Origin of the sequence: Pseudomonas brassicacearum, assembly GCF_003732265.1 — a bacterium.
Taxonomy (GTDB): Bacteria; Pseudomonadota; Gammaproteobacteria; order Pseudomonadales; family Pseudomonadaceae; genus Aquipseudomonas; species Aquipseudomonas brassicacearum_D.
Genome location: NZ_MOBK01000001.1, coordinates 288,358 through 513,935 on the forward strand (window position 1 = coordinate 288,358; position 225,578 = coordinate 513,935).

Annotated in this window: 220 protein-coding genes, 5 tRNA genes, 6 pseudogenes and 2 riboswitches (2 of these 233 only partly in view); of the genes and pseudogenes, 108 read left to right on the plus strand and 123 right to left on the minus strand. The window is 58.9% G+C overall.

The genetic code is table 11. From position 1 onward, the window contains the following. Positions 1 to 1,214, minus strand: the 5' portion of a protein-coding gene (locus BK660_RS01305; RefSeq protein WP_259698461.1) for a hypothetical protein. The gene continues 889 nt to the left of window position 1, outside the view; 1,214 of the gene's 2,103 nt are visible here — the first part of the coding sequence; its start codon is at positions 1,212 to 1,214; the stop codon falls past the left edge of the window. A 166-nt stretch (positions 1,215 to 1,380) separates the two neighbouring features. Beyond that, positions 1,381 to 2,187, minus strand: coding sequence for a hypothetical protein (locus BK660_RS32860; RefSeq protein WP_259698462.1), 807 nt, complete (start codon positions 2,185 to 2,187; stop codon positions 1,381 to 1,383). A gap of 237 nt (positions 2,188 to 2,424) precedes the next feature. Here BK660_RS32860 and BK660_RS01310 point away from each other — a divergent pair, with 237 nt between their 5' ends. The 5 genes from BK660_RS01310 (at position 2,425) to BK660_RS01330 (ending at position 7,788) form a co-directional block, all read left to right on the plus strand. Further along, complete coding sequence (locus BK660_RS01310) at positions 2,425 to 3,450, plus strand: LacI family DNA-binding transcriptional regulator (RefSeq protein ID WP_123432514.1); 1,026 nt, start codon at positions 2,425 to 2,427, stop codon at positions 3,448 to 3,450. Between the two features lie 158 nt (positions 3,451 to 3,608). Beyond that, on the plus strand, positions 3,609 to 4,391 hold the full coding sequence (locus BK660_RS01315) for a sugar phosphate isomerase/epimerase family protein (RefSeq protein ID WP_123431735.1): 783 nt from the start codon (positions 3,609 to 3,611) through the stop codon (positions 4,389 to 4,391). Continuing rightward, on the plus strand, positions 4,384 to 5,433 hold the full coding sequence (locus BK660_RS01320) for a sugar kinase (protein WP_123431736.1): 1,050 nt from the start codon (positions 4,384 to 4,386) through the stop codon (positions 5,431 to 5,433). Before BK660_RS01315 ends, BK660_RS01320 begins: the two co-directional genes overlap by 8 nt. Positions 5,434 to 5,490: 57 nt before the next feature. Next, complete coding sequence (locus BK660_RS01325) at positions 5,491 to 6,789, plus strand: MFS transporter (RefSeq protein ID WP_123431737.1); 1,299 nt, start codon at positions 5,491 to 5,493, stop codon at positions 6,787 to 6,789. A gap of 21 nt (positions 6,790 to 6,810) precedes the next feature. After that, positions 6,811 to 7,788 carry an NAD(P)-dependent oxidoreductase gene (locus BK660_RS01330; protein WP_123432515.1) on the plus strand — a complete coding sequence of 326 codons (978 nt, stop codon included), beginning with the start codon at positions 6,811 to 6,813 and terminating at the stop codon, positions 7,786 to 7,788. A 127-nt stretch (positions 7,789 to 7,915) separates the two neighbouring features. Here the strand turns inward: BK660_RS01330 and BK660_RS01335 are convergent, their stop codons facing one another. After that, on the minus strand, positions 7,916 to 9,103 hold the full coding sequence (locus tag BK660_RS01335) for a pyridoxal phosphate-dependent aminotransferase (RefSeq protein ID WP_123431738.1): 1,188 nt from the start codon (positions 9,101 to 9,103) through the stop codon (positions 7,916 to 7,918). Between the two features lie 244 nt (positions 9,104 to 9,347). Between BK660_RS01335 and BK660_RS01340 the strand changes: the two genes are divergently transcribed. Beyond that, positions 9,348 to 9,746 carry a hypothetical protein gene (locus tag BK660_RS01340; protein ID WP_148057414.1) on the plus strand — a complete coding sequence of 133 codons (399 nt, stop codon included), beginning with the start codon at positions 9,348 to 9,350 and terminating at the stop codon, positions 9,744 to 9,746. A gap of 108 nt (positions 9,747 to 9,854) precedes the next feature. On the opposite strand, the gene BK660_RS01345 is transcribed toward BK660_RS01340, so the two are convergent. The 3 genes from BK660_RS01345 to BK660_RS01355 form a co-directional block, all read right to left on the minus strand. Continuing rightward, positions 9,855 to 11,480, minus strand: coding sequence for a methyl-accepting chemotaxis protein (locus BK660_RS01345; protein WP_123431740.1), 1,626 nt, complete (start codon positions 11,478 to 11,480; stop codon positions 9,855 to 9,857). 376 nt (positions 11,481 to 11,856) lie between these two features. After that, on the minus strand, positions 11,857 to 12,993 hold the full coding sequence (locus BK660_RS01350; RefSeq protein WP_123431741.1) for a glycerate kinase: 1,137 nt from the start codon (positions 12,991 to 12,993) through the stop codon (positions 11,857 to 11,859). A gap of 287 nt (positions 12,994 to 13,280) precedes the next feature. After that, positions 13,281 to 14,393, minus strand: a complete 1,113-nt coding sequence (locus tag BK660_RS01355; RefSeq protein WP_123431742.1) for a sugar diacid recognition domain-containing protein — start codon at positions 14,391 to 14,393, stop codon at positions 13,281 to 13,283. Between the two features lie 169 nt (positions 14,394 to 14,562). On the opposite strand from BK660_RS01355, the gene BK660_RS01360 reads away from it, so the two are divergent. Next, positions 14,563 to 15,873, plus strand: a complete 1,311-nt coding sequence (locus tag BK660_RS01360) for an MFS transporter (protein WP_123431743.1) — start codon at positions 14,563 to 14,565, stop codon at positions 15,871 to 15,873. A 108-nt stretch (positions 15,874 to 15,981) separates the two neighbouring features. On the opposite strand, the gene BK660_RS01365 is transcribed toward BK660_RS01360, so the two are convergent. Continuing rightward, positions 15,982 to 16,347 carry a DUF6124 family protein gene (locus BK660_RS01365; RefSeq protein ID WP_123431744.1) on the minus strand — a complete coding sequence of 122 codons (366 nt, stop codon included), beginning with the start codon at positions 16,345 to 16,347 and terminating at the stop codon, positions 15,982 to 15,984. 446 nt (positions 16,348 to 16,793) lie between these two features. Between BK660_RS01365 and BK660_RS01370 the strand changes: the two genes are divergently transcribed. Both BK660_RS01370 and rarD read left to right on the plus strand, forming a co-directional pair. Then, the gene (locus BK660_RS01370; protein ID WP_123431745.1) at positions 16,794 to 17,807 is read left to right on the plus strand and encodes an aldo/keto reductase; all 1,014 of its coding nucleotides are present in this window, start codon (positions 16,794 to 16,796) and stop codon (positions 17,805 to 17,807) included. A 254-nt stretch (positions 17,808 to 18,061) separates the two neighbouring features. Continuing rightward, positions 18,062 to 18,943: an EamA family transporter RarD gene (gene rarD / locus BK660_RS01375; RefSeq protein WP_123431746.1), complete on the plus strand. Its 882-nt coding sequence runs from the start codon at positions 18,062 to 18,064 to the stop codon at positions 18,941 to 18,943. Positions 18,944 to 19,070: 127 nt separating this feature from the next. Here the strand turns inward: rarD and hppD are convergent, their stop codons facing one another. Both hppD and BK660_RS01390 read right to left on the minus strand, forming a co-directional pair. Beyond that, positions 19,071 to 20,147: a 4-hydroxyphenylpyruvate dioxygenase gene (gene hppD, locus BK660_RS01385; protein WP_123431747.1), complete on the minus strand. Its 1,077-nt coding sequence runs from the start codon at positions 20,145 to 20,147 to the stop codon at positions 19,071 to 19,073. A gap of 273 nt (positions 20,148 to 20,420) precedes the next feature. Further along, a complete protein-coding gene (locus tag BK660_RS01390) occupies positions 20,421 to 21,341 on the minus strand; it encodes a DMT family transporter (RefSeq protein WP_123431748.1) in 921 nt (306 codons plus the stop codon). A 77-nt stretch (positions 21,342 to 21,418) separates the two neighbouring features. On the opposite strand from BK660_RS01390, the gene BK660_RS01395 reads away from it, so the two are divergent. The 3 genes from BK660_RS01395 (at position 21,419) to BK660_RS01405 (ending at position 24,541) form a co-directional block, all read left to right on the plus strand. After that, positions 21,419 to 22,291, plus strand: a complete 873-nt coding sequence (locus BK660_RS01395) for a LysR family transcriptional regulator (protein ID WP_123431749.1) — start codon at positions 21,419 to 21,421, stop codon at positions 22,289 to 22,291. 115 nt (positions 22,292 to 22,406) lie between these two features. Then, complete coding sequence (locus tag BK660_RS01400) at positions 22,407 to 23,942, plus strand: EAL domain-containing protein (RefSeq protein ID WP_123431750.1); 1,536 nt, start codon at positions 22,407 to 22,409, stop codon at positions 23,940 to 23,942. Between the two features lie 233 nt (positions 23,943 to 24,175). Continuing rightward, complete coding sequence (locus tag BK660_RS01405; RefSeq protein ID WP_027922999.1) at positions 24,176 to 24,541, plus strand: histone-like nucleoid-structuring protein, MvaT/MvaU family; 366 nt, start codon at positions 24,176 to 24,178, stop codon at positions 24,539 to 24,541. Positions 24,542 to 24,717: 176 nt separating this feature from the next. Here the strand turns inward: BK660_RS01405 and BK660_RS01410 are convergent, their stop codons facing one another. After that, entirely contained in the window at positions 24,718 to 25,242 is a 525-nt protein-coding gene (locus tag BK660_RS01410; RefSeq protein ID WP_123431751.1) for a DUF4946 domain-containing protein, read from the minus strand. Positions 25,243 to 25,387: 145 nt separating this feature from the next. Between BK660_RS01410 and gloA the strand changes: the two genes are divergently transcribed. After that, entirely contained in the window at positions 25,388 to 25,909 is a 522-nt protein-coding gene (gene gloA / locus BK660_RS01415) for a lactoylglutathione lyase (protein WP_123431752.1), read from the plus strand. A 177-nt stretch (positions 25,910 to 26,086) separates the two neighbouring features. Here the strand turns inward: gloA and ahpF are convergent, their stop codons facing one another. From ahpF to BK660_RS01430, 3 genes are all read right to left on the minus strand, one after another. Further along, on the minus strand, positions 26,087 to 27,652 hold the full coding sequence (gene ahpF, locus BK660_RS01420; protein ID WP_123431753.1) for an alkyl hydroperoxide reductase subunit F: 1,566 nt from the start codon (positions 27,650 to 27,652) through the stop codon (positions 26,087 to 26,089). Between the two features lie 140 nt (positions 27,653 to 27,792). Next, complete coding sequence (gene ahpC, locus BK660_RS01425) at positions 27,793 to 28,356, minus strand: alkyl hydroperoxide reductase subunit C (protein WP_010460707.1); 564 nt, start codon at positions 28,354 to 28,356, stop codon at positions 27,793 to 27,795. 150 nt (positions 28,357 to 28,506) lie between these two features. Then, on the minus strand, positions 28,507 to 29,445 hold the full coding sequence (locus BK660_RS01430) for a site-specific integrase (RefSeq protein ID WP_123431754.1): 939 nt from the start codon (positions 29,443 to 29,445) through the stop codon (positions 28,507 to 28,509). A 178-nt stretch (positions 29,446 to 29,623) separates the two neighbouring features. On the opposite strand from BK660_RS01430, the gene BK660_RS01435 reads away from it, so the two are divergent. Then, positions 29,624 to 30,634: a DNA-binding protein gene (locus BK660_RS01435; protein ID WP_123431755.1), complete on the plus strand. Its 1,011-nt coding sequence runs from the start codon at positions 29,624 to 29,626 to the stop codon at positions 30,632 to 30,634. Here BK660_RS01435 and gorA read toward each other — a convergent pair. Continuing rightward, positions 30,631 to 31,989, minus strand: coding sequence for a glutathione-disulfide reductase (gorA, locus tag BK660_RS01440; protein WP_123431756.1), 1,359 nt, complete (start codon positions 31,987 to 31,989; stop codon positions 30,631 to 30,633). The genes BK660_RS01435 and gorA overlap by 4 nt on opposite strands. Positions 31,990 to 32,119: 130 nt before the next feature. Further along, positions 32,120 to 32,959 (minus strand): UTP--glucose-1-phosphate uridylyltransferase GalU, encoded by an 840-nt coding sequence (gene galU / locus BK660_RS01445; protein WP_010460715.1) that lies wholly within the window; start codon positions 32,957 to 32,959, stop codon positions 32,120 to 32,122. A gap of 283 nt (positions 32,960 to 33,242) precedes the next feature. Here galU and BK660_RS01450 point away from each other — a divergent pair, with 283 nt between their 5' ends. Then, positions 33,243 to 33,434, plus strand: a complete 192-nt coding sequence (locus BK660_RS01450) for an SH3 domain-containing protein (RefSeq protein ID WP_123431757.1) — start codon at positions 33,243 to 33,245, stop codon at positions 33,432 to 33,434. Between the two features lie 139 nt (positions 33,435 to 33,573). Then, entirely contained in the window at positions 33,574 to 33,855 is a 282-nt protein-coding gene (locus BK660_RS01455) for a hypothetical protein (RefSeq protein ID WP_027922991.1), read from the plus strand. Positions 33,856 to 33,863: 8 nt separating this feature from the next. Here the strand turns inward: BK660_RS01455 and BK660_RS01460 are convergent, their stop codons facing one another. Then, a complete protein-coding gene (locus BK660_RS01460) occupies positions 33,864 to 34,094 on the minus strand; it encodes a hypothetical protein (protein WP_027922990.1) in 231 nt (76 codons plus the stop codon). 72 nt (positions 34,095 to 34,166) lie between these two features. After that, complete coding sequence (locus BK660_RS01465) at positions 34,167 to 34,523, minus strand: hypothetical protein (RefSeq protein WP_123431758.1); 357 nt, start codon at positions 34,521 to 34,523, stop codon at positions 34,167 to 34,169. A 212-nt stretch (positions 34,524 to 34,735) separates the two neighbouring features. Here BK660_RS01465 and BK660_RS01470 point away from each other — a divergent pair, with 212 nt between their 5' ends. From BK660_RS01470 to ada, 5 genes are all read left to right on the plus strand, one after another. Then, positions 34,736 to 35,038, plus strand: coding sequence for a DUF1883 domain-containing protein (locus BK660_RS01470; protein WP_016984992.1), 303 nt, complete (start codon positions 34,736 to 34,738; stop codon positions 35,036 to 35,038). Between the two features lie 29 nt (positions 35,039 to 35,067). Next, positions 35,068 to 35,244, plus strand: coding sequence for a hypothetical protein (locus BK660_RS32515; protein ID WP_155953714.1), 177 nt, complete (start codon positions 35,068 to 35,070; stop codon positions 35,242 to 35,244). A 126-nt stretch (positions 35,245 to 35,370) separates the two neighbouring features. After that, entirely contained in the window at positions 35,371 to 36,039 is a 669-nt protein-coding gene (locus BK660_RS01475; RefSeq protein ID WP_123431759.1) for a 2OG-Fe(II) oxygenase, read from the plus strand. A 3-nt stretch (positions 36,040 to 36,042) separates the two neighbouring features. Beyond that, positions 36,043 to 36,708: a DNA oxidative demethylase AlkB gene (gene alkB, locus BK660_RS01480; RefSeq protein WP_123431760.1), complete on the plus strand. Its 666-nt coding sequence runs from the start codon at positions 36,043 to 36,045 to the stop codon at positions 36,706 to 36,708. Positions 36,709 to 36,795: 87 nt separating this feature from the next. After that, a complete protein-coding gene (gene ada / locus BK660_RS01485; protein ID WP_123431761.1) occupies positions 36,796 to 37,860 on the plus strand; it encodes a bifunctional DNA-binding transcriptional regulator/O6-methylguanine-DNA methyltransferase Ada in 1,065 nt (354 codons plus the stop codon). On the opposite strand, the gene acuI is transcribed toward ada, so the two are convergent. Beyond that, positions 37,861 to 38,844: an acrylyl-CoA reductase (NADPH) gene (acuI, locus tag BK660_RS01490; protein ID WP_123431762.1), complete on the minus strand. Its 984-nt coding sequence runs from the start codon at positions 38,842 to 38,844 to the stop codon at positions 37,861 to 37,863. Positions 38,845 to 39,025: 181 nt separating this feature from the next. Between acuI and BK660_RS01495 the strand changes: the two genes are divergently transcribed. The 8 genes from BK660_RS01495 to BK660_RS01530 all read left to right on the plus strand — a co-directional run bounded on the left by BK660_RS01495 (position 39,026) and on the right by BK660_RS01530 (position 45,270). Continuing rightward, a complete protein-coding gene (locus BK660_RS01495) occupies positions 39,026 to 40,090 on the plus strand; it encodes an NAD(P)H-dependent flavin oxidoreductase (protein WP_123431763.1) in 1,065 nt (354 codons plus the stop codon). A gap of 279 nt (positions 40,091 to 40,369) precedes the next feature. Then, positions 40,370 to 41,137: a molybdate ABC transporter substrate-binding protein gene (modA, locus tag BK660_RS01500; RefSeq protein WP_123431764.1), complete on the plus strand. Its 768-nt coding sequence runs from the start codon at positions 40,370 to 40,372 to the stop codon at positions 41,135 to 41,137. Next, positions 41,138 to 41,818 carry a molybdate ABC transporter permease subunit gene (modB, locus tag BK660_RS01505; RefSeq protein ID WP_123431765.1) on the plus strand — a complete coding sequence of 227 codons (681 nt, stop codon included), beginning with the start codon at positions 41,138 to 41,140 and terminating at the stop codon, positions 41,816 to 41,818. A gap of 3 nt (positions 41,819 to 41,821) precedes the next feature. Continuing rightward, positions 41,822 to 42,901, plus strand: coding sequence for a molybdenum ABC transporter ATP-binding protein (gene modC / locus BK660_RS01510; protein WP_123431766.1), 1,080 nt, complete (start codon positions 41,822 to 41,824; stop codon positions 42,899 to 42,901). 76 nt (positions 42,902 to 42,977) lie between these two features. Then, positions 42,978 to 44,018: a DNA topoisomerase IB gene (locus BK660_RS01515; protein WP_123431767.1), complete on the plus strand. Its 1,041-nt coding sequence runs from the start codon at positions 42,978 to 42,980 to the stop codon at positions 44,016 to 44,018. Positions 44,019 to 44,091: 73 nt separating this feature from the next. After that, the gene (locus BK660_RS01520; protein ID WP_123431768.1) at positions 44,092 to 44,313 is read left to right on the plus strand and encodes a hypothetical protein; all 222 of its coding nucleotides are present in this window, start codon (positions 44,092 to 44,094) and stop codon (positions 44,311 to 44,313) included. Between the two features lie 133 nt (positions 44,314 to 44,446). Continuing rightward, positions 44,447 to 44,677 (plus strand): hypothetical protein, encoded by a 231-nt coding sequence (locus tag BK660_RS01525; RefSeq protein ID WP_007946177.1) that lies wholly within the window; start codon positions 44,447 to 44,449, stop codon positions 44,675 to 44,677. Positions 44,678 to 44,985: 308 nt separating this feature from the next. Next, positions 44,986 to 45,270 (plus strand): hypothetical protein, encoded by a 285-nt coding sequence (locus tag BK660_RS01530; RefSeq protein ID WP_123431769.1) that lies wholly within the window; start codon positions 44,986 to 44,988, stop codon positions 45,268 to 45,270. Between the two features lie 5 nt (positions 45,271 to 45,275). On the opposite strand, the gene BK660_RS01535 is transcribed toward BK660_RS01530, so the two are convergent. Continuing rightward, on the minus strand, positions 45,276 to 45,968 hold the full coding sequence (locus BK660_RS01535; protein WP_123431770.1) for a TetR/AcrR family transcriptional regulator: 693 nt from the start codon (positions 45,966 to 45,968) through the stop codon (positions 45,276 to 45,278). A gap of 180 nt (positions 45,969 to 46,148) precedes the next feature. Between BK660_RS01535 and BK660_RS01540 the strand changes: the two genes are divergently transcribed. The 5 genes and pseudogenes from BK660_RS01540 to BK660_RS01560 form a co-directional block, all read left to right on the plus strand. Then, a complete protein-coding gene (locus tag BK660_RS01540) occupies positions 46,149 to 46,985 on the plus strand; it encodes an NmrA family NAD(P)-binding protein (RefSeq protein WP_123432516.1) in 837 nt (278 codons plus the stop codon). A 208-nt stretch (positions 46,986 to 47,193) separates the two neighbouring features. Then, complete coding sequence (locus tag BK660_RS01545) at positions 47,194 to 48,318, plus strand: acyltransferase family protein (RefSeq protein ID WP_123431771.1); 1,125 nt, start codon at positions 47,194 to 47,196, stop codon at positions 48,316 to 48,318. A gap of 144 nt (positions 48,319 to 48,462) precedes the next feature. Continuing rightward, a pseudogene (locus BK660_RS33495) lies at positions 48,463 to 48,546 on the plus strand (hypothetical protein); the annotation flags it as partial. 58 nt (positions 48,547 to 48,604) lie between these two features. After that, positions 48,605 to 48,748, plus strand: a pseudogene (locus tag BK660_RS32865) (phage tail protein); the annotation flags it as partial. Beyond that, positions 48,736 to 49,437, plus strand: a pseudogene (locus BK660_RS01560) (phage late control D family protein); the annotation flags it as partial. The pseudogenes BK660_RS32865 and BK660_RS01560, both read left to right, overlap by 13 nt. Positions 49,438 to 49,668: 231 nt before the next feature. On the opposite strand, the pseudogene BK660_RS01565 reads toward BK660_RS01560, so the two are convergent. Next, positions 49,669 to 49,842: pseudogene (locus BK660_RS01565) on the minus strand (GTP-binding protein); the annotation flags it as partial. Between the two features lie 322 nt (positions 49,843 to 50,164). On the opposite strand from BK660_RS01565, the gene BK660_RS01570 reads away from it, so the two are divergent. Further along, positions 50,165 to 50,374 (plus strand): Com family DNA-binding transcriptional regulator, encoded by a 210-nt coding sequence (locus BK660_RS01570; protein ID WP_123431772.1) that lies wholly within the window; start codon positions 50,165 to 50,167, stop codon positions 50,372 to 50,374. After that, entirely contained in the window at positions 50,325 to 50,783 is a 459-nt protein-coding gene (locus BK660_RS33500; RefSeq protein ID WP_123432517.1) for a DNA cytosine methyltransferase, read from the plus strand. The genes BK660_RS01570 and BK660_RS33500 overlap by 50 nt, the downstream gene beginning before the upstream one ends. 192 nt (positions 50,784 to 50,975) lie before the next feature. Here the strand turns inward: BK660_RS33500 and BK660_RS32520 are convergent, their stop codons facing one another. Then, positions 50,976 to 51,146 carry a hypothetical protein gene (locus BK660_RS32520; RefSeq protein WP_185044927.1) on the minus strand — a complete coding sequence of 57 codons (171 nt, stop codon included), beginning with the start codon at positions 51,144 to 51,146 and terminating at the stop codon, positions 50,976 to 50,978. Positions 51,147 to 51,685: 539 nt separating this feature from the next. Here BK660_RS32520 and BK660_RS33505 point away from each other — a divergent pair. Further along, a pseudogene (locus BK660_RS33505) lies at positions 51,686 to 52,329 on the plus strand (integrase); the annotation flags it as partial. Between the two features lie 94 nt (positions 52,330 to 52,423). On the opposite strand, the gene BK660_RS32525 reads toward BK660_RS33505, so the two are convergent. Then, positions 52,424 to 52,501: transfer RNA gene (locus tag BK660_RS32525), tRNA-OTHER, on the minus strand. 354 nt (positions 52,502 to 52,855) lie between these two features. Here BK660_RS32525 and BK660_RS01590 point away from each other — a divergent pair. Both BK660_RS01590 and BK660_RS01595 read left to right on the plus strand, forming a co-directional pair. Continuing rightward, a complete protein-coding gene (locus BK660_RS01590; RefSeq protein ID WP_027923854.1) occupies positions 52,856 to 53,065 on the plus strand; it encodes a hypothetical protein in 210 nt (69 codons plus the stop codon). An 887-nt stretch (positions 53,066 to 53,952) separates the two neighbouring features. Further along, positions 53,953 to 55,890: an LTA synthase family protein gene (locus BK660_RS01595; RefSeq protein WP_123431774.1), complete on the plus strand. Its 1,938-nt coding sequence runs from the start codon at positions 53,953 to 53,955 to the stop codon at positions 55,888 to 55,890. A gap of 158 nt (positions 55,891 to 56,048) precedes the next feature. On the opposite strand, the gene BK660_RS01600 is transcribed toward BK660_RS01595, so the two are convergent. The 4 genes from BK660_RS01600 to BK660_RS01615 all read right to left on the minus strand — a co-directional run bounded on the left by BK660_RS01600 (position 56,049) and on the right by BK660_RS01615 (position 59,373). Then, positions 56,049 to 57,404: an ATP-binding protein gene (locus tag BK660_RS01600; protein ID WP_123431775.1), complete on the minus strand. Its 1,356-nt coding sequence runs from the start codon at positions 57,402 to 57,404 to the stop codon at positions 56,049 to 56,051. Beyond that, positions 57,380 to 58,045, minus strand: a complete 666-nt coding sequence (locus BK660_RS01605) for a response regulator (RefSeq protein ID WP_123431776.1) — start codon at positions 58,043 to 58,045, stop codon at positions 57,380 to 57,382. The genes BK660_RS01600 and BK660_RS01605 overlap by 25 nt, the downstream gene beginning before the upstream one ends. 97 nt (positions 58,046 to 58,142) lie before the next feature. Further along, on the minus strand, positions 58,143 to 58,580 hold the full coding sequence (locus BK660_RS01610; RefSeq protein WP_123431777.1) for a hypothetical protein: 438 nt from the start codon (positions 58,578 to 58,580) through the stop codon (positions 58,143 to 58,145). Between the two features lie 28 nt (positions 58,581 to 58,608). Next, positions 58,609 to 59,373 carry a COG4705 family protein gene (locus BK660_RS01615; protein WP_123431778.1) on the minus strand — a complete coding sequence of 255 codons (765 nt, stop codon included), beginning with the start codon at positions 59,371 to 59,373 and terminating at the stop codon, positions 58,609 to 58,611. A 399-nt stretch (positions 59,374 to 59,772) separates the two neighbouring features. Between BK660_RS01615 and BK660_RS01620 the strand changes: the two genes are divergently transcribed. Both BK660_RS01620 and BK660_RS01625 read left to right on the plus strand, forming a co-directional pair. Beyond that, positions 59,773 to 60,084, plus strand: a complete 312-nt coding sequence (locus BK660_RS01620; protein WP_123431779.1) for an addiction module antidote protein — start codon at positions 59,773 to 59,775, stop codon at positions 60,082 to 60,084. A gap of 311 nt (positions 60,085 to 60,395) precedes the next feature. Further along, positions 60,396 to 60,731, plus strand: a complete 336-nt coding sequence (locus BK660_RS01625; protein ID WP_259698463.1) for a hypothetical protein — start codon at positions 60,396 to 60,398, stop codon at positions 60,729 to 60,731. A 357-nt stretch (positions 60,732 to 61,088) separates the two neighbouring features. Here the strand turns inward: BK660_RS01625 and BK660_RS01630 are convergent, their stop codons facing one another. Continuing rightward, positions 61,089 to 62,255 (minus strand): aminotransferase-like domain-containing protein, encoded by a 1,167-nt coding sequence (locus tag BK660_RS01630; RefSeq protein ID WP_123431781.1) that lies wholly within the window; start codon positions 62,253 to 62,255, stop codon positions 61,089 to 61,091. 82 nt (positions 62,256 to 62,337) lie between these two features. Here BK660_RS01630 and BK660_RS01635 point away from each other — a divergent pair, with 82 nt between their 5' ends. Continuing rightward, a complete protein-coding gene (locus BK660_RS01635; RefSeq protein ID WP_123431782.1) occupies positions 62,338 to 62,784 on the plus strand; it encodes a MarR family winged helix-turn-helix transcriptional regulator in 447 nt (148 codons plus the stop codon). Positions 62,785 to 62,833: 49 nt separating this feature from the next. Further along, entirely contained in the window at positions 62,834 to 63,112 is a 279-nt protein-coding gene (locus BK660_RS32395; RefSeq protein WP_148057415.1) for a hypothetical protein, read from the plus strand. A gap of 10 nt (positions 63,113 to 63,122) precedes the next feature. Here the strand turns inward: BK660_RS32395 and BK660_RS01640 are convergent, their stop codons facing one another. After that, the gene (locus tag BK660_RS01640; protein ID WP_123431783.1) at positions 63,123 to 63,413 is read right to left on the minus strand and encodes a hypothetical protein; all 291 of its coding nucleotides are present in this window, start codon (positions 63,411 to 63,413) and stop codon (positions 63,123 to 63,125) included. Between the two features lie 547 nt (positions 63,414 to 63,960). Here BK660_RS01640 and BK660_RS01645 point away from each other — a divergent pair. Together BK660_RS01645 and BK660_RS33510 are read left to right on the plus strand one after the other, a co-directional pair. Next, the gene (locus BK660_RS01645) at positions 63,961 to 64,239 is read left to right on the plus strand and encodes a hypothetical protein (RefSeq protein WP_123431784.1); all 279 of its coding nucleotides are present in this window, start codon (positions 63,961 to 63,963) and stop codon (positions 64,237 to 64,239) included. 40 nt (positions 64,240 to 64,279) lie between these two features. Further along, positions 64,280 to 64,534: pseudogene (locus tag BK660_RS33510) on the plus strand (helix-turn-helix domain-containing transcriptional regulator); the annotation flags it as partial. A gap of 27 nt (positions 64,535 to 64,561) precedes the next feature. On the opposite strand, the gene BK660_RS01655 reads toward BK660_RS33510, so the two are convergent. The 27 genes from BK660_RS01655 to BK660_RS01785 form a co-directional block, all read right to left on the minus strand. Beyond that, positions 64,562 to 65,356 carry a DNA adenine methylase gene (locus BK660_RS01655; RefSeq protein ID WP_123431786.1) on the minus strand — a complete coding sequence of 265 codons (795 nt, stop codon included), beginning with the start codon at positions 65,354 to 65,356 and terminating at the stop codon, positions 64,562 to 64,564. Between the two features lie 201 nt (positions 65,357 to 65,557). Continuing rightward, entirely contained in the window at positions 65,558 to 66,592 is a 1,035-nt protein-coding gene (locus tag BK660_RS01660) for a phage late control D family protein (RefSeq protein WP_123431787.1), read from the minus strand. A gap of 52 nt (positions 66,593 to 66,644) precedes the next feature. Then, complete coding sequence (locus tag BK660_RS01665; RefSeq protein ID WP_027923855.1) at positions 66,645 to 66,851, minus strand: tail protein X; 207 nt, start codon at positions 66,849 to 66,851, stop codon at positions 66,645 to 66,647. Continuing rightward, positions 66,826 to 67,683 carry a phage tail protein gene (locus BK660_RS01670; protein ID WP_123431788.1) on the minus strand — a complete coding sequence of 286 codons (858 nt, stop codon included), beginning with the start codon at positions 67,681 to 67,683 and terminating at the stop codon, positions 66,826 to 66,828. The genes BK660_RS01665 and BK660_RS01670 overlap by 26 nt, the downstream gene beginning before the upstream one ends. 9 nt (positions 67,684 to 67,692) lie before the next feature. Then, the gene (locus BK660_RS01675) at positions 67,693 to 70,038 is read right to left on the minus strand and encodes a phage tail tape measure protein (RefSeq protein ID WP_123431789.1); all 2,346 of its coding nucleotides are present in this window, start codon (positions 70,036 to 70,038) and stop codon (positions 67,693 to 67,695) included. Between the two features lie 141 nt (positions 70,039 to 70,179). Beyond that, positions 70,180 to 70,488, minus strand: a complete 309-nt coding sequence (locus BK660_RS01680) for a phage tail assembly protein (protein WP_123431790.1) — start codon at positions 70,486 to 70,488, stop codon at positions 70,180 to 70,182. An 11-nt stretch (positions 70,489 to 70,499) separates the two neighbouring features. Continuing rightward, positions 70,500 to 71,003 carry a phage major tail tube protein gene (locus tag BK660_RS01685; protein ID WP_027923838.1) on the minus strand — a complete coding sequence of 168 codons (504 nt, stop codon included), beginning with the start codon at positions 71,001 to 71,003 and terminating at the stop codon, positions 70,500 to 70,502. A 12-nt stretch (positions 71,004 to 71,015) separates the two neighbouring features. Further along, positions 71,016 to 72,179, minus strand: coding sequence for a phage tail sheath subtilisin-like domain-containing protein (locus BK660_RS01690; RefSeq protein WP_123431791.1), 1,164 nt, complete (start codon positions 72,177 to 72,179; stop codon positions 71,016 to 71,018). 136 nt (positions 72,180 to 72,315) lie between these two features. Continuing rightward, positions 72,316 to 72,798, minus strand: coding sequence for a phage tail assembly chaperone (locus BK660_RS01695; RefSeq protein WP_123431792.1), 483 nt, complete (start codon positions 72,796 to 72,798; stop codon positions 72,316 to 72,318). Next, positions 72,798 to 74,849, minus strand: coding sequence for a phage tail protein (locus tag BK660_RS33515; RefSeq protein ID WP_123431793.1), 2,052 nt, complete (start codon positions 74,847 to 74,849; stop codon positions 72,798 to 72,800). The genes BK660_RS01695 and BK660_RS33515 overlap by 1 nt, the downstream gene beginning before the upstream one ends. Then, on the minus strand, positions 74,842 to 75,453 hold the full coding sequence (locus tag BK660_RS01705; protein ID WP_123431794.1) for a phage tail protein I: 612 nt from the start codon (positions 75,451 to 75,453) through the stop codon (positions 74,842 to 74,844). Before BK660_RS01705 ends, BK660_RS33515 begins: the two co-directional genes overlap by 8 nt. Continuing rightward, entirely contained in the window at positions 75,450 to 76,337 is an 888-nt protein-coding gene (locus BK660_RS01710) for a baseplate assembly protein (RefSeq protein ID WP_123431795.1), read from the minus strand. Before BK660_RS01710 ends, BK660_RS01705 begins: the two co-directional genes overlap by 4 nt. Next, positions 76,334 to 76,660 (minus strand): GPW/gp25 family protein, encoded by a 327-nt coding sequence (locus tag BK660_RS01715; protein WP_043302559.1) that lies wholly within the window; start codon positions 76,658 to 76,660, stop codon positions 76,334 to 76,336. The genes BK660_RS01710 and BK660_RS01715 overlap by 4 nt, the downstream gene beginning before the upstream one ends. A gap of 13 nt (positions 76,661 to 76,673) precedes the next feature. After that, entirely contained in the window at positions 76,674 to 76,895 is a 222-nt protein-coding gene (locus BK660_RS01720; RefSeq protein WP_123431796.1) for a hypothetical protein, read from the minus strand. A 61-nt stretch (positions 76,896 to 76,956) separates the two neighbouring features. Continuing rightward, a complete protein-coding gene (locus BK660_RS01725) occupies positions 76,957 to 77,517 on the minus strand; it encodes a phage baseplate assembly protein V (protein WP_123431797.1) in 561 nt (186 codons plus the stop codon). Continuing rightward, entirely contained in the window at positions 77,484 to 78,047 is a 564-nt protein-coding gene (locus BK660_RS01730; protein WP_123431798.1) for a hypothetical protein, read from the minus strand. The genes BK660_RS01725 and BK660_RS01730 overlap by 34 nt, the downstream gene beginning before the upstream one ends. Next, entirely contained in the window at positions 78,040 to 78,672 is a 633-nt protein-coding gene (locus BK660_RS01735; protein WP_123431799.1) for a phage tail protein, read from the minus strand. The genes BK660_RS01730 and BK660_RS01735 overlap by 8 nt, the downstream gene beginning before the upstream one ends. Continuing rightward, positions 78,669 to 78,983 (minus strand): head-tail joining protein, encoded by a 315-nt coding sequence (locus BK660_RS01740; RefSeq protein WP_027923831.1) that lies wholly within the window; start codon positions 78,981 to 78,983, stop codon positions 78,669 to 78,671. Before BK660_RS01740 ends, BK660_RS01735 begins: the two co-directional genes overlap by 4 nt. 2 nt (positions 78,984 to 78,985) lie before the next feature. Next, positions 78,986 to 79,981, minus strand: a complete 996-nt coding sequence (locus tag BK660_RS01745) for a major capsid protein (RefSeq protein ID WP_123431800.1) — start codon at positions 79,979 to 79,981, stop codon at positions 78,986 to 78,988. Positions 79,982 to 80,043: 62 nt separating this feature from the next. After that, on the minus strand, positions 80,044 to 80,388 hold the full coding sequence (locus tag BK660_RS01750; RefSeq protein WP_123431801.1) for a head decoration protein: 345 nt from the start codon (positions 80,386 to 80,388) through the stop codon (positions 80,044 to 80,046). Further along, the gene (locus tag BK660_RS01755; protein WP_027923828.1) at positions 80,385 to 81,533 is read right to left on the minus strand and encodes a head maturation protease, ClpP-related; all 1,149 of its coding nucleotides are present in this window, start codon (positions 81,531 to 81,533) and stop codon (positions 80,385 to 80,387) included. The genes BK660_RS01750 and BK660_RS01755 overlap by 4 nt, the downstream gene beginning before the upstream one ends. Beyond that, entirely contained in the window at positions 81,530 to 83,014 is a 1,485-nt protein-coding gene (locus BK660_RS01760; RefSeq protein ID WP_027923827.1) for a phage portal protein, read from the minus strand. The genes BK660_RS01755 and BK660_RS01760 overlap by 4 nt, the downstream gene beginning before the upstream one ends. Further along, complete coding sequence (locus tag BK660_RS01765; RefSeq protein ID WP_027923826.1) at positions 83,014 to 83,220, minus strand: phage head-tail joining protein; 207 nt, start codon at positions 83,218 to 83,220, stop codon at positions 83,014 to 83,016. Before BK660_RS01765 ends, BK660_RS01760 begins: the two co-directional genes overlap by 1 nt. Positions 83,221 to 83,271: 51 nt before the next feature. Then, positions 83,272 to 85,281 (minus strand): phage terminase large subunit family protein, encoded by a 2,010-nt coding sequence (locus BK660_RS01770; protein WP_123431802.1) that lies wholly within the window; start codon positions 85,279 to 85,281, stop codon positions 83,272 to 83,274. Positions 85,282 to 85,284: 3 nt separating this feature from the next. After that, positions 85,285 to 85,884, minus strand: coding sequence for a terminase small subunit (locus tag BK660_RS01775; protein ID WP_123431803.1), 600 nt, complete (start codon positions 85,882 to 85,884; stop codon positions 85,285 to 85,287). 467 nt (positions 85,885 to 86,351) lie between these two features. Beyond that, entirely contained in the window at positions 86,352 to 86,798 is a 447-nt protein-coding gene (locus tag BK660_RS01780) for a DUF1737 domain-containing protein (RefSeq protein ID WP_123431804.1), read from the minus strand. A 128-nt stretch (positions 86,799 to 86,926) separates the two neighbouring features. Beyond that, positions 86,927 to 87,262, minus strand: a complete 336-nt coding sequence (locus BK660_RS01785) for a phage holin, lambda family (RefSeq protein WP_123431805.1) — start codon at positions 87,260 to 87,262, stop codon at positions 86,927 to 86,929. A gap of 373 nt (positions 87,263 to 87,635) precedes the next feature. Between BK660_RS01785 and BK660_RS01790 the strand changes: the two genes are divergently transcribed. Beyond that, complete coding sequence (locus BK660_RS01790) at positions 87,636 to 89,240, plus strand: ATP-dependent nuclease (RefSeq protein WP_123431806.1); 1,605 nt, start codon at positions 87,636 to 87,638, stop codon at positions 89,238 to 89,240. A 44-nt stretch (positions 89,241 to 89,284) separates the two neighbouring features. Here the strand turns inward: BK660_RS01790 and BK660_RS01795 are convergent, their stop codons facing one another. From BK660_RS01795 to BK660_RS01830, 9 genes are all read right to left on the minus strand, one after another. Continuing rightward, entirely contained in the window at positions 89,285 to 89,674 is a 390-nt protein-coding gene (locus BK660_RS01795) for an antiterminator Q family protein (protein ID WP_185044928.1), read from the minus strand. A 4-nt stretch (positions 89,675 to 89,678) separates the two neighbouring features. Next, on the minus strand, positions 89,679 to 89,999 hold the full coding sequence (locus BK660_RS01800; RefSeq protein ID WP_123431807.1) for a hypothetical protein: 321 nt from the start codon (positions 89,997 to 89,999) through the stop codon (positions 89,679 to 89,681). Positions 90,000 to 90,003: 4 nt separating this feature from the next. Then, positions 90,004 to 91,299 carry a tyrosine-type recombinase/integrase gene (locus BK660_RS01805; RefSeq protein WP_123431808.1) on the minus strand — a complete coding sequence of 432 codons (1,296 nt, stop codon included), beginning with the start codon at positions 91,297 to 91,299 and terminating at the stop codon, positions 90,004 to 90,006. Next, positions 91,296 to 91,505 (minus strand): hypothetical protein, encoded by a 210-nt coding sequence (locus BK660_RS32875; RefSeq protein ID WP_123431809.1) that lies wholly within the window; start codon positions 91,503 to 91,505, stop codon positions 91,296 to 91,298. Before BK660_RS32875 ends, BK660_RS01805 begins: the two co-directional genes overlap by 4 nt. After that, entirely contained in the window at positions 91,505 to 92,884 is a 1,380-nt protein-coding gene (dnaB, locus tag BK660_RS01815; protein WP_123431810.1) for a replicative DNA helicase, read from the minus strand. The genes BK660_RS32875 and dnaB overlap by 1 nt, the downstream gene beginning before the upstream one ends. Continuing rightward, positions 92,877 to 93,101, minus strand: a complete 225-nt coding sequence (locus tag BK660_RS32880) for a hypothetical protein (protein ID WP_259698464.1) — start codon at positions 93,099 to 93,101, stop codon at positions 92,877 to 92,879. Before BK660_RS32880 ends, dnaB begins: the two co-directional genes overlap by 8 nt. A 115-nt stretch (positions 93,102 to 93,216) precedes the next feature. Beyond that, a complete protein-coding gene (locus BK660_RS32885) occupies positions 93,217 to 93,570 on the minus strand; it encodes a helix-turn-helix domain-containing protein (protein ID WP_311202902.1) in 354 nt (117 codons plus the stop codon). 196 nt (positions 93,571 to 93,766) lie between these two features. Continuing rightward, positions 93,767 to 94,387, minus strand: a complete 621-nt coding sequence (locus BK660_RS01825; RefSeq protein WP_123431811.1) for a hypothetical protein — start codon at positions 94,385 to 94,387, stop codon at positions 93,767 to 93,769. Positions 94,388 to 94,438: 51 nt separating this feature from the next. Continuing rightward, positions 94,439 to 94,633, minus strand: coding sequence for a Cro/CI family transcriptional regulator (locus BK660_RS01830; protein WP_123431812.1), 195 nt, complete (start codon positions 94,631 to 94,633; stop codon positions 94,439 to 94,441). A gap of 109 nt (positions 94,634 to 94,742) precedes the next feature. On the opposite strand from BK660_RS01830, the gene BK660_RS01835 reads away from it, so the two are divergent. The 5 genes from BK660_RS01835 to BK660_RS01855 all read left to right on the plus strand — a co-directional run bounded on the left by BK660_RS01835 (position 94,743) and on the right by BK660_RS01855 (position 97,865). After that, positions 94,743 to 95,555, plus strand: a complete 813-nt coding sequence (locus tag BK660_RS01835) for a LexA family transcriptional regulator (RefSeq protein ID WP_123431813.1) — start codon at positions 94,743 to 94,745, stop codon at positions 95,553 to 95,555. 25 nt (positions 95,556 to 95,580) lie between these two features. Then, positions 95,581 to 95,769, plus strand: a complete 189-nt coding sequence (locus tag BK660_RS01840) for a hypothetical protein (RefSeq protein ID WP_123431814.1) — start codon at positions 95,581 to 95,583, stop codon at positions 95,767 to 95,769. Positions 95,770 to 95,836: 67 nt separating this feature from the next. After that, positions 95,837 to 96,895, plus strand: coding sequence for an N-acetyltransferase (locus BK660_RS01845; RefSeq protein ID WP_123431815.1), 1,059 nt, complete (start codon positions 95,837 to 95,839; stop codon positions 96,893 to 96,895). Beyond that, positions 96,873 to 97,244 (plus strand): ASCH domain-containing protein, encoded by a 372-nt coding sequence (locus tag BK660_RS01850; RefSeq protein ID WP_123431816.1) that lies wholly within the window; start codon positions 96,873 to 96,875, stop codon positions 97,242 to 97,244. The genes BK660_RS01845 and BK660_RS01850 overlap by 23 nt, the downstream gene beginning before the upstream one ends. Before the next feature lie 372 nt (positions 97,245 to 97,616). Next, a complete protein-coding gene (locus tag BK660_RS01855; protein WP_123431817.1) occupies positions 97,617 to 97,865 on the plus strand; it encodes a DUF1654 domain-containing protein in 249 nt (82 codons plus the stop codon). Positions 97,866 to 98,665: 800 nt separating this feature from the next. Here the strand turns inward: BK660_RS01855 and BK660_RS32400 are convergent. From BK660_RS32400 to BK660_RS01870, 3 genes are all read right to left on the minus strand, one after another. Further along, on the minus strand, positions 98,666 to 99,181 hold the full coding sequence (locus BK660_RS32400) for a hypothetical protein (RefSeq protein ID WP_148057416.1): 516 nt from the start codon (positions 99,179 to 99,181) through the stop codon (positions 98,666 to 98,668). 126 nt (positions 99,182 to 99,307) lie between these two features. Beyond that, positions 99,308 to 99,952 (minus strand): hypothetical protein, encoded by a 645-nt coding sequence (locus BK660_RS01865; RefSeq protein WP_123431819.1) that lies wholly within the window; start codon positions 99,950 to 99,952, stop codon positions 99,308 to 99,310. A gap of 29 nt (positions 99,953 to 99,981) precedes the next feature. Next, positions 99,982 to 100,806 (minus strand): hypothetical protein, encoded by an 825-nt coding sequence (locus tag BK660_RS01870; RefSeq protein ID WP_123431820.1) that lies wholly within the window; start codon positions 100,804 to 100,806, stop codon positions 99,982 to 99,984. A gap of 154 nt (positions 100,807 to 100,960) precedes the next feature. Between BK660_RS01870 and BK660_RS01875 the strand changes: the two genes are divergently transcribed. Next, positions 100,961 to 101,167 (plus strand): DUF4224 domain-containing protein, encoded by a 207-nt coding sequence (locus BK660_RS01875; protein WP_123431821.1) that lies wholly within the window; start codon positions 100,961 to 100,963, stop codon positions 101,165 to 101,167. A gap of 1 nt (position 101,168) precedes the next feature. Beyond that, the gene (locus BK660_RS01880; protein WP_123431822.1) at positions 101,169 to 102,200 is read left to right on the plus strand and encodes a tyrosine-type recombinase/integrase; all 1,032 of its coding nucleotides are present in this window, start codon (positions 101,169 to 101,171) and stop codon (positions 102,198 to 102,200) included. A gap of 82 nt (positions 102,201 to 102,282) precedes the next feature. Here BK660_RS01880 and BK660_RS01885 read toward each other — a convergent pair. From BK660_RS01885 to BK660_RS01920, 8 genes are all read right to left on the minus strand, one after another. Continuing rightward, positions 102,283 to 102,369: transfer RNA gene (locus BK660_RS01885), tRNA-Leu, on the minus strand. A 195-nt stretch (positions 102,370 to 102,564) separates the two neighbouring features. Beyond that, positions 102,565 to 102,638 (minus strand) — tRNA-Cys (locus BK660_RS01890). Positions 102,639 to 102,683: 45 nt separating this feature from the next. Beyond that, positions 102,684 to 102,759: transfer RNA gene (locus BK660_RS01895), tRNA-Gly, on the minus strand. A 63-nt stretch (positions 102,760 to 102,822) separates the two neighbouring features. Beyond that, positions 102,823 to 103,383, minus strand: a complete 561-nt coding sequence (gene pgsA / locus BK660_RS01900; RefSeq protein WP_027923802.1) for a CDP-diacylglycerol--glycerol-3-phosphate 3-phosphatidyltransferase — start codon at positions 103,381 to 103,383, stop codon at positions 102,823 to 102,825. A 32-nt stretch (positions 103,384 to 103,415) separates the two neighbouring features. Continuing rightward, the gene (gene uvrC, locus BK660_RS01905; RefSeq protein WP_123431823.1) at positions 103,416 to 105,239 is read right to left on the minus strand and encodes an excinuclease ABC subunit UvrC; all 1,824 of its coding nucleotides are present in this window, start codon (positions 105,237 to 105,239) and stop codon (positions 103,416 to 103,418) included. Positions 105,240 to 105,241: 2 nt separating this feature from the next. Continuing rightward, entirely contained in the window at positions 105,242 to 105,883 is a 642-nt protein-coding gene (gene gacA / locus BK660_RS01910; protein ID WP_008015884.1) for a response regulator transcription factor GacA, read from the minus strand. A gap of 127 nt (positions 105,884 to 106,010) precedes the next feature. Next, positions 106,011 to 106,454 (minus strand): GNAT family N-acetyltransferase, encoded by a 444-nt coding sequence (locus BK660_RS01915; protein WP_123431824.1) that lies wholly within the window; start codon positions 106,452 to 106,454, stop codon positions 106,011 to 106,013. Continuing rightward, positions 106,455 to 107,213 carry a carbon-nitrogen hydrolase family protein gene (locus tag BK660_RS01920; RefSeq protein WP_123431825.1) on the minus strand — a complete coding sequence of 253 codons (759 nt, stop codon included), beginning with the start codon at positions 107,211 to 107,213 and terminating at the stop codon, positions 106,455 to 106,457. It abuts the gene before it with no gap. A gap of 626 nt (positions 107,214 to 107,839) precedes the next feature. On the opposite strand from BK660_RS01920, the gene BK660_RS01925 reads away from it, so the two are divergent. The 11 genes from BK660_RS01925 (at position 107,840) to BK660_RS01975 (ending at position 122,287) form a co-directional block, all read left to right on the plus strand. Continuing rightward, a complete protein-coding gene (locus BK660_RS01925; protein WP_123431826.1) occupies positions 107,840 to 108,928 on the plus strand; it encodes a 3-deoxy-7-phosphoheptulonate synthase in 1,089 nt (362 codons plus the stop codon). A 325-nt stretch (positions 108,929 to 109,253) separates the two neighbouring features. Continuing rightward, entirely contained in the window at positions 109,254 to 110,135 is an 882-nt protein-coding gene (locus BK660_RS01930; RefSeq protein WP_123431827.1) for a lipase family alpha/beta hydrolase, read from the plus strand. An 83-nt stretch (positions 110,136 to 110,218) separates the two neighbouring features. Continuing rightward, on the plus strand, positions 110,219 to 110,500 hold the full coding sequence (locus BK660_RS01935) for a peptidylprolyl isomerase (protein WP_008150918.1): 282 nt from the start codon (positions 110,219 to 110,221) through the stop codon (positions 110,498 to 110,500). Between the two features lie 136 nt (positions 110,501 to 110,636). Further along, positions 110,637 to 112,505 carry an extracellular solute-binding protein gene (locus BK660_RS01940; RefSeq protein WP_123431828.1) on the plus strand — a complete coding sequence of 623 codons (1,869 nt, stop codon included), beginning with the start codon at positions 110,637 to 110,639 and terminating at the stop codon, positions 112,503 to 112,505. Continuing rightward, complete coding sequence (locus BK660_RS01945; RefSeq protein ID WP_123431829.1) at positions 112,505 to 113,566, plus strand: microcin C ABC transporter permease YejB; 1,062 nt, start codon at positions 112,505 to 112,507, stop codon at positions 113,564 to 113,566. The genes BK660_RS01940 and BK660_RS01945 overlap by 1 nt, the downstream gene beginning before the upstream one ends. After that, positions 113,566 to 114,588: an ABC transporter permease gene (locus BK660_RS01950; RefSeq protein ID WP_123431830.1), complete on the plus strand. Its 1,023-nt coding sequence runs from the start codon at positions 113,566 to 113,568 to the stop codon at positions 114,586 to 114,588. Before BK660_RS01945 ends, BK660_RS01950 begins: the two co-directional genes overlap by 1 nt. 14 nt (positions 114,589 to 114,602) lie before the next feature. Continuing rightward, positions 114,603 to 116,177 (plus strand): ABC transporter ATP-binding protein, encoded by a 1,575-nt coding sequence (locus BK660_RS01955; RefSeq protein ID WP_123431831.1) that lies wholly within the window; start codon positions 114,603 to 114,605, stop codon positions 116,175 to 116,177. 125 nt (positions 116,178 to 116,302) lie between these two features. Next, positions 116,303 to 117,718, plus strand: a complete 1,416-nt coding sequence (locus tag BK660_RS01960; protein WP_123431832.1) for a sigma-54 interaction domain-containing protein — start codon at positions 116,303 to 116,305, stop codon at positions 117,716 to 117,718. A 286-nt stretch (positions 117,719 to 118,004) separates the two neighbouring features. Next, positions 118,005 to 119,396 (plus strand): GntP family permease, encoded by a 1,392-nt coding sequence (locus BK660_RS01965; RefSeq protein WP_059182858.1) that lies wholly within the window; start codon positions 118,005 to 118,007, stop codon positions 119,394 to 119,396. Positions 119,397 to 119,403: 7 nt separating this feature from the next. Further along, positions 119,404 to 120,177 (plus strand): 3-hydroxybutyrate dehydrogenase, encoded by a 774-nt coding sequence (hbdH, locus tag BK660_RS01970; RefSeq protein ID WP_027923789.1) that lies wholly within the window; start codon positions 119,404 to 119,406, stop codon positions 120,175 to 120,177. A 154-nt stretch (positions 120,178 to 120,331) separates the two neighbouring features. After that, positions 120,332 to 122,287, plus strand: coding sequence for an acetoacetate--CoA ligase (locus BK660_RS01975; protein WP_123431833.1), 1,956 nt, complete (start codon positions 120,332 to 120,334; stop codon positions 122,285 to 122,287). A gap of 115 nt (positions 122,288 to 122,402) precedes the next feature. On the opposite strand, the gene BK660_RS01980 is transcribed toward BK660_RS01975, so the two are convergent. Beyond that, positions 122,403 to 123,503, minus strand: coding sequence for a PilT/PilU family type 4a pilus ATPase (locus BK660_RS01980; RefSeq protein WP_123431834.1), 1,101 nt, complete (start codon positions 123,501 to 123,503; stop codon positions 122,403 to 122,405). Positions 123,504 to 123,624: 121 nt separating this feature from the next. On the opposite strand from BK660_RS01980, the gene BK660_RS01985 reads away from it, so the two are divergent. Together BK660_RS01985 and BK660_RS01990 are read left to right on the plus strand one after the other, a co-directional pair. Beyond that, positions 123,625 to 126,162, plus strand: a complete 2,538-nt coding sequence (locus tag BK660_RS01985) for a PAS domain-containing protein (protein ID WP_123431835.1) — start codon at positions 123,625 to 123,627, stop codon at positions 126,160 to 126,162. A gap of 51 nt (positions 126,163 to 126,213) precedes the next feature. After that, positions 126,214 to 126,489: a peptidylprolyl isomerase gene (locus BK660_RS01990; protein ID WP_007898282.1), complete on the plus strand. Its 276-nt coding sequence runs from the start codon at positions 126,214 to 126,216 to the stop codon at positions 126,487 to 126,489. Between the two features lie 74 nt (positions 126,490 to 126,563). On the opposite strand, the gene BK660_RS01995 is transcribed toward BK660_RS01990, so the two are convergent. From BK660_RS01995 to BK660_RS02030, 8 genes are all read right to left on the minus strand, one after another. Further along, a complete protein-coding gene (locus BK660_RS01995) occupies positions 126,564 to 127,499 on the minus strand; it encodes a sugar kinase (protein ID WP_123431836.1) in 936 nt (311 codons plus the stop codon). A 140-nt stretch (positions 127,500 to 127,639) separates the two neighbouring features. Then, positions 127,640 to 128,857: an amino acid deaminase gene (locus BK660_RS02000; RefSeq protein WP_123431837.1), complete on the minus strand. Its 1,218-nt coding sequence runs from the start codon at positions 128,855 to 128,857 to the stop codon at positions 127,640 to 127,642. Between the two features lie 39 nt (positions 128,858 to 128,896). Beyond that, positions 128,897 to 129,661 carry an IclR family transcriptional regulator gene (locus BK660_RS02005; RefSeq protein WP_123431838.1) on the minus strand — a complete coding sequence of 255 codons (765 nt, stop codon included), beginning with the start codon at positions 129,659 to 129,661 and terminating at the stop codon, positions 128,897 to 128,899. A gap of 159 nt (positions 129,662 to 129,820) precedes the next feature. Further along, positions 129,821 to 130,210, minus strand: coding sequence for a RidA family protein (locus tag BK660_RS02010; protein WP_123431839.1), 390 nt, complete (start codon positions 130,208 to 130,210; stop codon positions 129,821 to 129,823). 30 nt (positions 130,211 to 130,240) lie between these two features. Continuing rightward, positions 130,241 to 131,032: an amino acid ABC transporter ATP-binding protein gene (locus BK660_RS02015; RefSeq protein ID WP_123431840.1), complete on the minus strand. Its 792-nt coding sequence runs from the start codon at positions 131,030 to 131,032 to the stop codon at positions 130,241 to 130,243. Continuing rightward, a complete protein-coding gene (locus BK660_RS02020; protein WP_123431841.1) occupies positions 131,029 to 131,691 on the minus strand; it encodes an amino acid ABC transporter permease in 663 nt (220 codons plus the stop codon). The genes BK660_RS02015 and BK660_RS02020 overlap by 4 nt, the downstream gene beginning before the upstream one ends. 9 nt (positions 131,692 to 131,700) lie before the next feature. Beyond that, positions 131,701 to 132,363: an amino acid ABC transporter permease gene (locus BK660_RS02025; protein WP_008015908.1), complete on the minus strand. Its 663-nt coding sequence runs from the start codon at positions 132,361 to 132,363 to the stop codon at positions 131,701 to 131,703. Positions 132,364 to 132,415: 52 nt separating this feature from the next. Next, on the minus strand, positions 132,416 to 133,264 hold the full coding sequence (locus tag BK660_RS02030; protein ID WP_123431842.1) for a transporter substrate-binding domain-containing protein: 849 nt from the start codon (positions 133,262 to 133,264) through the stop codon (positions 132,416 to 132,418). A gap of 343 nt (positions 133,265 to 133,607) precedes the next feature. Between BK660_RS02030 and BK660_RS02035 the strand changes: the two genes are divergently transcribed. Continuing rightward, positions 133,608 to 134,051 (plus strand): thioredoxin family protein, encoded by a 444-nt coding sequence (locus BK660_RS02035; protein ID WP_123431843.1) that lies wholly within the window; start codon positions 133,608 to 133,610, stop codon positions 134,049 to 134,051. 108 nt (positions 134,052 to 134,159) lie between these two features. On the opposite strand, the gene BK660_RS02040 is transcribed toward BK660_RS02035, so the two are convergent. Both BK660_RS02040 and BK660_RS02045 read right to left on the minus strand, forming a co-directional pair. Continuing rightward, on the minus strand, positions 134,160 to 135,719 hold the full coding sequence (locus BK660_RS02040; RefSeq protein ID WP_123431844.1) for a TerC family protein: 1,560 nt from the start codon (positions 135,717 to 135,719) through the stop codon (positions 134,160 to 134,162). Positions 135,720 to 135,976: 257 nt separating this feature from the next. Continuing rightward, the gene (locus tag BK660_RS02045) at positions 135,977 to 136,843 is read right to left on the minus strand and encodes a LysR family transcriptional regulator (protein ID WP_123431845.1); all 867 of its coding nucleotides are present in this window, start codon (positions 136,841 to 136,843) and stop codon (positions 135,977 to 135,979) included. A 103-nt stretch (positions 136,844 to 136,946) separates the two neighbouring features. Between BK660_RS02045 and BK660_RS02050 the strand changes: the two genes are divergently transcribed. Further along, positions 136,947 to 138,494, plus strand: a complete 1,548-nt coding sequence (locus BK660_RS02050) for an MFS transporter (protein ID WP_123431846.1) — start codon at positions 136,947 to 136,949, stop codon at positions 138,492 to 138,494. 63 nt (positions 138,495 to 138,557) lie between these two features. Next, complete coding sequence (locus BK660_RS02055; RefSeq protein WP_123431847.1) at positions 138,558 to 138,815, plus strand: DUF2790 domain-containing protein; 258 nt, start codon at positions 138,558 to 138,560, stop codon at positions 138,813 to 138,815. Here BK660_RS02055 and BK660_RS02060 read toward each other — a convergent pair. Next, positions 138,806 to 139,216: a MerR family transcriptional regulator gene (locus tag BK660_RS02060; RefSeq protein WP_123431848.1), complete on the minus strand. Its 411-nt coding sequence runs from the start codon at positions 139,214 to 139,216 to the stop codon at positions 138,806 to 138,808. The two genes, BK660_RS02055 and BK660_RS02060, sit on opposite strands and share 10 nt — an antisense overlap. A 77-nt stretch (positions 139,217 to 139,293) precedes the next feature. Between BK660_RS02060 and BK660_RS02065 the strand changes: the two genes are divergently transcribed. Further along, positions 139,294 to 140,517, plus strand: a complete 1,224-nt coding sequence (locus BK660_RS02065) for an NADH:flavin oxidoreductase/NADH oxidase family protein (protein ID WP_123431849.1) — start codon at positions 139,294 to 139,296, stop codon at positions 140,515 to 140,517. Between the two features lie 118 nt (positions 140,518 to 140,635). On the opposite strand, the gene BK660_RS02070 is transcribed toward BK660_RS02065, so the two are convergent. From BK660_RS02070 to cobW, 4 genes are all read right to left on the minus strand, one after another. Further along, positions 140,636 to 141,247 carry a vWA domain-containing protein gene (locus tag BK660_RS02070; protein WP_123431850.1) on the minus strand — a complete coding sequence of 204 codons (612 nt, stop codon included), beginning with the start codon at positions 141,245 to 141,247 and terminating at the stop codon, positions 140,636 to 140,638. A 53-nt stretch (positions 141,248 to 141,300) separates the two neighbouring features. Further along, complete coding sequence (locus BK660_RS02075) at positions 141,301 to 142,299, minus strand: magnesium chelatase ATPase subunit I (protein ID WP_123431851.1); 999 nt, start codon at positions 142,297 to 142,299, stop codon at positions 141,301 to 141,303. A gap of 164 nt (positions 142,300 to 142,463) precedes the next feature. Beyond that, positions 142,464 to 146,258: a cobaltochelatase subunit CobN gene (gene cobN, locus BK660_RS02080; protein ID WP_123431852.1), complete on the minus strand. Its 3,795-nt coding sequence runs from the start codon at positions 146,256 to 146,258 to the stop codon at positions 142,464 to 142,466. Between the two features lie 3 nt (positions 146,259 to 146,261). Then, positions 146,262 to 147,335: a cobalamin biosynthesis protein CobW gene (cobW, locus tag BK660_RS02085; protein ID WP_123431853.1), complete on the minus strand. Its 1,074-nt coding sequence runs from the start codon at positions 147,333 to 147,335 to the stop codon at positions 146,262 to 146,264. Positions 147,336 to 147,435: 100 nt separating this feature from the next. After that, a riboswitch (cobalamin riboswitch) is annotated at positions 147,436 to 147,647 on the minus strand. Positions 147,648 to 147,824: 177 nt separating this feature from the next. Further along, a riboswitch (cobalamin riboswitch) is annotated at positions 147,825 to 148,052 on the plus strand. Between the two features lie 121 nt (positions 148,053 to 148,173). On the opposite strand from cobW, the gene BK660_RS02090 reads away from it, so the two are divergent. The 4 genes from BK660_RS02090 to cobM all read left to right on the plus strand — a co-directional run bounded on the left by BK660_RS02090 (position 148,174) and on the right by cobM (position 150,322). Then, positions 148,174 to 148,365, plus strand: a complete 192-nt coding sequence (locus BK660_RS02090; protein WP_123431854.1) for a CbtB domain-containing protein — start codon at positions 148,174 to 148,176, stop codon at positions 148,363 to 148,365. 11 nt (positions 148,366 to 148,376) lie between these two features. Further along, positions 148,377 to 149,084 carry a CbtA family protein gene (locus tag BK660_RS02095; RefSeq protein WP_123431855.1) on the plus strand — a complete coding sequence of 236 codons (708 nt, stop codon included), beginning with the start codon at positions 148,377 to 148,379 and terminating at the stop codon, positions 149,082 to 149,084. Further along, positions 149,081 to 149,494 carry a cobalamin biosynthesis protein gene (locus BK660_RS02100; protein WP_123431856.1) on the plus strand — a complete coding sequence of 138 codons (414 nt, stop codon included), beginning with the start codon at positions 149,081 to 149,083 and terminating at the stop codon, positions 149,492 to 149,494. Before BK660_RS02095 ends, BK660_RS02100 begins: the two co-directional genes overlap by 4 nt. 81 nt (positions 149,495 to 149,575) lie before the next feature. Continuing rightward, the gene (gene cobM / locus BK660_RS02105) at positions 149,576 to 150,322 is read left to right on the plus strand and encodes a precorrin-4 C(11)-methyltransferase (RefSeq protein ID WP_123431857.1); all 747 of its coding nucleotides are present in this window, start codon (positions 149,576 to 149,578) and stop codon (positions 150,320 to 150,322) included. A 170-nt stretch (positions 150,323 to 150,492) separates the two neighbouring features. Here cobM and nfuA read toward each other — a convergent pair whose 3' ends face one another. Both nfuA and BK660_RS02120 read right to left on the minus strand, forming a co-directional pair. Then, positions 150,493 to 151,077: a Fe-S biogenesis protein NfuA gene (gene nfuA / locus BK660_RS02110; protein WP_007946504.1), complete on the minus strand. Its 585-nt coding sequence runs from the start codon at positions 151,075 to 151,077 to the stop codon at positions 150,493 to 150,495. A 197-nt stretch (positions 151,078 to 151,274) separates the two neighbouring features. Further along, positions 151,275 to 153,572, minus strand: a complete 2,298-nt coding sequence (locus BK660_RS02120) for a fatty acid cis/trans isomerase (RefSeq protein ID WP_123431858.1) — start codon at positions 153,570 to 153,572, stop codon at positions 151,275 to 151,277. A gap of 155 nt (positions 153,573 to 153,727) precedes the next feature. Between BK660_RS02120 and metH the strand changes: the two genes are divergently transcribed. Both metH and BK660_RS02130 read left to right on the plus strand, forming a co-directional pair. Next, the gene (metH, locus tag BK660_RS02125; RefSeq protein WP_123431859.1) at positions 153,728 to 157,438 is read left to right on the plus strand and encodes a methionine synthase; all 3,711 of its coding nucleotides are present in this window, start codon (positions 153,728 to 153,730) and stop codon (positions 157,436 to 157,438) included. Between the two features lie 385 nt (positions 157,439 to 157,823). Further along, a complete protein-coding gene (locus BK660_RS02130) occupies positions 157,824 to 158,042 on the plus strand; it encodes a DUF2970 domain-containing protein (protein ID WP_123431860.1) in 219 nt (72 codons plus the stop codon). Here the strand turns inward: BK660_RS02130 and BK660_RS02135 are convergent. Then, positions 158,039 to 159,112 carry an ABC transporter substrate-binding protein gene (locus tag BK660_RS02135; RefSeq protein ID WP_123431861.1) on the minus strand — a complete coding sequence of 358 codons (1,074 nt, stop codon included), beginning with the start codon at positions 159,110 to 159,112 and terminating at the stop codon, positions 158,039 to 158,041. The genes BK660_RS02130 and BK660_RS02135 overlap by 4 nt on opposite strands. A gap of 519 nt (positions 159,113 to 159,631) precedes the next feature. On the opposite strand from BK660_RS02135, the gene BK660_RS02140 reads away from it, so the two are divergent. Further along, positions 159,632 to 161,290: a nitrite/sulfite reductase gene (locus tag BK660_RS02140; protein WP_123431862.1), complete on the plus strand. Its 1,659-nt coding sequence runs from the start codon at positions 159,632 to 159,634 to the stop codon at positions 161,288 to 161,290. Then, a complete protein-coding gene (locus BK660_RS02145; RefSeq protein WP_123431863.1) occupies positions 161,274 to 161,768 on the plus strand; it encodes a DUF934 domain-containing protein in 495 nt (164 codons plus the stop codon). Before BK660_RS02140 ends, BK660_RS02145 begins: the two co-directional genes overlap by 17 nt. 52 nt (positions 161,769 to 161,820) lie before the next feature. On the opposite strand, the gene BK660_RS02150 is transcribed toward BK660_RS02145, so the two are convergent. Together BK660_RS02150 and sohB are read right to left on the minus strand one after the other, a co-directional pair. Further along, a complete protein-coding gene (locus BK660_RS02150) occupies positions 161,821 to 165,561 on the minus strand; it encodes a dermonecrotic toxin domain-containing protein (RefSeq protein WP_123431864.1) in 3,741 nt (1,246 codons plus the stop codon). Positions 165,562 to 165,742: 181 nt separating this feature from the next. After that, on the minus strand, positions 165,743 to 166,765 hold the full coding sequence (sohB, locus tag BK660_RS02155; RefSeq protein WP_123431865.1) for a protease SohB: 1,023 nt from the start codon (positions 166,763 to 166,765) through the stop codon (positions 165,743 to 165,745). Between the two features lie 204 nt (positions 166,766 to 166,969). Between sohB and BK660_RS02160 the strand changes: the two genes are divergently transcribed. From BK660_RS02160 to BK660_RS02190, 6 genes are all read left to right on the plus strand, one after another. Then, on the plus strand, positions 166,970 to 167,680 hold the full coding sequence (locus BK660_RS02160; protein WP_123431866.1) for a histidine phosphatase family protein: 711 nt from the start codon (positions 166,970 to 166,972) through the stop codon (positions 167,678 to 167,680). Between the two features lie 64 nt (positions 167,681 to 167,744). Further along, entirely contained in the window at positions 167,745 to 168,059 is a 315-nt protein-coding gene (locus BK660_RS02165; protein ID WP_123431867.1) for an SCP2 sterol-binding domain-containing protein, read from the plus strand. A 294-nt stretch (positions 168,060 to 168,353) separates the two neighbouring features. Then, positions 168,354 to 170,201, plus strand: a complete 1,848-nt coding sequence (locus tag BK660_RS02170; protein ID WP_185044931.1) for an amidohydrolase — start codon at positions 168,354 to 168,356, stop codon at positions 170,199 to 170,201. Between the two features lie 223 nt (positions 170,202 to 170,424). Continuing rightward, positions 170,425 to 171,288, plus strand: a complete 864-nt coding sequence (locus BK660_RS02180; RefSeq protein WP_123431869.1) for a LysR family transcriptional regulator — start codon at positions 170,425 to 170,427, stop codon at positions 171,286 to 171,288. Positions 171,289 to 171,387: 99 nt separating this feature from the next. Then, entirely contained in the window at positions 171,388 to 172,533 is a 1,146-nt protein-coding gene (locus BK660_RS02185; protein ID WP_123431870.1) for a sterol desaturase/SRPBCC family protein, read from the plus strand. Beyond that, positions 172,530 to 173,621 (plus strand): SMP-30/gluconolactonase/LRE family protein, encoded by a 1,092-nt coding sequence (locus tag BK660_RS02190; RefSeq protein WP_185044933.1) that lies wholly within the window; start codon positions 172,530 to 172,532, stop codon positions 173,619 to 173,621. The genes BK660_RS02185 and BK660_RS02190 overlap by 4 nt, the downstream gene beginning before the upstream one ends. A 116-nt stretch (positions 173,622 to 173,737) precedes the next feature. Here BK660_RS02190 and BK660_RS32530 read toward each other — a convergent pair whose 3' ends face one another. Together BK660_RS32530 and BK660_RS02200 are read right to left on the minus strand one after the other, a co-directional pair. Next, positions 173,738 to 173,902 carry a hypothetical protein gene (locus BK660_RS32530; RefSeq protein WP_185044935.1) on the minus strand — a complete coding sequence of 55 codons (165 nt, stop codon included), beginning with the start codon at positions 173,900 to 173,902 and terminating at the stop codon, positions 173,738 to 173,740. A 108-nt stretch (positions 173,903 to 174,010) separates the two neighbouring features. Continuing rightward, on the minus strand, positions 174,011 to 174,253 hold the full coding sequence (locus BK660_RS02200) for a DUF465 domain-containing protein (protein WP_027923752.1): 243 nt from the start codon (positions 174,251 to 174,253) through the stop codon (positions 174,011 to 174,013). A 218-nt stretch (positions 174,254 to 174,471) separates the two neighbouring features. On the opposite strand from BK660_RS02200, the gene BK660_RS02205 reads away from it, so the two are divergent. The 7 genes from BK660_RS02205 (at position 174,472) to BK660_RS02235 (ending at position 180,652) form a co-directional block, all read left to right on the plus strand. Further along, on the plus strand, positions 174,472 to 174,993 hold the full coding sequence (locus BK660_RS02205; RefSeq protein ID WP_123431871.1) for a DUF4142 domain-containing protein: 522 nt from the start codon (positions 174,472 to 174,474) through the stop codon (positions 174,991 to 174,993). 231 nt (positions 174,994 to 175,224) lie between these two features. Further along, entirely contained in the window at positions 175,225 to 176,076 is an 852-nt protein-coding gene (locus BK660_RS02210) for an STAS domain-containing protein (RefSeq protein ID WP_123431872.1), read from the plus strand. 4 nt (positions 176,077 to 176,080) lie between these two features. Then, positions 176,081 to 176,443 carry an STAS domain-containing protein gene (locus tag BK660_RS02215; RefSeq protein ID WP_123431873.1) on the plus strand — a complete coding sequence of 121 codons (363 nt, stop codon included), beginning with the start codon at positions 176,081 to 176,083 and terminating at the stop codon, positions 176,441 to 176,443. Next, the gene (locus tag BK660_RS02220) at positions 176,440 to 176,844 is read left to right on the plus strand and encodes an anti-sigma regulatory factor (protein ID WP_123431874.1); all 405 of its coding nucleotides are present in this window, start codon (positions 176,440 to 176,442) and stop codon (positions 176,842 to 176,844) included. The genes BK660_RS02215 and BK660_RS02220 overlap by 4 nt, the downstream gene beginning before the upstream one ends. Beyond that, positions 176,841 to 177,851 (plus strand): ATP-binding protein, encoded by a 1,011-nt coding sequence (locus BK660_RS02225; protein ID WP_123432520.1) that lies wholly within the window; start codon positions 176,841 to 176,843, stop codon positions 177,849 to 177,851. The genes BK660_RS02220 and BK660_RS02225 overlap by 4 nt, the downstream gene beginning before the upstream one ends. Further along, a complete protein-coding gene (locus BK660_RS02230) occupies positions 177,844 to 178,719 on the plus strand; it encodes a sensor histidine kinase (protein ID WP_123431875.1) in 876 nt (291 codons plus the stop codon). The genes BK660_RS02225 and BK660_RS02230 overlap by 8 nt, the downstream gene beginning before the upstream one ends. Continuing rightward, entirely contained in the window at positions 178,709 to 180,652 is a 1,944-nt protein-coding gene (locus tag BK660_RS02235; protein ID WP_123431876.1) for a response regulator, read from the plus strand. The genes BK660_RS02230 and BK660_RS02235 overlap by 11 nt, the downstream gene beginning before the upstream one ends. A gap of 105 nt (positions 180,653 to 180,757) precedes the next feature. Here the strand turns inward: BK660_RS02235 and uvrA are convergent, their stop codons facing one another. The 7 genes from uvrA to BK660_RS02270 form a co-directional block, all read right to left on the minus strand. After that, positions 180,758 to 183,394, minus strand: coding sequence for an excinuclease ABC subunit UvrA (uvrA, locus tag BK660_RS02240; protein ID WP_123431877.1), 2,637 nt, complete (start codon positions 183,392 to 183,394; stop codon positions 180,758 to 180,760). A gap of 142 nt (positions 183,395 to 183,536) precedes the next feature. After that, positions 183,537 to 185,648, minus strand: a complete 2,112-nt coding sequence (locus BK660_RS02245) for a hybrid sensor histidine kinase/response regulator (protein WP_123431878.1) — start codon at positions 185,646 to 185,648, stop codon at positions 183,537 to 183,539. 274 nt (positions 185,649 to 185,922) lie between these two features. Beyond that, positions 185,923 to 189,021 (minus strand): error-prone DNA polymerase, encoded by a 3,099-nt coding sequence (locus tag BK660_RS02250; protein WP_404942928.1) that lies wholly within the window; start codon positions 189,019 to 189,021, stop codon positions 185,923 to 185,925. Then, positions 188,997 to 190,412, minus strand: a complete 1,416-nt coding sequence (locus BK660_RS02255) for a Y-family DNA polymerase (RefSeq protein ID WP_123431880.1) — start codon at positions 190,410 to 190,412, stop codon at positions 188,997 to 188,999. The genes BK660_RS02250 and BK660_RS02255 overlap by 25 nt, the downstream gene beginning before the upstream one ends. Positions 190,413 to 190,419: 7 nt before the next feature. Continuing rightward, on the minus strand, positions 190,420 to 191,037 hold the full coding sequence (gene imuA / locus BK660_RS02260) for a translesion DNA synthesis-associated protein ImuA (RefSeq protein ID WP_007946470.1): 618 nt from the start codon (positions 191,035 to 191,037) through the stop codon (positions 190,420 to 190,422). Further along, a complete protein-coding gene (gene lexA / locus BK660_RS02265; protein WP_123431881.1) occupies positions 191,037 to 191,654 on the minus strand; it encodes a transcriptional repressor LexA in 618 nt (205 codons plus the stop codon). Before lexA ends, imuA begins: the two co-directional genes overlap by 1 nt. Before the next feature lie 38 nt (positions 191,655 to 191,692). Beyond that, positions 191,693 to 192,610 (minus strand): LysR family transcriptional regulator, encoded by a 918-nt coding sequence (locus BK660_RS02270; protein WP_123431882.1) that lies wholly within the window; start codon positions 192,608 to 192,610, stop codon positions 191,693 to 191,695. Positions 192,611 to 192,713: 103 nt separating this feature from the next. On the opposite strand from BK660_RS02270, the gene BK660_RS02275 reads away from it, so the two are divergent. Together BK660_RS02275 and BK660_RS02280 are read left to right on the plus strand one after the other, a co-directional pair. Then, positions 192,714 to 194,456, plus strand: coding sequence for an amidohydrolase (locus tag BK660_RS02275; RefSeq protein ID WP_123431883.1), 1,743 nt, complete (start codon positions 192,714 to 192,716; stop codon positions 194,454 to 194,456). Positions 194,457 to 194,565: 109 nt separating this feature from the next. Next, positions 194,566 to 195,303, plus strand: coding sequence for a TorF family putative porin (locus BK660_RS02280; RefSeq protein WP_123431884.1), 738 nt, complete (start codon positions 194,566 to 194,568; stop codon positions 195,301 to 195,303). A gap of 106 nt (positions 195,304 to 195,409) precedes the next feature. Here BK660_RS02280 and BK660_RS02285 read toward each other — a convergent pair whose 3' ends face one another. The 11 genes from BK660_RS02285 to BK660_RS02335 all read right to left on the minus strand — a co-directional run bounded on the left by BK660_RS02285 (position 195,410) and on the right by BK660_RS02335 (position 206,299). Beyond that, positions 195,410 to 195,703: a DUF971 domain-containing protein gene (locus BK660_RS02285; RefSeq protein WP_123431885.1), complete on the minus strand. Its 294-nt coding sequence runs from the start codon at positions 195,701 to 195,703 to the stop codon at positions 195,410 to 195,412. Next, complete coding sequence (locus tag BK660_RS02290; protein ID WP_123431886.1) at positions 195,700 to 196,662, minus strand: HEAT repeat domain-containing protein; 963 nt, start codon at positions 196,660 to 196,662, stop codon at positions 195,700 to 195,702. Before BK660_RS02290 ends, BK660_RS02285 begins: the two co-directional genes overlap by 4 nt. Continuing rightward, the gene (locus tag BK660_RS02295) at positions 196,659 to 197,507 is read right to left on the minus strand and encodes an ABC transporter ATP-binding protein (protein WP_123431887.1); all 849 of its coding nucleotides are present in this window, start codon (positions 197,505 to 197,507) and stop codon (positions 196,659 to 196,661) included. The genes BK660_RS02290 and BK660_RS02295 overlap by 4 nt, the downstream gene beginning before the upstream one ends. Continuing rightward, entirely contained in the window at positions 197,507 to 198,289 is a 783-nt protein-coding gene (locus BK660_RS02300) for an ABC transporter permease (protein ID WP_123431888.1), read from the minus strand. The genes BK660_RS02295 and BK660_RS02300 overlap by 1 nt, the downstream gene beginning before the upstream one ends. Positions 198,290 to 198,427: 138 nt before the next feature. Next, positions 198,428 to 199,831: an ABC transporter substrate-binding protein gene (locus BK660_RS02305; protein WP_123431889.1), complete on the minus strand. Its 1,404-nt coding sequence runs from the start codon at positions 199,829 to 199,831 to the stop codon at positions 198,428 to 198,430. A 303-nt stretch (positions 199,832 to 200,134) separates the two neighbouring features. Next, positions 200,135 to 200,380 carry a 4Fe-4S dicluster domain-containing protein gene (locus BK660_RS02310; protein WP_007946457.1) on the minus strand — a complete coding sequence of 82 codons (246 nt, stop codon included), beginning with the start codon at positions 200,378 to 200,380 and terminating at the stop codon, positions 200,135 to 200,137. 25 nt (positions 200,381 to 200,405) lie between these two features. Then, positions 200,406 to 202,136, minus strand: coding sequence for a fumarate reductase/succinate dehydrogenase flavoprotein subunit (locus BK660_RS02315; RefSeq protein ID WP_123431890.1), 1,731 nt, complete (start codon positions 202,134 to 202,136; stop codon positions 200,406 to 200,408). Further along, positions 202,133 to 202,900 (minus strand): GntR family transcriptional regulator, encoded by a 768-nt coding sequence (locus BK660_RS02320; RefSeq protein ID WP_123431891.1) that lies wholly within the window; start codon positions 202,898 to 202,900, stop codon positions 202,133 to 202,135. Before BK660_RS02320 ends, BK660_RS02315 begins: the two co-directional genes overlap by 4 nt. 269 nt (positions 202,901 to 203,169) lie before the next feature. After that, entirely contained in the window at positions 203,170 to 204,141 is a 972-nt protein-coding gene (locus tag BK660_RS02325) for a Gfo/Idh/MocA family protein (RefSeq protein WP_123431892.1), read from the minus strand. Between the two features lie 16 nt (positions 204,142 to 204,157). Next, positions 204,158 to 205,045: a Dyp-type peroxidase gene (locus tag BK660_RS02330; protein ID WP_123431893.1), complete on the minus strand. Its 888-nt coding sequence runs from the start codon at positions 205,043 to 205,045 to the stop codon at positions 204,158 to 204,160. A 198-nt stretch (positions 205,046 to 205,243) separates the two neighbouring features. Beyond that, complete coding sequence (locus tag BK660_RS02335; RefSeq protein ID WP_123431894.1) at positions 205,244 to 206,299, minus strand: AraC family transcriptional regulator; 1,056 nt, start codon at positions 206,297 to 206,299, stop codon at positions 205,244 to 205,246. 208 nt (positions 206,300 to 206,507) lie between these two features. Between BK660_RS02335 and BK660_RS02340 the strand changes: the two genes are divergently transcribed. Continuing rightward, positions 206,508 to 207,452: a SphA family protein gene (locus tag BK660_RS02340; protein WP_123431895.1), complete on the plus strand. Its 945-nt coding sequence runs from the start codon at positions 206,508 to 206,510 to the stop codon at positions 207,450 to 207,452. A 105-nt stretch (positions 207,453 to 207,557) separates the two neighbouring features. On the opposite strand, the gene BK660_RS02345 is transcribed toward BK660_RS02340, so the two are convergent. The 3 genes from BK660_RS02345 to BK660_RS02355 all read right to left on the minus strand — a co-directional run bounded on the left by BK660_RS02345 (position 207,558) and on the right by BK660_RS02355 (position 210,578). Then, positions 207,558 to 208,766, minus strand: coding sequence for a DSD1 family PLP-dependent enzyme (locus BK660_RS02345; protein WP_185044982.1), 1,209 nt, complete (start codon positions 208,764 to 208,766; stop codon positions 207,558 to 207,560). Between the two features lie 74 nt (positions 208,767 to 208,840). Then, the gene (locus tag BK660_RS02350) at positions 208,841 to 210,235 is read right to left on the minus strand and encodes a D-arabinono-1,4-lactone oxidase (RefSeq protein ID WP_123431897.1); all 1,395 of its coding nucleotides are present in this window, start codon (positions 210,233 to 210,235) and stop codon (positions 208,841 to 208,843) included. A gap of 19 nt (positions 210,236 to 210,254) precedes the next feature. Beyond that, a complete protein-coding gene (locus BK660_RS02355) occupies positions 210,255 to 210,578 on the minus strand; it encodes a c-type cytochrome (protein WP_123431898.1) in 324 nt (107 codons plus the stop codon). Between the two features lie 327 nt (positions 210,579 to 210,905). Between BK660_RS02355 and BK660_RS02360 the strand changes: the two genes are divergently transcribed. Further along, on the plus strand, positions 210,906 to 212,531 hold the full coding sequence (locus tag BK660_RS02360; RefSeq protein WP_123431899.1) for an NADP-dependent glyceraldehyde-3-phosphate dehydrogenase: 1,626 nt from the start codon (positions 210,906 to 210,908) through the stop codon (positions 212,529 to 212,531). 65 nt (positions 212,532 to 212,596) lie between these two features. Beyond that, entirely contained in the window at positions 212,597 to 213,616 is a 1,020-nt protein-coding gene (locus tag BK660_RS02365; protein ID WP_259698465.1) for an FUSC family protein, read from the plus strand. Between the two features lie 3 nt (positions 213,617 to 213,619). On the opposite strand, the gene BK660_RS02370 is transcribed toward BK660_RS02365, so the two are convergent. Further along, positions 213,620 to 214,513, minus strand: coding sequence for a DMT family transporter (locus BK660_RS02370; RefSeq protein ID WP_123431901.1), 894 nt, complete (start codon positions 214,511 to 214,513; stop codon positions 213,620 to 213,622). Positions 214,514 to 214,648: 135 nt separating this feature from the next. Between BK660_RS02370 and BK660_RS02375 the strand changes: the two genes are divergently transcribed. Continuing rightward, complete coding sequence (locus BK660_RS02375; protein ID WP_059182827.1) at positions 214,649 to 215,086, plus strand: Lrp/AsnC family transcriptional regulator; 438 nt, start codon at positions 214,649 to 214,651, stop codon at positions 215,084 to 215,086. Positions 215,087 to 215,145: 59 nt separating this feature from the next. Continuing rightward, on the plus strand, positions 215,146 to 215,478 hold the full coding sequence (locus BK660_RS02380; RefSeq protein WP_123431902.1) for a YceK/YidQ family lipoprotein: 333 nt from the start codon (positions 215,146 to 215,148) through the stop codon (positions 215,476 to 215,478). A 62-nt stretch (positions 215,479 to 215,540) separates the two neighbouring features. Here BK660_RS02380 and BK660_RS02385 read toward each other — a convergent pair whose 3' ends face one another. Continuing rightward, positions 215,541 to 216,212 (minus strand): Bax inhibitor-1/YccA family protein, encoded by a 672-nt coding sequence (locus tag BK660_RS02385; protein ID WP_027923729.1) that lies wholly within the window; start codon positions 216,210 to 216,212, stop codon positions 215,541 to 215,543. Between the two features lie 123 nt (positions 216,213 to 216,335). Here BK660_RS02385 and BK660_RS02390 point away from each other — a divergent pair. From BK660_RS02390 to BK660_RS02415, 6 genes are all read left to right on the plus strand, one after another. Then, a tRNA-Ser gene (locus tag BK660_RS02390) sits at positions 216,336 to 216,423 on the plus strand. A 605-nt stretch (positions 216,424 to 217,028) separates the two neighbouring features. Next, positions 217,029 to 217,394, plus strand: coding sequence for a DMT family transporter (locus BK660_RS02395; protein ID WP_123431903.1), 366 nt, complete (start codon positions 217,029 to 217,031; stop codon positions 217,392 to 217,394). Between the two features lie 3 nt (positions 217,395 to 217,397). Further along, a complete protein-coding gene (locus tag BK660_RS02400) occupies positions 217,398 to 218,087 on the plus strand; it encodes a glycosyltransferase family 2 protein (RefSeq protein ID WP_123431904.1) in 690 nt (229 codons plus the stop codon). Beyond that, positions 218,084 to 218,416, plus strand: a complete 333-nt coding sequence (locus BK660_RS02405; protein ID WP_123431905.1) for a DUF2304 domain-containing protein — start codon at positions 218,084 to 218,086, stop codon at positions 218,414 to 218,416. The genes BK660_RS02400 and BK660_RS02405 overlap by 4 nt, the downstream gene beginning before the upstream one ends. 10 nt (positions 218,417 to 218,426) lie before the next feature. Then, entirely contained in the window at positions 218,427 to 220,514 is a 2,088-nt protein-coding gene (locus tag BK660_RS02410; RefSeq protein WP_148057417.1) for a hypothetical protein, read from the plus strand. Between the two features lie 316 nt (positions 220,515 to 220,830). Further along, positions 220,831 to 221,127 (plus strand): RNA-binding protein, encoded by a 297-nt coding sequence (locus BK660_RS02415; RefSeq protein ID WP_123431907.1) that lies wholly within the window; start codon positions 220,831 to 220,833, stop codon positions 221,125 to 221,127. A 91-nt stretch (positions 221,128 to 221,218) separates the two neighbouring features. On the opposite strand, the gene BK660_RS02420 is transcribed toward BK660_RS02415, so the two are convergent. Next, positions 221,219 to 221,503 (minus strand): hypothetical protein, encoded by a 285-nt coding sequence (locus tag BK660_RS02420; protein ID WP_123431908.1) that lies wholly within the window; start codon positions 221,501 to 221,503, stop codon positions 221,219 to 221,221. A 172-nt stretch (positions 221,504 to 221,675) separates the two neighbouring features. Further along, positions 221,676 to 221,957 (minus strand): hypothetical protein, encoded by a 282-nt coding sequence (locus BK660_RS02425; RefSeq protein WP_123431909.1) that lies wholly within the window; start codon positions 221,955 to 221,957, stop codon positions 221,676 to 221,678. A gap of 549 nt (positions 221,958 to 222,506) precedes the next feature. On the opposite strand from BK660_RS02425, the gene BK660_RS02430 reads away from it, so the two are divergent. From BK660_RS02430 to BK660_RS02445, 4 genes are all read left to right on the plus strand, one after another. Next, complete coding sequence (locus BK660_RS02430) at positions 222,507 to 223,271, plus strand: COG4705 family protein (RefSeq protein ID WP_123431910.1); 765 nt, start codon at positions 222,507 to 222,509, stop codon at positions 223,269 to 223,271. A gap of 28 nt (positions 223,272 to 223,299) precedes the next feature. Further along, positions 223,300 to 223,737: a hypothetical protein gene (locus BK660_RS02435; RefSeq protein ID WP_123431911.1), complete on the plus strand. Its 438-nt coding sequence runs from the start codon at positions 223,300 to 223,302 to the stop codon at positions 223,735 to 223,737. Positions 223,738 to 223,822: 85 nt separating this feature from the next. Next, positions 223,823 to 224,488, plus strand: a complete 666-nt coding sequence (locus BK660_RS02440; RefSeq protein ID WP_123432521.1) for a response regulator transcription factor — start codon at positions 223,823 to 223,825, stop codon at positions 224,486 to 224,488. Continuing rightward, positions 224,464 to 225,578, plus strand: partial view of an ATP-binding protein gene (locus BK660_RS02445; RefSeq protein WP_123431912.1) — the 5' portion only. The gene runs 241 nt beyond the window's last position; only the first 1,115 of its 1,356 coding nucleotides appear in the window; the start codon lies at positions 224,464 to 224,466; its stop codon lies off the right edge, out of view. Before BK660_RS02440 ends, BK660_RS02445 begins: the two co-directional genes overlap by 25 nt.

Sequence of the window (225,578 nt, forward strand, 5' to 3'; positions counted from 1 at the left end):
TGTACCGGTCCGGCGTACACCAGGTTGAGCACGCCAAAGGTGGACAGCGAAACGGGATTGACCGGGATAGTCGGGCGACTCAATTCATACCAACATTCGAACTCCACCTCCTCGGCCCCGTTCGCATCTCCAAAAACCTGAGCCCAGAAGTCGTAGTCCACGTCGAACAACAGTGGGTCGGTGCCGGTGGCTGGAATAGATTGCTCCGGCAACATAATAGGCGCACCCGCCTGGTCGGAAGTGATGTACGGGATGATCCGGTCACCGACTAACGAATTAAGTGGACGTTTGACTTCAACCGTGACTTTGTTCGGTGCGGTGAGCGACACGAAGGTGATCGGTGTACGACCGAGGATGGTTGGCGCTTCGAGAACGGGCGCCGGTGTCTTGACCCTTCTGAATACGTTCGTGATGCTAGCGTTATTGCTGATATTGCCCGGTAAGTCGCTGACAATGTAGGAAGAAAAGTAAGAACCCTCGGCCAAGTCTTTCAGATACGCTAACGGAATGTTGATCTGGCCACCGACTGGCAGGGGAAAGTCGGCAACGGCGGCCCCTTCGCCTTGCATCAATGGAAAAGTGGTTTGTAAAGAGAGGTAAAAGTTGACCTTGTCGTTGCCCGCTTCAAATTTTGTATAGGCGGTGGGAATGGTCAGGTTCAGGCCACCTGCGTTGGCCGGGTCGTTCAACCAGGCGTCGTCGATGACGGCAGGCACGTCTGTAAGAGGAACGGATGGCGGTCTTGCGCCTGTGCCGTTGCCTCGGCCTGGTTGCTGTTGCCAAGGCGCAGTCAAGTCGACCAGGGCTTCGGCGAACGGACTCGAGGTATCGACGTTATCAAAGGCATCGTAAATGATGAATGCCATTCCGTAAGCCGCGTAATCACCGTTAATATCGAACTTATCGATCAGCGTCGTGGTGGCAAATACGAAATCGATCGGGAATGTCCAGTCCCCTCCAGGCTGATCGGCTTTGAGCAGGGTAAGGACAACATAGGTGGGATCGAATTCGACAGGGGTTACACCTTTCGGGAAAGAATGAAGTTCAATTTTGGCGGCGCCGTCTGGACTTTTATCGTCAATATCGGCTAATTGCACCGTTATTTGTCTGTCTACCCTGAGTTGCTGATGAGTCAGGCGACCACCTGGCAATTGGCCAACAATGGTTGGTGGTAGAGCCAGAATCCCGCCACCTGTTTTAACTTGCATATTCATTTTCGCACTCTCCATCGATAAGTTAATCATTGGCACGCACACGTAATTGCCCGATGGAGAACCGCGCGACTGCTGGCTGCATGCTCCGATAATTCGGCATTCACGTCTTTAAGATTAAAACGCTGTTAATCATTAAACACTTGCACCTTGCTGCTCTTTCAATGCATCACGGACCGCAAAACGTTGGACTCCCTGAAATAACGCGATCAATTTTGACCACGCCCACAGCGGACTTCCCCATTGGAATGCCATTACGATAAAGCGAATAACTGACCAATGCCGAGCCGAGCCCGTTAATGGGCCTGATAAGTCTGTCATACCGTTTGAGAACAAAGTCGAAACCACTGACCGCTTGTTGAGCCGTTAAGGTCTTGGTGAAACGCGTGGAGGTGTTCGGGATGGCGCCGATTCCATTCAAACTCTCGAAAGACTCCCAATCCAGGAAACACTGATCGCCGCTTTTGAACTTGCCCGCTTGTGGTGGGATACGAACCCGGATTTCCTCCCACATGGGCGGGACCGTATTGCAATTTAAATACCCCCACAATGTGGCGTTGGGGAACACCGGTTCCAACAGATTGATCGGTATTTGAACCTTCAAGGTGAATCGTTGTGGCAACGCTGAGTCCTCGTTGTCCGTATCTCCCGACGTCACCCGGTACCGAAGACTGATTTCGCCTTCGCGCTTCAGGTATTGGGCCGGCAGATGGAACCTTGCCGGGAGGGTGATCGGGACAGGAAAACGATGGCTGTAGAAAAGCGTTTCAACCGCAACGCCCGGTTCCAACACCCAGATTTCCAGCAAATCGCTGTTGCCGATCACAACGGATGGCGCGTCCCACAGTGAAATTTTCAGGTTTACACCATTGATTGATGCATCAGCTGGCAACTGCGCCGTGGGATCGTTTGGATCTACGCCCTCCACCGTGAATGCTCGGGCAAACACACCAATGCCGGTATTTGTCGACGCCATCTGCTGTTCTCCGGCTCAGAACGATTGGGTGAACCATGAAGAAATTAGACCCGCTTATCTTCTGGATGCCTACTGTCAGATCTGACAGGTTTTTCGACCGTTCATCGGAACGCCAGCCTTCCTTGCGCGGTGCGCGCGTACAACTTGCTTGACGGAAGACCATTAATGGAGTTTCCTGAAACCGGTTTCAGTGCAATGTTCCTGAACCTGTTAACTCCAATAAAAAGGTCGTCCCCTTTGAACGATTTCTCCGCCGCCCAGCGCAGCCGCGTCACCATGCTCGACGTCGCCGAGCACGCTGGCGTCTCCAAGGCCAGCGTCTCGCGTTTCATTGGCGACGACCGCGCCCTGCTCTCCGATGCCACCGCCTTACGCATCGAGCAGGCGATTGCCGAACTCGGTTACCGCCCCAACCAGATGGCCCGCGGTCTGAAACGCGGGCGCACTCGCCTGATCGGCATGCTGGTGGCCGATATCCGCAACCCATATTCGATTGCCGTGATGCACGGGGTGGAAACCGCCTGCCGTCAGCACGGCTACAGCCTGGTGGTGTGCAACACCGATCGCGATGACGAGCAGGAACGTCAGCACCTGGCGTTGCTGCGCTCCTACAACATCGAAGGCTTGATCGTGAACACCCTGGGTCATCACCGCGACGAACTTCGTGAGTTGCATCGGGAGATGCCGATGGTGCTGGTGGATCGCAAGGTCGAGCAGTTGGACAGTGATCTGGTAGGGCTGGATAACCCGGCGGCCGTGGAAATGGCCCTCACCCACTTGCAGGAACGCGGTTATCGCGATGTGTTGATGGTGACCGAGCCGTTTGACGGCACCAGTTCCCGGATCGAGCGGGTCAGCAGTTTCAAGGCCCAGATTGCGCAGCGCCCGACGCTGACAGGTGCGGTGGTCGAAACCGGTAGCGAGTTGACCGCCCACGTGAAGACGTTCTTGAACACTCCCGGCCCCGGCCCGAAAGCATTGTTTTGTGCCAATGGCATTGCTGCGTTGGCCAGTACGCATTCGTTGCGCGAATTGCAGTGCAATTTGTTTGCGGACGTAGGGTTGATTGCGCTGGATGACCTGGATTGGTATCCGTTGGTGGGAAGCGGTATTACCGCCCTCGCCCAGCCGACGGCGGAGATTGGCGCGAGCGCGTTTGAGTGTCTGCTAAAGCGCTTGCGGGGGGATATCGGGGCGGTGCGGACACTGGATTTTTCGGCGCGATTGATTGTGCGGGGGTCAACCCTTGGGAATCTTCAGTGAATGTTATGGCCCCTTCGCGAGCAAGCCCGCTCCCACAGTTGAACGCATTCCAATGTGGGAGCGAGCCTGCTCGCGAAGAGGCCCCGAAAAACACCGCCCTATTCAGCCATGCATTTTTTTTGAACAAAAATGAAACCGGTTTCAGAGGTATAAAAACAATGAACACACCACCCGTTTCCATCAGCCTGTCCAGCTACGGCGCAGACCTTGTGCGCCAACGTGGCCAAGGCAGTTTTATCGATGTGCTGGCCGCCGCCGGCGCTACGCGCATTGAATGGCGCGAAGAGCTGCTGACCGATGAAAACCCGCTGCAACTGGCCGACAACAGCCACGCCCAGGGTCTGGAAAGCATCTACTCATCGCCCATGGAGTTGTGGCTGGCCGGTCAGTCAAAACCCAATCCCGAATTGACCGCGACCCTGGAGCGTGCCCAAGCGTTCGGCGCCAAATGGCTGAAAGTTTCCCTGGGTTACTTCACCGACAACAATGATCTTCAAGCATTGAACCGCGTCCTCTTGCGCAGCCCGGTGCAACTGCTGGTGGAAAACGACCAGACCTTGCACGGCGGCCGTATCGAACCCTTCCAGCGCTTTTTTACCCAAGTCGAACACCACCACCTGCCGATCAAAATGACCTTCGACATCGGCAACTGGCACTGGCAGGACCAGTCCGCCGCCAGTGCGGCGCGGCTGCTCGGTCGACACGTCGGCTACGTGCATTGCAAAGCCGTGAGCCGCCGGGCCGACGGCAAACTGGTCGCCATCCCGCCAACCGCCAGCGACGTGCAGGAGTGGGAACACCTGCTGCGGCACATGGCCCAAGGGGTTATGCGGGCGGCGGAATATCCGCTGCAAGGCGATGATCTGGTGCAACTGACCACCGAACACGTCGCCACCCTCGCCCGCCTCGGTCAATCCCGGTTGGAGAGCGCTCATGTCTGAGTTCGATATCCTGTCGTTCGGCGAAACCATGGCGATGTTTGTCGCCGAACACAGCGGTGATCTGGCAGAGGTTGGCCAGTTCCACAAACGCATTGCCGGAGCAGACAGCAACGTTGCGATTGGTCTTTCACGGCTTGGCTTTAATGTGGCGTGGCTGAGTCGGGTCGGCGCCGATTCATTGGGCCGATTTGTCGTCGATACGCTGCGCAAAGAAGGCCTGAATTGCACCAATGTCGCCATCGACCCGGCGCACCCGACCGGTTTTCAGCTCAAGTCCCGTACTGAGGATGGCAGCGATCCGGCCGTCGAGTATTTCCGTCGTGGTTCCGCCGCCAGTCACCTGTCGGTGCAATCGATCTCGCCGTCGCTGCTCAATGCGCGGCATCTGCACGCCACCGGCATTCCTCCAGCGCTGTCGGCATCTGCCCGGGAAATGTCCTTCGAACTGATGACCCGCATGCGCAATGCCGGACGCAGCGTGTCGTTCGACCCGAACCTGCGCCCGAGCCTGTGGGCCAGCGAACAACTGATGATTACCGAAATCAACCGCCTTGCCGCCCTCGCCCATTGGGTGCTGCCGGGGTTGAGTGAAGGTCGATTGCTGACCGGGTTTGAAGACCCGGCGGACATTGCGGCGTTTTATCTGGACCTGGGTGTTGAAGCGGTGGCGATCAAACTCGGCCCGCACGGGGCGTATTACCGTACAACACTGGATCAGGGGTTTGTCGCGGGCGTACCGGTGCAAACCGTGGTGGATACGGTGGGCGCTGGCGATGGCTTTGCGGTCGGGATGATCAGCGCGTTGCTGGAGAACCACAGCGTTGCCGACGCGGTGCGGCGGGCCAACTGGATTGGCAGTCGTGCGGTGCAGAGTCGGGGGGATATGGAAGGGTTGCCAACCCGAGCCGAGATGTTTGCCGAGTTTGAACCCGCCATTCGCGAGCAAGCCCGCTCCCACATTCAATCGGATTTGCCCTCCCATTCTGTGTACGACACAGAGTCAAATGTGGGAGCGGGCTTGCTCGCGAAGAGGCCCGCATAAACGCTGAAGATTTAACTACCTGCTGCGACAAAAACAACAAGCTCAGGAGCACCACCCATGCAAACCGCCTCACTCGCCACCCGCCGCTGGTGGTACATCATGCCCATCGTGTTCATCACCTACAGCCTGGCGTATCTGGACCGCGCCAACTACGGTTTCGCCGCTGCCTCGGGCATGGCCGCCGACCTGATGATCACGCCGGGCCTGTCGTCGATGCTCGGCGCGCTGTTCTTCCTCGGTTACTTTTTCTTCCAGGTGCCGGGGGCGATCTACGCGCAGAAACACAGCGTCAAGAAGCTGATTTTCGTCAGCCTGATCCTCTGGGGCGGGCTCGCGACGCTCACCGGTATTGTCTCCAACGCCTACTGGCTGGTCGTCATCCGCTTCATGCTCGGCGTGGTTGAAGCCGCTGTCATGCCGGCGATGTTGGTCTATTTGTGCCATTGGTTCACCCGTGCCGAACGCTCGCGGGCCAACACGTTCCTGATCCTCGGCAACCCGGTGACCATGCTCTGGATGTCGGTGGTGTCGGGCTATCTGGTGCAGCATTTCAGCTGGCGCTGGATGTTCATCATCGAAGGTTTGCCGGCGGTGCTGTGGGCGTTTATCTGGTGGCGCCTGGCGGATGATCGTCCGGCCCAGGCCAAGTGGCTCACCGATCAAGAGAAGCAGGACCTGGAAAGCGCCCTCGCCGCCGAACAGGTCGGCATCAAAGCGGTGAAAAACTACGCCGAAGCTTTTCGTTCGCCGAAGGTGATCATCCTGGCGTTGCAGTTTTTCTGCTGGAGCATTGGCGTCTACGGCTTCGTGCTGTGGTTGCCGTCGATCCTCAAGGCTGGCGCGCAGATGGACATGATCGAGGCCGGCTGGCTGTCGGCACTGCCGTATCTGGCAGCGGTGATCGGCATGCTGCTGGTGTCCTGGGGCTCGGACAAATTGCAGAAGCGCAAACGCTTTGTCTGGCCGCCGCTGCTGATCGCCTCCATCGCGTTCTACGGTTCCTACGCCTTGGGCGCCGAACATTTCTGGTGGTCCTACACCTTGCTGGTGATTGCCGGCGCCTGCATGTATGCGCCGTACGGGCCGTTTTTCGCCATCGTCCCGGAGATCCTGCCGGCCAACGTCGCGGGCGGTGCCATGGCGCTGATCAACAGCATGGGCGCGCTCGGTTCGTTTGGCGGTTCGTACCTGGTCGGCTACCTGAACAGCTCTACCGGTTCGCCCGGCGCTTCGTATCTGCTGATGAGCGGCGCGTTGATGCTCTCGGTGGTACTGACGATTTTCCTCAAGCCCGGCGCCAGTGACCGCGTCGTGACCAAGGCTGCTGCGCCCCGGCCAGCGGCTGCTCACCCTTGATTTGACGTTGAGATGATGACGATGAAAAAGCAGGTTGTGCTGTACAAGAAACTCTCGCCACTGTTGATGGCTCGCCTGCATGAACACACCGAGGTGACGCTGATCGACAACCTCAACCACGAGGGCCTCGCACAACTGCGCGACGCCCTGCCCCGCGCCCACGGTTTGCTCGGCGCGAGCCTGAAACTGGATGCGCAGTTACTGGACCTGGCGCCGAATCTCGAAGCCATCGCCAGCGTGTCGGTCGGGGTCGACAATTACGACATCGATTACCTGACCGAGCGTCGCATCCTGCTGAGCAACACGCCGGATGTGCTGACTGAAACCACGGCGGACACCGGTTTCGCGCTGATTCTGGCGACCGCCCGGCGCGTCGTGGAACTGGCGAACATGGTTCGCAACGGCCAATGGACGCGCAACATCGGGCCGGTGCATTTCGGCACCGACGTGCATGGCAAGACGCTGGGCATCATCGGTATGGGCCGTATTGGTGAAGCCTTGGCACAGCGCGGGCATTTCGGGTTTGGCATGCCGGTGATCTATCACAGCCATTCGCCGAAACCGGCCGTGGAAGCGCGCTTCAATGCGCATTACTGCAGCCTGACAGAACTGTTGCAGCAGGCTGATTACATTTGCCTGACATTGCCGCTGACGGCTGAAACCGAAGGGCTGATCGGCGCAGAGGAATTCGCCTTGATGCGCCCGGAGAGTATTTTCATCAACATTTCCCGGGGCAAGGTGGTGGACGAAGCGGCGCTGATCGAGGCGCTGCGTACAGGGCAGATTAGGGCGGCCGGGCTGGATGTTTTTGAGCGTGAGCCGCTGCAGGCAGATTCGCCGTTGATGACGTTGAATAACGTGGTGGCGACGCCGCATATGGGGTCGGCGACGCATGAGACGCGAGAGGCGATGGCGCGGTGTGCGGTGGATAATCTGTTGATGGCGTTGGCTGGAGAGCGACCGAAGAATCTGGTGAATGCCTCGGTGTGGCAGGCTTAAGACATTTGGCGTTTGTTAGTCAGCCTTCGCGAGCAAGCCCGCTCCCACATTTGATTTGTGAACGACACAAAATTAATGTGGGAGCGGGCTTGCTCGCGAAGGGGCCATCAATTTCGCCGAATATGTTTCAGGCTCTACGCGCCTCCAGCAGATCCGCCGCACACAGCGCAATCCGCCGACACGCATCCGCCAGCTTCACCTGATCCACCACCAACCCGATCCGGATATGCCCCGCCGCACTCGGCCCGAATGCCTCACCGGCCAGCACCGACACGCCATACCCGTCGAGCAACCGCTCGGCAAAACCCTGCGCGCCAAGCCCGGTCTGACGCACATCAACCATCACAAACATCCCGCCATCCGGGCGAACAGGCTTGATACCCGGACAACCGCTCAATCTCGCGCAAACAAGATCGCGACGCTGACGATACTCCTCACGCATCAACGCCACTTCCGGCAGGTCCTGATCCAGCGCCAATTGCGCCGCGTTCTGGATGAAATCGGGTATCCCGAACAGCATGCACAACGACAGATTCACCAGGTGCTCGGCCATGGGTTTGGGGCCAATCACCCAACCGACCCGCCAGCCACTCATGGCGTGGGATTTGGACAGGCTATTGATGGTCGCGGTGCGCTCGGCCATGCCCGGCAGGCTCGCGGGGCTGGTGTGTTCGCCCTCGAACAACAGGTCGCTGTAGACCTCATCGCTGATCAGCCACAGATCATGACGCACGCACAACGCCGCGAGCGCTTGCCACGTGGAGAGCGGCAAACTGGCGCCGGACGGGTTGTTGGGACTGTTGAGCAGGATGACCCGGGTTTTCGGCGTAATCAGTGCGGCGACGTCCGCCGGGTCGACGCGAAAACCGTTCTCCGGCCGCACCGCCACCGGCACCACTTTGGCGGCGCAGGCGCCGAACACACCTTCATAAGTCACGTACATCGGTTCGGCGACAATCACCTCATCACCCGGATCGAGCAAACATTGCGCGACCGAGTACACCGCGCATTGCGCCCCCGGAAACACGATCACATGATCGCCATCCACCGCTTGACCACTGCGCTGGCGATGGCGTCGCGCAATACTGCTGCGCAATCCGCGACTGCCGCGCACCTCCGGGTAATGCGTGTCGCCGGCCTGCAAGCTGTCGATGGCCGCCTGGACAATCGGTTGTGGCGTGTCGAAATCCGGATCGCCGATCGACAGCAGCAGGACATCAATGCCCTGCTCGCGCATGTCCAGCGCTCGGTCATGAATCTGCCAGGCTGCGGCTCCATCGCCGGCGATTCGTTGGGTCAAGGCTGAATAGCGCATGTGATTCTCCTGTCGCGCGCGGACTCCCAGCCTTCACCCTATCTCAAATCACGAAACGCGCCAGCTATTTGGCATCAGCCAGGACTCACTGAGTGAAACTCGTCAACTTGAACGCGTTTTACGACCCTGTCTAGCTGACAACTCTGACAGTAGACGAGCATCTTTTGAGGCTGCTAAATGATCGCAGGAATTTCGAATTTCGATGCAGTTTCCTTTCATGACCATCCAACTACGGAGTATCGAAATGTCGAAATTCAATGAAACACCTCGTTCAGGTACCCAGAAAAATACCGTTGATGAAAATCCTCCTCATAAACCTGAATTACCACGGGAAGTGCTGGAAAACGGCCTCACTCGTGAATACCTCAACGCACACAACAATGAGTTAAAAGTCACTATAAAACCAAATGCTGGCCCCTACGACCACGTCGCGGTAAAATTTGGTACAGCGCCCAAAACTTTTACTCTTCATGCGAAGCTTTCCAGCTCGAGCATTGACACGGTTGTTATATTCACGACTTACAACATCAAAGAAGTAATAGGCAACGGCACACATTCAATGTCCTATGTACTGTACAAATTGGCAGATGACAGCAGTTCGCCAGAGTCGCACACTCAAGAAGTCACAGTGGACGTCATATAAATTCAAATAGGCCACATGGGCATTTCTCAAACCTGGAACCGCGCGATCAACTAAAGTTGGAGCACAAAACGGCTCCAACTTTATTACATCCGCTTCGACTCATACGTTTCAAATCACGAAACGCGCCACCATCGCATTCAAATCCACCGCCAGACGCGACAGTTCATGGGTGGCGACGCTGGTCTGGTTGGCACCTGTAGCAGACTGGGTGGCCAGGTCGCGGATGTTCACCAGGTTGCGGTCGACTTCGCGGGACACCTGCGCCTGTTCTTCCGAAGCACTGGCGATCACCAGGTTGCGTTCGTTGATCAAGTGGATCGACTGGGTGATCTGCTCCAGCGCGACACCGGCGGCGCGGGCCATTTCAAGGGTGCTTTGGGTACGCTGGTTGCTTTGCTGCATCGACGAGACGGCTTCGCCGGTGCCGTTCTGGATGCCGGCGACCATTTTTTCGATTTCCTGGGTCGACTGCGCAGTGCGATGGGCCAATGCTCGCACCTCGTCCGCCACCACGGCGAAACCTCGTCCGGCTTCACCGGCGCGGGCGGCTTCGATGGCGGCGTTGAGTGCCAGCAGGTTGGTTTGTTCGGCGATGGCGCGGATCACGTCCAGCACTTTGCCAATGTCACGGCCCTGCGCGGCCAGGCCTTCGATCATCACCGAGGTGTTTTGCACGTCGTGGGTCATGGTCTGGATCGCGTTGACGGTGTCCACCACGCGGTCACGGCCTTCGCGGGCAGCTTGGGTGGACTGGCTGGAGGCTTCCGAGGTCGACACCGCGTTGCGCGCGACTTCTTCCACGGCAGCGGTCATTTCGTTGACGGCGGTGGCCGCTTGTTCGATTTCGTTGTTTTGCTGTTGCAGGCCGCGCGAGGCTTCCTCGGTGACCGTGCTGAGTTCTTCAGCGGCGGCGCCCAGTTGCGTGGCGGAACCGGCGATCTGTTCGATGGTTTGGCGCAGGTTGGTTTGCATGGTGGCCAAGGCGCCGAGCAAACGGGCTGGTTCGTCCTTGCCGTCGACCTCGATGACTTTGGTCAGGTTGCCGCCAGCGATGGTTTCGGCAGCCTGTACTGCGCGGTTCAGTGGGGTGACGATGCTGCGGGTCAGCAGCCAGGCCAGCAATACGGTCAGTAATGCCGCGATGACCGCGACGACCACGATGCCGGTCACTGCGCTGTTGTAGTGCTCACCCGCCTCGGCCGAGGCGGCTTTGGCATAGCCGTTGTTGAGGGCTACGAGTTTGTTCAGTTGCTCGCCCATCAGGTCGGTGCCGTCCTTGATCCGCGTATTGATCAGGGTGCGCATCTCTTCAGTCTGGTTCTGCCGCGACAGGTCCATCATCTGGTTCTGCGCTTGCATGTAGCTGTCGAGCGTGGCCGTGAACGTTTTGTACAGCACGGCCTCATCCGGCTGAGCGGGCAAGGCGGCATAACTGTTCTGAGCATTGCGCACCTTGTCCATCAGCACGCCGATGCGGGTCTGGGCTTCCTGCAACGCGGCAGGTTCGCGGTTGGTCAACACACGAAAAGACAGGATCCGCAGGCGCAAGACATTTTCGGTCAGGTTGCCCAGAAAGCCCACGCTGGGTAGCTGCGTGCTTTCCATATCAATGGAGGCCTGGCGGATGATCGACATACGGTTCACGGCAAACACACCCAGCACGATGACGAGCAAGGCAATGAAAGCAAAACCGAGGAAGGCGCGAGGCGCGATGTTCAGATTACGCAGTGACATAGGTGGACTCTCGGGTGATTGAAGCTACGAGCATCCTTGCCGGTGATCACTGAAGGGCTTTCCTTCAGCGCGGCGCCACTGTCGAATCGGGTGTGTGAGCGTCTATAAGCTGTATCGGCCGGGGATGAGGATTTTTGCGGGGGTTGGAGAAATATATTTCGGGGGGGTGGGCAATGTCTGAATGGGTGACGCTCTGGTGGTGAGGGGGCTTGCCCCCGTTGGATTGCGCAGCAATCCCCTGCCTTCAGGAAATTATGGGGCCGCTTCGCAGCCCAACGGGGGCAAGCCCCCTCGCCACAGAAGCCCCCTCGCCACAGAAGCCCCCTTGCCACAGGAGCTCCCTCGCCACAGGAATGTCGTTGTATTCGGGTTTGCGTCAGGTTTTGGCGATTCGCCAGACCCGCGCGATGTCGCGGGCGCGGTCTTGCAGCAACCGGGACGCCTCGGCGCACGCCTGTTCCAGCGTCATTGGCCCACTGGCCAAGGCGAACGCCGCGTCGATGCCGTGTTCGTACAATGCCTGATACCCCTCGCCCAAGGTGCCGGCGATCACGATCACCGGCACGCTTTGCTGCCGGGCAATCCGCGCCACGCCGAACGGTGTCTTGCCACGCAAGGTCTGCGCATCGAATCGCCCTTCGCCGGTAATCACCAGGTCAGCGCCCTGCACGGCTTCAGCCAACCCGACCAGCTCGGCAACCACGTCCACGCCGGACTGAAACTGCGCGCCGAGAAACGCCTTGGCGGCAAATCCCAGGCCTCCTGCCGCCCCGCTGCCCGGTTCGTCCTTGACGTCGTGACCCAACGCTTGGGCGCACAACTCGGCAAAGTGCCCAAGCGCCTTATCCAGTTGCTGCACCTGCTCGGGTGATGCGCCTTTCTGCGGGCCAAAAATCACAGAAGCGCCGTGCGGACCGCACAGTGGGTTGTCAACGTCGGCAGCGATGTCAAAGCGCACGTCGGCCAGGCGCGAATCCATGTCGCTCAGATCAATGCGCTCCAGTTGCGCCAGGGCCAAACCACCCGGCGCCAGGGTTTGCCCCTGCGCATCCAGCAACTTCACGCCCAGCGCTTGCATGGCCCCGGCGCCGGCATCGTTGGTGGCGCTGCCGCCAATCGCCAGGATCACCCGCTGCGCCCCGGCATCGAGAGCGGCGCGGATCAGTTCGCCGGTGCCGAAGGTGCTGCTGACGCACGCATCGCGTTTGTTCAACGGGACCAATTGCAGACCGCTGGCCTCGGCCATTTCGATGATCGCGGTGTGGTTGTGCGGCAGCCAGCCCCAGGCGGCGTCGACGGTTGCACCGAGCGGACCTCGCACCTTCGTGCGGCGCAGTTCGCCCTCGCACGCGGCCAGAATCGACTCGACCGTGCCTTCGCCGCCATCGGCCATCGGGCATTTGACCAAGTGCGCGTCCGGCCAGACGTCTGCCAGCCCCAATGCAATGGCGTCAGCCACACCTTGGGCACTGAGGCTGTCCTTGAACGAATCGGGGGCGATGACGATCTTCATGCGAATTCTCCAGTTCCAATGCGCTCCATGCTGCCAGTAGCCCCGGACAATAACGCCAGTCCGCTGCACAAGCGGGCGTGGCGTTTATTGTTCATTTCTACAAAACCGTGCAGCAACACACTGAGTTGTAGCAGCTGTCGAGCCTGCGAGGCTGCGTCCGGCGGCGGAGCCGTCGTAAACCCGGCAAGCACAATTTCCCTGATGTACCGCAGTGCATGATTTTACGACTGCTGCGCAGCCGAACGCAGCCTCGCAGGCTCGGCAGCTGCAACAGGGGTTGTGTTCGGTCAGTCGGTTTGGGGGAGGAGCTGGACACCAAGATACAGCGCGAGCATGCCGTCCAGTTTGAGAGGATCAACGCCACTCAACTCCGCAATCCGCTCCATCCGATACCGCAAGCTGTTGCGATGAATCCCCAACGCATCGGCACACGCCTGGCTCTGCCCATCGTGATCACACCAGCTGCGCAGTGTCGCCAACAGTTGGCCGTTACCATCCTTGGCGATGACTTTGCGCAGCGGTTTGAGCAGTTCATCCAGCGCATCGTCGTTGCGATGCCGCCACAGCATCACCGGCAATCGATAACGGGTCAGCGTCAGCAAACGCGAACGCGGCAACACATCGCGTCCATACGCCAGCAAGTCGCCGACCCGCCGGTAGCAGCGCCGTAACCCCGACAAGCCATCGGCCTGCCCGCCTACCGCGATGCGCAGAATGTTCCAACCGAGGCCGTCGAGCTTTTCCAGCAACCGATCATTCTCGATAGATTGCGAGGCCGGCCGGCACCACAGCAACGACGACTTCGCCGAACTCACGCACCAACTGTCCGGGTAACGCGAGGTCAGCCAGGCACTCAGCGCTTCAACGGTTTGCGCCGGGCCGTGCTCCATGCCCAATTCAAACAGATACGGCACCCGCGTCATCTGCGGCTTGAGCCCCAATTGCTGTGCTTCGTCGAGCAAGCGCGGCGAGTCCCCCGCCTCGCTCAGCAGCAACGCGAGCAGATCGTCGCAACGCTGACGCCGCCACTGCTGCTCGGCCTGCTGATTGCGCTGGCCGACCAGCATCTCCGCGGTCATCCGCACCAGCTCGGCATAGGTGCGCAATGGCTCGGGTTCGCCGGTAATGCCGAGCACGCCAATCAAGCGCCCATCGAGCAACAACGGCAAGTTGATCCCGGGCTGCACGCCCTTGAGATGAATCGCCGTTTGCGCGTCGATTTCCACCACCCGACCATTGGCCAGCACCAGTTGTGCACCTTCGTGGCGGGTGTTGATGCGCTCCGGTTCGCCGCTGCCGAGAATCAATCCCTGGCTGTCCATGACGTTGACGTTGTACGGCAGGATGGCCATCGCCCGGTCGACTATGTCCTGGGCCAGGTCGTGATCGAGTTCGAACATAACGGGGATCCTTGAAAACGGAGTGGGACGGGTTGTTCACCCGCACAGGCCTTGGTCGCAAACCCTGTGCTCAGGCACAAAGACAACAACCCGGAGCGTGGCCGAGACTCTCTGGGCGATCAACGTTACCCTTGCATCGCAAAAAATCATAATAAAGAGAGAACCCGCCATGTCACAGAGCGCCGCCGCTACCCAGGCCATCGTTGACGAGAAGAACGCCGTCTACAAACGCATTACCCTGCGTTTGATCCCCTTCATCTTCATCTGCTACCTATTCAACTACCTCGACCGGGTGAACGTTGGATTTGCCAAACTGCAGATGCTCGACGCCCTGAAATTCAGCGAAACCGTGTACGGCCTCGGTGCCGGGATATTCTTTATCGGCTACGTGCTGTGCGGCGTGCCGAGCAACCTGGCCCTGACCAAATTCGGCCCACGGCGCTGGATCGCGCTGATGATGATCGTCTGGGGCACCCTCTCGACGTGCCTGCTGTTCGTCACCACCCCGACCGAGTTCTACACCTTGCGCCTGTTCACCGGCGCGGCTGAAGCCGGGTTCTTCCCGGGCGTGGTGCTGTATCTCTCGCAATGGTTCCCGACCTTCCGCCGTGGCCGCATCATGGCGCTGTTCATGTCGGCGATCCCGGTGTCCGGCCTGCTCGGCAGCCCGTTCTCTGGCTGGATCCTCAATCACTTTGGCGCAGGCCAGGGTGGCTTGGCCGGCTGGCAGTGGATGTTCCTGCTGCAAGGCATTCCGACTGTCATCCTTGGCGCCCTCGCCTATTTCCTGCTGAGTGACAGCTACGCCAACGCCAAATGGCTGACCCCGTTCGAGCGTTCGGTACTGGAAGCGGATCACGCGGAAGACCTGGCCAACAAGCCAAAAACCACCACTGATTCGTTGCTGGCGGTGTTCAAGAACCCGGCGATCTGGGCGTTCGGTTTGATCTACTTCTGCATCCAGAGCGGTGTGTACGCGATCAACTTCTGGCTGCCGTCGATCATCAAGAACCTGGGCTTCAGCGATAACCTGGTGATTGGCTGGTTGAGTGCGATTCCGTATCTGCTGGCGGCGGTGTTCATGTTGCTGGTCGGTCGCTCGGCAGACCTGCGCAAGGAACGCCGGTGGCATTTGGTGGTGCCGATGTTGATGGGCGCGGTGGGGCTGCTGATCGCGGTGAACTTCGCGACCACGCCGGCGATTGCGATCCTCGGCCTGACCATCGCCACCATGGGCGCCCTCACCGGCCTGCCAATGTTCTGGCCGGTGCCGACGGCACTGCTGAGCGCGGGTGCGGCGGCGGGTGGTTTGGCGTTGATCAACTCGATGGGGCAGATGGCGGGTTTCTTGAGCCCGTACCTGGTGGGTTGGGTCAAGGACAGCACCGGCTCGACCGATGCGGCGCTGTATCTGCTGGCGGGTGTGATTGTGTGTGGCAGCTTGCTGGCGCTGCGGATGACGCGGACGTTGCGGGTATAAGCCTTTTTCACCCCTACAAAAAACGGCCCTTTCGGGCCGTTTTCTGTTTCTGGCTCAGACCTGCTTTTGTGGCGAGGGAGCTTGCTCCCTCGCCACAGGGGTTGTGTTTTAGCTATGCGGATCGACGTTGTCGAGCATCCGGTTCACCGCCAGTTCACCCAGCATCACGGAGTTTTGGATACCGAGCAGCGTGTGGCGCTGTGTGCCGTTCAGTTGCCCGGCGAAATCACTCAACATCACACTCGCTGACGCCAACGTTTCACAGGCGTTGACCAGCAGGGTTTCGTGATCGGTATCGGGGCCGATGGAATAGATGGTGCTGGGTTTGCGTGGGGTGTCTTTGGGGATGACCGGTTTGAGGTAGTAATCGAGAGCGCGGTCGGCGGCGGTGTTGAGTTTTTTGGGATTGGTGGATTCGTAGGGGGAAACGTCGTCGGTGTCGGTTTCTGGTGGGTTGGGTGTGATCTTGAACATAGATGTAACTCCAAATCAGAAAATAGGAGCCATCACTCTCGCTACCAAACGAAGAGGTGGTGGCCATACGAAGGTTGGTAGACCGGTGACTTGGAAACCGGCGCGCTCGAAAGCGCCCTGCGCATGGCCACCATAAAGACACAGACCGCAGGGGCTGTATCAGGTGTGCTATGCACTAAGTCAACCGGGCTACCAAACCCGATCGCTGTTTTTCAGCGACGAGCAAACGATAGAGCCCAGCCCCAAGGCGCACAAGCCGGCGGATTCTGGCGCAGTCGTAGGCAACGGCGCAAGGTTATGTAGCCTCCAGCCCCATCCATCCCGAACGTTTAAACAATACTGTTTATTGCCACACTCCTACACGGGGTCCGCACATTCCGATTGCTCCCGGCAACGGTTCTGGTATTTGATTGAGGCCTTTCTCCCACCGGTAAAAGGATTTCCTCATGAGCTATCGCACGCTGGGTCATTCGGGTTTACAGGTCTCTACCCTGACCCTGGGCACGATGATGTTCGGCGAACAGACCAGCACCGAAGACTCCCTGCGGATCATCGACAAGGCCTGGGACCAGGGCATCAATTTCATCGACACCGCCGACGTTTACACCGGCGGGCGTTCCGAAGAGATCGTCGGCGAAGCGATAGCCGGCAATCGCCATGAATGGGTGCTGGCGACCAAGGTCGGCTTCGGCCCGGTGGACGGTGTGCCGAACCGCAGCGGCTTGAGCCGCAAACACTTGTTCAACGGCATCGACGCCAGCCTGACCCGCTTGGGCACCGACTACCTCGACATCTATTACCTGCACCGCGAAGACCACAACACGCCGCTGGAAGTGACCGTGTCGGCGATGGGCGATCTGATTCGTCAGGGCAAGGTTCGTTATTGGGGCTTGTCCAACTACCGTGGCTGGCGCATTGCCGAGGTGATCCGTGTGGCCGATCAACTGGGCGTCGACCGGCCGGTGATCAGCCAGCCGCTGTACAACATCGTCAACCGTCAGGCCGAGACTGAACAAATCACCGCCGCACACAATTATGGCCTCGGCGTGGTGCCTTACAGCCCGTTGGCGCGGGGTGTGCTCAGCGGCAAATATGCGCCGAATGTGAAGCCAGACGCCAACAGCCGCGCCGGGCGTGCAGACAAACGCATTCTGGAAACCGAATGGCGGGTTGAGTCGTTGCGCATTGCCCAGCAGATTCAGCAGTACACGCAGGAACGTGGCGTGGGGATTGTCGAGTTTGCGATTGCCTGGGTGCTGAACAACGACGCCGTCACATCGGCCATTGTCGGGCCGCGCACCGAGGAACAATGGGACGCGTACACCAAGGCGCTGGCGGTGAAGATTACGGCGGAGGATGAAGCGTTTATCGATTCGCTGGTGGTGCCGGGGCATTCGTCGACGCCTGGGTTCAATGACGTGAGCCATTTTGTGTCTGGCCGTAAACCCCGCACAGCTTGAGATCTTTCGCGAGCAGGCTCGCTCCCACAGGGGGATCTCCATTGAACACAGACCTTGTGAACACTGGAGATCAAATGTAGGAGCGAGCCTGCTCGCGATGGCGTCTTAAACTCAACATCAATGTTGACTGATAGATAGCTATCGCGAGCAGGCTCACTCCTACAGTTTGACCGTGTTGATCGAACGGACAATATTTGATACGAAAACCACGTATCCTCTGCGCCCCGTTTCACCTTCAACCTCGCGAGGGCAGTTTGTCTAAAGGTATCGCTTTATCGGTTTCGGCCTCAGTGCTGTTTGCCGTCATGTACTACTACACGTCGTTGCTCACGCCCTTGAGCGGCGTGGAAATTTTCGGCTGGCGCATGCTGCTGACCGTGCCCTGCATGACCGTGTTCATGGTGGTGTCCGGCGAGTGGACGCGGGTGGTCGAGATTGTCCGGCGCGCCACGGCGAATCCAAAATTGATCGCCGCCCTGATCGCCTCCTCGGCCCTGCTCGGTGTGCAACTCTGGCTGTTCATGTGGGCGCCGCTCAACGGCTACAGCCTGGACGTATCACTGGGGTATTTCCTGCTGCCACTGACGATGGTGCTGACCGGGCGAATCGCCTACGGAGAACGCCTGTCCTATCTGCAAAAAATCGCCGTGGTGCTGGCCTGCCTCGGCGTGCTCAATGAGGTGTATCAGGTCGGTGGTTTTTCCTGGGCGACCTTGCTGGTGTGCATTGGCTATCCGACCTATTTCATCGTGCGCAAGCGCCTGGCCTCGGACAACCTCGGCGGCCTGTGGCTGGACATGGCGTTGACGCTGCCGGTGGCATTCTGGTTTGTGCAGAGTGGCGAGCAAGGCTTCGGCGTGTTCGATCAACACCCATGGCTGTCGCTGTTGATCCCGATGCTCGGGGTGATCAGCGCGTCGGCGTTGGTGGTCTACATCATCGCCAGCCGCTTGTTGCCGTTCAGTCTTTTCGGGTTGTTGAGTTACGTCGAGCCGGTGCTGCTGCTGGGCGTGGCGTTGCTGCTTGGGGAAAGCATCAAGCCTGGGGAATGGTTGACCTATATTCCGATCTGGCTCGCGGTGGTGGTGCTGGTGTTCGAAGGCTTCAAGCATTTGGTGCGACAGCGCAGACCTTAAGCCCTACCCAAAAACAAATGTAGGAGTGAGCCTGCTCGCGATAGCGTCTTCAAATTCAACATCAATGTTGACTGAAAAACAGCTATCGCGAGCAGGCTCACTCCTACAAGTTTAGCGGTGTGGCGGGTTACTCGGTCGCGAGCACGCCACGACGAACCTGATCACGTTCGATCGATTCAAACAGCGCCTTGAAGTTGCCTTCGCCGAAACCATCGTCGCCTTTACGCTGGATGAATTCGAAGAACACCGGCCCCATCAGGGTTTCCGAGAAGATCTGCAACAGCAGGCGCTTGTCGCCCGACTCGGACGAACCGTCCAGCAGAATCCCGCGCGCTTGCAGTTGATCAACCGGCTCGCCGTGGTTCGGCAAACGGCCTTCGAGCATTTCGTAATAGGTTTCCGGTGGCGCGGTCATGAAGCGCATGCCGATGCTTTTCAGGTGATCCCAGGTCTTGAGCAGGTCATCGGTCAGGAATGCAACGTGCTGGATGCCCTCGCCGTTGAACTGCATCAGGAACTCTTCGATCTGCCCGGCGCCCTTGGACGATTCTTCGTTCAGCGGTATTTTGATCATGCCGTCCGGCGCGGTCATGGCCTTGGAGGTCAGGCCGGTGTATTCGCCCTTGATGTCGAAGTAGCGAATTTCGCGGAAGTTGAACAGCTTCTCGTAGAAGTTGGCCCAGTAGGCCATGCGACCGCGATACACGTTGTGGGTCAAGTGGTCGATGATTTTCAGGCCGGCACCGACCGGGTTGCGGTCCACCCCTTCGATGAACACGAAGTCGATGTCATAGATCGAGCTGCCTTCACCGAAACGGTCGATCAGGTACAGCGGCGCGCCGCCGATGCCCTTGATCGCCGGCAGGTTCAGTTCCATCGGACCGGTTTCGATGTGGATCGGCTGGGCGCCGATTTCCAGTGCGCGCTTGTAGGCGAGCTGCGAATCCTTGACGCGGAACGCCATGCCGCACACCGACGGGCCGTGCTCGGCCGCGAAGTACGAAGCAACGCTGTGCGGTTCGTTGTTGAGGATCAGGTTGATCGCGCCCTGGCGATAGAGGTGCACGTCTTTGGAACGGTGGGTCGCCACCTTGGTGAAGCCCATGATCTCGAAGATCGGCTCCAGGGTGTTCGGGGTTGGCGATGCGAATTCGATGAACTCAAAGCCCATCAGGCCCATTGGGTTTTCGTATAAATCTGCCATTTTGGCGCCTCATCATGCTTTTAGAATTAACAGTTAAAAAGTGTTAGTTGCTAGCAATGCTGAGACCGGCGGGTGGCGCACAGGAGATGCCCCGCACGCTGCGGGCGAGGAAGTCACCGTAGATCAATTGAAACCCAAAACTCTTCATTGTTGACCCAAGGCTCTTGCGGGCGAGGCTTCTGCTGCCAGAAGACGTTTATTATTGTATGCGTAACCCGATTCTACACAGCGTAAATCGGTTTGTCCGCCTTCTGTATCAAATCCCCTTTTCCCCTACTCGCGCAAGGGGTTATTACAGAGGAAAATCCCCGCCAGAATCAGCACGCCGCCAAGGCACATCGCCAGGCTCAACGGCTCACCCAGCAACAGTGCGCCGAGGATGACGGCGGTCAGCGGGTTCAGGGCAATGAACACCCCGGAACGCGTCGCGCCGATCTGACGGATGCCGTCGTAATAACCGATGTAGGCCAGCGCCGAACCCAATACGCCGAGGTACATCAGGCTCAACCATTGTTGCGGACCGAGGCTGATCACTGCGCTGACACTCAGTTCACCGCGCACGGCACTGGTCGCCCAGAGCATCGCGGTGCCCAGCAGAATCGAATACGTCACCGTCTGCACCGGCCCCAAGGACTGATTCAGCTCTTTGGAAAACAGCGAATAAATCCCCCAGCCGAGCACGCAGCCGAAAATCAGCAGGTCACCGATCCAGGCATCGTCATTGCCGGCCAAAAGCTGCGGATTACGACTGGCAATCACCACACTCGCCCCGGCAATGCAGATCGCGATGCCGAAGACTTTCGCCCGGCTCAAGCACTCCTTGAAGATCAACCATGAGGCGAGGCCGATCACCGCCGGGTTCAGCGCAACGATCAACGAGGCTCGCGAGGCGTTGATGTAATGCAGCCCATAAAAGAAGCACAGGTTATAGAAGAAGATCCCGAAGAACCCCAGCAGCGCCAATCGCAGCCATTGTTGCGGGTTCGGCCGGATCAATGGGGTGCGGGTCAGCAGCAGGAACAGCAACAACGCCGCGCTGGCCAGCAAAAATCTGAGGCTGGCTGCGAACAGCGGACTGAGGCTGTCGACCAGAAAACGTCCGGCAACGAATGTGCCGCCCCAGATCATGGTGACGGCGGCGAGTTTCAGATACACCGATGTGTGCGAAGTTGTTATTTGTGCAGACATTGTCATGGAGAGGCAAAACCAGGCCAAGGAAGATGACGTATCATTCGACTAATGAACGATCATCGTAAAATGAGTAAAAGCTCATGACCCTGACCCAACTCGAGATTTTCTCGCTGGTCGCTGAGCTGCGCGGTTTCACGGCGGCTGCCAACCGCCTGGGGATTTCCCAGTCAGCGGTGTCTCACGCGCTCAAGTCGCTGGAACAGGAACTCGGTGTTGAACTGCTGCGGCGGCATCAGTCCCAGGTGGAACTGAGCGACATCGGCCAACAACTGTTATTGCGCGCCCGGGCGATGCTCGGGCTGGCCAACACCCTGCGCCAGGAAGCGGCCGATGCGCGCGGGATGAAACGCGGCACGTTGCGCATCGGCTCGTTTGGCCCGACCTCGTCGATCCGGCTGCTGCCGCTGATCCTGCAGCACTACCGCGCGGCGCATCCGGGCATTGAAGTCCACATCGACGAAGGCCCGGACCGCCAAGTGATTCAATGGCTTGAAGAACGGCGAATCGACATCGGCTTTGTGGTGCTGCCTGAAGAACGCTTCGACACCTTCGCGCTGCTGGAAGACCAGATGGTCGCACTGCTTCCTGCCGATCACGCGTTGGCGGATCGTGACAATCTGAGTTTGAGCGATTTGTGCAACGACCCATTCGTACTGACTGAAGCAGGCTCATCGGAGCTGGTGTCGCGCCTGTTCAGCGCCGCTCGCCTGATACCGAACATCCGTTACCGCTGCTCACAATTGCTCAGCACGCTGGACACGGTCAGCCGCGGCGATGCGTTGACGGTCGTGGCTGAAAGTTCTCTGCCCGACAACATCAACAGTCGCTATGTGAAAAAACCACTGTCGCCCCCCGTGATTCGTCAGGTCGGGCTGGCCGTGCTGGACCAGCGTCAGGCGTCACCCGCCACGCTGGCCTTTATCAAACTGGCGCTCGAGCTAAACGCCCGTTGAGCGGCATAAGCGCCAAGGGCCGACTATCATGGCCACTACCTGAACTCTTTATGGGAGGCGTGTTGTCGTCCTGCCCGAAGTTGAGAGCCCTGTTTTTGTGTAAGAGATTTCACGAATGCCATTGAGTGCCAAACGCCGTCGCCCGTTGCGCATCCGCATGATGGTGACCCTGCTGTGTGGGTTGCTCCCGGTGTTATTGGGCTTTGCCATTCTCTATATGCAGGCTGGACGTGTTCTTCAGCAAAGTACCCAGGTGACCGCAGACGAAGCCCTGCGCCAGTTCGAACTGATGCTGGACAACACGGCGCAGTCCGCGAGCGAGTTGCTGCCGCTGGCCGGGCGAAACTGCAACGACGTCAAGCTGGCCTTGCGTGAACAGGTCACCCGCCGCCCGTTTGTGCGCTCGGCCAGCCTGGTGTGGGAGGACAACCTTTATTGCACTTCGTTGTTCGGTGACGCTCAGCAAAAGGTCGATGCCAAGGACTATGTGCAAGGCAGGTTGTGGCTGATGAATGGCAACCCTGTCACTCCCGATACGGCGGTGCTGGTGTATCGCCTGAATGAGGGAAAACAGGGGGCGCTGACGACGCTGGACGGTTATCACTTGACTAACGTGCTGCGCCTGATTGGCCGCAAGACAATATTGTTGCTGCAAGTGGGCCCGCACTGGTTGTCCGTCGACGGCAAAGTCCACGAAGGCGCCCTGCCCACTTTGCCCTTGGCCGAAAGTGAACTCTCGTCCTCGCGCTATGCCTTTTCGGTCGTAGCCGGTTTTCCCGAGGGAGAAAACTGGCGTTACATGGCCAGCGAATACCCGCCGCTGTTCAGCTTGCTGATTTTTTTTGGCGTGGCCTCGGGCGCCATCGGCCACTTTCTGCAAAGACGTTCATGGTCGCCTATTCATGAAATGCAGCGCGCCCTCGCGGCCGAGGAGTTTGTTCCCTACTTTCAGCCGGTGGTGCATGGCGATACCCGGAAGTGGTCTGGCACCGAAGTGTTAATGCGCTGGAAACACCCAAAGGAAGGCCTGGTACGGCCAGATCTGTTTATCCCGTTCGCCGAAGATTCCGGGTTGATCGTGCCCATGACCCGTTCGCTCATGCGCCAGACCGCACAGGTGCTGGGGCCTGTTTCTTCCTCGTTCACCGAGCCTTTTCACATCGGCATCAATATCACCGCCAGCCACTGCAAGGACCTGGAGTTGGTCAAGGACTGTCGAGCGTTTCTGAGTGCCTTTGCACCCGGTTCCATTTACCTCGTACTGGAACTGACCGAGCGCGAACTGATCAAGCCAAGCGACATTACGCTTGAGCTGTTTGAACAACTTCATGCGCTGGGCGTGATGATCGCGATTGACGACTTCGGCACCGGGCACTCCAGCCTGGGTTATCTGCGCCAGTTCAACGTGGACTTCCTGAAAATCGACCAGAGCTTCGTGGCCATGATCGGCATCGACGCCCTTTCACGGCATATTCTGGACACCATCATCGAACTCTCGGCCAAGCTCGATCTGGGAATCGTTGCCGAAGGTGTCGAAACCGAAGAACAAAGTGACTATCTGACCGCCCACGGCGTGAACTTCCTGCAAGGTTATCTGTTCGGTCAACCGATGCCCGGCGCCGAATTCATTAACGCATTAACCCACCATTAACTAATTTTTTTAAGCGACGAGGGATCGACAGCGCGCACCAAATTGAATCAAAAGACTACTGCTGTTACATGAAGAAAATGTCAGGATTTACTCTTGGCCAATTAACTACTACAATTTTTCTTGCCTGTGCAAGATAGGCAGGTGAGCCACTATCACCGAGTCGCTTCAAGGCTCTTGGCTTATAGCTTTGTTTGCGGTTGGTATCAGCCAAACACACTATTGGAGTAAAGATATTGTCCAGACTCGCTGAATTTCGTGCAGCTGAAAAGGCCCTTCAGGAGCAGCTCAAGCAGCTGGAATCGCTGAAGAATGATGCCGGGCTCAAGAAAGAAATCGAATTCGAAGAAAAGCTCCAGGGGCTGATGAAAACCTACGGCAAGAGCCTGCGTGACATCATCGCCATCCTCGATCCGAACCCGGCAAAATCCGGTCTGCAACAAGCAAAAACGCCTAAAACCCGCCGCGCTCGCGTGGTCAAGGTCTATCAGAACCCGCACACCGGTGAACTGATTGAAACCAAGGGTGGCAACCACCGCGGCCTGAAGGCCTGGAAGGAACAATACGGTGCAGCCACTGTTGATTCCTGGCTGCGCGGCTAACAGCTCGCGGTTATAAAAAAGCCCTGCCAATGCAGGGCTTTTTCATGGATACCTACTAAATGCAACGATCTGCAACGATCAACTCGCAACTTTCCGATTAACTTTGTGCTTAATGCCTTTGGGTATCTAAAAATGTCCGCACCCAGCCAAATCTGCGTCCACGTAAAACCTCATCACTAAAGTTTCAAGCTGTTACGCAGCTGCTCAATTTCGTCCTGACTTGTCTTGTAAGCCTCGGCCTGTCCCGCGTACGAAAGAACATAGGCTTTATCGGCATCCACCGCCCCCACCAATGTTTGCGACAGCACGTGTCGCCCGTTCTGGGTAATGGTGCAGGTTGTTTCCAGTGCCGACAGGCGGCTCAATGTCGCGGGATGTATTTTGTTGCAGACACTTTGATAGCCGCTTTGAAAGAAGTCTTTCTGCACCGCCTTGCGCATCTCAAGCAAAACCCCTTGCACATTCACTTGATGACCGCTTTCAACCTGAGTCATCGTCAACTCCATGACCATGACTGGCGTGCCGCTTTGATCGTTCTTGACCGCACGCTGACGGGAAACAGCCGGGTTCGCACCTTCTGGCGCAAGGTTTTCGACTTCCCAACCACTTGGCCACGGCACTTGCGGCGCCTCTGCATGAGCACTGGCCACAGCTGACAAGACACCCAACAGGACGAACATCGGCTTACAGAATCGAACCATTGCAATAAACACTCACGAATTGAACGGTAAAGTCTGAGCCTCGCCCGCCTGTCAGGCAATAGCAGACCGTTTGGGTTTGGTGATGTCAGAGCCCTTGCGTATCATTGTGACCATTCGTTAGCCCCACTTATTTTCCGGAGGGCCCATGAGCCTGCACGAATTGAACACCTTCCCAGGCGTCACCGCCCAACCTGACACCGCGACCCAGAAGTTCGTCTTCAACCACACCATGTTGCGGGTCAAGGACATCACCAAGTCCCTGGATTTCTACACGCGCATTCTCGGTTTCTCGCTGGTGGAAAAACGTGATTTCCCGGAAGCGGAATTCAGCCTGTATTTCCTCGCCCTGGTCGACAAGAACCAGATCCCGGCCGACGCTGGCGCTCGCACCGAGTGGATGAAGTCGATTCCCGGCATTCTCGAACTGACCCATAACCACGGCACCGAGAACGACCCTGATTTCGCCTACCACAACGGCAACACCGACCCGCGTGGTTTCGGTCACATCTGCATCTCCGTGCCAGACATCCGCGCGGCGTGCGAACGCTTCGAAGCGCTGGGCTGTGATTTTCAGAAACGCCTGAATGACGGACGCATGAAGAGCCTGGCCTTCATCAAGGACCCGGATGCGTACTGGGTCGAAATCATCCAGCCTGCTCCGCTGTAAGCTCCACTACAAATCAAGTGTGGGAGCGGGCTTGCTCGCGAAGGCGTAGTGTCAGGCAACATAACTGCTGAATGACACACCGCTTTCGCGAGCAAGCCCGCTCCCACATTTGATCTGAGTGAGGCATAAAAAAACCCCATGATCACTCATGGGGTTTTGTGTTTCCGGCGGCGGCGTTCAGGCCGGGGCCGAGGTCCGGATCAGGTGATCGAAGGCGCTCAGGGAAGCCTTGGCGCCCTCGCCCACCGCAATCACGATCTGTTTGTACGGCACGGTGGTCACGTCGCCGGCGGCAAATATGCCCGGCATCGAGGTTTCACCGCGAGCATCGACGATGATCTCGCCACGAGGCGACAACTCGATGGTGCCCTTGAGCCAATCGGTGTTGGGCAGCAAACCGATCTGCACGAAGATGCCTTCGAGGTTGACCGTGTTGAACTCGCCTGAATCACGATCCTTGTAGACCAAACCGGTGACCTTCTGGCCATCACCCTTCACTTCACTGGTCAAAGCACTGGTGATGACGGTGACGTTCGGCAGGCTGAACAGCTTGCGTTGCAACACCGCATCGGCGCGCAGCTTGCTGTCGAACTCCAGCAGCGTGACATGGCTGACGATCCCGGCCAGGTCGATGGCCGCTTCAACGCCCGAGTTACCGCCGCCGATCACTGCCACACGCTTGCCCTTGAACAGCGGGCCGTCGCAGTGCGGGCAGAAACACACGCCTTTGGCTTTGTATTCCTGCTCGCCCGGCACGCCCATTTCACGCCAGCGCGCACCCGTGGCAAGAATCAGCGCCTTGGTTTTCAGCGTGGCACCGCTTTCGAAACGCACTTCGTGCAACTCGCCGGGATTCTTCGCCGGGATCAGCGCGGTGGCGCGTTGCAGGTTCATGATATCGACGTCGTATTGCTTGACGTGTTCTTCGAGCGCGCTGGCCAGTTTCGGCCCCTCGGTTTCCTGCACGGAAATGAAGTTTTCGATGGCCATGGTGTCGAGCACCTGCCCACCAAAACGCTCTGCTGCCACACCGGTGCGAATGCCTTTACGCGCTGCGTAGATCGCCGCTGCTGCACCCGCCGGGCCACCGCCGACAACCAATACATCGAAAGCTTCTTTAGCGTTGAGCTTCTCGGCCTGACGCTCGATGCCGCTGGTGTCGAGCTTGGCGAGGATTTCTTCGAGGCCCATGCGGCCCTGGCCGAAGTTCACACCGTTCAGGTAAACACTGGGCACCGCCATGATCTGGCGTTCATCGACTTCGGCCTGGAACAGCGCGCCGTCAATGGCGACGTGGCGGATGTGGGGGTTCAACACGGCCATCAGGTTCAGCGCCTGAACGACGTCCGGGCAGTTTTGGCAGGACAGCGAGAAGTAAGTCTCGAAGCTGAACTCGCCTTTGAGTGAGCGAATCTGTTCGATCACTTCAACACTGGCCTTCGAAGGGTGGCCGCCGACTTGCAGCAGCGCCAACACTAACGAAGTGAATTCGTGGCCCATCGGGAGGCCGGCAAAGCGCAGGCTGATGTCGGCGCCTGGGCGATTGATCGAGAACGATGGCTTGCGTGCGTCATCACCGTTATCGAGCAAGGTAATGTGTGTGGAAAGACTGGCAACGTCTTTCAGTAATTCGAGCATTTCCAGGGATTTCGCACCGTCGTCGAGGGAGGCAACGATCTCGATCGGCTGGGTGACCCGTTCCAGGTACGATTTCAACTGGGCTTTAAGATTGGCGTCCAACATACGGGCGATTTCCTTTCTGGTATTTCATGAAAAGCAGGCATAAAAAAAACGCCCGAGCGAATCTCGCCCGGGCGTTTTTGAGGGCGGTTGCAGCTTACTGAGTAGGTGCGGCGTACCGCCCTGATGTAGCGCTCACAGACTTAGATCTTGCCGACCAGGTCCAGGGACGGAGCCAGAGTGGCCTCGCCTTCTTTCCACTTGGCTGGGCAAACCTGGCCTGGGTGAGCAGCGACGTACTGGGCAGCCTTGATCTTGCGCAGCAGCTCGGAAGCGTCACGGCCAACGCCGCCATCGTTCAGTTCAACGATTTTGATCTGGCCTTCAGGGTTGATCACGAAGGTGCCACGGTCAGCCAGGCCTGCGTCTTCAATCAGCACGTCGAAGTTGCGGGAGATGGCATGAGTCGGGTCGCCGATCATGGTGTACTGGATTTTGCCGATGGCTGGCGAAGTGTTGTGCCAGGCAGCGTGGGCAAAGTGGGTATCGGTGGAAACGCTGTAGATTTCGACGCCCAGTTTCTGGAACGCGTCGTAGTTGTCAGCCAGGTCTTCCAGTTCGGTCGGGCAAACGAAGGTGAAGTCAGCCGGGTAGAAGAACACGACAGACCATTTGCCTTTCAGGTCAGCGTCCGACACTTTTACGAAGTCGCCATTTTTGAAGGCGTCAGCTTTGAATGGTTTAACTTGGCTGTTGATGATAGGCATCGATGACTCTCCGTCAGGGTTGAAAAGTTGGGTTAACAAGTTGATGGGGTGAATCCTACCCACTCGATCCCCGGATGGCTCATTGGCAAACCTCATGCTGCTGATTTGTTTTCGCTATTAGCCGACGGTATTAATAGAAGAAAACGTGATCTACAGTGCCACTGGCTTTTCCGCGAGTCGGGCCATGCCCAGAAACGGGCTCACTTCAACATAGCGCATGGCGGACTTCATATCCTTCCAGCCCACGTAACTCATCAACGACTTCAAGTCCCAACCGCTCTGATGAGCCCAACTGGCAAAGCCGCGACGCAAGGAGTGGCTGGTGTAGTGTTCGGCGGGAATACCGGCGCGCTCCAGGGCCTGGCGCAGTAGCGGGATGACGCTGTTGGCGTGCAGCCCCTCCTCGCTCAAGTGCCCCCAGCGGTCGATGCCTCGAAACACCGGCCCGCGAACCAATGCAGCTTCGGTGATCCACTGGATGTACGCGTTCACCGGGCAAAGACGCTGCAAGGCCGGGGTCTGGTAGGTCTTGCCGAGGTTCTCGCGGTCGCTCTTGGTGCGCGGCAAGTAGAGCGTGATGCCTGAACTGGCGACCGCTTGAACGTGCTCGATCTGTACACGGCACAGCTCATCACTGCGAAACCCGCGCCAGAATCCCAGGAGGATCAGCGCCATGTCGCGCCTTGCTCTTAAAAGTTTCGGTTGGTCATCTTGAGATTTAGCGGTCTGTGCTTCCAGCTCCAGCCACGCAATCACCTGTTCCAGATGCTGCAGCTGCAACGGTTCGGCCTGTTTTTCCTGAGCCGGGTGCAATGCGCGAATCCCCTTGAAGACTTTGCGCACCACCGGCGCCTTGGTCGGGTCAGGAAATCCCTGGCTGTTGTGCCACTGCGCCAGCGCCGACAACCGCAATTTCAGCGTGTTGATCGACAACTCCCCCGCATACGCCACCAGATAGCGCGCAACGCTGTCGGCGGTGGCCGGCAGAAACCCGCCCCACGTGACTTCGAAATGCTCAATGGCTGCCCGATAGCTGCGCCGGGTGTTGTCGCGCGTGGCGGCCTCTAGGTATCGATCCAGCTCGGTCATTAGCTCAACTCTCTCAAACGTACCGCGTTGGCGTGTGCAATCGGGCCGTGCGGCTCTTCACACGGGGTAATACCAGTATATCCCGCATGACAAACTGACATCATTTATCTTTATTTATCAGATGGTACACTGCGTACTTTAGTGGCATGTACCACAGTACGAAATCGTAGGAGAACTCATGGCTCGTGGCGGCGTAAATAAAGCAGTGGTGCAAGCGGCACGGTTGGCGATCCTCGCCCGTGGCGAGAACCCAAGCATCGATGCAGTACGAATCGAAATGGGCAATACAGGCTCGAAAACCACGATCCATCGCTACCTGAAGGAACTGGATGACGGTCGTGAACGGGCCGAGTCCGTGGCAGAACCCATCGATGACGAGCTGACGGACCTGGTATCGCGCCTGGCCCAACGCCTGAAAGAGAAGGCCCAGGAACCTATCGACCAGGCTCGCGAGCAGTACGACCAGCAGCGCAAAGCACTGGAAAGCCAACTCACCGAGGCCCAGGAAGCTAATACCGAATTGCATCAGCAGTACGAGATGCAAAGCCTCGCGCTAACCCAGGAATCCGACTCACTGCAAGAAACCCGCTCCATGCTGCAGACCGAGCAAACTCGTAACGCCGGGTTGAATCAGGCACTGGCTGGCTTCGAGCTGCGCTTGCAGGACAAGGACGAGCAGATCCGCTCACTGGAAGAAAAGCACCTGCACGCCCGCGAAGCCCTGGAGCACTACCGCAACGCCGTCAAGGAACAGCGCGAGCAGGAACAAAGCCGCCACGAAAGCCAGGTGCAGCAGATTCAGATGGAGTTGCGTCAGGCGCAGCAAAGCGCAATGGTGCGCCAGGATGAGAACACTCAACTGCACCGCGACAATGAGCGCCTGTTCACCGAAAACCGGGGTTCTCAGAGGGAGCTGAGCCTGTTGCAGGATCAACTCAAGCAGACCAATAGCCGGCAGGACCAACTGCTGGAACAGGTCAACCGAATCGACAGCGAACGCACCCTCCTCCAGGAACGCTTGCGCGTCGCCCTGCTGGAAAGTCAGTCGTTGAAACAGAGCGTCGACGAGCAGTCGCAGGCCAATAAGGTGCTGGAAATTGAATTGCTCAAGACTCAGGCGAGCCTCGATGAAAGCGTGCGCCTGGCGGCTGTTGTTGCAACAGCGCCAGACGCAGACAAGGACGATTAACCCGCGACAGGCGTACGCATGGTGACGAACTCTTCGGCGGCCGTCGGGTGCACACCGATGGTTTCGTCGAAATCGCGCTTGGTCGCCCCTGCCTTCAAGGCAATCGCCAGGCCCTGAACGATCTCGCCGGCATCCGGCCCGACCATGTGGCAGCCCAGCACTTTGTCGGTCTTGGCATCCACCACCAACTTCATCAGCGTGCGCTCCTGGCATTCAGTCAGGGTCAGCTTCATTGGGCGGAAACGGCTTTCATAGATCACCACCTCGTGGCCGGCTTCGCGAGCGTCTTCTTCACTCAAGCCAACGGTGCCAATGTTCGGCAGGCTGAACACGGCAGTCGGGATCATCTTGTAATCCACCGGACGGTATTGCTCAGGCTTGAACAAGCGCCGAGCCACGGCCATGCCTTCGGCCAGAGCAACCGGTGTCAGTTGCACACGACCGATCACATCACCGAGCGCAAGGATCGACGGTTCAGCCGTCTGATACTGCTCATCGACCTCGACAAAGCCTTTCTTGTCGAGTTTGACGCCGGTGTTTTCCAGCCCAAGGTTATCGAGCATCGGACGCCGGCCGGTCGCATAGAACACACAATCCGCCTCCAGCTCACGACCGTCCTTGAGTGTCACCTTCAGGCTGCCATCAGGCTGCTTGTCGATACGCTCGATGTCGGAATTGAATTGCAGGTCCATGCCGCGCTTGGTCAATTCTTCCTGCAAATGCTTGCGCACCGCACCATCAAAACCGCGCAGGAACAACTCACCGCGATACAGCAACGTGGTTTTGGCGCCCAGCCCGTGGAAGATGCCGGCGAACTCAACGGCAATGTAACCACCGCCCACCACCACAACGCGCTTCGGCAGTTCCTTGAGGAAGAACGCCTGGTTGGAGCTGATCGCATGCTCGTGCCCCGGGATTTCCGGGATCTGCGGCCAGCCACCGGTCGCAATCAGGATGTTTTTAGCGGTGTGGCGCTCGCCATTGATCTCGACGGTGTGCGGATCGACGATTTTGGCGTGGCCTTCATGCAAGGTCACGCCGCTGTTGACCAGCAAGCTGCGATAAATGCCGTTCAGGCGATTGATCTCGCGGTCCTTGTTGGCGATCAACGTGGCCCAATCAAACTGCGCCTCGCCCAGCGTCCAGCCAAAACCGGACGACTGCTCGAAGTCTTCGGCGAAGTGCGCCCCGTAGACCAGCAACTTCTTCGGCACACAGCCGACATTGACACACGTGCCGCCCAGATAGCGGCTCTCGGCCACGGCCACTTTTGCGCCAAAACCAGCGGCAAATCGCGCAGCTCGCACACCACCGGAACCGGCGCCAATCACGTACAAATCAAAATCAAAGGCCATTTTCAATCTCCTCGGCAGTCCACAAGCATACCCGCAGACGTTCGCCGGGCAAGTGTTGCAAACGATATGGGGCCAGAAAATGAAAAAGCCACCCGAAGGTGGCTTTTCAATACAAGCGGGTCAACAGCTATCAGTAAGCCTTGCCAGTCTTGTAGAAGTTCTCGAAGCAGAAGTTGGTCGCGTCGATGTAACCTTCAGCGCCACCGCAGTCGAAACGCTTGCCTTTGAACTTGTAGGCCATCACGCAGCCGTTCTGGGCTTGTTTCATCAGGGCGTCGGTGATCTGGATTTCACCACCCTTGCCTGGCTCGGTTTGTTCGATCAGGTCGAAGATATCCGGGGTCAGGATGTAGCGACCGATGATCGCCAGGTTCGACGGCGCATCTTCCGGCTTTGGTTTTTCGACCATGCTGTGAACGCGGTAGATATCATCGCGAATCATCTCACCGGCAATAACGCCGTACTTGTGAGTTTCCTGCGGGTCGACTTCCTGGATGGCGACGATCGAGCAGCGGAACTGCTTGTACAGCTTGACCATCTGGGTCAGAACGCCGTCACCTTCAAGGTTTACGCACAAGTCATCCGCCAGTACCACGGCGAACGGTTCGTCACCGATCAGCGGGCGACCGGTCAGAATCGCGTGACCCAGGCCTTTCATTTCGGTCTGACGGGTGTAGGAGAACGAGCAGTTGTCGAGCAACTTGCGGATACCGACCAGGTATTTCTCTTTGTCGGTGCCCTTGATCTGGTTTTCCAGCTCGTAGCTGATGTCGAAGTGGTCTTCCAGGGCGCGTTTGCCGCGACCGGTAACGATGGAAATTTCGGTCAAGCCAGCGTCCAGAGCTTCTTCGACGCCGTACTGGATCAGTGGCTTGTTTACCACCGGCAGCATTTCTTTGGGCATGGCTTTAGTCGCTGGCAGGAAGCGAGTACCGTAACCGGCTGCTGGGAACAAGCATTTCTTGATCATATAAGTCCTTGAAAGGGCTGTGTGTACGAGTTTCGGCGCAGTCTAATCAGGCGGCGTGCACCTTACAATGCCCCGCACTGGCTAACCGATGCCAACATAGAGAAATATTCCCGCAGATAGTTCCGCGAATAGCTGCACAAGCAGTTTTGCAATCCACAATAGATAGCAGAATTCACCAGACAATCAACCAGGCTTGCAATCGCACCACCATACGCCCATCAGCACTCTCTGGGTGCATTTGGCGCTATCATGGCGCAATTGAACCAGCCAACGAGGCAGATAGATGTCGGAAGTAAAAAGCGTCAACGGGTTCCTGATCAAACAGAAAGACGGCCAATGGTGGATAGAGAACTTCGGCGGCACCGAGACCATCACCGGACCGTTCCCTACCGAGAAGCTGGCGATTGAGGTGGCATCCGTATTGGAGCTTGAACACCCGGCACCCGCCAAGCGCCGCGGTAAAGACAAGACTTGATCTGACCCGGTTTTTGACCAGGCCCTGCTTCGCGCAGGGCTTTTTTGTGGCCATCTGCAAAGAAGTGGCCCTTCGCTATAACCTTTTGATGCCAGCGCTGTCACAGGCTTAGCCCCATCATCCTGACGACGACCACGACATGACTAAATTTTTGCCTCTGATTGCAGTATTGGCCTTGAGCGGCTGCGCCACCTCGGAAACCGCTTACCTGAAAAACGGTGAACAGGGGCTGGCCATCGACTGCTCCGGAGAAGCCAACTCCTGGGCCACCTGCTACGAAAAAGCCGATGCCTCCTGCGCTGGCACTGGCTACCGGATCGTCGGGACGGACGGCACGCCGTCAACCAAGGAAAGTGACAAGACCCTGGGCGTCGACGTTGGCAACTTCAAGAACCGCAGCGTTCTGGTGGTCTGCAAGTAAGACCGACGCTACATGTGAATTTCGGCGAATTTGATCCCGAGACCGCGCACGGTCTCGATCAAGTCGTCGAGACGGCTGAAAGATTCGACTTCGTCGTTATCGTCCACCAGAAAATAACTGCGCCCGGCGCTTTTCTTGAAAAACACGATCCACTCCCCTGGATTCGCCGGATTCTGAATCACATGAGTGGCAGAGATGTGACCCTCTGCATGCCGCTCCCGAACCTGTTCTCGCTTCATGCCTGACTCCAGAAATGACGATGCCGTCAAAGCACAGCCTTGACGGCATCGATGTAGTTTGTTGCCAGTCTATCAGCCGGAAATACAGGTATTCGCGGCTTTCTGCACATCCTTGGGACGCACCGGCACATTGGACATGCGCTCATGCAGTTTGATGCTGCTGCCGTTGGAGCGTTCTTCAATGTCAAAGACGGCAGCCGGGGCCGACGAGAACTTCGCCGGAACGATCACGCGCATTCCGTCTTTGTGCGGCTCGACTTGCAAAGCACCACGGCTATCAGCCAATTGCTCCATCAGGCACTGCGCGTACTCATGGGGCTTCTTGCCTGAGATCACGTTCATGGTCGGCAGCGTCTCGTTGATCTCCGTAACATTCGCGCAACCACTTACGACCAACGCCAACGGCAGGACTAACACACCCCACTTCATACAAAACCTCCGATAAAGACCCTCGGACAGCACAAATGCTGATTTTCTCCGAGGCGCACCGCTTTTATCGCTCACAGAATTCCGAATTACTGTTTTTAATTGTCAAAGCGAACCCTGACGACCCGATAATAACCTGTCCGGGCTGATAAACTGCGCCAATCGCCCATGCTATCGTTTTGATTTTGTAGAAAAAGCCCTTCTGGAGGCGCCTCATGAAATTTATCCACCAGCGCGAGCACCTCAACGAAGACGACATCGTCGTCATCCAGTGCTCCCAAATGTGCAACATCCGCTTGATGAACGACGCCAACTTCCGCAGCTTCAAGAATGGTGGTCGTCACACTTACCACGGCGGCGCGTTCGATACTTTCCCGGCCCGGATTACCGCGCCGAGCACCGGTTTCTGGAACATCACCATCGACACGGTCAACCGCCGGCCGATCAGCGTGACCCGCAAGCCGACCCTGACTCACTCGATCAAGATCATCCGTCGCTCCAGCACGAAACTGAGCTGAGCAACGTCCGCACACGAAACAAGGCAGGTATGACCGTGGCTCAAACGACCAAGTACGTCATCAAATACAAACTCAACGGTGAGCGCCGTTTCGAGTTTGCCCAGCTTGAAAACGGCACTGCCGAAGAAGCGAAGGCCGCGCTCGACGCCATTCATGGCCAGAGCGACGATGTCATCAGCGAGATCAGTGTCAGCAAAGCGCTGTAACAGTCCCCGGAGCGACCACAGGGATGTCTGCTCCCGAGTCTGAAGTTTGACCGCAAGCGCCGGAGTGTTCACCCCGCCACCGCTGCCTAGACTGGCCACCTCAACCTTGGGTTAAGGAGTCAGAACATGCTGGAGCAACAACTCGATCAGGATGGCTGCGCCATTATCAGATCGCTCCTGAGTAGCGAAGCCTGCGACAAGATCAGCGCGTTTTACGCGCAGCCCGGGCTTTTTCGTTCACAGGTGATCATGGCTCGCCACGGTTTTGGCCGAGGCGAGTACAAGTACTTCAAATACCCTCTGCCGGATCCCGTCGCACGCCTGCGCAGCGAGCTTTACCCTGCCCTCGTGCCGATTGCCAACCGCTGGCACGAATACATGGGTCTGCAGACGCGTTTTCCCGCCACGCACGAAGCCTTTTTGCAGCGCTGTCATGCCGCCGGTCAGGAACGTCCGACACCCTTGTTGCTGCAATACGGCCCGCAGGACTACAACTGCCTGCACCAGGACCTGTACGGCGAACACGTCTTCCCGCTACAAGTGGCGATTCTTCTGTCAGAACCCGACGAAGACTTCACCGGCGGTGAATTCGTGCTGACCGAACAACGCCCGCGCATGCAGTCACGCCCTCTGGTCATGGACCTGAAGAAAGGCGATGCCTTGATCTTTGCCGTCAGCCAGCGCCCGGTCAAAGGTGTTCGCGGTTATTACCGAGTGAACATGCGCCACGGTGTGAGTCGCCTGCACAGCGGAAAACGGCATACCCTTGGAATCATCTTTCACGATGCGTTATGAGCCATGAGCCCCTTCACCCTGGATTTGTTTGCCGACACAGAACCCGAGCCGCCGCCCAAGCGCGAGCAGATCGGTGAACAAGCCTGCGTCTTGCGCGGCTTTGCCCTGCCCTGGCTGGACTCGTTGCTGACTGCGCTTGAGGAGGTTTTGGCGGTCGCGCCGTTTCGGCAGATGGTCACCCCCGGCGGCTTCACCATGTCCGTAGCCTTGAGCAGTTGCGGTGCCCTGGGTTGGACCACCGACCGCAGCGGCTACAAATACACGCGCAATGACCCGCAGACCGGGCAACCCTGGCCGAAGATGCCTGATGTGTTTTTCGAGCTGGCAAAAGCGGCGGCACGTGAAGCGGGATTTACGGATTTTGTACCTGATTCCTGCCTGATCAACCGCTATGTCCCCGGCGCGAAGATGTCATTGCACCAGGATAAAGACGAAGGTTCCTACGCAGCGCCGATCGTTTCGGTATCGCTGGGGTTACCAGCGACATTCCTGTTCGGCGGTTTTGAACGAAGTGATAAAAGCCAGCGCGTACCACTGCTGCACGGCGATATCGTGGTCTGGGGTGGCGTCGACCGCTTGCGCTATCACGGCGTATTGCCAATCAAGGACGGACATCATCCAAGGCTGGGCGAACAACGCATCAACTTCACGTTTCGTAAGGCCGGATGAAAGACTCGAATTTGACCGCAAGACCCGGAGTGCCACGCCCCTCCCGCCTGATTAATCTGAATGAAACGGGTCAATGGAACTACAGACATGACAACTCATTCGACTAAAACAGCTACCGAAATCGATCCTCGCTGGGCCGCCGTCGTTGCGCGCGATCCGGCCGCAGACGGGCAATTTGTCTACGCGGTAAAAACTACCGGCATCTATTGCCGCCCGAGCAGCCTGGCGCGCTTGCCGAATCCGCAGAACGTCGAGTTTTTCGACACGCCGGAGCAAGCCCAGGCGGCGGGATATCGTCCCAGCAAACGCGCGGCAAAAGACCAAAGTGATGTGGCCGCCCAGCACGCGGCCACCGTGGCCGCTGCCTGCCGGCACATCGAATCCGCCGAAAATCTGCCGCCGCTCAATGAACTGGCGGACGCCGCGGGTCTCAGCAGCTTCCACTTCCATCGAGTGTTCAAAGCCGTCACCGGGCTGACCCCCAAGGGTTACGCCACGGCCCATCGCTCGCGCAAGGTGCGTGATCGTCTGGCGGATGGCGGCTCGGTCACCGACGCCTTGTACGACGCCGGTTTCAATTCCAACAGTCGTTTCTATGAAGCAGCGGATAATCTGCTCGGGATGAAGCCGGGTGACTATCGCGCTGCCGGGCAAAACAACGACATCCGCTTTGCCGTCGGCCAATGCTCCCTCGGGGCCATTCTGGTGGCGCAAAGTGAACGCGGGGTTTGCGCGATTCTACTGGGGGATGATCCGCATCAACTGGTCTGCGATCTGCAGGACAAGTTTCGGCGTGCCAACCTGATCGGTGCCGATCATGAGTTCGAGCAACTGATCGCCCAGGTCGTAGGGTTTATCGAAGCGCCGGCCCTTGGCCTGGATTTGCCGCTGGACGTGCGCGGCACGGCGTTTCAGGAACGCGTCTGGCAAGCCTTGCGCGAGATTCCCGCCGGCCGCACCGCGAGCTATGCCGAGATCGCCCAACGCATCGGATCACCCAAGGCTGTGCGCGCCGTGGCCCAGGCGTGTGGAGCGAACAGTCTGGCGGTGGCGATCCCTTGCCACCGCGTGGTGCGTAGCGACGGCAACCTGTCGGGCTATCGCTGGGGGGTTGAGCGCAAGCGCCTGTTGCTGGAACGCGAGACGCGCTGATCAGCGATTCACATCGACCACCACCCGCCCGCGCAATTGCCCGGCGAGCAAGCGCGGCGCGGCTTCGATGGCTTCGCTCAAACCAATTTCATGACTGATCAGCGGCAGCAGAGCGAAGTCCAGATCCTTGGCCAGTCGATTCCAGGCCTGTACGCGCTTGGCCTTGGGCTGGGTCACGCTGTTTATCCCGGCCAAAGTCACGCCGCGCAGAATGAAGGGGGCAACCGAAGCAGGGAAGTCCATGCCTTGCGCCAGACCACAGGCCGCTACTGTGCCGTTGGACTTGGTGCTGGCGCATGCATTGGCCAGCGTGTGACTGCCAACCGAATCGATGACCGCCGCCCAACGCTCCTTGGCCAGCGGTTTGCCAGGCTCGGACAAGGTGGCGCGGTCGATGATTTCGCTCGCGCCGAGTCGCTTCAGATAATCGTGTTCGGAGGTTCGGCCGGTGGAAGCGACGACGCGGTACCCCAGCTTGCTCAGCAGCGCGATGGCGAAACTGCCTACGCCGCCGTTGGCACCGGTGACCAGCACTTCGCCTTGATCGGGCGTCACGCCGTTATGTTCCAGCGCCAGGATGCTCAGCATGGCCGTGTAGCCGGCAGTACCGATGGCCATGGCTTGGGCCGCCGTAAATTCCTTTGGCAGCGGGATCAACCAGTCACCGTTCAGGCGCGCCTTCTGCGCCAATCCACCCCAATGCCCTTCGCCAACGCCCCAGCCATTGAGGACCACTTGATCACCGGCCTTGTAGTCCGGGTGATCGCTGGTTTCGACCGTGCCTGCCAGATCGATCCCCGGCACCATGGGGAATTTTCGCACCACCGGGCTGCTGCCGGTGATTGCCAAGCCATCCTTGAAGTTCAGCGTGCTGTACGCCACACGGACCGTCACATTCCCTTCGGGCAGTTGATCGTCATTGATCTCTTGCAGTGTGGCCCGATAACCGCTGTCGTCTTTGTCGATCAAAATACCCTTGAACATCGTTACCTCTCAATGGAATCAATCAGGATGTGGAACCCTTGAAATACCATAAAGAAACATTTCGCCGTACAAGACTTTAAGCCAAACCGCTGACCAGCCAAAAGTCGACTGGCCCTTCACCCTAGATAGCTGGTAAAAAACGGTTCAACCGTCCTGCCCTGTTTTGACGTCGGAGATTGAAATGAATCAATGGCCAGACACCCGCATTCTTGACCTGCTCGGGATCGAACTGCCGATCATCCAGGCCCCCATGGCCGGCGCCAATGGATCTGCCATGGTCATCGCCGCGAGTAGCGCCGGCGGCCTGGGCTCGATGCCTGCTGCCTTGCTGAGCATCGAGCAATTACGCGAAGAGTTGAAGACGATTCGCCAGCACAGCCAGCGCCCGTTCAACATCAACTATTTCTGCCATCAACCTCCGGCCCCTGATGAGCAACGCGCCCGGGACTGGAAGAACTTGCTGGAACCTTACTACCGGGAACTGGGCGCCGATTTCGATGCGCCAACACCGGTATCAAACCGGGCGCCGTTCGATGTTGCTGCCTGCGAGGTCGTCGAAGAGTTTCGCCCTGAAGTGGTCAGTTTTCACTTCGGCCTGCCGGAAGAGGCTCTGCTGGACCGGGTAAAAGCCACCGGCGCAAAAATTCTCTCCTCGGCCACAACGGTCGAAGAAGCCGTCTGGCTGGAACAGCGCGGCTGTGACGCCATCATCGCCATGGGTTACGAGGCCGGTGGGCATCGCGGAATGTTCCTCAGTGACGACCTGAGCAGCCAGGTGGGAACGTTTGCCCTGGTGCCACAGATCGTCGATGCGGTGAAAGTGCCGGTGATTGCAGCCGGCGGGATCAGTGATGCGCGCGGCGTTGCGGCCGCGTTCCTGTTGGGTGCTTCGGCAGTCCAAGTGGGCACGGCTTATTTGTTCACGCCAGAAGCAAAGGTCAGCGCGTCGCACTACAAGGCATTGCGCACGGCCAAAGAAAGCGAGACTGCCGTTACCAACCTTTTCACCGGACGCCCGGCACGGGGCATTCTCAATCGGGTGATGCGTGAAATCGGCCCGATCAGCGATAAAGCGCCGAAGTTCCCACTCGCCGGCGGTGCGCTGATGCCGTTGCGAGCCAAGGATGAAGCGGATTTCAGCAACCTCTGGGCCGGGCAAGCGTTCCGGTTGAGCGCTGAAATGACCACGGCAGAATTGACCCGACGCCTGGCGGATGAAGCGCTGGCTAAATTGCTCCGCCGATAAAGCGATCCCCTGTAGCAGCTGCCGAGCCCGCGAGGCTGCGTCCGGCGGCGAAGCCGTCGTAAACCCTGCCTCCACGGTGTATCTGGTACGCCGAGTTGTCTGATTTTACGGCTGCTTCGCAACCGGACGCAGGCTTCGCCAGCTGCTACAGGGTTAAGCGCGGCTACGACCGACTCCCCACTTAGAAACCAACACATTCCGTTTGAAGGCATTTCGCTATATATTCGTCTATATAGCGTTTCACCCCCTTGTTGCGTTCGCCTATGACGGAGCCGTTTCATGACCATTCGTGCCTCACGTTTTGCCCCTACCGGCCTCGCCAGCCTGATCGCCATCTTCGCTTTCGGCGCCGCACACGCGGACGAAGTCCAGGTCGCTGTCGCCGCCAACTTCACAGCCCCTATCCAAGCCATCGCTGCCGATTTCGAGAAAGACACCGGGCACAAACTGGTCGCGGCATACGGCGCCACCGGTCAGTTCTATACGCAGATCAAGAATGGTGCGCCGTTCGACGTGTTCCTCTCGGCCGACGACACCACGCCGCAAAAACTTGAAACCGAAGGCGACACCGTCAAGGGTTCACGCTTCACCTACGCCATCGGCACCCTCGCCTTGTGGTCGGCCAAAGATGGCTACGTCGACGCCAAGGGCAAAGTGCTGAGCGACAATCAATACCAGCATCTGTCCATCGCCAACCCCAAAGCCGCCCCTTACGGCCTGGCCGCGACTCAGGTACTGGCCAAGCTGGGCCTGACCGACAAGGTCAAGGACAAAATCGTTGAAGGCCAGAACATCACCCAGGCCTACCAATTCGTTTCCACCGGCAATGCCGAACTGGGCTTCGTGGCCTTGTCGCAGATCTACAAAGACGGCAAAGTCACCGGCGGTTCGGCGTGGATCGTTCCAGCCGACATGCATGACCCGATCAAACAAGACGCGGTGATCCTCAACAAAGGCAAGGACAACCCGGCCGCCAAGGCACTGGTTGAGTACCTGAAAGGTCCGAAAGCCGCTGCTGTCATCAAATCCTACGGTTACCAACTCTAAATGACGCTGACGAGTGCCGATTTCTCCGCCATCTGGCTGACCCTCAAACTGGCGTCCCTGACAACGGCCATCCTGTTAGTCATCGGCACTCCGATTGCGTTATGGCTGTCGCGCACCCGCTCGTGGTTGCGCGGCCCGGTCGGGGCGATCGTCGCCCTGCCCCTGGTCCTGCCGCCCACGGTGATTGGCTTTTATCTGTTGCTGGCGCTGGGGCCTCACGGCTTTGTCGGTCAGTTCACCCAATCACTGGGGCTTGGCACCCTGACCTTCAGTTTTGCGGGGTTGGTCGTCGGCTCGGTGCTGTACTCGATGCCCTTCGTGGTTCAACCGCTGCAAAACGCTTTTGCCGCCATTGGCATTCGCCCATTGGAAGTGGCCGCGACTTTACGCGCCAATCCGTGGGACACCTTCTTCAGCGTGATCCTGCCGCTCGCACGACCGGGTTTTATCACGGCAACGATTCTCGGCTTCGCCCACACCGTCGGCGAGTTCGGCGTGGTCTTGATGATCGGCGGCAACATCCCGGACAAGACGCGTGTGGTGTCGGTGCAAATCTACGATCACGTCGAAGCCATGGAATACGCCCAGGCCCATTGGCTGGCCGGGGCGATGCTGGTGTTCTCTTTTGCAGTGTTGCTGGCGCTGTACTCCAGCCGTAAAACCAAAGCGGCCTGGAGCTGATCGATGATCGATATGCGTCTGCAACTGAGCTATTCGGGGTTCGCCCTGGACGTGGACCTGCAATTGCCCGGTCGTGGCGTGACCGCGCTCTACGGACATTCGGGTTCGGGAAAAACCACCTGCCTGCGCTGCATCGCCGGTCTGGAACGGGCCAAACAGGGTTTTATCCAGGTCAACGATGAGGTCTGGCAGGACAGCGAAAAGAAGATTTTCGTACCGCCGCACAAACGTGCGTTGGGTTATGTCTTTCAGGAAGCCAGTCTGTTTGCGCATCTGTCGGTGCTGGCGAATCTGCAATTCGGCCTCAAGCGCATCCCGAAACAGCAACGCCGGGTCGACATGGGTCATGCCACGGAACTGCTGGGGATCGGCCATCTGCTGGAGCGTCACCCGCAGCACCTTTCCGGCGGCGAGCGGCAGCGGGTCGGCATCGCCCGCGCGTTGCTCACCAGCCCGAAACTGCTGCTGATGGATGAACCGCTGGCGGCGCTGGACAGTCAGCGCAAAAACGAAATCCTGCCTTACCTGCAACGCCTGCACGATGAACTGGACATCCCGGTGCTGTACGTCAGTCACTCGCAGGATGAGGTCGCACGGTTAGCCGATTACATCGTCTTGCTCAGCGACGGCAAGGCGCTGGCCAGCGGTCCTATCGGCGAAACCCTCGCCCGTCTCGACCTGCCGCTGGCGCTGGGCGACGACGCGGGCGTGGTGATCGAGGGTCATGTCAGCGCGTATGACGCCCACTATCAGTTGCTGACCTTGCAATTGCCCGAGACCGATCTGGGCATTCGCGTCGCCCATGCGCCCATGCCCTTGGGCCAGACACTGCGTTGCAAGGTTCAGGCGCGCGATGTCAGCCTGAGCCTGCGCAGCGTCGAGCAAAGCAGCATCCTCAATCGCCTGCCGGTGACGGTGATCAGTGAAATCAGTGCCGACAACGCTGCCCACGTGCTGATCCGCCTGAACGCCGCCGGCACGCCATTGCTGTCTCGTATCACCCGCTACTCCCGGGATCAGTTGGGCGTGCACCCCGGCCAGCAACTCTGGGCACAAATCAAAGCGGTCGCGGTGCTGGCCTAAGTCTTTTGGCACCAACGACAAATGCCTGCGGTCAATGGCTGTACTGACCCTGATTTGTTGTCGAGGTTGACTCGCCATGTCCGATACCGCACTGCCCGATGTACTGCCACCCGACCTGCACTATGTCGATGACACACAGCCCGGAATCAGCCGAAAGCTGCTGCGTGGAAAGTTTTGTTACTTCGATCCTGCGGGCCAGCGCATTACCGATCCGGACGAAATCAAACGCCTCAACGCCCTCGCCGTGCCGCCGGCCTATACGGACGTGTGGATTTGCGCCGACCCGCGCGGCCATCTGCAAGCCACCGGCCGCGACGCTCGCGGTCGCAAGCAATACCGCTACCACGCCCGCTGGCGCGAAGTGCGCGATGCCGACAAATACTCGCGGTTGCGCGACTTTGGCCTGGCGCTGCCGAAACTGCGCAAACAGCTTGAAACGCTATTGGCCGCACCAGGCTTCAGCCGAGACAAGGTCATGGCCACCGTCATTACGTTGCTCGATGCAACGCTGATCCGGGTCGGCAACACGCAGTACGCCCGGGACAATCGTTCCTACGGCCTGACGACATTGCGAAGCCGTCACGTTGAAGTCAACGGCAGCGCTATCCGCTTCCAGTTTCGCGGCAAGAGTGGCGTCGAGCACCAGATCACCGTGAGAGACCGACGCCTGGCGCGGATCATCAAGCGCTGCCAGGAAATCCCGGGACAAAACCTGTTTCAGTACCTGGATGAAAACGGCGAGCGACACACCGTCAGTTCCGCCGACGTCAACGCCTACCTGCAAACCCTCACCGGTGCCGATTTCACGGCCAAGGATTACCGCACGTGGGCAGGCAGCGTGCTGGCGTTGTCGGTGTTGCGCGAATTGCACTGGGAACCCGAGTCGGATGCAAAACGCCATGTGGTAGAGATGGTCAAGAACGTCGCCAGGCAGTTAGGCAACACGCCTGCGGTGTGCCGCAAATGCTACATCCACCCGGCGGTGCTCGACGCTTTTATGCTCGGCGCTCTGGCTGAGTTGCCTCGGCCAAGGTTGCGCAAAGGGCTCAGGGCAGAGGAAGTCGGGATGGCGATGTTCCTTGAGCGCATGATCGCCAGGGCTGAAGCGACGAACTGACCTGTCTATTTTTTGCACGATCACAAAGAACTTCTATAGTTGATCTGAACAAGAAATCAGCTGCGGTGACGCCATGGAAGACATTTTCGTTGTGAAGCGTTGCAACAAGATCATCATTCATGGTCGCCGGGCCGGAGAAGCCGGCCACCCGCCACCCGACGCCGCCGTCTGGTACCGCATTGCCGACACTCGCACGCAGGGTTTCATCGGTGACGGCTTTGACGCGGAAGCCGATGCCAGACGGGAATGCCAACGGCTGAATGCCACATCGCAAGTGATGGCCCGGCAAGGATGACGAACAGGTACCTGTCTATTCCGGGTCTATACTGAAAAACAGCTGAAGGATCGGCGACCCCAAAGGCTGAAAGCTCGCACCTGGCGGGCTTTTTGCTGCCATTTGCCAGGTTTCTTCAACGGAGGTGTTTTCCATGTCCGAAAAAGAGTCCATCACCACCCTCCTCACCCTGCTTGACTCCCGCCAGGCTCGACTTGCCGCCGCGTGCAAGGAAATTGCCGACTGGGTTGATCATCAAGGGGGCCATCCGACAGCCCTCAGAATTCGTGATCGGCTGAACGACATCGAAAAAGATACTCCCCTGATTCGAAACACCCTGTCGTCGCTAAAACCTGTCGATCCGCCCCTGCCTAGGTTCAGATGATTAAGGCCGGGCATTCGACGCGAAAACAGTGCCTGTTTCAGGACGCATGAACGGCGACCTTATCGTCACCGCGATTGTGCCTGTCTGAGAATTTGCCGCTACACCCGAACACCCAGCCTGGCGCTGGGCTTTTTTTTGCGACATTTCTTTCACGCCGCATTTACAACGTACGCCCTACAGTGAGTCACTCCTTTGAAGAATCACCTTGGTCTGCCCGCATGCAGACCTTTTTTTTGCCTGTCAGGCAGCCATCGAACGCTGGCGTTTGCGAGGGGTCAAACAATCACACGTCACGAAGGAGACGTTCCATGGTCACCCACTACAAAGTCAGCGGGCATCTGGCCTGCGGTCACAAAGGCAGCAACCTCACGTCCACCCAAGAACTGAACCGCGTGAAATGCAGAAGCTGCCGAAGCACCGATGCGTACAAGGAAGCACGCAAGGCCCAGCGCAATGCGACACGCCGTGCCGCACGCAAGGCCAAAGCCACTCACACCGCCAATGACTGGCGCGCAGCCTGGACCGAACGGCTAACCGCCATGACCGGGTTGCAAAGACTGCCTCGTGGTTTTAGCGGCCAGCCTTTTGTGTAGCAGGTTCATTCGTCAGCGGGGTCGACTTCGTTCGACCCACTGCTGATCAACGCGCTTGCGGGCGCCATCACTTCGGCAAGCGACATGCGCTTGAAGGCTTCGAACAGTCGCCGCCCTTCCTCAGGCGCGCAGGTGATGGCCAAACGCATAGTCGCCTCACCCAGTTGCCAGATCAGAAAAGCGGTATCGGAAACTTGCTGGGTATCACTGCCTGGAAAGACACGAAGCATCGCATCCGCCAGCAACCTGCCCGCCACTCGACTCTCTTCCAGCTCCAGCGCCAGCAATTGTTTGTCGGCTTGCATCCCCGACCAGATATCACGCATTACCGGCTCAGCCTGAGCGATGTCGTAATACTGCTCGAGCAGGTCCGAATAGGCCTCCTGCAACCCTTGTGCATCCTGGACCGCGACCAATGCCGTTTCTATGCAACGGCGACTCGCCGCGTTAAAGCGCTCGGCCAACGTGCGAATCACCGAACTCTTGTCCGGAAAATACTGGTAAAGCGAGCCGATCGAAATCTCCGAGCGTTCGGCAATTTCACTCATCTTTAGCGAATCACTGCCCTTGGTTGCGATCAGCTTCGTGGCCACGGCAAGAATTCGCTCCTGCCGCTCGCGACTGCGTTGTTGCGTGGGATTGCGTCGGGTCGGCTCTGAAACCGCCTGCTCGCGCTCGGTGGTGGTTTTCTTCGGCACTGACGTGCTCTCCGATCAATAACATGACATGCACTCACCTTAGCACCGCCCATCGACTCACCCAAGAGGCTATAGCCGTACGTCGGTTTCCGCTCTTTCGTTGGTTGACGGCATAACATGAGCGTTTATCATCTTTTTAACGTGAGCATCACTCACATTAACCCGATGGAGATGAACGCGATGAAGACCTCTCAAGACCGCATCCTCATTCTCGGCGCGACCGGTAAAACAGGGAGCAGGATTACTCAACGTCTAAAAACGGCGGGATTGCCCGTGCGCCTGGGCTCTCGTAGCGCCACTCCACCTTTCGACTGGGAGGATCGGAGCACTTGGGAGGCAGTGCTTGATGGCATCGCCGCCGTTTACATTTCCTATCAACCGGACCTCGCCGTACCAGGCGCCGTCGAAACGGTGCAGGCGTTTACCGACCTGGCCGTCAACAGCGGCGTCGGCAAAATGGTGCTGCTCTCCGGGCGCGGAGAGGCAGAAGCGGAGGAAGCCGAACGCGTCATACAGAACAGCGGCGTCGACTGGACCATCCTGCGTTGCAGCTGGTTCTTCCAGAACTTCAGTGAGGCGCATTTTCTGGAGCCGATTGTTCAGGGAGAACTGGCGCTTCCCGTCGACAATATCGCCGAGCCCTTTGTCGACGTGGAGGACATTGCCGAGATTGCTGTGCAGGCGCTGACCCAACCCGGACACGCCGGCCAGCTTTATGAACTGACGGGGCCAAGGGCGCTGACGTTTGCCGAGGCGGTCGATGAGATCGCCCGAGGGACCGGCCGCGATATCAGCTTTGTCGCTGTGCCGCCGGACGCCTATAGAGAGGCGCTGGAACAGGCGCAACTTCCGGCCGAGTTGATCGACCTTGTGTTGTATCTCTTCACAACAGTGCTCGACGGGCGCAACACCCCTCTTGCCGATGGCGTCCAGCGCGCACTGGGCCGGCCCGCACGGGACTTTAGCGATTACGTCCGACGCACCGCTGCTACGAAAACCTGGCAAACCAAGGTTTGAAATCGAAAGGATGATGGCTGTCAAAAACAACGGCAAAGGCCCGCATGGCAAAGCTAATGCGGGCCTTCGCAAACCTTCTCGCCTCCATTTTTATGCTGGTGCGGCACACCCCGGACCTAGATATGGCAGCACCCAATGCTGTATAACGCGACGTCCCTGAAAGCCGGCAATCTCGGGCCGGCACGCCTATTCCAACGATGAACCTGATATGACAAAAAACCTCGACATTGAAGTCATGCGAGCTTATGCAATTACGATCACCATCGTTGCGCACTTGGGATTACTTAATCCCACTTGGGACAGCTGGATTGGTTATTACTGGCTCGGCGGCGGCGTTGATTTGTTTTTTTGCATCTCCGGTTTCTTGATCACATCATCCTTGTTGCTATCGCTTACCCGCAAACAACCCTTTACAACGTTTGCTGGCAAGTTCTGGATCCGCCGACTGTTCAGGTTATGGCCTGCCGCCTTACTTTGGGCGACAGTGACACTCATTATTTCCGAGGTGTTTGACGTTTCGAGAACGTTCGGCCCCGTAGAAGATGTAAGGCTCTCCTGGCTTGCCGGACTGTTTAATGTCGAGAACCTCGTCATCTGGTGGACACACGCCAGCGCCAAACCGACCCCTATCTGGCATTACTGGAGCCTCTCGCTCGAAGAGCAGTTCTACATCGTGCTGCCGATTTTGCTGTTTTTCTCGGCAACCAGAAAATACATTGCCGTCTTCATGCTCGCTTTCGCGGTCTACCAGTCAACGCACATCCGGCCGTGGGGAGAATTGCTGTGGTTTATCAGAAGCGATGCGCTGATATACGGCTCGCTAATTGCGTTTGCCTGGCACAACTACGGCGCAAAACTGTCGCGGGCCTTCGCCGCCGGTAAGAAGATTTATTGGCAACTAGCCTTCGCGCTGGTGCTTCCAATGCCGGTGTTGCTATCGAAGATAAGCGCTACGCCTTACTACATGGGACTCGTAGCCGTCAGTGCCGGGATGGTCATTCTTCTCTGCTCGGCGAACAAGGACCTGACAGGTAATCAAAACCCGGTCAAGACAGCCCTTGTGTACATTGGCTCAAGGTCCTATTCGATCTACCTGATTCACTTCCCGGTCTTTGCGGTTCTACGAGAGCTGGTGCTGACCTCAGGGATCTCCGACATGACCGCAGAGTTTGACAAGATAGTGGCAACCGTCGTCGCCATGTCCGCGACTGTCTTGCTTGCCGAGTTTTCGTTCCGCAAGGTGGAAACCCCACTTCGCGACTACGGTAGAAAACTGTCTGAGAACTGGGGCAAGAGCCCGGCAAGGGATACGTTGGCGTCTAGCGCTGCTTAATGCTTCTCCTGACCGATTGCTGGAGGCCGGCCCGAACGATTCGGGCTGTTTACTCGGCGCCGGTCGAGAGCGCCGCTCAAGAGCGCTGACGATGCGAACATAGCGCTGCAGAAGCCTACGGCGATCAAAGCCGCCATGCCGGGGATGCTCAATCTCGCGGCCGCCGGCGGGGCCGATCTCGCACAGACCGCCGACATCGCCTCAAACATCCTCTCCGGGCTCGGCATGAACGCCGGTCAAATGGCCAAAATAGGTGACGTAATGGTGGGCACCTTTACGCGCTCCATCAACCAAGACGGTATTTTTCCGCGATGGCACACCGCGCCGGATCGAATTCAGTCTCAGCCTCAAGCGCATCGACGACGACTGCATTGACCTGATCGGTGCCGGAACAACCGTGGGCGTTAGCATCATGAGGAGCTTGCTGTGATTGTCATCCCTCGATTGATCAACCATCGATCTGATGGACAACCGTGGGATCGAGGCCGACCAATTGACCCTCAGCTTCTGCGACCACGATGGTCTACTCGCGATTCCACCCAAAGGTGCAATCATTCGACTCTACCTCGGCTGGAGCGATATCGGTCTGGTGGACAAAGGCACCTACACCGTCGATGAAACGGAACACAGCGGCGCCCCCGATGTGCTGAGCATCCGCGCTCGATCCGCGGATTTTCGTAAAAGCCTGAAGACCAAACGCGAACGCCGTTGGAGCAACACAACGTTAGGCGACGTGCTGGGCGACATCGCGCTGGGCAACGGTCTGGCCGCGACCATTGCCGGCGCCCTCCATGGTCTGCCCACCCTGCAGCTCGACCAGGCTAACGAATCCGATGGAACGTGCAACACACTCTCAGCGCGGACAACGGCTACACCGTCAGCCTGGCGCTGGAGAGCAAGCTGCAGGATGACACCGTCGAGGAACTGGTTGAAGAGAACAAGGGGGACTTCACCGTCGTCATTGCTCACTACCGCGATAAGCGAAGCGGCAAGGAGAAGACGGTGACCGCTGGGGGTAAGAGCAAGCCGAAACAGTTGCGATGGTTGTATGCCTCTGAGAAAGCGGCGAAGCGGGCGGTTGATCGGGAATGGAATCAGATGCAGGCAGATAAAACATGAGCCCGGTAGGTACCGCCCTCCTTTCATATCGCCAAACGTTTCGAGTTACTGTTTCAAGGAGGGGGACGGCAACCGTACTGTGGAGCTGCAACCAATCATCTAGATTGAACAAATGAACACAGCCATGCCGCCCAAAAACATTGAACGGCCTCACCGCCGGACAATGTCGGGGAGTTTGTGGCCCATAATGGAAAGGCCGCGCATTGGTTGCGGAGTTGATGCCCATCATCGGATAGTTGGCGGTTCGTCTGGAAAGTCATACGTGGAGAGTAGATCTCTTACTTCCATTTCAACCAACTCCAACAACTCCGCGTCGTCGACCATATCGGCTTTGCTCAAGAAAACCACCATATAGGGTACACCAACCTGTTTAGCCATTTGAATCGGTGAAGAAGATCTTGTCATAGGGGGGGGGGATGGAGTCCCGTCATAAAATTTAATAAAAGTTTTGTTTTCTTGCTCGTCAACTAGAACTTCTAAAATTGATGCTTTCTGTTTTTTTCTTCAAATAGTTTAACAACAAGGTCCTTGACTGCTTCCTCATTATCCCCTGACAACAACTTGGGAATTTCTAATGTTCTGATCATGTCTTTACCCTCGGGCTAATTTTAACAACACGTAAATATTTTCACGCTACCCGCAACCCTCGCTACTGTAAGAAATAACAGTTTTTTAGACCCAATCGAAATTACGACTACAACCTGAATCGCAAAAACTGGAAAAACGAATGCAAGACATACGTTGCGGCAAGTGCAGCCGCAAACTCGCCGCCGCCACCGGCTTCATCGAATTACAGATTAAGAGCCCGCGTTGCCGGACACTCAGCCACTTGAAGGCCCAGAGCCTCCCCCAGCGTGCCGCGAGCATCCAAAACAACGAGTTCCTGAATGCAGCAACCCACCCTTGGCAGCCTGTTCGCAGGCATAGGAGGCTTTGATGTCGGATTTGAAAACGCCGGTTTCCGCAGCGCCTGGCAAGTTGAACTCAACCCGGCCAACCGGGCTGTGCTTGCAATCCCACATACCCGCGGTCCGCAAGGGAGTTCCTGGCTGACGCCGCGCCAGTGGACGCAATACCTCCAGCGTCTCAATCGATCCAGTGGCCACGCCCCGCGAATGCCTGGGCCGCCAATACTTAATTGGCAAACAAGGCCGGCTCCCAGATCACTATGGGCTGTACCACTTTCGTCGCTCACGCGAACGGATGGGATCAGATGGCTCAGCGGCAGCGAGCGGTTGAAGATGATGGGTTTTGCCTCGAACTGGATGCGGCCAACCTTGCAGAGACTTTCGGTGCCGGAAACGCCGTTGTTACGCAGGTGGCTGAGTGGGTTGGGCGGAAGTTGATGGCGGTGGGTTGCGCGAGATAACCAAGACAACGCCTTGGGCAGATAAGAGAGTGGATGTGACTTCGAGTCTGACCGAAGCATTCTGGACGCGAAAATACCCCAGTGAATGCCGATCACTGGGGCATTTTATTGGTCGTGAGACCGACCGGCCTGGCTGGGTACCGTCGGATGTTTCAAACAATGCCTAGCGCTATACAGGATCCGTGACTACGGAAGTTGGGCCATCATCACCTTCGAACTCAATTGCCTTCACAATTTGGACTTCGTAGGCCAAATTCTCTAAGCGTCGACGATCCAGTTTATTCAGTTCTTCTGCAAGACGCTTCATTTGCTGATCTTCGCTCTCAGTTAAGTCCACCATGATGTTTCTCCATGTCTATCAGTAAACAGCTTGTTTGGAGACGTCATGTTCCAACTATATTGTTGGTGCGGAAACTGTAAGATATAACAGTTTTTTAGACTATTTCAGGCAATCATTATTCACAAATAGTATATCTATTCCAAGTAGAGCAATTTGGTTGTGAAGAAAAACCCGTTGATCTGGTGATCGGCTGGACTTTCGTTACCTTGAGACCGGCAGGCATCGACGCAGATGTTCCAGTAACGGACTTTTTGTGGGAGTGACACGTGATGCTGTTCGAGCATTGCACAACTCCAGACTCCGCAGGCGGTACAGCGTGCGCGCCATGCTGGTGCTCCGAGCCGACACCTAAGCCGGCCGCGTCAGTCCCGGGGCATCGAGCTGCGCCAGGTAGAAATAATCGGCCGGGTGGGCGAAGGTCATACCTATAAACGGGAATCCATCTACTCTAGTCGGCACCACCAAGATTGCGCGTAGGCGCATCCTTCGATGTACTCAATAACGCTCAGAACAAAGCCAGTGACGGCCATCCCTGCCAATATCGCGTCTACGACACCGGGTCTAAGCCCCGCAAGGAGATTCCACTTGGGTCTGATTATGGCTTGGCTGTTTTCGAATACGCCAAGCTGGAAAAATCCCGGGGCTCGGTTGAGTTGGCGAAAACAGTTCTCACCTTTGAATACGTGGCAAATCTCTATATGGGCGAAGTCGTGCCAACGAAGGCGCCAGCCACCCAAAGAGACAATGCGCGCGAATTAAAGTAGCTGCTCGTTTTCTTCGATGACCCACCTGCCCCGATTGAGTCAATTGAGCCGCTGCATGTCAGGCAGTACCTGCGGTATCGCTCGAAAACGGCCCCTGCCCGGGCAAATCGTGAAAAGGCACTGCTGAGCCCGATCTGGAACTTCGCGCGTCAGAGCGGTTACACCGCACTGGCAAACCCTTGTTCAGGGATAAAAGGGACCGAAGAGACCGGGCGAGACATGATGCGCGAGAAGCGGCGGACATTCCGAAAGCTGACTTTCATATGCGTGATTTGAGGGCGAAGGCGGCGACAGATGAGGAGGAATCGACAGGCAATATATACGAGCAGCACGCGATCAACTGGGGCACACCAGCGTTGGTATGACGGAACAGTACATCCGAATGCGCAAAAGGGATGAAGGTCACCTCCACAAAATAACCGGTGGCAGAGGATTGCGGAGCACAGGTTGATTTTTGCGGAGCAAAGAAATAAGGGCTTACGTGGGGTATCTCACGTAAGCCCTTGATATTCATGGTGCCCGAAGCCGGAATCGAACCGGCACGCCCTTACGAGCGGGGGATTTTAAGTCCCAAGGGAAAATCAATCAGGCTGCACCTTTCAATAGTTTTTCCGGGTCGCAATTACGCCTTTTTGGCAGCAATCCAACCCAATGTTTCCGCGTACCTTTCAGAGATTGCGGACCGGAAAAATCGTCCCATTTCAGCGTTAATGTATGCACTCACTCCGAACCGATCTACATCATGGTATGCCGATAACACATACCATAGCGCTCGCTGTGTGGCCCTTGGCCCCTAACACCCCATGCTGGGGCTGTAGGGAAACACGCGGCCTCCAAAGGAGGTTTTGCGCACATCCCTCCCTTGGCGTCCTGTCGACCACTCAACAATTATTCCAAGCTACGGATTTCACCTGCTACGCTGCTTCCATTCACGGAGGAAACGCGATGCCCAACAATGACCTGCTCCCTTCCCTGCTATTCAAGATCAATGAAAACCAACTCGCCCTGGAGGCTGCAATCATGGAGCTGACGCTTTGGGTAGAGCAGCGCGGTGCGACCGAGGTCGGTGGCAATGTTCGTGGCGCCTTGGAAACGATCGACAAGAACGAAGAGTTCATCAAAATGACACTCGCGGTACTTATGACACCCGAGTGATCGCTCATAAAGCTACCTCGTTTCCTGCGCCATCATCCAACTTGAGCAGCCGCCCTCGCCCAGCCGGGTAACACTTCCATCGAACAGATGGCCCTCGGCAACCGATCATGTAAGACGTTAGAAAGCTACTGGCTTTGGGTCGACTGCGGCCCTTCGCGACAGGCAACAATCGGCCGATTCTGTTGAAAAACGGCCATCCAAAACTGCCCGATCATTGACCGGTGAAAACGCCTTTTTTACACGCTGCTACGTGAAATCTGCGTCTGAAAACCTCTGACGAAAGTAAAGATTTCAATCTCGGACGCGTACGTTTCAGCTGCGGAAACCATGGCCGACTTTTTCAACACAATCGGCCAAAAGCAGCCGCTCGCTATTGACCGACACTAGTCGTTCACGTTTACCTGACAGGTTGCGCGTGCACTGTTCGGGACCTGTGAATCCCCGCTTGTCGAACCCGGAGTGGGATGTTGATGGGACGACCTTATGCCTCTAGTAGCATCCCAAGGGTGTCAGAAAGACAGATGGCGAACGGTGATGAAATTTGCGGTTGTTTCAGAGTCAACTCAGAAAACAGGATTGGTGCGGGACGGTGCGCGCTTTTACTAACGTACGGAGCCCGATGTAATCAATCTCCATGCCAACGCTGGCGCCTTCCCATCTCATGACCAACGGGAGCATTAGGTCGATTTCCAACTATTTGAACAGCAAAGAGTTCGACTTAACGACATTTTGCTGCTGTATCGGGTAGATTCAATTCCCCCCCCCAAAATATGTCGTAACTCAGTGCATTCGAAGAAAAAATGTCCTACGGCTTATGACTCGCAGATGTGTAGATCCATCAGCACAACAATTTCCAATCTGGAGGGAGGTTAAAAAAGGAGTTTTAAATGCGCTTTCCCGCGTCAGCCCCGCTGCGTTTCGTTCTAATGGTCACCGGCCTGTGGTTGGTGGTTTTTTTCTTCACCCGCCTGGTGTTACTTGCTACTCACCTTTCGGAGGCGGGTACTGCCTATGCTTCGCTTTTCGGTATTGGCGTCTTGTACGACATGAGCTTTCTGCTGTATGCCGCTCTGCCGATGAGCCTGTATGTACTGCTGTGTCCTCCCTCGTTGTGGCGTACCCGTGGGCACCGTTGGTTTTTGCAAAGCCTCTTAACACTAAGCGTTTTCGTAATGTTATTTACTGCTGTGGCTGAATGGCTGTTCTGGGACGAATTCGGCGTACGCTTCAACTTTATTGCCGTGGATTATTTGGTGTACTCCGACGAGGTGCTGAACAACATCCTGGAGTCTTACCCGATTGGCAAATTGCTGAGCGGGCTGGCGGTGATCGCTGTAGTCATTTGTATTGCTCTGCACAAGCCTGTACAGCGGGTGATCGGTGCGCCGCTGCCTTCCTGGCGCGAGCGATTGTTGAGTATCGGTGTGATTTTCGCCTTGAGTGCCGTCGTTCTATTGGTCGTTGACCAAGACACGCCACGTGGCAAGGGCGGCAACACTTATCAACATGAGCTGGCCAGCAATGGTCCTTATCAGTTCTTTGCCGCATTTCGCAATAACGAGCTGGACTACGATCAGTTCTATGGCACCTTGCCGAAAGATGTAGTGGGTCAACGCATCCACCAGGAACTGGCGGAAAGTGATGTGCAGTTCATCGGGGAAGATTCGCTCGATGTCCGCCGTACCGTGACCCGGAACGAGAAGATCCAGCAACATAATATTATTCTGGTCACTATCGAAAGCTTCAGCGCCAAGTACATGGGCAGCAACGGGAACCCCGACAACCTGACGCCCAACCTCGATCAATTGCGTAAAGAGAGTCTGTACTTCAACAACTTCTATGCCACTGGCACCCGGACCGACCGTGGCCTGGAAGCCATTACCTTGTCTATTCCGCCAACGCCGGGGCGCTCTATTGTCAAACGGGTAGGACGTGAAAGTGGTTTCGCCAGCCTGGGCCAACAGCTCAATCACGTCGGTTACGACAGCGTGTTTGTGTATGGTGGCCGGGGCTATTTTGACAACATGAATGCGTTCTTCAGTGGGAATGGGTATCGGGTCGTCGATCAAAGTAGCGTCGATGAAGCACAGATCCAATTCAAGAACGCTTGGGGAATGGCTGATGAAGACTTGTACCGCCAAACGCTGAAGCTGGCCGACGAAAACTACGCCAACCAAAAACCGTTCTTCCTACAATTAATGACCACCTCCAATCATCGTCCATACACTTACCCTGAAGGCAAGATCGATATCCCATCCGGTGATGGCCGTGACGGCGCGGTGAAATACACTGACTATGCAATCGGCAAGTTTCTTGAAGCAGCCCGAACGAAGGCCTGGTTCGACGACACTATCTTTGTCTTTGTCGCTGACCACACCGCTGGTAGCGCGGGTAAGGAAGATCTGCCGATTCGTAACTATCAAATCCCATTGTTTATTTACGCACCTAAGCTCTTTCCTGCGCGTGAAGAGGGTCAACTGTCCAGTCAGATTGACTTGGCTCCGACCCTGCTCGGGTTGTTAAACCTCAAATACGAATCGACATTTTTCGGTCGTGACTTGCTTAAACCATCCACCTTGCAACCCCGCGTGTTGGTAGGCAATTACCAGCACCTTGGCCTGTTCGATGGTAAGGATTTGGCTATTCTAAGCCCCCGATCCTTGTTGCGACGCCACGACGACGCGCTGGGCGCAAGCCATGAGGTTACGGTTCAACTCAACGACCCTCTAATCGCACGGGCGATTACCTATTACCAGGCCGCGAGCTATGGTTTCACCCATCGCTTGTTGAACTGGACAGGCAGCGAAAACACTGCCAGGCAATAACGCCCCTCTGATAGCTCGCGCTCGCGACTAATTCAGAGAATGATCCCAAGCCTACATTCAGCAGGCTTGGGACGGCTCGGATAACGCGTAAAGTTCACTTCTAGGGACAACGGCAAAAAAGTCGTCAAGGATTGTAGTTTCTTACCAGTGGAAGAAAATCAGCACTTATGAATTTTCAGGAAGACAGAAGCACGTAGTCCGCTCTGTTTCACTTCATCTGAAAAGCTCAGTCCGACGCGCGCGCCGATACGATCGGCTATCGCCGCAACGATGGACAGTCCGAGTCCGGAGCCGGCTTCACCTGTACCCAAATTGCGGTAAAACGGATCGAACACTAAAGGTTGTTCTTCCACGCTGATACCCGGCCCCGAGTCTTCAATTTCTATAATCACACACTGCTCCGCCAGCTCGACACTCAGGTCCACCCGTCCTCCGGGAGGGGTATAGCGTATGGCGTTATCCAGCAGATTTTTTACTAGAACGAACAGATCCAACTCGTTGATGACGACCTGCACATCCTCGACGCTTTCAACACCGATATCGATGCCCTTGTTCTCTGCCAGTGGCAACAGGTCTTCGAGCACGCGGCGAAACACCGTATGCACCGAAATCGCAGCTTCGACTCGTTGTGTGGCTGATTGCGCAGCGGCCAGGGCCAGTAGTTGCTCAATGAGTTTACGGCTGCGCTCGATGCCCTGAGCTAAGGGCAGAAAGTTTTGCCGGGCTGCCTCCGACATGGGGGCGGACGACAACCGTTCTGCTTGCAGGGACAGCGCCGTCATTGGCGAACGCAGTTCATGGGCGGCATCTGCGATAAAACGCCGTTGCGTTTCCATGGCCTTCGCGACGCGCTTGAGCAACCGATTAATCGCCACTACGAAAGGTCGGATTTCACTCGGCAGGTGCTGTTCATCGACCGGATGCAGCGCCTGCTGGTCGCGCTGATCGATCTCCGCCGAGAGTATCGCGATGGGACGGAACAGCTTGCGCACCAGGTCCCCCAAAACCAATAGCAGCACCGGGAACAGAATGAGAAACGGCAGCAAACTGCGCCAGGCGCTTTCCCGCGCCTCCTTATCGCGAACGTCTGCCTCTTGCGCGACCACGATACGCTCGCCTTCCGAAGTGGTTCTGACCAGCGCGCGAAAGCTTTCGCCGGCGATGTTCAGCGTCGATAAGCCATCGGCCAGGGTCACGGGAAATGGCAACGGGATGCTGGCATCGTCATTGTCGGTCGCTTTGGAGCTATCGGCCAGGTATTGCAAGATGATCCTCGACTCCTCGTCGTCGCCAACGATCCGTTCGGCACCGGGATAGCGCAGGGTCATGTGCTGGCGATCGAACAGCACCGCCACCTGGCGCAAGCTTTCATCCTGCATTTCGTGCGTTTCATTGAGCGCCGAGATAAACGCGAACGCACCGGCCAGCAGGGCGACAATGAGAATGGCCAGTGACAGCGTAACGGAAAGTCGTGACTGTACCGAGTCGCTCAAACGCCTTTTGAAACCATCCATCCCATCCCCCTGACGTTCTTGATGACATGGTTCCCCAGTTTTCGCCGCAATGCATGGATCAGAAACTCCACCGCGTTGCTTTCCACCTCGTTGCCCCAGCCGTAAATCCGGTCTTCGAGTTCACTTCGCGAAAGAATGGCCCCCGGGCGGATCAATAGGGCTCGCAACAGCGCAAATTCGCGACTGGAGAGTTGGACTTCGGCGATGTCGGCGGTGGAGGCCTGCTTGGAAACCAGGTTCAACGACACCTCACCGTTATCCAGCAGCGATTGCGCGTTACCACCGCGACGGCGCAGCACCGCGCGCATGCGTGCGAGCAATTCGGCCATGGCAAAGGGTTTGAGCAGGAAGTCATCCGCGCCACCATCGAGGCCGCGCAGCCGATCGTCCAGGCCATCCCGGGCAGTGATGATCAGCAGCGGCACCGGGTTGTTGCGCTCGCGAATGGTATCCAGCACATCCAGACCGTCCTTGCCCGGCAGGCCGAGGTCCAGCAGCACCAGGTCATAGGTCTGGGTGTCGAGCGCCGCCAGCGCGGTGAGGCCGTTTTTCACCCAGTCGGCGGCGTAACTCGCATCCTTGAGCGCACTTTTGATGGCATCCCCAATCATCAAGTCATCTTCGACCAGCAGAATCCGCATGCACCGCTCCGACATTTAAAGGCGTCACGGTGGTCCCCGTCGCGCTCGTATTGAAGCACTTGAACCGGTGTTTGTCCTCCGCCGGTTCCGTGCAGATTCACTGCTGGCCTTTCATCGAATCGAAAGCCTTGAGCAGGTTGTCCATGGCCGCCTTGCATTCAGCCTGCTTTGGCGCACTGGCGCGCAGCGCATCGAGTGCGTGGTCAATGGCTTTGTCCAGCACATGCCAGTCTGCGGCGGCCCGGGGTTTGATGCCCGCTTCAGCGGAATCCCAGGAGGTTTCCAGATCCTTGATGCGAGTCTTGGCGCCGGGCAGATCGTTTTTCCCGACGAGCGCTGTGACGTCGGCAGCGATGTTGCGGAACTCGCTCAGATCGCCCAATTTCGAGCCGGATTGCGCCGGCGCACTCATGGAGTTGGTCGGCGTGCCGGCACTGAGCTTGTCGGCGGGTTTCGAGCAGCCGGCCAAATTGCCGAGCAGCACCAAAGACGAGATGATCGCCACTTGACGAAAAGCCGTTTGGAAGGAGTGCATATTGATTCCTTGGTGGGTGTCTGAACGGTTATAGAATGGCGGATTTGCGGATGCCAACGCCGATCTGCGCGACAGCCACCAACAGCACAATGACAGTCAGGAAGATCGCGCTGGTCCAGGCAGCCCCCATGCCCAGGCCGCCGTAGATCTTGGCCTGGGTCAGCAGGTCGCCGAGGGAGGCGCCGAACGGACGGGTGAGGATGTAGGCGACCCAGAAGGTCAGCACCACGTTGGTCCCGAGGCGCCAGGCCAGCAGCGTTGCTGCAATCAACGCGCCGAAAATCACCGCACCGACGGTGAAGCCCAGCCCGAGCGCTTCCGTGGCCAGATCGCCGGCGGCGGTGCCCAGGGCAAAGGTGCAGAGCACGGTGGACCAGTAGAATAGTTCGCGCCGCGGCGTGTTGATTTCGCGAATCGACAGGTTGTGTTCCATGCGGAACCAGATCAGGAAATTCAACGCCAACAGCACCGAAAACACCGCCGTGCTGACATACAGGCTGATGTCGAGCATGTCGGTCATGATGTCTGTGATCTGAGTGCCGACGATGCTCACCAACACCACGGTCAACCAGTAGATCCAGGGCGAATAGGCTGTTTTGCGCATTTGCAGGAATAGCGCGCACGCCAGCAGCAGCGCCATACCGATGCTGGTCCAGCCAGCGCCGAACCCCGCGTCCACGGCAAGGAAGTCGGCGCCGGTTTCCCCCACGGTGGTCGACAGAATCTTGATCACCCAGAAAGACAGCGTCACTTCGGGCACTTTATTGAGCCATCCGGCTCTGACGTGATTCATGCTGGTAGCCTCTCCTGAACTGCGCTGAATTTGCGTAGAAAAGAAGATACGGATAAAAACTTAGCTAAGACTGAGGGCGTTGACGTGTTCGCTAATTGTCTATTCGGAGAGCTTCTAATGCCGGCCCAATCTTGATCTGAGCTCTATGATAATTTCAAATGTCGAACTGCGGTATTTGGCCGGATTGTTGCCTTTCGCGAAGGGCAGCAAAGGGTCGACTTCTGCCCTTCAGTCATGAAGACCGGGGAACATCAGTGCACTTAACTTTCAGAATGCTGGATAGAAAAGCGAGCACATCGCGCTAACCCTTCCGGCATGGGCTAGATTGTCATATGTGCATCTCCACCGACTCTGGCGTGGCCATTGTTTTAGGAGACGTGCTGGTCACGGGAGGCTGCTATGCATTACCCAAGATTGGTTGAGTCGGACAGTCGAATCAGTGATAAGGATTTTGCCGCCCTTCTGGAGAGCGGTCTGATAGCTAATGATCCGAGCGTATTGGTTGCTGCACTGGGCACAATTGCACGAGACAGAGGAATGAGTCGGCTCGCTCGCGAGACCGGAATTAGTAGAGCCACGCTGTACCGGGCATTTTCTAAGGATGGTGACCCGAACCTTTCTATCGTTCTGAAAGTGGCCACGGCCTTGGGTATAAAAGTTAAGATCACTGTCGCAACCATTCCCAGAAATGGACACGGTTCAGGGATGTAATCACCATGGCAAAAAGCATGCAGACCACGCACAAACCCGTCCATTGAACGTCGCCTATGGGTCGACTCCTGCCCTTCACGACTGGCAGAAATCGGCCAGAAGCACTCATTCAATATCGGATTTTGTTTTGCCAGACAGATTGGGAGCGATTCAGGTTGGCGTTACATTGCGAGCCCAGAAAATCTCTTAGTGGAAAACAGTGACGCGTCCCTCTACGCCCCTCAGGCCCAATGATAGAATCCTGTTTTGAAAAAGGAGTTTCATCTGTGGAGGCTGGAAAAAAGAGTTGCCCATATTGCGCGGAAGTCATCATGGCTGAAGCCATCATCTGCAAACACTGCAAATCTGACGTCGGGCAAAAAATACACATCCCACCTGGATGGCCGCTACCGTCAGAAAAGAGAATCTGCCTGGACAGCAAGATCGTCATCGGAATCATTATCGCCATCACCTTGTGCCTGGCTTTCGGCTTTTACGTCAGCAACACATCGGAAGACAAGGAAATAACGCAGGTCCGAGAGGCCGCCGAACGATGCCGCGAGGAAGTAAACAGCTACTCCGGGCCGGCAGTCGGGAAAAACGTTATCGCAGAAGTTTGTCGAAAACTGGAGGTCGAACTCCGCAAGAGTTCGGGCCACGCGCTATAGGAAAAGCCGATTCCGAAGCCCGCCCATTGAGCGGGTTTTTACCCTTGGCACCAGGCAACAATCGGCCAAATCAGTCGATGCTGACAGGCAGCTATGGGTCCAGGCTGTGTGAAAACGTTTTAGCGCAAGTTTGAAAGTCAGAATCGAAACGAAAATCGCGCTCCTACGTAAGTTTCAGGGCTGTTAACTAACCAAGCGCCCACAGATTTTACGTAGTAACGCAGACTACAAAACGGTGCATGAGTTTTCACAAAGCCTGAGCCCAAACCGGTCGGCAGTGGCGGACGGTAAGCGGAAGGAAAACGGTTTGTTAAAGGCTGTCTCCTGCGCTGATTAGGCTATCGCTTACCAGCAGCCCTAGGCCGCTTGCGTCGCTTGGGCCTGACGCACCACCGCCGCCAGCCGCTTGAGCCCTTCGCCCAGTCGTGCAGGGTCAATGTGGCTGAAGTTCAGGCGCAGATGCCCCGAATTATTGTCCGGTTCGGGGAAGAACGGCTCACCCGGCATGAACGCCACATCCGCCGCCAGCGCAGCCTTGAGAAGTGTGCGGGTATCCAGCGGCTGCTTGAGCGTCAGCCAGAAAAACAGCCCACCCTGCGGCACATTCCAATCCGCCAGATCGGAAAAGTGTGTTTCCAATGCAGCCTGAAATGCATCCCGACGAACCCGGTAAAAGTCCCGCAACTCGCTCAGGTGATGCTGGAGTTTCTCGGTGCCGATCCATTGCAGCGCTTGCCACTGACCCACTCGATTGGTGTGCAGATCGGACGATTGTTTGAGCCTCAGCAAATGCGGGAACAGGTCTGGACTGGCGATCAGGTAGCCGACCCGCAACCCTGGCAAAAGGGTTTTCGATACGGTGCCGGTGTAGATCCAGCTGGCCTTTTTCAAGCGGCTGACAATCGGCGTGGCGCTGCCGCCGTCGAAGGTCAGCTCGCGGTAAGGCTCGTCTTCGATCAGGGTCACGCCGAACTCATCCAGCAAGACTGCCACGGAATCACGTTTGGCTTCGCTGTAGCGCACGGCCGACGGGTTCTGGAAGGTCGGAATCAAGTAGATGAACGCCGGACGGTTTTTTTCCAGACGGGTGCGCAGTTCCTTCAGGTTCAGACCATCAGCCTCCAGCGGGACGGTGATGCAATCGGCGCCGAACAGCTGAAAAATCTGCAACGCCGCTAGGTAGGTCGGCGCTTCCAGCAGGATATCGGTGCCTTTGTCGATGTAGAGCTTGGCCGCCAGATCGAGGGTTTGCTGGGAGCCGCTGACCACAAGCACCTGACTTGCCTCGCACGGCACACCCAGCGCTCGCGCCTCGGTAGCCAGGGCTTCACGCAGCCCCGGTTCGCCTTCGCTCATGCCGTATTGGCCCATGGAAATGGGCATCTGGCCCCACTCGACTTTCGGCAGCATGGCTTCGGCCGGTAGGCCGCCGGCGAACGACATCACTTCCGGGCGCTGGGCAGCGGCTAGGATTTCACGGATCAAAGAACTTTTAAGGCGCGAGACACGTTCGGAAAAAGCCATTGCGGTCACCGGTAGCGAGGTCTGAGGAAAATGAGTCAAACTGGTTGACCGAAATTACGATAGCCCGGGCGAATATGTCAACATGCTTGACCTAAAAGATCACGGTACCCAGCAACAGGCCATGGAAGCGTTTTTCTTCGGCTATCAGGCTTTCACCGCGAAGGCCGACGAAATGCTCGAGCGGCGCGGCTTGAGCCGGGTGCACCAACGCATCGTATTTTTTATCGCTCGCTACCCGAATCTGAGCGTCAAGGAACTGCTGGCATTGCTCAACGTGACCAAGCAGGCGCTGAACATTCCGCTGCGTCAGTTGGTGGAAATGCATCTGGTGAACAGCGCCGCGTCGCAGACCGACAAGCGTAAGCGGCTGCTGGAACTGACCGATGATGGTGCGCGTTTCGAGCAATCGTTGCGGCGCGAGCAGGTGAAATTGCTGGAGCGGGTGTTCGCCGAGGCCGGGGAGACGGCTGTGAATGGATGGTTGGCGGTGAATCTGGCGTTGGGGAAAACCCAAGTGCCAGCCGAATAACTCTCGTACCTACGCAGAGTGATGTTAGCGGCTGCGCAGTACCCATAACGTGACTGAACGACTGCTTTTGGCCGATGCTGTTGAAAAAGTCGGTTTTTCCAGACTGCCCGCATACGGATCGCTGAAAACTCCTTTTTTGCGCGCCGCTACGCGAAATCTGACCCCGGAATCCTCCGATCAAAGTAAAGATTTCAATCTCAAGCGCGTACTTTTCTTTCGTGGAAACCATGGCCGACTTTTTCAACAGAATCGGCCAAAAGCAGTCGTCGGACGCTCCAGAATATCCGGGATGATTCACTTCTCATTCACAACCATGCATGGATTCTAATGAACTACAGTCAACCGTTTTCGATGACGGTGTTCCTGCATTTATCTAAGGCCTCTTGGTGAGCCAAGATGATTTTCGCACCCATCGAAGTGAAATCCGTATGGTCAACCAGCACACCCGCATGGACACCCCATGCAAAACCTCGCGCGATTGAAACGTGCTCTAGAATGGCCAGTTCCGTGCGGGCCTGAATGATGTTTTCCAGCGCCGTCTCCCAAGCGCATTGCAGCGATTCCGTCAGCAAACGCACAGAGAGTGGGTCGATCGAGTCTATGGGGGATAATTCGTTTACGCGCTGCATATGGGCGCTTCCTGTTTAAGTTGGGCATCGTACGGCTGTTTATCAAGAAAGCTTATCGTTAATCGATTGGTTATCTCATCTGCCACAGGATTACGCGAAAGCTCACAACCAAACCGAATGTGAAGATCGCAAATCCACAGGTAATGCCGAGCAGTAGAGGATGTTTCCACAAGGCGCTAATCTCCGGCTTTGATGCATCAATGAATGCTGCCTCTAACCATCGAAGCAAAATCCACGCCAGTAGGCCACGTCAGCGCCACGCTTCGTGGCACCGCGATAAACCCGCCACGTCATTTCACCAGACATCAATTTTCCTTTAGGACCATGCCCCAAAAACGGGGGCTATCACTTACCTATGGTGCTGAATGCCATATAAACCCGCCGATTACCCATAACGCCGCTTATGTTCAACAGGCCCCCCCTCAGCCAGGTGCGGGGGCCTTTTTGATGGGCCACGGACACCAGCCCCCTGATGACTGGTCTACCATCCTTCCGTGGTCTGGTTTTACGTGCAGACCGCCACTGACTCGAAAACGGAGATCCCACCATGCCCCGTTCACCCGCACCGATCCTGGCCGATCAGCTACCGCCACCGACGCCGCCCCTGCCAGGCTCCCTGCAAGAAGCCTGGCAGCACATCGCGAACCGCCTGGAGCAGGCCGGCGATTGGAGCGCCCTGGAGCGTCGCACCGCGCACGCACAAGGCTGGGGCGCGGCATTGAGTCAGGCGCAAGTGATCGACCTCGACACCTTCCACGCCCTGGTGCGCGTGCGCGAAGACCTGCATGCGCGCGTCACGCAGCGCCTGCTAGAGGCCGAGCAATGACTGGTCACGACCAACACGACCCGCTGGCCGCACTGAACTAGGAATGAGCCGGCTTTCTCGCGAGACCGGAATTAGTAGAGCCACGCTGTACCGGGCATTTTCTAAGGATGGTGATCCGAACCTTTCTATCGTTCTGAAAGTGGCCACGGCCTTAGGCATCAAAGTCAAGATCGTTGTCGCAACTGTTCCCGGAAATGGAGGCAGTTCAGGGATATACACACCACGGCAAAAAGCAGCTAAACGTGTGAGTCCGTCCGATGAACGTCGCCTATGGGTCGACTTCTGCCTCTCGTGATGGGCAGAAACGACCTAGGCTGTTACGTCAAAATAGTCCTCCCAACGCTGCTGGCTCCCAGTTCATGATCACCAGTTCGCCACTGACATCAGCCTTGCCTTGCCGCTGATTCGTCGTGGTGTAGCGGATGTCCAGCTTTTCGAAGTGAAAGCCTTCGAACACCCGGCGGGTATCCGGATGGTCATTGATGCTGACCATCACCCTGCCCTTGCAGCGGCGCATGAAGTCGGCCATTCGCTCGTAGTTCTCAAACGGAAAATCCACCCCATACCCGGCGGTCTGCCAGTACGGCGGGTCCATATAATGGAAGGTGTGGGCACGGTCATAGCGTTCGGCACATTCCAGCCACGGCAGGTTCTCGACGTAGGTACCGGACAGGCGTTGCCAGGCAGCCGATAGGTTTTCCTCAATCCGTAGCAGGTTGATCGCTGGGCCGGTGGTGGCAGTACCGAACGTCTGCCCGGACACCTTGCCGGCGAAGGCATGGTGCTGCAGATAAAAGAATCGTGCAGCGCGTTGGATGTCGGTGAGGGTTTCAACGCGGGTCATTTTCTGCCATTCAAACACCTGACGCGAACTGAGCGCCCACTTGAACTGACGCACGAACTCCTCAAGGTGGTTCTGCACCACGCGGTAAAGGGTCACCAAGTCGCCGTTGATGTCGTTGAGCACCTCCACCGGCGCGGCCTGGGGTCGCATAAAGTAAAGCGCAGCACCTCCGGCAAAGACCTCGACGTAGCATTCGTGAGGGGGAAACAGGGGGATGAGGCGATCGGCCAGGCGGCGTTTGCCGCCCATCCAAGGGATGATAGGGGTAGACATGGGTAGCAAGACCTTTACTGTATAAATAAACAGGTGCTAGGCTCGTTCTGCTTTGTGCACAGAGCAGGAGCCTTGGCGGGACTTGCAGGGACAATCTGCGGGGACGGTGGCCAGGCTGAATGTTGACGCATTCAGCTTGGCCGCTCCTTTACTTTGAAATTAAAACCTCGTTGACCTGGGACAACTCACGCGCCCGGGCCATCAAACTGGCACTTCTAGTACGACTTTCTGCGGCTTCCCTGACGCCTTGGTCTTGCCCTCCTTACCGCCGTTGCATTCCACCGACACCGTCCACCCGGATGGGGTGAAGGTGTGATCGACCGACTCCGCCAAATACTCACCATCGAGCCCACGCTTGAATCCCTGCGCTTCGATCATGCATTCGGCAAACAGGTCCGTCCGACCCGACAGGTCGAGGCGCACCGAGGCCGTCGAACGATTGAACGCCGCCAGGCGTGCCTTCGCCGCCTCATCGGCCGCCGTGCGGTCCGGGTAGAGATGTCGGTCGGTATGCACCGGCGGCAGGCCCTCGGGCACGTTGGGGTTGTCCAGGTGCGATACCATCAATTCACCGCTGGCCGGGTCCTGGTACTGGGTGCTAACGCCCTGATGGGCACTGCGATCGCTCAAGCGAAACTGCCAGCGGGTCACGTCATTGCGTTGCAAGGTGATCACACCCAAGGCCTTACCACTCGCACTCTGCCCACCTTGTCGCGGCAGAACCAACAGCTTGCCGTCGGCCACCTTGGCGGTGCAGTCGTGTTTCTTGGCAAGGCGGGTGATGAAGTTGAAATCGGATTCATTGAGCTGATCCATGCGCGGCACACGAGTTTCGACCGGGCACGACGGCTGCCAGCCATTTCGCGCTGCCACATCGCCGACGATCTGCGCCAGACTGACGTCTTCCCAACTGCCACTGCGGGTGGTCTTGCCGCTGCCTCGCATATCGCTGGCCTTGCCGCTGATCACCAGCGTGTCCGGCGGGCCGGAAACGGCCACCTCGTCCACGGTGTAGCGGCCCATGCGGGTCAGGTCGGCGCCGGCATAACCCAGGTAGACTTCGATACTCGCGCCCCGCACGGGCAGCGACACCGCGCCGTCCCGGTCATCAATGCGCAGCTCAAACGAATCTGAGGCCATACCGGGCCGATCGGAGAGCTGCAGCGAGACCAGCCGATCATTGATCAAGGTGGTGATGTCGGCACCGTCGGCGACGATGCGGAAAAGCGGTTGCATGTCGGCACTCCAGACAAGAAAAAGCCCGCACGTGGCGGGCTGGGTAACGGGATCAATCCCACAGCGAAATCACGCTGTCGGGCTCGATCACCAGATCCGGCAGCGTGATCAACACACCCGCCCGGAACGGCTGCGGCTCATCGGCCAAGCCCTGATTGGCCGCCAGCACCGCTTCGACGCTGCGGTTCAGGTGGCCGTAATAGTGGTGGCACAGGGTGTCGAGCAGATCCCCGTCAGCTGTTCTGCAAGTCATCGCCATAACGGACAAACTCCAGTGAAAATCCTTGCTTGCGCGGAATGGCGCCTGGCAGCAAAGCGCTTTGCTCCTCGTCGATGTTGGTCAGGCACCAGTTGCCCAGCACCTCGCCGTAACCGGTGGTCAAGTTCAGCGGCAACAACTTGGCCCCGATGCTGCGCAGCGTATCCAGTTGCTTCAATCCGCCTTTGTAGCTGGGGTAGATCGCACCCTTGATCGTAATTTTCTCCTCGCCCTGACCCACGGCCTGCTGCGCCGGACGCCGGGTCAGGCGTTCCTGCGCGGCCCAGCGAAACGACGTCTGCCGACGCAGCTCGTCAAAGGCCGCCGTGTCCAGGTTGAAGTAATACGGCCGCTCGTTGGCCTTGAGCGGATAGATGATCAGCAGATGCGGGAACGGCTTCACCGCGTCGGGAATCGGCGACATGTCGCCGGCAAACCATTCCGTAGGGAAGATATTGCCCAGCGCGGCATTGGCCTTGCCGGCGACCTTGTTGAACGCCGCGCCAAAGCGGCCAATCTGCTCAGTCAGCGCGGAAAAGTGTTGCTCGAACTGCGCTAGGGATCGTTGAGTCTGGTTATAGAAACTCGCGACTTTGCCGATCTTGGCCTGCGCCGAGTTGATCGCACTCTGCAGACGCCGGGTCTTGTCGCTCAGGTCTTCGCTGATAAAGGGCAAACCTTCCAGCGCATCCGCCGCCCCGCCAATTTCATTCAGCGCACCATTCATGGGTCCTGTCATCGACTCGAGGTCAGTGCGGCCGGCTTCACCGGCGTCGACCATGTACTTCAATCCGCCTTGCAAGTGTTGCAGGTAGGTCTTTTCATCCGTCATCACATTTCCTCAACCCACATGGGGCGCATCAAACAACTGGCGGGTGCGCGCGTCCCGGGCGAAGTCTTCAAACTGGCGCTGCAGGTGCGGCATTAAAGCTTGGGCCAACTGCGCTGGGTCTTTCACATCACCTTGCACGGTAATGACCGGGGCCGGGGCAAAAGTGAATTGCTGATCGACCCTCGGCCATTCCGGCGCCTTTACCGCCGTGGTCGCCATCAATGCCGCTGCCGTCACCGGCGCGGCGGGAGCGTTTTCCATCGAGCGCACGACCGCGCCCACTTCCTGGCCGGCAGCCATGGGCAAGATGCCGAGCGGCGCTTTGGCCGGCGTGTCCGGCCCGCCAAACAACGCCTTGCCCATGGTCGCGCCCAGCTCACCGCCGCCCCACGCGCCGACGATGCCACCGATCACTCCGCCAATCGCGGTGCCGAGCAGCGGAATGATCGAACCAATGGCCGCACCGGCTGCTGCCCCCGCCAAACCACCGGCCAGCCCACCCGCTGCCTCGCCGTAGCCCTCGGCCTTTTCATCAAGGGTGGTCGCATTCTGGTACGTGTCCAATGCCTGAACGCCGGCACCGACCACCGCCAGCGCCCCGCCCACTTTCATGCCACGGGACATTCGACTTGCAGGGCTTTTGCCCTTTCCGCCCTTCCCTTCTTTGCCGTGATCCAGCCCGTCGTCTTCGTCGTCATTCGCGTTGGTCACGAACACCCGCTGCACGATGTTGGACCGGTCGCCGGCCGAACCTCGCGCGATGTTGGCCAGGCCCCGGCCGATCTTCAGCGTGGCCCAGGCTTTGCCCAGCACCAATGCCCCGGCACTCACTGCCGCCAGGCCCAGCACCACTTGGGGCGTTTGCTCGGACAACGCGGTCAAGCCCCGCGCCGCGCCGGCGATACCGGTGGCCAGCGCATCCGTCGCCGGGCGCAGGGCGTCACCAATGGCCCGCAGCGAATCGTTGAACGCTTGACCTGTTTCGGCCCAGCGTTGCGACGAGCTCTCGCGACGTTCGCTCAGGTTCTTGTCGAGAATGTCCTTGCGCGGACCGCTGGGGTCCGAGGCGCCTTGCTTCAGGTCCGCGTAGAATTTTTTGTTCTGGGTGTACGCCATCAGTGCAGTCTTGACCTGCATGTCGGCAAACAGATCGCCGGTCCGCAGGGTAGCGGCCAAGGCATCGGCCATCGCTTGCGCCTTGGCCGGGTCCGTCTCCTGGCTGATCTGGGTCAGCCCCTGATCCAACTGCTTGGCCTTTTTCGGGTCGGTCTTTTCCACATACCGGCGCGCCAGTTCGAAGCTGGCCTCGAAAGTCGACAAGCCCTTGCCAATGGCGGAGTTCATCGAGCCCTGATAATCAATCCCGGCATCGGCATAGCCTTTGACCGTTTCCTCCGAACCGATTTTCGCGACCCAGTTTTTCAGGTTGTTTGCCGCTTCATCCGCACTGCCGGCGCTCTTGATCTGCACCTGCAGCATCGCCCCCAGTTGCGTGACCGCCTCCTGGCCGGTGATGCCGGTGCCGGCCATCTGCGCCAACAGCTCTGGAAACCACTTAGCCATGTCGGCCGCCTCGAAGCTGCCTTGTTGGCCCAGCAGCGCAACCGATGCCAAGGCCTGTTCCATTTTCTGCGGGTCGGTGATCTTGGCATTGTTCTGCATCGCCAGAATCATCTTCGCCGTATCGGCGCCCGAAGCCCCCTGCCCGACCGCAAACTTGGCGACCACCGGAGCGTATTTCAGCGCTTCGGTCAGATCCATGCCGCCACCGACCAGTTGGTTCACCAACTCGGCCACTTGGGTGTTGGCCATGCCGCTGTCCTTCGAGGTCTGGACGATGTCCCGTGCGGTGTTCACTTCCTGCTGCGTGTTCGCGGTACCAGACTTGATCGCAATGTCGCGAATGATCGCCTGAAAATCCGCGCTGACCTTGGTCGGTACGGCCGCCAGGGTGGTACCGGCCACCGCCGTACCGAATCCACTGCGCAGGCTCTCCTGCCCGTCCTGCACCTGGCCCATGCCTTTGGCCTTGAAGTCGGCATTGCGCACCACCTTTCCCAGGGCCATGTACTCTTTACTCAGGCGCCCGACCTCAATCCCCTGCTTTTTTAGGCTGGCGTTATTGGCCTCCAGCTTTTTTAGCAGCGCACCGGCATTGGCCGCGCCGCTGTCATGGGCTTTTTTCCATTCATCGCGCAGGCGCATGGTCTCGCCGATGACTTTCTGCAAGCCCTTGGCGCGCGTGGTTTGCGCCTCGAGCTTTTTCATTTCACCGCTGACGTTCTTGAAGGCGGCGCCGAGGGATGAATCGACAGCACCGCCAATCACCAGCCCGAGCGAGAGTTTGTTCGACATGGCTTTCACCTACGTGCGACGGGATGGGCTCAGTCCGTGAGCCACCAGACCATCTCGGAAAACGACAGCCCCTGAATCTCGGCCGCCGAAAAATTCAGCTCGACGGCCAAGCGTTTGGCCAGGGCTTTTTGCAGTTTTGGGTTAAACCCCGTCGTCTGTTCCCAGACGAAAATAGGCGGTCTGCAGACGACGGTAATCACGCATTAGCAGCCCCTCCAGATCGCCCCGGCCGATGCTCGCCAGGCTGCAGAACAGAACCATTTCCTGTTCTTCTTCATTGGTACCGCCCTGTAATGTGGCGGCGCGCATTTCGCGTACCGTTGGCTCGCGCAGGGTCAGCTTGTCGACCTTGATACCGTTGGCCTCGCTCGGTCGAGACAGGACTACGGTGGCAATGCCATCACCCAGTTGCAGCCACTTGGGCAGGACGTTGTCTTTTGCATTAATCATGGTGTGGCTCCTTACATGCCCAGGGCAGACCGCACGGCGGCCAGTTGGTCGACGCCGTCAATGACACGAATCGAGTTAAGGGGATCGATTTCAAACATTACGCTGCCGTCGATTTCCAGCTTGTAATAGGTCACCGCTACGGCGTACTTGAACTCACCTTTTTCGCCCGCTTTCCAGTCCCCGGGATCGACTTCCTTGAGGCCCCCTCGCAGGGTGGCAACCACCGCCTTGACCGAACCTTTCTCGCCCTTGAAGGCCCCCCGAAACGACGCGTTGAACCCGGTCATATCGGCCTGACCGAAGAACTTCAGCACCTCGCGACGCACGCCGTTGGTGATGAAGCTGGCCTCGAGCTTTTCCATGCCCACGTCGAGCTCGACCGCCGCGTCCATGCCGCCCGCACGGTACTCGTCGGTTTTGAGGGTCAGCTTGGGCAGGGTCAGGCTCGGCACGTCGCCTTGCAGGCTGATACCGTCGACAAACAGGTTGGTGTTGTAGAGCACTTCCGGAATCATAAAGCGGCCTCCTTAGGCGGCGTTGTCCAGCACTTCAGTGATCCACTGATCGGTCACCTCCACGCGGAAGTTCGGGTTTTCGGCCGGCGGCACATCGGTGAAACGGATGTTCCAGTACACCTTGCCGTCGCTCAGTTCGCTGGACGTGTTCAGCTCTTCGTCGGCATACACCTCGAAGTTGACGATCGCGCCTTGGTTCTTCAGGTCGCGCATGAAGGCTTGCAGGCCTTCGGTCACGTCCTTGACGTAGGTCGCGGTGATCGAGCGGTCCACCGCCCACTTGTGTGCGTAGAGGATGGCGTCCATGACGATGTCCAGCGTGCGCACGCGGGTGACGAACTTCCATTTCGGATCGCTGGACAGCGTACGGTTGCCCCACAAGCGATAGCCGTCATCACGAATGATCGTGGTGATGTTCGCGTTGTTCAGCACGTTGGCCCGGCAGGAAGGATCGCCGTCGAGAAACTCGATCGGACGCGTAGTGCCGGTGATGCCGACATACTCCTTGTTCGACGGCGAGGCCCAGAAACCGTAGGTGGCATCGGTCCAGGCAAACAGGCCAGCGGTCCAGGCCGAAGCCGGAGCGTTGATCGTGGCACTGGTCGTGGTGTCCCAGAACTCCACGCCTGGATCGACCATATAAGCGTGTTTGCTGCCGAAATTGGCGGCATAGGCAATCGCCGCTTCGTCGGTGGTGTTTGGCCCGTCGATGATGGCCATAGCGCGCATCTTGTCGCCCAACGCCACCAGCTCGGTGGCCACCGCCAGTGTCGACGAGTGCCCCGGCGTCACCAACAATCGCGGCTGGGCGTTGAACTTGCTTTTGCCGTTGAGCAACGCCTGCATGCCGGTACGGGTGCCGTCGGCCCAGACGCCGCCGATGATCGCTGACAGCTGCTCGGCTGGGTCCGTCAGCAGCGGCACCCCGACGGCGACAATCACCGCCTTGGCCCGCTTGAAAATAGCCTTACAGTCCTGGGTGATCGCGGCGTCCGGCCCCCACGCCGCGACTGCCTCACTTTCGCGGGTGATCAGCAGCAATTCATTGGCAGCGGCCGTGGCCGGCGGGCCCACGATGAAGGTGTTGCACAGGCCGATGATCGACGCGGACGGGGTGGCGATATGGCGTGCCCCGGTGTCCACCAGAGTCACGGTAACGCCGTGAAAGAAACTCATTGAGTGATGCTCCAAAACGAAAAAGCCCCGCTTAAGCGAGGCTATGAGGGACGTGACGCGTAATCGAAAAGGAAACGCCCCGGCAATGCGGGGCATCAGGGGGTCTGCTGATCCGGTTTATCCGGCCATGTAATCGTTAAGCGGTCGGCCTCACTGGACGCAGGGTGGAATCCGGAAAGTCTGGCGACTGGGGCCAGTTGCGAAGGTCCACGCGGTACTGCCGCCACTGCGCAGGCGTACTCACAAAAGCAGGATCACCGTCCTCAGCTTTCAGCAGTTCCACGTCCGCAACTGTCAGCTCTTGATCACGCCACGAACGCTCAGCATGTTCAGCATGGACCGCGATTGCGGGGCTTACTGGCAGGGCACCAACATCGACGCTGTATTCCTCAATATAATTGAATACCGCTACAGTGGCCGGAGCGTCATCACCTGGAACTGCCGTAAATGGAATCCAACCGTACACTTCGTGAAGAACTTCACAGTCAACAGCCCCATCCTTAAACTGCTTCAGGTTTTTGACTTCATAAACCCACGGTGCAGGTGGCTCAGGTGGCGGTGGTATATCCGGTGGAACAAACTCAGGAATAACGTGTGGTTCAATAACTTCGCCAAGCATTAGGCGACCCTCTTACAAATAGTTGTTGAAAAGACATTTCCCGCAGAACTATTTGAAACGCCCCCGCATACCATCCAAGTACCGCCGGGAGCCCCGTAGTTCTCGCCACCCGCGTTTGACCAACCCAGATACCCCCCTTCCACTAATGTTCCCGGTGGTATTGCGCCCGAGTTTATATTCTTAACAACAATAAACATCCCATAGGTGCCCACGCCGCCGATCGGTTGCGCGGCTATTTGGGACATCAAATTCCAGTAAGCGATATAGTTGGCGGCGATCCAGCTACTTAAATAGCCGCCCCAAATTGGCCCGTAACTGTTGCCATCAGTGCCAAACATGGCAACACCGGAGCCGGAATAACAACCGCCACCGGCGTAAAGTCCTGCGTTGGCTGTAATGTTGCCGTAGGACAACACGCCCGCCGCGTAAGCCGTACCTCCGATAGATATGTCAGTGCCAACGTTTGCCGTGTTCAAGAGGTTGGCGTGACCGGAAACCTGTATGCCATTGACGAAAGCCGGAGCACTCAGCGCTGCGTACAAGGCAGGGTCAAAATTTGATGTATCCCAGACGGTTTCCCATTCGTCCCAAACACCGGCAATCAAGGCCCGGCGGTATAGGGTCTGGTCGTTAAACCCATATAGCTCCTGAAAGGCGTATTGCCCCGGTGTAATAACCGAGACGCGAACCCAACCCTCATAGAGTTCACCATCTGGCGCTCCCGTAGCACCACCGACGTAATAGAGGGCGGACACCGTGTTCAGGTCGCCGATATCTACAGCACCCGCCATATAGGCGGGCCCGCCCAAGCCGAACGCTCCGACCTTCATCAGCGCATCAGCGGTTACATCGTGTAAGTTGGTTTGAGCATCGAGGTATGCGGCGGTTCCTAACCCCAGGTCATCGCCTGTCAGCTGATCACCGCCTGTCACCAAACCTTGGGCATTCACGCTGACGGTGGAATAGGTGCCCGCTGCAACGCCGCTGTCGGCCAAAGTGATCGCTATGTCAGCGTTGGCGGTACCATCGAACGACACGCTGCCGCTAGCCGCCCCGGATACGCTCAGCGTGCGCGCTGTTTCCAATTGGGTGGCCGCCACCGCGGTTCCGTCGACGGGCAAAGCATCGGTGATGCCGTAGCCATCCAGAGTGGTCGGGTTGGTACCGGCGACCACCCGCCCAAGGGCATCGACGGTGACACTGCGAAAGGTGCCTACGCCTGCCCCACTGCCACCCGCGATCATGTCGAACTGCAAACTGGTGGTACCGAGGTTGATCGGCGCGTCGGTGACCAACTGCCAGAGGCTGTCGCCGTTGGTCGTGCCCTGCTCGACGTGGATAAACAGCCCCGGGGTCACTTCCAGGCTGTTGTCGGCATCGGCGGCCCGCGTCCAGCTGTCGACGCTGGCGACATAGATCCCGTTGTCCTGTGCCAGCGCCTGAGCGGTGACCAGCACTCGGTCACCGGTGGCCACAGCCACGTCATCGACCGTCTGCAGATTGCTGAGGGTAATGGCGGCGGTCGCCGCCACTCGCGCGGATTGTTTGTGATCCAGCTTGGCCAGTTCCTCCTGGATCTTGAGGTCCACGTACTCACGCGTGGCCAACACGACGGCGGGGTCGATCTTCAGCACGATGTTCGCCGAGCTGCTGACGATGAAATTCATCCGCACGACCTGAGTCTTGCCACTGCCCTGGTCGAGCAACGGTTTATAGCTCGGCGCACAGTTGGCCACCGCCACCAGGTCGCCGTCGACGTCGTACAGACCGATCTCGCGAATCCATTCACCGCCGACTTCGGGCGGAATAATCTGCTCGGTGATCACCGTGTTGGGGTTGGCCGGATCGACGCGAATCTGGTTGATCGGCGCCCGGCGCCACTCGTTGATCAGCTGGGATTGCAGGCGGTCGGGAATCGGGTCGGTGCCGTTGGCATCGCCCAAGCCCATGGCGGTAAACATCCAGTCCAGGCCCATGGCGATGGCATTGGCGTGCTTGGCTTCGCCCACGGCGGTGAGGATGGCAAAAAACTGACTGGTCTTATCAATCATAGGGATAAACGTCCAAAGTATCGGTTTCATCGACGCAAAGCGCCGGGCCAAAAGTGCCGGTCACGTCGATGTCTTTCGGGGCCGGTGGGTACACGTCGATCTCTTCCCCTTCTTGCACGCACACAGCTATGCCCAGTACGCCCTCGGTCTGCAGACTGAGCGCCAGGTTGGTCATGTGCCGGCTAACCGGGCGGGCGTCGTCGATCAACCACGCCAGTTCCTCGTACAGTTCCTCGGTGATGCCCGAGTCATTCAGCCCGACCTCAAGGGCGAAGGTGCCGGGAACGCCTTCCGGCATGGTGTCGAACCACTCAACCACGTCGATGAGGTAGCCCAAGGGCTCCACCACCCGGCGCAACGCACCAATGGTGCCTTTGCGCGCGTGCACGTCGTACGCCGAACGGATCGCGGTACGCTTGGCCTCTTGGGTCCAGTTGTTGTTCCAGCGGTCCACCGACCAGGACCAGGCCAGATACGGCAGCAAGTGCTCAGGACAGGTGTCGGCGTCGTACAAACTGCGCAGGGGAATCAGTGTGCTTTCGGAGTTGGCCGCTTCCACGGCCAGTTCCAGCGGCGTGCTGTTCAGGGGCATCTGACTGCTCATGTCAGACTGGCTCCCAGCACCACGTTGTAGCCGGTGCAGTACGCTGCCTCGGCCTTGGTCGGTCTGATGTCGGTCCAATCCAGCAGCTCAACCCGAGCAATGCCAGGAATGTGCAGCTGCGCATCGATCCCCGATCGCGCCACTTCCAGCCCCAGGCGTCGACGCGGGTTGATCCACTCACTCAGCCGTTTCTGGCTTTCGGCCAGATAGGCTTCGTTCTCCGGACCGGGTGCCTGCGGATACAGCACGGCTTCAATGCGGTAGTCGATCACCGCCGCGCTCTGCACCGTGAGCCGATCGCCCAACGGCCGCACCTCTTCGTCATTCAGATGCAACCGGACCTGCTCGAGCAGCTCCGGCGGAGCGCCGCCACTGCCCTCCAGACTGAGCACGGTGACCACCACCACGGCCGGCGATGGGCTTTCCGCCGTAGCATCGGCCACCAGCCCCGAGGCGTTACGCGCATGTAGGATGTAGCTGTTACGCGGCCCCGCCGTGGTCAGGCCTTCATACGACAACTGCACCCGCTCACGCAGAGCATCGTCCTCTTCGAGCACCTGCGGCGTCGGCGGCACCGTGCTCGGATCTCCGGCCTGAATCACCAGACGCTGCAGGTTGACGTTGGCAGCCAGGTGATCGAGGTCGGCTCGCTCGGCATGGGCCAACAGCAAAGCCTTGCCGGCGTCGTTGACCCGCGCCCGGTTCTGCAAGGCGCCATACGCGGCCTGCTCGATCAGCTTGAGCACTGGGTCGCTTTCCAGCTCCGCGCTCCAGTTGTCGCCCATGCTCAGGCGGAAGGCTTCGAGTTTCTCCTGGTAAACCGCCTCAAAGTCGAGGTCCTCCAGCACTTGCGGCGGCGGAAGGGCCGCCAGTTCCATGGTCATGCGGACACCTCCAAAGTCACGTCACTGCCCAGGTACTGCCCGGTCAGTTCAAAGGTGATACGACCGTCGAGAATGGCCACAGCGCGCACCCGGCCCAGTTTAAGGCGAGGCTCCCAACGCCCTAGCGTGCTGGCCACCTCCGCCTGCACGGCACTTTTCCAGCCGTCATTCACCGGCAGGTCGACAAAGCGCCGCAGCTTGCTGCCGTACTCCGGGCGCATGCGTCGGCTGCCCAGCGGCGTCGACAAAATGTCCTCGATGGACTGACGCAGGTGATCAAGGCCGGAAATGAGTTGGCCGGTGCGGCGGTCCAGTCCGATCATCCCGATCATTCGATCAGCCCTCGACCGGGATAAAATCCTTGCGACCGTGCAAATACTCGATCGCCACCGTGTCATCCGAGGCCACCGCAACCTGACCCTTTTCCACTTTCAAGGTGCGCTCGGCGTCCAGCAGGATCAGTACCCGCGAGGTGAACAGCGTGTCACGAAAGAAGCTCAGCGTGGCCGGCGCGGGTGCCTCACTGGCCTCTGATACGTCCTTGGTTTTGCTTGTCATGGGCATTACTCCAGGTATAAAAAAACCCGCACACGGCGGGCTGAATGTTTAGGCCATCAAATTAATGTGAGTGGTGGTTGCTGTTGCCGCCGGCATCCATGATCGTGCCGGCACCGGTGATGTCGCCGGACACGCTCAGCGAACCGTCGATGCTCACCTCACCCGCCAAGGAGATCTGGCCTGCCGTCACCCGGACATGTGCCGGCGTCACTTCAAATTGCGAGCCACCGACAGTGATGGTCGCGCTGCTGCCGTCGGGTAACGCGATGCTGTAGCTGCCGGCTTGCCAGTCGTAGACCAGTGACCCGCCATCGTCGAAATACCAAGCCTCGACGTGATCGCGGTTGTCCGGCGGTACCCCAGCGTTGCCGTACAGCCCCGGGATAAAGGTGCCCATGGCCGGATCACCGCTGGGGCTGAACAGCGCACCCTGCTCATTCAGGCTCGGCGCGCGCCAATGACGGGCCTTGCCCGCCGCCAGACTGTGCCAACGCACCCAGGCACTGACCCAAGTACCGGCCTTGACCCGCACTCTCCCGGCCATTAGATCGACGCCGACCACCACGCAGGGCATCAGCATCGCCGCGATCATCCGATCGTGTTCGGCACTTGCGTATCCCATGCCAGATCCTCCGGCTGAAAGTAGTGATCTTCATTGCCGGTACCGGTGCAGCCGTCAACGTTTAGATACAGGGTGCCCGGAGGCTCAACTGGCCATAACCATTCAACCTCACCGAGATAGATCTGCTGGGTCCATTCCACCATCCACACGGTGTAGCCATCCAGTTCGGGCTTGGTCCAGTCTTGGCGCGAAGCCACGAATTGCGCCTGCTCGACATTGTCCAGACCCCAGGTCTGCCCCCGAAGGAGGATTGCTATTTGCGCCGCCAATTGGGCACCGAGTTGCTGATGCCGGACCAACTCGGGCGCGACAATAATTCGCGCCTCAAAACGTTGGACCAGCACCGTTTCACCGGTACCGATGTCTTGCCCGGGCTCAAACTCCACCGGTTCCAGGAACACCGCCGGTAGCGCCACCCGGTCCTGAATGTCTGGACAGGTCGCGACAAATCGCACAGAGGGCAGCGCTTGACGGAGGTGTTCCTCGATGGCGGCGTACAGCGCGTCCAGCGAAAAAGCAGGATCAGACACGGGCGCTCCCCTTCAGGTACTTATGCAGTTCAAAGTTCATTTCCTGCTTGAATACGATCAGCAGGCGCTCATCGGCTTTGTTGGCCCAGATGTAAAAAGGCTCTTCGGCGTCTTCGAGCGAAACCTTGGCCTTGGCCAGTGGAAAACGATGGTCGTTTTCCGCGATCCAGCCCGAGCTTGAACCCCCAGCCGCGGATGCGCCGCCGGGATAGTCGTCCGGGTTGAAATGTTTGCTGGAGGTACGAATCCAGATATCCGCCTTGTTGCCATACACACGCTTGTAAAAAGCGCCCTGATACCGTCGTCCCGCCACCGAGACACCAGCCTTGCCCTGACGGGGATTCCCTACCCGGCTGGCGTCCATTGGGTTGGTGCCGAACCAAAGTTTGCCCGGTTGCCCCTGGCCTTTGATGGGATAACAACGCAGACGCTGCCGCACTGCCCGCACGGCAATCTGCTCCTGCTTGCTGACATCGCGCGCCATGTGGGTGGCCAGCCACCCCAACGTCTTGTTAATCGCCCGTCGTTGCGCCGCGGCCACGGCCTTGGGCATCACCTTGGCCAGTTGTTCAAAAGCCTGCACATCGTCAGCCGAAAGCTGCAGCGACACCGGCACAGCACTCATGCTTTTAACCTCAGCGACAAGGCCACCAGCCCATCACCCGCTGGTTCCAGGTGCGTCAGGGTGTACTCGCCACCGCCGTCCAGGGCGGGCAACTCGATGAGCACCGTTTGCGTTTTTTCCACGCCCGCGGCATCGGCGACCCGAATGTGAAAACACGGCTCGCGCAGACCGGTGTTCAAGCGCCCGATCTTGGGTTGCAACCAGGGTGCCGAAAACATGCCCAGCACCCGCCGACCTTCGATGTAGCCAACGTCGGCCAGGGTGTCGAACACCACGCTGTCGATTTCCGCGACCAGCTCTCGAAAGGCCATGATCAGAGCGTCAGCAGGATCTGCGCCCGCGGACGCGTACACAGGTGCAATGGGTTGGACTGGGCTTCGCCGACCATGCCCTTGTTGAACGGCAGTGGTTCCAGCTTGCTGTAATACGGCAGGCCTTGGGTATTGGCGGTCTCCATGTAGTCCGCTGGGGCAAAGCAGGAGATGTACAGCTCCGGCACGCCTTCAGGAATCAATAACGCCTGATCGTCGTGGATAAATGATACGCCAGCGATGCGCCCCCGGTAGCGCTCCCAGACGATGCCACCCAGCTCGAAACTGTCCCGCGCATCGCCACGCAATTCCGCGGCCTGGATCGTATTGAGATAGGTTTCCTCAACCGATTTGTGCGTGATCAGCTTGTTCCAGAAATTCTTGCCGCAGAAGGCCCGCGCGCCCGAGCTGGTCACGCTACCCAACTCATCGTCTTGCATGTCCAACGCTTCGGCGCACTTGACCCGGATCTTCGTCGCCGAGTCGTTCAGGCCCATGGACAGGCGTTGTTGCTCCACACCAAACGCCTGATAGATGTTCAGCAGGACCGTCGAGCCATCCGCGTCCAGCACCAGGCCATTGAGCGCGCCCATGCGCTGGAATTCATGAGTGGCGTCGAGCTGACGCTTGGCTTTGCTCAGGCGGGTGTTCACCACGCCCTGCACAGCCTGCAGTTCGGTCGTCGTACCAAAGGCGCGAATGCCCTGAATCTCGTCGGCCTTGATGGTGAAACGCTGCGGCAGATGCACGGTATTGAACGGGATTATCTGCCGCTTGCTGGCACCGACGACCAGCCCCGAGGTGCCGCGCTCACCCGCGGGCACCAACGCCAAGGTATTGCCGTCCTTTTCGATCTGGACGGTCAGGGTGCTGATGCCTTCCTCGCGAAACAGCCCCAGGCTGCTGATGCGACCCGGCAAATATTCCTGTTCGTTGATCGCCGCCGTCAGCGAGGACACAGAAAAAACATCGTCGGTAAAAATGCCAATATCGGCCATAAAGAGGCTCTCCAGAAATGCAAAACCCCGCACAGGGCGGGGTTGGGGAAAAGGGAACTGACTTAGCGGGCAATCACAAACTGAGCCGCCAAGGCGGCTTCAGCGTCAGCGTCGAAACCGGTCAAATGCACCTCGCTGACCTCGGCCAGTCGCACCACCGCACTGGCTCGACGCTCCTCGGTCGATTCGCCCAGTGGCCCGTACAGGATGCACGTCGCCACTTCCGTGCCGTCGGTGGCGACGGGATCGTAAGGCGCAAACTCATTGGTCGCGGTGACCAGTCCCAGCACCTGGCCGGCATTCAATGCGGGGCCAGCGGCCACCAGAATGGATTCACGAGAGATCTTCCCGGCCCCTTCGGAGAGCAGAAACTCGCCAGCGTGTAGCGTTTCGTACTTTACGGTCATGCTCGTGCTCCTTTTGCACTGTTGGATTGCCCGGCATGGGCCGCCGAACGGGCGGCCCAGATCGAAGAAGGATTCGGTTGTTTCGCCTGCACCTTCGGCGCGGGGTCATCGTCGAGGGGCACGCTGTTGTCGATTTCGAAACCGTTGCCGCTGCTGACGATCTTGTCGAACAGCCGCGCCCGCACCGCGGGCTCATCCAGCCCCGCGGCCACGTAATCGGCGCTGAGCTCTGGAAGGCGTGCTGCGACGCACAGGTCATGCACCGCCTTGGCCCGGGTTAGCCCCGCCAGGACGATCTCCTCGCTTTCAAGCTGGGTCGAACTGAGCAACGGCGCGACCAGGTTGCTGATCCCTGACTCGGCACAACGCTGAGTGATCAACAACGCCAGCTTGGCCGAGTCGACCACGGGCGCGGGTGGATCGTGTGGCTCCAACTTCGGATCCGGTTCGGGTGCCTCATCAAGTTGGGCCAGCAGTTCGGCCGGTGCGTGCTGGTAACGCTGGAGCACCGCGCCCTGTCCCAAACACGCTTTGACCTGAACCCCGTCGCCGACCTCATCGGCCAAGCCCAGGGCCACTGCTTCATTGGCAGTGAGCCAGGTTTCAGCGGCGACCATGCGCCGCAGCTCAGCTTCATCGATGTTCGGTGCCTTGGCCATGTAGGCCGCGATGATTGCCTCCATGGTTTGGTCGAGGACATCGGCCACTTTACGAAAGCTGTCGGCATCGCCGGCCGCATAGGTCCACGGATTGTGGATCATGTACATGGCATTGGCCGCGATCACCACCTTGTGGGCACCGCACACCGCGACACTGGCCGCGCTCGCAGCCAACGCGTCGATGCGAGCCGTGCAACGCTCGCCCAACCGCGACAAGGTGTTGTGCATGGCCAACCCGTCGAACAGGTCGCCGCCGATGCTGTTGAACGCCGCGATGACCGGTGACACGCCGTCATCGACGGCGCGCAGATCCTGCATGAACTGACTGGCGGTAATGCCCCAGGTACCGATCTCGCCATACACAAAGACTTCGATCACGCGCTCGGTGGCTTCGCCGCTGGCGTGCACGGCGTACCAGCTTTTGTCCTGCACTGGCACGTGTTCGCCGGCCCTGTTGTAAATGCGCGGAGTCGCGTTTTTGCTCATGTTTGCTCCTGGTCGTCGAGCGCCTGAAGCAGTTCGACGAGCGTGCTGTAATTAAGACCTTTGCCCCGAGCCCGCTCGGCATCGGCGGCGTTTTCTTCGTCCACCGTTTCGGCGTCATAACCGGTGCGCAAGACCATCTCGCTGCGCGAGGCGAAGCCGGCGTTGACTTCCATCGTGCGGGACTGAACATCCTGAACCGGATGGATATAGGCCCAGCCTTGTGGCACCCAGCGCGTGCGCAGGTACTCACGTCGGCGCTGGGCATAGTCCGGCAACAGCACGGCGCCACTGAGCACCGCCATGTCCATCCAGGCGGCCCGCACCGGGCGACACAACTGGTGCACATACACACCAAATTGCAGTTGCTCCAGGCGACGCCGGAACTCAGTGAGTACCACGCGCAGTGCGCGGTCATTCACCCCGCGCATGTCGCCCGTGAGAATTTCGTAGGGCATCCCGGCACCGGCGGCCGCGGCCATCAGTTGCTGACGCATGAAGTCCGCGTAGTTGTTACCCGCGTCCGGTGGCGTGGAAAACTCAACCTCCTCGCCCGGTAACAGCTCCTGCATGGTCCCGGGTTCCAGGGCGACCATGGGCGTGAATCCATCCGAGGCAAGGTTCAACGGCGCACCGGTCACCGGGTCCACTGGAGTCTGGATGTCATCCGGCGATGGCTTTTTGATGAAACCGGCGAACAGATTCGCCACCTCCTGACGGAACAGCACCGCATCGTCGTAATTGTCCAGGCTGCGCAAGCGTTTGAGGACCGGCGACAAGCGTGGCAAGCCGCGCAACTGTCCCGGCTCGACCGGCTCAAAAATGTGCAGCACCTGGCTGGCCGGCACCCGCACCAGCTGGTTGTAGCCACTGTTCAAGGACGAGGCATCTCCGGGATGCGAACGGTACATCCAATACGCTACCCGACGGCTGTCCGGAGTGAACTCGATCCCGGCGCGGATAACGTTGCCATTGCGCGCGGCCTCGAACTTGTCGTGCGGCACAAATTCCGGGGCCAGCACCTGAAGCTGCAACGGCACCACCAAGCCTTCGTCGAGGCTGCGCGGACGCAAGCGAACAAAACATTCACCGGCCGTTTCCACGGTCCGCGCGATCAGGGCCTGTTGTCCGTAGAAGTCAGTCAGACCATCGGCATCTGACTCTTCTGCCCAATCGGCCCAGAGTTCCTGTAGCAGGTGCCGAAGTTCATCGTCTTGGGTTTTGGGCCGCGGCGTGATGCCGGTGCCGATCAGATTGCTGACCCGTTTATCGATGACGTTGAAGGCGTACGGGTCATTGCGCACCGCTGCGCGGGAACGTGAGCGCAGGTTGCGCAACGCCGGAATCGCAATGCTGTTGAAGCCGGCGTCGGGTGCATCCCAACTCGCGGAACGACGCCCTTCGGCGGCCCCTTCGTAACTGGCCTTGATGTTCGACGGAATCAGGAAACCGCTGCGGCCCAAGGTGGGAAAGTGACGAGCCATTACAGTCCCTTGCCTCCATGATAAAGCCGTACGATGCGCGACCGAGGACCAGCCGCCGCAATCAGCGAGCTGCGAATTTCATCGCGTGCCCTGAGCAGTTCGTCGATGTCGCGGTACTCAACGTTGCGATCCGCGTAGCGCACGATTTTTTCGCCGCGCGCGATTGCCTTCTCGACCGCATCGAGTTGCTGTTGGGTAAAGGCCATGGGATCGCTCTAAAGTAAAAGACAACGGGGGGTGCAACTGAGCGTTTTCACTCAGCGTCGTTTTTTCAGGTAGCCGCTGTTGGAGGTGCGACGCTGTGCGGGGCGTGCAATCAGCACCGGTGCTCCGGCTGACTTGACCGGTGGCGGTGCGGGATCTGCAGTTGGCTGCCGTGATATCTCCGGAGCGCTGACACGCTCAAACGTGACAGCTTTCTCGCCCAGTGGCGCCGCCTGAAACAGAGCATTTCTCACCCGCTCCCAGTCGTGTTCCTTGTAGCGATTCAAGCCCAAGTAATGCGCCATCGCCAGGCTGTACACCATCAAATCGAGGGCTTCGTTACGCTCCGCTTTGCCCTTGACCCATTCAATTTTTTTGTAGCCTTTGACGTAACGGGTCACCTTGCGTTCGGCGACACATTGGGCAAAAAAATCATCGGGCAGGTCGTTGGCAAAGTGCAATGCACCGGGACCGTCCTCCACTGGATAGCGGTTGTAGATCCAATCTTTGGCGGTGTCAGTGCCGACGAACCACAGCTCGACGCCCTTACGTTCGGTCTGACCTTTCCAAGTGACATCCATCATCGATGGCCGCTGCGCAATGACCGGTCGACCCGGCTTGCTCGCGCCCTTGACGGCGAAGATGTTGCGCCAACGCCGCAGCCGGCAGAACTGGTAAACCTCGTCGGTGTGGTTACCACCGGAGTCGATGCCGGCCGCCCGGATCGTCAGCTCCACACCACACGGGTGGGGGTAACGCGCCTTGAGTTTGTCATCGAGCACCGACCAGGTGCGGTCGTCGGACGGATCGCCCCAGATCACCTGGTAGTCGATGATCCAACGCTCCATGCCGGCGCCCCAACCGACCACCATGAACTCCAGCCGGTTGGCTTGGACATCCACCGAAGCCGTGAGCATCAACACAGCAAACGGCATCGAACCCAGCCCATAGCTTTCCAGGCGTGCCCGCGCCATCAGGACATCCGCTTTGGTTTGCTCCTGGGCACTGTCCCAAACCTTCGCCAGACGGGTGTTGTAGAACACCTGCATGGGTTCCAAATCGCCGCGAGACATGGCGGTTTTGGCCTTCTCGAACTGCTTGGCCAGTGATGCCCAACCGGTCCAGCCGGGAGGCGAGTACAACGCATTGAGGTTGAAGCCGACGGTTTCGCCATCACCTGTGGCATGCGCGCGCCACTCGCCCTTGGTCAACATCTCGCCCTTGTGATGTTCTTCGATCAGCACGTCACAGTCGGGCCCGGCGCACTCGTAGTGCGCCAGTTGGCAATCCGCCGAGTAATGCAGGCGCTCCCATTCCAAGACTTGCATGTGCCCGCAAGTCGGGCATGGCACGTAGTAAAAACGCTGGTCGCTGGTCTCGAACAGATCGGCAATACGCGAAGCCCCTCTGATCGTCGGCGAACTGGAAAAGTAAAACTTGGCGTTACGGCCAAACGTACTGCCCCGGGTTTCAGCCAGCTCGATCGGGTCGCCCTCCTCGCCCACGTCCACAACCCAGCGATCCACTTCATCGCCGTAGATATAACGGGCCGACAACTCTGACAGGTTCGCCGCCGAGCCGGCGGTGGTGACATACAACGAACCACCCTCGAACTCTTTGGTGTCCATGGTGTTGCGTGCATCACGCGAACGGTTCGCCGCCACCCGTTCGCGTAGCACCGGGGTGGCCTTGATGGTCTTGCCGATGCGCGACGAGACTCGCTTGGCCAATCCCAGGCTGGGCAATAGTGTGAGAATGTTAGACGGTGCCATATGGATCAGACCGCCAATCCAGTTCAAGGCGATCTGGGTTTTCATCAACTGCGAAGCCACCATGGTCACCACGCGCTTGCACGGATGTGCCGGCGATAGGCAACGCATGGGCTCGCGGGCATAGGGTGTTCGCGCTGTGCGGTACTGCCCAGGTTCGGCAGCCCCTGCATCACGCGGAATGCGCATGAACTCGTCAGCCCATTGATCGATCCAGACATCCGGCTCGGGTCGCAGCCCGCGAAAGTACGCCTCCCGGTACACCGCTGCACCGTCGGGCATTTCCGCTGACATGGATTAACTCGCTGCAGTCAAAGAATGGATGAGGTCTGTCGAGGCCATCCGTTCTGCATCGTCCAGCACCCGGCGCAATGCGGCAGTGAGGTGCTTCTCGATTTGCCAATGATCACTCATGGCCGCCAATTCGGGTGCCAGCTGTGGCGGCATGCCGAGCAACAGATCTCGCAACATCCGCCCCGTCGTGTACGCCGCCGTTTTAACGGCCTCCAACTCAACATGAGCGCCGCGATTTTTATGAAACTCGCTCTCTGTCAGGCGTGACTCATAAAATTCGCGGTAGGCACGAGACTCCTGAAAATCCGGGATGCCTTCGACAGGCAAAGGCGCCTGGAGTGGAGCAGTGTTTGGTGGTTCGTATGCGATGTGAGGGGCCGGGGTATTTCCGTCGGGCCTGCGCTGAATTCGTTCACGCTCGTGCCGCGCCGCCACGTTGGCTTTGCTCGGATCCGCGGTGCTGAACAGGAGTCGATCCGTAGCCTCGACATCCACCATGCCATCCGCCATCAACACCAAGCGTCCGGCCTTAGCCAACTTCGACACGTAGGGTTTCGACCACCCTTGGCGAGTGGCGAACTCCGCTTTGGTGAGTGCTGTCATGTCGATACCTTACGGTTAACCCGGCGGGGCCGAGAGTTAACCGAGTAAATTAGTCGGTTAACTCCTAGGTTAACCACCTCAACGCCACGGTCTGCTTGGCTTTCAACCAAATTCATGGCCGTTTTTTCAATCGCTTAGTTAACTCCTGGTTAACTGCCTTAGTTAACCGCTCTGCAGGCCGCGGCCCGCATGGCTTACAGACGAATCAGGGGATAGTCGAGTTAACTAGGTTAACTCCTAAGTTAACCGCCCTGTATGCCGCAGCCCACAAGGCTTTCAGCCCAGTTAACCAATGGAGTTAACCAGTTAACTAACTTTGGTGGGGTGCCGCTAACGCGTTCGCGCGAGTCTTATGCCCCGTGTTCCTTGGAAGTTGCCAGGGTCCCCGGCGGATTTGGGAAACATCGAAGGGCCTGCGTTGAGGATCGCGTTTGAAACGGATGCAGTCGAGATCGCATGTGTGATGCTCATGCAGGTGGCGCTGCAATCTGTCGCGAGATCTCGTCATGGATCTGTTTGGCTGACCAGATATGCGCGACGAGGTCGGTACCGGCTTCCAGTAGTGCGGCATCACCTTCGGTTGGCATCGCTGGCGTGTCGCTCAGGTCGTTGTAACTACCCGAGAAGTCCGAAGTCCCACTGCCGATAGCGGTACGAGCAGCCGCGGCATCGACACTCACCAGCACCGCCTTACCGACATCCGACGCGTCCGTGATGCTATCCGAGGTGATGTCGCCTGGCGCACCACCGACATTGCTCGATCCCTTCACCACGGCCTGAAGAACTTGAAAGCCTTCAGTGATGGAGACAGGACTGCCGTACGGCTGCCAGCCATCGGCCATGGACTCAGCCAACTTGGCTACCAGGTCTTCGGCATTGTCGGCAACCACTGCGCCATATTGGGTGTAGGCCATTAGCTATCCCTCACGATTGAATGATTGGGTGGTGAGCGGCTGGCATGCAGGCGACTCACCACAATGGATGTAGCCCGTGGTGGCATAGGCCAGCAGGAGCACAAGAGGCAATGCCCAAGAACAGCGCTTCATGGCGCCGAATCCGATTTAGGAAATTTGAAGTCGGCGAACCGATCAGCCAGATCGGCAATCTTCTTCACGCCCAGGAAACCGATGAACACACCAGCGGCCGTGGCGAAGTTCTGCGGTAAGCCGAAGTACTCCAGTAGTGGTATCAAGCCAATAGTGATCAGCGTGCAAAGCGAAGCTTCAAGCAGCGCCTGCCGCCGCGTGCCACCACCATAAATGATCCGCAAGGCACCGACCACGAATGACAATGCCCCGGCGTAGATCGTCGACGCGTGCTGCCCCAACCACGCGAGAACGAGCAGCCAGGTGTCTGGTTTGTCGGGCATGTTTGTCATCCGAATTCGTCCCTTTCGGGGAGCGCAATAGGTCCGGCTCCAGCAGCACACCCAGCTTGGAGCGATGGGTGTGGTGGAGCCGAAAACAAAAAAAGCCCCGCTCGATGGCAGGGCTTGTAAATGGGCACAAAAGAACCAACTCGATGGCCTAGTTCTTGAAAGCGTCTCGCTGCATTCACAGCAACACACGCTGCTATGAAAACAAAAGTATTCCGCGCGGAAAAGTCGTTAATCGCACAATTTCAACCAAATTTTTTTGGCTCCTCCGGCCCCGACAAATTTATGTCTCAACGGAGAAGAAAGCAAAAAGCCGACGATGGGCTATCGTTGAATGCGCTACGAAGTCTCTCGCCCTGTTCAGCAAGGAGGCAACATGAAAATAGCTAGTATCAAAATCGAAAACTTTAGATCAATCGAAAGCACCCATTTAGCTTTCACCGACTTCAACATTTTAATCGGCCAAAATAACACTGGAAAGACTAATTTTTTTGAAGCTGTCGATTGGTTTTATACAGGGTCAGGACTGACTAGCGACATGAAGTTCCAGCGGGAAGCCGAGAGAGAAATAGTAGTCAGCTTGGAGTTTTCCGGCGCCCAACATGGCGCAGAGAACATGATTAACGAAGCTAACAGAACCAAAATTCAGAATTTTTTAGCTGGCGCCGACAATATAACAATTACTAGACGTAGTTCCGAACCTAAAAAACGCGTCGTAGAAATCAACGGAGAAATCAAAAAAAACCCTACCGGCTTCGACCCCGCGCTAAATGACTTCTTACCAAAATTCGAATACATACACACACGACAGTACTACGAAGAATTTACAAAATACAATCAAAAAAGTGCGGTCGGCATAATGCTCTCCTCAGTTATCGAAGAAATATTGAATGACGACCCAAAATATCGAGCATTCAGAAGCACTTTCGAGGACTTGTTCAATGCCGAAGATTCCGCTGTAAACGGACACTTCAAAGCATTGGGGCAATCCGTAAAAATCCATCTTGAAAAACAGTTTTCTGAGTGCTCAAAAGTATATTTTGAAGTCCTATCCCCAGAATTTAATGATTTGCTTAAAAAGTTTGAAACTGTTGTAGATGATGGCATCGAAACCTATGCAAGCGAGAAAGGTGACGGCATGCAGCGAGCGCTAATGCTCGCGATTATTCAAGCTTATGCCGACTATCGAAAAGCCCGGGAGGATGCAGGTAAATCGTTCTTATTCTTCATCGACGAGGCGGAGTTGCACCTCCACCCAACCGCCCAACGAAAGTTAAAGGAAGTTCTGCTAGAGTTGAGCACGACTCTAGATCAAGTTGTAATAAGTACTCACTCGTCTGTTTTCGTTGCAGACTCCAGCGAGAATGAATCCGTATTTAAAACGGAAAAAAATGATTGCAGAACAGAAATTTTCAAAACTGACGAAAGTGACAAGCCGTATATAATTTACGAATTACTTGGAGGTAGCCCCGCAGATTTATTGCTACCACGGAATTTCTTAATAGTGGAAGGACCTAGCGAGCTAGAACTTTTAACTCGAGTGATAAAACGCCACTATCGCGACCGTCCATCGATACAGATAATCTCAGCCGAGGGAGATACCCATCAAGCAAAAAGATCTATAAATGCAATATCAAAAGCATATTCACCTATGGGTACCAGCATCTATAATGAACGCACCATAATTTTGTGTGATCAACCTACCGAAAAAGCACGACCGGGCTTTGAACAGTTTGTTGAAAACCATATTGAACTACAGCGGAACAACCAGATAGTTGTATTGCCGTTTGGCAGTCTAGAAGAGTGCTACCCCGATGAGCAGGGGTGGCGAAGAAGCGAAGAGCAAACTAAGGGAATGACGGGGCATCAGAAAAAGCAGCTCGCGAAAGCGGTCGGTGAAGAAGTATCGATAGAATCTTTCGAAGCAAACATGCCAGCTCTACTAGATGCCTTATCCAAAGCATGGGCCAACGCTTTTTAAGCGCAAAGCCAGGAAGGTATAGCCTTCCTGGCTGCGCAATGCCTTCAGGCCGCGTCGCGCATTCCACCGACAGCGCAATCAATCCAAGCAGCCCCGGCCCTGACCAGTTCTCTCGCCTTTCCCTCGCTGATGCGATAGTGCTTGCCGACCCGCACCATCGTCCACTTGGCACCGTAGTACAACCAGATAATGTCGCCCATCTGCCGGTCTCGGTGCGCGAGCTTAGCCACAGCATGATCGACAGCAAGCGCCCAGTCGTCGGTAATGCAATAGTTCTTGCTTGTGACCGCTTGTGCCACCGCTTGGCGCATCAGCGCTAAAGTCGGAGATGTGTAACTTGGCACTCCCATACCATCCATCCTCCACCAGCCCCATTGTTCAAGCAGGTATTCGGTATCGCCCAACGGTCGGCCAGCTGGCTTGCGAATCATCATGCTCTTAATCCCCTGTGTAATTAGATCCGCCGGCACCGCGACGGTTGTTCTGTTGGTAGTACGCAGCCGGACCGGATAACGATGAACCCCGCTTCAGTAACTCAATTTCGCGCTGAGCCTGCTGCAATTTGAAGCTCAATTGAGTCACCAACTCGTCCGGAGAAAGCACCAACCCACTGCCCAAAACAACCCAACCTGAGCCGTTGCAATCGGTGCAAATCAACTCATAAGAAACACCCTGCACCACCGCTTTTCCCTTGCAGACCGGGCAAGGCTGCAGCTCGATCCGCTCCCTCTTAAAGCCAAGGTCCTGAGCTTTTTCCATGTTTTCAAACCTCGCCCTTAACAAATTGCGGAATCCACTCGCAGACCGCGCCATTCAAGGCGTCTACGAGGTTTTGCGATTCTTCATATCTAACGTCTGTCTGCTGGTGGATCGCCTTGAAGCCGCGCTCATCTAACCAGTTGTGCCACTTCACCAACGCCAGCCGACGCTGCTCCTTGGCCTGGGTGTTGATGTAGGTCGAGGCGATCTTGCCCAGCGAATGGTTCAACAACATCTCGCCGATGTGACCGTCAACGCCTAGGTCGGTCCACGCGGTACGGGCCACCTTGCGCAAGTCATGACTGGTCCAAGCGCCCTGCCCCAATCGCGTGAAGACGGCGCTAGCCTGGTTGTCGCTCAGCGCCGTGCCTCGGCGGGATGGAAACAGGAACGGCCCCTCGTAACCTTTGGCGGCCTGTCGCTCACGGTAGCGGCGCAGCAACGCGCAGACTTGGTCGGTCAGCGGCACCCGCAGCTCGGTCTTGCTCTTGGTATGTTCGGCCGGCAAAAACCACTCCAGCTCAGCCAACGTGATGTCGGCCCAGCGGGCCTGACGGGTTTCGCCAATCCGGGTGCCGTGGCACAGCATCATCAGGGCCAGCATGGCATCACCCGGCGCGGTGTCGAAACGCTCGGCCAGTTGCGTCACCAGCTCGGGCAATTGCACGTCACGCAACCGCGCGGGCTTGGGCAGGATGCGCGCCGTGGTGAAGTGGATGAACTTGAGCTCGGCCATCGGGTTGGCCGGGATCAGGTCGAGCTTGCGCGCCTGTCGAAACGCCACCGCGAGCAGACGGTACAACTGCTGGACGTAGGACAGCGACAGCTGTTCCTGCGCTGGCCACATCAGCAGTCGGTCGAGGGTTGGGGCATTGACGTCGCGGATCAAAAGATCACCCAGGCGCGGCTTGAGCTGGCAGCTGATGGCCGACTTTCCGGCCGCACGACGCTTGGCAGAAAGCGCGCGGGAACGGGCCATGCGATCGGCAAACCAGTCCAGCAGTTCGCCGACGGTGACCCAACCGGACACGCTGGCCGCCCCATCGGCCGCCAAACGCAGGCGCACCGCCGGCAACGCCGCGACCACTTGCTTGGTGGACAGGTCGGGAAAGGCGCCGATGCGATGCCACTGACGTTTGTTTAGCAGGTACCACGAGCCACGCGCGCGATTCTTCGCAAAGCGAAAGTGCAGCGCAGGATGGCTGGCATCCCTCAGGTCGCGTACATGCTCAATTTTAGCGTTGCGCTTTATTTCAGCGTCCGACAGCTTCACGGTCAGGGTCTTGATCAGGGCGCTCAATCTGTCGCCTCCAATGGAGTGAATCGGTCGATCACCTCAAACGTTGAAGGCCACATCCACGCGCCGTACCGTCTGGCCATGGCCTCGTCAGCGAACAGTGCCGAGGCATGGTCAGGAGTGCTGCTCAGATCCATTTTGAACGAGCAGCAGAACACTGCGAAGCGGTAGGTGGACGGATCAGGAACAGCGAGTCGCTGAGAGACCATCAGAACGATTCCTTTTTTCGGTAACGGTTGGCCAGGCTGGTGACCTTCTCCGGCTGCTCGACAGCCTCAGGCTTCCAGCCGGCAGCAAGGTTTTCAAAGCGGTTGTACTGGCCAAGAAATGCAGTGCGGACTGTGCCCATCTCGATATCGCGGCCCTTGCCGATAATGATTTCGGCAATGCCCTTGGATTCGGTGTTTTCGTGATAGACCTCGTCGCGATACACGAACAAAATCACGTCGGCGTCCTGCTCGATGGCGCCTGACTCCCTCAAGTCCGAGGGGATGGGCCGCTTGTTGGGACGTTCTTCGCATTTTCGGGAGAGCTGGCTCAGCAGGACGACGGGAATCCCTAACTCCTTAGCGAGCAGCTTGCACCCGCGACTGATGCTACTGACCTCTTCGGTGCGGTTGCCGCCCTCGCCTTCCAGCAACTGCAAGTAGTCGATCATCAGCAGGTCGAGGCCATACCGCAGCTTGTGACGGCGAGCCAATGAACGAATGCGCCCAATCGACGAGCCCGCCCGGTCGGCGATGTACAGCGGCGCACGGCGCAGCACGCCGGCCGCCGCAGCGAGTTCCGTGCCGTGGCTCTGGCACGCAGTACCGTTCTTCACCATGGTGAGAGGAATACGCCCCTCGGACGCCACGGCCCGGTCCAGCAATTGGCCCTTGTTCATCTCCAGACTGATGACCAATGAGGACTTGCTTTGGCGCACGGCCGCATCGATGACAAAGCCCATGGCCAGCGTGGTTTTGCCCATGGCGGGACGCCCGGCCACGATGTACAGGTGATCGGGTTGTAGGCCGCCGATTTTTTCGTCCAGATCGCGCAAGCCGGTCGACAGGCCGATCAGGGTTTCGCCGCGAGCATGACGATCATGGCGCTCCTGCCACACCTCCAGCTGGTCGACCAGCACATCACCGACTTTGACGATGTCGTCATCACCGGCACCGCAATCGATGGCCATGGCAGCCGCTTGGACGGCGGCGATTTTTGTCTGCACATCCTGATCGCTGTGCGCGATGTCCATAGCTTGGCCACCCAAATCGAACAGAGCGCGTTCGATGGCTCGCTCTCGCACGATGACGGCGTAAGTCTTGGCGTTGGCGACGCTGGGTGTGCCGTTGACAATTTCGGCGCAGTAAGCAAAAGCAGGGGTGCCATCCAGCAAGACGCCCACGTGGTCGCCCACAGTGAGGAAGTCGACCGCTTTGCCGGCCGAGCGGACCGCCAGAATCCCCCGGTACACTTCGGCGTTTTCCGCGAAATAGAACGATTCGGCGGACAGGTCATCGCTCAGGGAGTCGATCAGTTCCGGGCGCTGCATCATTGCACCCAGCAGGCCGTGTTCGGCCTCGATGTTGTAGGGGTCACGCATGGTAATTACCCTCAACGACCTTGACGAAATTGCTCGGTGCGATCAGCCAATCGAAGTTGCAGCGGAACGGACTGCCACCCGAAGCGGACACCTCGCCCATCAGGAACTTGCTTGAGCGCACCAGGGCGAAGTACTCGGCCCAGAACTGGAGATCCTGATGTACTTCGCTCTCGTTCCAGCGGGCACCGATCTTGGCGATCCGATCCTTGGTCAACATCACAACTCGAGGAAACTCTGGAATCGTCTTGTTGAACAAATCGACGATGGCTTGAGTCGGGCACTTCGCTTTCGAAATTTTGGGTGGTTGCTCATCGCCGACAAGAGGTGACGGTTCACTTGATGGTTCTATTACGGTTCTGGGTGCGGCTGCTGCGGGGGGGGGGTGTCGTGAGCTGCGGGGGTGGTGGTGCATCTGCTGCGGGGTGCGACTCTTGCGGGGGTGCGTAAGCTGCCGGGGTTAAGGTGTACATCGTCGAGCGGCCCATCCGCTCTCGAACAGACAAAAGCCCCACCTTGCCCAGCCATTTGATTGCAGTTTGGACCGTCCTTTCGGAAAGGCAGGTACGTTCCGAAATGCGTGCTACAGATGGCCAGCAAACGCCCTCATCGTTGGCGTTGTCCGCCAACGAGATCAGCACAGCCTTTTGCGGCCCGCTCATGCCTTGAAGCGGCCAGCACAAGCTCATGATTATGGTGCTCAAAGCCGATCTCCAATCTCAGAGTCAACTGTGAAGCAGAGTCGTGACACGTTTTTCGATGCCTCGAAAAGTATCGGGACATGGTGGGTATTGCCGGGATAAGGGATCGTGTTCATAATGGTCACTAGAGTGTTATACGTTTTGAAGAAGCCGGGTTGCAGCCCGGCTTTTTTGTGCCTACGTCTCAGGCGATCGACTTCAGCGCAGGGCGAGACTTTTCGATCAGCTCTTCTGCCTTCCGACCGAGCTCCCCTACCCTCGCTTCAACCTGTCGACATTCTTTAGCAAACGCCGGCAGATGCGGCATGTCCGCTTCGCACATCACTTGGTCGTCAAAGACTTCACTACCTGTATCGATCACATCACCAAGTGCACGAATCAGCGCGCCAAAGCTCTTGTTCGCACACTGCTCGTTTGCCAACTGGCGAGCACCGATTAGGCCGTAGCGGCTGGCCAATTCGTTGATGCAGTGATCACGAAACGCAGGCTCCAAGGCGTTCACCCAAGATTCTTCCAGCCAAGCCGGCATCTCCTGATCCCCAGACAGCCAGCGCTGCACACGCTTGAGCCATCGACCGGTGGCCTTCACGAACTCACCAACATCGTTCAAGCGCACCAACTCATAGAAGTCAGGAACTTTTGCCAGCTCGATCTTCGCTATCGGAACGCGAAGGTGAATTTCCCGGCTAAGTGCTTGAGCGAAATCGTCCTGGCTCAGGTTGGTGCGAGCGATCTGATTGGCAGCGTGAGCGACCAGCACTTGGTCACGGGTTTGGGCGCTGTGTCTTGGACTGGACGTTTCCATGGGAACGGCTCTCTTCTAATCTGGGTTTAGTGATCCAACGATAGGCATGGCTTAAGCAGCGGATTTTTTGGACGGAAACGGTCGCTGCTCTTGAGCCGACAAGCTACCGTCTTCCTCGAGGGTCACGAAAACGTCACGACCTACGCGGATAGCCTTACTTAACGCGCCTTGCGTACAGCCGAGCATCTGAGCCGCCTTGGTATGGCCGTGCTCTTTAGCGAATTCGGAAAGCGGGATACGGCGCATGGCGACGTCCTCAACATAGATTCTCAACACAATTATGACCGCCGGTATTGTTAACAGTCAATACCGGCGATATTGGTTAAGCAAATACCGCAGGTAATATGATCCTCAGATGAAAAAAGACTCCCGAAGACTTCCTCTCTCTGATTGGCAGCGGCAAGACAGCGAGCGGCTCAAAGCGATCTTTCAAGAGAAGCGCGGGGCACTGAAGCTCACTCAAGAAAAGATTGCCGCCGAACTTGGTGACGGCGTTACCCAAGGGGCTGTCAGCCACTTCATGAACGGCCGAACTGCTCTGAGCATCAAGGCGGCAACAGTCTTCGCCAGAATGCTTCAGGTTCCGGTATCGGAGATCAGCCCTACTCTGGCTGCTCAGGTGCAGAAAATGGCATCCTCCCTGGATGGTGGCCGAGACGCGTCGCCTCCCATACCAATGTCACAAGAAGCGGCAAATACTCCGCTTCCTGCTGGAGAGGACATACACGAAGCCATCGACGAGCGTTACGCGTTTATTCCTCAATACACAGCCCGGGCAGCTGCTGGGGACGGACACGACAATCCGCACGTCGAGATTCGAAGCACGCTGGCGTTCAAAAAAGAATGGCTGCGCGTCAAGGGGCTGAATCCAAAGAATTTGAAAGTGATTTACGCCGAAGGCGACAGCATGTGGCCAACGGTCAGCGACCATGACGTACTGTTGGTGGATGAATCGCGAAACGAACCAAAAGACGGACAGGTTTACGTGCTGGCCAGCGCCGACAAAGGCGTGATCATAAAACGGTTGATTAAAACTGCATTGGGCAGCTGGATCATCCGCAGCGACAACGAAGAAAAAGACAACTATCCCGACCAGGTGTTATCACGCAACGATATCAACGAACACCGAATTATTGGCCGAGTGGTCTGGCGTGGCGGGGATTTGTAGATGGTCTGGATCGAGGGATGACGGCATGGCGCACTCGCTTCAATACCATATAGCGGAATCCGTCCGCGCCGTTGAGGTCGAGGCGGGGAAACTGCTCGACTTGGCTGCAATGCTCAAAGAAGCTGGAAATGACGAATTAGCCTTGGCTGTTTCAATGCAGGCAAACAAGCTTATTGAAGCGGCTGTAGGACTTAGAATTGCTATGGTTGGATAAAGGCAGGAAAGATTGTGCGAGGAAAACTTGACGACTTTCAAATCAATTAAATATCAGGGACGAGCAGATGAACCTTCAATACACTAAGTTTTCTGACATTGACTTTACTGACCCATTTTTTGACTCATTAAAAAATGACTACAAAGAACTTCCAGTATGGTTTTCTAAGAAAAGCGCAGAAGGCTCTAGGGCGTACGTATTTTTTAGCGACGAAAACAAATTAGACGGTTTTTTGTACTTAAAGCTTGAGAAAGGTGTTGTCGATGACATTCACCCGGCACTTCCAGATGGCACACATTTAAAAATCGGCACATTGAAGATCAACGCCCATGGAACAAAACTTGGGGAGCGCTTCCTTAAGAAAATATTTGACCACTTGATTCTTCACAAAGCAGATGATGCTTATGTAACTGTTTTCAAAAAGCATGAGGGCTTGATTGCGCTATTGGAAAAATATGGGTTTATCCGACACGGCAACAAAACCACCGACAACGGCGAAGAGTTCGTATACAAGAAATCAATACCCACTACTACCGGCGATCCGATCCTAGATTACCCTACAGTTAATTTGGCTGGAAGCAAAATTCATTTGCTCGCAGTCAAACCGGAATTTCACTCCATTCTGTTTCCGGATTCGATACTAAAGAATGAAGACGCTGCATTGATTGTTCGGGACGTTTCACACACTAATAGCATACACAAAGTCTACGTTTGCAATATGCCTGGGATAGCCTCCATGAAGCGGGGTGATGCTCTAGTTATCTATAGAACTGGAGATGGCGCGGGGGCGGCTCGCTTCCGCGCCGTTGCAAGTTCTGTATGCGTAGTAGAAGAAACTAGGCACATGAACGATTTCCAAGATATTGGGGAATATCTACGTTATTGCATGCCGCATAGTGTTTTCTCTGAAAAAGAGCTAATTGATTTCTACGAAAAAAAGAACAATCAATTTATAGTTAGATTCACATACAATATTGCCTTTCCTAAGCGCCCCAATCGCGGTAGACTTATCGACGAAGCAGGCATAGACGAAAATCTGCGATGGAGCTGTATTGATCTTTCCCGCAAACAGTTTGATGAAATTATTAAAATGGGGTCCCCCGATGAACGTCTTATTATCAATTAAACCAGAGTTCGCGGATAAGATCTTTCAAGGCGAAAAGCTTTTTGAATTCAGAAAGAATATTTTCAAACGAGAGAATATCTCCAAGGTAATTGTCTATGTAACAATGCCAGTAGGGAAAATTGTTGGCGAATTTTCAATTGACGGTGTTATAGAGGGATCGCCATCTAGCGTTTGGAAAGCGACAAAAAGCCATGCCGGAATCAGTAAGGACTTCTATAGCGAGTACTTTTCAGGGCGCGATAAGGCTTTCGCGATAAAAGTCGGAGAGGTAACAAAATACCAAACCCCAATTAATTTGCGAGACTATGGCGATAACATCAGCGCTCCTCAATCGTATCGATATGTTTGAATGATTCAGTCCCCCGGCGCCGGGCTTTTTCTTATCCGCCTGGGGCTCATCTCTTTCCTACCTACACTGACAGCCGCTTACGAATCGGCGCCTCATTACAAGTAGCCCGCCCAATGCGGGCTTTTTGTTGTCTGAGGTCAGCCTTAAGTATGCCGGCCTAGATATTCGCTCAACGCTTTGCGGGTCGATCATTCAGAAAACGCTTTGCTTGGTAGCCGCCACGCTCGCAGTCAGGTAGAGGAGGTGCCCACCCTCTTGGACACCAGCTATTTTTTGTGCGCACAACACGAAAGAATGCAAATACTCTCTTTTCGGATAGTCAAGATCTTCGAGTCAAAATACTGTTTATCTATACAGATAAGGAGTGACACGATGGCAAAGGCAAAACAAGCACCAAACTCCCCGACCTCTTACGAGCTACTCAGTCTGCGAATTCACAAGATCATTAACACACCTCACTCGCAAACGTCGAAGTCTGCTCTCCTTGAAAGAGCAGCCAACGATTCTCCCGAAGACTGGGATCGCATCCTAGAAGAGATCGCCGAAAACGATAACGTGAGTATTGCCCATCGCGATGACGGTGCTGTGCAGATTTTCTGGACTGTACCTAAGGAAGACTGAAATCAACGATCCCTTTTACCCGCCGATGTGCGGGTTTTTTTTGGAAGGCTGAAAATAGTACGACCGGAGGTATTGACCTGATAGCAATACCGCCGGTATTGTTAACGGGTCGCAGCGTTAAACCGCAGCGCTTGGGCTTAACAACTCGCCACTCTTTAACAATCAGCGCTACAAACAACAAACCGCATTGCCTCTACCGGCGACCGGCGAGCAGACAGTCCCGAAAGCCTGCCAACGACAGGAACAACCTGGACGGCTGATCGATGGTGAAACGCCAGAACCGTGTGAATGACCCGGCAAGCAATGCGGCCCTCCCCTCCGGCGGAAATAGGACGAGCTGCATTACTGCATATCAGCCTGACGATAGCCGCCCGAGCAATTGGTACTCCCCAGCACCAGGCCGCATCGGTGAGCTCTGAAGCACAACGATTGTTGGATGGTCCCTGTGCCATCGCTCCAGAGCTCACCGATGCGGACGAAATCCCGGCCTATACCGGCCACCTGCGTGCAACAAACCAAATAACGACGAGCGCCCGCCATAAAGCCAACGGCGCGCATGAAGGATGACCATCATGAGATAAGACCGTAGCCCAAAGTTCACTGCCTCTGCGCAAGGCCCGAACGTCCAACGGGCCTTTTTTTCACGCCTTTATCCGTCAGCACTCTCCCCTACGCATAACGGCAACCAGCAGGCACGCCGAGTGCTGGCGGATACATGCAACCCACACCAAGGAATAGCCATGAACCATACGATCAGACAGAGCCAAGCAGTCCTCCAAGGGCTGCGTCTCCAGACGTCCCTAGCCACCACCGAAATGTACCAACGCATAGGTCGGGAAGAGCCCGTCCGCATACTGCAGTACACCGTTGTGCCACGCGGCGGCATCACAGTTGAAGTAATCCAGCGCTCCACTGGTACGGCAAAAAGTGAGCCGTTTGGTCATGACAATACCAGCCAGTTCGCTGCCAGCCACAAGCCAGCGAAAGCATTCGCTCGCACGCTTCTGCACTGGACCACGGGTTCGGCGCTCCTGCTGATCTTGTTTGCCTACTTCGGCGCAGGACATTGAGACCGATAAAAAAGCTGGTGCGCCAGCGCCGACAGCAGACTTGGCTGGATCTACCAGCCCACGGAATTGAAGAGGCAGGCCATAACGGAAGAACAGTAGAAGCCGAAGGCGATAGCCTTCAGACAACGCAAGAAGGATCCAGCCGAAAACGCGGACCTGGGTATCAAAAAACTCATGGTTGATGACTGAGGTGTTTAAACCGGATCTAAAGCGAATGAAGGATCTAGCGAGGTCCAGAATGAGCAACCGTCATCAAGCTTCCTCAATCGATTCAATGCTGGGCTTCGTTGTGTGCATTATCGGAAAGGTCCATACATTCATCCACAAGCAGTCGACAGCTTGAAAACACATATTGCAAAAAACAACACAAACTCATGGAAAATATCTATCCTCAAGATACTTTACAAAACGACTCAAGCAAACATTCACAACTCCAAATACACTGGCAACATACACCTGCGAAACTTCAAAATTGAACTCACCCACCTCAACTCCAGCAGTTCGCTTAGCCAACTCTTTTAGTTTTCTTCTCTTATCTGACGTTAGAAACTGCGGATTCCCATAAGCATGAGCAATTGTATTTCTTATCTGGGTTAAATCCGCAAGAACTGAGAGTTCATTTTGTGATATTTGAAACTCAAGTCCTAAAACGTGCTGCAGGTAAGTATTCATTCCTGTAGGAATTCCGCCATGACGCATGTCACTCAATTCTATTTTTTTGCCCTCAGCCTTCTGAGCATATCTAATCAAATGAATCATCGACCCTTCAAACAACGCAAAAACCGTTAGTATCAATGGCTGCGTAATATATCTTGCGAACCCTTGCTCAGCTACATACTCAACGGAAAAATCATGATCTTCAATTGATCCAGTTTCAAGTACTGATTCTATATAGCCTGTCTGGGCAGACAACAAAATCTTGGGCATCTGCTTGAGGTACTCACGTAGAATTTCGATTTCCACCTGAATTTCTAGCCCTGGAAAATCGAAATCCACATCATAAAATTTATCACTCATAGCATTGCCCCCCCTAATCACGCCGTGGCTTAGAATTGGATATCTAATATCTGTGTACCTGGTTCCACAAGACGCAAAAGCTTACGTCGATCGGAATGAAACGGATCGTGCGTGACTCCCTCAAAAAACTCAGCGGCCAACAGGTATTCCAAATGAACGCGATGTTTTTCAGAAAACAACATAAAATAGAATAACAACCCCCTACCAGATTTATTGATCTGGGATCGTAATGCACTTAATGCAAAATCTTTTTGCTCATCGTTTGTCCCATACCGATAAATATATGAAATAATAAAAATTATTGAGTCAAAATACGAATCGGTCGAGGCCGAAAATCTAGATCTTACACTAACATAGGAGCCAGCAATACTGTCAAGGTACTCGCGATCTCCGACACCCTCCAACTCTAAGGAACCGAGTTCAGTTCGCACCCTATACCATAAATAATTAATCACTTTAAAACTATCCAACTCACGCTCTGGCTTCTCGACTTTCACCCGAACAAACAAACTTTTCCCTACCTCTATGTTTGCCGCAAGCAATTGAAATAGTCTCGTATCGAAGATCTGTTCTTCATGACGTTTGTCCGACTCTTGCGCCGCAGCCAATTGAATTGATACTGTATAAAGTAGAACTACAAACGCAAAAAAAGAAAGGAGCGGATTTAAAACACCTCCAAAATAGTCACCAAATTGCCCCCACACATCCTGTTTGTCGGATAGTCCCATCGTAAAGTTTTTAATATAGAAAAGAACAACGCCAACAACGAGAAGCACTACAAAAAAAGCAGTAAGCATAAGTACTTTGTTAATTTTCGAGTTCATTTTTTGCCTTCCCCCTACCAAAGGCAGCATTATTTACTCATTCACCATCAATTTGCCACCATGCCGCATCGGATCTCGAGGCTGGAGTCTGCTGAAAGTAGAACTAAGCCATAGATCTCATTCATCAACTAGCGCACAAACAAATCCTACCCCCTTCTGCCGCCAAGCGCGGCACGGACAGCTCATGAGCATTCAATTTTTATCGCACGAAGAGGTTTGCGAACTGACTGGCGCGCGGACCAAGGCAGGACAAATCCTGAACCTCAAGAAAAACGGTGTTAGGCACACCATCAAGATGAATGGTTGGCCAAGCGTGACTGTGATTGCCGTTACAGCCGTCGGCATGTTCGAGCTAGAAAAACCCGTATGGAAATCACGCAAGGCAAGCTGACATGGGAAGACGACCAAGCAAACCTGGCTCTATAGCCCGGTTGCGAGAACGCAAGAAAGCCAGCGGCCGGGTTTTCTATTACTACGATACCGGCGGTAAGGACCGCAAAGAGATCCCACTGGGTAGCGACTATGGCCTGGCGATCATGGAATATGCAAAATTTGAGCGTGACCGGACCGCGACTGACCTGGTGGCCAAGGTGATCACCTTCCGCTACGTCGCCGAAAAGTACATGGTCGACATCGTCCCTTCCAAAGGCAAAGCCACCCAGTTCGACAACAAACGGGAGGTGAAGAACCTGATTGCGTTCTTCGATGACCCGCCAGCGCCACTGGAAACGATCGAGCCGCTACATGTCCGACAATACCTAACATGGCGGAAAGCAGCGCCAGTACGAGCAAATCGAGAAAAAGCTTTGCTCAGTGCAATTTGGAACTATGCCAGGGACAAGGGCTACACGTCACTAGCCAACCCCTGCGCGGGCATCAAGGGCAATAAAGAGACGGGGCGGGATACATACGTCGAGGATGAGCTCTTCAAGCGTGTGCACGATAAGGCCGATCTTGGACTGCAAGATGCCATGGACCTAGCTTATCTGACTGGCCAACGTGTCACCGACACGCGACTGATGGACGAGCGGGATGTCCGTGACGGACAAATTTGGGTACTTCAGGGAAAAACAAAGGCAAAGCGGCGAATAGAAGTCACCGGTGAGTTGAAGGTGCTGATTGATCGAATCATGTCCCGAAAGTCAGGACATAAGGTCCGCTCGACGCGGCTGATCGTGTCAGAGGATGGCGTACCGATGACGGTGGCCATGTTGCGCAGGAGGTTTGATATGGCCCGAGAGGCCGCGGGAGTTTCAAAACCGGAGTTTCAAATGCGCGACTTACGTGCAAAGGCCGGTACGGACAAGGCAGAATCCAGTGGTGACATCATGCAGGCCAAGGATCAACTTGGGCATACCACCGTTGTTATGACGGAGCAGTACATCCGCAACCGTAAGGGCAAAAAAGTTTCGCCAACTAAGTGAATTGCGGACCAACTCTAAAATTGCGGACCAGAAACAAACAAGGGTTTGCATCAGCTTTCGCCCGCAAACCCTTGATTTTAGATGGTGCCCGAAGCCGGAATCGAACCGGCACGCCCTTACGAGCGGGGGATTTTAAGTCCCATGCGTCTACCAGTTTCGCCATTCGGGCGGTAGCGCGGTGAAGCAGTCTGAAGACTGACAAATGACGACCTGGCAGTTCTGACGCTTGTGCAACAGAGGGGGAAATATATACACCCCGCCCCGGTGAAGCAAGTTCGCAGTTGACCTTTTCAAGACAAAATCCTGCAGGGCTGCGGAAATAAAAAAGCTCCGTAAATCATAGATCTACGGAGCTTGTTTATAGTGGAGGCCGAGGTCGGAATCGAACCGGCGTAGGTGGATTTGCAATCCACTGCATAACCATTTTGCTACTCGGCCTCAAACATTTGCTGTCAGTAGCACAACAACAAATGTGTTCAAACTTGGAGCGGGAAACGAGACTCGAACTCGCGACCCCGACCTTGGCAAGGTCGTGCTCTACCAACTGAGCTATTCCCGCGTCTTGGTGTGGCGCATTCTATAGAATCCAGAAGCCCCGTCAACCCCTTGATTCAAAAAAGTTTTATTTCTTTTCAACGTCGGTCTTCAGATGTGGCCAGGCAGCCCGCAAGTACTGGACCATGGACCACAATGTCAGGCCCGCAGACACCAGCAACAAGGCATAACCGATCAAGACCCAGAAGCTAAAGTCTGACGGATTGGCCAGCAGGATCACCAGCGCGAGCATTTGCGCGGCGGTTTTCCATTTGCCCAGGTTCGATACCGCAACGTGAGCACGGGCGCCGAGCTCGGCCATCCATTCGCGTAATGCCGAAACGACAATTTCGCGACCGATGATGACGGCGGCCGGCAGCGTGAGCCACAGGTTGCCGTGTTCCTGCACCAGCAAGACCAGTGCGACGGCGACCATCAGCTTGTCAGCCACAGGATCGAGGAACGCGCCGAACGGAGTACTTTGCTCCAGGCGTCGAGCCAGATAACCATCCAGCCAGTCTGTGGCGGCAGCAAAGGCGAAGACCGAGGCGGAGGCCACGTAGCTCCATTGGTAAGGCAGGTAGAACAGCAAAATGAAGATCGGGATGAGCAGGACGCGTAGAACGGTAATCAGATTAGGGATATTCATCGGCACAACTGGCTACGAGGTGAGTTGGCATTCTACTCGCTGTGCAGATTTGCATAAATCAACTCTGCGAGCTTTTTACTGATCCCGGGTGCTTTGGCGATCTCTTCGATGCTGGCACGAGACAGCTCCTGCAATCCACCAAAATGTTTCAATAAATCGCGACGCCGTGTCGGCCCGACGCCGGCGACGCCTTCGAGCGTGGACGTGCGACGGGTTTTGCCACGGCGAGCGCGGTGCCCGGTAATGGCGAAACGGTGAGCTTCGTCGCGTATTTGCTGAATCAAATGCAGCGCGGGGGAATCACCGCGCAAGGTGAATTCGTGGGCCGCGTCGTTGAGGTACAAGGTTTCGAAACCGGCCTTGCGCGTCGCCCCTTTGGCCACTCCCAACAGGATCAGATCCGGCACCGCCAGCTCATTGAGCACGTCACGGGCCATGGACAGCTGACCTTTGCCGCCGTCAACCAACAGAATATCCGGCAGCTTGCCCTCACCGTCCTTCAGCTTGCTGAAGCGGCGGGTCAGGGCCTGATGCATCGCGGCGTAGTCATCCCCCGCCGTCACGCCCTCGATGTTGTAGCGGCGATAATCGGATTTGATCGGGCCTTCCGGGCCAAACACCACGCACGACGCCACGGTGGCTTCGCCGCTGGAATGGCTGATGTCGTAGCACTCCAGACGCTGCGGTGGCTCGTCCAGGTTCAAGACTTCCGCCAGTGCATCGAAACGTGCCGCGACGTGCTGACGGTTCGCCAGGCGCGCGCTCAAGGCCTGCTCGGCGTTGGTGACCGCCAGTTGCTGCCAGCGTGCTCGCGTGCCACGCACCCGATGACTGATGGTCAGTTCACGCCCGCGCAAGGCTTCGATGGCCTCGATCAGCGTAGGGAAGTCTTCATGAACCACGTTGACGATCAGCTCACTCGGCAAGTCGCGCTCGGGACTGGTGATGAAGTATTGACCGAGAAAGGCGGCCATGACTTCGGAAACGTCTTCGTCGATACCGGTTTGCGGGAAGAAATTCTTGCTGCCCAATACCCGACCGCCGCGCACGCTGATCAAGTGAACGCAAGCACCGCCGGGATTGACGAAGGCGGCGATCACGTCGATATCGCCGGTGCCGCCTTCCATGCTTTGCTGGTCCTGGACTCGACGCAGCAAGGAAATCTGGTCGCGCAATTCGGCAGCACGTTCGAACTCAAGGTTGATCGCCGCCTCTTCCATGCCCGCGGACAACTCGTCCGTCAGCGCATTGCTGCGGCCCTCAAGGAACATCACCGAGTGGCGCACGTCTTCGGCATACACCTCGGGCTCGACCAAGCCCACACACGGCGCCTTGCAACGCTTGATCTGATATTGCAGGCAAGGTCGGGTGCGGTTCTTGTAATAGCTGTCTTCGCATTGACGAACAAAAAAGGTCTTCTGCAGAAGACTCAGGCTTTCGCGAATCGCCCCGGCGCTCGGGTACGGACCAAAATATTTTCCCTTGGCCTTCTTCGCACCGCGATGAATGCTCAAGCGCGGGAACTGGCCATCCGAGAGAAAGACGTAGGGGTACGATTTGTCATCGCGCAGCAGGATGTTGTAGGGCGGGCGCCATTCCTTGATCAGCGTCTGCTCAAGCAGCAGGGCTTCGGTCTCGTTGGCGGTGATGGTGGTTTCGACCTGAGCGATCCGCGCCACCAGCGCTGCGGTCTTGGGCGCCAGACCGGATTTGCGGAAATAGCTCGACAGGCGATTTTTCAGGTTCTTGGCTTTGCCGACATATAACAGACGCGCATCGCTGTCGAACATGCGATACACACCGGGACGCCCACTGACCGTCGATAGAAAGGCGCTTGGATCGAAGACTTCAGTCATTGTCAGAGGCTGGCATCGACCATGCCGTGACGAACCGCCAACAGCGTCAGCTCGACATCACTGCTGATCGAAAGCTTCTCGAAAATGCGGTAACGGTAAGTGTTGACCGTTTTGGGCGACAGGCAAAGCTTGTCGGAAATGATCTGGACCTTCTGGCAGCCGACAATCATCAACGCGATCTGGATCTCGCGCTCGGACAACGCATCGAAGGGCGAATCGTTGGTTGGCTGGAAAGACTTGATCGCCAGTTGCTGGGCAATCTGCGGGCTGATGTAGCGTTGACCGGCAAATACCAGGCGAATCGCCTGGACCATTTCCGGCAACCCAGCGCCCTTGGTCAGGTAACCGGCGGCGCCCGCCTGCAGCAACCGCGTCGGAAACGGATCTTCCTCACAGACGGTGACCGCGACGACTTTGATGTCCGGATGACTGCGCAACAGTTTGCGCGTGGCTTCAAGACCGCCGATACCGGGCATCTTGACGTCCATCAACACCACATCGGGTTTCAATTCACGCGCTTTCAGCAGGGATTCTTCCCCTGATTCAGCCTGGCCGACTACTTGCAGGCCATCGATGTCAGCCAGCATTCGTGTAATGCCTGTACGAACGAGATCATGGTCATCGACTACTAGCACCCTAATCAAGCAGACACCTCGCGAATTGGTCTTATTGGGTTGCCGGACACCTTAGCAAAAAGCAACTGGCAGACCTAGCGGCAAGCGTCATATAAAAAGTATCAATACATCTTGAAAGGCTTGTCGCCAGCGCGTTTCAGCGATGAAGCCTGTAGATATCACGCTGCATTCTCAGGAAACACTCATCCTGACCGACCACCTCCAGCCCTTTTCGTTCGTAAAGCTTTTTTGCCGGATTATTTTCAAAAACGGTAAGCCGTAACGCCGGGCGTCGTTCCTTGCACGCCAGCGCGAAGACCTGATCGATCACCCAACCACCTGCGCCCTGCCCCTGAAACGCTTCGAGCACATGCAGTTCGCGGATGTACAAGGCGTTCGCACCGCGACTCAGGCTGACAAAACCCAACACCACTTCATTGCGCACAATCATACGGTTCTCGCGCCCCGCCCAGGCGACATCAAACGCCTCATCCAGCCAAAGGTGATCGTGCTGAATGTAATAGCGCAGCATGTTGTCGCAGGTCAGTTTTCGGGCGAAGTCGAGGTCCGCGGATGACGCCAGACGCCATTCGAAACTCATTCAAGCCTCCGCAACGTCAACAACAGTGCCGCTCCAGCCAGCCGCCTCGCGGCGCGCCACCACCATTACGTTCCCCGTACCCCGCGCCGCAGCAATCAGCGAACCGTCCGACGCCCAGATGGCGCTGCGTCCTGCAGACTCCCAGCCTCCGGTCGCAGCGCCGTGGTTGGCCATCAGCACCGTCATTGAATGCGCGCTGGCGTAGCCTTGCAGCAGTGCGGTGTCCGGGGCATAGCCGTTTTCCGTGATCAGCACACCGGCCGCATAGAGGTCAGCGCCCTGCTCTGCGGCAGCGGCAGCATGACTGGCGTGAGAAAAATCCGCACACACCGCCAGTGCGACGGTATCGCCACCGACGGTCAACATCGAGCCACCTGTGCCCGGTGCAAACGCTACCTCCTCGCCGGGGTGCAGATGCTGTTTGCTGTAGACCCCGAGCGAACCATCGGCGCCCAACACCAACGCACCAATCAATACCGGCAAATCATCCGACAGCCGAATCGGCATGCCGACCACACTGGTGACGCCGACTTCCCGGGCAAAATCCCGCAACGGTTGCAATACTTCGGCATTCGGCGCGATGGCCAATTCGGCTGCAAGGCCACGCTCATAGCCGGTCAGCGACAACTCCGGAAAGACCAGCAACTGAACGCCCTGTTCCGCTGCTATCAGCATGAAACGCTGATGCAGCGCAATGTTGGTGGCGAGATCACCGGCGACCGAGATCGATTGAGCGGCGGCAATGGTCAATGGCGTCATGTTTCGTCCTTGTGACGTTGGAGGGTGGGCGAAACACAAAGTGTGTCATAAACCAGCGCGCACTCAAGCGATAGAAAACGCCGTCGGCGATCGATAGCAATTTCTGATTGAAACCGCGCACCGGCCTCTAGTAAGCTCGGCGCATCCATCGGAGACAGACCATGCTCAACGCCCTCTCACAGCTTCCAACTGCCAGCGCTCAGCGTTCGGTGGCGGCTGCGCGAGTGAATGACGTCTGTGCTTCGGTCAGCTTTTATTTTGGGTATTGGTTTAGCCACTGGCGCGCCTGATACCTACACGGCGCCCACTTTAAACGGGTCGCCGCCAGAGTTTTCCAAACCCCCGGTCGGCCTCCCGACCGGGGGTTTTGTTTTTTCAGCCCCGAACACTTTTGCGACACACCAGACACTTTGAGGATTCACGACATGAACTACGCCACTTATTACCGTTACGACAGTTTTACCGCCTGGCGATTTACCAGCCTCCGCTCGGGACAGCCTGCCGCCTCCGATCGGTCACCCACAGGTGGCAAGCACACACACGCAGCCAATCCGGCCAATTGTCGAACACCCCAGTAGGGCCGAGCACGCGGGAACGAACCCGCCGCCAGCCCAGGAAGCCATGCCATGAACTCGTCCGTCTCTGCTCTGCCGCTGTCCACCTTGAACCCTGCCAATGAAACGCTGACCCTGCGTCTGCCCAGCTCATTGCAACTCAAGCAGCAACTGCCCCTCAGCAACGCCCTGACTCGCCAGGTCGCCGCTCACCGCGACGCGGTCCGCGCGATCCTCAACGGTGAAGACTCCCGTTTGCTGGTGATCGTCGGTCCTTGCTCGATTCACGACCCGCAGTCTGCCCTCGAATACGCCGCTAACCTTGCCCGACTTGCCACCGACGTCAGCGATCAAATGCTGCTGGTGATGCGCGCCTACGTCGAAAAACCGCGCACCACGGTCGGCTGGAAAGGCCTGGCCTACGACCCGCATCTGGATGGCAGCGATGACATGGCCGGCGGTTTGACGCTGTCGCGCGAGCTGATGCGCGAAATGCTCCGCCTCGGCTTGCCGATTGCCACCGAGCTGCTGCAACCCATGGCCGCTGGCTACTTCGACGACCTGCTGAGCTGGGTGGCGATTGGTGCCCGTACCACCGAATCACAGATCCACCGGGAAATGGCCAGCGGCCTGAGTATGCCGGTCGGGTTCAAGAACGGCACTGATGGCGGTGTGACCGTGGCCAGTGACGCCATGCGTTCGGCCGCCCATCCGCATCGCCACTTCGGCGTCGATAGCCAAGGGCATCCGGCAATCATCCAGACGCCCGGCAATCCCGACACGCACCTGGTATTGCGCGGCGGACATCAGGGACCGAACTACGACCGCGACAGCGTCGGCCAGGTAAACCGCGATTTGACCCGACTGAAGATCCCGGCGCGGATCATGGTCGACTGCAGCCACGCCAACAGCGGCAAAGACCCGGCGCGGCAACCGGCGGTGTTCAATGACGTGCTTGAACAACGCCTGCAAGGTGATCGCTCGCTCATCGGGATGATGATCGAGAGTCATCTGTTCGAAGGTTGCCAGCCCTTGAATCCAACGTTGCGCTACGGCGTCTCGGTGACCGATGGCTGCCTAAGCTGGAACGGGACCGAGGAATTGTTGCGCCAGGCCGCCGACCGGCTTCGCGCGCAACGCGGGCAAATGCCAGTCGGCTAGCCGGACACTGAACCTGTGGCGAGGGAGCAAGCTCCCTCGCCACAAGATAACCTCAGTATTAGTCGAAGCTTTCCGTCCATGGAACGCGACATCATTGACAGGCAAAACCGTTTCTCGAGTAGGCCATCGCAGTCAAATGCGCTGTTACAGATCAAAAGATGTCGAAACATTCCGAACAAGACCTCAACCACTTTCGAACTTTCCTACATTTTCTATACCTTTTTCATCAGCTTACAGCGGATTCCTCATACATCGCCGAGCTGCCGGGGTGCTTTAGAGTGAGCCCATCTGCACACCTCTGAACGATCGCGAAAAAGGAATCAACATGCTACGGAACGCAACCACCCAGTACCCTATCCTGCTGGTCCACGGGCTCTTCGGCTTCGAACGTATCGGCACGACCGAATTCTTCCATGACGTCAAGCACTCCTTGCGAAGTGCGGGGGCCAGGGTGTTCATCCCGCACCTGTCGGCTACTCATAGCAACGAAGTACGTGGTGACCAGCTATTGGCACAGATCGAACGGGTGCTGGAAGGAACCGGCGCCAGCAAGGTCAACCTCATCGGCCACAGCCAGGGAGCATTGGCGGCACGCTATGCGGCGGCGACAGCGCCCCATGCGATTGCTTCGGTGACATCGGTCAGTGGCCCGAACCACGGCTCGGAACTGGCCGACTTCCTGCGCAAGGCGCTGACACCCGGTCGTCTTCCGGAACATGTCGCCGCGACGGTGGCGACCCTGTTCGCCGATTTTGTGTCGTTACTCAGCGGCAACCAGCACTTGCCACAGAATGCTGTCGCCGCGCTCAATGCCCTGACCACTGAAGGCGTAGGGGCTTTCAACGACAAGTATCCTCAAGGGTTGCCGAAGACCTGGGGCGGCAAGGGCCGCGATGTGGTGAACGGCGTGCGTTATTACTCCTGGAGCGGCACGTTTCAGGGAAACCTTCTCGATGAGGGCCTCAAAGCGCTCGATCCACTGCACGGATTCCTCCGTGCCTTCTCTCAATACTTCACCACGGAAGCGGAGCAGAATGACGGTTTAGTCGGCCGCTTCAGCTCCCACCTGGGGAAAGTCATCCGCTCCGACTATCCGCTGGATCACCTGAGCAGCCTCGGCCATACAGGCGGCCAGAATCGAAAAGCCATCGATCCCGTGGCGTTGTATGTGCAGCATGCCGAGCGTCTGAGAAACGCGGGCCTATAATCCGTCCGGAACTTTGACGAGAAATAGGTCACTGAATCCGGTAGGCTCCGCACTTTACTGAATATTGAAAGGAGAATTTTCCCATGGCTAAAGCCACTGCCCGTCACATCCTGGTTGCCTCGGAAGCCAAGTGCAACGAACTCAAGGCCCAGATCGAAGGCGGCGCTGATTTCGCCGAAGTCGCCAAAGCCAATTCCACCTGCCCGTCCAGCCGTCAAGGCGGCGACCTGGGTTCGTTCGGTCCTGGCCAGATGGTCAAGGAATTCGACACCGTGGTGTTCAGCGCTCCAATCAACGTCGTACAAGGCCCAGTGAAAACCCAGTTCGGTTATCACTTGCTGGAAGTGACCAGTCGTCAGGACTGATCGATCCGCCAGGCTTTACCCATAACGGCCCGCCTTTTGGTGGGCCGTTGTGTTTCGGATACGTTTTTAGACTGGCGAGGGATGCGCCGCTAGCGTACAAATTGTGCTTTTCGATCCTCCGGCTCTAAGGCTGACAATGCGACTGGCTTTCCCCACTTTATTGTTCACTGCCGTGGCGCTGCTATTGGGCGCCGCCGGTGTGAATGCCGCACCGCAACATGCGCTGACCGTGTATGGAGAAGCCGCGAAATATCCCGCCGGTTTCAGTCATTTTGCCTACACCAACCCGCAAGCCCCCAAGGGCGGCACGATGCGTCGCTCGGCGATTGAAATTGGCCACTTCGACCATATCCTGCCGTACATCGACAAGGGCATTGGTGTCACGCAAATCGACGGCTTGCTTTATTCGCCGCTGGCCCAGCGCTCGCTGGATGAGCCCTACACCGTGTACGGCCTCGTCGCACAAAAGATGGAGCGCCCGGACGACGGTCTGTTCCTGCGCTTCTATCTCAACCCCAAGGCACGCTTTGCCGACGGCACGCCGATCACCGCTGAAGACGTGCGCTACACCTACAACCTGCTGATGACCCAGGGCAGCCTGCGCTATCGCACCCAATTCGCGGACGTCAAAGGCGTTGAAGTCGAATCGCCTCTGGTCGTGCGGTTCGATTTCAAAAGCAACGAAAACCGCACCCTGCCCCTCGACATCGCGACGCTACCGGTGTTTCCCGAGCATTGGTGGAAGACCCGCGACTTCGCCAACGGCGGCGGGTACGAAGCGCCTTTGGGCAGTGGTCCTTATAAGGCAGGCAAAGTCGACTCCGGTCGCAGCATCACCTTCGAGCGCGACGCCAACTGGTGGGGCAAGGATCTGCCGGTCAGCCGCGGCCTCTACAACTTCGATCACTTCAGCATCGAGTACTTCGGCGACACCGACGTCGCCCGTCAGGTGCTGCGTGGCGGCGCCTATGACTACAACCGCGAATTCTCCGCCACCGGCTATTCCATCGGCTACGAGAGCCCCGCCCTGAGCGACGGTCGCCTGCAAAAGGCGCATCTGGCGCAAGACGCACCGCAACCGGCGCAAGGGTTTGTCTTCAACTTGCAGAACCCGATTTTCCAGGATCGCCGAGTGCGCCAGGCCTTGGCCATGCTCTGGGATTTCGAATGGAGCAACCGGCAGATGATGCGTGATATGTACATCCGCCAGCAGAGTTACTTTTCCAACACCGACCTGGCGGCGCAGCACCTGCCCGATGCGGCGGAACTGGCGATTCTTGAACCGTTGCGTGGACAGATCCCCGACGAGGTGTTCACCCAGGTCTTCGCAGCGCCGAAAACCGATGGCAGCGGCGTGATCCGCGACAAGCAGTTGCAAGCACTGGACCTGCTCGAACAAGCCGGCTGGAAACCCGATGGCGATCAACTGGTCAACGCCGAGGGCGAGCCGCTGAGCTTTACCTTCCTGGTCAGCCAGAACGGCATGGACCGATTGTTGCTGCCTTATAAGCGCACCCTGAAACAGATCGGCATCGACCTGAACATCCGCCGCATCGATTCGTCCCAGTACGTGAATCGCCTGATGAGCCGTGACTACGACATGATCGTTACCGGTTACCCGGTCACCACCTCCCCCGGCGGCGAACTGTTCAATTACTTCGGCTCGATCTCGGCCAACGACCCCGGCGCCAATAACTACATGGTGCTGAAGAATCCGGCGGTCGACACCTTGATCACCGGCGTGGTCCGCGCCACCTCCCAGCCGGAGATGCTGCGTTACGCCCACGCGCTCGACCGGGTGCTGCAATGGAACTACTACTGGATTCCCAACTATTACCCGCCGGGCACCTCGACGGTCTGGTGGAACCGCTTCGGTCGGCCCAACGAGCAGGCCAGCAATGACGAAGCCATCGAGAGCTGGTGGGAAATCAGCACCACGCCGCTGACCAACCAGCAAATGACGGCTGAGCAAATCAGCCGCGGCAGACCCGGAGGGCCACACTGATGTGGGCTTACATACTGCGGCGCTTGCTGCTGATCATCCCGACGCTGGTGATTATCCTGTTGGTCAACTTCGTCATCGTCCAGGCCGCACCGGGCGGTCCGGTGGAACAGGCGATTGCGCACCTGCAAGGCATCGGCGGTGCGGCTATCGGGGGCGGGTCCGGTGAAACCATGCACGGCACCTCGCGCGCCAGCCGGGGCCTGGACCCGCAACTGATCAAGGACATCGAAAAACAATACGGCTTCGACAAGCCCGCCCATGAGCGCCTGTGGCTGATGCTCACCAGTTACGCCCGGCTCGATTTCGGCAAGAGTTTCTTCCGTGGCGCCACCGTCACTGACCTGATCCTCGAAAAAATGCCGGTGACTATTTCCCTCGGGCTGTGGGCGACCCTGATCACTTACCTGGTGTCGATCCCCCTGGGTATCCGCAAAGCCGTGCACCACGGCAGCCATTTCGACATCTGGAGCAGCACCGCGATCATCATTGGCTACGCCATGCCGGCGTTTCTGTTCGCGATGTTCCTGATCGTGGTCTTTGCCGGCGGCACCTCGTTGAACTGGTTCCCGGTGCGCGGGCTGGTCTCTGACAACTTCGACTCGCTGTCCACCGTGGGCAAAATCGCCGACTACTTCTGGCACCTGGTGCTCCCGGTGACGTCGCTGGTAATTGGCGGTTTCGCCACCCTGACCATCCTCACCAAAAACTCGTTCCTCAATGAAATCACCCGCCAATACGTGATCACCGCCCGCGCCAAAGGCATGAGCGAACGCCGGGTGCTGTACGGGCACGTGTTCCGCAATGCGATGTTGCTGGTGGTGTCGGGCATACCGCAGGCGTTCATCAGCGTGTTTTTCGCCGGTTCCTTGCTGATCGAAGTGATTTTCTCCCTCGATGGCCTCGGCCGCATGAGCTATGAAGCCGCCGTCTCGCGCGACTATCCGGTGGTGTTTGGCTCGCTGTTTATCTTCACGCTGTTCGGCCTGCTGATAAAACTCGTCGGCGACCTCTGCTACACCCTGGTTGATCCGCGCATCGACTTCGCTGCGAGGAATGCCTGATGTTCAAGCTCTCGCCGTTGGGCCGTCGCCGTTTTGAACGCTTCAAGAAAAACCGCCGGGGCTGGTGGTCGCTGTGGTTGTTCATCGGTCTGTTTGCGCTGACCCTGGGTGGCGAGTTGATCGCCAACGACAAGCCACTGGTGGTCAGCTATCAGGACCAGTTGTATTTCCCGGTGTTCAAACGCTACACCGAGCAGGCGTTCGGCGGGCAACTGCCGTTCCAGGCGGACTACCGCAGCGACTATGTGCAGAAGCTGATCAAAAAGGACGGCGGCTGGATGCTGTTCCCGCCCATCCCGTTCAGTGACGACACGCCCAACTATGACCTCAACAAACCGGCACCGAGCCCGCCCTCGAACGTGAACTGGCTGGGCACCGACGATCAGGCCCGGGATGTATTGGCCCGGGTGATTTTCGGTGCGCGCGTGTCAATCCTGTTTGCGTTGATGCTGACCTTTGTCAGCGCCCTGATCGGCATTGCCGCCGGCGCCCTTCAAGGCTATTACGGCGGCTGGGTCGACCTGATCGGCCAGCGCTTGCTGGAAGTCTGGTCCGGGCTGCCGGTGCTGTACCTGCTGATCATCCTGTCCGGTTTTGTCGAACCGAATTTCTGGTGGTTGCTGGGGATGATGGCGCTGTTTACCTGGCTGGCGCTGGTCGACGTGGTGCGCGCCGAGTTCCTGCGCGGGCGCAACCTGGAGTACGTCAAAGCCGCCCGGGCGCTGGGCCTGTCGGATAGCAAAGTGATCGTGCGGCACATTCTGCCCAACGCGATGAACGCGACCCTGAGTTACCTGCCGTTCATTCTGACCGGGGCGATCACCACTCTGACGGCACTGGACTTCCTCGGTTTCGGCATGCCGGCCGGCAGCGCATCCCTCGGCGAGCTGATCGGTCAGGGCAAGCAGAACCTGCAAGCGCCATGGCTGGGATTGACGGCGTTTTTCACCCTGGCGCTGATCCTTTCTTTACTGGTGTTTATCGGCGAGGCATTACGTGATGCCTTCGATCCGAGATCCTGACGCGGACGGTTGATATGAGTACCCCCCTGATCGAAATCCGTGACCTCAGCGTCGCCTTCAGCGGCGAAATCGTGGTGCGCAACCTGTGCCTGGACATCCGCCCCGGCGAATGCCTGGCGCTGGTCGGCGAGTCGGGCTCCGGTAAATCGGTGACGGCGCATTCGATCCTGCAATTGCTGCCCGAAACCGGTACCGCATCCACCGGCAGCATTCGCTATCGCGGCAAGGAGTTGCTCGGCGCCCCGGCCAATGTGCTGCGTGAATTGCGCGGCAACCGGATCGCGATGATTTTTCAGGAGCCAATGACCTCGCTCAATCCGCTGCACAGTATTGAAAAACAGATCGGCGAAACCCTGCTGCTGCACAAAGGCCTGACCGGCAAAGCGGCGCAAGCACGGATTCTTGAGTTGTTGCACCTGGTCGGTATCCAGAAGCCCAAGGAGCGGCTCAAGGCGTATCCGCATCAGCTCTCCGGTGGCCAACGTCAACGGGTGATGATCGCAATGGCCCTGGCCTGCGAGCCTGAGTTGCTGATCGCCGACGAACCGACCACCGCGCTGGACGTCACGGTACAGCGCAAGATTCTGATCCTGCTCAAATCCCTGCAACAACGGCTCGGCATGTCGCTGCTGCTGATCAGCCACGACCTCAATCTGGTGCGCAGCATTGCCCAGCGCGTGTGCGTGATGAAGGCCGGGGAAATCGTCGAGCAAGCCACCTGCGAAACGATCTTCACCGAGCCGAAGCACCCTTATAGCCGCTTGCTGTTGAACGCCGAACCGGAGGGCGAAGCCCTGCCCCGCGATGAACGCGAAAACGTGCTCGAGGTAGATAACCTGCGCGTGCAGTTTGCCCTCAGTGGCGGCTTGTTCCAGCGCAAGACCTACCTCAATGCGGTGGACGGGATCAGCCTCAACATTCAGCGCGGCAAGACACTGGGCATCGTCGGCGAGTCCGGCTCGGGCAAGTCGACGCTCGGTCAGGCGATCCTGCGTTTGCTCGACTCCCAAGGCAGCATCCGCTTTCAGGGTGCGGCGCTGGATGGCCTGACGCAAAAGCAGTTGCGGCCGTGGCGCAAGAAAATGCAGGTGGTGTTCCAGGACCCTTATGGCAGCCTCAGCCCGCGCATGTCGGTGGCACAGATCATCAGCGAAGGCCTTGAGGTGCACAGCCAGTTGACCGATGAACAGTGCAAGGCCGAAGTGATTCGGGCGCTTGAAGAAGTCGGCCTCGACCCGCAAAGCCGTCATCGCTACCCACATGAGTTTTCCGGTGGCCAACGTCAACGCATCGCCATCGCCCGGGCGCTGGTGCTGAAACCGGCGCTGATCCTGCTGGACGAGCCAACCTCGGCACTGGACCGTACCGTACAAAAGCAGGTGGTCGCCCTGCTCCGCCAGCTTCAGGAAAAACACGGCCTGACGTATTTGTTTATCAGCCATGACCTGGCAGTGGTGCGCGCCCTGGCCCATGACATGATCGTGATCAAGGACGGCAAAGTGGTGGAAAGCGGTGCCAGCCATGAAGTGTTTGAATCACCGCAGCATCCGTACACCAAAGAGCTGTTGGCGGCGGCGCATGCACGGTAGTCGCAAGACCGAGTCGCGGCCTTCGCGAGCAAGCCCGCTCCCACATGGGATCGCGGTCTAATGTGGGAGCGGGCTTGCTCGCGAAGAGGCCCGCCCAGACACCAAACATTTTGGACAAGACCACCATGAACACCACCGAAAGCCTAAAGGACTACCAGCGTGTCCGCCTGCTGGCAATCCGCTCGCTGTTCGAGATCATCGAGCAGTCCAGCGAAGGCACGGTGATTGTCGACCGCGATGCCAACATCGTCTGGATGAACGAGCGCTATGCCCGGCGTTTCGGCCTGGAGTCGGCGGAAGTGGCAATCGGCAAGGCCTGCGAAAGCGTAATCCCCGGCAGCTTGCTGCGTGAAGTGGTACGCACCGGACGCCCGATTTTGCTCGACATGCAAGACACGCCCAAAGAACCGCTGGTGGTCATGCGCCTGCCGATTCACGACGATGCCGGCGTGGTCATCGGCGCGATTGGTTTTGCGTTGTTCGACGAATTGCGCAGCCTGTCGCCGATGCTCAAGCGCTACATGAGCATGCAGGAAGAACTGGCGTCGACCCGCTCGCTGCTGCGGGCACGCCAGACCAAATACAACTTCGCCCATTTCATCGGCACCAGCGCGGCCAGCCTGGAAGTCAAACGCCGGGCCCGGCGCAGTGCCAGTGCCGAGTCACCCGTGTTGCTGCTTGGTGAAACCGGCACCGGCAAGGAGCTACTGGCCCAGGCGATTCACAGCGCTTCGCCGCGTGCGCACAAAGCCTTCGTCAGCATCAACAGCGCGGCGATTCCAGAATCGTTGCTGGAAGCGGAATTTTTCGGCACCGCCCCCGGCGCGTTTACCGGCGCCGACCGCAAGGGCCGCGTCGGCAAACTGCAGATCGCCCAGGGCGGCACCTTGTTCCTGGATGAAATCGGCGACATGCCGCTGCCGCTGCAAAGCAAATTGCTACGGGTTTTGCAGGAAAAGGAATTCGAGCCGGTCGGCTCCAACGAGGTGATCCAGAGTGATGTGCGGGTGATCGCAGCCACTTCGACCGATCTCGAAGCAGCGATCAAACGCGGTGAGTTTCGTGCGGATTTGTATTACCGCCTCAACGTGCTGCCCATCCACGTGCCCCCCCTGCGTGATCGCCTCGACGACCTGCCGGCGCTCAGTGAAGCGATTCTGGAAGAGTTGCGCAGTCAGCATGAACTGCACCGCGAGGCGCTGGAGTTGTTGGGACAGCACGCGTGGCCGGGGAACATTCGCGAACTGCGCAACGTTTTGGAGCGGGCGGCGTTGCTCAGTGATGACCTGCTGCTGGATGCCGCAGAGATTCGTGCGGCGATTGGCACCATCACGCCGGTCGAGCGCTCGACACCGCCGATGATTGAGCCGGTTGCGCACGAGACGTTTAGCCAGGCTCGAGAGCGGTTTGACCGGCAGTTGATTGAATCTACCCTCGCGCAATGTGGGGGCAAGGTGATTGAAGCGGCGGCGCGACTGGGGCTGGGTCGGTCGACGTTGTACAAGAAGATGGTGGCGTTGGGGATTGCCGAGTCTCCATAAAGAGACATACATCTCCATTGTTAGACAGACCATCGCGAGCAGGCTCGCTTCCACAGTTTGACCGAGTTACCCATGAGAACGCAGTCCCCCTGTGGGAGCGAGCCTGCTCGCGATGAGGCAATCACCTCAAAACAAGTCTCAATGAAGAGACAACCCTCTCAAACACTCATCCAAAACAAACCAAATATTCTTATATTTCAATGACATAACCATCTGGCACGAATCTCGCTATAGCCTTCCTCCACAACGATCTACCCTACAAAAATAACAATCCAGGAGACACACCATGAGTGTGATCATTGCCTTGGCAGCCCTCGCGCTGTTGATGCTCGCTGCTTACCGTGGCTACAGCGTTATCCTTTTCGCCCCGATTGCCGCCCTCGGCGCCGTCCTGCTCACCGACCCTTCCGCCGTCGCCCCCGCCTTCACCGGGGTGTTCATGGAAAAAATGGTCGGCTTCATCAAACTGTATTTCCCGGTGTTCCTGCTCGGTGCCGTGTTCGGCAAGCTGATTGAGTTGTCCGGCTTCTCGCGCTCCATCGTCGCCGCCGCCATTCGCCTGCTCGGCACACGCCAGGCGATGCTGGTGATCGTGCTGGTTTGCGCGCTGCTCACTTACGGCGGCGTGTCGTTGTTTGTGGTGGTGTTCGCGGTCTATCCGTTTGCCGCTGAAATGTTCCGCCAGAGCGACATCCCCAAGCGCTTGATCCCGGCGACCATCGCCCTCGGCGCGTTCTCGTTCACCATGGACGCCCTGCCCGGCACCCCGCAGATCCAGAACATCATCCCCAGCACCTTCTTCAACACCACCGCCTGGGCAGCCCCGTGGCTGGGTTTGATCGGCACCATTTTTGTGTTCTGCACCGGCATGCTGTTTCTCCAGCGTCAGCGCAACAAGGCGCAACGGGCCGGCGAAGGCTATGGCACCGAGTTGCGCAACGAGCCGGAGACCTCCGCCGACATCAAGCTGCCTAACCCGTGGATCGCCCTGTCGCCGCTGCTGGCCGTGGGCATCATGAACCTGCTGTTCACCCAATGGATCCCGCAGTGGTATGGCAAGACCCACAGCCTCGCGCTGCCGGGCATGGCCGCGCCGGTCACCACCGAAATCGCCAAACTGACGGCGATCTGGGCGGTTCAGGCGGCATTGCTGGTGGGCATCATCATGGTGCTGGTGTTCGGCTTCCAGGCGATTCGCAGCAAACTCGCCGAAGGCAGTAAAAGTGCGGTGAGCGGCGCGTTGCTCGCGGCGATGAACACCGCGTCGGAATATGGCTTCGGTGCGGTGATTGCTTCGCTGCCAGGCTTCCTGGTGCTGGCTGACTGGCTCAAGAGCATCCCCAACCCATTGGTCAACGAAGCCATTACCGTGACCTTGCTCGCGGGCATCACCGGTTCTGCCTCGGGCGGCATGAGCATCGCGCTGGCGGCCATGGCCAATGACTTCATCGCGGCGGCCCACGCGGCCAACATTCCGCTGGAAGTGCTGCACCGCGTGGCCGCGATGGCCAGTGGTGGCATGGACACCCTGCCGCACAACGGCGCGGTGATTACCTTGCTCGCGGTCACCGGCCTGACGCACCGCGAAGCCTATAAAGACATTTTCTGTATTACGCTGATCAAGACCCTGGCGGTCTTCGTGGTCATCGGCACTTTCTACGCCACTGGCATTGTGTGAGGTATTCATGACGACTCTTACAGGCAAGACTGCACTGGTCACCGGTTCCACCAGCGGCATCGGCCTGGGCATTGCGCTCAGCCTGGCCAAGGCCGGCGCCAACGTGGTGCTCAATGGTTTCGGCGATGCTTCCAAGGTGATTGCCGAAGTCCAGCAGTTCGGCGGCAAGGTCGGCCATCATCCGGCGGACGTCAGCGACCCGGCACAGATCGCCGAAATGGTTGCCTACGCCGAGCGTGAATTCGGCGGCATCGACATTCTGGTCAACAACGCCGGCATCCAGCACGTGGCGTCGGTGGAAGAGTTTCCGGTGGAGCGCTGGGATTCGATCATCGCGATCAACCTGTCATCGGTGTTCCACAGCACCCGCCTGTGCCTGCCTCGCATGCGTGCGAAGAATTGGGGGCGGATCATTAACATTGCCTCGGTGCACGGTCAGGTGGGTTCGGTGGGCAAAGCGGCGTACGTGGCGGCCAAGCATGGGGTGATCGGCTTGACCAAAGTGGTGGGCCTGGAAACCGCGACGACGCACGTGACGTGCAATGCGATTTGCCCGGGCTGGGTGTTGACGCCGCTGGTGCAGAAGCAGATTGATGACCGCGCCGCGACCGGGATCGACCCGCAGCAGGCGCAGCATGATTTGCTGGCCGAGAAGCAGCCGTCACTGGAATTCGTCACCCCGCCGCAGCTGGGTGAGTTGGTGCTGTTTTTGTGCAGCGAGGCCGGTAGCCAGGTGCGTGGCGCGGCGTGGAATATTGATGGTGGGTGGTTGGCGCAGTAACCAGTCCCCTGTGGCGAGGGGGCTTGCCCCCGTTGGGTGGCGTAGCCGCCCCAATGGTTGCATCAACCTGTTTACGACTGCTGCGCAGCCGAGCGGGAGCAAGCTCCCTCGCCACAAAAGCCCGTGTGTATGTAGATAGAACAAGAGGCAAATCATGTCCGACATCCTCTGGCAACCCGGCGTCGAGCGCATCGCCAAGACGCGCATGGAGGCCTTTCGGCGTTCCATCAGTCAGCGCCATCACCTCCACGTCGATGACTTCCCCGCCCTGCACCAATGGTCCATCGATCAGCGCGAAGATTTCTGGCAGGCCATCGTCGATTTCTTCGACATCCGCTTTCATGATCAGCCCGACGCGGTGCTGGTCGAGGGCGCGCACATGCCCAGCGCCCAGTGGTTCCCCGGAGCCACCCTGAACTTCGCCGAACACCTGCTGCGTCGCCGTGACGATGCCATTGCGGTGGTTGCCATTGGCGAGAACGGCCAGCGTGAACACCTGACCTGGGCAGAGCTGGCGGAACATGTCGCCGGGTTCCAGCACAGTTTGATCGCTGCCGGCGTCGGCCTCGGCGACCGCGTCGCTGCGTGCATTCCCAACACCTGGCAAACCCTGGTGGCCATGCTCGGCACCACCAGCCTGGGGGCAATCTGGTCCTGTTCCTCGCCGGACTTCGGCACCCAAGGGGTGATCGACCGCTTCGGCCAGATCGAACCGAAAGTCCTGATCACCTGCGCCGGTTACCGCTACGCCGGCAAGGACATCGACCAGACTGGCAAAATCAATGAAATCCTTGACCGCCTGCCGTCCTTGCAGCAGCTGATTGTGGTGCCTTATGCACGGCCGCAGGCGCACATCGTCGACTTCCACACCCACGCCAACGTGACGTTGTGGGAGGATTTCTACGACGCGGGCGGCGAGCCGGATTTCGTCCCCGTGCCCTTCGCGCATCCGCTGTACATCCTCTACTCCAGCGGCACCACCGGCGTGCCGAAATGCATCATCCACAGCACCGGCGGCGTGTTGCTGCAGCACGTGAAGGAGCATGGGCTGCATTGCGATCTCGGCGCTGGCGACCGTTTGTTCTACTACACCACCTGCGGCTGGATGATGTGGAACTGGCTGGTGTCGGCCCTCGCCGTGGGCAGCGCCGTGGTGCTGTACGACGGCTCGCCGTTTCATCCTGGCCCGGAACGCTTGATCGACCTGATTGACGATGAGCAGGTCAGCGTCTTCGGCACCAGCCCGAAATTCCTCGCGACCGTGGAAAGCAACGGCGTGAAGCCACGGCAAAGCCATGACCTGAGCAGCTTGAAAACCCTGCTGTGCACCGGCTCCGCGCTATCGCCCCAGAGTTACGACTATGTCTACCGCGACCTGAAACCCGACGTTTGCCTGGCGTCGATGTCCGGCGGCACGGACGTCGTTTCGTGCTTTGTGAACGGCAACCCGTTTCAACCGGTGCGCCGTGGCGAAATACAGGGCAAGAGCCTGGGGATGGCGGTTGAAGTCTGGAACGACGATGGCCAACCCGTCATCGGCGAAAAAGGTGAATTGGTCTGTACCCGGCACTTCCCGGCGATGCCCATCGGTTTCTGGAATGACCCGCAGCAGGAAAAGCTGCACGCCTCCTATTTCAGCCAGTTCCCCGGTGTCTGGGCCCAGGGCGATTACGCCGAGCAACTGCCGCACGGCGCAATGATGATCCACGGGCGTTCGGACGCGGTGCTCAACCCCGGCGGCGTGCGCATTGGCACGGCGGAAATCTACCGTCAGGTCGAGAAAGTCCCGCAGGTGCTGGACAGCGTGGCCATTGGTCAGCAATGGCAGGATGACGTGCGGGTGGTGCTGTTTGTGCGCTTGCAGGACGGCGTTGAACTGGATGAAGCCTTGCAGCAGCAGATCCGCCAGGTTATCCGCGCCAACACCACGCCACGGCATGTGCCGGCGAAGATCGTCGCGGTAAGTGACATTCCACGGACCATCAGCGGCAAGGTTGTCGAGTTGGCGGTAAGGAATGTGGTGCATGGGCAGAAGGTAAAGAACACCGACGCCCTGGCCAATCCCGAGGCGCTGGAACAATTCCGCAACCGCCCTGAACTCCAAAGCTGAAGAAGATCCCCTGTGGGAGCGAGCCTGCTCGCGATAGCGGTATGTCAGCCAATATTGGTGGTGACTGATGAACCGCTATCGCGAGCAGGCTCACTCCTACAAGTTTAGATTTGTGTCAGTCCATTAATCCCCATTCACCTGAAGTGGGCGCTGACGCATCCGCATGCAGTTTCAACCGCAACCGCAGGTTGTTCACCGAATCAGCATGCTTCAACGCCTCCTCCTCACTGATCGCCCCTTCCACAACCAACGCATACAGCGCCCCGTCAAACGTCTGCATCCCCAACTCCGTAGACTTCTCCATGATGCCTTTCAACTCGGCAAATTCATTGCGCCGAATCAAATCGCCAATGGTCGGCGTGCCCAGCATCACATCCACCACCGCCCGGCGCTGACCATCGCGGGTCGGCACCAGGCGTTGGGAGACGAACGCCTTGAGGTTGTTGCCCAGGTCATGCAGCAGTTGCGTATGACGTTCTTCGGGGAAGAAATTGATGATGCGGTCCAGCGCCTGATGGGCGTTATGGGCATGCAGGGTGGAAATCACCAGATGACCGGTGTCGGCAAATGCCAACGCATGCTCCATGGTTTCGCGATCACGGATTTCGCCAATCAGCACCACATCCGGCGCCTGGCGCAGGGTATTTTTCAGCGCGGCATGAAAACTTCGGGTGTCGACCCCGACTTCACGCTGGTTGATGATCGACTGCTGGTGCCGGTGGATGTACTCGATCGGGTCTTCAATGGTGACGATATGGCCGCTGCTGTGGCGATTGCGGTAATCGATCAACGCCGCCAGCGATGTCGACTTGCCCGAGTCGGTGGCGCCGACGAACAGCATCAAGCCTTGTTTGAGCATCACGGTGTCCAGCAACACGGGCGGCAACTTGAGGTCTTCGAAACGCGGGATGTCGAGTTTGATGTTACGGATCACAATGGACACATCGTTGCGTTGCTTGAACACATTGACCCGAAAGCGCCCGATCCCCGGCCGCGACAGGGCCAGGTTCATTTCCAGCTCACGGTCGAACTCAAGACGCTGTTCGGCGTCCATGATGTTCGCGGCAATCGCCGCCACTTCACCCGGTTTGAACGGCTGATCGCTCAGGGGTTTGAGCACGCCGTCGAACCGCGCGCTGGGCGGCGCTCCCGTGGACAGGTAAAGATCAGCGCCATTATGTTTGGCCAGCCGTGTTAACAGTGCATCGATTTCCATGGCAAAAAGCACCCGCGAAGCATTCAATGAAAAAATAATGACCCAAAACGGGTCATTCAGCGTCTACTGCCCTACGAGGATAGTTGACGCCGCCACACCGACTTAAGCGCAGGACCACTTGATGAACGCATCACCCACCGGCAGCGATGCCCAGGCCTTGATTGCCCGACTGGACTGGACACAGACCCCTTTGGGCCCTGCCGGCACCTGGCCGCAGAGCCTGCGTACCGCCGTCGACATCGTGATTCACTCACCGATGCCGATGCTGTTGCTGTGGGGACCGCAGCTGACGCAAATCTACAACGATGGCTTTGCCCTGCTCGCCGGCAGCAAACATCCACACGCTTTCGGACAGCCGACGCACCAGATCTGGCCAGAACTCCAGGACTTTACCGACCCGATTTACAGCGCCGTCCTACAGGGCCAGGTGCGCACCTACAGTGAGCAGCGCTTTACCCTGCAACGTGACGGTGGTGATTCCGACTTCTGGCTGGATTTGACCTACAGTCCGATCCGCGATGAAAGCGCCGAGGTGGCAGGCATTCTGGTCACCGCCATCGAAACCAATGAACGCCGGCGCATCGCCCTTGAACTGGAACAACGCTCGGCCGCCAGCCTCAAGGCCCAGCGTGAAACCGAACAGCGCCTGCAACTGGCCTTGGCCGCGACCGACTCGGTGGGCACCTGGGACTGGGACATCAGCGAAGACCGCTTTCTCGCCGACGCCCATTTCGCCCAACTGCACGGTATCGATCCGGCGATGGCCGGGAAGTTGCCGATCAGCGCCTACCTCCAGGGCGTGCACCCGGAAGACCGGGCGATGATTACGCGCAGCATCAAGCATTGCATCACCCATGGCACCGAGTACGCCGAGGAATATCGCCTGCTGCAACCCGACGGGCAGTTGAGCTGGGTGTTTGCCCGAGGGCGCTGCTACAAGGACCACCACGGCCGGCCGATGCGTTTTCTCGGCGCCGCGCTGGACCTGACCGAGCGCAAACGCACCGAACAGGCCTTGCGCCAGAGCCAGACCGAGCTGCAATTGATCATCAACGCGATGCCGATCCTGATCAGCTATGTCGACAGCGAAGAGCGTTTCCGCCTGAACAATTCGGCCTACCTCGACTGGTATGGCCTGACGCCGCAGGAACTGTTTGGCAAAACCATTCGTGAGGTGCTGGGAGACGAGGCCTATGCCTTGCGCGCGGAACACATTGCCGAGGCGCTCAAGGGCAAGCCTTGTTGTTTCAGCATCAGCACGCCACACCGTGACGGCAGCCTGCGGCACGCGCTGATGAATTACCTGCCGCGCCATGGTGCGGACGGCGCGGTGAATGGGTTCTACATTTTTGTGATCGACGAAACCGAGCGCAAACAGACCGAAGAAGCCTTGCGCAATCTCAATGAAACCCTGGAAGAACGCGTCGCCGCCCGCACCCAGCAACTGGCCGAAGCCAATCAGCGTTTGCAGAACGAGATGATCGAACGCGAGCGCGCCGAAGACGCCTTGCGCCATGCACAGAAAATGGAAGCGGTCGGCCAGCTCACCGGCGGTATCGCCCATGACTTCAACAACATGCTCACCGGGATCATCGGCAGTCTCGACTTGATGCAGCGTTATATCGCCGACGGGCGCACCCACGAGATCGGCCGTTTTACCGAAGCCGCCGTGTCCTCGGCCAACCGCGCCGCCTCGTTGACCCATCGCCTGCTGGCGTTCTCCCGTCGCCAGTCACTGGATCGCAAACCGCTGAACGCCAATGAACTGGTGCTTTCCCTGGAGGATCTGCTCAGCCGGACCAAGGGCGACCATATCGAACTCAAACTGCAACTGGCCGATGAGGTCTGGCCGATCAGCACCGACGTCAGCCAACTGGAAAACGCCCTGCTCAACCTGGTCATAAACGCCCGCGATGCGATGCCCGATGGCGGCCAACTGCTGATTGAAACGGCTAACGTTTACCTCGACAGCAGCGACATCACCACACTGGAACCGGTCAAGGCCGGGGATTACGTGATGATTGCCGTCAGTGACAACGGCACCGGCATGACCCCCTCGGTACTGGCCAAGGCATTTGACCCGTTCTTCACCACCAAACCCATCGGCCAAGGCACAGGGCTGGGGTTATCGATGATCTACGGCTTCGCCCAGCAATCGGGCGGGCATGTCAGCCTGTTCAGTCTGCCGGGCAAGGGCACCAGCGTGCGCCTGTATTTGCCGCGCTTGCATGCCATGGAACCGGAAGACGTGCTGATGCCGGTCACGGGCGAGGCGCCGGCGGCGATTGCCGGTGAAACCGTGGTGCTGGTGGAAGACGATCCGGCGGTGCGCATGCTGGTACTCGATTTGCTCAATGAGCTGGGTTACCACGCTCACGAAGCCGAAGACGCGAAGACCGCCCTGCCATTGCTCGAATCGGATTTGCGCGTTGATTTGCTGGTGACCGATGTCGGGCTGCCGGGCATGAACGGCCGGCAACTGGCGGAGATCGCCCGCCAGCGTCGCCCGGACCTCAAAGTGCTGTTCATGACCGGTTACGCGGAAACAGCCGCCGAACGCCAGGGCTTTTTGGAGGAAGGCATGGACATGGTGGCCAAGCCCTTCTCCATTGACTTGCTGGCTAACAAGATTCGCACGATGATCGGCCAACCCGAGTGAGTTGAGGCATAATCGCCCGCCCCGCTGTCAGCACGTTGCAAGGTACGCCCCATGAAAGCTCAAGCCCGCCATATTTTGGTGAAAACCTCGGAAGAAGCCGAGCAGCTCAAACAACGCATCGCCAAGGGTGAAGCGTTCGATGTGCTGGCCAAAAAGTACTCCACCTGCCCGTCCGGCAAGCGCGGCGGCGACCTCGGTGAAGTGCGCCCGGGGCAGATGGTCGGGGTGATTGATGCGGTGATTTTCAAGAAACCGCTGCGGGTGGTGCATGGGCCGATCAAGAGCAAGTTCGGGTATCACCTGGTGCAGGTGTTTTACCGGGATTGAGCGGTTGGCTCACCAACATTTCTGGCTAGACACTTACCTGTGGTGAGGGAGCCCCCTCACCATAAAATTGCATTTCAATCTTTGGGGATCAACGCTCCGGGCACCTGAATCACCCGACTCGCCAACCGATGCCCCGCCTCAGCCGCTTCAACCGCGCTCCCGCCCTTGAGCCGACTGGCCAGGTACGCCGCACTGAACGAATCCCCCGCCGCCGTCGTATCAACAACACGCTCGACCTTTTGGGCCGGCACTTCAAACGACTCGCCGTCACAGCGAATCAGGCACGCGTCTGAACCGCGCTTGAGCACCACTTCCGGCGTGCCGATCTGTTCGTAAGCATCGAACACTGCCTGACAACTGGAAAAATGGAACAACGCCTGCTCGTCCTCAACCGTCAGCAACGCCAGGTCCACATACGGCAACACACTGCGATACGCCGCGCGCGCTTCTTCAACAGTAGCCCACAAGCGTGGCCGGTAGTTGTTATCGAAGACGATACGCGCATCTCGCTGGCGGGCTTCGATCAAGGTTTCCAGCAACTTCTCCCGACCTTGCACACCAAGCACCGCCAGGGTGATGCCACTGAAATACAGCACGTCGTAATCCGGCAGCGCCGCCAGAATCGGCGCGGCGGCCGGCGTGGTGAAGCAATCGCGCACCGCCGCTTCATTGCGCCAGTAAAGGAAACGGCGCTCGCCGGCGGCGTCGGTCTGGATGCAATACAAACCGGGCAAACGTCCCGGTAAACGCTGGACCATGCCCAGGCCGATGTTTTCGCCGGCCCAGTTCTGGCACATCGCGTCGCTGAAGCTGTCGTCGCCCAGGGCGGTGACGTAATCGACGATGCCGCTCGCGCCCAGCTCACGGGACAGGTAGACGGCGGTGTTCAGGGTGTCACCGCCGAAGCTTTGTTGCAGGCTGCCGTCGGCGCGTTGTTGCAGCTCGATCATGCATTCGCCGATCAGGGCGATGCGCGGGGTGTTGGGGCCGAGGGTGTTGATGGTGTGCATGTTGTGGGGTCTCTGGTGTTTCTGTGTTTTCTGTCAGGCCGCCTTCGCGAGCAAGCCCGCTCCCACATTAATCTTGTGAACTCCCGAGATCTAATGTGGGAGCGGGCTTGCTCGCGAAGGCCGCGCCTCGGTCCGGAGCCTTAGAAACAGGTGTCCATGGTTTCGATGACATTCATCTGATCATCCACCAGACACCCCGTGCGCCACTTGTCGAACGTCAGGCACGGGTGCGAAGTACCGAACGAAATGATGTCGCCCACCCGCAACTCAACCCCCGGCGCCACGGTCATGAACGCATGCTGGTCCATCACCGCCGTCACCTTGCAGGCACTGACGTCCTCGCCTTTCGCCGGCACCACACCGGGCTTGTAACGCAGCAACGGCACCGGCAGACCGGCGTCGTAGGCCACATCGCGCTTGCCCAGGGCAATCACCGCAAAACCCGGTTCCGGCATCGACTGCACGTGCGCCCAGACTTCCAGCGCCGGGCGCAGGCCTTCATTCAGGTCGCTACGGCGGTCGAGCACGCAGCATTGCGCTTCCTTATAGATGCCATGGTCGTGGGCCACGTAGCTGCCCGGACGCAACACACTGAGGAAACGCCCGCCAGCGTTCTGTGCTTCGAACTCCTCGGCAATCAAGTCATACCAGGCCGAACCCGATGCAGTGATGATCGGCTTGGCAATCGCAAACGCGCCGCTGTCCTGCAACTGCACAGCCAAACGCACCAATGACTGGGCGAATGCGCGGATGCCGGTGACCGCGTGATCACCATGGATCACGCCTTCGTAGCCTTCGATGCCGGTCAGGGCCAGCGCCGGCTGCGCATTGATAGCCTGGGCCAGTGCGATGACTTCGTCTTCAGTGCGGCAACCGCAACGACCGCCGACCACGCCGTACTCGATCATCACGTTCAGGCGCACGCCGCGTGAGGCGAAGTAGGCGCCGAGGTCAGCGACGTTGTCCGGGTGATCGACCATGCAATGGAAATCGAACGTCGGGTCCGCCAGCAGATCGGCGATCAGCGCCATGTTCGGCGTACCGACCAATTGGTTGGCCATCAGCACCCGACGCACGCCATGGGCATACGCCGCACGGGTTTGTGTGGCGCTGGCCAGGGTGATGCCCCAGGCGCCAGCATCCAGTTGGCGGCGAAACAAGGCCGGGGTCATGCTGGTTTTGCCGTGGGGCGCGAGCTCGGCGCCGCTGTTGCTGACAAAGTTCTGCATCCAGCGAATGTTGTGTTCCAGCGCTTCGCGGTGCAGCACCAGCGCCGGCAGGCTGACATCGCGGACCAGATTGGCGCCGGTTTGGGCAAAGCCCTTTTCCACGGCGGCAGTATTGTTGGCAGTAGACATGGTCGAACTCCTCACATTCGCGGCCGCAGGCAGCCGCATTTATTCGTTGATACGCCGGGCCAGGTTGTTGGCGTTGTCGATCAGCACCCGGCGATAGTCGTTGTAATGGGTCTTGGCATCGGCCCGTGGGGCCACGATGCACAGGGTCGCAATGGCCACGCCATTAGGGTCTTTGACCGGGGCGGCGAAGCAATGGGTAAAGGTGTCGGCGACGCTATCGAAGGAGAAAAACCCGTCGATGCCAGCCTGACGGATTTCAGCCAGGAACTGTTCGAGCGGCAGGCGTTCGCCGTTGGGCAGGATGAAATCGTCGTGGTCGATCAGGTCGACGATTTCTTCGTCACTCAAATGCGCCAACAGCAGGCGCCCGGAAGCGGTCCAGGGAATCGGCGCGTTTTCGCCGATATCCGAAGAAATGCGGAAATGCCGCTCGCCCTCCTTCATCAATGCCACGGTGTATTTGCGCCCATTGAGCAGGCACATCTGGGCGGTTTCGTGGGTCTGGCTGACGATCTCCTGCAAGGCGTGATCGGCCTCGCGGGTCAGGTCGAAATGACGCAAATGCGCCTGCCCGAGGAAGTACAACTGACGGCCAAGGTAGACGTGCCCGTCCTTGCCCACGGCTTCCAGAATGCGCCGTTCCAGCAAGGACGCGACCAGTTCGTAGACCGTGGATTTCGGGCTGCCGATGCCGCTGGCGATTTCATTCGGGCGCAGGGGTTTGCCGATTTCCTTGAGGAAATCGAGGATATCGAACGCCCGGTCCAGACCGCGTGCCCGGCGCTTGATGGTGTCTTCAGTCATGTCTGTGGTTCCCATACAAAGTGCCGGGAGTTTACCTAGAGTGCGGTGGCGACTGTTAGGCCGCCATCGTCGGAACGCCGCCCGGAGCAAGCCACGCTCCCACATTTGGAACGCATTCCAATGTGGAGCGTGGCTTGCCCGCGACGGGCGCGACTCGGTTCAGGCCTTTTTCTTGTACGCGACGCAGTCGATCTCGACCTTGCAGTCGACCATCATGTTCGCCTGCACGCAGGCACGGGCCGGAGCGTGTTCGGGTTTGAAGTACTCGGAGAAGACCTTGTTGAAACTCGTGAAGTCCCGCGGATCTTCCAGCCACACGCCAGCACGCACCACATCTTCCAGGCCATAACCGGCCTCTTGCAGAATCGCGATCAGGTTCTTCATGGTCTGGTGGGTCTGTTCGACGATTCCGCCCGTAATGATCTCGCCATCCAGCGCCGGCACCTGCCCGGAAACGTGCAGCCAGCCATCGGCTTCAACGGCTCGGGCGAAAGGGCGAGGCGTACCGCCAGCGGCGCTACTGCCGGTGCCGTAACGAGTAATGCTCATGAGTGTTTCTCCTGATTGAATTCTGGAAAGTTAAAAGCGCGTATTTTTGAGAAACTCAGCCAGACGCGGTGATTGCGGGCGCTCGAACAGCTCCTTGGGTGGCCCCTGCTCTTCGATGCGCCCCTGATTCATGAAGACGATCTTGTCCGAGACTTCGAACGCAAAGCGCATTTCGTGGGTGACCAGCAACATGGTCATGCCTTCGTCGGCCAGGCCCTTGATCACGTTCAGCACTTCGCCGACCAGTTCCGGGTCGAGGGCCGAGGTGACTTCGTCGAACAGCATCAGGCTCGGGTTCATCGCAATCGCCCGGGCAATCGCCACGCGCTGTTGCTGACCACCGGACAACTGACCGGGATAGTGATCGCGGCGTTCCAGCAAGCCGACGCGCTCCAGCCATTTTTCTGCCAGTGTGACGGCCTCGTCCTTGTGCAGTTTTTTCACCTTGAGCAAACCCAGGGTGACGTTCTGCAACGCGGTGAGGTGCGGGAACAGGTTGAACTGCTGGAACGCCATGCCGGTCATTGCACGGTGCCGGGCGATGACTTTTTCCGGGTGGCGTACGCGCTTGCCGTCGACCTCGTCATAGCCGATGGACTCGCCGTCGAGCATGATCTGCCCGCCCTGGAATTCTTCGAGCATGTTCACGCAGCGCAGCAGCGTGGTCTTGCCCGAGCCGCTGGAGCCGATCAGCGTGACGACGTTGCCGCGCTGCATGGTCAGGTCGACGCCCTTGAGCACTTCGAGCTTGCCGTATTGTTTGTGCAGGCCGCGTATGTCCAGCAGGGCCTGACCGTTTTGCGTGTTGGAGAGTTGAGTCATGGCAAGGCCACCCGCTTTTCAATGTGCCGGCCGAGTAATTCGATGGCGTAGTTGATGACGAAAAACAGAAATCCGGCGAACAGGTAAAACTCCAGGGTCATGAAGGTCCGGGCGATGATCTGCTGCGTACTGAGCAGCAACTCCGCCACGCCGATCACCGACAACAGCGTCGAGGCCTTGACGATCTCGGTCGACGAGTTGACCCAGGTCGGCAAAATCTGCCGCAACGCTTGAGGCAACAGCACGTAACCGAGGGATTGGAAAAACGTCAGGCCAATCGCCTTGCTCGCTTCCATCTGACCGCTGGGCAATGCTTGCAACGCACCGCGCACGATCTCGGCGACATGGGAGCCGCAAAACAGCGTCAGCCCCAAGGCGCCTGCCTGAAACGCACTGATCTGCCAACCCAGTGCCGGCGCCATATAAAAGCAGGCCAGCACCAACACAAACACCGGCGTTCCGCGAATCAGGTCGACGTAGAAACGAAACGGCGCGCGCATCCAGAACTTGCCGTAGGTCAGCACCAGACCGGCGACAATGCCGACCATCGTGCCCAGCAAAATCGCCAGCGCCGACACCTGCACACTGGTCAAGAAGCCCTGCCACAACACTTCGCGGGCAACCCATAACTCATGCAACCAACCAGGGGATTCGTACATGGGGGGCTCCTATCGGCGAATCGCCAGACGCTGCTCGAGGTAACGCAGCATCATGGCAATGAGGTAACAGGCCGCCACATAGAGCGCCGTGGTCACCAGCCAGGTTTCAATCACCCGGTAGCTCTCGACATTGATCTTGCGCGCGTAATAGGTCAGTTCCGGCACCGCGATTGCGGCGGCCAGCGACGTGTCCTTGAACAGCGAAATGAAGTTGTTCGACAGGGCCGGCAGCACATTGCGCAGCATCACCGGGACGGTGACGTACGCCTTGACCTGCCATTCGCCGAGGCCGATGGCGAGCCCGGCTTCACGCTGGCCCTTGGGAATGCTCAACAAACCACCACGGAACACTTCGGTCAGATACGCCCCGGCGTACAACGACAGCGTAATGATGAACGACGGGATCTTGTCCAGACGAATGCCCAGGCTTGGCAAGGCAAAGTAGATCAACAGAATCAACACCAGAATCGGCGTATTACGGATCACCGTCACATACACCGACGCCAGCACCCGCAATGCGCGGTGCTTGGACAGCAAAGCAAACGCCATCATCAGGCCGATCACGCAACCGATGGCGATCGACACCAGCGCCAGTTCAAGACCCAGACCGAGCCCCGCCAGCAAGGTGTCGAAATCGCGCCATACGGCGGCAAAGTTCAACTGATAGTTCATGGTCAGCAGTACCTTGAGCGGGGCGCGTTATCGGCGCCCCGCTCTCACGGGATCATTTGAATTCGACTGGGAAACCGATCGCTGGAGTCGGCAGATCGACACCGAACCACTGTTTGAAGGACGCCGCGTAGGTCGGAAACTCAACGCCGGTCATGGCCTCATGCAGGGTGGTGTTGACGAAGTTCAGCCAGTCCTGATCGCCACGTTTGACTGCACAGGCGTAGGTTTGCGGGCTCCAGGCGTAAGCCGGGCTGCGATAACGACCAGGGTTCTGCACCATCAGGTATTTCACCGACGACTGATCGGTGGCAGCGGCATCGGCACGGCCGGAGTTCACCGCCTGGTACATCAGGTCCACGCTGTCGTACTGATCGACCTTGGCCTTGGGCAGCGCCTGATGCACCAGCTCTTCGGCGTATACGTTCTGCAAGACCGCCACGGTCACGCTGTCGTTGGCGGCCTTGAGGTCTTCGATTTCCTTGTACTTGCTGTTGGCCGGCAATAGCAGGCCGACGCCTTCGCGGTAGTACGGCAGGGTGAATGCCACCTGTTGCGCACGACTGGCAGTCACGGTGATGAACTGGCAACTGATGTCGACCTTGTCGGTCAGCAAGTTGGGAATCCGCGCATCGGACGACTGCACCACAAACTCGACTTTGGTCGGATCGTTGAACAAGCCCTTGGCAATCATCCGCCCGATATCGATATCGAACCCCTGCAACTTGCCATCCGCTCCCTGGAAGTGCCACGGCGCATTGGTACTGCCCGTGCCCACAAGCAATTTCCCACGGGCCAGCACGCTATCGAGCTTACTGTCCGCCGCCTGGGCCACGCCCATGGCAGCGGCGGTGGCCGCGAGAACAAAAACACACGCTTTTAACAAGGAAGGTCGGCGATGCATGGCAAGCACTCCAGGATGATGTTTATTCCGCTATACCGGATATTGGTATGTAACAACGGAATAGACAGCAGAAAGTGTGCCACAGGTTGTGCAGGGAATGTTGGGGAGATTGAAAATCGATTTGAATCAACAGGATGGGAAAAACGCTGAGGGATCTGTTACCAAACGCACGTGAGGGGGAGCGCTACCGTTGGCTACAGCGTGCGGGTACTTGCACCACAATTGAAGATGAATGACCGGAAATGACGCAGCGTGCACCTGTAATTTCTGACAGTAGACCCGGCCCCACTCCCACCTTTAACGTCGACAAACCTCGATGGTCGTTGTGAAAAGGAGATTTTCAATGAGCTCGACAAACCACCTGGCATCGCTGGCTCCGGTCTACCGCAAGGCGCTGAAAACCTGGCGTCCGGTAATCTGGCTTTTCACCAATGAGCACTGCCCGGCCTGTGAATGGGCAGAACCGATCTTTCGCGAAGTCGCCCAGCGCTATCGTCATCACGCGAATATTTATGTGTTGAGCACCCGTGAATCACCGCGGCACCCGAACGTTACCGGTACACCGACCGTGTTGTTCTTCAAGGACGGGAGATTGCTGAAGAAGCTCAAGGGTTTTGGCTCCAGAGAAACGCTGGAGGAGGATTTCGCCAAACATATTGGCAAGCTCAGGCCGCAATATGTGGCGCATAAACCGACTCACGATCTGGCGTGGTTGCGCCAGACGTTGCGCGGGTTATGTACGGTGCCGCGGGCCTTTGAGCGGTTGAGTTGTCGTAGCGGGTGTTAAGACTTGGGAGTGATGCGTTTGCTCACTCCCACATTGGATCTGCAGTGTGCACAAGACCCGTGTGGGAGCGAGCCTGCTCGCGAAGAGGCCTTGAAGCCCGGCGAAAACCTAGCGGTCGACACGCACCAGCAGCACCCGCGTCACCCGCCGCTCCTCAACCGCCACCACTGTCATTCGCCAGCCCTGCCACTCGAGGCTATCGCCGATCACCGGCAATCGATCCAGCAAGCTGACGACTAACCCGGCCAGGGTCTGATAGTCCTCGGTAGGCTCGGCCACAAATCCGGTCCGCTGCCGAACCCGAGTCAGGTTCAACGCGCCGCTGACCAAAAACCCGCCTTGTTCCTCCACCACGTCCGGGCCTTCGATTTCGCTGGCGTCGGGCAGTTCGCCGGCAATCGATTCGAGAATATCGGTCATGGTCAACACCCCCACAAAATCACCGAATTCATTGACCACGAACGCAATGTGCGTCGAAGCCTGGCGCATCTGTTCCAGCGCATTGAGGATCGAGTAGCTGTCCAGCAAGTTAACGGTCTTGCGCGCCAACTGCTCCAGATTCGGTTCGTTGCCGGCCAGGTATTCTTTGAGCAACTCCTTTTTGTGCACGAAGCCCAGCGGCTCGTCCACCGCGCCGTCACGGATCAACGGCAAGCGCGAATAGGACGAATGCATCAATCGCGTACGAATGGTCTGCGCATCATCGGCCAAGTCGATGTAATCAACGTCGGCACGCACGGTCATCAACGTGCGGATCGGCCGTTCGGCCAGTTGCAGTACGCCGCTGATCATCACCCGCTCGCGGCGGTCGAACAGTGCTTCGCCCGGTGCCTCGCCGTTGTCCAGCAGGTCGGCAACCTCCTCGCCGACCTCCTCCACCTCCATGCTGCGACCGCCGAGCAAACGCAACACCGCATGGGCCGTGCGCTCACGCATGGGCCGCAGTCCCTGCAGGGACTTCTTGCGGCGAGCGCGGGCGATCTGGTTGAACACTTCGATCAGGATCGAGAAACCGATGGCCGCATACAGATAGCCTTTCGGAATGTGGAAACCCAACCCTTCGGCCGTCAACGCGAAGCCGATCATCATCAAGAAGCCCAGACAGAGCATGATCACGGTCGGGTGTGCGTTGACGAAACGGGTCAATGGCTTGCTGGCCACGATCATCAGGCCGATGGAGATGATCACCGCGATCATCATCACCGCCAGTTCATCGACCATGCCCACAGCGGTAATCACTGCGTCGAGGGAGAACACCGCGTCGAGCACCACAATCTGCGCCACGATCGGCCAGAACATTGCGTACGCGGCGTTGGCAGAGCGCTGGCCGACATGACCTTCAAGCCGCTCGTGCAATTCCATGGTGGCCTTGAACAGCAGGAACACACCACCGAACAACATGATCAGGTCACGGCCGGAGAAGCTCTTGTCGAACACCTCGATCAGCGGCTGCGTCAAGGTGACCAGCCACGAAATACTCGCCAGCAGGCCCAGGCGCATGATCAGCGCCAACGACAAACCAATGATTCGCGCACGGTCGCGCTGCTCGGGCGGCAGTTTGTCCGCCAGGATCGCGATAAACACCAGGTTGTCGATGCCGAGCACCAGCTCCAGCACGATCAACGTCAACAAGCCCAGCCAGGCGGTGGGGTCAGCTAACCATTCCATAAAAACGTCTCGATCTCTTCAGTGAATTCAGAATGCCAGGCACGGCAAGGCGCGGCGCAGAGGCCGTGGGGTCGCAATGACAAGGTGTTTTGAATGGCGAAAGACCGGGTGTTTCAAGCGCGCACATTGGCGCGATGAGGAAGGATAACCGGGAGGCTCCAAGAGGGTGTTCATGCAAGTCCTGAAAGACAAAAGGACTTGAATCGTACAGGCGAAATCGACAATTCCTACAATCGAAATCATTTCAAGATCTGTAGTCAGCGATGTCTGACCTGCTCGATGAATCTCATCACTGCCGCCGACTTTTCGAATCGCCGATGGATCAACGACAACCACGACGCTGCGTTACACCCGTTGATCGGCCGATAGACCACGCCGGGCAAACCCACATGCCCGATCACCGACTCCGGCACCACCGCCACGCCCTGCCCCAGCGAAACCAAGGCAATCACCGCCACCAACCCGCCCGGTTGCGCGCCTAATGTCGGGGAGAATTCCCCGGCAGCGGCGACTTGCAAGGTGCCGCTGATTTGCTCCGGCAGGATGAACGTCTCGTTCTGCAGATGCTCCGGGCCGATGCCTGGCAGACGGCACAGCCAGGACTCGGTCGACAGCGCCAGGACAAAGCCCTCTTCGTCGAGGCGAATGGCTTCCAGTCCTTCGGGGAGCGTCATCGGCGAACGGACGTACCCCAAGTCGAATCGACCATCGAGCACCATCGCCGGCAACGTGGCCATGGGGCTTTCCCGCACATTCAGGCTCACGTCGGGGCAGGCGCGGCTGAAGGCTTGCACCTGTTTTTGCAGCAAACCGCAGAACACCGCCGACGCCACATACCCCAACTCGATATGGCCAATATCGCCACGCCCCGCCCGTTGCGCATTGCGCTGCGCAAACTCGAATTGGCGCACGGTCGCTTCGGCCTCGATCAGCAGCGCCGCGCCTGCTTCGGTCAGCTTCACATCACGCTGCTGGCGCAGGAACAATCGGGTGCCCAGTTCGCTTTCCATGTCCTGGATCTGCCGGCTCAGGGTCGGCGGCGCGATGCCCAGTTGTTCGGCGGCGCGGGTGAAATTGCGCTGTCGGGCAACGGCCAGGAAATAGCGGAAATGCCGAATGTCCATGTCTGCGTTAGCTCAAAGGTAATGAAGTGACGATCCGCGCCTAACACAGCCAGCGGTGCCCAACGATAAGCTGCACGGACCTTCACCGTAAAGAGTTGCCGTCATGACCGCCAAACCCAAGGTGAGCCCACGCCTTACATTACTCACAGCCTCAGGTGTCTGCTCGCTGATCGTGCTCGACACCAACATCGTCGCGGTCACCCTGCCGACCATCGCGCGGGACCTGGGCGCCAACTTTGCCGACATCGAGTGGGTGGTCAGCGCCTACATGCTCGCGTTCGCCGCCCTGCTGCTGCCGGCGGGAAGCATTGCCGACCGCTTTGGCCGACAGAAAACCCTGCTCTGGGGCCTGGGTATCTTTATCCTCGCCTCCCTCGGTTGCGGTGCGGCGCCCAACGCGTTGTTCCTTGACATTGCACGGGCGATCAAAGGCGTGGGGGCGGCGTTGTTGCTGACCTCGGCGCTGGCGTCCATCGGTCACACCTTTCACGATGAAGTCGAACGGGCCAGGGCCTGGGCGTTCTGGGGCGCGTGCATGGGCGTGGCGATGACCGCCGCGCCGACCGTCGGTGGGCTGATCACCGAATACGTCGGCTGGCGCTGGATTTTTTACCTCAACCTGCCGGTGGGATTGTTATTGATGGTGATGGTCTGGCGCGCCGTGCCGGAATCCCGCGACGCCCAGTCCTCGCGCCTCGATCCCTGGGGCAGCCTGGCATTCAGTGCGAGTTTGCTGTGCCTGATCTGGGGCTTGATCGAGGCCAACCGCATTGGCTGGAGCAACCCGGTCACCTACGCCCGGCTCATCGGGGGCGCAGCGCTGTTGGGGTTGTTCGTGGTGATTGAGCGAATGCAACAGCGGCCGATGGTCGACCTGCAATTGTTCAAGCATCCGCGCTTTATCGGCGCCCTGCTCGGCATGTTCGCCTACGCCGGTTGCGCTCAAGTGATGATGACGTTGTTGCCGTTTTACCTGCAAAACGGCCTGGGCTTTTCGGCCATCGCGTCAGGGCTCGGGATGTTGCCGTTCGCATTGACCATGCTGATTTGCCCACGCATCGGCGCGCGGCTGGCCGGACGGTTTTCGCCTGCTGCGCTGATGGCGGGCGGACTGGCCCTGGTCGGCAGCGGCAACTTGCTCAGTGCCTGGGCTGTCAGCAGTGGGGGTTACCTGCCCTTCGCCCTGGCGATTGCCGTGACGGGCGCCGGTGCCGGACTGCTCAATGGCGACACGCAAAAGAACATCATGGCCTGCGTGCCCCGCGAGCGCACCGGCATGGCTTCGGGCATGAGCACCACCATGCGTTTCAGCGCCATCGTGTTGGCCATCGGTGTCTATGGTGCGTTGCTCTCCAGCCATACCGAACTGTTGTTGCGCAGCGCTCTATCGACACAAGGCGCGGCATGGCTCAGCCAGACCCAAGGCATCGCTTCGCGAGTGGTAGCGGGCGACATGTCCGCTGCACTGAACCTGCTCCCGGAAAGCGCATGGCCGCTGGTCGAGACATTGGCGCGCCAAGCCTTTGTCGGCGGTTTCAGTCTGTTGCTCTGCGTCGCCGGTTTGCTCGCCTTGGCGGGGGCGTTGGTGGTGGGCACGCTGATGCGCCATCCGGTTCCGGAACCCAAAAACTTTTCCCTGAGCCTGGAATAAACCCTGGCGGGGCTCGTCGTACTGCCACTGAAATCGTTCAGTAGCCACCACGAGAGCCCCGCCATGAAAAGTCTCCTGTCTGCACTGTTTTTGATTGCCTTGAGCGGCACTGCAGCCGCCGCGTCTGTCGCCACCGCCAGCACCTCGAATGTCGAGGACTACCGCTATTCGAAATCGCTGAACATCGCCAAAGTCGTCAACATCACCAGCGGCGATTATTGCGGCATCGGTCCACGGGAGATGACCTACGTCGACACGATGGGCGCCACTCACGTCCTGCGCTATCAGGCGTTCGGTGATTCGTGCATCGATCAGAACTGATGCTTGAGCGACGCCATCACCCGCTCGGCATTTGCCTTGCAGGCTATCCCTTCGGGCCGCGCCTGGATGCCTTCAATCACCCCTAGCAACTTCGCCTTGCTCTGCGCCAGGTGAAGTTGCATTGCTTCGATCTGCTCGACCTTGCGCACCAGCCCCGCCAGCAATTCTTCGTGCTTGAACTCACCCGTCACCGTGTCCGGTAACAACTGCTTGAGCTCTTCGAGGCTGAACCCGGCCTGCTGCGCGCACTGAATGATCATCAGTGTTTGCAGGACTTGCTCGGGATAACGCCGGTAGCCGTTGGCCGAACGCTCGACCTGACGAATCAACCCCTGAGACTCGTAGAACCGAATGCGCGATGCATTCAACCCGCTCAACTGCGCCAATTCACCAATCTTCATCTCCGCCTCATTTGCCTGCTTGACATTAAAGTTAACTTTAAGCTTAGCCTCTGCTCTTTCCTGATGAGGAGTCAAGCATGTCGCCCTTCCAAGCGTTGAATCTGCCCAACGGCCAGACCGTCGGCAATCGTATTGCCAAAGCCGCCATGGAAGAAAATCTCGCCGACACCGGGCAAGCACCGTCAGGCGCATTGTTTAAGCTGTATCAGGCTTGGGCCGAGGGCGAGGCCGGCCTGTTGCTGACCGGCAATGTGATGATCGACCGCCGCGCCATGACCGGCCCCGGAGGCGTCGTGCTGGAAGACGAGCGCGACCTTGAACGTTTTCGTCAGTGGGCGACCATTGGTCGATCGGGTGGCGCGCAGTTCTGGATGCAACTCAATCATCCCGGCCGCCAAACCATGGCCAACCTCGGCCAGCAAGCCTGGGCACCGTCCGCCGTGGCGCTGGACCTGGGCGCGTTTTCGAAGATGTTTGCCGAGCCGAAGCCGATGTCCGAGACCGATATCGCCGAGGTGATCGCCCGTTTCGCGACCAGCGCGGCCCTCGCCGAGAAGGCTGGTTTCACCGGCGTGCAGATTCATGCGGCGCACGGTTACTTGATCAGCCAGTTCCTCTCGCCATTGACCAATCGCCGCACCGACGGTTGGGGCGGTTCACTGGAGAACCGCGCGCGCTTGCTGCTGGAAGTGGTCAGCGCCGTTCGCCGCGCGGTCTCGCCACAGTTCTGCGTGGCGGTGAAACTCAACTCCGCTGACTTCCAACGCGGTGGTTTTGACGCTGATGATGCCCGCCAGGTGATTCTGTGGCTCAACGAGCAGCACATCGACTTGCTGGAACTCTCCGGAGGCAGCTACGAAGCCCCGGCCATGCAAGGCGAAGCCCGCGACGGCCGGACCTTGGCGCGCGAAGCCTACTTTCTGGAAATGGCCGGTGAATTGGCCAGCGTCGCGAGCATGCCGGTGATGGTGACCGGCGGGATTCGGCGGCTGGCGATCGTGGAGCAGGTGCTCGACAGCGGCATTGCCATGGCCGGCATCGGCACGGCGCTGGCGGTTGAACCGCACCTGGTCAAGCACTGGCGCGAAGGTCGCAACAGCCATCCGCAACTGCCGCCGATTCTGTGGAAACGCAAACCGTTAGCTTCGCTGGCGAGCATGGCGGTGGTGAAGTTTCAGCTGCATCGATTGAGCCGCGGGCGCAAGCCTCGTCCGCAGGTGTCGGCGGTGTGGGCGTTGATTCTTGACCGGTTGTACATTGGCCGGCGTACGCGGCAGTACCGTCAGGCGATGGGTAAATAAATTCAGACCGAGTCGCGCCCATCGCGAGCAGGCTCGCTCCCACAGGTTTTGTGAACACTGAAGATCCACTGTGGGAGCGGGCTTGCTCGCGAAGGGGCCAGCACAGGCAACCAATAATTCAGCGAGTAATCAGCTCATCAATGTGCCGATAATCCGCTCGTAGTTCCGCAGCCATCTGCTTCGCTCGCCCCAATCGAATCGGCCCGCGCTCGATATCAATCAGCAGGCCGGGGCATTCCAGCGCAGGCAACAGCGACCACTCCTTCAATCGCCCATCAGTCAGCAACAACACACGCTGCTGCTCCGCCGGAAAGCGCTTCTGTCGAGTCGCCAACCATCGCCCCGCCTCACCCAACGCCGCCAACACCGGCGTGCCACCGCTTGCGCCCAATCCATCAAGCCAGGTTCGCAAACCGCTGGACGCTTTCAAGCCTTGCACCTGCCATTTCGGCACATTGCCGCTGGCCGTCAACAACGCCAACCGCGCACGCTGGCGGTAGGCATCGTCGAATAGCTGCGCGAGTAAACCCTTGGCATCGCTCAACGCCTGATGACGCCTCGTCGAGGCCGAGGCATCGACAATCACCAGCCACAATTCATGGGCGCTTCGAGTGCGCAGGTGAAACAGCACATCGCTGCGCTGACGTGGCCGACCCTTGAGCAAGGTGCCGGGCCAGTTGATCGAGCCGCTGCGTGCGGCATGGCGTTTGCCCTGTTTGCCGTTGTCCAGCCGTCCTGCGCGGGGTCTGGCATTCGCCCCCGCGTCAGATCGAGGGCGAATGCCTAGGGCTTTTTTGGCCAGCTCGGCACTTCACGACGGGCACCGACCGGCAGCGCTTGGGCGGGCATTTCACCCCATTGGCCCTGGCCTTCGCTCGGAGTGGAATGTTGTGGCGATGGCGCCTGACTGTGTTGCGGTGCCGGCGGTGATTGCTCGCGACGGCGATGGCGTAAAGCGAATTCGGCGACGGCATCGATATCGTCCTCGCTGATCGCGTTCGCACCGCGCCATGCGGCGTGGGCGCGAGCGGCACGCAGCCAGACTAGGTCAGCGCGCAAGCCATCGACGCCGGCAGCAAAGCAGCGCTCGGTGATCAGCGCCAACGCTTGATCGTCGAGGGGGATGCTCGCCAGCACGCTACGCGCCTTCTCGCACTGTTCGCGCAGCGCCTGCTGCTGGTGTTCCCACTGCGCGCAGAACTGTTGCGGATCGCTGTCGAAATCCAGTCGTCGACGGATGATCTGGCCACGTTCGGTCGGCGCTGTGTGACCGCTGAGGGCGACGTTCAGGCCGAAGCGGTCGAGCAGTTGCGGACGCAATTCACCCTCTTCGGGGTTCATGGTGCCGATCAGCACGAACTTCGCCGAATGCCGATGGGAAATGCCATCGCGCTCGATCAGGTTGGTGCCGCTGGCGGCGACGTCGAGCAACAGGTCGACGAGGTGATCGGGCAGCAGGTTGACTTCATCGACGTAGAGCACGCCACCGTCGGCCTTGGCCAGTACGCCGGGGGAGAATTGCGCGCGGCCGTCGCTCAGTGCGGCGTCAAGGTCGAGGGTGCCGACCAGTCGCTCTTCGGTGGCGCCCAGCGGCAAAGTAACGAATTGACCGCTGGCCAACAGGTCCGCGAGGCCCCGGGCCAGGGTGGATTTGGCCATGCCGCGCGGGCCTTCAATTAGCACACCGCCGATTTTCGGGTCGATGGCGGTCAGGTACAGGGCGAGCTTCAAGTCGTCGGCGCCGACCACGGCGGATAAGGGGAAATGTGCGGTGTCGGTCATTGTTCAGTCTCAGTCATGGTCAGTGATCCCTCTACACATAACACAGGCACCTGTATCCCTGTGGGAGCGAGCCTGCTCGCGAAGAGGCCAGCACATTCAACATCATCGTCAGCTGAAAAATTGCCTTCGCGAGCAGGCTCGCTCCCACAGGGATTTGCGGTGCATCAGCTGTCTTCTTCTATATCCAGCAACAGGTTTTTCAGGGCCTCGCGGTATTCGCCCGGCTCCTTCCACATCCCCCGCTGCTGCGCTTCGAGCATCCGTTCGGTCATGTCGCGCAAGGCGTGCGGATTGTGCTCGCGAACAAACTCGCGGGTCGCCGGGTCCAGCAAATAAGCATCGGCCAGCAGCGCGTACTGGTGATCGTCAATCAGCTGCGTCGTGGCGTCGAACGCAAACAGGTTATCGACCGTCGCCGCCAGTTCAAACGCGCCTTTGTAGCCGTGACGCTTGACCCCGTCGATCCACTTTGGATTCGCCGCCCGGGAGCGGATCACCCGGTTCAGTTCTTCCTTCAAGGTACGGATCTTCGGCAAATCCGGCTGACTGTGATCGCCATGGTAACTGGCCGCGGCTTCACCGCTGAGGCTTTCCACCGCAGCAAGCATGCCGCCCTGGAACTGGTAGTAATCGTTGGAATCGAGCAAATCGTGTTCGCGGTTGTCCTGGTTTTGCAGCACCGCTTGCACCTGACTCAAGCGCTGGGCGAATTGTTCGCGGGCGGCGGTGCCTTCGTCGGAACCGCCGTAAGCATAGCCGCCCCAATTCAGGTAAACCTCGGCCAGGTCCTCACGGCTTTGCCACAGGCGACCATCGATGGCGCCCTGCACGCCGGCGCCATACGCACCGGGTTTTGCCCCAAAAATTCGCCAACCGGCCTGACGATTCGCGGCGTCTTCATCAAGGCCTGATTGCATCAGCGCTTCACGCTCGGCGCGCACTTTGGCGGCCAAGGGGTTGAGGTCGTCGGGTTCATCCAGCGCCGCGACCGCTTGCACCGCCGCATCGAACAGACGGATCAGGTTGGCGAAGGCATCACGGAAGAACCCGGAGACACGCAAGGTCACGTCCACGCGCGGACGGTCGAGCAGGCTCAGCGGCAGGATTTCGAAATCGTCGACCCGCTGACTGCCCGTAGCCCAGACCGGCCGTACGCCCATCAGCGCCATGGCTTGGGCGATGTCGTCGCCGCCGGTGCGCATGGTGGCGGTGCCCCAGACGGACAGGCCGAGCTGGCGCAGGTGATCGCCGTGGTCTTGCAGGTGCCGTTCGAGGATCAGGTTGGCGGACTGGAAGCCGATGCGCCATGCGGTGGTGGTCGGCAGGTTGCGCACGTCCACCGAGTAGAAGTTGCGCCCGGTGGGCAGCACGTCGAGGCGACCGCGGCTGGGTGCGCCGCTCGGACCGGCGGGGACGAAGCGGCCGTTCAGGGCGTCGAGCAGACCGCGCATTTCGGCTGGGCCGCAGGCGTCAAGGCGTGGGGCGACGACTTCGCGCAGGCTGTCGAGGATGGCGTGCACTTCGGACCAAACCGCCTCCTGTGGGAGGGTGCCTTTGTGGCGAGGGGGTTCTGGTTCGTTCAACAAAGTGTGGGCGATGAGTTGAGCGGCGAACAACTCAAGGCGTTCACGGGTATCACCCGCCGTGCGCCAGGCTTCATCGGTGAGGTTTTGCAGTTCCATGGGGCGCGGACCGGTCCAAGGCTCGGCCAACGCACAATCCAACGGATCGAACCCCAGCTCGAACGCCTTCGCCAACGCCCGCAGCAAACTCGATTGCGCGCCCCGCCCATCGCCACGGGGAATCCGCAGCAACGCGAGCAAGGTGTCAATGCGCAATCGCCCGGTCGGTGACTCGCCAAAGATATGCAGGCCATCGCGAATCTGCGATTCCTTCAAGTCGCACAAATACGTGTCCAGGCGCGGCAACCAGATCGCTGCATCGGCATCGCTGTCGAGTTTTTCGTCCAGTTGCAGTTCGCGATCGATGTGCGTGTCACGCACCAGTTGCAGGATGTCGCGCTGCAATTCCCGGGCGCGGCGCGGATCGAGCAGTTGCGCTTCGTAATACTCGTCGGCCAGCAGTTCGAGGTTGCGTAGCGGCCCGTAGGTTTCGGCGCGGGTCAGCGGCGGCATCAGGTGGTCGATGATCACCGCTTGGGTGCGGCGCTTGGCCTGCGCGCCCTCGCCCGGATCGTTGACGATAAACGGATAGATGTTCGGCAGCGGTCCGAGCAGTGCATCCGGCCAGCAGTTTTCCGAGAGCCCGACACCTTTGCCCGGCAGCCATTCGAGGTTGCCGTGTTTGCCGACGTGGATCACACCGTGGGCGCCGTAGGTGTTGCGTAGCCAGAAGTAAAACGCCAGATAGCCGTGGGGCGGCACCAGGTCCGGGTCGTGATAGACCGCGCTCGGGTCCACCTGATAACCGCGCGCCGGTTGAATGCCGACGAAGGTCAGGCCGAAGCGCAGACCCGCAATCATCATCCGTTCGCCACGGTACATCGGATCGTTTTCGGGTGTGCCCCAGCGTTCCAGCACGGCCTCGCGATTGGCCTCGGGCAAGGCGTCGAACATGCGCTGGTAGTCGTCGAGCGCGAGGCTTTGATGACACGGACGCTGATCGAGGGTATCGAGGTCGTTGCTGACGCCGCCAAGCAATTGCTGGATCAACGCGGTGCCGCTGTCCGGCAACTCGGCCGGCAACGGATAACCTTCTTGATGCAGCGCACGCAGGATGTTCAGCGCAGCGGCCGGTGTGTCGAGGCCGACGCCATTGCCGATCCGCCCATCGCGAGTTGGATAATTGGCAAGAATCAGGGCGATGCGTTTTTCGCTGTTCGGCACCCGCGCCAGATCGATCCAGCGTCGTGCCAGTTCGGCGACGAAATCCATGCGTTCCGGTTGCGGTCGATAACACACCACATCGGACTGACTGCGCTCGCTGCGCCATGCCAGATCCTTGAAGCTGATCGGGCGGCTGATGATGCGGCCGTCCAGTTCCGGCAGCGCGATGTGCATGGCCAGGTCGCGCGGGCCAAGCCCCTGCTCGCTGGCACGCCAACCGGGTTCGTTGTCCTGGGCGCAAATCGCCTGGATCACCGGAATGTTGCGGCGAAACGGTCGCAGGTGCGGCGCTTCGGGGCTGGACTGGGCGAAACCGGTGGTGTTCAGAATCACCCCCACCTCGACGTCATCCAGCCAGTCCTCGACCACCGTCAGGCAGCCGGGCTCTTTCAAACTGGCCACGGCAATCGGCAAAGGGTTTAACCCGGCCGTTTGCAAACGTTGGCAGAAAACATCAATGAACGCGGTATTGGCCGCCTGCAAATGCGAGCGGTAAAACAGCACCGCCGCCACCGGTTGATCGGCTTGCCAGTCGGCTTGCCAATCGCTCAGCTCAGCGGGACTTTTGTGCGGATGGTAAATCGCGGTGCGCGGCAGGGCTTGCGGCTCGGCCCAGGCGTAATCGCGGTCCAGCCAGCGAGTGGCCAGGCAGCGGAAAAAGTCCAGGGCATTGCCCATGCCGCCCTGACGCAAAAACTGCCAGAGCCGATCACGGTCGCAGGCCTCGACGGTGCTGAGGTCGCTGAGTTCCGGGTCCGGACGATCATCGCCCGGCACCAGAATGAGCTGTACGCCGCGCTCGGACAATTGCACCAGCCGCTCGACGCCATAACGCCAATAGGCGATACCGCCGTGCAGCGAGATCAGGATCACCTTGGCGTGGCGCAGCACTTCATCGACATACAAATCGACCGAGGCGTGATTCTGCACCTGCATCGGGTTGGCCAGGCGCACGCTCGGATAATCGTCGGGCAGTTGCTGCGCGGCTTCGGCGAGCAGCGCCAGGCTGGAGTCGCCGCTGCACAGGATCACCAGCTCGGCGGGGGTTTGTCCAAGGTCGGCGATGTTGTCATCCGACACGAAACCGCCGGGCTGGGTCCTGAGCAGGTGCATGGCTTAAACGCTGAGCGCGGCGCGCAATTGCGCTTCGAGTTGCGCAGCGTCCAGTTCCTGGCCAATCAATACCAGGCGCGTGGTGCGCGCTTCCTCGGCGCCCCACTGACGGTCGAAGTGCTTGTCGAAACGCGTGCCCACGCCCTGAATCAGCAAACGCATCGGCTTGTTCGGGATCGCGGCGAAACCTTTGACGCGCAGGATGCCGTGCTTGACCACCAGTTGCGTCAGCGCGTCCATCAGCAGGCTTTCGTCGGCTTGCGGCAGTTCGATGGAGATCGAGTCGAATGCGTCGTGGTCATGCTCATCGTGATGGCCGTCTTCACCTTCATGGTGATGGTCGTGGTGGCTGTGACGGCTGTCGATGTGTTCTTCGGAGCCTGCGCACAGGCCGATCAACACGTCCAGCGGCAGGCGACCGCTGCTGGCTTCGATGACTTTCACCGCCGGCGGCAGTTCTTCGGCGACTTCGAGGCGCACGCGGGCCAGGTCTTCAGGGCTGATCAGGTCGGCCTTGTTGAGGATCACCAGGTCGGCGCTGGCCAGTTGGTCGGCGAACAGCTCGTGCAGCGGCGATTCGTGGTCAAGGTTCGGGTCGAGTTTGCGCTGGGCGTCGACTTGATCCGGGAACGCGGCGAAGGTGCCGGCGGCAACGGCCGGGCTGTCGACCACCGTGATAACGGCATCAACGGTGCAGGCGCTACGGATTTCTGGCCACTGGAAAGCCTGGACCAGCGGCTTGGGCAGGGCCAGGCCCGAGGTTTCGATAAGGATGTGATCGAGGCCGCCGCGACGGGCCACCAGTTCGCGCATCACCGGGAAGAATTCTTCCTGGACGGTGCAGCACAGGCAGCCGTTGGCCAGTTCATAGACGCGGCCGTTGGCTTCTTCTTCGGTGCAGCCGATGGAGCACTGCTTGAGGATTTCGCCGTCGATGCCCAGCTCGCCGAACTCGTTGACGATCACCGCAATGCGACGGCCCTGAGCGTTGTCGAGCATGTGCCGCAGCAAGGTGGTTTTGCCCGAGCCGAGGAAGCCGGTAACGATGGTGACGGGGAGTTTGGCCAGTGTTTTCATCGGATGCCCTTTGGCAAGGTGGCGGGCATACGGGACGACGACCGCTGCAGCACACGCTGCGCGGAAGATTTCGCCACCGGATCACCCCGCCCGGTTGAAAGTCAGAATCTGTGTCGAGGCAGGTCTCCTGGCTGACGGCTGGCCAGTCGTTTGACTGGCGGTTTCTGCGCCTTCCCGCTCGCGCCATGGCTGGCGCATGCAGTGGCATGGCAGAAACTGAACCGTTCACAGTTGCGGGGGCAGCCGCGGCATTGACCGCGTTCCCTTCTTAGCTTCGGCAAACGCCGAAGAACCTCGAAAGCGCAAGGCTACGCATCGCGCTGGGGCGGGTCAATGTTCACATGAGATCGGCGGCGCACCCTTCGCGAGCAAGCCCGCTCCCACATTCGACCGCGCTCCAATGTGGGAGCGGGCTTGCTCGCGAAAGGAGCCCCTCGGTTTCGAGTTGAGAACCCTTGCCAATTGACGCGAATCCCCCACCCATGCTCTCCTACGCATCTTGTTACGGGTGCCCTTCACAGGGTGAAACGGGAAACCGGTGAATCATGTGCTTTACTCAAAGCCATGTCAGTCCGGTGCTGCCCCCGCAACGGTAAGCGAGCGAAGCATCAAATCCACTGTGCCAGCAGTTCGGTATGGGAAGGTGATGCTTGCAGGTCAAGGCGAAAGCCTGCGCCCCTCGTGAGCCCGGAGACCGGCCCGCAACACAAAGTGACCGTTACGGTCACTGAACAACAAACCCGCGGTGGGCGGGCGCTGTTTGAACGTCTGCGTGTCCGGCTCGCAGGGGTTTTCCATGCGCTCTATATCACCCGCTGACAGACCAGAGGGATGCGCCATGTCGATCATCAGCAGCACCGGCCACACAACCACCAGCACCACTTCCACCCTGACTCAACGCCTGACCGTCGCCATCTGCGCGTCGATCCTGGGCGCGTGCCTGGTGTACTTCGCCGGTTTCTCGCACATCGAAGCGGTGCACAACGCCGCACACGATACCCGTCACAGCTCCGCGTTCCCGTGCCATTGAGAGCTGACGACATGATCAAGCGTATTGCGCAAACCGCAGGGTTTACGGGGCTGCTGGCCGCCCTGCTGCTGACCTTGCTGCAAAGCTTCTGGGTCGCACCGCTGATTCTTCAAGCGGAAACCTACGAGAAAGCCGAGCCGGCGGTGGTTCAACCCCATGAACACGCCGACGGCGCCATGGCCGCACACACCCACGACGCCGAAGCCTGGGAGCCGCAAGACGGCTGGCAGCGCGTGTTGTCGACCACTGGCGGTAATCTGGTGGTGGCCGTTGGTTTCGCCTTGATGCTCGCCGGCCTCTACACCTTGCGCGCACCCAACAGCACCGCTCAAGGTCTGTTGTGGGGTCTGGCCGGTTATGCAACATTTGTCCTCGCACCGACCCTGGGCCTGCCGCCTGAACTGCCGGGCACCGCTGCGGCGGATCTGGCGCAACGGCAGATCTGGTGGATCGGCACTGCCGCTTCAACCGCTGTCGGCATTGCGTTGATTGTGTTCAGCCGTCACTGGCTGATGAAAGTGCTGGGCGTGGCGATTCTGGCCGTTCCGCACGTGATCGGCGCGCCACAACCGGAAGTGCATTCGATGCTCGCGCCGCAAGCCCTGGAGTCTCAATTCAAAATCGCTTCGCAGTTGACCAACGTGGCGTTCTGGCTGGCCCTGGGCCTGATCAGTGCCTGGTTGTTCCGCCGCAAAAGCGATGGCCAATACCACGCATGACCGATGCCAGCACAGCGCCGACGTTAGTGGTCGGCCTGGGCTGCCAGCGCGGCTGCCCCGCCAGCACGCTGCGGGCATTGCTTGATCAGGCACTGCAGGCTCATCAAATCGGGCTTCACCAAATAAAGGCACTCGCCAGCATTGACCTGAAGCGCGATGAGCCTGGCCTGATCGAACTTGCGGAACAACTCGCACTGCCGTTGATGTTCTTCAACAGTGAACAGTTGGCCGGATATCAATCCAGACTCAGTCATCGTTCCGACATCGCGTTCGAACGCACTGGCTGCTACGGCGTAGCGGAAAGTGCCGCCCTGGCACTCGCCGAACAGCAGAATCAGGCACCGGCAAAACTGCTGATCCCCCGACAAAAATATGCGCAAGCAACCTTGGCGTTGGCCGGCACTGCGTAAAATCCCCGATAATCGCGCCTTCGATCATGAGCAATCTTCATCTGAAGCGTTGCCCAGCCTCTTTTTTCACAGGAAACGACGATGACCGTCTACTTCATTGGCGCAGGTCCCGGCGACCCGGAACTGATCACGGTCAAAGGCCAACGGCTGATTCGCAGCTGCCCGGTGATCATCTATGCCGGCTCCCTCGTGCCGGCAGCCGTGCTGGAAGGCCATCGTGCCGAACAGGTGGTCAACAGCGCCGAATTGCACCTGGAACAGATCATTGATCTGATCAAAACTGCCCACGCCAACGGCCAGGACGTGGCGCGGGTGCATTCCGGCGATCCGAGTCTGTATGGCGCGATTGGCGAGCAGATTCGCTACCTGCGCGAACTCGACATTCCGTTTGAAATCATTCCTGGCGTGACGGCCACCGCGGCGTGTGCAGCGCTTTTAGGGGCTGAACTGACTTTGCCGGACATCTCACAAAGCGTGATTTTGACCCGCTACGCCGACAAGACCGCGATGCCGGCGGGCGAGGAACTGGGCAGCCTGGCGCAGCATGGGGCGACCATGGCCATCCATTTGGGCGTGAATCATCTGGAAAAAATCCTTGCTGAACTGCTGCCACATTACGGCGCGGACTGCCCGATTGCGGTGATCCACCGAGCGACGTGGCCGGATCAGGATTGGGTGGTGGGGACGCTTGAGGACATTGCCGGGAAGGTTGAAGCCAAGGGGTTTCGGCGTACGGCGTTGATTTTGGTAGGTCGGGTGTTGGGGAGTGATCAGTTCAGCGAGTCGTCGCTGTATCGCGCGGGGCATGCGCATCTCTATCGCCCATAGGGCCTCTTCGCGAGCAAGCCCGCTCCCACATTGAATCTCCTGCGAACACGCATGTTGTGTACGACAAAAATCAAATGTGGGAGCGGGCTTGCTCGCGAAGGGAGCAGTGAATTTCACCCATAAAAAAACGGCACTCACGGGTGCCGTTTTTTCATGTCGCAGCGAACACCTTAGTAGTAGGCGTTTTCTTTCTGCGTGTGGTCAGTCACGTCACGTACGCCCTTGAGCTCAGGAATACGCTCAAGCAACGTGCGCTCGATGCCTTCCTTGAGGGTCACGTCCGCCTGGCCGCAGCCCTGGCAACCGCCACCGAACTTCAGCACGGCGATGCCGTCTTCGACCACATCGATCAGGCTGACCTGACCGCCGTGGCTCGCCAGCCCCGGGTTGATCTCGGTTTGCAGGTAGTAATTGATGCGCTCGTTGACCGGGCTGTCGGCGTTGACCATCGGTACTTTGGCGTTTGGCGCCTTGATGGTCAGCTGGCCGCCCATGCGGTCGGTGGCGTAGTCGACTACCGCGTCGTCCAGGAAGGCTTCGCTGAACGAGTCGATGTAAGCGGTGAAGCTTTTGAGCCCCAGCGCCGTGTCTTCAGGTTTTTCTTCGCCCGGCTTGCAGTAGGCAATGCAGGTTTCGGCGTACTGGGTGCCAGGCTGGGTGATAAAGACGCGGATGCCGATACCCGGGGTGTTCTGCTTGGAGAGCAGGTCAGCCAGGTAATCGTGGGCGGCGTCGGTAATGGTTATAGCGGTCATGGAAACTCCTCGCAGGCTTGGGCGCAGTTTACGCCAATCAACGCGCCGCACAAAGTCCTAGTATTTTTGTCGGGAAAGAAACACCGATCCCCTGTGGGAGCGGGCTTGCTCGCGAAGGCGTCAGATCAATCAACATATTTGCTGAATGTGACGCCCCCTTCGCGAGCAAGCCCGCTCCCACATTGGATTGCGGGGAGTCAGAGGTTTTCGTAGCGATTCATGTCCAGCACGCCCTCTTCCATTGGATCGGTCTCGTGGACATAGCGACTCAGATCGTGGAAATAGAACCAGAATTGCCGATGACTGCGGCGAATCCCCCAGCGTTCGACGATTTTCTCGAAGCTGTCGGTGTCCTTGGCGTTTTCCATCGCTTCTACGAAGGCCGGCACTTGGTCGGCCGGAATGTTGAACATGAAGTTCGGGTAGCTGCTGAGTACCCCCGGAAAAATCGTCAACGTGTCGAGCCCCGGCTGATAACGCAACGACTCACCGACCAGGAACGCCACGTTGCTGTGCGCCCGGTTGCGCAGCAGGCTGTAGACCTCGCGTTTGCCGCCCGTCGTTTCGATGCGCAACATCGTCGCTTCCGGCAACTGGTCGATGACCCTTAGGCCAGCCGCTGGCCGCGAGGTCAGGCTGCTCAGCGCCTGTTCGGCATTCTGCAGGTCAGGGTCGATGTTCGGTCGCGAGCAATACGCGCCGTCGCAGCGGTTGATCGGATCGGGCGTGGCATTCAGATCGCCGTAACGGGCGAGCAACTGCTGGGCGAAGTCGCGCTTGGGGTCTTTCTCGTCGAGCTTGAGCGCCGTTGGTGTGTCGTCGTCGATGGCCTCGTAATCCAGCCACATCTTGAACTTGCCGCCGTCCTGGTACCAATCGTCGAGGTAGCCGTCCCGCGAATCGGCCGGCATCAGGCGCAGGAAGTTCTGCTCGGCGCCGTTTCGGATCAGGTCGAAGTACAGGCGGGTCTGGGCCTGGTGGGACACGTTGCCGAACACGTCGAAGTTAACCGCCAGCTGATAATAGGTGCGCTCCAGCAGCGGGAAGTCGAACAGCCACATCGTTTGTGGCACATCGCCGATCAGGCCCTTGTTCACCGAAGCACTGTCGAAGTGGCGGAAGATGCTCAGCAGCGCGTTGTCATTGCCCGCCCACAAGGTCGACCAACTCGGCGCAGGTGATTCTGCGTAACTGTCCCGGCGCAGTGCTTCGTACTCGTTACGTTTGTCGCGGTAGTCACGCCACAGGCTCAAGACGCTGCCGACGTCATCGTTCTGCCCCGGCATGGCCAGCAACGGCGTGGCCTGGCCGCGGTAGTTCGGGTCGATGATATAGAGGTCATGTTCCGGGGCCTGGAACAACGCCCAGAAGTTATCGCGGATCACGTCCGTAGCAATCTGGCCACGGCAGACCGGGCCACGAATAAAGGTGCGCACGAAGTATTCGGCGTTATCCAGCATGAACTGGTAGCGCGCCTGCGCCGGAATCGCCTCGAAGGTAGCGAACGGATTGGCCCGGCGTTCCGGCCCGTAGCCCGGCAAGGCGTTGACCTGCCAGTTGCCGCTATAGAACAGGCTTTTGATCCGCGCCATCTTCGCTGCACTCAGCGGATAGGTGATGTGGGTTTTCTGCACAATCACACCCTGCACCGGCCACAGGCGGTAATACACCTGAGTGCCTGGGTCGTCATTCGGGCGGCGGGTGTTGATCAGGTCAATCGGCTGGCCGGTGGGCGTACGCGAGCGCACCCACTGGAAAAAGTGCCCAGGCTCGCCGTCCTTGAAGTAGATGTGCGCCAGAAACCAGTGCTCGAACAACCAGCGCGCCACCAGGCTTTGCCGGGAACCGGGCGCGTTGAGCAGGTTTTCCCATTGCACCACCTCCAGCGCTTCTTTCGCGCTCGGCATCAGCGCCTGCTCATCGATCGGCGCTCCCGACGCCAACCAGCGTTGCAGTGTCTGGTATTGCTGATCGGTCAGGCCCGTGACCGCCAGCGGCATGCCCTCTTTGGGATGCGAACTGGCGTAGCCGTCGAATTCCGCCGGCATGGCGCACATGTTTTCCCGGTTCAGACCCAGAACGATGTCTTCCGGCAATTTGGCATTGGGTTGCAACGGGGTTTTATGGCCCAGTTCGAGCATCCGCGCCATCAACGCAGCCTGACTGCCTTGAGCGTCAAGCACCGGATAGAAGCCCTTCTGTTGCCAGGCATGCTTGCCGAACGCGTCAAAAAAAAGCCGGGTCGGGGCCGCAGCGGTACTGCGGTCGCCGTCGTAGACCGGGACTTTCGTCGCGCCACGCGCCGCCCCTTCGCCACTGCCCAGGTTGAGCTGGCAGGGAGAATCGTTGCACGCATGGCAGGCCACGCACTTTTCGGTAAAGATCGGTTGAATGTCGCGGCTGTAGGAAATCGCAGAGGAAATGGACGGACCTTGCGCAGCGGCGCCCCAGCTTAAAAGCAGCATGAAAATGCTGGTGATGACGCGATACGACATATCCCTGGTCTCAATCCTGAAAAATCGCGGCGATTCTACCGGTCAGGCACCCACACCAACATGAACGATATTCATGCAAAACCGGTTGATGCTCTAAAAGCGCACAGGTTTGCTATGATCCCGCCCCTTCGTCATGGTCTTTCCGAGTAGTCCAAATGTCCGATCGCAGTGTTCGCCTTCAAGCTCTCAAGCACGCCCTCAAAGAGCGCATCCTGATTCTCGATGGCGGCATGGGCACGATGATCCAGAGCTACAAGCTCGAAGAGCAGGATTACCGTGGAAAACGCTTTGCTGACTGGCCAAGCGATGTCAAAGGCAACAACGACCTGTTGGTGCTGACTCGCCCGGATGTGATTGGCGGTATCGAGAAAGCCTACCTGGATGCCGGCGCCGATATTCTGGAAACCAACACGTTCAACGCCACCCAGATTTCCCTGGCCGACTACGGCATGCAGGGCCTGGCGTATGAGTTAAACGTAGAAGGCGCACGCCTGGCCCGCAAGGTCGCCGACGCCAAGACCCTGGAAACCCCGGACAAGCCGCGCTTCGTCGCCGGTGTACTGGGCCCGACCAGCCGCACCTGCTCGCTGTCCCCGGACGTGAACAACCCCGGCTACCGCAACGTGACCTTTGATGAGTTGGTGGAGAACTACACCGAATCCACCAAGGGCCTGATCGAAGGCGGCGCCGACCTGATCCTGATCGAAACCATCTTCGACACCCTGAACGCCAAAGCGGCGATCTTCGCCGTACAAGGCGTGTTCGAAGAGTTGGGCATCGAGCTGCCGATCATGATCTCCGGCACCATCACCGATGCCTCCGGCCGCACCCTCTCCGGCCAGACCACCGAAGCGTTCTGGAACTCCGTGGCCCACGCCAAACCGATCTCGGTCGGCCTGAACTGCGCCCTCGGTGCCAGCGAATTGCGCCCGTACCTGGAAGAGCTGTCGAACAAGGCCGGCACTCATGTTTCCGCACACCCGAACGCCGGTTTGCCGAACGAATTCGGTGAATACGACGAACTGCCGGTGGACACCGCCAAGGTCATCGAGGAATTCGCTCAAAGCGGTTTCCTGAACATTGTCGGCGGCTGCTGCGGCACCACGCCGGGCCATATCGAAGCCATCGCCAAAGCCGTGGCCGGTTACGCGCCGCGTCAGATTCCAGAGATCCCCAAGGCCTGCCGCCTCTCAGGCCTGGAACCATTCACCATCGATCGCAGCTCGTTGTTCGTCAACGTCGGCGAACGGACCAACATCACCGGTTCGGCCAAGTTCGCCCGCCTGATCCGCGAAGACAACTACACCGAAGCCCTGGAAGTCGCCCTGCAGCAGGTCGAAGCCGGCGCCCAGGTGATCGACATCAACATGGACGAAGGGATGCTCGATTCGAAGAAGGCCATGGTGACCTTCCTCAATCTGATTGCCGGCGAGCCGGACATCTCCCGCGTCCCGATCATGATCGACTCCTCGAAATGGGAAGTGATCGAAGCCGGCCTGAAATGCATCCAGGGCAAGGGCATCGTCAACTCGATCAGCATGAAGGAAGGCGTCGAGCAGTTCATTCACCACGCCAAACTGTGCAAGCGCTATGGCGCCGCAGTGGTCGTGATGGCCTTCGACGAAGCCGGCCAGGCCGACACCGAAGCGCGCAAGAAAGAAATCTGCAAACGCTCCTACGACATTCTGGTCAACGAAGTCGGCTTCCCGCCGGAAGACATCATCTTCGACCCGAACATCTTCGCCGTGGCCACCGGCATTGAAGAACACAACAACTACGCTGTGGACTTCATCAACGCCTGCGCCTACATCCGCGACGAACTGCCGTACGCGCTGACCTCGGGTGGCGTGTCCAACGTGTCGTTCTCGTTCCGTGGCAACAACCCGGTGCGTGAGGCGATCCACTCGGTGTTCCTGCTGTATGCGATCCGCAACGGCCTGACCATGGGTATCGTCAACGCCGGCCAGCTGGAAATCTACGACCAGATCCCGCAAGAGCTGCGCGACGCCGTTGAAGACGTGGTGCTCAACCGCACTCCGCATGGCACCGACGCCCTCCTCGCCATTGCCGACAAGTACAAGGGCGACGGCAGCGTCAAGGAAGCCGAGACCGAAGAATGGCGCGGCTGGCCAGTCAACAAGCGTCTGGAGCATGCGCTGGTCAAGGGCATCACTACGCACATCGTTGAAGACACCGAAGAATCGCGTCAGTCGTTCGCGCGCCCGATCGAAGTGATCGAAGGTCCGCTGATGTCCGGCATGAACATCGTCGGCGACTTGTTCGGCGCCGGCAAAATGTTCCTGCCCCAGGTGGTGAAATCCGCCCGCGTGATGAAACAGGCCGTGGCCCACTTGATTCCGTTCATCGAACTGGAGAAAGGCGACAAGCCGGAAGCCAAGGGCAAGATCCTGATGGCAACGGTAAAAGGCGACGTGCACGACATCGGCAAGAACATCGTCGGCGTGGTGTTGGGCTGTAACGGCTACGACATCGTCGACCTCGGCGTGATGGTCCCGGCAGAAAAAATCCTGCAAGTGGCCAAGGAGCAGAAGTGCGACATCATCGGCCTGTCCGGCCTGATCACGCCTTCGCTGGACGAAATGGTCCACGTCGCCCGTGAGATGCAGCGTCAGGACTTCCACCTGCCGCTGATGATCGGTGGCGCAACCACCTCCAAAGCACACACGGCGGTGAAGATCGAACCGAAGTACAGCAACGATGCGGTGATCTACGTGACGGACGCTTCCCGCGCCGTGGGCGTGGCGACGCAGTTGCTGTCCAAGGAACTGAAACCGGCGTTTGTCGAGAAGACCCGCCTGGAATACATCGACGTTCGCGAACGCACCGCCAACCGCAGCGCGCGCACCGAACGCCTGAGCTACCCGGCCGCCATCGCCAAGAAGCCGCAGTTCGACTGGAGCACCTACGCGCCGGTCAAACCGACGTTCACCGGCTCCAGGGTGCTGGACAACATCGACCTCAAGGTGCTGGCCGAGTACATCGACTGGACGCCGTTCTTTATCTCCTGGGACCTGGCGGGCAAATTCCCGCGCATCCTCACGGACGAAGTGGTCGGCGAAGCCGCGACCTCGCTGTACGCCGATGCCCAAGAAATGCTCGCCAAGCTGATCGATGAAAAACTCATCAGTGCCCGTGCGGTGTTCGGCTTCTGGCCGGCCAACCAGGTGCGCGACGATGACATCGAAGTCTATGGCGATGACGGCAAGGCGATTGCCAAGCTGCATCACCTGCGCCAGCAGATCATCAAGACCGATGGCAAGCCGAACTTCTCCCTGGCCGACTTCGTCGCGCCGAAGGACAGTGAAGTGACCGACTACGTGGGCGGGTTCATCACCACCGCCGGCATCGGCGCCGAAGAAGTGGCCAAGGCTTATCAGGACGCTGGCGACGATTACAACTCGATCATGGTCAAGGCCCTGGCCGACCGACTGGCCGAAGCCTGCGCCGAATGGCTGCACCAACAGGTCCGTAAAGACTACTGGGGTTACGCCAAGGACGAGACGCTCGACAACGAGGCGCTGATCAAAGAGCAATACACCGGCATCCGCCCTGCTCCGGGCTACCCGGCGTGCCCGGATCACACCGAGAAGTCCACGCTGTTCAAACTGCTGGATCCGGAAGCTGAAGAGTTCAAGGCCGGCCGCAGCGGCGTGTTCCTTACCGAGCATTACGCAATGTTCCCGGCGGCGGCGGTCAGCGGCTGGTACTTCGCTCACCCGCAGGCTCAGTACTTTGCCGTGGGCAAGATCGACAAGGATCAGGTGCAAAGCTACACCTCGCGCAAAGGTCAGGAACTGAGCGTGACCGAGCGCTGGTTGGCCCCTAATCTCGGGTACGACAACTAAGCAGCCCGGTTGGCCACAAAATGTGTGGCTGGCAATAATCCCTTGTGGGAGCGGGCTTGCTCGCGAAGAGGCCGTGTCAGCCAACATTGATGTCGCTGATACACCGCTTTCGCGAGCAAGCCCGCTCCCACATTTGTAATGGGGTGGGTTCGGGAGAGAGTTGAACCAGGGCGACCAGTGCTGCGCCACTTTGGTGATGCGTGCCAGCAAATCCTACTGACAAACACATATCCCCTGTGGGAGCGGGCTTGCTCGCGAAAGCGGTGTATCAGGCGACATCAATGTCGTCTGGAAACGGCCTCTTCGCGAGCAAGCCTGCTCCCACAGTTGTTTGTGCTGGCCGTAGGGCTATGCTTACGGCTCACACACACGTGACGAGGGGTTTATGGACGATCCAGTCGACAACAAGCCGCCGAGCTTCTGGCAGATGCTGCACAGCGTCATGGCGGCGGCGTTCGGGGTGCAGAGCGGGAAGAACCGGGCCCGGGACTTCACCCACGGCAAACCGAGTCATTTCGTGATTCTGGGAATTTTGTTCACGGCAGTGTTTGCCTTGACCCTGTACGGCATCGTGCAACTGGTGCTGCATCTGGCCGGGGTTTAACGCATCAGCGTTTGCAGGCTGAACGGGTAGCGATAAGAGGTCGGCCGCCCCTTGGCCGACATCTGACGGAAATTCACGCTATATTCCGGCGAATCACCCATGGCCAGAATCCGTTTGGCAGTTGCGTTGTTCACCAGCTGCAGCAACGGGATCTGCCTGTCCCGGCCTCCATACTGGTCGAGGTCCACGCCCCGATCCAGATCGTGCAATTCCACCAATGCCCAGCCGCCCAACGTGAAGTGCCCGCCCAGCAACACGCTCAATCTGCCATCGACTTTCGCCTGCAACGCAGCGGGCGAGGTATTGACCGCGCTGAACAAAGCATCCTTGCCTGGTACGCCACCGGTTTCCGAATACGCCTGCATCGCACCAAATGCCATCTCATCATTGGCTGACCACACCAGAGAGATCTGCGGATAACGCCGGAACAACAGCTTGGCCTGCTCATAGGCGCGGTCCCGGGTCCAGCCGCTGTAGACCAATTGGCGCAAACGCACTTCGGGATGCTCGGCCAGGGCGCGCATCATCCCTTGCTCGCGCAATTGCGCGGACGGGGTGATTTTCAGGCCGGAGAATGCCAAGAGCTCGATAGGTTTGCCGGGGGTTGCCGGTGGATGCTGACGGATCAGTTCCTTGAGCATCAGGTAACCGCCCTCCTCGTCGTTGGGCACCAGGCTGCCCAATTGGTCCGGGCGCTCACCCAAGAGGCTCTGCTGGTTGGCTGTCAGCGAGGCGTTGACCATGAACAGCTTTACCCCGCTGCCCTGGGCCAGGCGCAGGATCTGCGGGGCGACATACTGTTCATTGACGAACATCAGATAGTCCGGGCGATCCGGACCTTGCAGAGCCAGACGCGCTTGCGCCACCGTGAGTTCGGGCATGCGCTGGGCGTACTGAATTCGCAGGTCAACCCCCAAATCCCGGGCGGCGGCCTGCATGAATTGCGCATAACTGACCCAGAAAGCTTCCTGAGTAGTGCCCGGGCTCAGGAACAGCACCGATTCCGCACGCGCAGCCGGTCCGTAGACCGTGCCAAGCACCAGCAGGAAGGTGTAGAAAAACTTCAACATTAACGTCCGAGCCCCGGAAATTTCGCCGCGCATTATAGCCAGCGAATTTCCGTAAAACGGCGTTTATTGCGGTTTTTGTCCGACAATCGTCGGAACCGGGCCCGGACGGGGTCGGTTATTGATGGCTGACCCAAAATACCGCAGTGCCCACGACCAGAATGATCAGGAACAGAATCGCCCAAGCATCGACCGTGCTATCAGGTTTTGTCGCTTTGGTAGGGTTGCTCATTGCATCGCCTCTTGTCGGTTTTATCGGTGATTGCATAAAGACTCGACCACAGTAAAGACGACGATTGCCCGCACCACAAATAAGGGTTTGGCAATAACGGTTCTTGTTAGGCGTTTTGGTTCTTTACATATACTCAAACATCACTTTTGCGCATAACTGCAAACTGGTATCTTGCCCCGGCTCCGTAGGGAGTGCGCGGCCGTGCGCGCAGAATTGCAGAGGCTCTTGGACTGCGGCAAGCAAAAAACGCAGCTGTATCCGAGCGACCCAAGCCTGAGAACAGGACTTATATGTACGTATACGACGAATACGATCAGCGGATCATCGAGGACCGCGTCAAGCAGTTCCGTGATCAGACCCGACGCTATCTGGCAGGCGAGCTGAGCGAAGAAGAATTCCGCCCCCTGCGCCTGCAAAACGGGCTTTATATCCAGCGTTTCGCGCCGATGTTGCGTGTGGCGGTGCCATACGGCCAACTGACTTCGCGTCAGATACGCATGATGGCCAAGATTGCCCGCGACTATGACAAGGGCTATGCCCACATCAGTACCCGGCAGAACGTGCAGTTCAACTGGCCGGCCGTGGAAGACATTCCGGACATTCTGGCTGAGCTGGCGACCGTGCAGATGCACGCGATCCAGACCAGCGGCAACTGCCTGCGCAACGTCACCACCGACCAGTTCGCCGGCGTCGCCGCCGATGAGCTGATCGATCCGCGCCCATGGTGCGAGATCGTCCGTCAGTGGACCACGTTCCACCCGGAATTCGCCTACCTGCCGCGCAAGTTCAAGATCGCGGTCAACGGTTCGACGTCTGACCGTGCCGCCATTGAAGTCCATGACATTGGCCTTGAGCCCGTGCATAACGCCGCTGGCGAATTGGGCTTCCGTGTATTGGTTGGCGGCGGCCTCGGTCGTACGCCGGTGGTGGGCGCGTTCATCAATGAATTCCTGCCGTGGCAAGACCTGTTGAGCTACCTCGACGCCATCCTGCGGGTCTACAACCGCTATGGCCGTCGCGACAACAAGTACAAGGCGCGGATCAAGATTCTGGTCAAGGCGCTGACGCCTGAAGTGTTCGCACAAAAAGTCGACGCGGAAATGGAACACCTTCGCGGTGGCCAGACCACGTTGACCGAGGCTGAACTGCATCGCGTTGCCAAGCATTTCGTCGACCCTGACTACAAGGCCCTGGACAACCAGACTGCCGAACTGGCCGAGCTCGACCAGCAGCACCCTGGTTTCGCACGCTGGCGCACGCGCAACACCCTGGCGCACAAGAAACCGGGCTATGTGGCCGTGACCCTGTCCCTGAAGCCGACCGGTGTCGCACCGGGCGACATCACCGACAAGCAACTCGACGCCGTGGCCGACCTGGCCGATCGTTACAGCTTCGGTCAACTGCGCACTTCTCACGAACAGAACATCATCCTGGCCGACGTGGAACAGTCCCGACTGTTCGCGATGTGGGGCGAATTGCGCGAGCAAGGTTTCGCCACGCCGAACATTGGCCTGTTGACCGATATCATCTGCTGCCCTGGCGGTGACTTCTGCTCGCTGGCCAACGCCAAGTCGATCCCGATTGCCGAATCGATCCAGCGTCGCTTCGACGACCTGGATTACCTGTTCGACATCGGTGAACTGGACCTGAACATCTCCGGTTGCATGAACGCCTGTGGTCACCACCACGTTGGCCACATCGGCATCCTCGGGGTGGACAAAAAAGGCGAAGAGTTCTACCAGGTGTCCCTCGGCGGCAGTGCCAGCCGTGACGCCAGCCTGGGTAAAATCCTTGGCCCGTCCTTTGCCCAGGAAGCCATGCCTGACGTGATCGAAAAGCTGATCGACGTGTACATCGAACAACGTACCGAAGACGAGCGTTTCATCGACACCTACCAGCGTATTGGCATCGACCTCTTCAAGGAACGCGTCTATGCAGCGAATCATTAAGAACAACGAGGTCGTCGACGAAACCTGGCACTTGCTGCCCAAGGATTTCAACATCGACGAGATCAGCAACTGCGATGACCTGATTGTCCCGCTGACGCTGTGGCGCGAACACAGCCGTATGCTCAAGGCCCGCGATGGCGGTCTTGGCGTGTGGCTGGATGCCGATGAAGAAGCCGAAGAAATCGGTGATGACGTGGAAAATTTCCAGGTGATTGCCCTGAACTTCCCGGCCTTCACTGACGGGCGCAACTACTCCAATGCGCGTCTGCTGCGAGACCGTTACGGCTTCAAAGGCGAACTGCGGGCGATCGGCGATGTGCTGCGCGACCAGCTGTTCTACATGCACCGCTGCGGGTTCGATGCATTTGCGATTCGCGCCGATAAAGACCCGTATGAAGCCCTTGAAGGTCTCAAGGACTTCTCGGTGACCTATCAGGCCGCCACCGACGAACCGCTGCCGCTGTTCCGTCGCCGCTGATGGTCAAACCTTGAACCCCTTTCGGGGTTCAAGGCTCCCCTCCTGCTTCACGTTAAAGACTGGCCCGCTCCTCCAACGCCCTGAAAGCCGCCATCGGATGATCAAAGCGCCCGCTGCTGCGACTTAATTGATCCCACATTTCCTCAGACGCATCGGCCTCGTTCAACAATCGCCAGACTCTCGTCTGCAGCGACACGTAACAGACCCGAAAGTCAGCTGTCAGACTCAGCCTGTCCATGACGGCTAAAAATCGTGTGCCGGAAGGCTTGTCTGCCAGTCGCTGCCAAAGCGCCGTTCGGGACTGTTGCAACGCTTCGTCGCAGTCTCGCAGCCATACCATCGGCGTGCCATAGCCGGCGCCGGGTACGCTGAGCCATAAATTGACGCCCGTTTCCTCTCGATGGCTGACTAATCGGCGCAGCGTGTCTTCATCTGTCAGCGGATTTCGCAAGAGCAATACATAATCATCTTCGACAGCCTGGTTGATGACCGCTGGCGGTACCCGGGTGATCTGGTTATCACGTAAATCCAGCGACGTCAGATAGGGCTCCTCCCTGATACCGATCGGGCATCGGGTGATTTGAGTATTTCTGAGGTTGAGCTGACGCAGATCGTTCATGCCCATCACCAACGGCGGCACGCCCAAGGGGTTGTCGCTCAAGTCCAACGTTTGCAGACGGGTCAGGTCACGCAGTTGTGAAGCGGCACTGTCAGTAAATACCAGCTGTGTTGCTTGCAGGTGTAGTGAGCGAAGGCGCGTCAATCGACCCATCGCCGGAGGCAGGGAATGACCCGTGTCGCCTGCCACGAAAAAATGACGCAAGTCCACATTATCCAGATTCAAAATCTCGAGGTTAGGGAAGCTCTCGAGAAATCCGTTCAGACTGTCTTGTTCGGTCAGGTGGAAGCCCTTCATCAACAACTCGGTCACGTCGTCGAACCTCACGTTCAACGCCGGTAGTCGGTGGTAGTTTTCGAAGTTCATATCCAGCGTGGTGCTCGGCCCCGTTCCCCGCTGTTGCCAAATGGCAGTCAGTTCCTGCGCAAGCTCGGTCCTGAGCGTACGCTCGTCCGCCATCTCTTCCATCAGAAGCTGGACGTTATAGGTCGCAACTTGTGCCGGGGTCAAACCCTGCGCCGCCTCATCGCCAAACGCCAGAAACCCAAGCTCCATGTCATGGACATCTTCGGCAGCCTGATCTACCCAACTGCTCAGGTCGGTGTTGAGTTGCTGTAATTGCAGCTTCAACCCATCGATGTAAGCCTGTGTATTGTTGCCCGCGCGCTGCAGTGCCTCATCTGCCCGGGTATCGGTGAAGTCGGGATAAATTTCCTTAATCTGTAACCTCATCATCTCGTGGGTCATGGCTGCGCCCTGCGGCGTCGAGGGATAACCTCCGCCACGCAAGCCCCGAGGTTCAAACGTCAGCCCGCTGTCCATCCTTTGTAACCCGAGCAGGGTTTGCGAGCGAGGCAGTGCCACCGCGGCAACCTTGCGTCGCAATTCATTGGCAGAATCATCGGATATCAGGTGTAACGCCGAACGTTCATCAACTGACAGAATCCCGAGGACGGCTTCGTAGAAGTCCGATTGCATGCCTTGTCGCTGATAGCGATTCCCCACCCTGATGATGCTTCGACAGTGAGCGGCATCAAGCGGACCACTGCGGTCCAGTACCCGGCCAGCAGGTGAACGGTCAAGAATGTCTATTCGAAGATCTTTGGGCCATCCCGGTAGATGCGCCAGTGAGTGCAGGGCCAGCGTGTCTGTCTCGGGGTTGTCGATAGAGCCAAGGTAAAAGCCTTCGTAGGCACGATTGAGACGGACATGCTGCTGATATTGCCGGGCCTTGCTGTCCAGGCGCTTGAACACTTGCTTGACCTCGCTGACGTCGGGCGTCGCGTGAATGTCTACGCCGTAGCGGTCGAGCATCTGCTCAATGGCGCTTTTGGGAAGCCCCGGATACTGACGCTGAAACAGCCGGACCCACTTATGCGTCGATTGCTGTAAAGCGGCATAACGACCGTTGAACAACCCGGCTTTCCCCGACCCGCCCAGTTCCTGATCGAGCTTGAAGCGACTGATCGTGTCAGCCAGCAACGGTGTCGGTGGCCGGCCGGCGTTCATCAACCGCAGCATATCGTCGTCGACAGCGCTGACCTTGGCGATCTGCGCCAGGACTTCATCGCCGAATGACGCGACCGAGGGGCCGATGCCGCGGATCAACTCCAGCCGCGATAGGCTGGCAGGCGCTGCCACGCTATCCTCCGCTGGCGTTACGAGGGTGACGTGCTCACTGGGTGTGAGTGCCTCGGCCTCAGCCTTTCCAACGCTAACGTTCGCCGCTGCGCCGGCCAGCGGCAGCGCATTGAGCAGGCCAAACACCGTACGCGTTACGCCCTCTTTGCGTTGGCTCGACGTCTCACCGTTCACAGCCTGATCCAGACCGTAACCAGCGTCGATGAGCCCGGCCAGTGCCAATACCCCCTCTCCTCCCGGCACAAACAAGGCCAGCGGACCAAAACGGTTTATCCACTGCACGACCGGCTCAACAACGGCGCTCAAATTATCGCGATTGACTTGTGCATCGTCCCGGATGGTTTTGACGCTCTCCCAGGCCGCCTGCTTCATAGTCAAAACCAACTGCGCAAACGGGTCGGTCGCGGGGGGCTGATCATCGAAGCCGATGTACTCGGCGGGGTCCCAATAGCCATCATTGTTGAAAAAACCGGCATTGTTCGTCAGCCAATGCTTTCGGGGGTAATTCGCCATGCCATCCAGCGCCGTCAGCACACCGGCGTGGAACGTGCCGTCCTGTCGATCATCTTCGATAAAGTGAGAAGCCAGGGCCTGCTTCGTGGCGCTGGCGTTGCTCTGTTTCACCACCCATTGGTGCAACTGCGAAACGTCGGCGAAGTCGTGCAGCGGTGAAGAATTGCCCGGGATGTACATCAATACCCGAGGGCTGGTGGCCACACGAAAGATCCAGATGTCGGTCGCGGTGTAGCGATACAGCCTTAAACGGCTTGCCGTGACCATGGGCGGAATACGGGTGGATGCTTGCAGCGATTCGGTGGACAGCGTTTCCCATGCCTGATCCAGCGGCAAACCTGCAGCCTGCATCGCGAGCTTCCGCCCCTCTTCACTCAAGCGTTGCTCCTGTCGCTGCAACCAGGCGCTCATGACAAATGCCGCTTTGACCGACGTCCTCAACCCATAGGCTTGCGGTGCCATGAGCGCCGCGTCAGTCGGCCAGGCCTGATCGAGATAAGTCTTGTACAAACCCTGCAAATCCATTTCCCAGACCCATTTCTTGAAGTCTGCGGGTTTTAAGGTGATCTGTGTCGACGGCCCATAGGCCTGTGGGATCGTTTGGCGATAAATGCCCTCATAGGTTTGGTGATTGCCGCTGCCGTGGTCAGCAAATTCGTCGACATGCTGCACGATTCGAACGCAAGGGCCGATGTCCGGCGGTGTGTACAGGCCAAACGCGGTTTCTGCGAAACGTCCGTCGCCCACGGTCTGATAATTGGAAAGCAGCGCTTGCAGCAGCGATTGCGAGCTCGCCACTTGTCCTTGATGAATGCCGTCCCTTGCAGGATGGCCCTTGTAGTCGTAATCGAGCGTGACCAGAGAGGCAGACTGCGGATCGATATCCGCCCCCCACTTTTCCTTGATCAAACGGGCACCAAATTGCCCAGGGGTTTGTGGCAGGGCGATGTTCACGGCGGCGTTGAGTTCGTCGCGCATTCGTAGCGGACGGGCGACATTGTCAGGATTGAGATCGGTCATGTGCATTCCATTGCGAACATTTGGAACATCACCCTAACCAACCGCTATTCAATCGAATGCAGGACAACGACGACGGCCGACTTAGGAGATTTCGCCATTTCAGGAAGGAAGGCGGACAGAGTCCAAGCAAAAAAAAACCGGGACATGAGCCCGGTTTTTTTAACACGCTATGCGCTGACGATTACCAGAAGCGTTGCTGAGTCAACCGGCTCCACCAGCTCAGCAAGACGCGATCGACCGACCCACTGGCCGCCATGCCGATGCGCTCTTGCAGGCTTTTACGTTCGGCGTAATGCAAGTGGTACAGCTCGGACTTCTTCGCTCGTTCAGCGAGGTATTCGTCGCTGGTCTTGAGTTCGTCCACCAGTTGCTTGTCCAGCGCGGCGATGCCGAGCCAGATTTCACCGGTCGCGACCTCGTCGATGGCCAGTTGCGGGCGATAACGCGCGACGAAGTTCTTGAACAGCTGGTGAGTAATGTCCAGGTCTTCCTGGAACTTCTCACGGCCTTTCTCGGTGTTTTCGCCAAACACGGTCAGGGTGCGTTTGTACTCACCGGCGGTCAGCACTTCGAAATCGATGTCGTGCTTTTTCAGCAAGCGATTGACGTTGGGCAACTGCGCCACCACACCGATCGAGCCGAGAATCGCGAACGGTGCGCTGATGATCTTCTCGCCGATGCACGCCATCATGTAGCCGCCGCTGGCCGCGACCTTGTCGATGCAGATGGTCAACGGCACGCCCGCATTGCGGATCCGCGCCAGTTGCGAGGACGCCAGGCCGTAGCTGTGAACCATGCCGCCGCCGCTTTCCAGGCGCAGCACCACTTCATCCTTGGGCGTGGCAAGCGTCAGCAGCGCGGTGATCTCGTGACGCAGGTTCTCGGTGGCAGACGCCTTGATGTCGCCGTCGAAATCCAGCACGAACACGCGTTGCCTGGCCTCGGGGGTTTTCTTTTGCTTTTTCTCGGATTTAGCCTGGGACTTGCGCAAGGCCTTGAGCTGATCCTTGTCAAGCAAGGTTTGCTCCAGGCGTTCACGCAGCCCTTTGTAGAAATCATTGAGCTTGCTGACCTGCAACTGGCCGGCCGCCTTGCGTCGACCTTTGCTGCGCAACGCCGCAAAACTGGCCAGGACCACCAGAATGGCGATCACCAGTGTCACGGTCTTGGCCAAAAAGCTGGCGTACTCGGTGAGAAACTCCACATTGACTCCTTCATGACATTGCGCGACTTAAAACACGCGCGGGATGTGTTCAGCATACCCATGCGCCAGCTCGACGACCAGCCGTGAAACCTCTGGCAACAGGCCTGTAACGGCCATTTCAAACAAGCGTATGTTTTTTCATTGACAGCTCAGCGCCATCCTCATAACCTCGCCAAACCTTCAACGTACCGGGATGACGCGGACGTGGGCAGTATCTATTTGATTCGACATGGCCAGGCCTCCTTTGGTGCAGACGACTATGACGTCCTGTCGCCGACCGGTATTCGCCAGGCAGAAATCCTCGGCCAACACCTGGCCGAGCTGGGTATCAGCTTCGATCGCTGCCTCTCGGGCGACCTGCGCCGTCAGCAACATACCGCCAACAGCGCGCTGGAACAGTATGCCGCCGTAGGCCTGCCGGTGCCGACCCTGGAAATCGATTCCGCCTTCAATGAGTTCGACGCCGACGCGGTAATCCGCGCGCTGCTGCCGGCCATGCTGGAAGACGAACCCGAGGCCCTCGACATCCTGCGCAACGCCGCGCAAAACCGCGCCGAATTCCAGCGCATCTTTGCCTTGATCATCGAACGCTGGCTCACCGGATCCTATGACACACCGGGCCTGGAAAGCTGGCTGGGCTTTGTCGAGCGCGTGCAGGGTGGCCTGCAACGAATCCTGGAAAGCGCCGACAGCACCCAGAAAATCGCCGTGTTTACCTCCGGCGGCACCATTACTGCCCTGCTCCACCTCATTACACAAATGCCTGCCCGGCAGGCATTCGAACTGAACTGGCAAATCGTCAACACCTCGCTCAACCACTTGAAGTTTCGTGGTCGCGAGGTGGCGCTGGCTTCCTTCAACAGTCATGCACACCTGCAACTGTTGAAGGCCCCGGAACTCATCACGTTTCGCTGAGTCCGGATTATTGTGACCCTGGCTGTAATCACCCAGCTCTAATTACCCAAGAAAGGATCGAACCATGACCTCCGTAGCTGATGCCGTACAAGCAATGAAAGCCAAGTTCAACCCAGCCGCTGCTGCCGGTCTGGACCTGGTCTTCGGTTTCCGCATCGACGAAGAAAAGAACTTCTCGCTGATCGTCAAAGACAGCACCTGCGAACTGCAAGAAGGCGTGAACCCTGACGCCCAGGTCACCCTGGTGATGGACGGCGAAACCCTGGAAGGCATCGTTGACGGTTCGACCGACGGCATGCAAGCGTTCATGGGCGGCAAACTGCGCGCCGAAGGCGACATGATGCTGGCGATGAAACTGTCCGAGCTGTTCCCGAGCTAAGACGACGGCTCCCGGTCTTCGGGAGCCTGTCTGACTATCAACGAATCCCGCCCCTTGTGGCGGGATTCGTCGTTTTCCGCCTCCGGAAAACGGCCCCCTGCGGATTCACCGTCTATATTCCTTCTGGCCGCCTGCGTCAGACATCGGCTGTTTGCCCCCGACCCCATTGCGCGGAGCACGGCCATGAGCCCACCTGACGACCCTGACGGTTTTAATCGCCGACGTGTACTGCAAGGCCTTTCGGCAGGTGCTGTCGGTGCCTGGATCAGCCCGCTTTTCGCAGGGAGTAAAACCATGCCCGATACCCCCGCCGACCTCATCCTGTACAACGGACGCCTGCACACCGTTGACCGCAAGAAACCCCAGGCCAGCGCCGTAGCGATCAAGGACGGACGCTTTGTGGTGGTCGGCAGCGATGCCCAGGCCATGGCCTTGCAAGGCCCGGGTACGCAGATCATCGACCTGCACGGTCGCACGGTGATTCCCGGCCTCAACGACTCGCACCTGCACCTGATCCGCGGTGGCCTCAATTACAACCTCGAACTGCGCTGGGAAGGCGTGCCGTCACTGGTCGATGCCTTGCGCATGCTCAAGGACCAGGCCGATCGCACGCCCACGCCACAATGGGTGCGGGTGGTCGGTGGCTGGAACGAATTCCAGTTTGCCGAGAAGCGTCTGCCAACGATTGATGAACTGAACAAGGCCGCACCGGACACTCCGGTGTTTGTCCTGCACCTCTACGACCGCGCCCTGCTCAATCGCGCCGCCCTGAAAGTGGTCGGTTACACCCGCGACACGCCGAACCCGCCGGGTGGTGAAATCCAGCGCGACGCCAACGGCGACCCGACCGGCATGCTGATCGCCCGACCCAACGCGATGATCCTGTATTCGACCCTGGCCAAGGGGCCAAAACTGCCGCTGGAATACCAGGTCAACTCGACCCGCCAGTTCATGCGCGAGCTCAATCGCCTGGGCATCACCAGCGCCATCGATGCCGGCGGCGGTTATCAGAACTACCCGGACGACTATCAGGTCATTCAGCAACTGGCCAAAGACCAACAACTCACCGTGCGCATCGCCTACAACCTGTTCACCCAGAAACCCAAGGAAGAACTGAGCGACTTCAAGAACTGGACCAGCACTTCACACTACGGCCAGGGTGACGATTTCCTGCGGCATAACGGTGCCGGGGAAATGCTGGTGTTCTCAGCAGCGGATTTCGAAGACTTCCTCGAACCGCGCCCGGACCTGCCGCAAACCATGGAGCAGGAACTGGAACCGGTGGTTCGGCATCTGGTGGAGCAACGCTGGCCGTTTCGCTTGCACGCGACGTATAACGAATCCATCAGCCGCATGCTCGACGTGTTCGAGAAGGTCAATCGCGACATTCCGTTCAACGGTCTTCCGTGGTTTTTCGACCACGCCGAAACGATCACGCCGCAAAACATCGAACGGGTCAAAGCCTTGGGCGGCGGCATTGCGATTCAGGACCGGATGGCGTTTCAGGGCGAGTATTTCGTCGACCGATACGGTGCCAAAGCCGCCGAACACACCCCGCCCATCGCTCGTATGCTCGCCGAAGGCCTTCCGGTCGGCGCCGGCACCGATGCCACCCGCGTTTCCAGCTACAACCCCTGGACGTCGATGTATTGGCTGGTCAGTGGCCGCACGGTCGGTGGCCTGGAGCTGTACCCGCAAGGCCTGAGCCGCGACACGGCGCTGGAACTGTTCACCCATGGCAGTGCCTGGTTCTCTTCCGAGCAGGGCAAGAAAGGCATGATCAAAGTCGGGCAACTGGCTGACTTGATTGCACTGTCGGCGGACTACTTCCACATCGAGGATGAAGCGATCAAATGGATCGAGTCGGTGCTGACCATTGTCGACGGCAAGATTGTCCACGGCACCCACGAGTTCGAAAAACTCGGGCCGCCGCCGATCCCTGTGGTGCCGGAATGGTCGCCGGTGACCAAGGTGCCGGGGCACTGGAAACATCTGACGCCGATGACCGCGCAGGTTCACCAATGCGCCGGTGCCTGCGCGGTGCATGCCCACAGCCATGAGCGGGCGCGGATGTCGTCAGCGCCCGTCAGTGACTTTCAGGGATTCTGGGGCGCGTTTGGTTGTTCGTGTTTTGCGTTTTGAACAACGATTCTGCAAACACCGACACTCCAATGTGGGAGCGGGCTTGCTCGCGAAGGCGTAGTGTCAGTCGACATCAATGTTGAATGGTACGACGCCTTCGCGAGCAAGCCCGCTCCCACATTGAGTCTGCGTTGGGCTGGAAATGGTTGCAGTGTAGTGCGCACACCTCGCCACCGGGTGGGAGTGCTCCTACAATGCTCGCACTTCCCGCACCGGCCGCCCCATGGACATCGACCTCGCCCGCACCTTTCTGGAAATCGTTCGCCACGGCAGCCTCGCCGCCGCAGCTGAAAAGCTCCACGTCACCCAGACCGCGATCACCGCGCGCGTGCAGAAGCTTGAAAGCCAGCTCGGCAGCACGCTGTTCGTGCGCAACCGTGCCGGCGCGCGCCTGACGTCCAATGGCGAGGCCTTTGTGGTGTACGCCAATCAACTGGTCGAGACCTGGGAAGCGGCGCGTCGGGATTTGCCGTTGCCTGAGGGTTACCGCGATGTGCTGCACATCGGTGGCGAGGTCAGCCTGTGCAACCCATTAATGCTCAGTTGGGCCGGTGAGTTGCGCGAGAAGATTCCCAGCCACGCCTTGCGCATGGAAATCCGCGACGGCGAAAACCTCTTGCGGCAACTGGAACTGGGCGTACTCGATGCCGCGCTGGTCTATCAGCCGGAGTACTGGCCGCGCTTGCAGGTCGAGCAGGTACTGGAAGAAAAACTGGTGCAGGTGCGCCTCGCCGGCAAACCCGATCCTTACGTGTACATCGACTGGGGTCCGGACTTCCGACGCCAACACGATGCAGCCCTGCCGGAAAAAGCCAAAGCCCCGCTGAGCTTCAACCTTGGCCCACTGGCTTTGCAGTACATCCTCGAAAATGGCGGCAGCGGCTATTTCCGCACCCGCGTGGTCCGCAGTTACCTGGAAAGCGGTGTACTGGAAGCCGTACCCAAAGCCCCGGAGTTCAGTTACCCGACCTACCTGGTGTATTCGCGTGATCGTGACTCGGCGACCCTGCAACAGGCTTTCGATTTGCTGCGTGAATTGATCCGGTCCGATGAAGACTGGTCGCAGCGCTGGAATCCGCTGACCTGAGCACACCGGATCATGGCGTTTGTGTCCTCTAAGTAGCGCCAGCCTTTGCAGGGAGATCAGCTAATCTGCTGGTTATAACAATAAGCAGAGGTGAACGCAGTGAGGCAGACCACCCAAGACTTCCGCAGCCGCTATCGCGCCGCTATACACCCCCTCTACAACCCCTGGCTGCACGGCGCGTTTGTGCTGGTTTTCGGGGTGCTGGCCATTGGTGGATTCTGGAGCACCGTGCATCAGGTCACCCCGCTGGAATGGCTGGCGGTGCCGATCACGCTGCTGTTTTTCAACTTCGGCGTGTACAAGGTGCATCGAGAGCTGGGGCATCACAAAAAGAGCTTCGCGCGGATGTTCTACGCCCGCCACGCCGGCGACCATCACAGCTTTTTCGCCCCCGGCCACATGACCTACGACAGCGCCCGGGACTGGCGGGTGATTCTGTTTCCAGCCTGGTTGATCGTGGTGCATACCGTGGTCATTACCCTGCCCCTGTGGTGGGTGCTGGGTCGCTTCGATACCAACGTCGCCGGCTTGTTTGGCGGCTGTCTGGTGCTCGGCTACCTGACCTATGAAGTGTTTCATGCCTGCGAACACTTGCCGCCCGACAACCCGATCACACGGTTGCCATGGATTCGCCAGATGCGCCTCCTGCATGAGCTCCATCACCGCCGCGAGTTGATGCAGGAACGTAACTTCAACATCGTGTTTCCGCTGATGGATTACCTGTTCGGCACCCTGTACTGGGAACCGGAACATGACCCCTTGCCCTTGACGAGAACGCCCATGACCCGCATGCAGCACCAGATCGTAATCGCTGGAACCCCGATTGACGTGCTGGCCTACGCGAGCACCGTCACCCGTTGGCCGGAGTGGCATCCGTCGTCCCTCAAGATCGACGGCCAGGCCGGGCCGCTGCACGCCGGCTCGCGGTTCGAGGAGGACATCCGGGCCGGCGGGCGCGACGGGCACTTGAGCTGGGAGGTCAACGAATACCTGCCGGGGCGCCGTTGGAGTGCCCAGGCGCGGGGCGATCACGGGTTGTCGCTGGTGGTGACTTACGAATGCGCGGCCGAGGGCGACGGCACGCAATTTATCCGCACGCTGGAGTATCAATTCGCGGGGATTGCGATGCGCATCGCCAATCAGCTGTTACTCAAGCGGCGCATCGAGCGGGAATCCGCCGAATCGATGCTGGCCTTGCGCGAGATGGCGCAAAAACAACTGACATCTGCCGGAGCCCATGTGTGAGAAGACTCATCAAGTTCCGGCATCTGGTGTTACTGCTCTTGATTGCCCTGTGTGCCTTCCTGTTGCTGTTCCCGACCAAAGTTCGCCCGGTGGCATGGAACCCGCCGCCGGCGCCCTCCCTCACCAGCGGCGTCTACGCAGACAATGAACGCCTCAAAGGCGTGGAGCGTGTCGGCCCGGCTGACATCGAGGGACCGGAAGCCCTGCTGCTGGAGAGCGACACACTGATCACTGGCCTGCATGACGGCCGGTTGATTCGCACCAGCCTCGACGGCAAACAAACCAAAGTACTGGCCGATACCGGCGGCAGACCGTTGGGCCTGGCGCGTCACCCTAATGGCTTGCTGGTCGTCGCGGACGGGGTCAAAGGGCTGCTATCGCTGGATGCCCAGGGTCAGTTGATTCCTTTGAGCACCACGGCGGGCGGCGTGCCTTTTGGTTTTACCGATGACGTGGCCATCGACAAGGCCGGGCATTTCGCCTATTTCAGCGATGCTTCCAGCCGTTGGGGATACGGCAAGGATGGCGAGGCGATCATCGAACATGGCGGCGACGGCCGTTTATTGCGCTATGACTTTCAGACCGGCAAGACCGATGTGTTGCTGGACAAGCTCGAGTTTGCCAACGGCGTGACGCTGGGGCCGGACGACGCCTTTGTGCTGGTCAACGAAACCGGCGCTTACCGAATCAGCCGCTTCTGGCTGACCGGGCCGAAAGCCGGCACGCACGACCTGTTTATCGACAACTTGCCGGGGCTGCCGGACAACCTCTCGTTCAACGGCCGCGACCGGTTCTGGGTCGCGCTCTATTCACCGCGCAACGGCTTGCTCGACCGCACGGCACCGCACCCGTTCGTGCGCAAGATGATTGTCCGGGCGCTGAAGGTGCTGCCCAAACCGGTGGAGAACCGGGCTTTTGCCATCGGGCTGGATGTGGACGGCAAGGTGATTGCCAATCTGCAGGACGGCAGCAGCGGTAGTTATTCGCCGATCACGACGGTGCGCGAGTACGGGGACTGGCTGTATTTCGGGTCGCTGAAGGCGAAAAACATGGCCCGTTTACCACTCGCCACCGCCCTTCAGAAATAACATAGATCGAATGTGGGAGCGGGCTTGCTCGCGAAGGCGGTGTGTCAGTCGCCATCAATGTTGAATGACACGACGCCTTCGCGAGCAAGCCCGCTCCTACAGGGGATTTGTGTGGGTTATTCGGGATCTGGGTCGTCAGCCTTTTCTTCACGCTCGCGCAAAGGGTCATCATCCTCGACATCTGGATGGGTCGTGATGTGGTTCGGGCTCAACGGCTCGGGATGAGTCGGGATCGGGTCGTACCCGCCCTGCTCTTCACTCGGGAATCTGGGATTGGACATATGGCACCTCTCAGTGAGTCGTTAACGAAGACTCATGACATTCGAGGTGCCGGGTTTGATGCCGTTCCACTTTTCAGTCACCGGTCGTCGGTGACTCGGTACGACGCGTCAGGACGATGCCTGCAATTGCTGGACGATCTTGTCCTTGACCAATAAGCGATGTTCCTTGAGCTTCTTCAACTGGTCATCACTGGGCGCGTCGGATTTCGCGGTCTCGGCCTTCACCACTTCAGCGTCCGCCTGGGAATATTTGTTGATCAGCGAATCCAATAACGGATCCTTGGTGCGTCTTTGCTGGATCTCTTCCTTTGATACCTTCAAGTCCTGATACAGGTCATGGTTCACCGGCATGGAACACCTCCGTTTGATGATCGGTAGCAAACGCGATCGATTGCGTTCACCAACTATCAGAATGGCCTTGGTTTACGCGTTCTGTCGACCACCTGTCAGACCAGCGGTGTCCGTTCGTCGTCCTGTCGCAAATGCGATAAAACCTTTGCCCGGGCGCCAGCCTCCACTGAGTAACGATCCACCGGATCGCCTACCCAAACCTGTGTGGAGAATGACCAATGGACGGATTCACCCTGCGCCACCTCGCCCTGGCCGTCGCCTTGTGCAGCAGCATGGGCACGGCATTTGCCGCCACCTCCAATGATTTCGTCGACAAGGCAACCGCCGGCGGCATTGCCGAGATCGAAACCAGCCGCCTGGCGCTGGAAAAAAGCGCTTCGGCCGACGTCAAGGCGTTTGCCAACATGATGATCACCGATCATTCCAAGGCCAACGATGAACTGGCGGCCCTGGCGAAAAAGAACGACATCGAGGTGCCGGACTCGACGACGCTGGTCAAGCAGGCCAAGGAGAAAATTCTCGACATGCGCGATGAGTCCTTCGACGCGGCGTACGCCAACAACCAGGTGAAAGCCCACGAAGACACCATCGAGTTGTTCAAGAAAGAAGCCAACACCGTGACGGACGACAAGGTTAAAGGCGCCACCGCATTGAAAGGTTTCGCGCAACAAATGCTGCCTGCCTTGGAAAAACACTTGGCAATGGCGAAAAAACTCCAGGCAGCTCATCCGGATAAGTAAATACACGGAAAAGACCGCAGATGCGGTCTTTTTTTTGCCTTTGGAACACCCTGAAACCAGTCAAAAAATCGCCACCTGAAGCAGTGCCGTCTAGAGTTACCGGGCAACTCACCGCCGTAACGATAAAAACCTGCGCAAAACGAACAACTATTTCATTCGGCAAAGGTCACTGCTTTCACGCCGGTCGTTTTTCACAGGGAATCGGCAAAGACTCATTAGGAGCGTTAGGAAATGGCAGCACTGCAAATCAGCACACTCGATGCGATGAAAAACAATCAGGCACAACTGCTCGCCGATTGGATCAAGGGACTGGAAGCCAATGGCGCTGCCCGTAACCTGAAAGAACAGGACCTCAAGCAACAAACCGCCGAATTTCTGCATCTGGTGGTCAGCGGGCTGGAAAAGGGCAACGGGCAGAATGTCGCCGCGCCGGGTTGGGACGAGGCGCGTCAGTACCTCGAAAAACTCTCCCACAGCCGCGCCCTGCTCGGCCAGGACTCGCACCAGACCGCCAGCTTCATCTTCTCGCTCAAAGGCCCGCTGTTCGGCCTGCTGCAAAGCCACTACAAAGACAACCCGGCGGTGCTCGCCGAGCAACTCTGGGAAGTCTCCGAGCTGCTCGATGCCTTGGGCATGCACACCATCCGCACCTTCCAGAAATCCCGCGAAGCAGTAATCAAGCGTCAGCAGGAAGAACTGCTGGAGCTGTCCACCCCGGTGGTCAAGCTGTGGGACGGCGTTCTGGCGCTGCCGATGATTGGCACCCTGGATTCGCAACGCACTCAGGTCGTGATGGAATCGCTGCTGCAACGGATCGTCGACACCGGTTCGGAAATCGCCATCATCGACATCACCGGCGTGCCGACCGTCGATACCCTGGTGGCTCAGCATCTGCTCAAAACCGTGACCGCCATTCGCCTGATGGGTGCCGACTGCATCATCAGCGGCGTGCGTCCGCAGATCGCCCAGACCATCGTGCACCTAGGCCTGGACCTGCAAGGCGTGGTGACCAAGGCCAACCTGGCCGATGCCCTGAAACTGGCCCTGACCCGCCTGGGAATCACCGTCAGCAAGACGGTATAAGCCCATGGACAGAATTCCGATTCTGCAGATGGGCGACTTTCTGCTGGTGACCATCCAGGTCGACATGCACGACCAACTCGCCCTGACGCTTCAGGACGACTTGTCCGAGCGGATCAGCCGGACGTCGGCGCGTGGCGTGTTGATCGATATTTCCGCACTGGACATGGTCGATTCGTTCATCGGCCGGATGATCGGGACCATTTCCGGCCTGTCGAAAATCATGGACGCTGAAACCGTGCTGGTGGGCATGCAACCGGCCGTGGCGATCACCTTGGTCGAACTGGGCCTGACCCTGCCCGGCGTCAGCACGGCGTTGAACGTCGAGCGCGGCATGAAATTGCTGCAGGCACGAGTGCGCGAGCAATGACCCCGCGCAGCAGCGGCACTCATCCGATTCACATCGAGCAGGACGTGGTCCTGGCCCGGCAGCTGGCGCGCAAGCTCGCTACCGAGTGCGGCATGCGCCTGATCGATTTGACCAAAATGGTGACCGCCGTCAGCGAGCTGGCGCGTAACACCATGGTCTACGGCGGCGGTGGCGACATGGATTGGCAGATCATCGACGAAAACTCGCGGGTCGGTCTGCGCCTGACCTTCCGCGACGAAGGCCCGGGCATTCCTGACATCAAACTGGCGATGACCGACGGCTGGACCTCCGGCAGCGGCCTCGGGCTGGGCCTGACCGGGGCCAAACGGCTGGTCGATGAGTTCGAACTGGACACCGCGCCCGGCCAGGGCACTCGCATAACGATCACCCGATGGACATGAACATTGCAGGCACCCTGACCGACGTCCTGCTGATCGAAGACAGCAGCCAGATCGGGTATGCGCGGCGCACCGCGCAAAAGCTCGCCGAAACAATCGGCTTTGACACCACCGATGCCGGGCGTGTCGCGCTGGTGGCGACCGAACTGGCGAGCAACGTGCTCAAGCACGCGCAACGGGGCGAATTGCACCTGCGGACCCTGCCCTTTAAAGACGGTCACGGGATCGAGATGCTGGCGGTGGATCGCGCACAAGGCTTTGATGTGCACGCGTGCCTGACGGACGGTTTTTCCACCGGCGGCACTCAGGGCATTGGCTTGGGTGCCGTGTCGCGGCAGACCGACGTATTCGATGTGTACGCCGATTCAAGGGGCGCCGTGCTGTTGGCCCGTTTGTATCCGCGCACCCACAAGGTCGTGGACTTGCGATTGGGCGTCAGCCAGCATTCACTGGCCAACGACCCGGCGTGCGGCGATGTCTGGCATTTGGCGATTGACGGAGCGAACCTCAGCGCCCTGATCATTGATGGCCTGGGCCATGGCGAAGAAGCCGAGCGCGCTGCCCGCGCCGGTGAAAAAGCCTTCGCCCATGCGCCGTTCGCCTCGCCGGTACTGCTGCTCGAAGACATGCACCACGCCATGATCGGCTCCCGCGGTGGAGCGTTGGCTTTTGCGCAGTTCGACGCGCAGCGCGACAAACTGACCTTCACCGGCATCGGTAACATTGGTGCCAGCCTGATCGCGGCAGACAAGTCCCGAGGCCTGGCGTCCCATCCTGGCATCGTTGGCGGCCAGTACCGAAAAGCCCAACCCTTTGACTATGCTCACGTGAATGGACATCTACTGATCATGTACAGCGACGGCTTGCAGTCCCGATGGAACTTGCACGACTACCCTGGCCTGGTGCACCGGCACCCCGCCGTGATAGCCGCGGTCCTGCACCGCGATTTCTGTCGCGGCCGGGACGATGTGACGGTATTGGTCGTCGCGCTGGAGGCCGCCCATGGCTGAGTCACCCACCCTCACCCCCGAGGATCCTTCGGCGCTGATCGAACGCTTGCAAAGTGAAACCGCCGCTCTGCGCGAGGAGCTCGATGAAACCAATCAGGGCGTGCTCGCGCTGTACGCCGAGCTCGACACCCAGGCCGAAGAATTGCGTCAGGCCTCGGACCTTAAAAGCCGTTTCCTGTCGTACATGAGCCACGAATTTCGCACGCCGCTGGGCTCGATCCTGAGCATTGCCAGCCTGTTGAGCGATGAACTCGATGGCCCTCTTAGCCCCGAGCAACACAAACAGGTCACCTTCGTCAGCACCGCTGCGCGGGAGTTGAGCGACATGGTCGACGACCTGCTCGACCTGGCGAAAATCGAGGCCGGACGCATCAGCATTTCACCGGCCTGGTTCGACATGTTCGACTTGTTCGCCGCCCTGCGCGGCATGTTTCGCCCGATTGTCGACGCCAGCGCCGTGGACCTGATCTTCGAGGAGCCGGTGGGTTTGCCGCGCCTGTACACCGATGACAAGAAGCTCGCGCAGATTTTGCGCAACTTCATTTCCAATTCGCTGAAGTTCACCACGCGTGGTGAGGTGCGGGTGTCGGCCCGGCTCGAAGGCAGCAGTCATGTGCGCTTCGCCGTCAGCGACACCGGAATTGGTATCGCTGCCGAGCTACATGGCGCATTGTTCGAGGACTTCTCCCAAGTCGATTCGCCCTTGCAAAAGCGCTTGCGCGGCACCGGGCTGGGATTGTCGTTGTGCAAACGCTTCGCCGCGTTGCTGGGCGGCGAAGTCGGGGTCGAGAGTACGCCGGGGGTCGGTTCGACCTTCTTCGTGATCATCCCGCTGGCCATCGCCATGGAGCCTGCCGATGAAACGTGACATCCGCCTGCTGATCGTCGACGACAACGTTGCGACGCGCTACGCCCTGCGCCGGCGCCTGGAGTCACACGGTTACCGGGTGCTGGAGGCCGGGACCGGCGGTGATGGCCTGGCGCTCATCGACAGCGAAGCCATCGACGCGCTGATTCTGGACGTCAACCTGCCGGACATGAGCGGTTTCGACATCGTACGCAAGCTGCGCACCGAAGCTGCCACCGCGCTGCTGCCGGTGATTCACGTATCGGCCGCCTCGATCCAGACCGGCGACATCATCACTGGCCTTGATGCCGGGGCCGATGCCTACCTGATTCATCCCGTGGACCCGGACGTGTTGCTGGCCACCCTGCGTACCTTGCTGCGGGTGCGCGACACCGAAAACGCCCTGCGTGAAAGCGAGGCGCGGTTCCGCGAGATCTTCGTCAATGTGTCGGCGCCCATCGCGGTGCTGGACGCGGATTTCAACATACACGAGTGCAACCACGCCTTTGCCCGGCTGATTCAGGACAATGTCCACCCGGATACGCTGAGTGAATGCTTCGCCGAGGACCAGGAAGCAGTGATCGAGGAACTGCGCCTGCGTCTGATCGCGGGCGAGCGCTGGAAAGGCATTTTGAACATGCGCGTGGAAGGCGAATTGCGCGAAACCGAGTGGCAGATTTCGCCGTATCGCACACCGGGCCTGAGCCTGGTGTTCGTCGAAGACGTCACCGAACACCGCCATCGCGAACGCTCACACCTGGCCCGACTCGACGACGCCACTTCGCAACTGGAACGTGAAATCGCCGAACGCGTGCGCACCGAAGCCCAATTGCTGCAAGTGCAGAAAATGGACGCGTTGGGCAAATTGACCGGCGGCATCGCCCACGATTTCAACAACCTGCTGACCGGTATCATCACCAGCCTGGAACTGATCCAGAAACGCGTCGCCGACTCACGCACCGACAAGGTTGCCTTGTATGCCGATGCGGCGTTGAACTCGGCCATGAGCGCCGCCGCCCTGACCCATCGCCTGCTGGCTTTCGCCCGTCAGCAACCGCTGGACACGCGGCCGGTGGACATCAACGAACACATCCGCTCCCTCGAAGAGTTGCTGGTCCGCACCATCGGCGAACACATTGCGCTGAAACTCGAGCTGACCTCCAAAGCCGCGACTGCACTGGTCGACCCGATCCAGCTGGAAAGCGCCGTGCTCAACCTGGTGATCAACGCCCGCGATGCGTTGCCGCAAGGCGGGAACATCTGGGTCAGCACGTATGCGGCGTATTCCCACGGTGACCTGAAACTGGCGGACGGCGCCTATGTCGCATTGTCGGTTCGTGATGACGGGACCGGCATCGAGCACAATGTGATCGACAAGGTGTTCGACCCGTTTTTCACCACCAAGCCGCTGGGCCAGGGCACCGGTCTCGGGCTGTCGAGTATTTACGGTTTCGCCCGGCAATCAGGGGGCGATGCGCACATCCGCAGCGTGGCCCGACGCGGCACCGAAGTGACCATCATGCTGCCCGCCAGTTCGGACCCGACCACGGCTGCCGTTGTCTCGGAAGCGGTGGATCAGCAAGGCTCGGGGGAGCATGTGCTGATTGTCGAGGACATGCCTTCGGTGCGCATGTTCGTCGCCGAGGTGCTGGCGGACGCGGGTTATCGCTGCACTCAGGCGGGCGATATCGAAGCGGCCCTGGAGCGCCTGCAGAACGATCCGTCGATCGATCTGATGCTGACGGACGTAGGCCTGCCGCGTATGAACGGCCGGGAACTGGCGGATATAGCGCGAGGGTGGCGCGAGGGATTGCCGATCCTGTTCATGACCGGTTACGCCGAGAATGCCATCAACCGCCAAGTGTTTCTCGGGGATCGAATGGAGATGCTGATCAAGCCGTTCCAGATCAGTGAACTGCTGGACAAGGTCAGACGCACACTCGGTTACGCCTGACAGACCGCCTTCGCGAGCAAGCCCGCTCCCACATTTGACTTGTGAACGACACAGATCAAATGTGGGAGCGGGCTTGCTCGCGAAGAGGCCAGCTAGATCACCACATCAACCCCTGCCAAGCACCCGCGCCAAAAACGGCGCAGTCCTGCTCTTCTTGCTTTTGGCCACGGTCTGCGGCGTGCCGGCCACGACGATTTTACCGCCCTGATCCCCCGCCCCCGGTCCGATGTCGATCACCCAGTCACTCTGCGCCACCACGCGCATTTCATGCTCGACCACGATCACCGTGTGCCCCGCCACCACCAGCGTATTCAACTGCTCCAGCAACCGATCCACATCTCGTGGATGCAAACCGGTCGTGGGCTCATCGAGCACATACAACGTCGCCCCACGCTGATTGCGTTGCAGCTCGGTCGCCAATTTGATCCGCTGCGCTTCACCGCCCGACAATTCGGTCGCCGGCTGCCCCAGGCGCAAATACCCCAACCCAATATCGCGCAACACCTCCAGCGAGCGGCGAATGCCCGGCTGCTCGGCGAACACCTCGACCGCTTCATCCACCGTCAACTGCAACACCTGGGCGATGTTCAACCCTTCCCAGGTAATCGCCAGCGTCTCGGGGTTGTAGCGAGCGCCGTGGCACGTCGGGCATGGCGCGTAGACGCTGGGCATGAACAACAATTCGACGCTGACAAAGCCTTCACCTTCGCACGTCGCGCAGCGGCCCTTGGCGACGTTGAAGGAAAACTGGCCGGCGTCGTAGCCTTCGGCCTGCGCCTCGGGTGTGGCCGCGTACAGCTTGCGCACGTTGTCGAACAGCCCGGTGTAGGTCGCCAGATTGGAGCGCGGCGTACGGCCGATGGGTTTCTGATCAACTTGCACCAAACGCTTGATCGACTCCAGCCCCGCCGTGACCTGGCCGCCACTGACCTGCGGTGCATCGTCCTCAAGGCTCAACGCCTCGGCTTCATTGTCGTTGGCGGTCCGACCTAAATGCGCGCCGACCAGTTCCAGCAAGGCCTGACTGACCAGACTCGATTTACCGGAACCGGAGACCCCCGTCACGGCAGTAAAACAGCCCAGCGGAAACTCGACGCTGAGGTTGTTCAGGTTGTTGCGGGTGATGCCTTCCAGTCTCAGCCAATCCGTAGCCTTGCGGCTGGCACGGGGTTCGGCGACCTGTTCAGCGAACAGATAGGCGCGGGTCTGTGAGTTCGTCACGGCGGCCAACCCTGGCGGCGGGCCGCTGTAGAGGATCTGGCCGCCGTTCTCGCCCGCCGCCGGGCCGACATCGATCAACCAGTCAGCGCGGCGCATGGTTTCCAGATCATGCTCAACCACAAACAGCGTATTGCCGGCGGCTTTCAGGCGTTGCAGTGCTTCAAACAACGCCTCGCCGTCCGCTGGATGCAGGCCGGCCGAAGGCTCATCCAGGACGTAGATCACCCCGAACAATTGCGAGCCCAATTGCGTCGCCAATCGCAAGCGCTGTAACTCGCCGGACGACAACGTCGGCGTGCTGCGTTCCAGTGCCAGGTAACCGAGGCCCAGGTCCGTCAGGGTGCTGACCCGTTCGAGCAGATCCTGGGCGATGCGTTGCGCAGCCAGGCGTTTCTCTACCGACAGATTCGGCGTGTGCCGCACGTCCGGCGCGTTGGCGTGCCCGCTGGCACCGTGGGCAACCCGCGCTTCCCGGGCCTCGCGGGTTTGCCGGTGGGTCAACACCTCGCCCGCCTCATCGGCCTGTTCCAGGTAACTGTGCGCCGCCACCGGTTTCAGCACGGCGGCCACTTGCAGCAACGGCATCTGCGATAGCTCACCGATGTCGTACCCCGCGAACGTCACCGACAGCGCCTCGCGCTTTAGTCGTTTGCCGTCACACAACGGGCACGGGCTGCCGAGCATGAATTGCGAAACGCGCTTCTTCATCAGCGCACTTTGCGAGTGGGTGAAGGTGTGCAGGATGTAACGGCGGGCGCCGGTGAACGTGCCCTGATAGCTCGGTTCCATTTTGCGTTTGAGCGCGACGCGGGTTTCTTCCGGGGTGAGCCCGGCATACACCGGTACCGTCGGTGTTTCTTCGGTGAAGAGGATCCAGTCGCGCTGCTTTTTCGGCAGCTCGCGCCACGGGACATCGACGTCGTAGCCCATGGTCACGAGGATGTCGCGCAGGTTCTGCCCTTGCCAGGCCGTAGGCCAGGAAGCGACCGCACGCTGGCGGATGGTCAGGCTCGGGTCGGGGACCATCAGCGCTTCGGTGACGTCGTAAACCCGGCCCAACCCATGACACTCCGGGCATGCACCTTGCGGGGTGTTGGGCGAGAAGTCTTCGGCATACAGCATCGCCTGCCCCGGCGGATAACTGCCGGCCCGGGAATAGAGCATGCGGATCAGGCTCGACAGCGTCGTCACACTGCCCACCGAAGACCGAGTGCTCGGCGTGCCCCGCTGTTGTTGCAAGGCCACGGCCGGCGGCAGGCCTTCGATGGAATCGACATCCGGCACGCCGACCTGGTCGATCAGCCGCCGCGCATACGGCGCCACGGATTCGAAATAGCGGCGCTGCGCTTCAGCGTAGAGGGTCGAGAACGCCAGCGAAGACTTGCCCGAACCGGAGACACCGGTGAACACCACCAGCGCATCGCGGGGGATGTCGACGTCGATGTTCTTGAGGTTGTGTTCCCGGGCGCCGCGTACCCTGACCATGCCGGAGGGAGGGTTGGACGTGCGCTTGGATGTCATCGGAAACCCTTAATGAAATAACTGAATAAACACCGACCCAATGTGGGAGCGGGCTTGCTCGCGAAGGCGGTGTGTCAGGCAATATCAATGTTGAATGTTCGGCCGCTTTCGCGAGCAAGCCCGCTCCCACATTTGGACTGCGTTAACCATTGAGGACCGTACGCACCATGCGGGTCAATGAGTCAGGCCCGTAAGGCTTGCTCAGCAAATGCGTGTCGGGGCTGAGTTGGTGGTTGCGCGAGATAATGTCACGGGTATGTCCCGAGGTGAACAGCACCGCCACCGGAGGATTCTGCACTTTGGCCCACGCGGCCAGGTCCGCACTCTTGATCAGGCCAGGCATGACCACGTCGGTGAAAATCAGCTCCACCGCCGTGCCCTCCAGCAGCATTTGCATCGCCTGGTCGCCGTTGGCCGCCGTCAGCACCTGATAGCCTTCTTCACTCAGCAACTCCACCGCCGAGGCGCGGACCGCTTCGTTGTCTTCGACCACCAGAATCGTTTCATTCCCGCCGCCCTGCTGCGCATCATGCTGCGTGGTTTCACTGGGCGCCGCTCGCAGGCTGCGGGGAAAGTACAACTTCACCCGAGTGCCCAGGCCCTCGATGCTGGAAATCTCGATGTGGCCGCCGCTCTGCTTGACGAAACCGAACACCATGCTCAACCCCAGCCCCGTGCCCTGGCCGTCAGCCTTGGTGGTGAAAAACGGTTCGAACGCCTGCGCAAGCACCTGTGGCGGCATGCCGATACCGGTGTCTGCCACCGCGACACACACGTAGTCGCCGGCCACGATGCCCTTGCCCGCACAAAACTTCGGGTCGAGGGCGATGTGCTCGGCACTCAGGCCAATGGTGCCCTCGCCTTTCATCGCATCACGGGCATTGATCGCCAGGTTGAGAATGGCGTTTTCCAGCTGATTGCGGTCGACGAAGATGTGCCAGGGTTCATCCGGGGCACTCACCTTGATCTGCAGGGTTTCGCCCAGCGCCCGCTGCAACAATTCCGCCAGACCGTCGAAGACCTGCCGTGGATTGCACACCGCTGGCGACAGTGGCTGACGGCGGGCAAACGCAAGCAATTGCGAAGACAATTTGGCGCCACGTTCAACCGCGGCAATCGACGCTTTGACCCGGCGCTGCACGTTGGCGTTGTCCGGTTCGTGCCGCGCCAGCAAATGCAGGTTGCCGGCGATCACCTGCAACAGATTATTGAAGTCATGGGCCACGCCCCCCGTGAGGCCGCCGATGGATTCGAGTTTCTGTGATTGGCGCAGTTGTTCTTCGGCAGCCAGCCGCGCTTCCACTTCATCGGCAACGCGCTGTTCCAGGTTGCGAGTGAACCTGAGCAAGGATTCTTCGGCGGACTTGCGTTCATGGATGTCGATCAATACGCCGGGAAAGCGGAACGGCTCACCCTGTTCATTGAACTCGCAACAGCCACTCGCCTGCACCCACAGGTAAGTACCGTCCGGACGCAGGACCCGATACTCGGCGTTGAATGCTTCGCCGGACTCTACCGATTGGTTGACCTGTTCCTGTACCCAACTGAGGTCGTCGGGGTGGATCTTGGCTTCGGCGACATCTGTCGGCAGGTTGGCCAGGTCCTGATCGGCGGGATAGGAGAAGGTCCGGGCAAAACGCTCGTCGCCGGAGAGCCGGTTGGCCTTGATGTCCCAGACGAACGAGCCGAGCAAGGCACCAGCATTGAGTGCCAGGCGCACCCGTTCATTGTCGGCGCGATAGGCATCTTCGGCGGCCTGACGGCGGCGTTCGGAAATCACGTGTTCGGTGGTCTCGACCACCATCGCCATGACTCCGGCGGGCTTGCCTTCATCATTGGCGACCGGGCTGTAATAGAGATCGAGCCAGACGTCTTCGGGGATGCCGTCGCGCAGCAACACCAGCTCTTTATTGCGATAGGACAAGGTGCCGCCCGCCAGGCAGGTATCGACCACGTTCCGATTGAATTCGGCAACTTCCGGCCAACCCAATTCCACCGGGGAACCCAGCAGGTAAGGATGGCGGCCACCGGCGAATTCGGAATACGCGTCGTTGTAGATCATGTACCCGGCGCGGCCCCAGAGCATCACCATCGGCAGTGGCGAGGCCAGCATCAATTGCACCGTGCTGCACAGGCTCGCGGGCCAGGTGTCGAGGCTGCCCAGTTCAGTCTGGCCCCAGTCGAACGCACGTATACGCCCGGCCATTTCGCCGTTCCAGCCGGCACACCCGTGGCTTTCGTCTAGAAACTGCATTGAGTGGCTCTTAGTCCCTGTAGGTGAACTGGCTCAAGGGGTCGCGATTGTGTGAAGACGGCGCGGCACGTTTGTTTCGAACATCGCCGAGGTCAAATGGTTTCATAGAGGTTAGCTGATTCTTCGGGTCCTCCGCAGCCACCCCGTTCCCATGTAGGAGTGAGCCTGCTCGCGACAGCGGTGTGTCAGTTGGTATGGATGTTTAATGAACCACCGCTATCGCGAGCAGGCTCACTCCTACAGAAGGATCTGCGGCAGCTCACACATTTCGCATTCAACGGAAATCCCGGCTGCGCACGCTGATGCCGTCGAGCAAAGAGCTCAGGTCGCTCAGGCGTCCGGCAATCAGGTGGCGGACCTCGCCTACCTGTTCCCAGCGACCATCGACCTTGAGCAATTGCGAGCCGACCAGCACCTGGCGTTGCCGCTCGGCCAGGTCGCGCCAGACCACTACGTTAACGTTGCCAAACTCGTCTTCCAGGGTCACGAAGGTCACGCCACTGGCGGTGCCCGGCCGTTGCCGCCCCGTCACCAGCCCCGCGACACTGACCGGCCGCCCGTGTTCGACCGTCATCAGTTCTTGCGAACTGCGGCAGCGCCGGGCTTTCAATTCACCGCGCAGCAACGCCAACGGATGCGGGCCGAGGGTGGTGCCGACACTGGCGTAATCAGCTTGCAGGTCTTCGCCGACCGTGGGTTTGGGCAACGACACGACATCCTCTTCCTGACGCGGCAGCCCGGCAAACAAACCGAGTTGCTTTTGCACCCCCGCCACCTCCCAGCGCGCCCGATGCCGGTCACCGGCCAACCCCCGCAATGCACCGGCATCGGCCAGTTGTTCCTGGGCGCGGGCATCCAGTCGCGCACGCTCGCCGAGGTCGGCGATGTCGACAAACACCCCGCGCGAGCGCGCCGCTTCGATACGGCGGGCATCGTCTTCGCGAAAGCCCTTGATCATCCGCAACCCCATGCGAATCGCCGGTTGCCCGACGGTGACCGGCTCGAGGCTGCAATCCCAGTCACTGGCGCGCACGTCCACCGGGCGGATCTGCAAATGATGCCGGCGCGCGTCCTGGAGAATCTGGTCCGGGCTGTAGAACCCCATCGGCCAGCTGTTGATCAGCGCACAGGCAAAAGCCGCCGGTTCGTGGCATTTCAGCCAGCAACTGGCGTAGGTCAGCAAGGCGAAACTGGCGGCGTGGGACTCGGGGAAACCGTAGCTGCCGAAGCCTTTGATCTGCTCGAAGATCTGCGCGGCGAACTCGGCCGTGTAACCGTTTTTCTTCATCCCGGCGGCCAGTCGATCCTTGTGCGGCTCCAGCCCGCCGTGGCGCTTCCAGGCTGCCATGGAACGCCGCAACTGGTCGGCCTCGCCGGGGCTGTAGTCGGCGGCGACGATGGCGATTTGCATGACCTGTTCCTGGAACAGCGGCACGCCCAAGGTGCGCTTGAGCACCGCTTCAAGTTCCGGCGAGGGATAGGTTTCCGGCTCTTCCTTGTTGCGACGGCGCAGGTACGGATGGACCATCCCCCCCTGAATCGGGCCCGGACGGACGATGGCCACCTCAATCACCAGGTCATAGAACTTGCGCGGCTTGAGCCGGGGCAGCATCGACATCTGTGCCCGGGACTCGATCTGGAACACGCCGATGGTGTCGGCATGGCCAATCATGTCGTAGGTGGCCGAATCTTCGGACGGGATCGTCGCCAGGCTCAGGTCAAGGTTGCGGTGGCGACGCAGCAGATCGAAACAGCGGCGTATCGCGCTGAGCATGCCCAAGGCCAGAATATCGACTTTGAGCAGACCGACCGCGTCGAGGTCGTCCTTGTCCCACTGAATGATCGTGCGCTCGGCCATGGCGGCATTTTCCACCGGCACCAGGCTGTCCAGCGGCTGCTCGGAAATCACGAAGCCACCGGGGTGCTGCGACAAGTGTCGAGGGAAGCCGATCAACTGTTGCGTCAGGCTCAAGACCCGGCGCAGAACCGGGCTTTCGGGGTCGAAGCCGCCTTCCAGCAGGCGTTCCACAGGCGGCGCGGTATCACTCCAGTGCCCACAGCAATCGGCCAGCGCATTGATCTGGTCCGGCGGCAAACCCAACGCCTTGGCCACGTCTCGCACCGCGCCGGCCGCGTGGTAAGTGCTGACCACCGCCGTCAACGCCGCACGTGTGCGGCCATAACGCTGGAACACGTACTGCAGGACTTCTTCGCGGCGCTCATGTTCGAAATCGACGTCAATGTCCGGCGGCTCGTTGCGCTCTTTGGAGAGAAAACGTTCGAACAGCAACGTGGTGCGGTCCGGGTCGATTTCCGTGATACCCAAGGCAAAACACACCGCCGAGTTGGCCGCCGAACCCCGGCCCTGACACAGAATGTGCTGGTCACGGGCGAACCGCACAATGTCATGCACCGTCAGGAAATAGCTTTCGTAGCCCAGTTCGGCGATCAGCTGCAGTTCTTTGTCGATCTGCGTCAGCACCGCCGTTTTCGGGCCTTTGGGCCAGCGCCATGCAATGCCTTCATCCGTCAAATGACGTAGCCAGGAGGTGGCTGTCTGGCCTTGCGGGACCAATTCCCGTGGGTACTGATAACGCAACTGGCCAAGATCGAAAGTGCAGCGCCGGGCAATGGCCAGCGTTTCATCGAGCAAGGCTTGTGGGTAGATCGATTGCAAGACCTCCAGGCTGCGCACATGCCGCTCGCCATTGGGGTGAAGGCGCAGCCCGGCTTCGGCCACCGGCAGGTGATGACGGATCGCGGTCATGGTGTCCTGCAAGGCGCGCCGGCCACGGGTGTGCATGTGCACATCGCCGCTGGCCACCGCTGGAATTCGCAATTCCCGGGCCAGGGTCAGCAGCGCCTCCAGGCGCCGGGTATCGTCCTGGCCGCAATGCAACTGGACGCTCAGCCACAGGCGTTCGGCGAAGGCCTGTTGCAGCCAGCGGCCCTGTTCGAAGTCATCGACCGTGTCCGGCACCCACAACACCAACAACCCCGGCATCGGCGCGCTGAAGTCTTCGCGCAGCACCTGATACCGGCCTTTTTGCGTGCGCCGTCGCGCCCGGGTAATCAGCCGGCACAGGGTCTGGTAGCCCTCAAGGTTCTCCACCAGCAGCACCAGTTTCGGGCCGTTCTCGATGCGGATTTCGCTGCCGATGATCAGCGGCAGCTCCACCGATTTGGCCGCTTGCCAGGCGCGGACGATACCGGCCAGGGTGCATTCATCGGTGATCGCCAGCGCCTGATAACCGTGCTTTTTCGCCCGTTGAAAGAGTTCAAGAGCACTGGAGGCCCCGCGCTGGAAGCTGAAGTTCGACAGGCAGTGCAACTCGGCGTAGTCGCTGCTCATGCGAACCAGCCTTGCAGCCACAATGGCCCGCCCTCACCCACCGCCCGATACGCCCAGCCCTGCTGGCCGGAACGGGTTTCGACCAGGTAGTAATCGCGGCGCACGTCGGCGCCGTCCCACCAGCCGGACTCGATGCGCTCCGGGCCCATGAGGATGCGCGTCGAGCCTTCGTGGATCGCCTGCGGTTCCGTCAGCAACCAGCCCGGACGCTGCACACCCGGCAACCCTGCGCACAGTTGACTGTCGACCCGCGCCTGCCACGCGCACTCCGGCCGGTGATCGGCCTGGAAGCGCAAGCCGTGCACCGCCTCATCGCCGAGCCGCGCGCGCAAGCGTTCGCGCAGTTGCTCCCACGGCAAGGATTGCTGCGGGCGGTCGTCGAACAGCTCCTGATACTGCGGGACGAAGCTCGGCAAGTCTTCGGCACACAGCCGAAAACCGCGCACAGGGGCCTCGACCTGAACCTGTTCCAGTCGTCCCCGGGCCAGTTCGAAGAGCATCGCCGGATCGCGCTCGGCGCTGAGCAGGCCGACCTTGATTACCGAGTCCGGCAGACCGGCGTGTTCCAGGTGCAGGTCGAAACGCTGCACGCCGCTGTCCCGGCCGCAGAGAAAGGCCGACAGGTCGCCGGTCAACCGGCGCAGCGGAAACAGCAGCGCCTGATGCGACTGCACGTCGAAATTGAGCTCGATGCGCACGTCGAAACGGTCCGGCGGCAGGTAGAACGCCAGGGCCAACTGCCGCGCCCCCGTCAACGCGTCCAGATGCTTGAGCACCTGGGCTTCGAAGCGCCGGGCCAGACTTTGTCGTGGCAGCGCCTGCACCTGACTCAAGGTGCGCAAACCCATGCGCGACAACGCCGTGGCCACCACAGGCTCCAACGCGATGCGGTCGACGGGCAATTGTCCGAGATGGTATTGCAAGGCGTCGTTGTCCGGCACCACCAGCCCGTCATGCACGTTGGCCAGCACCCGTGCGGCCACCGGGTTGGGCGCCGCGACGATCCGATGGCGAAAACCCAACTCGCCGAGTTCAGCGCGCAACCGTGCCTCGAAGGTTGGCCACGGTCCGAACAAACCCAGGCTGGACTCGATTTCAAACACCACGGCACGCGGGTAATGCACGCTGACCTGGGAGCTGAAGCGATAGGCCCACGCCGCCAGAAACTGCTGCCAGTGTTCGATCTCGGCGGCGTCGTATTCGGCCGTGGCAAAGCCTTTGCTCAAGGCCTGCGCGGCGGTCATCGACTGCCCCGGACGCAAGCCCAGCGCCCGTGCCGACGCGTTGACCGCTTGCAACACCCGGCGCTGCGCCGGGCCGGTCAGCAGCGCCAGCGGCTCATCGGGATCGGGGCGCTGACGCAGCACCGCGTCCAGCGCCAATTGCGGGAAAAGAATACAGACCCAGCGCATGACAACCTCAATGCCCCACGGGGAAGGCAATCGGCGCCGAACGCGCCAGCCCGCCCCGGCACTTGAGCACGCGCAATTGCGCAGGTCTGGCATCGATGGCGATGCGCAGCGCGGCGGGCGAAGGGTTGACGGCTTCATGGATCGAGCGGTAGGCGAACGCCAGGGTCGAGCCGGTTTCCGCCGCCACCTGCAAACGGCGCAACGCCCGGTCATCGGCCTTGTGCGGCCAGCACAGCACCGCACCGCAACTGCCCGAGCGCAGGCATTGTTCCGCGGCCCACAAGGCATCGCGCTCACTGGCCTGGATGATCGACAATTGGCGCAGATCGACCCCGGCGTTCTGCCACGCCTGGGGATACGGCACGTAAGGCGGCGCCACCAGCACGATGCGCTCGCCCGCCGCCGACAACCGCGCCAGTGCCGGCCACACCAGTTGCAACTCGCCGACGCCCTGCCCGGCCAGGAGAATTTCGGTCAGCGCTGCTTCCGGCCAGCCACCGGTGGGCAACGCCGCATCCAGTGCGGCATGCCCGGTGGGTTGCGGGCTGACGGCCGGTGGCGCAGGCCGGCCCTTCCAGACCTGGCCGCCATTGAACAGCGTATCCAGCGCAACGACGGCGCCCATCACCCTTGCCTCACCAGACCGCAGAACACGCCTTCGATGGCGAGGTCCTGACCGGGCTGCACGATGATCGGCTGATACGCCGGGTTGCGCGGCAACAGGCGAACCGTGTCGCCGGCCCGCTCGAAACGCTTGATGGTGACCTCACCGTCCAGTCGCGCCACCACGATCTGGCCATTGACCGCTTCCGGGTTGCGCCGCACGCCCACCAGATCGCCGTCGAGGATGCCGTCCCCGATCATCGAGTCGCCCTGAACCCGCAGCATGTAGTCCGGCACCCGCGAGAAAATCGACGGGTCCAGCAGCAAACGGCTGTGCACCTCGGCATCGGCGCCGATCGGCGCACCGGCCGCGACCCGGCCGAGCACCGGGATGTCCAGCAACTCGGGCCGCGCCGGTTGCCCGAGCAGACGAATGCCGCGGGCCTGATGCGGGTTGACCTCGATGAAACCGGCTTCGGTCAGCGCCAGCACATGCTTGCGCGCCACGCTACGGGAGGCAAAACCAAAGGCCTCGCTGATTTCAGCGAGGCTCGGGGACTGGCCGTGCTCCGCGATTCGGTCGCGGATAAAGGTCAGGATGGCGGTACGGCGGGGAGTTAAAGTGGTCATGGAGTACATTTGTACTCTTTTGGCATTTTCCTGGCAAGGACCGCCAATCAGCTCAAGCCACGGGACGCCAGAAACCCTGCGATGTAATCAATAAACGCCAACACCTTCGCGGTCGCCCGTCGATGGCTTGGGTACACCGCCAGAATGTACGGGCCAAAGCTGTCCGGGTCGATGTCGTAGTCGGCCATCAGCCGCACCAGCCGGCCATCGGCGATGTACGGCGCGGCGCTCCACAACGGGGTGTGCAACAAGCCGCGTCCGGCCAGCGCGTTGGCCAGCAGCAAGTCGTAATTGTCGCTGCGCAACCGCGGATTGGGCGGCTGCGGCAGGCTCAGGCGTTGCCCGTCGCGCTCGACCCACCAGAATTCACGGCTAAGCAGCGGATGGCGGTACAGCAGCCATTCATGATCATCTAGGGTCTGCGGGGTGACCGGCAACCTCTTGCGCGCCAGATAGGCCGGGCTGCCGCACAGCGCCAGGCGATTACTTCCAACCACGCGGGCGATCAGCCCCGGCAAGTCATCATGGCCTTCGCGCAACGCCAGGTCGTAGCCGCTCTCCAGCAGGTTGACGAAGTCGTCGCACAGGTCCACCTGCAGATTGATCTGCGGGTATTGCTCCAGAAAACCGCCACACACCTGATCGAGAAACGCCTGCCCATACGCCAGCGGCGCGGTGATTTTCAGGTTGCCGCGCAGGCCATGCTGCAACTGCTCGATTTCCTCGCCGGCCTCCTCCAGCCGCTGCAACACCTGGCGAGCGGTGTCCAGATAGAGCCGTCCGGATTCGGTCAGCAAAATCCGTCGGGTGCTGCGCTCGAATAACCGGGCGCCCAGTTCGGCTTCCAGGTGGTTGACCGCTTTGGTCAGGGCCGACGGGGTCTTGCCCAACTGCTCGGCGGCGCGGCTGAAGCTGCCCAGTTGCGCCGTCACCACGAACATTTTCAACGCACCCAACTTGTCCATACTTTTTCCATTCCGGCAAAAACGTTTTTCGTGAGGAAGGCGTTCTGCTGCGCACCAGCAGCCACTAATCTGGCCATCAGACGCAATAACAAGGAAACATTCAATGAAAAGATTCATTCCGAATCTCTTGATGGCCGCTGTTAGTTTTGCCTCGATGGAAGCCATGGCAGCCACCGATCTGGTGCTGATCAATGGCAAGATTTTCACCGCCGACCGTGCCCAACCGAAGGCTCAGGCGCTGGCGGTACAGGATGGCAAGGTGCTGCAAGTCGGCAGCGATGCGCAGATCAAGGCCTTGATCACACCCGACACCAAAGTGGTCGACCTCGGTGGTAAAACCTTGATGCCGGGCCTGATCGACACCCATTCCCACGCGATTTTCGGCGGTCTGGAAATGGTTGCGGCCAACATGGAAGACGAGGTGGTCGAACTCGACGAACTGGAAAAACGCCTGCGCGGCTGGCGTGACGATGGCAAGGCCAGGCACGGCGATGTGTTGACCATCGCCGGCATGAGTTCGGTGTATTGGGCCAAGGCCGAAGCACTGGGTAAAAAATTCAGCAGTGGTGAATGGGCCGACGTCCCCGTAGTGTTCACCGGCAGCGACCACCACACGGCCTGGGCCAACGACTTCATGCTCAAGCGCGCCGGGATTGATGCCGCGTTGATCAAGTCATTGCCCGCCGCCGAAGCGGACACCATCGGCAAACGTGCCGATGGTAGCCCTAACGGCTTCCTGGTTGACGCAGGCTGGGACCGAGTGTCCTCGAAAATACCCGTGCCGAGCAGCGCCGACATGCTCAAGGCCGCCCAATCAGCCGTGCGCTACAACAACAGTTTCGGCATCACAGCCTGGATGGACCCCGCCGCCAATGCCGCGCCGGGCGAACCGCTGTTCGCGCTCAAGCCCACGGAAAAAACCGTCGGCGTGCTGCCGGCCTATAAAGCCCTGGCCGAAAGCGGTGGCATGACGGTCCACGTAGCGGCGCTGTTGGTGGCGAATTCAAAAAGTGTACCGGCCGATCTCGATACGCTGGACAAGGTTCGCCAGCAATTTCAGGGCATCCCCAACCTGACCCTGCCTGGGGTCAAGATCTTCGCCGACGGCGTGATCGAATTCCCGGCCCAGAGCGCGGCGATGATCGACCCTTACAACAACTCGCACAAACAGGGCGAATTGCTGATCGATCCGAAGCACTTCGGCGAACTGATCAGCGCCATCGACCAGCGCGGCTGGCTGGTGCACATCCATGCCATCGGCGACCGTGCGGTGCGTGAGTCGCTGAACGGCATCGAACAGGCGCGCAAGGATCGCCAGAGTGGCGTGACGCATTCGATCACCCACTTGCAAATCGTCAACCCGAAAGAGTTTGCGCGGTTCAAACCGCTGAACGTCATCGCCTCGATGCAACTGCTGTGGGCCTCGGCCGACGACTACACCACGGACATGATCAAGCCTTACGTCAGCGCCCTCGCCTTCCGCTATCAATACCCGGCGCATTCGTTGCTCAAACAGGGCGCGACCATCGCGGGCGCCAGTGACTGGCCCGTCTCTTCGCCCAACCCATGGAACGCCATGGCCCAGGCCATCACCCGCGTCGGTCCAATGGGCGTGCTGAACATCAAGGAAGCCGTGGACCGCGAAACGATGTTCTACGCCTACACCGCGAATGCCGCGCGCACCATCGGCCTGGAGAAGCAGATCGGTTCGCTGACCCCTGGCAAGCAAGCTGACTTCATCGTGCTCGACCGCGACGTCTTCACCGTCGACAACAAGGCCCTGAGCGACACACAAGTACTGCAAACCTGGTTTGCCGGGCGCGAAGTCTACGCACCGACCCTCTAATAAAAACCCGCTGTAACCCGCTGCCCGATCCCGCGTTCAACGCTGGGGCTCGGCGCAGCTTTGCCACAAAAAAACTGCCCATAACAATCACAATATCGGGACTGCATTCATGAAAGCTTTCACCCTGTTCGCCCTTGGTTCCTTGAGTCTGCTGCCGTTGAGCAGCCAGGCCATCGTCTTGAACGACGACTTCTCCGTGCTGGTGGACCTGACCCTGGCGAGCGATTACCGCACCCGTGGCATTTCGCAAACGCTCAATGACCCCGCCATGCAAGCCGGTGTAACCCTGGCTCACAGCACGGGTTTATACGTGGGCGCGTGGAGCTCGAACGTCGATTTTGGCGGCGGCCTGAAAACCCGTCAGGAAGTCGATTACTACGGCGGCTGGCTCTGGGAAGCGACCGAGGATGTCAACCTCGACATCGGCTACCTCAAATACACCTACCCAAAAGAAAGCCAGTTCAACCAGAGCGAGGTCTACGGCATTCTCAGCGTCTACGGGGTGAAACTCGGCGCCTATTACTCGGACGATGCACCGGGCATCGACAGCAAGCAGAACTCGCTGTACAGCTATGTCGGGTACGAAACGCGATTGCCTTATGACACCGGCCTGAAACTGCGCTACGGCAACATGGACTTCAAGGACCCGCACCTGTACTCGAACTCGGGCCATGCCGAAGACTCGTACCGCGAATGGGAAGTCAAACTCACCCACGAACTGGCCGGCGTGATGGTGGGCCTGAGCTACATCGACACCGACCTGTCGAAAAGCCAATGCACCAGCAACTGGGGCTACGACGACCTGTGCAGCGCCACGGTGGTGGCGAGCGTCAGCAAGTCTTTCTGACAGACATCGATCAAATGTGGGAGCGGGCTTGCTCGCGAATGCGGTTTCACATTCAACATCAATGTTGACTGACCCGCCGCATTCGCGAGCAAGCCCGCTCCCACATTTAGGTTTCAGTGTTTTCAGGAGTGAGTTGTGCCAGGTAGGGCCACGGGTAGATGCCGCGTTCGTGGCCGTCGCTGAAGATCAGTTGCAGGCCGTAGCCCTGGGCGTTCAATTCGACCACACGGATGCGCGGATCAACCTTCACCGTCAACCCTTGCAGGCGAAACGCCCGGCATTGCGAGCACGGGCACTGTCGCCGCAGTTCAGCATGATCCAGCCGCTGCTCGCGCCCATCCGGCCAGTTCAATCGCAGCTGCTGTTTACCCTGGGAATTACCCACCGCCACCGGGCTCATTGCAGCTGACTCAAGGCAATGCGCACGGCTTTGCGCACTTCCGGGTCGCCGTCGTCTTGCGCGGCCTGCAAGGGGGCAATCGCGCCTTTGTCGTCCAATTCGCCGAGGGCCAGCGCGGCTTCCTTGCGCAGGTTGCTGATGCGGTGGCCGAGGGTGTCGATCAAGGCGTTGAGGGCCGGGACGTAACGTAAGCGACCGAGGCTGCGGGTGGCGCGCAGGCGGACCTGCCAGTAATCGTCACTCAAGGCTTCGACCAGTGCGCTGCCGGCATCAATGTGGCCGACTTTACCCAGCGTGGTCGCGGCTTCTTCGCGCACTTGCCAGGCGCCATCTTGCAAGGCCTGGCGCAGAGCCGGCAGCACTTGGGCGTCGGAGGCCAGACCCAGGGCGCCGGTAGCGGCGCGGCGGACTTCCGTGTCGGGATCGGCGCTGGCCAATCTCGCCAACGCCGGCAATGCATCGAGCTGTTTGAGCCAGCCGAGCACGCCCACCGCTTCGCGACGAACGCTGGCGTCTGCATCCTTCAACGCCTCTAAAGCGGCAGCGGCGGCATCGGGGCAACGCAACTCACGCAATGCCCTGAACGCGGCAATGCGCACGCTGGCTTCGGCATGCCCGGTCCACGGCAGAATCACCCGCCCCGCCGCTGCGCTTTTGAGCAGGCTGAGGCTTTGTGCGGCGGCCGATTGCACGGCCAACGAGGGATCGGTCAGCGCCTGGCACAGCGCTTCGACCACGGGTTCGTCCTCCCAGGCTTCGAGCAAGCGAGCGGCTTCGGCGCGGACTTCTTCGGTCGGATCTTCGGCCAGTCGATTGACCAGCCACAACAAGCCGTCCGGCTCCTCAAGGTCGGCCAATTCGATCAGGGCGATGCGCCGTACGCCGGGATCGTCATCGGTCAGGCGCGGTTGCAGGGCAAGGATGTCGTCGTTATCGGTTACATCGAATAGAGAGGTCATAGGGCAAATCGCGGCAGTTTGTTTTCAGGGGGCAATCCGAGAGGGTTCAGGCGCGGTAGCTGCCGACCATCTTCGTGACGCAGTAATTCGAGGCAATGGCGCTTCAGGCGGGAAAACTCGTGGCTCGTCACCAGCTCGGTGGTGCGTGGCCTCGGGAAGTCGAGGCGCAGGTCTTCGATGATCCGGCCGGGGCGCGAGCTCATCACCAGCAGGCGATCCGCGAGGAACAACGCTTCGTCGATGTCATGGGTGACAAACACCACGGTGGTGCGAATCCGTGTCCAGATGTCCAGCAGCAGTTCCTGCATGTTCAACCGGGTCAACGCGTCGAGGGCGCCGAAGGGTTCGTCCATCAGCAACAGGCGCGGGCGGTTGATCAGCACCCGGGCGATTTCCACCCGTTGCTGCATGCCACCGGAGAGCTGGTCCGGCCAGCGCTCGGCAAAACCTTCGAGGCCCACCAAGGCAAGGATTTCATCGGCGGCTGTATGGCGTTCAGCCTTGCCGATGCCGCGCATCTTCAGGCCGAACGCAACGTTGTCGCGAACGGTTCGCCACGGGAACAACGTGTGGTGCTGGAACACCATGCCGCGCTGCGGCGACGGGCCCGAGACCTTCGCACCATCGACTTTCAGGCTGCCGGAGCGCGGTTGCAGGTGCCCCGCCAGCGCACCGAGCAAGGTCGATTTGCCACAACCGGACGGCCCGAGAATGCACACGAACTGCCCCGCTTCAATCTGGCAATCCAGACCTTGCACGGCTTCAAAAGCGTGTGGGCCTTCACCGAGGACGATGGACAATCGGCGAATATCGATCCGCCCTTCCGGGGTTTGCATCACGCTCATCAGGCTTTTCCTCGTGGTCGGTGCCACGGCGTGAACAGCCCGCCGAGACGTTTGATCAGCAGGCTGCAGCCCATCCCGAGCACACCGATCAGCAACATGCCGACGACGATGTCGGCGTAGTTCTGGATGGTGTAGGACTCCCAGGTGTAATAGCCGATGCCGTACTGGCCGGAGATCATTTCCGCCGTCACCAGGCAAAACCACGAGGTGCCCATGCCAATGGCCAGGCCGGTGATGATGCTCGGCGCGGCGCCCGGCAGGATCACTTCCAGCAGAATCGCCCGGCGCCCTGCCCCAAGGCTTTTGGCCGAGGCGATCAGGCGTGGATCGACGCCTTCGACACCGTGCACGGTGTTGAGCAGAATCGGGAACAACGCGCCGGTGAAGGTGATGAAGACCATCGACAGTTCCGAAGACGGGAACATCAGAATTGCCAAGGGAATCCAGGCCACGGCGGGGATTGGGCGCAGGACTTCCAGTGGTGGTAACAACAAGTCTTCGGCCCATTTCGAGCGGCCGATGGCCAGGCCCAGGGCGATGCCGATGATCAACGCGGCGAGGTAACCGGCGAAGACCCGGCTGAGGCTGCTGCTCAGGTGCTGGGCGAGTTTGCCGGAATCGCCGAGGCCCAATGCGGCGTGGATCACCGCGAGTGGCGTCGGGACGTTGGCGAAGGTGACCAGGCCGAGGTTCCAGTGGTGGCTGGCGGCGAGTTGCCAGAACAGCAGGCAGAGCAGCAATGAAGCGGCCCGGGGAATCCAACGTAAATATGATCCGTACACAATTCTTCCTCTCAACCCTGAACCCTTGTGGGAGCGGGCTTGCTCGCGAATGCGGTGGGTCAGGCGATATTGATGTCGACTGACACTCCGCCTTCGCGAGCAAGCCCGCTCCCACATTTGATCGCGGTGTGCTTGGGGTTAGCGGGCGGCGATGGCTTGGGTGGTGGCTTCGCTGAAGTCGAAGACTTTGCCGCCTTGGGCCGTGGCGAATTGTTGGGCCTGGCCTTTGAGCAGGAACGCGCTCAGGCGTCCTTTTGCATCACTGGCAAACCACGCCTGATCCGCCAGCAGCTTGATCCCGCTGTCGCTGGCCTGGGCGTACACCGCGCGGATGTTTTTGCCTTCTGACTTCAAACCGGCCAACGCGGTGAAGGCCGCTTGTGCCGAGGCGTACTGGCGGACCTTGGGTTCGCCGCGTACCCAGATTTCCGCGACATGGCTGAAGTCGGTGATCGCCTGGCCACTCGATGCATCGACCGCTTTTAACGGCGTTTGCCCGTAGTTGGCCAGTTGCGCGGTGTAATCCAGATTCGATGCCTTGAACGCGGCGCGGATGTACTGATCGTCGATAAAGGTATTGAGATCGAGACCACGATCCGCCTTCTTCAACAGCTTGAGCGTATCGATCGCGGTGCCGACCGCCTGACGGTATTCCGGCTTCCAGCTCAGGTCGCGGGTTTGCACGCCCAGCGGGCCGTGGAACAGGTAATTGACCTCGGCGTCGACCCCGGTGACGTTGGCGATCAACTCGCTGTACTTCTCCGGTTCAGCCGCGAGCAACTCATTGGCCTCGATGCTCGCCCGCAAGTAGGCGACAACGATTTCCGGGTACTTCTTCGCGTACGCCTGATCCACCAATGCCCCGTGGAACGTCGGCGCGCCGGCCTGGGCACCGTCGTAAATCTTGCGGGCGAAACCACGGCTCGGGAACAGTTCGGCGAACGGCACGAAGTCAGCGTGGGCGTCGATCTTCCCGGCCTGCAACGCCGAGCCTGCGACTTCTGGCGGCTGGGCGATGATGTTGACGTCCTTGAGCGGGTCCCAACCCTGGGCCGCCACGGCGCGCAGCAACATGCCGTGGGCGGTCGAGGCGAACGGCACGGAGATGGTCTTGCCCTTCAGTTCCGACAACGACTGCACGCCCGAAGCGCTCGGCACCACAATGCCGTTGCCGCTGCCCTTGATGCTGCCCGAGAGCACGCTGATGAACAGGCTGTGCTTGCCGGCGGTTTCGAACGCCACGCCGTTGAACGCACCGGGGAAATCGGCCATGGCGCCGAAGTCGAGTTTGCCGGCGACCATTTCGTTGGTCAGCGGTGCGCCGCTGGTGAAGTTTTTCCACTCGACCTCGTATTTGGCGTCTTTGTATTGGCCGTCGTGGGGCAGGTATTTGTCGAGCAGGCCGAATTCACGAATCAATAGTCCGCCGGCGGCGCAATTGATCGTGGTGTCCTGGGTGCCGATGGCAATGCGGATGGTTTCGGCGGAGGCCGACAAGGTGAATGAGGCCAGTACCAGACCGGCGAATACTGCACGCAACATGGGTGTATCCCCTCGAATCATTTATTGGATGTTCGTCTCCGCCACGATCAGGGCGTGGTGGGAAACGAGGGGGTGGTTTGAAGCTGGCGTCCGGGGGTTACCGGATGGCTATTTTGTTGTCTGTGGCGGCCTCATCGCGGGCAAGCCCGGCTCCCACAGGTTGCCTGGTGTACACAAAATTTGCGGTTGGCCTCGATCCACTGTGGGAGCGGGCTTGCTCGCGAAGGCGTCCTCTCTGTCAATGGAGATGCAAGCTGTGCCGGCCTCTTCGCGAGCAAGCCCGCTCCCACACTCGATTGCATTTCAACGGAGCAAATAAGGGATTTCAACTTTCACCGCCCCGGTCGGGCAGTCCTTTTCACAGGGCATGCAGTACCAGCATTCATCGAACGCCATGTAGGCTTTTTGCGTGGCCGGGTTGATGGCCAGCAGGTCCATCGGGCAGACGTCGACGCACACGGTGCAGCCTTTGTGGGCGATGCAAAGATCCTCGTCGACCGTGACCGGCGCGTTGGAGCGGAAGAAGATTTCCTGGGGTTGATAGGCCATCGGGCAGTCTCTCTGTTAGTGATGCTCAGGCGGCAAAGGCACCGACCCGCAACCGGTCGTAGGCCTGCATTTCTTCGGCATCGAGCGGGATGATGTAAGGCTCGACGGCTTTCTTGAAACTGGTCATCTGGCCGTCTTCACCCTTTTTCAGGTGGCAATGGCAGAACCAGTCGCTGTCGTTGCGTTGCGGGTGATCGACCCGATAGTGGTAAAGCCCCCAGCGACTTTCGGCGCGGTACAACGAGGCGCGGGCAGCCATTTCGGCGCAGTCGCGGATCATGCTGACTTCCATGGCGCGCATCAGCTCGTGGGCGTTGTGGGCCTTGATCTGATCGAGATCACGCTGGATATCGCTGAAGCGCTGCAGGCCGATTTGCATCTTCTTGGTCACTTTCGGCGGTTGCAGGTAGTCGTTCACAAAGCGCCGCAGCTTGTACTCGACTTGCGCGGGTAGCAGACCGTGTTCGCGGTCCAGTGGCGCGTACACCCTTTGCTTCTCCGTCTCGATTTGTTGGGCATCGACAGCTGAGAACTCGCGCCCGGCGACGAAATCCGCCGCGTTGGTGCCGGCAAACCAGCCATAAGTAAACGCGCCGAGCATGTAGTTGTGCGGCACTGCCGCCATGTCCCCCGCTGAGTACAACCCCTTCACAGAAGTCTCGGCCCGCTCGTTGACCCACACCCCCGACGCCGAATGCCCGCTGCAAAAGCCGATCTCGGAAATGTGCATCTCAACCATCTGCGTGCGGTAGTCGGTGCCGCGATTGGCGTGGAACTGGCCGCGACTGGGGCGTTCGTTGCTGTGCAGGATCTCTTCGATGTTCTGGATGGTTTCCTCGGCCAAATGATCGAGTTTGAGGAACACCGGGCCGTTACCGCTTTCGAGCTCCTGGTGGAACTCCCACATCATCTGGCCGCTCCAGTAGTCGCACTCGATGAAGCGCTCGCCCTTGTTGTTGGCGGTGTAGCCACCCAAGGGGCCGGTGACGTAGGCGCAGGCCGGGCCGTTGTAATCCTTGATCAGCGGGTTGATCTGGAAGCATTCCAGGTTCGCCAGTTCGGCACCCGCGTGATACGCCATGGCGTAACCGTCGCCGGCATTGGTCGGGTTTTCGTAGGTACCCATCAGGTAACCCGAGGCCGGCAATCCCAGGCGCCCGGCGGCGCCGCAGCACAGGATGACCGCTTTGGCCTTGATCACATGGAAGTCGGCGGTGCGGCAATCGAAGCCCATCACGCCGTTGACCGCGCCCTCTTCGTCCGTCAGCAACCGCGTGCAAACCACGCGATTGGTGATGCTCACCCGTGCCCGTTTCAACTGGCGATACAGGACTTTTTTGATGTCATGCCCTTCCGGCATCGGCAGCACGTAGGCGCCCATGTGGTGGACCTTTTTCACCGCGTAGTCGCCGGTTTCGTCCTTCTCGAACTTCACGCCCCAGCGGTCCAGTTGTGAGAGGGTTTCGAAACTGTGAGTGGCGTAGGCGTACACCGCGGCCTGATTGACGATGCCGTCATTGGCGATGGTGATTTCCTTGGTGTACTGCTCCGGCGTCGAGTGGCCGGGGATGATCGCGTTGTTCAGGCCGTCCATGCCCATGCTGATCGCGCCGCTGCGTTTGACGTTGGCCTTGTCGATCAACAACACGCGCAGATCGCGGTTGCGTTCCTTGGCCTTGATCGCCGCCATCGGTCCTGCGGTGCCGCCGCCGATCACGACGATGTCGTATTCCTGCTCAATAGTGTTTCGGCTCATGCCTGCGCCCCTTTTTGCCGGTCGATCCGCAGGCGGTACTGGAAGGCATCGCCACGGTAGTAAAGGTGTTCGAAGTCGACGGGCTGGCCGCTGGCGTCGTGGGTCAGGCGCTCGATGCGCATGATCGGCGAACCCGGTTCGACGTTGAGTGCCTGGGTCAGGTCGCTGTCGGCCAGTACCGCGTCGATGGCCAGGTCGGCGTGGCCGAGGGCGATACCGCAGTCGTTTTCGAGGATCAGGAAGATGTCGCGAGTGACCAGATCAGCCTTCTCCAGCCGTTCGCCGATGACTTTGGGCAGGTAGGTGATTTCCAGCGAGATCGGCTCGCGGTTGATCAGCCGCACCCGTTTGATCTGGGCCACGGTTTCACCTTCGGCGACCTGCAAGCGTTCGGCGACAAGTTTGTCGGCAGCGATGAATTTGAAGCTGCGCAGGCGGTTGATCACCTCGTAGCCGCGACCGGTCATCGACTCGGCCAGGCCTTGCAGCGTGCTGACGTTCTGGAAGGTTTTCGGCTTGGCAACGAAGGTGCCCTTGCCGTGGATCTTGAAGATCAGCCCTTCTTTCTGCAGATCGCCCAAGGCCTGGCGCACGGTGATGCGGCTGACTTTGAACAACGCGCCAAGTTCGCTTTCGGAGGGCATCTGGCTGCCTTGCGGGTATTCACCGTCGAGGATGCGGGCGCGTAGCACGTCGCGCAGTTGGGTGTGCAGCGGCATACTGCTGTTGGAAAGCGGGCTGAGGGATAGAACGTTATCAGTCATTGGAGATCACTTGTTATAACGAGTTATGACGTGATCTTAGAGAGACAGCGTGAGGGTTGAGAAATATTGTTTAAGCATAAGGTTAGATTCGCCGAACCAGCACAATCCGGTGTAGCAGCTGCGGAGCACCGCGAGGCTGCGTCCGGCGGCGCAGCCGTCGTGAAATCAGAGAATGCGGTATGTCAGGAAAACCTTGCACGAAGGGTTTGCGACGGCTTCGCCGCCGAACGCAGCCTCGCGGTGCTCCGCAGCTGCTACATCGGTGGAGTTCAGTGATCGCGCTTGAGGATCTGGTCCATCACCCAGTCGGTTTTCAACGCTTCCCCGGCCACCGCCGGGTGCTGCGCATGCCCGCGAATGTGCGCGTTCATGCCCAGCACGTGATGCCACTGGATGTGCTCGTGATGGTCGATGTTCAGGCTGAGCTGTTCATCCGCTTGAAGCTGCACCGGGTGCTCGTCGAACACCGAAAAGCTGATCCGCCCCTGGCTGCCAATCACCTCGACCCGATCCTCGCGGCGATCCGCCACGAAGTTCCAGCAGCCCATGCCCGTCGCCCCCGAAGTAAAGCGCCAGGTGGCACTGACCGCATCTTCGGCGGCATACAGTCCGGCCTGTCGCGCGGTGAAACCGGCGACTTCAGTGATGTCGCCGAGCAGGTACTGGAACAGGTCCAACCCATGGCTGGCAAGGTCGGCGAAGTAACCGCCGCCGGCAATGCCCGGGTCCGTGCGCCAGTTGTGCACGCCGCCCAGATCGACGGGCGATGGGGCTTTGGTGAGGGTCCAGGTCAGGTGCCGGACTTCGCCGATCCGCCCCGCTTCCAGCCACTGGCGCACTTGCTGGAAGCGCGGCAGCGAGCGTCGGTAGTAGGAAACGAACAGGTGCAATCCGGCGTCGGCAAAGACCTGTTGCATCTCGCGGCTTTGCCCGGCATTCAGCGACATCGGTTTTTCGACGCAGCAATGTTTGCCGGCGGCGGCCACCATCAGGCTGTAGGCGTGGTGACTGTCGGGCGGCGTGGCGATGTAGACCGCGTCCACCTCGGGATCATTGATCAGCGCTTGCGCGTCGGTGTAGACCCGGGCGATGCCATGGCGAGTGGCGTAATCCGTCACCGCCTCCAGACGCCGCCCCATCACCGCCACCAACGCCGAACCGGGTACCTTGTAAAAGGCTGGCCCGCTCTTGCGCTCGGTAACGCTGCCACAACCGATCATGCCCCACCGCACCACGTCCATGTTCAACTCCTGCTGGTTAGCCGATGCGCAAGGCGCGCAGGTCCAGGCGACCGTCCTTCAACGGCGGGCACCAGTAGTAGCCGCCGGTGATCGGGCGGCTGATGCGGTACAAACCGTCAGTGATGCCGTCTTCCAGGCCACTCATGCGCCGCAGTTGCGCTTCGAAAGCGTCGAGGGAAAAACCGAACGCGAGGAACATCAGGCCGGCGCGATCACCTTCGATCCATGGCATCGAGCGACGAACCACGAATGCCTCGGGGGCGAAGCTTTCCTGAGCGGTGCGTTTGACGTGGGCCGAAATCGGCGCGTCATCGAGTTCTTCGTTGTCGCTCAAGCGACGGCCCATGATGTTGTCCTTTTCATGGGGCGGCATCGCGTGGAAGCCCTTGAGGTCATGCTGCCACTGCTGGATCGCGGCAAAGCTGCCACCGACCAGGCCGTCTGCGCCTTCGCTCAACAGTGCGGCGGCGACAGCGGCGTCATCGTGCGGGTTTTCGGTGCCGTCTTCGTAGCCGGTCAGGTCGTGGCCGGTCAAGTGGCGGAAGGTTTCGTTCATCTGCACCAGGCGCAGGGCCGGCGCCAGCGCGGCTTCGATGGCCTGGCTGCGATTGAGCAGCTCACCGCGGTCGATGCCGTGCAGCCAACACCAGAGTGCGTGTTGCGTCGACGGGTTATCGACGCCCACACCGGTCAATGCCGGAAAGGCTCGCAGGCCATCGACCTCGGCGTGCAACGCCTTGACCAGCGATGCCCCGAAACCGACGACAGCCGATTTCCCGTCCACCAGTTGCATCAAGTTGTCGAGCGCGGCCGGCAAGGCTTCGGCGGATTCGAGGGCGAAGAACATATGGCGGGCTTGAGGCGGAACAGGGGTGGCGAGAATGCCCGGCTGGTAATAGCTCATATGAACTCCTTGAAAAGAGCACGGAGTTTAACCGGGGAAAGACCGTTTGTGTGCACTGTCCTGTAGCAGCTGTCGAGCAACGCGAGGCTGCGTCCGGCTGCGAAGCAGTCGTCATTCCTCTGTGCGAGGTGTGCCTGATACGTCGCGTTGCCTGGTTTTACGGCTGCTGCGCAGCCGGACGCAGCCTCGCGCTGCTCGTCAGCTGCTACACAGGGGATCGAGGGCCGGGGTTTCGTTGCGGAATGCGCTCGGGCTCATGCCGGTCCAGCGTTTGAAGGCGCGGCGGAAGCTGCGTACGTCGCTGTAGCCGACTACTTCGGTGATGCGCTCGATGGACATGTCCGGGTTGGCCAGCAGGCTCATGGTGCGGGCCTGGCGCACTTGTTCCAGCAGGGTTTCGAAGGTCAGCGCATGTTCGGTGAGGCGGCGGCGCAAGGTGCGGCTGCTCATGTTCAGGTCGCCGGCGATTTTCTCGATGTGGCTGCCCTCTGTCAGGTCCCGGGCAATCGCCCGTTCCACGGCCTGGATCAAGTCCATCTTCTGATGCACTTGCGCGGCCTCCAGCTCGAGCAATTTCACCGCCTGACGCAAGGCCAGGGAATGGTGATTGGGCAACTGAACGTCCAGCCAATGCGCCGCGATCACCATGCGATTCTGCAAGCATCCAAATCGTACGTCCGGCCCCAGAAGTCGCGAATATTCGCCGAGATAATCCGGCGCAGCGTGCATGAACTCCACCGCCATCGGCTTGAAATCCGCCCCGACCAGCGCCCGGCCGTACACCAGCAGACTGGCGAAAAACTCCTCGACCGCAAACAATTGCACATCGGCGAACGGCAAGCGGCATTCGACGTCGACAAACACCTGGTCACCCGCCTCCTCCACGCTCGACACCACGATCCCGCCGGAGGTGTGCTGATGGCGAATGCCCAGCTCGAAAGCATCACGCAGGGTCTTGCACAGCGACAACACATGCCCGAGCAACCCCAGCGTACCGAGCACATTCTGCGCCCCGACCCACAAACCCAGGCCCTGATTGGGCAACGCTTTGAGCGCGCGCTGAATCATCGCCACGGCCTGCCGATAGGAAATGCGCTGCGCCGGGTCCTGAAGATCTTCAAAGGTAAAACCCAGCCCTCGGCACAGGCTGTCGGGATTGACGCCTTTTCGCTCCGCGACTTCGGCGAGGGTTTGCAGGAGAAACGGCGACACCAGCGCCAGTTCAAAGGTGGGATCAATCACTTTCATTTGCATGGGGGTATACATTCCGGGGCGAACTGCATTCTTATTTTTGTTACCGGTTATGTCGAAAGAAGTTAGCACAGGGTTAAAAGGCTGTCCGCAGAAGTCCCCCTAAATGGCCGCCAATACCCTGCCTTGCACAGCACAGACAGCTTATTTCTATGTTGCGGCCCTCGTATGGACGCAGGACAGCCCGCTAACAATAATAATGAGTACACCCATGATCCCGACCCGCACGAGATTCCCCCTACTGGTCATCAGCCTGGCCGGCGCCTGCGCGATCCAATCGGCGCTGGCCACCGAGGCTGGCGTGGACAACATCGGCCCCGGCACCGACGGTTTTTTCATGTTGCCGCTGTCGCCCGACAGCCTTCCGGACAACATGGTTGCGTTCAACCTCTACTACAACCACTACACCTCCACGAAGCTGAACATCAGCTCGCTCGGCGGCAAGGTGCCGGATGTCGATATCGAATCCACGGCCGTCATTCCACGCCTGGATTATCTCAGCCCGTTGCGGGTATTCGGCGGCCGGTTGGCGGGTTACATCGCGCAGCCCTGGCTCAAGCAGGAAGTCGCCGTGTTCGGCTTGCACGACACCCGTGAAGGCATGGGCGACACCACCTTCGCGCCAATCATTCTGTGGGACATGAGCCCGAGCCTGACCCTGGGCGCTGCGGTGGAAGTTACCGTGCCGACCGGCGAGTACAGCGTCGATCGCCTGGCCAACACCAGCAACAATTTCTACACCTATAAACCGCTGTTCTCCTTCACCTGGCTTCCGACGGATAAAACCGAGGTGTCGATGAAGACGACGTACAGCTTCAACGGTAAAAACAAAGATACCGATTACGAGTCGGGGCAGATTTTCCACTTCGACTATTCGGCCAGTTACAAGATCACCGACAACCTGATGCTCGGGTTGAACGGCTACTACCTCAAGCAAACCACCGACGACAAACAGTTCGGCCATACCGTGCAGTTCAATGGCGAGGACGTGAACGACGGGGTGCGCGGGCAGGTATTTGCGATTGGTCCGGCGTTGCACCTGACCTTTTTGAAATACGCCACGGCGGAGATTCGCTGGGCCAAGGAGTTTGATGTGGAGAACCGGCCTGAAGGGGAAATGCTCTGGGCAAAGGTCAGTATCCCTTATGCGTTTTGACTGAACTGCCGCCTTCGCGAGCAGGCTCGCTCCCACAGGGAATCGCATTCCAGATGTGGGAGCGAGCCTGCTCGCGAAGGCGATAGACCAGACACCAGAAAACCTTCAGGAATACACCGGCCAGCTATCAACAATCCTCCCCCCTCGAACCGCCAGCAAATCCCCAAACTGCAACAACACCGACTCCGTCTGGGTCGGCCGCAAAAATACCTGGTCCTCAACCCCCAGCCCCACCGCCGCCGAACCATTGACCATTTCCTGATTCGAGCTGCGACCATACACCCCGTTACTCTGCAACCCCGATGGCGATTCAAACTCCGCCATCCAGTTACCGCCATAGATGAAAAACGTCTCGCGCTGATTGGTGTCCCACCACGAGAACAGCCGGGACTTGTCATCCAGCGCCGGAATGTTCACCGCCCCGGTACTTTTCAACACCGGTGTGGCGATGTAAGCCGCCGGCACATGGTCCACCAGCGACGGCAAATCATAGTGCGTCGGCTTGAGCATCGCCGTACCCACTGAGACTTCACTGCTGAGCTGTTCATGCTCATGCATGCGATAACTTGGGCTGCCAGCGGTGTTGAGGGTCAGCCCTTCATGCCACAGGCCGGGATATTGCTGGCGGGTGAAATCGACGCAACGGTTATAAATCACCATCACCTTGGCGAACAGTTCTTCAGGCGAGCCCAGTATCCCCGGCACGCCCATGCCCACGAACGGGTCGTAGCCCATGAACCCGGCGAACTCCAGGTGCTGAGGATTCTTGCTGATCAGCGCCAGCATCGGCCCGAGCACCGCCACATCGCTGACACCGCCGCGATGCAGCCCGACATCCAGCTCGATGTTCACCCGCAATCGCGTGCCCAATCCCTGCGCCAGCGCCAGGTATTGCTGAAGCCGTTCTGGTGTATCAAGCAGCCACTGTAATTGCCTCGACGGATCGAACGGCCCTTTGTGCGACTGATAAAACAACTCGGCCGAACGCACCGGCAGCGGCTTGCCCAACAGGAGGTCGGACTCGGGAAACTGCAGCGCATCATGATTGAGAAACGGTTGATGAAATGACATCAAGCGCTGTGTGCCCGCGCGCTTGGCGATGTAGGTCAGCAGCCCCGGCGCCGGCAGTGATTTCTCCACCAGCCGCAGGTGCTTGCCGCCGCGTTTTACCGACAGCATCACCACGTCGATGTTGTGATCCAGCCGATCAAGATCGATCAGCATCACCGGCCGCATCGGCCCGTGTTCCTTGAGTTCGCGGTTCAGCGTCTGGAAATAGTCGCTATACGGCGCGCCTCGATCACCGGGCCGCAACCAGGCTCCAACACCCGCCAGCAATACACCGACGCCGGCGGCTCCCATCAGGAAATTGCGTCGATTGACCGCCATCAGCTCACCCCCAGAATCGATGACAAATGCGCATTGAGGAACTTGCCACTGGGGTCCAGCGCTTGCCGCACCTCAATGAATTCCTGCCAGCGCGGGTACAGCGGCTGCAGGTTTTTCGCGTTGAGCGTGTGCAACTTGCCCCAGTGTGGCCGGCCGTTGTACTTCCAGAAAATCGGCTCGACGGCGGCGAAGAAGTTGTGATGGTCCATCTGATAATGCTGGTGGACCGAGATCGAGCAACTGTCGCGGCCTTCGAACATGCTCAGTGGGATGTCGTCGGCTTTGACGTAGCGGTATTCAATCGGAAACCAGGTGCGCAGGTCTTTGTCCTGAATCAGCTTGAGGATTTCGCGCAGGCACGCCGGACCATGCTCGGCCGGCACCGAATATTCCATTTCGTTGAAACGCACCGTGCGCACGTTGGCGTAGATGTCGAACGAGTCGCCCACCCGGTCATCGAAACTGGCGAGGTGGCGCAGGCTGTTGAGCATCGTTCGGCGCAGGTCCGGGAAGTCGCTGCCGTACTTGTCGATTTTCTCGATCAAGGTGACGAATTCGTTACCGCCCTCCTCATCCGCCGGAATCGGCGGTGTCGCCGGGTCGGTGGTTTCGTTGAGGGCGATCGACAAGGCGTAGTCGGAATGGGTCACCACGAGCATTTCCCAGTGCTGGTTTTCCCGGGTGTTCTTGTCGAGGTCTTCCAACAGTTCTTCGGTTTTCGCGATCCACTGGCGTTCTCTCAAGCGATACGCCGGGCGGTTTTGCAGACGGATTTTCGTCGCCACCCCGAGCGCGCCGAGGGACACCCGCGCCGCGCTGAACACCTCAGGATGTCGCGTGCTGTCGCAGTCCAGCACCTCGCCCGTGGCAGTCACCAATTGCAGGCCGCAGACGTGGGCGGAATAGGACTGGAAGTTCTTGCCGGTGCCGTGGGTCGAGGTGGAGATCGCGCCGGCGAGGGTCTGGTAATCGATGTCGGCCATATTTTGCAGGGCCTGGCCGACGTCCTTGAGCGGTGTGCCCATGCGCGACATCGGCGTGCCGGCAGCGAACTCGGCTTGCAGGGTTTTCCCGTCGTGATCGAGCAACCCGGTGAAATAGCTCAGGGACAGCAACGTGCCGTCGGTGGGCACCAACGCGCTGAAGGAATGCGCCGAACCCACCGGGCGAATCTTGCCCGGAGCCTGGCGCACAACCTGGGTCAATTCATCCAGATTCTTCGGCGCCAGCCGCGCCGCCGGCAGGCAACTCTGGCCCCCCGACCAGTTACGCCACGGGATCAGCCGAGGCGCGCGCAGCAGTTCGGCCAGCGCCGGTGTTGAACCGAGCGCGGTAAAGGCGCCAATGACACTCGCCCGTTGCAACAACTGACGCCGTGTTAAGTCCATCGTCATGAATCGCACCCTGTCGTTCTTATTGTGGGATGTGCTGGCCGGACATGAAGCTGATCAGCGCCAGGAACTGCTCCTCTGAACACTGCACGCACTGGCCCATCGGTGGCATGCCGTTATAGCCGTTGATCGCATGGTCGAGCAGCGTGTCGGCGCCCTGCAGGACCCGCGGCTCCCAGGCTTTGCTGTCGCCGGTCAGCGGTGCCCCGGCCGCCGGGTTGGCGTGGCAGAGCTTGCAACTGTTGTCGTAGACCTGCGCCAGCTCGGTGTCGGCGGGCCTGGCGGTGGCCGCGTTAACGTGCGACGCCGGGTTTTTTGGCTCTTCGCCACACCCTGCAAGCAACATCGCGAACCCCACCAGGGCAAAACAAAGGCTAGGCTTTTCACTGGATCGGCGTGCCCGCATGGCGTTCCTCTCATGGGGTGCCCGGTCAGCCAGGTGCACCGTTTATTGTTGTGATCAAGGAGAACTCCACACTAAGGCACCCGGCGTGGGCGGGTTGAGGGCATTGGGGGCCAACAAGGGGGGCTTCTGAGGCCATGACCGATGCACCGTGAAATCCGCACGCCATCACCCACCGGCACAAAACCCTGAGATGAGTCATGACAAGCGAGGCCGAGGTCTGCTAAAACGATTCATCAGTGCATGACCCAATCCAGAGGGGGTAGCGACATGACCACAGCCAACATTCTCGACAACCTGTTTCCGAGCCTCGCCGACATCCCGGAAAAGTACCGCCTAGACGGCCAGACCGAGCAGCGCGAGTACCTGGTCGATGGCGAACTGAAAACCTGGGACGGACCGCTCGCCCAGGTCCGCAGCCCGGTGTACCTGACCGGCGCGAATGGCGACGAACAAGTGATCCTCGGCAGCACGCCGCTGCTGGACGCCGACACTGCGCTGACCGCGCTGGACGCCGCCGTCCGTGCTTACGACCGTGGTCAGGGTTTGTGGCCGACCATGCGGGTGGCCGAACGCATCCAGCACGTCGAAGCCTTTCTCGGTCGCATGCGTCAACAGCGTGAGGCGGTGGTCAAGCTGCTGATGTGGGAGATCGGCAAGAACCTCAAGGACTCGGAAAAAGAGTTCGACCGCACCTGCGATTACATCGTCGACACCATCAATGCCTTGAAAGAACTCGACCGCCGCTCCAGCCGCTTCGAGCTGGAACAGGACACCCTCGGCCAGATCCGTCGCGTCCCGCTCGGCGTGGCCCTGTGCATGGGCCCCTACAACTACCCGTTGAACGAAACCTTCACCACGTTGATTCCGGCGCTGATCATGGGCAACACCGTGGTGTTCAAACCGGCCAAGCTTGGCGTGTTGCTGATTCGCCCGCTGCTCGAAGCGTTCCGCGACAGCTTCCCGGCCGGGGTGATCAACGTGATCTACGGCAGCGGCCGCGAGACCGTCAGCGCGCTGATGGCCAGCGGCAAGATCGACATCTTCGCGTTTATCGGCACCAACAAAGCTGCCAGCGACCTGAAAAAACTCCACCCAAAACCTCACCGTTTGCGTGCGGCGCTGGGCCTTGATGCGAAGAACCCCGGCATCGTCCTGCCGGAGGTTGATCTGGACAACGCGGTGAGCGAAGCGGTGACCGGCTCGCTGTCGTTCAACGGTCAGCGCTGCACCGCGCTGAAAATCCTCTTCGTGCATGAAGACGTGGTCGAAGCGTTCATCGAGAAATTCAACGCCAAACTCGCCAGCCTCAAACCCGGCATGCCGTGGGACAGCGGCGTGGCACTGACGCCGCTGCCGGAGTCGGGCAAGGTCGATTACCTGCATTCGCTGGTCGCCGATGCCGAAAGCAAAGGCGCCAAAGTGGTCAACCCCAACGGCGGCGTGGCCCGCGCCTCGTTCTTCTACCCGGCGGTGCTGTACCCGGTGACCACGCAGATGCGTGTCTATCAGGAAGAACAGTTCGGCCCGGTCATTCCGATCGTGCCGTACCGCCATCTGGACACGGTGATCGATTACGTCCTGGAATCGGACTTCGGCCAGCAGTTGAGTATTTTCGGCACCAACCCGGTGGCGGTCGGCCGGCTGGTGGACACGTTCGCCAACCAGGTCGGGCGCATCAACCTCAACGCCCAGTGCCAGCGCGGCCCGGACACCTTCCCGTTCAACGGGCGCAAGAACTCGGCCGAAGGCACGCTGTCGGTACATGATGCGCTGCGGGTGTTTTCGATCCGTACGTTGGTCGCCACCAAGTTCCAGGAGACCAACAAGGACCTCATCAGCGAGATCATCAGTGGACGCAGTTCGAGCTTCCTGACCACCGATTACATTTTCTGAGGACACCGAGCCTGAGTACCTTCAGCCATCGACTGCCACCGCTGCTGCGCCGACTGCTGCGTCCGTTGCTGGACCCGTACCGGCGCTATCGCCACGCCAGACTGATCCACGCGGTGCGGGTCTCGCTTGGGTTGCTGGCGACGATCCTGCTGACTACCGGCATCCATTTGCCGCACGGTGAATGGGCCTCGGTGACGATGCTGGTGGTGATTGGTGGCTTGCAGCACCACGGCAATATCGGCAAAAAGGCTGCCGAACGGGCCATTGGCACGTTGATCGGGGCCGGCGTTGGTCTGGTGCTGGTCGCGCAACAGGCCTGGCTGGGGATGCCGTGGTTGACCTATTTCGCCATGTCGGTGGTGTGCGGGTTTTTCTCGTATCACGCCATTGGCAAGGGTGGCTACACGGCGTTGCTGGCGGCGATCACTGTGTTTATTGTCGCGGGGCACGGTGACAACCCGGTCACGGACGGCTTGTGGCGCGGGGTGGATATCCTGATCGGCATCGCCCTGGCGCTGGCGTTTTCCTTCGCGCTGCCGCTGTACGCGGTGTTTTCCTGGCGCTACAACCTGGCTGATGCGTTGCGCGATTGCGCGACGATCTACGGGCGCATCATCAATGGCCTGCCGGTCAGCGATGACGAACACCTCAAGCTCATGAGGCGCTTGAACACCGTGATGGTGCAATTGCGCTCGCTGATGCCGTCGGTGTCCAAGGAAGTGAAAATCTCCATGACCGAACTGGATGCCATTCAGCGCAATTTGCGCATGTGCGTCAGCACCCTGGAAATCCTCGCCAACACTCGTCCGGATGCCAGCGATCCGAAGGCCATGGCGCAACTGCAATCGGCGATGACCGCAGAGCATCGGCTGATCCGCGTGCAACTGATCGGTATGGCGCGAGCGCTGAAGACCGGTGCGTCGCAACGGCTGAGCCGGCCTGTCGACCTGCCGCCCGCTTCAAGTCTTGAAACGCCGGTCTACAGCCCGCTCGACGGTTATCGGCTGTTGACCCGCCAGTTCGCCGCCAACATTGGCGAGATGCGCCAGCGACTGGCCAAAACTGCGCCGCGCTGGAACATCTGACATTTACTGAGCCGCCAGTTTGCGCGACTTGAAACCCCAACCCTGCTGCATGCCTGCGGCAGCCAGCAGAATCGCCGCGACACCGAGCCATTGCAGCGGCTCCAGGCGATGGCCGAAGGCAAACCAGTCGACAAAAATCGCCGCAATCGGATAGATGAACGACAACGCCCCGGTCAGTGCCGTCGGCAGTTTCTGAATCGCGCCGTACAACAGCACGTACATCACACCGGTGTGGACGATGCCCAGTGTGACCAGGCTGGCCCAGGCACTCGGCGCTTGCGGCAGCGCCGAAAAGTGCGCAAACGGCGCGAGCAACAGCACCCCGGTGCAGACCTGGATCAAAGCGATCAGATGCGGCGGCGTACCGGTCAGGCGCTTGATGATCAGCGCGGCAATTGCGTAAAGGAATGCTGCACCCAGCGCCAGGCCAATCCCCATCAGGTAATCATTACCGCTCTCGCCCTGCCCGCCATGGGCGCTGACAATTGCGAGCATTCCGAGAAAGGAAATGCCCAGCCAGAACAGTTTCTGCAGGGTTATTTTTTCGTTGAGGAACAACGCGGCCAGGCCCACCAGCATGAACGGTTGCACGTTGTAGACCGCCGTGCCAATGGCAATCGAGGCGCGCGAATAGGACGCGAACAACAGCACCCAGTTGCCGACAATTGCCACGCCGCTGAGCACCGCCAGCAGGAAGGTGGTACGGGTCAGAATGCCGGGACGCAGGAAGCCGAACGCCGCGCAAATCAGCAGCAAGGTGCCGGCCCCGAACAGGCAGCGCCAGAACACCACGTCCAGCACCGGTTGCCCCGACACCAGCACAAACCAGCCGATGGTCCCGGAGATCAGCATGGCGGCGCTCATCTCGAATGAGCCGCGACGTATTGATGTGTCCATCTTCAGACTCCTGTGTTTGAGCGCAAAGTATGCCAATCCACCAAGGGGCTTCTCCAGCGCAAAAAGCAGGCTAAACTCGGTTTCTGCCTTTTTTATCAAGGCAGTTTCAATTTAATGCCTTACAGGGGGTTCGCCATGACCGACGACATCGACCAAGTGCTGATCAGCGCCTTGATGGAAGACTCACGGCGCTCGCTCAAGGCCCTGGCACACCTCAGCGGCTTGTCCTCACCCAGTGTCGCCGAGCGCCTTCGTCGCCTCGAAGAACGCGGGGTGCTCAAGGGCTACACCGTGGAAATCGACCCGAAATGCTTCGGCTATCAACTCCAGGCCATCGTGCGGATTCGACCGTTGCCGGGTCAGTTGCAGGAAGTGGAGCGGCAGATTCAGGCGATCCCCGAATTCACCGAGTGCGACAAAGTCACGGGCGACGACTGCTTCATCGCCCGCCTGCATGTGCGTTCGATGGAACAATTGGACACCCTGCTCGACCGTCTCAATACCCACGCCGAAACCAACACGGCAATCGTCAAGAAGACTCCGGTCAAACGCCGGCTGCCGCCGATGGCATAAGTGATGTTTATTCGCCAATGGCGTAGATTGAGGTTTTTCCGGCGAAGGATTGGCGGTCTATGAAAACTCAGGCAATGCTGCTGGCGATGCTGATGCTGATGCTGGCGGGCTGCGGCACGATACAAACGGTGGTGCGCGGCGACAAAGTGGCGGCGAAAAGCCTCAACGAGCAGAAAAGCTATTGCGGTGCAGTTCCGCGAATTTACAGCGGCGTGACCTATGACTTCTGCAGCCTGAACGCCCCCCTGAAGAACGGCCTGGATGCGCAAACCTACACTGCCGAGCCTGGTTGGGTGCTGATCGATGCGGTCATGTCCGGCGCGCTCGACACCTTGTTGCTCCCCTACACCATTTACCGCCAACACGCCGACGGCAGCATTGCCATTAACTGAATGACTTGAATATCAGGTAATAAAAAACCCGCCGAAGCGGGTTTTTTACTCAAGGCCTTCGATCAATCATCGCGGCTCATGATGCCAAACAGCTGCAACAAGCTGATGAACAGGTTGTAGATCGATACATACAGGCTGATGGTCGCCATGATGTAGTTGCGCTCGCCGCCGTGAATGATGGCGCTGGTCTGGAACAGAATGCAGACCGAGGAGAACAGCACGAAACCTGCGCTGATCGCCAGTTGCAGGCCGCTGATCTGGAAGAAGAAGCTCGCCAGCGTCGCACCCAGCAGCACGAAGAAGCCTGCGGTGATGAAACCGCCGAGGAAGCTCATGTCCTTGCGGGTAATCAGCACATAGGCCGACAGACCACCAAACACCAGCGCCGTCATCGCGAACGCCGAACTGACCACTTCAGCGCCGCCCTGCATCCCCAGGTAACGGTTGAGGATCGGGCCGAGCAGGAAACCCATGAAACCGGTCAGGGCAAAAGCAGACACCAGGCCCCAGGCCGAATCACGGAGTTTGTTGGTGAGGAAGAAAAGGCCGTAGAAGCCGATCAGCACCACGAACACGTTCGGGTATCCGACACGCATCTGCTGAGCGACAAACGCCATCACGCCGCTGAATGCGAGGGTGAGAGCGAGTAAGCCGTAAGTGTTGCGCAGGACGCGGCTAACCTCTAGCTGCTCAGCCTGCACGCTGTTATTAACTGCGTAATCCTGTTCGCGCATGGCGACACTCCTGTTGGTTTGAAACGTTCAGTCGCAAAGATCATAACAGACGCTCTGTAACAAGCTATGCAGAGAGTTTGACAGTGTGTTTCATTCAGGTATTATGGCGCCCGCAACGCAAACGGAGGTGTGGCCGAGTGGTTTAAGGCAACGGTCTTGAAAACCGTCGACTGTAACAGGTCCATGAGTTCGAATCCCATCGCCTCCGCCATATTTGTACCGACAAAGCCCTGATTATTCAGGGCTTTGTCGTTTCTGGGGTTTGAACACTCAATTCGGCTGGAGCGGTGCATTTGTGAAACCACTGGCGGGAATCAGCCCCACGCAGCGCGAATTTACAGTCCATTGCCCACCATCCCGCCGTCCCTCTGAATGATCGCGATCTTCACTCTTGATGCTCAAGCAGTACTCTTTGGCGATGCTGACTGCGGGCAGGCTAACTGTTCAATGACATTAACGGTCATCAACCCCGTGTACCTTGAGAGGCACCTAACCTAGTTGGATCTCAGGCTTCAGGAGACACCTGAGCGGATACGAAATGTTTCACACTTATGCTAGACGTATTTGTTCTGTATGATTCTGGAGCCAAAACGCACTCGAATAACAATGAACACGCTCAGTCAAGAGAGGGATTGATCAGAGAGAAAAGGTACCGTTGAAACGGACTCGCCCCCGAAAATCCATCAGCCTCATGCCTTCCAATTCTCCATACCCTTTTTTTGACGAGCCCGGCCCGTAGCAAGCCCTAACCCACCTTGCTGCGCGTGTCAACTTATGATTGGACAGACTAATGATATTTAAGACACCGGAGGCAAAATGAAGATTGCCCACATTTTCCTCCTGCTACTCTTCGCTGTTGGCATGGGCTTTGGTCAACTGCTGCTCAAGTTTGCTGCGCAACGGCAGGTACCCAATGTAGAACAAGACCTTGTTATGCGTCTGCTTACAATGGTCTTCGACTGGCCCTTTGTCCTGGGTGCCGCCTGGTATGCATTAATGCTGGTTTACTGGGTATGGTTGCTGACCTTTCTGCCCCTTTCTCGCGCCTATCCCTTCACCCTTGTCAGTTTGGCAGTGGCGGCAGTCGGCAGTTCGATATTCTTCCAGGAACAACTTTCCGCACGTTTCGGGCTAGGGTTGTTGGTCATTGCTGCAGGCCTTCTATTAGTTGCGGCGGAGTAAGTAATGCATAAGATTAACAAGCCAAATGTTTGGGTAGTAATAGCCGCCTTCGAGGAAGGGTCTGTCATCGCCGAAACCGTTACAACGCTGCTGCAACATGTCGACAACATCATTGTTGTTGATGACTGTTCACGCGACAAGACTGCTGCCATTGCTTTTGCTGCTGGCGCACATGTCCTGTCTCACCCGATCAATCTCGGTCAAGGTGCCGCACTTCAAACCGGTATCACTTACGCATTGCAACAGGGCGGCGAAACGATCGTCACCTTCGATGCTGATGGTCAACATGACGCTCGCGAGATTGCCCCGATGTTGGAGGCCCTCGAGACAAGCGACGCCGACCTGGTATTGGGTAGTCGTTTCCTCGGCAAGACCAAAAACATTTCCACGCGACGCCGACTATTGCTGGGCGCCGCGCTGTTTTATACACGGGTTACGGCACGCATAAAGATTACCGATGTACACAATGGCTTTCGCGTCCTGACCCGCAAGTTCTGCGAGACATTCGAATTCCAGCAGAACCGAATGGCCCACGCCTCGGAAATCCTGGACCATATCGCGGTACATCGCACCCCGTTCATCGAGTTCCCAGTGACCATTACCTACACTGACTATTCGATACGCAAAGGACAAAAAGGGATTAACGCGATTCGCATCTTGATGGAACTTTTGATGGGGAGGATTTCTAAATGATCTTCAACTTTTTTCTCGCCGCCGTGTTCCTGTTCATGGCCATCTATATCTTTGTCTTCATCAAACAACCTGCGACACGCTGGCTACTGTGTACCGCTTATCTTGGTGCTATTTACTTTGTCTGGAATCCCGACGCCACTACTACTATCGCGCACTACTTCGGTATCGGCAGAGGCCTGGATTTTTTCTTGATCCTTCTGTCCGTTACGATCGTTAACGCTTTGGTCCTTGTTCTTCGACACCTCCACGCGCAACAGAGACAACTGACCAAGCTAGCCCGTCAATTCGCGCTGCAAAACGCCCGTCCGCGAACAGACCTAAAACAATAAGCGAATATCCATGACATCTCCTGCCAAATTTTTTCGACTGATGGCTCCCGGTTATTGGTTGGCGGCTGCACTGGCCACAATCCTCATTGTCCTGTCGCTGGACCTCGGACATGAGCACACGGTGTATCGCGTCAGCATCACTCCAGTTGCAGGGCAGGAGGGCGACGTACGTCTGGTGCTGTTTGGAAAAAGTTACGAACAGTACCTGACAGAACGCAAGCTTGATGTGCCGGATGGCTGGCAGGTTACCCAACTGGTTGACGCGACGATTCTGCAATCTGCCGGGCCCGTAAAACCTCTCGTTATCACGACCGAAGATGAACCCGTCCGGGTCTTTCTCCTTCGTCACCCCCAAGGTGCAATAGCCAACATCAGTAACGAGGCCGGTAGCCAGCAAGAAGTCGTCTTAAAAGCGCCTGCCGAATCATTCTGGCCATTGGTTGTTGGCGGCCCCGAGTCAACACTAGCCTATTCAATCAAAGCTCCGATTTACCATTCATACTGGTTTGTCGCGGCCGCTGTCGTATTTTCCTTACTGGCATTTATCGCTCTGCGGATCACTCGCAAGCAATGCGACGAACTGACAGTCAGCTACCAGCCTCGGGGCTGGGAAATCGTAGCCATCGCTCTGCCACTGTTATTGTCCACGGGTGTAACTTTGCTTGCCTTCTTTCCGGGCAATGTAAGTTACGACGGTTCACTACAGTGGGTACAAGCTGCAGAACGCGGGGAGTTGACCGCGACGATCGGCTATCCAACAACCTACCTCATGCGCCTGTTTACGTTCATTAGCAATTCGCCCCTGCCGCTTCTCGTCTTTCAAAGTTCTTTAGCCGCTCTGGGCGTAGCGCTCGTGTTGCACGAACTAAGGTACCGCGGTGTTCCGTTCTTCTGGACCTTTATCGTAGTCTTGGCCATGGCCTTGACCCCGCAGTACCCGACCTTCTTCACGGGCTTGGGCAAAGATGCACTCTGCACGATGGGCATGCTCTTTTTCATTTGGACGTTACTGGCGTTATTCCGTCAAACCGATAAAACACGACCTTCGCCACGCCTGTTAATCGCGTTTGTCGGTTGGGGTTTATTCGCAGGTCTAATGCGCTTCAATGCCATGCCCGTTATCTTGTCCGTCACGATACTGGCACTTGCGTTGCTTTTTTACCGCTCCAGAGATCGACGCTTGGTTGCGGCGGGACTGATGTTTCTCGCTGGCATTTTCGTCCTGCCACAGACTCTGGGGACAATGGCACACCGTGAAAATTACGAATACAACCAGAACCTTAACGAGTTCTCTACTGACGGACTTCCGCTGGGCACCTTCGCCACGGCGTACATCTATCATCTGTTCGGGGCAGCCATAGCCACGGGCATACCAATCCCCGCCGAAAGCTCCGCATTGTTCTATTCGATCGCGCCTCGCGAGGCGTGGTCCACCTACGACTGCAACATGACCGACACGACATTCAGCGGCGTCAACAAGGGCATACTTCTTAATTCTCTTGACTATGCGGACTACTTGAAAAAACACCAGGTGGAAATGCTTCAGGCAATCATCGGCCTGGTACGTCAGCACCCCGATCTCTTGCTCCAGCGACAGGCGTGCATTACCCAAGTCATGTGGCACACCGGTTTCGGCCAACTGCCGTTCCAGACAACGGCCACGCTCGGATACGATAACGTCGACAAACGTTTTCTGGCATTGGCAGGCGAAAGCAGGAGTTTTTGGCCGCAACTGCGTGAATCACTCGAAACCTACAAAAAGTGGACTGAAGGTCAGTATTGGTTCTGGTTATTCTGGAGACCCGCGTTGTTGCTCGGCCTAGGTTTCTTCGTCGTCGGGATTTACATCGCTCGCACGAAGGACCTTGGGTTATTGTTAGTCGCGCTGGTACCGCTTACTTCAATACTGCTGCTTCTACTCATTATCCCTTTTCCGGCCTACCGCTATACCTACCCATGTGTATTGATCCTGACGCTGCTTGGGACCCTGGCGTTCTCTCGCCTACCCTCCTGCAGGGTCTCGCCCGGCAATCTGCCTGAGAAATCGCCACCTCAAACGATAACCGAAATGTCGAGCAGGCCAGTGGAGGCTCCTTAGTGGTTTACTAAGTCAGCTCGAAGCTGAGAACTCCGCCATCGCTATAAAACAAAGCCCCGACTTTTCGGGGCTTTGTCATTTCCGGCCGTTGTTGCCTGAGTCGCTAGGCAACAGCGCCGTCGGGGCCATGGCAACCCGATTAATCCAACACCCATATCGGCACGGCGTGAAGCTTTCGTCTGAGAACTGGGGCTGGTTTCCCGATCTATCACCGTGATCAAAGAGGCCACGTGAATGTTAATCCTGAGTGCGCCAAATGCGTGTTGACCCACTGCTCGGCTGAAGGTACCGTTTCAGCACATTAAGAGTTTCACCAATGGCGAACCTGACCGACATTTTAGAAGCCCCGCCAGAGGAATCTGCCGGGGCTTTGTCGGCTTTGGCTACGGAGAAGATTATGTCCAGAGCACAACGCCGACACGATACACGACGCCTCAAGTCTCGCTTTTTTGCAAAACAGCGGGCTTATGAATGCTGGACAACCAGCGAAAAAAACGCCGGTATTTTTGCCAACCACGGGAAGGTGTGTTCTTGCCGGATGTGCGGTAATCCCAGAAAACTGGGGTTACTCACGATGCAGGAGCTACGGGCTGACTCAACGATTCAGGAATGAATATAAAGCCAGCCCGCAGAGGGTGATGCCGCGCTGCCAGGATGATTGCACTGATGTAGCGCTGCAGAACTCGGAGGCTTTGGAAAAGTGGCTAGATCGTTAGCTCTTTGTTTAGGTTACCCATCACAAATGCATAAGCGTCTGGTGATGTGAAAAAAGAGTGCCACGCATAGGGTGCTCTGAAGTAAGTTTGATTCCCCGACCGCCAGATAACGACGACATGCCCCGCGAGACTTGCGCCGGAAGCCGCTAACTGAAACGTCCTTATAATCTCTTCTTGCGTATGGTTTGACTGACTGCCGAATGAAGCGTTCAGCGGGAAAATAATCATGTTTTGCCCCCCCTGACGCACATGAGCGATGAGGTACTTTGCCATCTCCTTCTCCTTGAATTGCTACCGCTACTGTTTGCCCTTGCGAATTCAAGGGCGTGGGTACGCTACAGATTTAAGTACGATCGCCCATTGATACAGATGACGAAAGAACATGGTCCCAACAACTAACTAAAGGTGTATCAGGACCTCTAGCCTCCCGAGTGACGACCCATTATTAGAACCGGACATTGTATTTGTTGCTGGCAATATTCAGCGTCACCATAACTCTTACAGCGTTATCACCGAAAAACTTCCGAACAACGCCGTCATAGACACAAAGTACAGCCCCTTCATTCGACACATATGAACTACCGTTATTCACCAACATTAAGTTGTACACGCCGTAACTACGCGTGACATCTGGCTTGAGTCCATTGCAAATGGCAAGGTGGTCAGGTTCGCCAGCACTTGCCATAATAGGTGCAAGCAGGGCCAGCAGGATGACTAGTTTTATCACTTTGGCTCGCCTTTAACGCACAGTGGTTTTATCTGACATGTTTGGTATTCAGCAATACTGCAAACATAACATTCACATAAATATACACTTCCACCCTGACGCCTTAACAAACGCAAGACACCAGTGATTTGATGGGATAAAGATCGATGGCGACGGATGGTAGTTTTGGCTTGACTGCCTGTCAATATGCGATATCTGCTAGCTTTTTTGCGGCATCAGATTTTATTAATTACAAAAACCGGCTGTTTAACCATTGAAAAATCAACAACAAATCCGACCAGGCAGCTAGGTTAATACAGCGTTTCAATCGACCACATTAGTAAAACCTCTAAACGGCGCAGGGGAATAAATGGCACGCCATCTCATGTACAACAAAACCCTGATTATTCGGACTTTGTAGTTTCTGGCTTTTAGAAAACTCGCTCCGTCACCCGGCTACCCAAGCAACACAAATATTCCGGTTAATTCACCCCTCCTCAGCCCCCGCTAAGTTTCTTCCCATACCTTCTCCCCTGCGCACTTTCAGCGCTGCCCAGGAGAGGCCCTCACATGAATTCCCCCACAGCCGGTTGGCTCAACAAAGTGCCCGAGGTGACGCTGTCGTTCTGGGTGATCAAGATTCTGTCGACCACCGTTGGTGAAACCGGCGCGGACTTCCTGGCCGTGGATGCCGGTTTCGGCGCCGGCTGGACCAGCATCGGCATGGCGTCGTTGTTGGCGATTGCGCTGTTCTGCCAGATGCGCACCAAAACCTACACGCCCTGGATCTATTGGCTCACGGTGGTGCTGGTGAGCATCGTCGGTACGCAGATCACCGATATTCTGACCGACGTCCTCGACGTCAGCCTCTACACCAGCACGGCGGTGTTTTCCGTTCTGTTAGCGATCAATTTCCTGGCCTGGTACCGAATGGAGCACAGCCTGTCGATTCGTGAAATCGTCACGCCACGACGGGAGCTGTTCTATTGGGCGACGGTGCTCTGCACGTTTGCCTTGGGAACGGCGGCCGGCGACCTCGCGACCGAAGCGCTGGGCCTGGGCTTCACCCTCGGCATTGTGATCTTCGGTGCCTTGATCATCGCCACGCTGGCGTCCTGGCGTATGGGCGGCAATGTGGTGCTGACCTTCTGGATCGCCTACATCCTGACCCGGCCTTTCGGCGCGTCCCTGGGCGATTTGTTGACTCAAGCCAAAACCTACGGCGGCCTCGGCATGGGCGCCGCCTGGACCAGTGCGATCTTCCTCAGCGTCATCTTTCTGCTGGTGGTCGTTGCTCAAATCAGCGTCGGCACCCGTAAATCCGTGACTCAGTAACCGTTAAAACGCCCATCAAGGAATCATCATGCGCCACGTTCAAACCCTTATTCGTCATGCGGCCATTGTCTCGTCTATTTGTTTGCTAGGCATGATCGGCGGCTGCTCCAAGCCTGCCGACAAACCCGCCACAGGCGCTGCGTCGAGTTCGGTGAGCACCCCAAGTCAGTCGGGTACCAAACTGGGTGACCTGTCCGAGTTCCGTAATATCGCCGCCGACGTTGCCGCCCTGGTCGACAAGAATGATTTGCCCGGCGCCAAAACCCGGATCAAGGACCTGGAAACCTCCTGGGATTCCGCCGAAGCCGGCATCAAGCCTCGGGCCGCCAGCGACTGGCATGTGGTGGACAAAGCCATCGACCGGGCACTCGACGCCTTGCGCGCCGGTAGCCCGAAGCAGGACGAATGCAAAGCCGCGATGGATGACTTGCTCAAAGCCTTCGACTCGATGAAAGGCAAGTCCTGAGCCGACGGCGGACAAACCCCGGCACAGGTGCTTCAATACAGGCGCGACGGTCATGACCGCCGCGCCTTTTTTTGCGGAGCGGGACATGCGGATATTGCTGGTCGAAGACGACCCGATGATTGGTGATGCCATTGAGGGTGCCCTGAACGATGCGAGCTATGCCGTCGACTGGGTGAAGAACGGACTCACCGCCCTCTCGGCGCTGGACACCCAACACTATGATCTGGTGCTGCTCGACCTCGGTTTGCCGGGCAAGGACGGGCTCGATGTCCTCGACAGCATCCGCGCGCGCAACAACCCGGTGCCATTACTGATCATCACCGCACGCGACAACCTCGATGATCGCCTGCGTGGCCTCGACGGCGGCGCTGACGATTACCTGGTCAAACCCTTCGAACTGGTCGAACTGCTCGCCCGGATGCGCGCAGTGTTGCGCCGCAAGGGTGGCAGCGCCCTGTCCGTGCTGGACAACGGTGTGGTGGCGCTGGACCTGGTTTCCAAACTGGCCAGCACTGCCGATAGCCGCGACGTGCCGCTATCCAGTCGCGAGTTTGCCCTGCTACAGGCGCTGTTGATTCGGCCCGGCGCGATTCTCTCGCGCAGCGAACTCGAAGACCGCCTCTACGGCTGGGGCAATGAAGTGGAAAGCAATGCGGTGGAATTTCTGATTCACGGGTTGCGGCGAAAACTCGGCAGCCATGTCATCAAGAACGTCAGGGGAATGGGATGGATGGTTTCAAAAAGCGCTTGAGTGACTCGGTACAACTGCGGCTGTCCGTCACGTTGTCGCTGGCCATCCTGATCGTTGCCGTGGTGGCGGGGATTTTTGCCTTCGTCTCAGCGTTCGACGAAGCCCACGAAATGCAGGACGACACCTTGCGCCAGGTGGCGGTGTTGTTTGATCGCCAGCATATGAGCCTGCACTATCCCGTGGGAAACGAGGTCGCCGACGACAACGAAGAATCCAGGGTGATCGTGCAATACCTGGCCGATGGCAGCACCGCGCTCGGCAACGACGACGCCCTGTTGCCGCTGCCCTTCCCCATGACATTGGCCGATGGCTTGTCGACGTTAAACGTCGTGGGCGAAGATTTTCGCGTGCTGGTCAAGACCACTAGCCGTGGCGAACGCATTGTCGTCGCCCAGGAAACCGGGATTCGCAACAAGGAGGCTCGCGAGAGCGCGTGGCGCAGCCTGCTGCCATTTCTGATCCTGTTTCCGGTGCTGTTGCTGGTGGTCGGCGACCTGGTGCGCAAACTGTTCCGTCCGATTGCCACGCTTTCGGCTGACATCGACGGGCGCGACGAACAGGCATTGCACCCCATCGACGAGCACCACTTGCCGACCGAAGTCCGTCCGTTCGTGGTGGCCATCAATCGCTTGCTTGGGCGTGTCGCGCAGTCCATGGACGCCCAACGCCGCTTCGTCGCCGACGCCGCCCACGAACTGCGCTCGCCCATGACCGCCCTGTCCTTGCAGGCCGAGCGGCTGGCGGCTACAGCAATGCCGGCGCCCGCCCGTGAGCGTTTGCAGCCCTTGACGCAGGGCATAGAGCGCAGCCGCAAACTGATCGATCAACTACTGGCGCTGGCCACCGCGCAATCGGGGTCAAGTCGACCGCAAGCAGCCGTCTCAGTCCATGACGTCTATCGGCGGGTGCTGGAGGATCTATTGCCGCTGGCCGAGCGCAAGCACCTCGATATCGGTGTCGAGAGCACCGAGGACGCGCAGGTCATCATCAACGAAATGGATCTGGTCGTTTTGGTGAAGAATTTGCTGGATAACGCCATCCGATATACGCCCGACGGCGGACGCATCGACCTTTCCGTTGAGCGGACGCA

Bases quoted from the DNA above. Each gene is read 5' to 3' on its own strand.
- BK660_RS32860 (WP_259698462.1), bottom strand. From the start codon at position 2,187: ATGGCGTCGACAAATACCGGCATTGGTGTGTTTGCCCGAGCATTCACG.
- BK660_RS01315 (WP_123431735.1), top strand. From the start codon at position 3,609: ATGAACACACCACCCGTTTCCATCAGCCTGTCCAGCTACGGCGCAGAC.
- BK660_RS01320 (WP_123431736.1), top strand. From the start codon at position 4,384: ATGTCTGAGTTCGATATCCTGTCGTTCGGCGAAACCATGGCGATGTTT.
- BK660_RS01325 (WP_123431737.1), top strand. From the start codon at position 5,491: ATGCAAACCGCCTCACTCGCCACCCGCCGCTGGTGGTACATCATGCCC.
- BK660_RS01330 (WP_123432515.1), top strand. From the start codon at position 6,811: ATGAAAAAGCAGGTTGTGCTGTACAAGAAACTCTCGCCACTGTTGATG.
- BK660_RS01335 (WP_123431738.1), bottom strand. From the start codon at position 9,103: ATGCGCTATTCAGCCTTGACCCAACGAATCGCCGGCGATGGAGCCGCA.
- BK660_RS01340 (WP_148057414.1), top strand. From the start codon at position 9,348: ATGTCGAAATTCAATGAAACACCTCGTTCAGGTACCCAGAAAAATACC.
- BK660_RS01345 (WP_123431740.1), bottom strand. From the start codon at position 11,480: ATGTCACTGCGTAATCTGAACATCGCGCCTCGCGCCTTCCTCGGTTTT.
- BK660_RS01350 (WP_123431741.1), bottom strand. From the start codon at position 12,993: ATGAAGATCGTCATCGCCCCCGATTCGTTCAAGGACAGCCTCAGTGCC.
- BK660_RS01355 (WP_123431742.1), bottom strand. From the start codon at position 14,393: ATGTTCGAACTCGATCACGACCTGGCCCAGGACATAGTCGACCGGGCG.
- BK660_RS01360 (WP_123431743.1), top strand. From the start codon at position 14,563: ATGTCACAGAGCGCCGCCGCTACCCAGGCCATCGTTGACGAGAAGAAC.
- BK660_RS01365 (WP_123431744.1), bottom strand. From the start codon at position 16,347: ATGTTCAAGATCACACCCAACCCACCAGAAACCGACACCGACGACGTT.
- BK660_RS01370 (WP_123431745.1), top strand. From the start codon at position 16,794: ATGAGCTATCGCACGCTGGGTCATTCGGGTTTACAGGTCTCTACCCTG.
- hppD (WP_123431747.1), bottom strand. From the start codon at position 20,147: ATGGCAGATTTATACGAAAACCCAATGGGCCTGATGGGCTTTGAGTTC.
- BK660_RS01390 (WP_123431748.1), bottom strand. From the start codon at position 21,341: ATGACAATGTCTGCACAAATAACAACTTCGCACACATCGGTGTATCTG.
- BK660_RS01395 (WP_123431749.1), top strand. From the start codon at position 21,419: ATGACCCTGACCCAACTCGAGATTTTCTCGCTGGTCGCTGAGCTGCGC.
- BK660_RS01400 (WP_123431750.1), top strand. From the start codon at position 22,407: ATGCCATTGAGTGCCAAACGCCGTCGCCCGTTGCGCATCCGCATGATG.
- BK660_RS01410 (WP_123431751.1), bottom strand. From the start codon at position 25,242: ATGGTTCGATTCTGTAAGCCGATGTTCGTCCTGTTGGGTGTCTTGTCA.
- gloA (WP_123431752.1), top strand. From the start codon at position 25,388: ATGAGCCTGCACGAATTGAACACCTTCCCAGGCGTCACCGCCCAACCT.
- ahpF (WP_123431753.1), bottom strand. From the start codon at position 27,652: ATGTTGGACGCCAATCTTAAAGCCCAGTTGAAATCGTACCTGGAACGG.
- ahpC (WP_010460707.1), bottom strand. From the start codon at position 28,356: ATGCCTATCATCAACAGCCAAGTTAAACCATTCAAAGCTGACGCCTTC.
- BK660_RS01430 (WP_123431754.1), bottom strand. From the start codon at position 29,445: ATGACCGAGCTGGATCGATACCTAGAGGCCGCCACGCGCGACAACACC.
- BK660_RS01435 (WP_123431755.1), top strand. From the start codon at position 29,624: ATGGCTCGTGGCGGCGTAAATAAAGCAGTGGTGCAAGCGGCACGGTTG.
- gorA (WP_123431756.1), bottom strand. From the start codon at position 31,989: ATGGCCTTTGATTTTGATTTGTACGTGATTGGCGCCGGTTCCGGTGGT.
- galU (WP_010460715.1), bottom strand. From the start codon at position 32,959: ATGATCAAGAAATGCTTGTTCCCAGCAGCCGGTTACGGTACTCGCTTC.
- BK660_RS01450 (WP_123431757.1), top strand. From the start codon at position 33,243: ATGTCGGAAGTAAAAAGCGTCAACGGGTTCCTGATCAAACAGAAAGAC.
- BK660_RS01455 (WP_027922991.1), top strand. From the start codon at position 33,574: ATGACTAAATTTTTGCCTCTGATTGCAGTATTGGCCTTGAGCGGCTGC.
- BK660_RS01460 (WP_027922990.1), bottom strand. From the start codon at position 34,094: ATGAAGCGAGAACAGGTTCGGGAGCGGCATGCAGAGGGTCACATCTCT.
- BK660_RS01465 (WP_123431758.1), bottom strand. From the start codon at position 34,523: ATGAAGTGGGGTGTGTTAGTCCTGCCGTTGGCGTTGGTCGTAAGTGGT.
- BK660_RS01470 (WP_016984992.1), top strand. From the start codon at position 34,736: ATGAAATTTATCCACCAGCGCGAGCACCTCAACGAAGACGACATCGTC.
- BK660_RS32515 (WP_155953714.1), top strand. From the start codon at position 35,068: ATGACCGTGGCTCAAACGACCAAGTACGTCATCAAATACAAACTCAAC.
- BK660_RS01475 (WP_123431759.1), top strand. From the start codon at position 35,371: ATGCTGGAGCAACAACTCGATCAGGATGGCTGCGCCATTATCAGATCG.
- alkB (WP_123431760.1), top strand. From the start codon at position 36,043: ATGAGCCCCTTCACCCTGGATTTGTTTGCCGACACAGAACCCGAGCCG.
- ada (WP_123431761.1), top strand. From the start codon at position 36,796: ATGACAACTCATTCGACTAAAACAGCTACCGAAATCGATCCTCGCTGG.
- acuI (WP_123431762.1), bottom strand. From the start codon at position 38,844: ATGTTCAAGGGTATTTTGATCGACAAAGACGACAGCGGTTATCGGGCC.
- BK660_RS01495 (WP_123431763.1), top strand. From the start codon at position 39,026: ATGAATCAATGGCCAGACACCCGCATTCTTGACCTGCTCGGGATCGAA.
- modA (WP_123431764.1), top strand. From the start codon at position 40,370: ATGACCATTCGTGCCTCACGTTTTGCCCCTACCGGCCTCGCCAGCCTG.
- modB (WP_123431765.1), top strand. From the start codon at position 41,138: ATGACGCTGACGAGTGCCGATTTCTCCGCCATCTGGCTGACCCTCAAA.
- modC (WP_123431766.1), top strand. From the start codon at position 41,822: ATGATCGATATGCGTCTGCAACTGAGCTATTCGGGGTTCGCCCTGGAC.
- BK660_RS01515 (WP_123431767.1), top strand. From the start codon at position 42,978: ATGTCCGATACCGCACTGCCCGATGTACTGCCACCCGACCTGCACTAT.
- BK660_RS01520 (WP_123431768.1), top strand. From the start codon at position 44,092: ATGGAAGACATTTTCGTTGTGAAGCGTTGCAACAAGATCATCATTCAT.
- BK660_RS01525 (WP_007946177.1), top strand. From the start codon at position 44,447: ATGTCCGAAAAAGAGTCCATCACCACCCTCCTCACCCTGCTTGACTCC.
- BK660_RS01530 (WP_123431769.1), top strand. From the start codon at position 44,986: ATGGTCACCCACTACAAAGTCAGCGGGCATCTGGCCTGCGGTCACAAA.
- BK660_RS01540 (WP_123432516.1), top strand. From the start codon at position 46,149: ATGAAGACCTCTCAAGACCGCATCCTCATTCTCGGCGCGACCGGTAAA.
- BK660_RS01545 (WP_123431771.1), top strand. From the start codon at position 47,194: ATGACAAAAAACCTCGACATTGAAGTCATGCGAGCTTATGCAATTACG.
- BK660_RS01570 (WP_123431772.1), top strand. From the start codon at position 50,165: ATGCAAGACATACGTTGCGGCAAGTGCAGCCGCAAACTCGCCGCCGCC.
- BK660_RS33500 (WP_123432517.1), top strand. From the start codon at position 50,325: ATGCAGCAACCCACCCTTGGCAGCCTGTTCGCAGGCATAGGAGGCTTT.
- BK660_RS32520 (WP_185044927.1), bottom strand. From the start codon at position 51,146: ATGGTGGACTTAACTGAGAGCGAAGATCAGCAAATGAAGCGTCTTGCA.
- BK660_RS01590 (WP_027923854.1), top strand. From the start codon at position 52,856: ATGCCCAACAATGACCTGCTCCCTTCCCTGCTATTCAAGATCAATGAA.
- BK660_RS01595 (WP_123431774.1), top strand. From the start codon at position 53,953: ATGCGCTTTCCCGCGTCAGCCCCGCTGCGTTTCGTTCTAATGGTCACC.
- BK660_RS01600 (WP_123431775.1), bottom strand. From the start codon at position 57,404: ATGGATGGTTTCAAAAGGCGTTTGAGCGACTCGGTACAGTCACGACTT.
- BK660_RS01605 (WP_123431776.1), bottom strand. From the start codon at position 58,045: ATGCGGATTCTGCTGGTCGAAGATGACTTGATGATTGGGGATGCCATC.
- BK660_RS01610 (WP_123431777.1), bottom strand. From the start codon at position 58,580: ATGCACTCCTTCCAAACGGCTTTTCGTCAAGTGGCGATCATCTCGTCT.
- BK660_RS01615 (WP_123431778.1), bottom strand. From the start codon at position 59,373: ATGAATCACGTCAGAGCCGGATGGCTCAATAAAGTGCCCGAAGTGACG.
- BK660_RS01620 (WP_123431779.1), top strand. From the start codon at position 59,773: ATGCATTACCCAAGATTGGTTGAGTCGGACAGTCGAATCAGTGATAAG.
- BK660_RS01625 (WP_259698463.1), top strand. From the start codon at position 60,396: ATGGCTGAAGCCATCATCTGCAAACACTGCAAATCTGACGTCGGGCAA.
- BK660_RS01630 (WP_123431781.1), bottom strand. From the start codon at position 62,255: ATGGCTTTTTCCGAACGTGTCTCGCGCCTTAAAAGTTCTTTGATCCGT.
- BK660_RS01635 (WP_123431782.1), top strand. From the start codon at position 62,338: ATGCTTGACCTAAAAGATCACGGTACCCAGCAACAGGCCATGGAAGCG.
- BK660_RS01640 (WP_123431783.1), bottom strand. From the start codon at position 63,413: ATGCAGCGCGTAAACGAATTATCCCCCATAGACTCGATCGACCCACTC.
- BK660_RS01645 (WP_123431784.1), top strand. From the start codon at position 63,961: ATGCCCCGTTCACCCGCACCGATCCTGGCCGATCAGCTACCGCCACCG.
- BK660_RS01655 (WP_123431786.1), bottom strand. From the start codon at position 65,356: ATGTCTACCCCTATCATCCCTTGGATGGGCGGCAAACGCCGCCTGGCC.
- BK660_RS01660 (WP_123431787.1), bottom strand. From the start codon at position 66,592: ATGCAACCGCTTTTCCGCATCGTCGCCGACGGTGCCGACATCACCACC.
- BK660_RS01665 (WP_027923855.1), bottom strand. From the start codon at position 66,851: ATGGCGATGACTTGCAGAACAGCTGACGGGGATCTGCTCGACACCCTG.
- BK660_RS01670 (WP_123431788.1), bottom strand. From the start codon at position 67,683: ATGACGGATGAAAAGACCTACCTGCAACACTTGCAAGGCGGATTGAAG.
- BK660_RS01675 (WP_123431789.1), bottom strand. From the start codon at position 70,038: ATGTCGAACAAACTCTCGCTCGGGCTGGTGATTGGCGGTGCTGTCGAT.
- BK660_RS01680 (WP_123431790.1), bottom strand. From the start codon at position 70,488: ATGATTAATGCAAAAGACAACGTCCTGCCCAAGTGGCTGCAACTGGGT.
- BK660_RS01685 (WP_027923838.1), bottom strand. From the start codon at position 71,003: ATGATTCCGGAAGTGCTCTACAACACCAACCTGTTTGTCGACGGTATC.
- BK660_RS01690 (WP_123431791.1), bottom strand. From the start codon at position 72,179: ATGAGTTTCTTTCACGGCGTTACCGTGACTCTGGTGGACACCGGGGCA.
- BK660_RS01695 (WP_123431792.1), bottom strand. From the start codon at position 72,798: ATGCTTGGCGAAGTTATTGAACCACACGTTATTCCTGAGTTTGTTCCA.
- BK660_RS33515 (WP_123431793.1), bottom strand. From the start codon at position 74,849: ATGATTGATAAGACCAGTCAGTTTTTTGCCATCCTCACCGCCGTGGGC.
- BK660_RS01705 (WP_123431794.1), bottom strand. From the start codon at position 75,453: ATGAGCAGTCAGATGCCCCTGAACAGCACGCCGCTGGAACTGGCCGTG.
- BK660_RS01710 (WP_123431795.1), bottom strand. From the start codon at position 76,337: ATGACCATGGAACTGGCGGCCCTTCCGCCGCCGCAAGTGCTGGAGGAC.
- BK660_RS01715 (WP_043302559.1), bottom strand. From the start codon at position 76,660: ATGATCGGACTGGACCGCCGCACCGGCCAACTCATTTCCGGCCTTGAT.
- BK660_RS01720 (WP_123431796.1), bottom strand. From the start codon at position 76,895: ATGACAAGCAAAACCAAGGACGTATCAGAGGCCAGTGAGGCACCCGCG.
- BK660_RS01725 (WP_123431797.1), bottom strand. From the start codon at position 77,517: ATGGGATACGCAAGTGCCGAACACGATCGGATGATCGCGGCGATGCTG.
- BK660_RS01735 (WP_123431799.1), bottom strand. From the start codon at position 78,672: ATGAGTGCTGTGCCGGTGTCGCTGCAGCTTTCGGCTGACGATGTGCAG.
- BK660_RS01740 (WP_027923831.1), bottom strand. From the start codon at position 78,983: ATGGCCTTTCGAGAGCTGGTCGCGGAAATCGACAGCGTGGTGTTCGAC.
- BK660_RS01745 (WP_123431800.1), bottom strand. From the start codon at position 79,981: ATGGCCGATATTGGCATTTTTACCGACGATGTTTTTTCTGTGTCCTCG.
- BK660_RS01750 (WP_123431801.1), bottom strand. From the start codon at position 80,388: ATGACCGTAAAGTACGAAACGCTACACGCTGGCGAGTTTCTGCTCTCC.
- BK660_RS01755 (WP_027923828.1), bottom strand. From the start codon at position 81,533: ATGAGCAAAAACGCGACTCCGCGCATTTACAACAGGGCCGGCGAACAC.
- BK660_RS01760 (WP_027923827.1), bottom strand. From the start codon at position 83,014: ATGGCTCGTCACTTTCCCACCTTGGGCCGCAGCGGTTTCCTGATTCCG.
- BK660_RS01765 (WP_027923826.1), bottom strand. From the start codon at position 83,220: ATGGCCTTTACCCAACAGCAACTCGATGCGGTCGAGAAGGCAATCGCG.
- BK660_RS01770 (WP_123431802.1), bottom strand. From the start codon at position 85,281: ATGTCAGCGGAAATGCCCGACGGTGCAGCGGTGTACCGGGAGGCGTAC.
- BK660_RS01775 (WP_123431803.1), bottom strand. From the start codon at position 85,884: ATGACAGCACTCACCAAAGCGGAGTTCGCCACTCGCCAAGGGTGGTCG.
- BK660_RS01780 (WP_123431804.1), bottom strand. From the start codon at position 86,798: ATGGCCTACACCCAATATGGCGCAGTGGTTGCCGACAATGCCGAAGAC.
- BK660_RS01785 (WP_123431805.1), bottom strand. From the start codon at position 87,262: ATGACAAACATGCCCGACAAACCAGACACCTGGCTGCTCGTTCTCGCG.
- BK660_RS01790 (WP_123431806.1), top strand. From the start codon at position 87,636: ATGAAAATAGCTAGTATCAAAATCGAAAACTTTAGATCAATCGAAAGC.
- BK660_RS01795 (WP_185044928.1), bottom strand. From the start codon at position 89,674: ATGATGATTCGCAAGCCAGCTGGCCGACCGTTGGGCGATACCGAATAC.
- BK660_RS01800 (WP_123431807.1), bottom strand. From the start codon at position 89,999: ATGGAAAAAGCTCAGGACCTTGGCTTTAAGAGGGAGCGGATCGAGCTG.
- BK660_RS32875 (WP_123431809.1), bottom strand. From the start codon at position 91,505: ATGGTCTCTCAGCGACTCGCTGTTCCTGATCCGTCCACCTACCGCTTC.
- dnaB (WP_123431810.1), bottom strand. From the start codon at position 92,884: ATGCGTGACCCCTACAACATCGAGGCCGAACACGGCCTGCTGGGTGCA.
- BK660_RS32880 (WP_259698464.1), bottom strand. From the start codon at position 93,101: ATGTTGACCAAGGATCGGATCGCCAAGATCGGTGCCCGCTGGAACGAG.
- BK660_RS32885 (WP_311202902.1), bottom strand. From the start codon at position 93,570: ATGAGCTTGTGCTGGCCGCTTCAAGGCATGAGCGGGCCGCAAAAGGCT.
- BK660_RS01825 (WP_123431811.1), bottom strand. From the start codon at position 94,387: ATGGAAACGTCCAGTCCAAGACACAGCGCCCAAACCCGTGACCAAGTG.
- BK660_RS01830 (WP_123431812.1), bottom strand. From the start codon at position 94,633: ATGCGCCGTATCCCGCTTTCCGAATTCGCTAAAGAGCACGGCCATACC.
- BK660_RS01835 (WP_123431813.1), top strand. From the start codon at position 94,743: ATGAAAAAAGACTCCCGAAGACTTCCTCTCTCTGATTGGCAGCGGCAA.
- BK660_RS01840 (WP_123431814.1), top strand. From the start codon at position 95,581: ATGGCGCACTCGCTTCAATACCATATAGCGGAATCCGTCCGCGCCGTT.
- BK660_RS01845 (WP_123431815.1), top strand. From the start codon at position 95,837: ATGAACCTTCAATACACTAAGTTTTCTGACATTGACTTTACTGACCCA.
- BK660_RS01850 (WP_123431816.1), top strand. From the start codon at position 96,873: ATGAACGTCTTATTATCAATTAAACCAGAGTTCGCGGATAAGATCTTT.
- BK660_RS01855 (WP_123431817.1), top strand. From the start codon at position 97,617: ATGGCAAAGGCAAAACAAGCACCAAACTCCCCGACCTCTTACGAGCTA.
- BK660_RS01865 (WP_123431819.1), bottom strand. From the start codon at position 99,952: ATGAGTGATAAATTTTATGATGTGGATTTCGATTTTCCAGGGCTAGAA.
- BK660_RS01870 (WP_123431820.1), bottom strand. From the start codon at position 100,806: ATGCTGCCTTTGGTAGGGGGAAGGCAAAAAATGAACTCGAAAATTAAC.
- BK660_RS01875 (WP_123431821.1), top strand. From the start codon at position 100,961: ATGAGCATTCAATTTTTATCGCACGAAGAGGTTTGCGAACTGACTGGC.
- BK660_RS01880 (WP_123431822.1), top strand. From the start codon at position 101,169: ATGGGAAGACGACCAAGCAAACCTGGCTCTATAGCCCGGTTGCGAGAA.
- pgsA (WP_027923802.1), bottom strand. From the start codon at position 103,383: ATGAATATCCCTAATCTGATTACCGTTCTACGCGTCCTGCTCATCCCG.
- uvrC (WP_123431823.1), bottom strand. From the start codon at position 105,239: ATGACTGAAGTCTTCGATCCAAGCGCCTTTCTATCGACGGTCAGTGGG.
- BK660_RS01915 (WP_123431824.1), bottom strand. From the start codon at position 106,454: ATGAGTTTCGAATGGCGTCTGGCGTCATCCGCGGACCTCGACTTCGCC.
- BK660_RS01920 (WP_123431825.1), bottom strand. From the start codon at position 107,213: ATGACGCCATTGACCATTGCCGCCGCTCAATCGATCTCGGTCGCCGGT.
- BK660_RS01925 (WP_123431826.1), top strand. From the start codon at position 107,840: ATGAACTCGTCCGTCTCTGCTCTGCCGCTGTCCACCTTGAACCCTGCC.
- BK660_RS01930 (WP_123431827.1), top strand. From the start codon at position 109,254: ATGCTACGGAACGCAACCACCCAGTACCCTATCCTGCTGGTCCACGGG.
- BK660_RS01935 (WP_008150918.1), top strand. From the start codon at position 110,219: ATGGCTAAAGCCACTGCCCGTCACATCCTGGTTGCCTCGGAAGCCAAG.
- BK660_RS01940 (WP_123431828.1), top strand. From the start codon at position 110,637: ATGCGACTGGCTTTCCCCACTTTATTGTTCACTGCCGTGGCGCTGCTA.
- BK660_RS01945 (WP_123431829.1), top strand. From the start codon at position 112,505: ATGTGGGCTTACATACTGCGGCGCTTGCTGCTGATCATCCCGACGCTG.
- BK660_RS01950 (WP_123431830.1), top strand. From the start codon at position 113,566: ATGTTCAAGCTCTCGCCGTTGGGCCGTCGCCGTTTTGAACGCTTCAAG.
- BK660_RS01955 (WP_123431831.1), top strand. From the start codon at position 114,603: ATGAGTACCCCCCTGATCGAAATCCGTGACCTCAGCGTCGCCTTCAGC.
- BK660_RS01960 (WP_123431832.1), top strand. From the start codon at position 116,303: ATGAACACCACCGAAAGCCTAAAGGACTACCAGCGTGTCCGCCTGCTG.
- BK660_RS01965 (WP_059182858.1), top strand. From the start codon at position 118,005: ATGAGTGTGATCATTGCCTTGGCAGCCCTCGCGCTGTTGATGCTCGCT.
- hbdH (WP_027923789.1), top strand. From the start codon at position 119,404: ATGACGACTCTTACAGGCAAGACTGCACTGGTCACCGGTTCCACCAGC.
- BK660_RS01975 (WP_123431833.1), top strand. From the start codon at position 120,332: ATGTCCGACATCCTCTGGCAACCCGGCGTCGAGCGCATCGCCAAGACG.
- BK660_RS01980 (WP_123431834.1), bottom strand. From the start codon at position 123,503: ATGGAAATCGATGCACTGTTAACACGGCTGGCCAAACATAATGGCGCT.
- BK660_RS01985 (WP_123431835.1), top strand. From the start codon at position 123,625: ATGAACGCATCACCCACCGGCAGCGATGCCCAGGCCTTGATTGCCCGA.
- BK660_RS01990 (WP_007898282.1), top strand. From the start codon at position 126,214: ATGAAAGCTCAAGCCCGCCATATTTTGGTGAAAACCTCGGAAGAAGCC.
- BK660_RS01995 (WP_123431836.1), bottom strand. From the start codon at position 127,499: ATGCACACCATCAACACCCTCGGCCCCAACACCCCGCGCATCGCCCTG.
- BK660_RS02000 (WP_123431837.1), bottom strand. From the start codon at position 128,857: ATGTCTACTGCCAACAATACTGCCGCCGTGGAAAAGGGCTTTGCCCAA.
- BK660_RS02005 (WP_123431838.1), bottom strand. From the start codon at position 129,661: ATGACTGAAGACACCATCAAGCGCCGGGCACGCGGTCTGGACCGGGCG.
- BK660_RS02010 (WP_123431839.1), bottom strand. From the start codon at position 130,210: ATGAGCATTACTCGTTACGGCACCGGCAGTAGCGCCGCTGGCGGTACG.
- BK660_RS02015 (WP_123431840.1), bottom strand. From the start codon at position 131,032: ATGACTCAACTCTCCAACACGCAAAACGGTCAGGCCCTGCTGGACATA.
- BK660_RS02020 (WP_123431841.1), bottom strand. From the start codon at position 131,691: ATGTACGAATCCCCTGGTTGGTTGCATGAGTTATGGGTTGCCCGCGAA.
- BK660_RS02025 (WP_008015908.1), bottom strand. From the start codon at position 132,363: ATGAACTATCAGTTGAACTTTGCCGCCGTATGGCGCGATTTCGACACC.
- BK660_RS02030 (WP_123431842.1), bottom strand. From the start codon at position 133,264: ATGCATCGCCGACCTTCCTTGTTAAAAGCGTGTGTTTTTGTTCTCGCG.
- BK660_RS02035 (WP_123431843.1), top strand. From the start codon at position 133,608: ATGAGCTCGACAAACCACCTGGCATCGCTGGCTCCGGTCTACCGCAAG.
- BK660_RS02040 (WP_123431844.1), bottom strand. From the start codon at position 135,719: ATGGAATGGTTAGCTGACCCCACCGCCTGGCTGGGCTTGTTGACGTTG.
- BK660_RS02045 (WP_123431845.1), bottom strand. From the start codon at position 136,843: ATGGACATTCGGCATTTCCGCTATTTCCTGGCCGTTGCCCGACAGCGC.
- BK660_RS02050 (WP_123431846.1), top strand. From the start codon at position 136,947: ATGACCGCCAAACCCAAGGTGAGCCCACGCCTTACATTACTCACAGCC.
- BK660_RS02055 (WP_123431847.1), top strand. From the start codon at position 138,558: ATGAAAAGTCTCCTGTCTGCACTGTTTTTGATTGCCTTGAGCGGCACT.
- BK660_RS02060 (WP_123431848.1), bottom strand. From the start codon at position 139,216: ATGAAGATTGGTGAATTGGCGCAGTTGAGCGGGTTGAATGCATCGCGC.
- BK660_RS02065 (WP_123431849.1), top strand. From the start codon at position 139,294: ATGTCGCCCTTCCAAGCGTTGAATCTGCCCAACGGCCAGACCGTCGGC.
- BK660_RS02075 (WP_123431851.1), bottom strand. From the start codon at position 142,299: ATGACCGACACCGCACATTTCCCCTTATCCGCCGTGGTCGGCGCCGAC.
- cobN (WP_123431852.1), bottom strand. From the start codon at position 146,258: ATGCACCTGCTCAGGACCCAGCCCGGCGGTTTCGTGTCGGATGACAAC.
- cobW (WP_123431853.1), bottom strand. From the start codon at position 147,335: ATGAAAACACTGGCCAAACTCCCCGTCACCATCGTTACCGGCTTCCTC.
- BK660_RS02090 (WP_123431854.1), top strand. From the start codon at position 148,174: ATGTCGATCATCAGCAGCACCGGCCACACAACCACCAGCACCACTTCC.
- BK660_RS02095 (WP_123431855.1), top strand. From the start codon at position 148,377: ATGATCAAGCGTATTGCGCAAACCGCAGGGTTTACGGGGCTGCTGGCC.
- BK660_RS02100 (WP_123431856.1), top strand. From the start codon at position 149,081: ATGACCGATGCCAGCACAGCGCCGACGTTAGTGGTCGGCCTGGGCTGC.
- cobM (WP_123431857.1), top strand. From the start codon at position 149,576: ATGACCGTCTACTTCATTGGCGCAGGTCCCGGCGACCCGGAACTGATC.
- nfuA (WP_007946504.1), bottom strand. From the start codon at position 151,077: ATGACCGCTATAACCATTACCGACGCCGCCCACGATTACCTGGCTGAC.
- BK660_RS02120 (WP_123431858.1), bottom strand. From the start codon at position 153,572: ATGTCGTATCGCGTCATCACCAGCATTTTCATGCTGCTTTTAAGCTGG.
- metH (WP_123431859.1), top strand. From the start codon at position 153,728: ATGTCCGATCGCAGTGTTCGCCTTCAAGCTCTCAAGCACGCCCTCAAA.
- BK660_RS02130 (WP_123431860.1), top strand. From the start codon at position 157,824: ATGGACGATCCAGTCGACAACAAGCCGCCGAGCTTCTGGCAGATGCTG.
- BK660_RS02135 (WP_123431861.1), bottom strand. From the start codon at position 159,112: ATGTTGAAGTTTTTCTACACCTTCCTGCTGGTGCTTGGCACGGTCTAC.
- BK660_RS02140 (WP_123431862.1), top strand. From the start codon at position 159,632: ATGTACGTATACGACGAATACGATCAGCGGATCATCGAGGACCGCGTC.
- BK660_RS02145 (WP_123431863.1), top strand. From the start codon at position 161,274: ATGCAGCGAATCATTAAGAACAACGAGGTCGTCGACGAAACCTGGCAC.
- BK660_RS02150 (WP_123431864.1), bottom strand. From the start codon at position 165,561: ATGACCGATCTCAATCCTGACAATGTCGCCCGTCCGCTACGAATGCGC.
- BK660_RS02165 (WP_123431867.1), top strand. From the start codon at position 167,745: ATGACCTCCGTAGCTGATGCCGTACAAGCAATGAAAGCCAAGTTCAAC.
- BK660_RS02170 (WP_185044931.1), top strand. From the start codon at position 168,354: ATGCCCGATACCCCCGCCGACCTCATCCTGTACAACGGACGCCTGCAC.
- BK660_RS02180 (WP_123431869.1), top strand. From the start codon at position 170,425: ATGGACATCGACCTCGCCCGCACCTTTCTGGAAATCGTTCGCCACGGC.
- BK660_RS32530 (WP_185044935.1), bottom strand. From the start codon at position 173,902: ATGTCCAATCCCAGATTCCCGAGTGAAGAGCAGGGCGGGTACGACCCG.
- BK660_RS02200 (WP_027923752.1), bottom strand. From the start codon at position 174,253: ATGCCGGTGAACCATGACCTGTATCAGGACTTGAAGGTATCAAAGGAA.
- BK660_RS02205 (WP_123431871.1), top strand. From the start codon at position 174,472: ATGGACGGATTCACCCTGCGCCACCTCGCCCTGGCCGTCGCCTTGTGC.
- BK660_RS02210 (WP_123431872.1), top strand. From the start codon at position 175,225: ATGGCAGCACTGCAAATCAGCACACTCGATGCGATGAAAAACAATCAG.
- BK660_RS02215 (WP_123431873.1), top strand. From the start codon at position 176,081: ATGGACAGAATTCCGATTCTGCAGATGGGCGACTTTCTGCTGGTGACC.
- BK660_RS02220 (WP_123431874.1), top strand. From the start codon at position 176,440: ATGACCCCGCGCAGCAGCGGCACTCATCCGATTCACATCGAGCAGGAC.
- BK660_RS02225 (WP_123432520.1), top strand. From the start codon at position 176,841: ATGAACATTGCAGGCACCCTGACCGACGTCCTGCTGATCGAAGACAGC.
- BK660_RS02230 (WP_123431875.1), top strand. From the start codon at position 177,844: ATGGCTGAGTCACCCACCCTCACCCCCGAGGATCCTTCGGCGCTGATC.
- BK660_RS02235 (WP_123431876.1), top strand. From the start codon at position 178,709: ATGAAACGTGACATCCGCCTGCTGATCGTCGACGACAACGTTGCGACG.
- uvrA (WP_123431877.1), bottom strand. From the start codon at position 183,394: ATGACATCCAAGCGCACGTCCAACCCTCCCTCCGGCATGGTCAGGGTA.
- BK660_RS02245 (WP_123431878.1), bottom strand. From the start codon at position 185,648: ATGCAGTTTCTAGACGAAAGCCACGGGTGTGCCGGCTGGAACGGCGAA.
- BK660_RS02255 (WP_123431880.1), bottom strand. From the start codon at position 190,412: ATGCGCTGGGTCTGTATTCTTTTCCCGCAATTGGCGCTGGACGCGGTG.
- imuA (WP_007946470.1), bottom strand. From the start codon at position 191,037: ATGGGCGCCGTCGTTGCGCTGGATACGCTGTTCAATGGCGGCCAGGTC.
- lexA (WP_123431881.1), bottom strand. From the start codon at position 191,654: ATGTACTCCATGACCACTTTAACTCCCCGCCGTACCGCCATCCTGACC.
- BK660_RS02270 (WP_123431882.1), bottom strand. From the start codon at position 192,610: ATGGACAAGTTGGGTGCGTTGAAAATGTTCGTGGTGACGGCGCAACTG.
- BK660_RS02275 (WP_123431883.1), top strand. From the start codon at position 192,714: ATGAAAAGATTCATTCCGAATCTCTTGATGGCCGCTGTTAGTTTTGCC.
- BK660_RS02280 (WP_123431884.1), top strand. From the start codon at position 194,566: ATGAAAGCTTTCACCCTGTTCGCCCTTGGTTCCTTGAGTCTGCTGCCG.
- BK660_RS02285 (WP_123431885.1), bottom strand. From the start codon at position 195,703: ATGAGCCCGGTGGCGGTGGGTAATTCCCAGGGTAAACAGCAGCTGCGA.
- BK660_RS02290 (WP_123431886.1), bottom strand. From the start codon at position 196,662: ATGACCTCTCTATTCGATGTAACCGATAACGACGACATCCTTGCCCTG.
- BK660_RS02295 (WP_123431887.1), bottom strand. From the start codon at position 197,507: ATGAGCGTGATGCAAACCCCGGAAGGGCGGATCGATATTCGCCGATTG.
- BK660_RS02305 (WP_123431889.1), bottom strand. From the start codon at position 199,831: ATGTTGCGTGCAGTATTCGCCGGTCTGGTACTGGCCTCATTCACCTTG.
- BK660_RS02310 (WP_007946457.1), bottom strand. From the start codon at position 200,380: ATGGCCTATCAACCCCAGGAAATCTTCTTCCGCTCCAACGCGCCGGTC.
- BK660_RS02315 (WP_123431890.1), bottom strand. From the start codon at position 202,136: ATGAGCCGAAACACTATTGAGCAGGAATACGACATCGTCGTGATCGGC.
- BK660_RS02320 (WP_123431891.1), bottom strand. From the start codon at position 202,900: ATGACTGATAACGTTCTATCCCTCAGCCCGCTTTCCAACAGCAGTATG.
- BK660_RS02325 (WP_123431892.1), bottom strand. From the start codon at position 204,141: ATGGACGTGGTGCGGTGGGGCATGATCGGTTGTGGCAGCGTTACCGAG.
- BK660_RS02330 (WP_123431893.1), bottom strand. From the start codon at position 205,045: ATGAGCTATTACCAGCCGGGCATTCTCGCCACCCCTGTTCCGCCTCAA.
- BK660_RS02335 (WP_123431894.1), bottom strand. From the start codon at position 206,299: ATGCAAATGAAAGTGATTGATCCCACCTTTGAACTGGCGCTGGTGTCG.
- BK660_RS02340 (WP_123431895.1), top strand. From the start codon at position 206,508: ATGATCCCGACCCGCACGAGATTCCCCCTACTGGTCATCAGCCTGGCC.
- BK660_RS02350 (WP_123431897.1), bottom strand. From the start codon at position 210,235: ATGACGATGGACTTAACACGGCGTCAGTTGTTGCAACGGGCGAGTGTC.
- BK660_RS02355 (WP_123431898.1), bottom strand. From the start codon at position 210,578: ATGTTGCTTGCAGGGTGTGGCGAAGAGCCAAAAAACCCGGCGTCGCAC.
- BK660_RS02360 (WP_123431899.1), top strand. From the start codon at position 210,906: ATGACCACAGCCAACATTCTCGACAACCTGTTTCCGAGCCTCGCCGAC.
- BK660_RS02370 (WP_123431901.1), bottom strand. From the start codon at position 214,513: ATGGACACATCAATACGTCGCGGCTCATTCGAGATGAGCGCCGCCATG.
- BK660_RS02375 (WP_059182827.1), top strand. From the start codon at position 214,649: ATGACCGACGACATCGACCAAGTGCTGATCAGCGCCTTGATGGAAGAC.
- BK660_RS02380 (WP_123431902.1), top strand. From the start codon at position 215,146: ATGAAAACTCAGGCAATGCTGCTGGCGATGCTGATGCTGATGCTGGCG.
- BK660_RS02385 (WP_027923729.1), bottom strand. From the start codon at position 216,212: ATGCGCGAACAGGATTACGCAGTTAATAACAGCGTGCAGGCTGAGCAG.
- BK660_RS02395 (WP_123431903.1), top strand. From the start codon at position 217,029: ATGAAGATTGCCCACATTTTCCTCCTGCTACTCTTCGCTGTTGGCATG.
- BK660_RS02400 (WP_123431904.1), top strand. From the start codon at position 217,398: ATGCATAAGATTAACAAGCCAAATGTTTGGGTAGTAATAGCCGCCTTC.
- BK660_RS02405 (WP_123431905.1), top strand. From the start codon at position 218,084: ATGATCTTCAACTTTTTTCTCGCCGCCGTGTTCCTGTTCATGGCCATC.
- BK660_RS02410 (WP_148057417.1), top strand. From the start codon at position 218,427: ATGACATCTCCTGCCAAATTTTTTCGACTGATGGCTCCCGGTTATTGG.
- BK660_RS02415 (WP_123431907.1), top strand. From the start codon at position 220,831: ATGGCGAACCTGACCGACATTTTAGAAGCCCCGCCAGAGGAATCTGCC.
- BK660_RS02420 (WP_123431908.1), bottom strand. From the start codon at position 221,503: ATGGCAAAGTACCTCATCGCTCATGTGCGTCAGGGGGGGCAAAACATG.
- BK660_RS02430 (WP_123431910.1), top strand. From the start codon at position 222,507: ATGAATTCCCCCACAGCCGGTTGGCTCAACAAAGTGCCCGAGGTGACG.
- BK660_RS02435 (WP_123431911.1), top strand. From the start codon at position 223,300: ATGCGCCACGTTCAAACCCTTATTCGTCATGCGGCCATTGTCTCGTCT.
- BK660_RS02440 (WP_123432521.1), top strand. From the start codon at position 223,823: ATGCGGATATTGCTGGTCGAAGACGACCCGATGATTGGTGATGCCATT.